Source organism: Synechococcus sp. JA-3-3Ab (genome assembly GCF_000013205.1).
Taxonomy (GTDB): domain Bacteria; phylum Cyanobacteriota; class Cyanobacteriia; order Thermostichales; family Thermostichaceae; genus Thermostichus.
The window spans coordinates 731,375-957,467 of record NC_007775.1; the positions used below are offsets into that span (position 1 = coordinate 731,375).

Here is a 226,093-nt window from a genome sequence, read left to right on the forward strand (position 1 = left end):
ACATTTACGCTGAACACTGCTGAGCATTACTGCTCAGCGGTGAAGCGATAGCATTCTGTCCGTTTCCGTTGTCACTACGCGATGCTGACGCGACCGCGCTACTCGGACGGAGTCCAAACAGAAAGGCGGTATCCCGCAAAGCCCTGAGCATAACACCCAGAGCGCCTTGCCAATCTCGTGGTAGCCTATGGTTGCACTTTGGGCATCTAAACACCTTTGCACCACCCAACTTGGTGTGGATGTGCCCGCACTTAGTACAGGTTTTGCTGGTGTACGCTTCCGATACTTCCACGACAACCACGTTTTTCTTCTTGGCTTGAAACTTCAGGAACTGCTTGAACCGATAGTGCGCCCAGGTGAGCATCGCCCTTGCTGTCTTGCTACCAAACTTCCTCCCTGCCTTGGCAACCATCTTGGCTGACTCGAAAGTGGGGAGGAATATCAATCGGTAGTTATCCGTTAGGAACGCCGCTACCTTGCGATGGCACTCGTCCACCAAGTTCCTGATTCTCTCCCGCAGACGAAACGCCGCTTGCCGCATTCGCCTACGCTTGGGTCTCGGTGCTTTACTCAGCCTAGATTGCAGATCGTCTAGGTGGTAGCACAGCCGAACGATCCTGCCAAAGTCTCCCTTGGCGATATCTACAAAGCCCGCCCCATCAAACCCTGTAAGGAAGCTTCTTACTCCAGGATCAAGTGCGATCACCCCCTTTGCTAACGAACACTGCTCGTTCACGGGCTCAGGGAAGATGGCATACCATCTGTCTTTCACCCGCATTAGCTCAGTTCCACGTGCCCATTCTCTGGGCATCTCCTCGGATGCACGGAACGCCAAACCTCGGGTGAGTTTCGGATACCACGTCCCATTGCGAAAGTTGCCGGCGTTGAATTGCAGCGTATGCGACCTGTCCCGCACACTGCGAAACCTCGCGTCTTTGCTTCGGCGAAACGCCAACCACGCCTCGACGACCGCGTTCTGCTTGATGTGGCAGGGGGCGTCCTTCACCCACCCGGGCAGGTCGGAGCGCAGGATGATGTCCCGCAGCTTTCTGGCCGTTCTTGGAGCACCATGCTGGCGCTGATAGGCAATCGCTTGGTTGTAGCAGTACCGGCACGCCGCTTGCCACCGCTTCCAAACTTTAGCCAGCGCTGGCTCCGGATAAATCCGTATCTTTCTCGATTGCAGCCCGGTATTTTCTGAGTCCGTAGAGCCGACTGCTGAAGCAGTGCAGGATGGTGAGGATATCCTCAACCAGTTCCTGTTGGGGAGAAAGGTGATCGTCATCGAGAACCAAGATTTCGCACCCGTATTGACGGCAGTACCACTCAACGAACTCAAATCCAAACCGGCAGAGTCGATCCCGGTGAGCGACCACAATTGTTCCGACATCTCCCGCACGAACTCGTTCCAATAAGGCAAGGAACTTTGGTCTTTTGAAGTCGAGACTGCTGCCAATCTCTCCGACCACCTCGGCTCCAGGGTAGAGGTTAACCAGTCTTGCAATCTGTCTTTCCAAGTCTGGTTTCTGCCCTCGACTGCTAACTCGGGCGTACAAAACGACTCGTTTGTCCTTCTTGGGTGCTCTGATGTAGCTGTCGAGGTCATACCTTCTCGCCCTACCGGATGGTGTACGTACTGCATGGATCCAGCCTTTCTGTTCCCATCGCCTCAAGGTGTGGAGACACACCCCAAAATAATCCGCCGCTTCTCTCGGTTTTACATACCTAGCCATACCAAGCAGCCATACTGAACATACTGTACATTATTTTCAGTATAGTCCAGCGTATCATTGACTAGAGTCATGCTTCCACAGATGTGGGGACAACGTACAGCAGGAGAACTACCAGGGGGCTCATAGATTGGTTCACCCCCACGGGTGTGGGGACAACGGACGGATCCCTTGCCGGGTCAGGGCCCTCCCTTCGGTTCACCCCCACGGGTGTGGGGACAACTGAAGTCCTGCCGTCCCGCGGGCCGGGCCGACTTCGGTTCACCCCCACGGGTGTGGGGACAACGTACGCTCCCACGATCTCCAAGCCTGCCGCCTTCGCGGTTCACCCCCACGGGTGTGGGGACAACTCCAGTGCCACCGCTATTGCGGGGACTAGCCAGGTCGGTTCACCCCCACGGGTGTGGGGACAACGACTCTTTGTCCGTCACTCCAACGTAGAGGATTACGGTTCACCCCCACGGGTGTGGGGACAACGCTATTCGGTGGGCTTCCCGCTCAAGTTGTGCTTCCGGTTCACCCCCACGGGTGTGGGGACAACCCGGTGAACTCCCGCAGCTTGGGCGCCCACTTGTTCGGTTCACCCCCACGGGTGTGGGGACAACCCTTCCATTTTTGCCGATTTTAGTAGGTTTTGACCAGCAGCACCCCTTCTATGTCTACTAGCTGCCGCGAGGGATCCCCGATGCTCCTGGCCGAGAATCCCTGCTCTGAGTTGGTGGAATAGACCATCAGTGCAGAGCCGTCGCCGATTTTGCTGGTCACCCGTGCCCACAGTTCTTCTCGAACCAGGGCTGAGACGCGACCGACAAAGACCCCCGCCTTGATCTCAAACAGCCAGCGACTTAGGTCTCCTCTCAAACTTGCGGGGACATTCTCTAAGATAAAGACCACCATCAGACCGACATTTCCTCATCCAACTCTTCTCCGTAGCTCACTCCCCCCTCAACAGCTCCCTTCTCGTTATCCCAAAGAGATCCTACAGGGCTTGACTCCTCCTGTGTGGCTCTGAAGCCGAGGATGGCATCAACATCGTCTATGATTCTCTGCATCAACCGATGCTCTACAAACTTTTCTCGACACAGTTGCCTAGTTCTCGACTCAAAGTTTGGCATCAACTCAGCGGCAGCCTTGAAGGCAACAGGGATGGTGATCTCTGTCTTGTAGAGATCGGCAACGTCATAAACAAAAGATAAGGGCTTGCCGATGTGAATAAACCCCAACGCAGTTGAATAGCCTACGGCATTGAGCGCTGCCTGGCAAACAGCGTAGAGGCAAGTATTGGCAACAGAAAGAGCACGATTAACGGGATCAGCACACTCCCATTCCTTGAGCTTGTAGGAGCGTCCCTTCCAATTTACCCCTGTTTCTTTACTAAGGCGGCTGTAAACAGTTCGCACTCGCACCCCCTCCAGTCCGCGAATCTGCTCAAGGGTTAGCCCTTCTTTGAGAGGTTCGGGAAAGCGAAATGAATACATACGCCGAACCACTTCCATGTGCTGGACGGGATCTGCCCATAGTTTGGCCTGGTGATAAAGCCTTTCCACGCTGCTGGAAGGATGGGATCCACTGGCATAGAAGCGTAGCCCATCTTCGCCAACCCACTGGACCGAGCAGAGCCCATCGGCCAAGTTCTTGATGGCAGCGTGAGTAATTGCTGTCCCAGGGCCTAGCATTAAAGTGGTCAAGCTGGCACAAGGGATTATATATCTGCCATCTTCTTGCAAAACGGCAATAGCTTTCGCATCTTGCTCAATTCGGCACCGTTCTACATAGACAAAGCTTATGCTATCTCGAACCTTCGGGATAGATCGTAAACTTTTCGTAGTTGTCTTTGCGATCATAAGACACTCCCCCTTAAAAGGCAAAACTAGCGTGGAAAGTAACTGATCTTGCTGAGCGATAGAAGTCCACATCCGTAGGAGCGTCCTCGCCCAATTCCTTGTTGTACTGCTTTAACAAAAGCTTCAGAATCAGTTACCCGCAATATGCCCTGGAACAAAACGGTGTGGATACGAACTGGCCCGGAGAGCCCCTTTTTGATCCCAAATATTTGCGGCGATGGGATCCCTTCTGCAGCCAACACCTCAAACCCATGCTGAAAGCCCTGGCGGCGGAGCCATTCCAGTTGATCCTCAGAGCGAAAAAAGCCAACAATCTTGCGGGTCTTCTTATCTCGCTTGCTGGGATTTGCTCGGAGTCGGAACTGAAAGCATCTTCCCTTACTTAGAACTTCTGGCCTCAGGTCGAAGATTTTGACTTCTGGATCCCTTTGGACATAACCCTGTGGCAAGCGAGACCAATCCGGCTGAATGACCGATTGCACCAGGATGGTGCAGCCATCAGGTTCTTGACGGTAAAGAATATGCCAATCGGAGCGAGGGGTTTTGGTAGGTTGATCGGGAAAACCATGCATAATTCGCTGGTGCAAAGCGTGAGCATTACTGAGCTCTCGCTGCACCAGAAGCTGTCGCTCGTTTAGAATTAGCCGGGAAAGATACATATCGCCTCCGGGAGTTCATGGTATTCCGTCTCCACAGCCCGGCAACCGAAGCGCCGCGGCTGCCAGCTCAAAGGCACATCTTGGCGCACATCCAGACTCTCAGAGACCTCCAAAACAAAGCGGAGTTGGGAGGGACGCTTCCCGCGTCTAGAACACTCATAAGGGTGCTGACGCAAAGCTTCCAGCAAAGGCTGCTCCACAAGCCCCACTCGCAAAGGGCGGCTGGGAATAAAGCTTTTCCGTCCCAGAAACACTTGCCAGTAAGGTTTTTGCAGAGCTTGATCCAAAGTTCTCAGCAAATTAGGATCCCCTTCCAATCCCACCAGGTAATCCCCATCTGCTACGTAGTAGCGATTGCTGATCGTCTCTTTTATTTGTACTGTGTGGAAATCCTTACAAAGGATCCCTTCCTTGTTTACTCGCACCCCCATTTTCAGGGCAGCCAGATCATCAACAGGTTCCCAGCGAGGGCGACCCAGTGCCGCACAGAGGATCCCGATCACCGCCGACTTTGTAGGCTCACGACGGCTATCGCGATAATCAAACTGGCTGTGGTCGCCCCAGCTCATCATCGGAGCCCGCAATCGCATGAGAAGCGTAGTCATGATCTAAGCTCCTTGGCCGTTGCTGGCCACGCCAAAGGCTTTGAGAGCACTTTTTAAGAGCTCTTCTACAGAATCTTTCTTGCTAGACTTGAGTACATTGAGTCTCGCAGCCAGCCTATCAAGGACAACAACGCCTTTATACTGCACGTCAGCTTCTCCATACATCTTGACCAGTGATCCCCAATACTCATCTAAAGCTTTAACGGCATTTTCCAGTAGGCTAAATCCTCCACTGGGAGCAACCGGATTTTCAAAGGCATCCACTAAGGAAATAGGCTGCCCTTCCCGAACTACTGCCATCACCAATGCTGGCCGAGTGTGAGCGGCAAATCCGTTTTGATGTCCACTGGGCACAGCATGAATGAAAGCCGTAGCAAAAGCCTTGATGATGGATCCTAGATGTTCAGTTCCGCCTAGGTTTTCAACCAACTGTTTCTTGTCGAGAACAGCAAAGCGGTAGTATGTAGAGCTGTTGTACCCCGTCTCGCCCATGTGATCGGCTCCGGTGTCCTCACTACTGCCCAGGTCGTCTACGGCTGTAAAGAAGTCGAACTCTTGTTGTAGGGCATTGATACTAATTGCATGGGCTACCTGAACAGCAGCATCGACATTGACTGTGGGTAGCGAGGCCATCATCCGACCAAACAAAGCTACATCACCGGGTTTTCCTGTATCAACCAAAGCTTTTTCGATCGCCTTGGCTATTTTTTGGGGAAGTTTGGGCTTTTCCTCTCGCAATCCGGATTCAATGGCAGACCAGTTTTTGATTAAGATTTCGGCAATTGCATCAAGTTCCGTCTTCCCCAAAAATACAATGGTGGTGGCTTCATTTTTATCATTAAACTTGAGCTTAAGCCCTTGCTCTAAGGCAAGCCGAGCGGCCATTCCAGCTTGCTCATCAGGGATCCCTGCCTTCACAAGCTTAGATTTCAACTCAGGGAGCCAGTTGCGAGAGCGAGCGGCAAAGTGAGCCGGGTCTAGCTCAGCATATTGGTGATAGTATTTTCGCACTGCCCGCTTCTGGCACTGGCTAGAGATTCGCGCTCGTGGACGACCGCCGAATATCGTAGATTTAGGCATGCCATTTTCATCGCGGTTTAGGTTGGCAGGAGGGAAACTTTGAATCAAATGAATTTCCAGTCGCATGGCTGTTTCTCCTCTAAGGGTATAGTGTCGGAACAAGTTTGTTAGCTCAAACAGGGGTAAGTGCTCTCAGCCTACATCCTCTCTGAGATCATCGGAAACCTCAGAACTTACATCATCAGTTTCTTCTGCCTTTGCAGATCCAGAGGAAGATACCTGCCAAAAAGTTTTAGCCCATCTATCCTGGACAACTTGATCGGGATGGTTCCATAAGCAAAGGTCAGCAATCAACTGAGGGTAGTAAACAGAAATTTTTCTATCCTTCTTACTTTTCATTTGCTTTACCAAAGCTATGATTGGATATTCGGTGTAGTCAAGATCGGTCTCTAGAAGAGCTCTAAACCTTCGTTCTGGGCCTTTAGATTCGGTGCTGTCTTGCAATTCCCGACAGCTTTTCGCAAAGTTACTGACCTCTGGTTCCATATCTTGGTCATGGTAAACGGAGAGACACGCCACAAAGATCCAAATATCCTGTTCTTGTTCGGGGATCCCTTGTAAATAGGGCAGTACAAAGGGGTAAATTTTTCGTAAGTGGTGGTGCTCGCCGGAAAGTGCTCGCTTGAAGGCAGCTTTGGCGCCGGTGTCGTTTTTGAGGCGATCCTTGATTTCTTGTAAGAACTTTTTTGCCCGTTCCAGTCGATTATGGGAAGAGATTTGAGTTGTAGACATAACTTGGCCTCCTATTGGACAACAGCTTGCTCCTTCTTCTGCTTTTTCTTAGCTGCTTTTTGTTTTTGAGCTTTCTTTTCCCTTGGATCCGCACGAAGCTCTGCTAGTTTTCTCTCCAGCGTGCGCAAGGCAGCCGCTCTGGCCTGATAGTTGCGAATAGACTCAATGGACTCGGTGAAGGCTCGCCGAGCGGCATCTTGCACAGTCTTAGTCCAGGCAGGTAGAGTGGTAAGTCCATAGTAGATAATTCCATCAGCTCCAGGTTGGTTATCTTGGGGTAAATCATGAAGTAGCATTGAGAAAGCGTGGTCTAGAATTGCCCAGTAGCGAGACTCTCCGTCTAAAGCTTTGGATAGCTTCTCAGTCTCTCCGTTTTTAAGAACCTCTGCTAGAGAAAAGTAGGGGCTACCTTTAGAAGATCGAAAGATTTGTTGATGGTTCTCGGCAATTCCAATAGCGCTTTTTAAACTCTGCGCCAACTCCGAATCTGTAACAAACTGCATTGGAACTGAAAATCGAGCCGAGCTCCATCCTAAAGGTTTAGCCTGGTCGGCGCTCATACCCAACACTTCAAACACAACCAAATTATTGACCAATTCTTCTGACTTGAGCTCAGCTAGCCAGTCCACAATCCGAGGACGGGTTTGCTTGCTAGCCGTCAGGAGAAAGCTGTCCGCATCCCGCCACAACTGTCTGTGTAAAGATAGACGCACTGGTTTATCTTCTTTATAGGCAACGCTACATTCCCACTGCCGGGCCTCTACACCGTTGGGTAGGGAGTTGCCCATAGTAATAGCCAATTGCTGCACTCGCCCAGCTTCTGAAAACAGCCGCAGCCGCCGCCAGGGAAAGGTTAAATAGTGGATGTATCCCGCAGGGATCTCTTTTTTCGGTTGGCCAGTGTAGCCAACTTTGGTTTCCCAGGTGGGTACATCTTCTCCAGCTACTACACTGGGCATCTCATCCTCTGGGCTATACCGCATCAAGTTCAGCATCAGCGTCTCTTTTAAGGTTCTCCCTTTCAAAAGGACATTGGCAACATTCATAGTCGGAGTGTTTACAGCAGAGTGATTGCCGCTGTCTTGCCCAACATAAAATGCCCTTAGGCTAGTGATGTCAACTCCCTGTAGACGCACCAATAGTCGAGCAGCTTCCGGTAAGGAGATGCTGTAGCCGCTCCATTCGTGTTCATGAAAGAATACTTCAGAGGTGCTCATGGTATGGATGGAGTGGACAGGCACAGCTTTTTCTATAGGTAGAGCTGGATCCTGCATGAAGGGGTGAGTGGGATGGAATAGGTCAAAACAATCTTGCCTATCCTGCAAGTACTTAATAACTCGCTTTCCATTGTCTTGAAAGATTTCCTTCCAGTGATCCGTATCTTTTGGTCCAAGATAGGCTCGGTGCATTATTGCCAGTAGAAAACGGTAGAGAGCTAAAGTAGTAGGCGGATTATCTCCTCGCATCTCTTTCAGGCTTTCCCACTCTCTAAATAACTCAACTAAAGACAACTCTTGGATTCGAAAATCGGGATCGAGTACAGGGATCCACTTTTCTTTGGTGAGATTAAAGGACTGAGTTTCCATGAGCTCCTCCCTAACGTTAGCTGTTCATCTTCTCGATGGTGATCCCTAGGTTAGGATCCAACCGCAGTCGCCATTTGCCAACTTGAGCCCAGCCTTCGGCGTTCAAGACAACGTAGCGACAGTTACGCAGCAAAGCAGATGTCCAAGTTTTGGGGTTTTCCCGCCTCAGCAGCTCCTTTACAAGCTCCTGGCGGGAAGCAATGCGAACACTGTGGGCCAGTAGCCTACGAATCATCGGCAGGCTGGGCTCAGTTTCTAGATCCACTGGATCGTGAGAGCCGGGAAAGACTAAACCGGTCTTCCCTTGTTGCAAGAAAATTGTCGCCACCGAAGGCTGCCCAAGTCTGGTAACGGCAGCGATAGTGCTTTCGTCATCCTCTTTTTTTAGGTAGGTAAACTGTTCGGGCCTCACATCAGCATTTGGCGGTGGGATCTTTACTTCATTAGCTCGAGATCTTTTAGCATCCTCTTCTTCAACTTTGTACTTTTCCAAAGACTCTCGCCAATCTTGAGCATGAACGGTTTCCAATGCTTCGGGGATAGGCATCTCCAAGTCATATACCGATTCGATTAGGTCGTCGATTTCTTCAGGCAGTTGCACGTTGCAACGCTCTCTTAGAGCCAGCCAACTGCGTAGGAGAATGTGCCGATCGTAGATAGAGCTGCTCTCCCGAAAATTAGCCTTGCCCTCCTCGGCTAGCTCTGGTTCCACTATCCACAAGTAGGGAGCAGATAGCTCAGGTGGTCGCTTGTCCCGCGGATGGCGGTGGAGCCGCCCAGAGCGCTGTAGGAGAAGATCAATGGGAGCGGGATCGCTGATCATTAAGTCAAAATCCACATCCAAGCTTTGCTCAATGACCTGGGTTGCCACCAAAACAAAACGAGAGGGACGGAGATGTCCATTTTTGCCGAATCTCTCCAGGCATTGCTTCTCAATCTGCTCTCGATCTTTGAATAAAAAGCGCCCGTGAAACAGGCCCAATTCTTCCGGCGGAAAATACTTCTGGAGATGCTGAAACACCCACTGGGCGCGATCTACCGTTGAGCAGATAACAGCAACGCACCCGCCCCCTTTGGAAAGCACTTGCGAGAGTTCTGCGGGCCACTGGTCATCCCTGACCCAGCGGATCCCCAATTGACGGCGCACATGCTCGGAAGGAGCAAAAGACTGAGCTAGGGCCGCTCCAGAAGCTAGGGCTGTGATGCGAGGGTAAGGGGCATTAGGTGAGTCGGGCGGGGGCTGTCCACAGCCTCTGGCATAGGCAGCCAGCAATCGTTGGCGGGTACCGGCGGGCAAGGTGGCCGAGAGGGCGATCACGGGGGATCCCAAAACGGCTGCCCACTCCAAAAATCGCTCCAGGAGAGTGCTGGTGTAGAGGTCGTAGGCGTGGATCTCGTCCAGGATGATGATGCGGCCTGCCAGACCAAACAGGCGGACAAACTGGTGGCGGGCCCGTACTGCTCCCATCAGAGCCTGATCAGGGGTGCCCACCCCGTAAGGGCTGAGCAGCGTCCGCTTGCGGGCAGTGTGCCACTCGCTGGCAAAAACGCCTTTGCCCTCCTGGTCATAAACCTGATCCAGGCGACAGACGGTGTCCAGGTAATCTTCTTTGAGAGCTGCTGCCCCATGGCTGAGGGTTAGGTTTACGATGGCATCGGGATAGCGCTTTTGCAAAAATGACTTGACGCGCTCGAACATGGCGTTGCTGGTTGCCTGGGTAGGCAGGCCGATGTAAAAGCCACCGGCTCCGGCTTGATGCTGCAGGTGGTCGGCCAGGTAGAGCGCAGCTTCGGTTTTGCCCTCTCCCATGGCGGCCTCGACAATGACCAAGCAGGGTGGAGCCAGCCTGTCCTTCAGGTTAATGGCTGCCAATTGCAGCGGTCGCGGCTCGCTGATGAAGTCAAAGAGAGCCTGAAAAGTAAGAGGGCTGTCTGTGGGGGGCGCAATCCAACCCTGGGCTTTCAGGGCTTGTTGGGCCTTTTCGGCTATTCCTTGAGCGTAGGTCTCGAAGGGCTCGTCGTTGGCGTAGGGAAAACTCTCCGTATTCGAGGCAATCCAGTCGGCAACGGTTGCCAGGCCGGCCAAGATCATGGCGGCGGAATTGCTGCAGCGGCCAGGGATCCCCTCCCTCTTCAGCCCAACAAAATCTTGTAGTTGCTGGAAGATCTCTCGACGAAATGGGATCCACTCCCCTCGACCGACATCGTCGGGGGAGAGACTTTGAATATCCTGAAGTCCCGGGAAAAAGCCATGATGACCGCCGACAATAGCTGACAATTTTTGGGCCAGTTTCTTGGGCAGCCCCAGCTCTTCCAGAAAGCCGGGCAAGGTTGCGGCGGTAACCGTTCCATGAGGGGCTGCTTGGCCAGTGTTGGGATAGCTGCGCCACAGGCCGTAGAGACGGGATCCCACCAGCGCTTTTCCCACCTCGCTCACTTGAAATTGAAAGGCAGGACTGACTTTGCCTAGGTCGTGACACCCTGCCATGAACCCGCAAAAGCGAGCTAAGGGATCCCCTTCCAGCCCCAATCCTACTGAGAGCTGCTGACGAGCAAGGGGGCTAAGGTAGGTTTGCACGATCTCCATGGCCACAGCTGCCGTATCGGCTAGGTGGCAGAGGACGGGATGGTACAGAGGTCGGCCATCTTCTCGCAACTGTCCCTGTCCGGTCTTGGCCCAAAATCGGGACTTGCTCATCGCTAGGGCTCCTCGTCAACGTACTGCCGGCTCATCTCGCAGATCTCTTGCCGCATCATGTCCACCAAATCCGGAGGCTCCAGCACTCTGGCTCCTCTGCCGTAGCCCAGCACCCAGCGCTTTACATCATTCATCCCCCGCACGGTTATGCGCAGAATCAGGGATCCGTCTGGGTTTTCTTCAATGACCTGGGTCGGATGCCAGCGCCGCTCCCGAATGAAGGGTGCCGTTTGGGCGTCAAACCAAATTCTTACCTGGCGAGGGATCCCGCCCGCCTCATGCTGAAAAATCATCGCCAGATGGGCTTTGGGATCGAAAGTCGGGTCGATCTCAAAAGTTTCCGGCAGGGTTTTGAGAGCCAGGATCCGATCTACCCGGAACCAGCGCACTTCTTGTCTTTTGTGGCACCAGCCAATCACGTAGGGATTGGTGCCGCGGTAGATGTGCAAGAGATAGGGATCCAACTCCCGTTCCGACACTTGATCGCCTCGGCTGGCGGTGCGATAGCGCATCCACACTCGTCTTTTCTCCCGACAGGCATCCTCCAACCGCTGCCAAATCTCCCAATCCAGATGGGTTTCTGCCCCTGCCCGAAAGATGAGCCGCTCATCGGCTAGCTGCTGGAGATCCAGCCACTCCTGCTCTGGAAGCCGTTGCGCCAACCGCCCAATTGCCGAGCGCAACTGCGGGGCATAGGCCGATCCGGCGTAGGCTTCCAGCATTCTCGCTCCCAAAGTCAGGGCAAACAGCTCCCCCTTAGTGAGGGGTATCGTCGGCAAGCGCCATTCCCGATCAGTGTAGTGATACCCTTTTTCACGGCTGACTTTGATGGGGGCTTGAAAGCGATCCTTCAAGAAACTAATATCCGCTCGAACCGTTCGTTCACCTATTTTCGGGCTGGAGGCCCGCACCATAGCCGCAGGCTTGGTGCCGGGAGGAAAGCCCGCCTGCTAGTCAAAGCCTGGATGAGCTACAATAAGCCCATGAGCCAGATTATCTCTGTACGTTGCAAGCTGATAGTCCCACAAGAGTTGCGTCAAGAAATTGACCGCACTTTGCAGGGCTTTGCGAATGCTTGCAACCAGATTCTCGACACCGCCAAACAAAAGAACTGCTGGAACACCGCCAAGCTGCACCACTTGGTCTATCGGCCGGTAAGGGCAGCAACGGGGCTGAAAGCCAACCACGTCTGTCAGGCGCTCCGCCGTGTGATTAGCAACGCCAAGGCGGTGAAGCAAGTCCACAAGTTTCGCCCCACCAGTCTGACTTTGGACGCTCGTACTTTTAAGTACCGAGAGTCCAACCAAGCCGTGGGCGTGACCCTGATGAGCGGACGGGTTTGGCTCAAGCTCAAGATTGGCGGTTATCAAATCGCTTTGCTGCGGGGGCAAACACCCACCAGTGCTACTCTGTCCAAGACTAAGCAAGGGGAGTACTACATCAACATTGCGGTTGAGTTGGATACTCCCCCGACTGGCAAAACTCCAAAGGTAATCGGAGTTGACTTGGGCAGGCGGGATATCGCCACCGCTAGCAACGGACGCTCTTGGAGTGGAGAACACATCCAGGCCGTCCGTGACCGGTTCAGCCGTGTACGCGCCAAGGTTCAATCCAAACGCACTCGCAGCTCTAGGAGGCTGTTGAGAAGGCTCTCTGGGAGAGAACGGCGCTACGCCGCTTGATAATACAAATGGTAAAATTTTAATACCAACATTATTAAACCTGTAATGAGTAGTAAAAAGAGGTTTTCTCAGGAAGAAGACAACATTCTTAGGCAGAAATACGCATCGGCTACTAAAGCCGAGTTGATGTCTCTTCTCCCTGAAAGGAAGTCTTGGGAATCGATCCGAATGAGAGCTTTTAAGCTGGGACTCAAGAGAAGTAAAGAAGCTCGTTCCTATGAGATGGGTAAACCGTTGGAAGGTAACTTTACGGATCATCTTACCGAGGCTGAAAAAGGATATATCGCTGGTTTGATAGACGGTGAAGGTTCTATAACGCTTTCTCGAAGGGTTAGTGGTAGGGTTAATCCTGTGTATTCTATTCATATATCTATTTGCAATACAAGCCCCAAGCTTATTGAATGGCTGAACGGGAAGTTTCCGGGAAAAGCATACACTTATCCCCGCAACAAAAGCAGGCTGGGTAGCAAGCCGGTTTATGCTTGGGTCGTCGCAGGAAATAGACAGTGTATCCAGTTCCTCAAAGAAATAGTGAATTACCTTGTTATAAAACGCCCGCAAGCTGAACTCCTCATAGGAGGGTACGTGCATTTGGAACCAAAGGAAAGGGAAGAACTTTGGATGAAACTTAAACAACTCAAAAAAGAACTTTAACGGCTGAACCATAACATCAGCAAAACCTTGGTCAGGGATGCCCAGGCTATTGGTGCGGCACTGGCTTTTGAGGACTTGACAGACATCCGAGAGCGCTTGAATCAGAAACCTCGGAGTAAAGCTGAGCGCCGCAGAACCAATAACTGGGCGTTCTACCAACTCAGGATGTTTGTGACCTACAAGGCTGCCATTGCTGGAGTGCCTGTGGTGCTGGTGCCGCCTGCCTACACGTCGCAGACCTGCCACAAATGCCTGCACATCCACCCTGAGCAGGGTAAGTCCTACCGCAGCGGCAAGTTGTTCAAGTGTGGACACTGCGGGTGGGAAGGGGATGCTGACTATAACGCTGCTCAAGTAATCTCTCTCCTTGGGGCGACTGTAAACTCGCCTGAAATTCCGAAACTTAGCTGTCCTCTGGGTCAGCTAGGGATTGGGATAAAGCCCGCACCCTGCGCATAGCGCGGGTGTCGGGTAGTTTACTTACCTCCAAAGCCTCAGCCAGCGAAGCGGCTGTCTTTCGCTGTCCGGAGCGCAGCAGCATATCTAGCTTCAGGATCCGCTCTATCTGACGTAGCATTGCTTACCTTGGCCAGGATGAGCGCATTCTAAACAACTCACCTGGCAAAAATACTTCCGACTTCTCTAAAGATTTGCTGAAGGCTGAAACTTCTTGGGGACGGGGATCAGCATGAACCCCAATTGGACAGGCTAGACAGAGCGGAGAGCGACCTCTGAGGCTGCCTAGCCGGCCTGGCTGCGCAACTGCCGTAGCAGCCGCTCGAACTCTTCCGGCAGAGGGGCGGTAACCTGCAGCGGCTGGCCGGTGCGCGGGTGGACAAAGGAGAGCTTCCAGGCATGCAGAGCTTGGCCGCTGAGTTTGACGGGGCTGGTTTTGCTCTGGGTGTAGAGGGGATCCCCGACAATGGGCAGGCGCAGGTGGGCGGCGTGCACCCGAATTTGATGGGTGCGCCCGGTCTCCAGCTCAAACTGCATCAGGGTGTAGTTGCCCAGGCGCTCCAGCACCTGCCAGTGGGTTACCGCTGCTCGCCCTTGGCCGGGGGGCACAACCGCCATCTTCTGGCGATCCACCGGGTGGCGGCCAATGGGGGCAGAGATGGTACCTTGGCTTTGGGCTGGCCGGCCAAACACCACCCCTAGGTAGATGCGCCGAGCGGTCTTGGCTTGAATCTGAGCCTGCAGGTGCTGGTGGGCCTGATCGTGTTTGGCGATCACCAGGGCGCCGGTGGTGTCCTTGTCGAGGCGATGGACGATCCCCGGACGCTGCTCGCCGTTGATCCCAGAAAGGCGAGGACAGTGGGCCAGCAGCGCATGCACTAGGGTGCCGCTGGCATGTCCAGGAGCCGGGTGCACCACCAGGCCGCGCGGCTTGTTGATGACAAGCAGATCCTCATCTTCATAGAGGATATCTAAGGGGATCCGCTCCGGCTGCAAGGGGGTGGGGGTGGCCGGCGGGATCCGCACCTCGATTTGATCCCCGGCCTGCAGGGGGCGATCCTTATCCAGGCAGGGCTGGCCGTTCAGCCAAACTTGGCCCTGGCGGATAAGCTGCTGCAGGCGCGAGCGCGACAGCTCCGGCAGTTGTTCTGCCAACCCCCGATCCAGCCGCAAGCCCTGCTGTTTTTCCGTCACTGTCACCCGGCGAATTTCTGCCACTGGATCTCTGGGGTCTTCCATTTACCCTGTTTCCGCAAACTGCTGCTTTGAAAACATTGTGGCAGAGCGGTTACTTTTGCATTAGGTAAAAAAGGTCGAAGATTTGTGTCAGCTTTCTCAGCAGGATCTTGGCAGGATTGGCTCTGTGTCGTCTCCTTCTCAGGTTTCTCTAGGGGGCTGTGCCGGGATTTTAATCAGAGAAAAACCCTCAGTACAGTGGGAGTATAGCCTTTTAAAGCCGGTCCAGATTCTGGCTGGGGAAAGTTTCTTGCTACACGCAAGTGTTGCAACACTTATTACACAGTTGGTCCGCTGGGTACAAGGAGGCAAGGCATGTTGGATGGAGCAGCGCTGGGGTCCCAGCTTCAGCAACCCCCTCAACGCCAGCCTGGCTCAGAGCCGCCCTTGGTTTTGTCTCTCACAGAGGTGGGCCTGCGGGATATTGCTCAGGTAGGCGGGAAAAACGCCTCCTTGGGAGAAATGCTGCAGCAGTTAGCCCCCAAAGGGATCCGCGTGCCCCTGGGGTTTGCCACCACGGCCCATGCCTATCGCCAGTTCATCGCCGCTGCCGGCCTCGAGGAGAAGCTGCGGGAGATCTTCAAAGACCTCGATATCGAGGATGTGCGGAACCTGCGCGAGCGGGGCAAGGCCGCCCGCACCTTGATTTTGCAGACGCCTTTCCCCCCAGAGCTGGAGCAGGCCATTGCCAAGGCCTACCAGGAGCTGTGCGAGCGCTACGGCCCCGATACCGATGTGGCGGTGCGCTCCAGCGCCACCGCCGAAGACCTGCCGGATGCCAGCTTTGCCGGCCAGCAGGAGACCTACCTGAACGTGCGTGGAGTGCGGGCAGTGCTCAATGCCTGTCACCACTGTTTTGCCAGCTTGTTTACCGACCGGGCCATCTCCTACCGCCAGATCAAGGGCTTTGACCACTTTCAAGTGGCCCTTTCGGTGGGGGTGCAGAAGATGGTGCGCTCCGACCTGGCCTGCTCGGGGGTGATGTTCTCCATCGACCCAGAAACGGGCTTTAAAGACGCGGTGCTGATCACCGCCGCCTACGGGCTGGGGGAAAACGTGGTGCAAGGGATCGTCAACCCCGATGAGTACGTGGTCTTCAAACCCACCCTCCAGCAGGGGCGGCGGCCCATCCTCTCCCGCAAGCTGGGCAGCAAGGCCCTGAAGCTGGTCTACGACGAGGAGGGATCCCGTTTCACCAAAAACGTACCCGTCCCCGAAAGCCTGCGCCGGCAATATGCCCTCAAGGACGACGAGATCCTGGAGCTGGCTCGCTGGGCCTGCCTCATCGAAGAGCACTACTCGGCGCTGCGGGGCCGCTTCACCCCCATGGACATCGAGTGGGCCAAAGATGGGATCACGGGCGAGCTGTTCATCGTCCAGGCCCGCCCCGAGACGGTGCAGTCCCAAAAGGCGGCCAACCGCCTCAAGACCTATCGCTTGACGCAGCCGCAGGCGCGCCCAGAACCCCTGGTGCGGGGACGAGCAGTGGGGGAGGCCATTGGCCAGGGCACAGCTCGAGTCATTTTGGATGTGCGCCGCTCGGATCAGTTCCAAGCCGGCGAGGTGCTGGTGACGGAGAAAACAGATCCCGACTGGGAGCCAATCATGAAAAAGGCCAGCGCCATCGTCACCAACCAAGGGGGGCGCACCTGCCATGCGGCCATCATCGCCCGCGAGCTGGGGATCCCGGCCATTGTTGGCTGCGGCAACGCCACGCAGTTGCTCCGCTCCGGCGATCCTATCACCGTCTCCTGTGCCGAAGGGGAGGAAGGGCGCGTCTATCCTGGCTTGCTGTCCTATGAAGTTACAGAGATCCCCCTCGAGGAGCTGCCCCGCCCCCGCACCCAACTGATGATGAACGTGGGCAACCCGGAAAAAGCCTTTGGCCTCAGCGAGATCCCTTGCGATGGCGTGGGTCTGGCGCGGCTGGAGTTCATCATCGCCAACCACATCCAGGTGCACCCTCTAGCGTTGGTTCACTACGAGGAGGCGGTCAAGGAGGAGCCGCGCCTGGCAGAGCTCACCGCCCAGTATTCTGACAAGCCGGAGTACTTTGTGGACAAGCTGGCCCAGGGAGTGGCCACCATCGCCGCTGCCTTCTACCCCAAGCCGGTGATCGTGCGGCTATCGGACTTCAAGAGCAACGAATACGCCCACCTGCTGGGCGGATCCCGCTACGAGCCTCACGAGGAAAACCCCATGATTGGCTGGCGGGGGGCCTCCCGCTACACCGATCCCCGCTATCGCGACGGCTTTGCCCTCGAGTGCCGGGCCATGAAACGGGTGCGGGACGAGATGGGCCTGACCAACGTCATCTTGATGGTCCCCTTCTGCCGCACCCCCGAAGAAGGGCACAAGGTGCTGGAGGAGATGGCCCGCCACGGCCTGGTGCGAGGGGAAAACGGCCTGCAGGTGTACGTCATGTGCGAGCTGCCCAGCAACGTCATCCTGGCCGACGAGTTCTGCCAGATCTTCGACGGCTTTTCCATCGGCTCCAACGACCTCACCCAGCTCACCCTGGGGTTGGACCGCGACTCCGCCCTGGTGGCCCATCTTTTTGACGAGCGCCACGAGGCGGTCAAGCGGATGATCGCCCAGGTAATCCAGACCGTGAAAAGCCACGGGCGCAAGATTGGCATCTGTGGCCAGGCCCCCAGCGACTACCCCGACTTTGCCCGCTTCCTGGTGCAGCAGGGGATCGACTCCATCAGCCTCAACCCCGATTCCCTGCTGAAAACCCTGTTGGTGGTGGCCGAGGCAGAAGCTGGCCGATAGGCCCAGGGGGCGGCGCCGGGATCCCGTCTGCTGGGTTACAATCTTCTCTGCTGTGTTGCCATCCCCGCCATGATCCACGAACTCTCCATGCCGGCCCTCAGCTCCACCATGGAAACGGGCAAGATCGTCGCCTGGCTGAAAAACCCCGGCGACCGGGTGGAGAAAGGGGAAAACATCCTGGTGGTGGAGTCGGACAAGGCGGACATGGACGTGGAGTCCTTCCACAGCGGCATTCTGGCCAGCATCCTCATCCCAGCAGGGGAATCGGCGCCGGTGGGCGCCCCCATCGCCCTCATTGCCGAAACCGAAGCGGAGGTGGCCGAGGCCCAAGAGCGAGCCAAGGCCCTCTCTAAGGGTGCTCTACCGGCAACTGCACCTACTGCAGTCCCCACCCCCACAGTTCAACAGCCAACCCCTGTCCCTGCGGCGATCCCCACCCCCACCCTTCCAACTGGCTCCAACGGGGCCGGATCCCAGCGGATCCTGGCTTCCCCACGGGCGAAAAAATTGGCAGAAAGCCTGGGGATCGACCTGCGCACGGTGCGCGGCTCCGGCCCTGGTGGGCGCATCGTGGCCGAAGATGTGGAGCGGGCTGCAGCTCAGGCCGCCTCTACGCAAGCGGCAGCTCCCCCCCCTGTCTCTGCGGCTGCCCCGTTGGGAGAAGTGGTTCCCTTGAGCACGTTGCAGGCGGCGGTGGTGCGCAACATGAACGCCAGCTTGGGCGTGCCGGTGTTCCACGTCGGCTACACCATCACCACCGACAGCCTGGATCAGCTTTACCAACAGGTGAAGCCCAAAGGGGTAACCCTGACGGCCCTTTTGGTGAAAGCGGTGGCCCTGACCCTAGAAAAGCATCCCCTCCTCAACGCCAGCTACACGGAAAACGGGATCCACTACAAAGCCGAGATCAACATTGCCGTGGCGGTGGCCATGGAAGACGGCGGCCTGATCACCCCTGTGCTCAAGCAGGCCAACCGCGTTGACCTGTACGAACTCTCACGGCGTTGGAAGGAGCTGGTGGAGCGGGCGCGGCGCAAGCAACTGCAGCCGGAGGAGTACAACAGCGGCACCTTTACCCTCTCCAACCTGGGCATGTTTGGGGTGGATCGCTTCGACGCCATCCTGCCTCCCAACCAAGGAGCTATTTTGGCCGTCGGCGCTGCTCGCCCCACCGTGGTGGCCACACCAGAAAAAGCCATCGCCATCCGCTCCCAGATGCAGGTCAACCTCACCTGCGACCACCGCGTCATTTACGGCGCCCACGCTGCGGCCTTCTTGCAAGATCTGGCCCAGTTGTTAGAACAAAAGGTGGGATCCCTGACGCTGTAGAACTCAATAAGGGGCAGGCTGGGATCTACCTCAAGAGCCCAGGCGTGGATGCCGACGCTAATGTTGTGGGTGCAGAGGACGAGAGCTGAGCAATCTCGGTCAAGCTCCGCCAGAATCCGCTCGCGCTACTCTCGGTACTAAAGCCAAGGGCACTGAGGTTGGCTAGCTCTGGCTCTACCGGTTCTCGCACATCGATGAGTTGCAGCGGGGCAGCCCCAGGATCTCTTAAGCGGGCAGCCAGCTGTTGCGCGCGACCGGGCGAATGAAAGAGAACATGGCTGACCTGTAACTTATCTGGATCCGTTCCTAGGATATACCGGCTCAGCATCTGCTCTGGGCTGCTTGCAAGTGGTCGTGGTTGGCCGACAACGCTAGAACTTCAAATTTCCCTACTGATTGCAGACCCTCTGCCAAGATCCCCTTTAGGAGGCTCTGCTTGAGAAGATTGATCCCAGGGGTCTATCGGGGCTCTGGGTGTCTTCAGTTCTGATAGGCTTGACTAATGGGAACTTGCCAAGGATCTTCCACCGATGGAAAGACTTCGTCCTACAAACGGCCCAGTATCCCAATCTATCTGGCCAGTTCGTTCCCTTTTGCTGACTCTGTTGGCAGGGATCGCTTTCGGCTGTGGAGGAGGCACAGGCAACTCTCCCCCTCTGCCGTCGCCAGGTAGTGGATCTGTCGTCCTGCAAGTGGATCCGGCCAGGGGCCCCTTTACCAAGGTGGCTGATGCCGTTGCAGAAGCGCAGCGGCTGCAAAATGCCACAGCAGGACTAGAGGTGCTGATCCAGATTTTGGGGGCAGGTAGAGAGAGGCTGCAGGGCAACCTGGCCCTAGATGGGGGCGACGGCACCAACGGCGGACGGATTCGCATCACCAGCTCCGCAGCCTACGAGATCCTGACCGGACCCTTCGACCTGATTGTAGCTAGCCAAACCAGCCTACAGGGGGTGGATGTGGTGCTAGAAGGTGGGCGCGTTCAGGTGAACAACGGCAACTTTCAGCCGAGCAAGGTAACTCTCAACGATCCCCGCTCCAACATCTTGGTCAATGGCAATGCTGCGGTTCTGGAGGGGGTTCTGGGCCAGCTGGCTCAGATCTTTTGCCGGCAATTTTCGGATCCTTGTGTGCAGATCTCTGGCAATGGCCGGGTCGCGAGCATCTCATCCACCGTCAGCAAAGCTGGTGGTGTGGGTATAGGCACTGTGCCAGGTAGTAACCCTACCATTGAAAACAGCACAATCCTCCTGCAGGCTGTGCGGGCTTTGGCTGTTCGCTATAGCGACAACTCTGGCGGGGTTTTCCGTAACAACCAGATTGAAGGGGATCCAGCCACTGCTGCAACTGCTGCGCCAGTGCAGGCTCGGCAAGCAGCTACCGACGGCACAACTGGGATCCAGCTGGATGGAGCGGGGTCGGCACCGGCCATCCAATTTAATAGGATCGGTGTTGGCAGAATAGCTGGCAGTGTTGGTATCCGCATTTTGCAAGGAAGCCAAGCTCGTACTATTTCCGACAATACGTTCATAACCCGCAGTGAAGGCATGGGGGTAGGGATTCAAGTGGTAGCTGGCACTCCGGAGACAGTAGTTGCTGCCTACTTGGCCAACAACCGCTTCCAGGGGAACTTTGCTGAAAGGATCAGCGTTGGCCCTGTGCCCACGCCCACTCCAGAACTGACACCCACACCTACCCCGGAACCGACACCTAGGCTGACTCCAACGCCCATCCCAGCGCCAACACCCAGGCCAACTCCAAGGCCCACCCCAACTCCGGCGCCCACGCCCACTCCAGAACTGACACCCACACCTACCCCGGAACCGACACCTAGGCTGACTCCAACGCCCATCCCAGAGCCAATACCCAGGCCAACGCCAACGCCCACGCCGACGCTAACGCCTACTCCTGCCGGTGTGACGATCACTATCCCAGGCCTGCCTGCTGGTGCTACAGTAAGGGTGACAGGAGCAGGAGGTTCCCCCGTTATTGCCACTTCCACCTCGGTGTCTGGAGATGTGGTTATCTTCCCAGGCCCATTCACCATCCCCTTTGGTGGCCAGGTTCGAGTGACTCCCGCCATTCCTTTGCCTGGGCCGATCAGGGTCGGCGGTACTACCCTTACAATCTTCGACAACACCACTAACCCTGGCAGCACCACCTACTTCAACCTCGGCCCTGCCATTTCGGTGAACTAGCTTGGGGTTGGCTCCAGAAGGGCACTCGATTTCCACTTAGAAGGCGCTAGGTGGCAGCCGGTCGCCTTTCTTACCGGCTTTTGCTGACGATTTCTGTCTCCTAGAGAGGGGGTGAAGACCTCGGTCGCCGTCAAGGATGAAGTGTTGCCGTTTGCAATCTGCGCCCGCAGCACAAACAAGAACGGCAACAAAGAGAGGGAATTAGCCTGGGCCCAAACCTCTTGGAGTGAAGAAGGCGTCTTGTCAACTACTCAAGAGAGCTGCCTATGCCTATTAGTTAGACTGCTCTGCAGCAGTTTTGTCCTCTTTTGCTTCTGCTGCTTTAGCCGCTCTCATCTCTGCCAAAATCTCTTCGGGTCGCTTCCCAGCTCGCTGGGATCCGGTAGGCAGGTCGTGGGGATCGATCACCCCCTTGGGCAGGTAGGCAAACTCCCGTAGAGGTGTCACCATTGGATCCTCTGTTACTTTGGAAGGCAGGCGACCTAGCGCCACCTGATGGTAGTTCAGCTCGTGGCGGTCGTAGGTGGCTAGCTCATAATCTTCGGTAACCGAGAGGCAATTGGTGGGGCAAAACTCTACGCAGTTGGCGCAGAAAATGCATACTCCAAAATCGATGCTGTAGCTGTAGAGCTCTTTTTTCTTCAGCTCGGTGTTGTAGACCCAGTCCACCACGGGCAGGTCGATGGGGCAAACCCGAACACAGATCTCGCAGGCAATGCACTTATCGAACTCAAAGTGAATGCGTCCCCGAAAGCGCTCGGAAGGGATCAGCTTCTCAAAGGGGTACTGAACAGTCACGGGCCGGCGGTTCATGTGGTCGAAGACGACCCCCATCCCCTGGCCAATGTACTTAGCAGCCTTGAAGGCATCGCTTACGTATTCGCCAACGCGCTTTAGAAAAGTCATGACCTATTTCCTCTCCCTTGCTGCTTCTACTTTCATTAACCCCCGAAAAAGGTTGGGAAGGCCAGCTTCAAAGCCGCCGTCAACAGCAAATTCACAAACGAGACGGGCAGCAGAAATTTCCACCCCAAATCCAACAGCTGGTCAATGCGCACCCGCGGCAGGGTCCAGCGCAAGAGGATGGCCAAAAACACAAAGATAAAAGCCTTGACCATCGTCATGAGAATGCCCAACACCGCCGCGCCGATCTGCAAAAAGGGGTTGTCCAACGGGATCCCGAGCCAGGCGGCAATTGTTTCCACCGGCACCACAAACGACCAGCCGCCCAAGTACAACACCGCCGCAATGAGAGAGGCCAGCAGCAAGTTGGCGTAGGATCCCAGGTAAAACAGGGCAAATTTCATGCCGGAGTACTCCGTCTGGTAGCCGGCCACCAGCTCCTCTTCGGCTTCCGGCAAATCAAAGGGGATCCGTTCGGTTTCCGCCAGCGCCGAGATCAGGAAAATGACAAAGCCAATCGGCTGCCGCCACACGTTCCAACTGAGGATCCCCAGCCCACTCTGCTGCTCCACGATCCCCACGGTGTCCAGGCCGTTGCTCATCAGCACCACCGCCAGCACCGACAAGGCCAAGGGCAGTTCGTAGCTAATTGACTGGGCCGCCGCCCGCAGCCCCCCCAGCAGAGAATACTTGTTGTTGGAGCCGTAGCCCGACATCAACAGGCCGATGGGCTGCACGCTGGAGGTGGCGATCAAGAAAAACACCCCGATGGCGATGTTGGAGATCAATAGGTTCTGGCCGAAGGGAACCACCAGATAACACAAAAAGACCGGCAGGAAAACCAGGATCGGCCCCAGCGTGAACAAAACTGGGTCGGCCAAGCTGGGCAGCACATCTTCCTTCGTCAAGAGCTTGATGCCATCGGCAATCGGGATCAGTACCCCCTGTGGCCCGGCCATGTTGGGGCCAATCCGCTGCTGGGCCGCCGCCGAGATCTTCCGCTCTAGCCAGGTCATGACCATCACTCCTAAGGTGGCGGCGATGACCATGAGCAACATGGGCAAAGGTACCCACAAAGCGTGGGCAGCGCCTGGGCTCAGGCCCAAGTTTTGCAGGGCTGTTTCAAAACCAAGCTGTAGGTCAATGCCGGCGGTTGTCATGGGGTTGAGTGGCTCCCTAGAGACGGTGAGTCAAAAAAGGCACTGGAGTCTGTGGATCTAACTAGGCTTTGCCGTTGGGATCCGACTGAGGGGGACGGTGGCGGCGGCGCAGCTCCTGCTGAATGATGGCCTGCAGGCGGGCGTCGGATAACTCTTCGGCGCGGCGGCGCCTTTCTTCTTGGTACTTGGCCCATTGCTTGGGACCGATAATCGCGGCAATAGTTACGACAATCAGGAGCGGCAGAAGCAAGATCGCCCAGGCCATCGCCCTTGTCCTCCCTTTCCTACGAGTATCTTAGCGATCCACCTCCCCCATAATGATGTCGATGCTGCCCAAGATGGCGATCATGTCGGCCACCTTCATGCCGCGAATGAGCTGAGGCAACACCTGCAGGTTGACAAAGCCGGGTGGACGGATCTTCCAGCGCCACGGACAGACGTTGTCGTCGCCAACAATGTAAATCCCCAGCTCCCCTTTGGCGCTCTCCACCCGTACGTAGGCCTCTCCTTTGGGGATCTTGAAGTTGGCCGAGGGCTTTTTGCTGATGAACTGGTAGTCGCCCTTGTTCCACTCCGACTTTGGCCCCTCCAGCATGCGCTTGGCTTCCAGATTTTCAAAGGGGCCACCGGGCAGGGCCTTCACCGCCTGCTGCACAATTTTGCAGGACTCGCGCATCTCCTTCATGCGCACTCGATAGCGGGCCAGGCAATCCCCCTCTGGGTAAACCGCCACCTCCCAGTCGAAGTCGTCGTAGCACTCGTAGTGATCCACCTTGCGCAGATCCCAGTTGACGCCGCAGGCCCGCAGCATGGGCCCAGACAGGCCCCAGTTGATGGCATCTTGCTTGGAGATGACCCCTATCCCTTCCAGCCGCCGGCGGAAGATGGGGTTGTCGGTAACCAGCCGCTCGTACTCATCTACCTTGGGCAGGAAGTACTCGCAAAAATCGAGGCATTTTTCCGTCCAGCCGTAGGGCAGATCCACCGCCACGCCCCCGACGCGGAAGTAGTTGTTGTTGATGAGGCGCATGCCGGTGACGGCTTCAAACAAATCCAAGATCCACTCCCGCTCCCGCATGGCGTAGAGGAAGGGGGTTTGGGCGCCCAGGTCGGCCAAGAAGGGGCCAAACCAGAGCAGGTGGTTGGTGATGCGGGTCAGCTCCAACATGATCACCCGCAGGTAGCTGGCCCGCCGGGGCACCGGGATCCCAGCCAGTTTCTCGACGGCGTTGACGGTGATGGCCTCGTTGAACATGCCGGCACCGTAGTCCCAGCGGGAGACGTAGGGCAGGTACTGCACCACGGTGCGGTTTTCGGCAATTTTTTCCATGCCGCGGTGCAGATAGCCAATCACCGGCTCGCAGTCGACGATGTTTTCGCCATCGAGGGTGACCAGCAGGCGCAAGACCCCGTGCATAGAAGGATGGTGCGGCCCAAAGTTGAGCAGCATCCGGTCAGTACGGGTCTCGATCATGGGCATGGGCATGGCCGCCGCCTCCGCAACTGAAGAATGTTTATGGTCTGCAACATTTGCAGTATAGCGGCTTTCCCGCGGTTCCTCGAGCTCTCGGGCCATCAGGGATCCCAATTCTTGCTATTGAGGAGCTCTTGATGACTCAGCTAACGTGAAAAAAAGGAGGGAGAGCAATGGCTGGTTCCCCTACAAACAGCTCCTCTCGACGGGAGCAGCAGCATCCGCAATACGACACCGATCGGGCTCTTCTCAACGAGCTGATGGCCCAAGTGCAGGAGAGCCCCCCCTCGGATTGGGTGCTGGCCGAAGTGGCCCGTCTGCGCATCCGCTACCACGGCTTTCCCGGCGCCTGGGATCTGCAGCGGGATTTGGATCAGATCTTGGAACAGTGGGGCCTGAGCGAAGAGGAGCTGTTTGCCCGCACCCGCCAGATCCACGCCCGCGGCCAGGTCTACGGCCGCAGCTTCAGTACACGGGATGACTGGGCCTAGGCAGCAGCCTTTATGGAAGGGTGTCTATCCTTCTGCCCCCTTTTTTGGCAAAAGAGGGGAGTTCCTCCATCCTTCATCAGCACCTGGGAAACTAGGAAGCCTGGAGCTGCTCGGCAAAGATGGGATCCAGAGGCACATCCAAAGCGGCGATGACCTTGGTCCAGAAGTTCATAAAGCCAATCCAGGCCGAGAGCTCCACCAGATCTTCGTCTGACCAAATGGTTTTGAGGCGGGCAAAGAAGCTGTCGGTCACCACCATGCTGGGCACGGTCATGCGCTCGGCGTACTCGATGGCCAGCTTCTCGGCTTCGGTGTAGAGGGCGCTGGTGCGGGCCTGGGCCACCGCGGCAATTTTGGCCGGGGAGGCGCCGTGTTTTTGCGCCTGCAGGGTGTGGTAGGGCAGGCAGTAGTGGCGGCAGCCGTTGATCTGGGCAATGCGGATGCTGACCAGCTCTTTTAGCTCCTCGGGCAGGTTGGGGTTGTCGGTGTGCAGCGCTCCGTACAGGTTCATCACCGCCCGCATCAGCTGCGGCTTGTGGGCCATTACCTGTAGCGGGTTGAGGGCGGTGCCATAGGTTTTTTCTAGGCTTTCGTAAACCTTCTGCAGTTGCTTGTCGGCTTTTTCCGGAGGAACAGGAGGGATCCGCATGGATGATCTATAAAAAATTGCAGCATTCTCGACTTTAGCGCGTTTGGGGGATATCTCCTCCTGCCCGCCACAACTAATTGCCCAAGGACTGCTCGAGGGCTTCTACCTGCTGTTGGGTAGCTGTAGCCCCTTGGTTGAGGGTTTGCTGGAGCTGTTCCCGCGATTGGTAGATCTGCAGCGGCCCTCCCTGGGGGATCCCTTGCTGGGCGGCTTCTGGGCTGGCCTGCTCTGGACTTGGCTCTGAACTGAGCGGGTTGCGGTAGAGCCGGTTCACCACCAGAAAGCCCACCAGCACTACGGCAGTTGCCACCAAAAGTCGAACCATACCCGGATCCCTTGCAAGCGTCTAGTTCTAGAATGCCCAAAAAGAGTATCAGGTATCAGAGGTCGGGCAAAATGGCGCAGACTGCTCAGCCGGTGCGGGTTGGCATTGGCGGCCCGATGGGATCCGGGAAGACCGCCCTGGTGGAAAAGCTCTGTCTGGCACTGCGGGATCCCTTGTCTTTGGCCGTGGAGACTAATATACCCGCGAAGATGCCGAGTTTTTGGTGCGGGCCAAGGCGCTGGCGGCGGAGCGGATCATCGGCGTGGAGACCGGCGGCTGTCCCCACACGGCCATTCGGGAAGACGCCTCCCTCAACCTCGATGCCATTCAGGAGCTGGAGCGCCGCTTCTGTCCCCTGAATCCCATCTTGGTGGAATCGGGAGGGGATAACTTGGCGGCCACCTTCAGCCCAGAGCTGGTGGATGCCTGCATCTATGTTATTGATGTGGCCGAAGGGGACAAGATCCCGCGCAAGGGGGGCCGGGGATCACCCGCTCCGACCTGCTGGTGATCAACAGGATCGACCTGGCGCCCTATGTGGGGGCGGACTTGGGGGTGATGGAACGGGATGCCCGCCGCATGCGGGGAGACAGGCCCTTTGTCTTTACCAACCTGCGCACGGGCGAGGGACTGGATCAGATCCTGAGCTGGCTGAAGCGGGAGGTGCTCTTTTGCCCCATCCAGGCTAACTCCCCCTCTGTAAGCCGCCTGTGACCTTCGGCAAGGCCCTCTTGAAGATCAGCCGCCAAGGCGAACATGCCCGCATTTGGGAGTATTCTCAGGCCCCCCTGCAATGGCTGGGATCCCCCGGTGAGCCGCCCCTCTATTACCTGCGCAACCCCAACGGCGGCCTGCTGGGCGGGGATCGCCACCACATCGCGATCGAGCTGGGGGCAGGCGCAGGGCTGGCAATTCGCACCCAGGGGGCAACCCGCCTCCACCCCGGCCTGATCCGGCAACAGGCCAAGGTCAAGCTGGCCCCCACCAGCCAACTGATCTGGATCCCTCACCCGACCATTCCCGGCGCAGGAGCAGACTTCCGCCAACAGGTGCAGATCGAGCTGGATCCCAGTGCCCGCCTGGCCTATGCCGAGATCTGGACGGCCGGGCGGCTGGCCATGGGGGAATGCTGGCAGTTTCGGCGCCTTTCCAGCAGCTTGCGGGTTTGGGTCGCTGCCGGGAGCCCATCTGCTAGCCGCCAGAAAAAGCTCTGGCTGCAAGAACACATCGATCTCCGCTTTCCCCACCAGCATGTCTCCACCGCGTCGGTGCTGGGATCCCATCTCTGCTGGGGATCCCTGTATTTGCTGGGGGACTGGCCGGAACCCACTTGGCCGACCGTTCACGTCAGCGGGACAGAATCCCCACACTGGCTGGTCAAGTCTCCGGATCCCGTCTGTCAGGGCTGGATCCTGCGCCAGGTGGGGCCACAGGCAGAGGCCATCTGGCAGCAGTTCGGCCAGGTTGTGCAACAGCTTGCCGCGGCCCAGAGAAGCTCAAGCCAGGGGTGGTAGGCTAGGGCTGGCTTCACCCGACCCGTTGCCCGAGATCATGAACGCGGCCCGACGCATTATCAAACGTTCTGTTCGCAAGGGACGAAGTCGCTGGCTGCTCCTCTACGAAAGAGGAATGGCTCTGCTGGCCCTGGGCAACCTGTGCTGGGTGCTCTTCGACCTCAGCTACGTGCCCTGGCGGGACTTTTGGCTCCAGGGGCGGGTGCAGATCTTCGGCGCCTTTGGCCCTCCCATTCCCCTGCCCATCCTCTCCCAACAGACCAGCCGCTCCCCGGTAACCGACCTGTATGACCCGGTGAAAGGCATTGAGCCCAACCCGGAAACCCAGCGCTACTTGGCCCTGGTGGATGAGCTGCGCCAGGTCACCCTGCGCTTTGGGGTGGAGTCGGAAGCGGCGGCGCCGCTCCTGGCCCGCTTGCGGCAACTGAGCGACGAGATGATCGAGACCAACCCCTTTCAGGCCGCCAACAAAACCGGCCAGTTTGTGCGCATCCTCAACTTGATGCGGGAGCACATCCCCGGAGCCGACTCGGCCAGGGCCGCCTTCGCCCGCTTCTGGACTGCCGAATACTTGGCCAGCGTCGATCCCAAAGACGGGATCGAATTTTTCCAGGCCCGGCTGCGCCCCCTCTTCGAGACCAACTACTCCCGCCCCATCGGCGAGAGCGGCAGCCCCGTGGACTTTTTTCCGCTGCTGGATTTTCCCTTTGTGTTGCTGTTTGGGCTGGAATTTGTCCTGCGCACGGTGGCCATCAGCCGCCGCTACACCGGCGTCAATTGGCTGGATGCCATGCTCTGGCGCTGGTACGATGTGCTGCTGCTGTTGCCCTTTTGGCGCTGGCTGCGGGTGATCCCCGTCACCATCCGGCTGGGACAGGCGCAGTTGCTGGATCTGGAGCGGGTCCGGGCCCAGGTAAGCCAGGGCTTTGTCACCAACTTCGCCGAAGACCTGACCGAGGTCATCGTCGTGCGGGTGATCAACCAAATCCAGGCATCCATCCAGCGGGGATCCCTGCCCCTGCTGCCGGCAGCCGATCCCTCCCGCAGCTACATCGACCTCAACGAGATCAACGAGCTGGAAGCCATTGCCAACCTGGTTTTTCGCACCGTCCTCTACCGCGTCTTGCCCCAGGTTCAGCCGGAGGTGGAGCAATGGCTCCGCTACAACCTGGATGGCCTGCTCAAACAACTCCCCGCCCTGCAAACCCTGGAACGGCTGCCCGGCCTCGGATCCCTGCTCAGCCAACTGACGGAGCGCCTGGCCGGCGAGCTGACCACCACCACCTACAAAGCCTTGACCAACAGCTTCGAGGATCCCGTCGGCTCCAAGCTGGTGGCCCAACTGTTGCGGCGATTTGGCGAAGTCTTGGCAGGTGAACTTACCCAGCAACATGCTCTGGATGAGATCCGCTCCCTGCTGCAAGACTTGCTGGAAGAGATCAAGATCAACTACGTAGAGCGCCTCTCCCAGGAAGATCTGGAGGAGGTGATGGAGCAAACCCGCAAGCTGCGGCAAAAAGCCCAGCAACTCGAGCAAGCCCGCGGCGCGTAGGGGTGGTTGACGAGGTTTCGCCGGTTCAGTAGGATAATGGTTCAAGCCTGGGCGAGTGGCGGAACTGGTAGACGCACCGCACTCAAAATGCGGCGGGAAACCGTGTCGGTTCGAATCCGACCTTGCCCATGGCAAAGTGACCTTCTCGCTGCCACGACCTGTAGCTAGCAGCAGAGTTCACCTCCACTACCCCGCTTTCAAGCGGCGCACCAGTTGCCAGCCATCCACCTCGGCCAAAGGCTGCAGCCCCAGATTCTGGATCGATATCTGCTGAGCTTGGACAGGAGAGACCCACAGGTAATCCCCATGTTTCCCTGCTTGCAGGGCCTGGTCATCCACCCACCGTCCTGGGTTGGGGGTGTAGAAGGCAAGGGCCTGGGCCTGACAGACGTCCGCTAGGCCGCTGCGGCCAATGTCCACCGTGGGAAAATCAGGGTCTGCAGAGCCCAGCATCTGTTTCCAGTCCATCTGGGCAAAGGCGGGATTGAAATTGCCGAAGTCAGGCCGCAGGACAATGCTGACCATGGTGAGGATGCTGGCAGCCAGGAGCGTGCCCACCCAGAGTTCGCCGGCATAATGCAGCACCCGCCGCCAGCTCCAGATTGCCGGCAAGAGCAGATACAGCAGGCCGATCGCCATCAATGGCCAAGCGTGGGGTTGGAGCAGACCCAGTCCCTCAACATCCCGCTTGAGGGCCAGCCCCAAACCCAAAAGCAGGGTTCCCACCGCCGCCAGCCCCCAAGAGAGCACCTGGGCCACATGGGGTCTGTCGCGGCGAGAGCCTCGTCCTGCTGTTGCCGGCAAGGCGGAGCGGAGCGGAAAGGGCAGAGCTTGATCCAGAACCACCCCCGCTAGGAGAGCTAGCCAGGGATAGAGCTGTACCGTGTAGTAGGGCGTTTTGGTGGGATAGAGCTGCAAGAGCAAAAACAACAGCAGGGGGAAAGACCAAACCAGCAGGGTGGATCCCGGCTTTTGCCGCAGCAGCAGCCAGCCTCCCACCAAGGCCAAAACCGTCCAGGGGAAGCCATGGATCGGGATGTGCCAAAAGTAATACCAGCCGGTGGCATCGGCATGGAAGGGTTCTTGCCCCAGATCCCACACCTTCCCTACTAAGGTGAGCAGGACCTTGGCGCCGTAGAGGCTTATGGCCAGGCCTAGCCAGAGGCCGAAAATTCCCAAGCCCAGCAAAAGCCCCAGCCAAAAGGGGACAGATCCCAGCCAGTGCCGCCGCTGCTGCCACAGGTAGGGGATCAAAGCCACCGCCGGCAGCAGGATCATGGCGCTCTTCATCAAAAGGCCCAGTCCAAAGGCCACTCCCGCCAACCAGAACCAGCGCCGGTGGCCGCGGATGCCGTTCACTAGGCCTAGGATCCCCAGGAGCTCCAGGCAGGTTAGAGGCACATCCTGACCCACCAGCCGCCCCTGCTGCACCCAGAGGTAGCACAGGGGCAAAACTGCCATTCCCAAGAGGGCCGCCCGGCTTGGCAAAAAGGCCCGCCCAATCCAGCCGATGAGGGGGATGGAAAGCAAAGCCGCCAGGATCCCGGGCAGCCGCGCCGCCCACTCGTTTACGCCATAAAGGGCAAAGCTGAGGGCCACGCTCCAGGTAAGTAGGGGAGGCTTCTCAAAAAAAGGCTCTCCCAGAAAAGTTGGCCCCAGCCAGTTGCCTCCCCGCAGCAGCTCGCGAGCCATCTGGGCGTAAAAGCTCTCGTCACAACCAGCCAAACTGGGATCCGCTCCCGAGAGCACAAACAGCGGCACTGCCAGGCCCACGATCAATAGGCTCAAAGCCCAAAAGGAAAACAGATGCGGGTCGCGGCGAAACTGGACAAAAGAGCTGGCTGGGGGCAGGGATCCCCGGCGAGGAGAACTGCCCAAGCGGTTGGGGTTGCCGAAGGGACGCATGAACAAGCCCTCTGGAACGGCACCAAGTGGCGGCTCTAACCAGACTAGACTCTGCAGAAGGAGATCTGGCCTTTTCTTTTTACGGAAGCTCCAGGGATCCAGGAACGCCCTCCAGGCTGGCTGGCAGAGAGGTTAGTCCCTGAAACCAGCTGAAAAACTGCTCGGCATAAGGTCGAAGGGCAGGCTCCAGGTAGTAGAAGTTCTCCGCCCGATCCGTAAACTCCCAAAACTCAGAAGCAGTGGAGTGAAGTTCCTGGCGGATGATCTGCAGTCGGGCCAAAGGCTCCTGTTGCATATCCTCATAGATCAGCCTGGCCAAATCCTCCCGCCCACGGCTAAGGAAATAGGCTGCTAGCCGCGCCTGGGTTTTCCGGATCCCGCGCAGGGTCATTTCCTGCTGCTCGCTTTCCGGGTCTTGGTCCAGGTGGAGCAGGACTTGTAGGATGGCCTCCGTTGTCTCTGACTGCAGCGCGCAGCTGAGTTGGGCCAGCACCCCTAGGTCAAAGCCAAAGGTTTCAGAAAGGAAAAGTAAGCCGGCCTTGTAGGCCACTAGGCTGTAGTAGCGAAAATGGCCGACCATCTCCAAGACCAACGCCGACTGCTGATGGCGCAAAGCGGCCTCGGCCAGCAAACGGTACTGCTTGAGCAGGTTGTAGCCGCTGCGGATATCCCGTGCGTTGATCACCGCCCGCAGGTAGGTGTTGAAGAACTTGATCACCCAGCCGACCAGCCGGAGCTCTCGGCTTTGCAGGGCGCGGATCCCCAGCTCCCGCGTGTGAATGGCCACCAGAGTCCTTGCTTGCCGCAGGCCATTGAGGCCCTCAGTAAACAGGGCCTGATACTGCCGCAGGATCTTCAGCACAGCGCTGGCGTCCAGAGAAACCAGGAGCGGGGTAGGTGCGCCTTGTGCTGGGCATAGAACATCCACAAGGCCTTTAGGCTATCCAAGGCTTCCAGGAGGATGACCTCCTCCCGTTGGCGCAGGGCGCTGATGGCAATACTTTTGATTTCATCCAAGGCCGAGAGGCAGCGCTGATGGGCGGCAGCGCAAGGTTGTAGGGCAGAGGGCTGTCGCTGTTCCCATCTGGAGGCCCCCAGAATCGCCTGCTGCACCTGCTGCTCAATGCGGCGAATAATCGAAGTCGGCTGTAGGAAGTGAAACACAAAGCTGAAGTAGGGGATGAGCACCAAAAACGAGGCCGTACCCAGCAGTAGGTTTAGCCCAATCAGGAGCTGGGGATCCTCGTAGAAACCCAGGGCCACCGAGCTCCACAAGCTGACTACATTGGCCAAAATCAAAAACGAGAAGAGGTAGAAATTGGTCTTCTCCCGCAGAAACAACTCGGTAACTTTGGGGGTGAAGCGATCAGCACTCAACTGCACCACAATGGCCACCACCGAGAGGGTAAAGCCCAGCATCCCCGACAGCACCTCGGCCAAGGTGACCACAAACTCCTGCAGCGCTCCTGGCTGCCGAACGGGTTGGGCAAGAGCCAACGCCAAGCCGGCTTGGATCCAGCGGTGCGCCCCCCTGCCCAGGCCAGACCTACCACCCCCCCACCGCCCTCCAAAGCCAAACTCGAGAGCCAGGCTTTGCAGCGCTTTCGGCCAAGCCCATCTTCTTTCCCCCCAGCACCTTCAATATTCGCTAAGAAGAGCCTCCACAAACTCGTAGCTGGAAAAAGGCCTTAGATCCTCCAACCCCTCGCCAGCTCCAATAAAGCGGATAGGCAGGTTCATCTGCTGGGTAATAGCTAGGGCGATCCCTCCTTTGGCGGTGCTGTCCAGCTTGGTGAGGATGACGCCGGTTAGCTTGGCCACTTCGGCAAACACCTGGGCCTGGCGCAGGCCGTTTTGCCCTTGGGTAGCATCCAAAACCAAGAGGCTTTCCACCTTGGCTTCGGGGGCTTTCTTGTCGATGATGCGGCGGATCTTGGCCAGCTCCTCCATCAGGTTCTTCTTGTTCTGCAGGCGGCCTGCTGTATCTACCAAGAGCAACTCGGTGCCTCTGGCCTTGGCGGCGGTGATGGCATCAAACACCACGGCGGCCGGGTCAGCGTTAGGGGAAGGGTTGGCGATGACCTCCACCCCCGCCCGCTCTGCCCAGATCTTGAGCTGCTCTATGGCGGCAGCGCGGAAGGTGTCGGCAGCAGCAATTAGACACTGGTAGCCGGACTGGCGGGCCACATGGGCAATTTTGCCGATGGTGGTGGTCTTGCCCACTCCATTCACGCCCACGATCAGCCAGATGTTGAGCGTGCCCCGCTGGGGCGCAAAGGTGGGATCCCCTACCGTCAGCATCTGCCGCATCTGCTGCTTGAGGTACTTCACCGCCTCCTCTGGAGGCACCACCTCCTCCCGCATGCGTTTTTGCAGGGCCTGGAGGATCTGCTCAGTGGCCTCAACGCCCACATCCGCCTGCAGCAGCATCGTCTCAATGGTTTCGACCGCCTCCCGATCAAGAGGCCCCCGGCCCATTAGAGCCTTTAACTGGTTGATCAGGTTGAGGCGGGTTTTGCCCAGACTCCGCCGCAGCTTTTGCAGCCAGGAGATCTCTTCTACGGAGATCTCTTCGGGCTTGCGTCCTTGGGCCGCCAGGATCTCGGCTGACCAGCGGAAGCCCTCGTCGAAAACCAGCTCTTCCGCCGCCGACTCTGCCGACTCTGGAGGTGGGGCAGCAGGAGCAACAACGCTGGCAGGGATCGGCTCCGGTTCCTCCACGGCGCTTGCCTTTAGGGCCTGCAGGCGCTCGGCAGCGCGAGGAGCCAGATCAAAAAAGGAGGGGACAGCAGCCGGCTGCTCAGGAGACGATGAGGGAGAGGCGGCTTCAGGTGCTGTAGCTGCTGGAGCAGAGGGCTGGGATCCCTCGCTTGCAGGGGGTTCTGGGGCGGCTGGGGAGACAACCTCTGCTTGAGTAGCTTTGGCGGCAGCCCGCGCTTTTAGGTTGGCATAGGCGGCTTTAGCAAAGGCCAAATAGTCTTCCGGCGACATGGCAGCCGGCTCTGCCGCTGGGGGAGTTGCCGACTCGGCCTTTTGGGGAGAGGACTCTGCTTCACCCTTGGAGTCGGTGTAGCGACGGCGAAACCAATCAAAGGCCATAATCCCACCTCTAGCCTGACTTTTTTCCAGTTTGGCAAAGCAGCTTCTTTTCCAGAGCTCGGCCTTTGCACCCAAAAGGGAAGGGACAGTTTCCCTAGGCAAACACCACCGTTTTGTTGCAGTACACCAGGACGCGATTTTCTAGGTGATAGCGCACGGCCCGGGCCAAGACTAGGCGCTCCACGTCGCGGCCCTTGCGGATGAGGTCAGCTACCGTGTCGCGGTGACTCACCCGCACTACGTCCTGCTCGATGATTGGCCCTTCATCCAGCTCCTCGGTGGCGTAGTGGGCGGTGGCGCCGATGATCTTGACGCCCCGCTGGTGGGCACGCTGGTAGGGGTTAGCACCGGCAAAAGCAGGCAGCGTAGAGTGGTGAATGTTGATCACCGGGGGCGCCTGGCGGAGCAGCCACCCACTCAAGACCTGCATGTATTTGGCCAGCACCACTAAGTCAATCCGATATTCCTGCAGCAAGGCAAGTTGTCGGGCCTCTGCCTCGGCTCTGTTTTCTGGAGAAACGGGGATGTGGTAGTAGTCGATGCCAAAAGAGCGGGCCAGCGGCTCCAAGTCGGGGTGGTTGCTGATGATCAGAGGGATCTCCGCCGGCAGCTCCCCAGCCCTCTGCCGCCAGATGAGATCCAACAGACAGTGGGGTTGCTTGCTAACCCACACCGCAATGCGCCGGCGCGTATCGGAAAAATGCAGCTCCCAGTTGGCCTGGATCCCGCGGGCAATGCCGGAGAAGGCAGGAACAATCTCCGACCGTTCTAGCCGAAAGCCTTCTAAATCCCACTCGATGCGGCTTAGGAACAACCCTGCCTCGAGATCCGTGTGGTGGTCAGCGTGAAGAATGTTGCCGTCGTAGCTGTAGATGAAGTTGGAGAGCTTGGCTACCAGGCCTTTTTGATCGGGACAGGACACCAGTAGGGTGGCCGTGGGCATAGAAGTGCAAAGAGCTCGCCCCTTTACCCTAGGACTTGGATTGGTCTGAGGGCAAGCGCCCCTGGCCAGGGGGTTTCAGTCTTGAGCTCTTGCAACAACCCAGAACCCCCCGGCTGGCTGTCCCAACGCCTGAAGTTGATGGGAATTACATCACCGCTGAGGAGTCGGTGAGGGACAGCTCCTGAGAATAACTCGAGGGGTTTTGGCCGTGCTGCTGCAGCCAGGCTTTTGCATTCGCCAGGGCATAGTTAGGTAGGATTGTCCTTATGCCGAGACAGAGCGGGTCGAAGCGGGGCATTGGCTAGGCAGCATCCACGCTTGAAGATCCCTCGGAGAGGGATGCGGCGGCCCTGGGCTCTGCCTCCACAACCGGCTTTGTGGGCATATCGGCTGTGGCAACTGGGTCGGTTTTGAGCGGAGCTGCAGGGGCTGTCTGGGGACTAGAGGCGCGGGCGGCTCTTTCTAGCTCCTGGGCTTCCTGGTTTAACTGAGCCTCAAACTCTCTGGCAGCATCCTGTAAGCTGCGCAAGGTTTTGGCTAGGGCACGACCAATCTCTGGCAGCTTGCGTGGCCCAAACACTAGGAGAGCCACTGCAAAGATAACCAGCATTTCCGGCAGTCCGACGCCCAAGAAATTCATAAGCCCGGGGAGTGCTTTGTTTCCCTAGCCTGACATCTTCTTGCCCTTGTCCGCAAGCGCTTTTCTCCCTCCAAGGCTTGCCTCTGCTGCAGCAAACTGCCGCTGCCGTCTTGGCTGGGCTACCAGGTCAGCCCCTTTCCGGCCGCCCAAGCCCAGGGGAGGGGAATGATAAAATTGGGTATACCCGTTCTATTGGCCTAGGCTTCCCATGCTCCAAGCCCTACAGAAGCTTCTCGGGGATCCCAACGAGCGCAAGATCCGCAAGTACCTGCCTGTTGTCAAGCTGATCAACTCGCTGGAGATTGAGATCGCCTCCCTTTCGGATGCGGAGCTCAGGGCCAAGACCACCGAGTTTCGCCAGCGCTTGGATAGAGGGGAGTCCCTCGACGATCTCCTGCCCGAGGCTTTTGCAGTGGTGCGGGAAGCGGCCAAGCGGGTTCTCAACTTGCGCCACTACGATGTGCAGCTCATTGGCGGCATGGTGCTGCACGAGGGCCAGATTGCCGAGATGAAAACTGGCGAAGGGAAAACCCTGGTCGCCACCTTGCCTGCCTATCTCAACGGCCTGACCGGGAAAGGGGTTCACATCGTTACTGTCAACGGCTACTTGGCCCGGCGGGACTCGGAGTGGATGGGGCAGGTGCACCGCTTCCTGGGCCTGACCGTCGGCCTGGTGCAAGAGGGCATGTCCACCGACGAGAAGCGGCGCAGCTACCACTGCGACATCACCTACTGCACCAACAGCGAGCTGGGCTTCGACTACCTGCGGGACAACATGGCCACCGACATCAAAGAGGTGATGCAGCGGCCCTTTAACTACTGCATCATCGACGAGGTGGACTCCATCCTCATCGACGAGGCCCGCACTCCCCTGATCATCTCCGGCCAGATGGCCCGCCCCTCCGAAAAATACCTCAAGGCGGCTCAGGTGGCGCGGGAGCTGATCCGGGACGAGCACTACGAGGTGGACGAAAAAGCCCGCAACGTCATCCTCACCGACGAAGGGTTTGAGGCGGCGGAGCGGCTGCTGGGGGTCTCCGACCTGTTCGATCCCAAGGATCCCTGGGCGCACTTTGTCTTTAATGCAGTGAAGGCCAAGGAGCTCTTCATCCGGGATGTCCACTACATCGTCCGCAACCAAGAGGTGGTGATCGTGGACGAGTTCACCGGGCGGGTGCTCCCCGGTCGCCGCTGGTCGGACGGGCTGCACCAGGCGGTGGAGGCCAAGGAGGGGGTGCCGATTCAAAACGAGAGCCAAACCCTGGCCACCATCACCTACCAAAACCTCTTCCTGCTCTACCCCAAGCTCTCCGGCATGACAGGCACTGCCCGCACCGAGGAAGCCGAGTTCAGCAAAACCTACAACCTAGAAGTCACGGTGATCCCCACCAACCGGCCCATTCGCCGCAAAGATGCCCCCGATTTGGTGTACAAGACCGAAAACGCCAAGTGGAAAGCGGTCGCCGAGGAGATTGCCCACATGCACGCCCAGGGGCGCCCTGTTTTGGTGGGAACCACCAGCGTGGAGAAATCCGAACGCCTCTCGGCCATGCTCAAGGAAATGGGGATCCCCCACAACCTCCTCAACGCCAAGCCGGAGAACGTGGAGCGGGAGGCGGAAATCATTGCTCAGGCGGGTCGCAAAGGTGCCGTAACCATTGCTACCAACATGGCTGGGCGGGGCACGGACATCATCTTGGGTGGCAACGCGGAATACATGGCCCGCCTCAAGCTGCGGGAACGGCTGATGCCCAAGCTGGTGCAGCTGGATCCCGACAACCCCCTGGGATCGGCCTCCACGACAAGCCGCGGCGGCGGTCAAGGGTTTGGCCCAGCCTCGCCCAAGCCGAAAAAGTCCTGGACGGTGGTCTCTCCCAACTTTTACCCCTGTGAGCTGTCTGCCCGCACCAGCCAGGCTTTGGACGAGGTGGTGGCAGCCGCAGTGGCCAAGTACGGGTTGAACCGTCTGCCGGAGCTGGTGGTGGAAGATCTCATCGCGGTGGCCTCGGAGAAGGCGCCGGTGCAGGATCCTCTGATCTTGCAACTGCGGGAGGTCTACAACAGCATCAAGGCCGAGTACGAAAAGGTCACAGAGGCCGAACACGAGGAGGTGGTGCGGCTGGGGGGCTTGCATGTCATCGGCACGGAGCGCCACGAGTCCCGCCGCATCGACAACCAGTTGCGGGGCCGCGCCGGACGGCAAGGAGACCCTGGCTCCTCGCGCTTTTTCCTCAGCCTAGAAGACAACCTGCTCAAGATCTTCGGTGGCGAGCGGGTGGCCAAGCTGATGGACATGTTCCGGGTAGACGAGGACATGCCCATCGAGCACCCGCTGCTTTCCAGCAGCCTGGAGAACGCGCAGCGCAAGGTGGAAGTGTATTACTTTGACCTGCGCAAACAGGTGTTCGAGTACGACGAGGTAATGAACAACCAGCGGCGGGCCATCTACTCGGAGCGGCGGCGCATCCTGGAAGGGGAGAACCTCAAACCCAAGATCCTCGACTACATGCGCAAGACCGTTGAAGAGATCGTGCGGGCCCACGTCAACCCGGAGCTGCCGCCGGAAGAGTGGGAAATCGACAAGCTGACCGCCAAGATGCAGGAGTTTGTGCCCCTGCTCAAAGAGAACCTCAAGGCCGACGACTTGCGGGATCTCTCCTATCAGGAAATCCTAGACCACCTGATCAAGCAGGCGGAGCTGGCCTACGAGGCCAAAGAGGCTTTCTTGGATACGTTCGAGCCCGGCTTGATGCGGAAGGCGGAGCGCTTTTTCCTGTTGCAGCAGGTGGACACCCTCTGGCGGGAGCACCTGCAGCAGATGGAGGCCTTGCGGGAAGCGGTGGGCCTACGGGGTTATGGGCAACGGGATCCCCTCATCGAATACAAGAACGAGGGCTACGAGCTGTTCCTGGAGATGATGGACAACATCCGCCGCAACACGGTCTACAACCTGTTCGTTTTCACGCCCCAGCTCGTGCAAGTGCCACAGGTGGCACAAGCCGTCCCGGCGCAGGCAGTGGCTGCCAGCCCCGAGACCGGTGGGGTGGTGGAGGCCGATTTCGCCGAGGACTAGGTTTACCCTATCTCCTGGGAACGACACCTCAGCGTAAGGAAAAGCCCCGACAAGGCGGAGCAATAGCCAGAAGGGATCCCCACTATTGGGGAAGCCGCTTCTCGAAATCCAGATCCGGCAAGGGCAGATTGGCCGAGCCGCCTCCTTGGCCGGTGAGCATGGCCAGGCGGCGGGAGACCTCGTCGTCGAGGGCCATTTCGTCCAGTTGGGCGGCAAGTTGCTCGCTGCGATCCTCGGAGAGCTCGCTCAGGGCGCGCGCCTTGAGCTGGCGAGCTTGGATGGCGTTCTTGGCCGCCTCGAATTGGGACTTGGCCGAGTCAATGCTATAGGCGTTGTTAACGCGGGTCATCTGTTCAAGAGCTTTGTTCACCTCGTAGATGTCTTTGAGGTTGCTCAGCTCGCGCTTGTAGAGGGCCAGACGCTCTTTTTCGCGGGCCAGCTTTTGCTTGGCAGCGGTGACGTAGCGCTCTGCTGTTTCCACATTCTCCTTAAGCGGGCCGAGAATCGCTTCAATGCGCAGCGCTTCTGCCATGGCCAGGCGGGCAGCTTCTTGATCCCCCCGTTGGGCGGCCAGGCGGGCTTTGTTCTCCAGGGCCTGGTACTCGCGCACCTTTTGCATGTATTTCTGTTCGGCGCGCTGGTAGGCGGCCACCTGGGTGGCGACGGCTTCGGTGAGGCGTTGCACCGTTTCTTGCATGGCCCGCAGCGATTCTTCTGCCACCATCACCGCCCCTGTGCCGCCCTTGTCCACTGGGATCCCCCACAGCCAGTTCCAAGTGCCGACAATAACGCTGCCGGCCCGCTGCCCGAAAATGCCGTAGATGATCTTGCGCACGCCCATGGCTTGCCCTCCCTATTGCTGCCTTTCACTGTATTCAATTTCCTCTGCAACTGGGAAGCTTGCCAGAAAGGGGCAGGCGGACAAAGTCAAACCCTTGCTCCCCCAAGGCCGGGATCAAACGGCGGACTACCTCGGCTACCTGAGATCCCCCCTGGACGCCGTCGTGGAGCACGATCAGGGAGCCGGGCCGCACTTGGTTGAGCACCCGCTCCACCACCACGGCCACCGGCGGGCAGAGCCAATCCTCCGGCACCACACTCCACATCACCGGTAGATACCCCCAGGAGCGCAAGTCGGTTAGCGTCCGGGGCCAGAAGAGACCGTTGGGGGGGCGCACAGCCCGATACTCTTCTGGGGTGCCGCCACAGGCAGCCACGAGGGTATCCTGGCTGCGTCGCAAGCTCTGTAGCAGTTCACCGCGGCTAAGCTGGGTAAACGAGCGGTGCTGCCAGCCGTGCAGGCCAATGCCGTGGCTCTGTTGGCGGATTTTCCGGGCCAGGTGGGGCCAGCGCTGCACCCGTTCCCCCAACACAAAGAAGGTGGCTGGTACCTGAAACTCCTGTAAAACTTGCAACAGGGTCGGCGTGTATTCAGGGTGAGGGCCATCGTCAAAGGTAAGGGCCACCTGTCGCTTCTGAGGATCTGGCGGTAAGTCCCAGAGAGCCTCAGGAAAAAGGGTCTTGAGGCCCTGCTGCAGAAGGGGGTAGAGGGCAGAGGGGAGGATCTGCGGCGGCCAAAAGGGCATAGATCGACCTCAACTTTCCAGAGAGCCCCTTGTTACCCCCAACTGGCTGTACAGCTTTAGCTCCCGCCACAGTTGAGAGCCACTCATCTGGCCCTGGAGGAGCTGTTGATAGCAGCGTAGGGTTTGCTGAACCTGCTCGGCAGACTCCTGCAAGAACTCAATGCGCAGATATCGCAACCCCAGCGCCAGGAGCTGCGACACATATTCTGCCCCAGTTTGGGCTTTGCCATTGTAGAGGGTGTTGCGGCAGCCGGCATCGGCTTTCAAAATGTGCTCCACATTGGCCCTGTCCCTCAGCCTCACCTCGTGCTTTTCGCAGGGGCGGCCACAGTTGGTGTAATCCGTGCCACTGGACAAAAAGGCGCAGAAGACGCAGTGCTCCATGTGGAACATGGGCATGTGCTGGTGGATGGTAACCTCGTACCAGTGGGCGGGGCCGGCCTGCAGCAGGGATCCCAGTTGCTCGTGGTTGAGGTCATAGGAGGCGGTCAGGCGCTCCAGGCGGTAGCGGGTTTTCAAGTAATGGGCGGCGAGGGGATTGGCCACGTTCAAGGAAAAATCGCCGATGCAGCGCTGGTTGGCGAAAAAGCGTAGGTGGTCGTAGTTTCGCACCAGATAGCCATCGGCTCCTGCCGCCAGCACCTGTTTTAGAATCCAAGTTTCCCCCGGCTTAGTGATGCGGGGCGGGGCCGCCCACAGCTCCACCTCGGGGTGAGAAGCTTTGGTAGCGCGGATAACTTCCCGGTAGCGGCGGGGATCCTCAAACTCCAGGTAGATCTGCCGGATGCCACAGGCAATTGCCGCCGACAACTGGGCTGGCTCCCGCACCAACACCACCAGCTGGGGCAATCCCGGCTCGGCTGGCTCCAGGGGAGGCAGCAGGTCTTGCCAGTGGGCGTCAGGATTGAGCTGCCAGCGGCGGGGCCGGGCTCGCAGCGCTTGCAACTGCTCCACTGCCTGGCGCCGCATCTGGTTGAGGACGCTGACCGGCAGCATCACCTCCCCCTCCAGGGCGTTGTGCAGGGATCCCAGCCGGAAGGGCGTGCCCCCTAGGCGGCCCAGTTGCTGCCGCAGCTTCTCGTCGGTGAGGGGCTGCTGGCGAGCGGGTTGCAAAGGCAGTGGGGAATCCACCTGCACCACGTGGCCCTCTTCGTCCCGTAGGATCAGGGTCAGGGGCAGTCCGGCCTGGCCATGGACTTCCAGGTGGACGGGGCGTTGAAAGCGAGGCTGATCCCCGGCATAGCTCTGGCGCAGGCGCTTTTCCAGCTCTGGGTCGCTGGTTTTCCAGAGGCGATCCCCTACCCGCAGGCGTTTGAGGTCAATTGCCCCCTGGGCAAAGCTCAGCCAGGCCAACCCCTGCTTCTGGTGCACGCGGTAAACTCGTCCCCCCTGCTCCGGCAGCTCTGGCTCCCCCTGGTCAAACACCACGCCATCCCCCGCCTTGAGGGGAGCTTCCAGGCGCACTCCCACCTGATCCCCCTCGATCCTCACCACCTGCCCTAGGTAAACGCCGCGCTTTTTGCCAAAACGGGCATGCACCAGCTTTTGGTTGTTGATGCCTCGCAGCCAGCCGGTGTACAGGCCGCGGGAAAAGCTCATCTCCAGCTCATACCATTCCTGGGCTGAGGGCTGCCACGCCTGCCCTGCCCCCAGAGCGTCCAAGGCCCGCCGATAGATGCGCGTTACATTAGCTACATATTCCGGCGATTTCAGGCGGCCTTCAATTTTCAAACAGTGGATCCCCAGCTTGACCAGCTCCGGCAGCACCTCCAGCCCGGCCAGATCCTGGGGGCTGAGCAAATACCGCTTCTCGCCCAAGTCGCGCCGGATCCCGTCCACCACCAGCTCATAGGGCAGGCGACAGGCCTGGGCGCATTCTCCACGGTTGGCCGAGCGTCCTCCCAGGGCTTCGCTGGTCAGACATTGCCCGGAGTAGGCCACGCAGAGGGCCCCATGGACAAACACCTCCAGAGCAATTGGGGATCCCCTCTCTTCCAGATGGGCGCGGATCTTGGCTATTTCCTTGAGGGAACACTCCCGCGCCAGCACCACCACCTCGCAGCCCAGCTCGGCGGCAAACTCAGCTCCCACGCCGCTGGTGACAGTCATCTGCGTCGAGGCGTGGATGGGGAAATCGGGAGAAAGATGCCGAACCAGGCGGGCAATGCCGACATCCTGCACAATGACCGCGTCTACTCCCGCTGCTGTCATCGCGCGGATGTACCGTTCCGCCTCCTCCAGCTCCTCGGGAAAGACCAAGGTATTTAAAGTTACGTAGCCCCGCACCCCGCGCCGGTGCAGCCAGGCCATCAGCTCCGGCAAATCCGCTTCGGTGAAGTTGCGGGCGCGCAGGCGAGCGTTGAACCGTTCCAGCCCGAAATAGATGGCATCGGCTCCGTTTTCCACCGCCGCCTTTGCACACTCCCAATCCCCCGCTGGCGCAAGCAGCAGCGGCAGCTCGGCGGGCAAGGCCGCCGCCAGACGTTCGGTTTTGAGGGAACTTATCGAAGCGCTCATGAGAAGAACCCTGAGAAAAAACAAGGGATCCTCTCCCATTCAAAAGCAAAAAACCTGAGAGCAGGATCCCCCTTGCCTCAGGCCAAGCCCTACTGCCGGCGGGCCCTTGACAACGCAAAAGACCGAGGTCTCAGAAAGCCTCAGACCGTCCGCCAACTACAGCGCTAGCAGCACATTCAGGATCCCGGTGAGAATGGCACTGAACAGGGCCAGCGTAATGTAGCGGCCAACAGCCGGGTCTTCCCCCAGGAGCCGGTCGGAGGCGCTGATGGTAAAAAACAAAGACCACGCGTAAACTACCCGGCTCCGACCGCTAAGCGGTACGGAGCGGGCTTTCAGTAGCCCTGAGCCTGTTCTGCTCTACCAGAGAACAAAACAGGCCCGAACCTCTAGGCTGGTTTACGACAGCCCCCAAAAGCGCAATCACATTCGCACCATTCAAATCCGCATCCCCTTCCCATCCACAGTGCCCACACTTGAACGACTTGCCACTGCGGTAGGATTGCGCAGGATCGGGATGGATGTGTAAACATTTGTGACAGGTCTGCGACGTGTAGGCAGGCGGCACAAGAACCAGAGAAACCCCTGCAACTCTCGCCTTGTATTCCAGAAACTGGCGTAGCTGGTAGAACGCCCAACTGTTGGCCCTGCGCCTTTCGGTTTTGCTGCGGGGTTGTTGATTGACTCTTTCCCGGATCCCTGTCAGGTCTTCCAGGGCGATAGCGCTGTTGGTAGCCTTTGCCCTAGAGACAATAGCTTTAGAGATGCGATGATTGACCCACGCCTGAAAGCGCCTCTCCTTGCCAGACAGCCGTTGCAACAGTTCTCTGCATCTGCGCCGCGAACTGCGGGTGCCCTTACTGGCTTTGCGTTGGAGTACCGCCCTCAACCGGGAGTAGTGGTCTCGGACTTTGTTCAACTGCTGTCCATTCCAGTTGTCCCCCTCTGACGTATGGGCAATATCTGTCCTCCCCAAGTCCACCCCGATCACCTTGTCGGTATCTTGTTGCTTGGGTGGCTTTTTCTCTACGCAAATCTGGATGTAGTAGGAGCCATCCTTCCGCTGGACTAGGGTGGCAGCTTTTGGGTTAGAACCAGCCAGCATTCCCCTCTGGTAGTTACCAATGGCTAGCTCAAAGCGTTCTCTCCCTTCAACCGTGGTCAGCGACACCGTCCAGTCTTTCTCGCGGAATGAAAAGATACGTGCGTCGTAGGTAACGAACCTACGCTTGAACTCTTTAACCGGACGGTTGCGCTGTCTCGCCACTTTGCGAGCGCCTGCCACCCGTCTGCACACCTGTTGAGCCAAGTTACTGGACAAGCCGAACCGGGCCCGGATTTCGCGGTAGCACAGAGACTGGAGCTTAACGGCGTTGGCGACTTTCTCGGGTGTGTTTTGGTTGACCCAGTTCAAGGCTTGGCCAAAAGCCTCCAAAGTCGCGTCCAATTTGGCGGCTTGCGACGGGGACACCTTGAGCTTGCAGGATATGGTCAGGACTTGGCTCATAAGTTCATTGTACTTCATCAAAGCGCATTCCTCCCGACACTGACCCTACGGGTACAGTGCGGGGCTCCTGCGATTTCTAGCTGAGTGGCGTTGATGGTCTCAAACTGGTTGAATTCAGGGGTGAAGATCTTAGCCATCGTGAAATGCTCCCTACGCCTGGGTGTTTGTACCACCTTAACAAAAGTTAACGCTAGCTGCCACGTTCGCACAGCTACATCAGGGGGGCAGAGTCAGCGCAATATCACTTTGGGAGAAAGCAACAACGTCAGGGATCCCTGGCAATAGTCGATACGGCCTTCTGCAAAGCGCACCTGGGCCAAGCCTGCCTTTTTGAGGGTAATGGCCTGGGGATTGGCCGGCTGCAGGCCAATAGCCGCCTGTATCCACAGGCTCAGATCCGGCTGGTGGCCGACCAAGGCCAGAGACGTGAAGGGATCCCGCTCCGCCTGCCAGCGCACCAGGTCGGCGAAGCTGCCGTCCGGGGCCAGCGGCTCAAACACTTCTAGAGCTTCGGCCAAGTTCTCGTCGAAAAAAATCTCCGCCGTCTGCCGCGCCCTCACAAGGGGACTGGTGAGCAGGAGATCCCACTTCCAGCCCATATCCTTGAGTTGGCGGGCAATTTTGCGGCAGCGCTTGCGTCCCTCATCGGTCAAGGCGCGAAAAGCGTCCTCCACTCCCGCTTGCGCTTCTTCGGCTATGCCGTGGCGAATAAAATCCACAGCCACTTCCTGGACGGAAGCCCGCTTCTCGGCTTCAGCCTGATTGCTTCCCTCTGGCCCGAGCTCAAATGTCATCGGCCCTTGCACGCTTTCTCACTCCTTCAGTCCAGAATACCCCGCTCGGCTTGGAAAAAGCTCGCCTGTTCAGCCTGACCCTCCGGCAGAAAATTGCAGGCGCCTGCTGCGGCCTAAAACAAAAGCCCAGAAAGTTGTGATAGAATTGCTTGAAGTGACAGGTATGTACTGTTTCAGGAGTTCTCCAAGCATGTCTGCAGCAATAGACGTCGCTGATGCTACCTTTGAGGCAGAGGTGCTGCGTAGCGATATTCCGGTCTTAGTGGATTTCTGGGCGCCCTGGTGTGGCCCATGCCGGATGGTGGCTCCTGTGGTTCAGGAGATAGCCGAGCAGTATGCCGGCAAGGTTAAGGTTGTGAAAATTAATACAGACGAGAATCCCCAAACTGCCAGCCAGTATGGCATTCGCAGCATTCCCACTTTGATGCTCTTCAAGGGAGGCCAGAAGGTCGATGTGGTAGTCGGCGCTGTGCCCAAGGCAACTCTAACGACAATTCTGGAGAAGCACTTCGACACGCCTGCCGAGAGCTAAGGTCCTAGCAGGAGGAGCGGCCCTCAACGCTTCAGAGCGCTATGTTTGGATCCGGGGGTAAGGCCTAAGTAGCATTTAGCGTCGATAGCCTATTGCAGTAAAGTAATGACAGAGAACTCTGGATTCTGGCTTGGCTGATTCCCTTTCTTCTCTTCTCCAGGAAATTTTCTCCAACGCCGAGACTCGTCTGAAGCAGTTGGAGCATCACCCCAACCGGACGGCTTGGCTGCGCGTTTTGCAGTCGCTGCAGCGGATGGGATCTCTGAATCTCAGCCGCCTGGACGCTAAGATCCTAGCGGCCACGCTTGAGGATCTGGAGCAGGGCTTTGCGGCCTTCCAGAACTATGTCCATCAGCGCAAGGTAACAGTTTTTGGGTCGGCACGGGTAGGGCCGGACAGCCCGGAATACCGCCAGGCACAGTTGTTCGCCCACTGCATCAGCCAGCGAGGGTTCATGGTGCTGACGGGGGGCGGCGGTGGGATTATGGAAGCCGGCAATCGGGGCGCAGGGCTGGAAAACTCGTTTGGGCTGAATATCCAGCTTCCCTTCGAGCAGATGGCCAATCCTGTGATTGCCGCCAGCGATCGGGTAATTAACTTTAAGTATTTCTTTTCACGCAAGCTCTTTTTTGTCAAAGAAACCGATGCGCTGGTGCTTTTCCCCGGTGGCTTTGGTACGCAGGATGAGGCTTTTGAATGTCTGACCTTGATGCAAACCGGCAAAACCAAGCTCATGCCCTTGGTGCTGGTGGACAAGAAGGGCGGTTGCTACTGGAAAGAATGGGATGAATATGTGCGGGAGCATCTACTCAGCCGCGGCCTGATCAGCCCGGAAGATCTCTTCTTATACACCTTAACCGACGATGTAGGGGACGCCTGCCAGCAGATCCTAGATTTTTATCGCATCTTTCACAGCAATCGCTATGTGCGGGAACTGCTGGTTTTGCGCTTGAATGCCAAGCTCTCGCCCCAGGCTCTGGATATCTTAAACGAAGAGTTTGCCGACATTCTCGACTCGGGCCGGATCGAGCAAACCGAGGCTTTGCCGGAAGAAGCAGAGGAAGAGATTGCCCATCTGCCGCGGCTGGTGATGCACTTTAACCAGCGTAACTTTGGACGGCTGTGGCAAATGGTGCGCCGGATCAACACGCTTCATCCAGCACAGCCGGATCGTCTGCAAATGCGCCCCGACCAAAAGTAGGGGATTGTCGGAAGGGATCCCAATGGGCCGGTTGTTTGTCAAAATCTGCGGCATCACCCGCCAGGATCAAGCGGAGGCTATCGCCGCGCTGGGGGTGAGCGCTCTTGGATTTATCGCAGTGCCCAACACGCCGCGCTATTTGCCTCTCTCCCAGGCCCGCTGGCTTGCCTCCCTACCCCGCCATGTGGAAAAGGTGGGGGTCTTTGTGGATCCGGATCCCCGTACCATTGCCACCTGGGTGGAAGTGGGCGGCCTCACGGCTGTTCAGCTCCACGGCCGGGAATCGCCAGAAGAGTGCCGGCAACTGGGAGAATGGCTCCCTGGCATTCGCCGCATTAAGGCCCTGCGCATTCGCCACCTGGCAGATCTGGAGGCAGCCCACCTCTACGGCGACTGTGTGGAGGCTCTGCTTCTGGACGCCTATCACCCCCAGCGTGCGGGTGGCACTGGGCAAACCCTCAACTGGCCAGAGTTGGCCCACCGCTCTCTGCCCTTGCCCTGGCTCCTGGCCGGTGGCCTCACCCCAGACAATGTTCTGCAGGCCCTCAGCCACCTCCAGCCCAGCGGCATTGATCTCTCCAGCGGTGTGGAACGCCAGCCGGGCGACAAAGATCTGCACAAAGTCTGGCGTCTGCTGCAGCAGTTGGAATCCCAAGGGTGGCAAATCGCTTCTGCCCTACCTCAACCCAATCAAGGCCTTTAGCCCCTCCGTCCGAGCCGGATCCCTATTGCAAGGATTGGAAGGATTGAATGTCTAGCCCCGGCTCAAACATCAGCTCTTTCACCTCTCCAAACCTTCCCATCACTCCCAGATCGCGGTCGTTGAAGGTCACCAACACCCCGCCGGCATTGCCGGCGCGCAGCACAATCGATCGCTCGGCTTCCCAGTTCAGCTCCGCCCCCGGCTGCAGGGTGGCCTCAAAAACGGTTTGTCCATCGGCAATGACTCGTAGCCAGGAGGGACGCTCTACCACGCGAATATCAAGGCGCACCGGCTTGCGCGGCGGGGCCTCCAACACGTCGGGGAAAACCCCCTGGATGCGCGTCCACTGATCCAGTGTGGGAAACATCTGGCGAAGGGTCGGTTCTGGGCTGCGCCCAGGGGAGTCAGCTGCTCGCGGCTGCGACTGGGATCCCTCGCCGCTTTGTAGGCTGGCCAGCCAATGCCCAAAGGGGTTGCCCGTGCCGTCCAAAAGAGCCGACAGCCCTCCCACCGCCAGCACGACCAGCACCACATAGGCGGCCCAAAGGTGAAAGGGGCGCAGGGCAAAGGCCGGCTGTTCGCCAACAGCAGTAAGAGGAGGGAGCGCATGGGGCGTTTTGGCAGATAGGAGTGGCAAAGCTTGCCGAGATAAAGCCTCGCCATCCAGCCCCAGATAGTTGGCATAGCGCTTAATGAAGCCTTGCACGTAAACCGGCTCCGGCAGCCGACTCAAGTCTGCTTCCTCCAGGGCCTGCAGATATTGGGAGCGGATGAATGTATCGTTGGCTACATCTGTCAACGTCAGCCCCCGTGCCTCTCGTGTTTGCCGCAACAGGGATCCCAGGGCTTCCAATCGCGTTAGCGGGACCGAGTCCTTAGAGCGTTCCGACTCTTGCATCGTTCGGCTACCTGCGGAAGAGAGGAGGCTAGTGTGAGATTGTGCGCACAGTTCCCACAGCTAATTATGAAGAGGGACGGAAAGAGTGCAAAGAGGCGCTTCTGAACAGAGCCAAGCTGTCGGTACCGGCAAGAGGGGCTAGCAGAGCCTGAACCTCTTGGGGCTCCAATAGGCGGAACTGACCTGCCTTTAGGTTTCCGAGGTGCAGCGGGCCGATTGCTTCCCGATGCAGCCTGAGCACCGGATGCCCCAGCTGCTCCGCTACGCGCCGAATTTGCCGGTTGCGCCCCTCAAACAAAACCACCCTCAGCCACGAGGAATTGGCATCCTGCCTATACCCAAAGTTGGGAGCAGGGCAGAACTCCACCTCTGCCGGCAGAGTAGTGTACCCCTCTAAGTTTACTCCGTCTCGCCACTGTTGCAGGGTAGCCCGGCTCGGACGCCCCTGTACCTGCACCCGATAGATTTTGGGCAGATGATAGCGCGGATGGGTCAGCTTCAGCGTCAGGTCGCCATCGTTGGTGAGCAGCAGCGCCCCACTGCTGTCTGCATCCAGTCGGCCCACGGGATAAAGGCGGATCTGCCGGTTCCAGGGCGGGGGAAGCAGATCCAGCACCGTCTTGCGCCCCCACGGATCCTTGCAGGTTGACAAAACCCCCAGGGGCTTGTGCAGGAGCAAAACGTAGCGGGCTGGATCCCCGAAAGGGATCACCCGTCCATCCACCTCGACGCGATCCCGTTCGGGATCGGCTTTAAAGCCCAGCTCGGTGACCACCTTCCCGTTCACCCGAATGCGCCCGGCCAGGATCCAGGCTTCCACCTGGCGACGGGAGGCCAGCCCCTGTTGAGCCAAGAGCTTCTGGAGCCGTTGGGGTGTCGCCATAGGCATGGGGTCACAAGAGAAACAGCGATCGGAGAACGGGGCTGCTAGGCAGCAGAGTCTTCGGATTTCGAGAGCAGATCCGGCAGTTCCGCAGGACTGGAGGCCAATAGCAGCATTTCTGACTTCGACCCTGAGCTATCTCCCAGGGAATAGCTGAGGCCACAATCAAATTCTTCTGCCAGCCGGCAGACTTCCTTGAGATCTCCCACCGACCAAATGCTCCAACTGCTCCGAATCTGGTTATCCACCCACACTTGCACGCGGTTGCCTTCGATGTGAATGATGCGCTTGGGGTTGGCTTCTGAGGCCCGGCCTGTAGACTCAACCAAGGCCTCCGGCCCGCTGACGCCAACGGAAGATTTTTGCCTCAAAGCCCCCAGAGCAGCCATTAACTGCGGCAGAGCCAGTAAAAGGTGCTGGGTGGCTTGTTGGGGTTGCCCTTTCAAGCAGGAAACCAAAGCTTCGGCAACACTCTGGTTCAGAGCTTGCAGAGCTTGGAGTGGAGTAGCACCCGCTAAAGCGGGATCCGGTTGCAGTGGGCTTTGAACATCCATGAAAAGGCAGAAAAGGCACAAACCGCAACTTTACAGCCCTTTCGCCGGTTTACGGCAGCGACGGTGCTGCCCATTGGGGCAGAAGGCCCCGGTTGGCGTAAGCATGCCGCCGACATTGAGCCCTGTACAGATGAGATGGCCGGGGAAAAGGCCGTATGGCTTCCTTAAGCCTAACAAATCCAAAAACTTCTCCGTGAGACAACATTGCTTTGAGGTTGTCCGCATCGCTGCGAAGCCAAGGCCTCTCCGGTCCACTTGGTCATTCAGGTAGGTTCTTTTCTCGCTTGTGCAAAGCAGGCGGAGCTTTAGCGCAGATCCCCCAGGTTGGCACGAAAGTGGGCAACTCTTAAAGCGAGCAACTATTGTTGTTCGCTCAATTCGTCTTCTTCACCCCCAGGGGTGTCCGCCATCCTTCCCTCAACCCCAGGGTGGGATCCCTCCTGTTGTTGGGCCTCAGCGGGCTGTCTCAGTTGGTTGAGCAGGGCCAGAACCCGGGATCCCCGCTCCAAAGAGCGATCCTGCAAAAACACCACCGTCGGCACCCGTCGCAGGCCGAGGCGCTGACCGATTTCCCGCCGCACGAAGGGAGTGGCGGAAGCCAGCCCCTCCATGGTCTGCTGCTGGGCCGCTTCATCGCCATAGATGCTGACGAAGATGCGGGCATTTTGCAGGTCATTGGAAACCTCTACGTCCACAATGCTGACCATCCCTGCCCCCACCCGGTCATCTTTGATCTCCGAGAGCAGGATTTGGCTGACCTCCCGTTTGATCAGCTCGGCTACCCGTGCCACCCGTCGCGCTGTCGCCATTTTTCTGTCCTTAGGTTCCTATCTTCTGCAAACTTGCTCTGGCCGGTTGCCGGCGGCTCCTTAGGTGGTGCCAGCTTCTCCTCGCCATGTCCTCAGAACAGTAGCAGATGCTACGCGCCTCTTCTCCTTCCCCCTCTATTCTGGGTCCATGTCCACCCTATCTTGAGTATGAATACGTGACGTACTCCCGCACTCATGCTGACGCATAGAGTGCAGGCTTCCCAGTGACTCCTGCCCGATAGCAGGACATTTCCTGAGCTTGAAGAACGGGACGCCCCACCGCTCTGGATTTGATGACCCTCGCCGAGTTGTGATCCCTACCAATCCTCAACCCACAGTGCGGACAATCGTGCCACCGCTCATGCAGCTCTTTGGGCACCTCACGACCGCACCCCGAGCACCCTTGACTGCTGCCGCGGGGATCCCCTGCAATCGTCAACAGCCCAGCTCTTTCAGCCTTGGCTGCCAGAATTTGCAGGAACTCACCCCAACCGGCGTCATGGATAGATTTGGCCAACCTTGTCCTTGCCAGACCTTTGATGTTCAATGCCTCATGGGCTATGTGTCTCCCTTTTTGCAAAAGCTGATGAGCAACTTTGTGGTGGAAATCCCGGCGCTGGTTGGCTACTTTCTGATGTGCCTTGCTCAACCTCTTGACCGCTTTCTGGTAGCGGTTTGACCCCTTCTGCTTGCGCGATACAGACCGTTGCAGCCGCTTGAGGGGCTTTTGCGCTTTACGGTAATACTGAGGAACCTCGATAACCTCACCCTCATCGGTGACCAAGAAAGAGCTTAGCCCCAGGTCTATCCCCATCGTGTTTTCCCACGTTGGCGGGTCAGGGCTCCATTCCGGGACAGACGAATCTTGTAAGCTCAAGGTCACATACCATCCATCAGCCTTGCGGGCAACGGTAGCAGTTTTAATCACGAAGCCGTCCGGCAAAGGGCGGTGTTGGACCAGCTTGACCGGCCCAATCTTGGGCAGATGGATAAACTGCCCTCGAATGCAGTCCTGCTTCATCTGGGGGAAGGTGAAGGAGCGATACCGCCCTACTCCCTTAAACCTAGGCCTGCCTGCCCGCTTGCCGTTACAGTCACCTTTTAGCCATCGGTCAAACGCTCTTTGCACCCGCTGTAGGCAGTCTTGGAGCACCTGGGAATGAATCGCTTGGTATTCGGGGAAGAGAGCCTTTGTGTTTACCAAGTCTCGTTTCTGTGAGTAGAAATCGGGCTTGTCTTTCAACTCAGGCAGATGACAGACCGTCAAGGAGCAGGCATGGATATTGCAGCGATTCTGCTCCCACCCGTTGAACCGTTCTGCCAGGCGATAGTTGTACTGCCTACGCAGCAGCTCCAGCCACTCACCCATCAGGGCGACTTGGCTAGCAGTAGGGCGCAAGCGGTACTGGTAAGCGGTTCTCATGATGAATGCATTGTACCTGTTGAACGCTCCCGCCTCTCATCCTGACTCTGACCGGCCCGCCCCCCCTATATCCCCCCGTATACGGGGGGACTGGGGGGCTGGGGGACTGGGGGGTACAGAGCGGGGCTTCCAGGACTACGTCCCGCTAGCGCGAACGGCGGATTAGCTAAAGCCATCGATGGATGGATGGAGACGTGATGAGCAAGACGCCAGAGGCGCTGCGGCGCTCCGTTGAGCAGTTCCTACTTAATGTACCGGAGCCGCTCGATCCGCTACTTGCCCTCAAGCTGACTCAGTTGGTGATGAGGCCGGGAGATACAGCTTACGCCATGGGCTCCAGCGATGGCCAGCGAAACCTTGACGAGCGCTGTTGTCCCTGCCCTGGACGTCTGTTGGGGGAATAGACATCATTTGCCCACCTCTGCCGGCAGCCTGGGGTTGAAGAGAGGAAGAAAAAGCGGCCAAGATGGGATCCAGTTGCTTGGCCTCCTATGACTTCCCTAGTTCTCCTCTGGCATCGCCGCGATCTGCGCCTAGGAGACAACACAGCCCTCCATGGGGCAGCCCAGCGCAGCCCCCAGGTAGTGCCGGTTTTCGTTTTCGACCCCCAACTCCTGCAGCGGGCAGACATGGCCCCAGCCCGGGTGGCGTTTCTGCTCCAGGCGTTGCAGGAGCTGCAGGAGCGCTACGCCCAGATGGGGATCCCACTCCTGTGGCGGCGGGGAGATCCAGCCGTGGAGCTGCGGCAGTTGGCCGCAGAGCTGGGAGCGCAGGCCGTGTTTTGGAACGAGGATCTGGATCCCTGGGCTCGGCAGCAGGAGAGTCGGGTGCGGGCCAGCTTGGCGGAAGCTGGGATCCCGTCTTTTTCTTACCAAGATATGCTGCTGCACGGGCCAGGGGAAGTGTTGACCCAGGCGGGGGAGCCCTACTCGGTTTTTACCCCTTTCTGGCGCCGCTGGTCTAGCTTGCCCAAGCCGGATCCCTTCCCCATCCCAAAGAGTCTGCAGGCGGTGTCAAGCCTGAAAGCCCAACCTCTGCCCAGCTTGGCGGATCTGGGCTTTGTCTGCAACCAGCGGATCCCGGCAGCGGGGGAGAGCGTGGCTCAGGGTCTTCTAGAGGATTTCTGCCAGGGCCTGCGCATTTTCGAGTACGGGCGAGCCCGCGACTTCCCCGCCGAGCAGGGCACCTCCCTCCTTAGTCCCCACCTCTGCTGGGGAACCATCGGCATTCGGCGGGTGTGGCAGGCCACCTGTGAAGTGGAAGCGGAGGCCCGCAGCGAAGAGGCCGAGAGCAGCCTGAAGACTTGGCGGCAGGAGCTGTGCTGGCGCGAGTTTTACAAGCATGTTTTGGTCCACTGGCCCCACGTGGAGAGCGGCGCCTATCGGCGCGCTTTTGATGCGCTGGAGTGGGACAACCGCCAAGATTGGTTTCAGGCCTGGTGCGCCGGGCAGACGGGCTACCCGATTGTGGATGCGGCCATGCGCCAGCTCAACGAGACCGGCTGGATGCACAACCGCTGCCGCATGATCGTGGCCAGCTTCCTAACCAAAGATCTGCTTATCGACTGGCGCTGGGGAGAGCGCTACTTTATGCAGAAGCTGGTGGACGGGGATCTGGCGGCCAACAACGGCGGCTGGCAGTGGAGCGCTGGTGTGGGCACGGATCCCAGGCCGCTGCGCATCTTCAACCCGGCCACCCAGGCGGCCCGCTACGACCCGGAAGGGGAGTACATCCGCCGCTACCTGCCGGAGCTGGCCGGGCTGGATACCCCCGCTTTGCTGTGGGTAGGCGACGATCCCAAGGGATCCTGGGCTCTGCAGGAGCGGCGGCGCTGCGGCTACCCGGATCCCATCGTGGATCACAAGGTGCAGCAGCAGGAGTTCAAACGGCGCTACCAGGCGGTGCAGCAGGGGCGCTCTCAGCCGGACTAGGCAGCCTATCCACTCCTTCCTGGACAGGAGGTGGCAAGGACTTCCCTCACCCCCGGCCCCTCTCCCTGAGGGAGAGGGGAGTTGGAGCGGCGCGTTCGCGACAGCGTTGCGTAAATAAAAAGGGGATCGCCGGGATCCCCTCCGTCCCCAGAAGTTCCAAGCCAAGGCCGGGCTGCCTGAGACTACGGCTTGAGCTCGCTGGGGATCTGCTCCCCGAAGAGCACGAAGTAGAGAATCCGATAAATGTCCGTGTTCAGGATCCCGGTGGTCGGCACCAGCTCTTGGGCCTTCAAGCCCGCAGCGCGAGCGATGACGCCGCTGCCCACGTCATCTCCGGTAGCCCAAGCCACGGCAAAGGGAAAGCGCTTGCCATTCTTGTCAGGAGCAGAAATAAACGGCTTTGTGCCCGTGCCGTCAACTCCGTCAATGGGGGCACCACTGCCTTCGGGGTCAGTAGGGGGCAACGGCTCATCGGCGGACTCGACATCCACCAACTGCATGCCACCGGCATTGCTGTCGCTGGTGGTGATCATGAAGGTCTTGGGATTCTTCTCGATAAAGTTGAGAATCACCCCGATGGCATCGTCGGCCCGCTTCATGGCCTCCAGGCAGCCAGAGGCATTGAGGTTGTTGCACATGTTATCAGTGCCCTCTTCTTCGATGACGGCGAAGAAGCCCTTAGGATTGCGGGAGATCCGCGCCAGGGCAAATTCGGTCATCTCGGCAATGGTGGGGGCGCTGGCGATGTAGTTGGGCAAGTTTTCTTTCCGCAACTCTTCTTCAGGCTTGTCGTAGAAGGTGTCCTCGACGTTGAACACCCCCAAAACTTTGGAGACATCTGCCGGCAGCTTGAGCAGCTCGTCGCGGGTGTAGACAACGGCGTACCCCTTTTTCTTGGCCTCCTCAATCAGGTTGCGGCCATCCTTGCGCTTCCCTTTGCCAAAGCGGCCCTGGACACCTTCCGGCAGCAGCCATTCCTCGCCAGCGCCGAGGATGATGTCTACCCCTGACTCCACCACCTGCAGGGCAATCTCCTCATAGTCGCTGCGCTTGGCAACTTCGGCAACGAAGGCAGCTGTCCCCGGCTCAATGATGGATCCCGTTTGCACCAGAGCCGTACCCAAGCCTGCCGCCACGGCCTCTTCCATGATCGTGTTCAGGGTGCCGTTGGCAGAGGGGTACTCTTTGCCGTCCGGATCCAACCCAAAGCTCTTGGCGTGGACACGGGTTCCCGTGGCATGGGTCACCGCTCCGGCGTTGGAAGTTCCCCCAAGCTGGTCGAGAAGGTGCCCGCGATAGGGGGCAATCACGGGGAGACGATCCCAGTTCAGAAAGCCATCGGGGCCGTAGTAGAGAATGCGTGTGATGTCCCAGTGGGAAGCTGAGGTTCCATCTGGGTGAAAGAAGATTGCACCGTTGCCGGTTGGCTTAGGCGCCGCTTGAGCCACACTGGAGGAAAAAACTGACGAGGACAGCAGACACAAAGTTGCAGCCAACGCTGCCCTCAGAGAATAGCTACGCGTAGCTAACACGCCCTTGCTCCTTCGAAGCTGAACGTTGAAAAACGTAACACAGCTTCAGATGAGTTTGCAAGGGCATAGCAATGCAGCAGCGCGAAACGTGCCTGAAGCGAGTGCGCCACTGAGCGATTTCCCCGTCTGACAGTGCAGCTTACGGGGTCTATAACTAACGTTAACTATCTCTTAACTGTCTCATAACTGTCAAGGCTTCTCGCAGGGCTTTTGGGGTACCTGCTCCAGGGCATAGCCGTCCTTCTGGTCAGGCGGCTCTTCTGGGGGTTTTGGCCAGTGGCTGCCATGCTCGTCTGAGCTGTTTGAATTGCTGTTGCCAGCGCTGCAATTCGCCCGCCTCCAACGGGATCCCACCGAAGCGCACCTCCAGGTAGCGCTCCAAGAACTGGATGGCCACCTGGGCTTGTGGTAAGTCGGAGTGGCGCAAGTGTTCCAGGCAGGCCTCAGGGCCTAGGTGGGCTGGGATCCCCACCGCCGTCGCCAGATCCCGCAGTTGCAGATAAAGCCTTGAGATAAGCTGGCGGCGCTGCTGCGACTTGGGTAGAGCCGCCGGGATCCAGCGCATCCCAGCAAAGGCCAGACTCGGTAGCAAGAGGCCAACCATCCAGGTGGGCCAGGGGGGCGGAGGCTGCCACAGGGATCCCATCACCACTCCATTGGCGGCTGTGGCCAAGAGGATCCATCCCCCATCCTGCCAGCGCACGGCCTGGTAGCGGCGGCGGCGGCCCCAGTAGGCCGTGAAGCCAGTGATGACCATCACCCCCACCAGCGGCAGGCTGTTTTGCTGCAGGCTTTGCCCCCAGCCCACCAAGCTGCGGCGGAGGGCAGCAACGACATCCTCCTGCTTTTGGGGAGCGGTCACGCGGCTGGCCAGCTCCTGAATCTGCCGCCAGATCTGCCGCTGGGTGGATAGGTCGTACTGGATGACGTACTTAAACCAACGGAAGCGCAGGCTGTCGTAAAAATCTTGCAGGGGATCCCACCAGCTTTGCCGCTGGCTGACATTGGCCTCGGGCGGCGTGGCGTCGAAGATGATCCATCCATAGGGGCCAAAGGGGATCTCCGTCCACGAGTGGGCATCGGCGTTGCGCACCGCCAGGTACTTTTCCTGCGCCACCCAGCGCCCGCCCAAGAAGCCATTGACCACGCGGGCCGGGATGCCGAGGCTGCGGGCCAGCACCGTCAGGGCGGTGGCAAAGTATTCGCAGTGGCCGCGGCGGTGGGTAAACAAAAAGGCCTCCAAAGGCGGCTCGGCCCCGGGATCCGGCAGATCGGTGGTATAGGCGTAGTTCTCCAGCAGGTAGTTCTGCAAAGCCGTCACCTTGCCAAAGACATTGGGGATCCCAGCGGTAACGTCTTCAGCCAAGGCGGGAATGCGCGGATCCAGGTCTGCTGGCAACTGCAGATAGGCTTGTTGCTGGACTGGGTCAAGAGCGCTCAGCAGCTCCTCCCGGCCAAGCTGGCGCAGGCGGGGCCTTAGATCCTGGGGGATCCAGCTCACGGCGCGGTAGAGATAGGGCAGCCGGGGGGGCAGAGAATGGCTGACATCCCCGCTCTCGTGCAGGAGCAGGCGGCGAGTTTGCCGTTGCCATGCCTGCTGCGGAGTCATCGCCCCACCTCGATCTAGCCACTCCACCTCTAGCAGCGGCGCCACCCCAAAGACGGTGGTGGTGGCCAGCGGCTCTAGGTAAATCCGCTGCTCCAGGGGGAAGAACTGGAGGTCGCTCGCGGTGGGGATCAAGGGGGAAGCCGAGAGATCAAAGACCCCTGCTGCAGTGGGGAAAATCGGGATCGCGCGGTTCAGCGTCCGCGACCAAGCCCGCCCGTCGTAGCGATCAAAGCTGATCCCCCGCCAGTAGAGGGACTCCACCTGGGGGGGCACCCCTGCCGGGAACTCCACCCGCAGGGCAACGGTGTTGTCGGTTTTAAGGGTGCCGAACTCCCCCAGGCTGACTTCTTCGGCAAAGCCGGTGGTCATCACCGGCGAGCGGGCCTGCCGGCCCAAGATCCCCAAGCTGAGCCGCGGGAAGAGGAAAAACAAAACCACCGAGAGAATTGTTGCCAGCAAGGCCAGGGATCCCAGAAACCCCAAAAAGCTGAGGTCGATCCCGCGGACTTGGCTGGCCGCCTGCGGGTGCTGCTCCGCCTGCAGGCGCAGGTGATAGAGGGTGAGGTTAACCAGCCCCACCCCCACATACAGCAGGAATAAAAACCCAAAGCTGATGTCTTCGTTGAAGAGGGTGGCGATAGCCATCAGCAGCAGAGACAGCACCGCCAACTGGATGTGGTCTGCTGCCCGTTCCCGCTGGAACAACTTGGCCCCTGTTAGGTAAAGCACCAGGCCTATGGCCCCATCCGAAAGCGGCAGCACGCCCGCCAGCACCAGGGCCGCCAAGCTGACCAACACGCTCACCGTCAGGGGCATCCACAGGGAAGCATAGCGGGCAAAACTAATCCGGGGCGGCTCCCAAAACCAACTGGCAGCCCCCGCCGCCAAGCAGAGGACGATAACCGCCGGCGACAGGGCCTGATCCCCCAGACAAAGGGCCGTGAAGGCGATCCCCACCAGCAGGTAGATGAAGACCTTTTGGAGAGAAAGGAGCGGCCAGGCCATTGGCTTTTCGAGGAGCCCTTGCGTTGCCCTTCCAAGATAGCCAAGCCAGCTCCCTGCCCAAAACCGACGCGGCCTGCTGGCACCCCCGCTCGCCCTGGAGAGGACAGACTTCTGTCGCGGCACTAGAATCGTTAATGTTCTTTAATGTTTTTTGACTCGCCGACTTTGGCGGCAGATCCACGCACGCTGCGCACAAAGGGGATGAGATGTCCGGCCAAAACGAAATCCATGTGGTGGGGGCGCGGCAGCACAATCTCAAAAACCTCGAGCTGCGGATCCCGCGCAATCGCCTGGTGGTGTTTACGGGCGTCTCTGGATCCGGCAAATCTTCTCTGGCCTTCGACACCATCTTTGCCGAGGGGCAGCGGCGCTATGTGGAGTCCCTCAGCGCCTACGCGCGGCAATTTCTGGGGCAACTGGACAAACCGGATGTAGACCGCATCGAGGGCTTGAGCCCGGCCATTGCCATCGACCAAAAGTCCACCAGCCACAACCCCCGCTCCACGGTGGGCACCGTTACCGAAATCTACGACTACCTGCGGCTGCTCTACGGGCGGGCCGGGATCCCCCACTGCCCCCATTGTGACCGGGTGATTGCCCCCCAGACGGTGGATCAAATGGTGGACCAGATCCTGGCCCTGCCGGAGCGGACGCGCTTTCAGTTGCTGGCGCCTGTGGTGAGGGAAAAAAAGGGCACCCATGCAGCCCTCTTGCAGAGCTTGCGCCAGCAGGGGTTTGTGCGGGTGCGCATCGACGGCCAAGTGCGGGATCTGAGCGAAGAGATCGAGTTGGCCAAAAACAAGGCCCACACCATTGAGGTGGTGGTGGATCGGCTGGTCAAGGGCCCCGAGATCGCCGAGCGGCTGGCCGATTCCCTGACCACCTGTCTGCGCCAGTCGGGGGGACTGGCGGTGGTGGAGCTCTTGCCGAGAGAGGAAGAGCGGGAACACCTGCTGCAAAAAGTGGCCGAGGTGGCGGGGCAGTACCTCAACGGCAAGCCGACGGAGCTGATCTTTTCGGAACAATTTGCCTGCCCCGAACATGGCTCGGTGCTGGGCGAGCTGTCGCCGCGGCTATTTTCCTTCAACTCCCCCATCGGCGCCTGTCCTGTCTGTCACGGGCTGGGCTTTGAGCCCATCTTCGACCCCGACCGGATCGTGCCGGATCCCAAACTTCCCCTCTACGCGGCCATCGCACCTTGGGCCGAGCGGGAGAACCCCTACTACCTGGCGTTGCTGGCAGGGGTCGCCAGGGCCTTGGGCTTTGACCTCAGCAGCCGCTGGTGCGACCTCACTCCCGAGCAGCAGCAGATCCTCCTCTACGGCACCGACCAGGAGATCTACGTTGAGGCAGAATCCCCCTACCGGGGCCGGGGCTACTACCGTCGCTACGAAGGGGTGATCCCGCAGTTGCAGCGGCACTACCAAGAAACCACCTCCGAGACCTACCGGCAAAAGCTGGAAACCTACCTCACCTACCGCCCCTGTGCGGCCTGTGGGGGGGCTCGCCTTCGCCCTGAGGCCCTGGCAGTGCGCGTCGGCGGCTACCGTATCACCGATCTCACCGAGGTCTCTATCCGGGAGTGCCTACACCGCTTAGAGCATTTGAAGCTCACCCCTCGCCAGGCGCAGATTGCCGAGCTGGTGCTGCGGGAGATCAAAACCCGGCTGCAGTTTTTGATCGACGTGGGCCTTGACTACCTCACCTTGGCCCGCCCGGCCATGACCCTTTCGGGGGGTGAAGCGCAGCGGATCCGGCTGGCTAGCCAGATTGGCTCCGGCCTGACGGGGGTGCTCTACGTGTTGGATGAACCCTCCATCGGCTTGCACCAGCGGGACAACGAGCGCTTGTTGCAAACCCTGTTGCGCCTGCGGGATCTGGGCAACACCCTCATTGTGGTGGAACACGACGAGGAAACCATCCGCGCCGCCGACCACATCGTGGATATTGGCCCTAGCGCCGGCATCCACGGGGGAGAGGTGGTGGCCCAAGGGTCTCTAGCCGATATCCTGGCCTGCGAGCGCTCCCTCACTGGCGCCTATCTGTCGGGGCGGCGGCGGATCCCGACCCCGGCTCGGCGGCGGCCCGGCAAGGCCGTTTCCCTCAAGCTCACCGATGCCCACAAAAACAACCTCAAGCACATCGATGTGGAGATCCCCCTGGGCAAGCTGGTCTGCGTCACCGGCGTCTCCGGCTCCGGCAAGTCCACCCTGGTCAACGAGTTGCTCTACCCCGCCCTGCGGCACTACCTCGGCCAGAAGGTGCCCAAACCCGCGGAAATGGGAGAGCTGCAGGGCGTTGAACACATCGACAAGGTGATCGTCATCGACCAATCCCCCATTGGCCGCACCCCTCGCTCCAACCCTGCCACCTACACGGGTCTATTTGATCCCATCCGCCAGGCCTTTGCCCAGACTCTAGAGGCCAAGGCTAGAGGCTATCACGCTGGCCACTTTTCCTTCAACGTCAAGGGGGGGCGCTGTGAAGCCTGCAAAGGGCAGGGGGTGAACGTGATTGAAATGAACTTCCTGCCGGATGTGTATGTTACCTGCGAAGTGTGTGGCGGCAGCCGCTACAGCCGCGAGACCCTCCAGGTCAGGTACAAGGGCAAAAACATCGCCGAAGTCCTGGATATGACGGTGGGAGAAGCGCTGGAGTTTTTCGCTGCCCTGCCCCCTGCGGCCAAGATCCTGCAGACCCTGGCCGATGTGGGCCTCGACTACATCAAGCTGGGCCAGCCGGCCCCCACCCTCTCCGGCGGGGAAGCGCAGCGGGTAAAGCTGGCGGCAGAACTGTCTCGCCGTTCCACCGGCAAAACCCTCTACCTGCTGGATGAGCCCTCCACTGGCCTGTCTTTCTACGACGTTCACAAGCTCTTGAACGTCCTGCAGCGGCTGGTGGATGTGGGCAACACGGTGCTGGTGATCGAGCACAACCTGGACATCCTCCGCTGTGCCGACTGGATCATTGACCTGGGGCCAGAAGGAGGCGACCAGGGCGGCCAGATCGTGGCCGTAGGCACCCCTGAGGCAGTGGCTGAGCAGCCGGGATCCCATACGGGGCGCTACCTGAAGCAGGTTTTGCAACGCTATCCCCCCGGCCAGTAAGCCCTGCTATCCCCACCCTCTGAGAGACAAGTTGGACAAAGGTCGACTTTGAACCGGGCGGCTGCTTTCTTCACTGATGTCCTGCCCAGTTCTCTTCAAAACAAAAGCTCTTCAATGACTTCGTTGGAAAACAGCCAGCCCTCCGGCGGGACTAGCCGCAGCCGCCCCGCCTCACAACTGGCCCAACCTTTTTCAAAATAGGGATCCAGCCTCTGCAAGGCCTGCTCCACCTTCCTGCTGCCAAAGCGCTCCTGTAGAGTTGCCAACTCCAGCCCTTCCTGGAGGCGCAACCCCAACATCACCGTATCCATCCAGATTTCTTCTGCAGAAGCCGGCGGCGGCAGGGGGTGAACCTGCGCTTTGACCTGTTCAAAGTATGCGTGGAGAGTTTTCGGCTGTTGAATGCGCCGCCCCCCTTCGTAGCCGACCGATCCCATGCCAAAGCCAAAGTAGGGGCGGTTTTCCCAGTACACCCGGTTGTGGCGACAGGCATACCCAGGGCGGGCAAAATTGGAGATCTCGTAGTGGATGTAGCCGGCTTGGGTGAGCAACTCCCGCGCCGTCAGGTACATGGCAACCGTGGTCTCCTCGCTGGGCAGAGGCGCCTCCCCCGGCCGGTAGAGACGCCCAAAGCGGGTTCCCGGCTCGAGAGTGAGATCGTAAACGGAGACATGGGTGGGGTTGATTTCAAGAACAGCCTGCAGTGACTCCTGCCAATGTTCTAAAGTTTGATAGGGCAGCCCGAAGATCAAATCCAGGTTGAAATTCTCAAAGCCCACCGCCTGCAAGTCGGCCACAGCCTCGTAAATTTCTTCCACCCCATGGAGGCGACCGCAGGCGGCCAGCAGCTCCGCTTGAAAGGCCTGTACCCCTAGGCTAATGCGGTTAACCCCTAGATCCCGGTAGCCTGCCAACTGCTCCCGTGTCAGGGTGCCGGGGTTGGCCTCGAGCGAGATCTCGCAGTCGGGATGAAACGGGATCCTCTCCCTTAATTGGCTCAAAATCCGACTCAACTGCTTCACCGTCAGCAGGGAAGGGGTGCCGCCGCCGAAAAAAATGCTGGTCAAGGGCTGGGGATCCCCGGCCAAATGGCGGTAGCGGTGGGCGCCGCCGATCTCTTGGCAGAGCCTCTGCACATAGGTTTCGATCAGTTCGCGCGTGCCCAGGCCGGTGGCAAAATCGCAGTAGTGGCAGCGCTGCCGGCAGAAGGGAATGTGCAGATAGGCCGCCTCCGGCCAGCCAAGCTGAGTGGAGAGGGCAAAGTCTTCTGCAGAGGCTGCAACTACCATAGCTCCCTACCTTGGTGACGTACTCCCACACTCATGCTGACGCATAGAGTGCAGGCTTCATGGCTTACGCCACGCTTCGCCAACAGTGACCCCTGCCCGATAGCAGGACATTTCCTGAGCTTGAAGAACGGGACGCCCCACCGCTCTGGATTTGATGACTCTCGCCGAGCTGTGATCCCTGCCAATCCTCAACCCACAGTGCGGACAATCGTGCCACCGCTCATGCAGCTTTTTGGGCACATCTCGACCACACCCCGAGCACCCTTGACTGCTGCCGCGGGGATCCCCTGCAATCGTCAACAGCCCAGCTCTTTCAGCCTTGGCTGCCAAAATTTGCAGGAACTCACCCCACCCAGCATCATCAACAGATTTGGCTAGTCTGCTTCTAGCCAGACCCCTAATAGTAAGCGCCTCATGAGCAATGTGCTTCCCCTTACTTAACAACTTCTTTGCCATCTTGTAGTGAAAATCTTTGCGCTGGTTGGCTACTTTGTAAAACCGTCGGGCAAAGGGCGGTGTTGGACCAGCTTGACCGGCCCAACCTTGGGCAGATGGATAAACTGCCCTCGAATGCAGTCCTGCTTCATCTGAGGGAAGGTGAAGGAGCGATACCGCCCTACTCCCTTAAACCTAGGCCTGCCTGCCCTTTTGCCGTTGCGGTCACCTTTTAGCCATCGGTCAAAGGCCCTTTGTACCCGCTGTAGGCAGTCTTGGAGCACCTGGGAATGAATCGCTTGGTATTCGGGGAAGAGAGCCTTTGTGTTTACCAAGTCTCGTTTGTGGGAGTCGAAATCGGGCTTGTCTTTCAACTCAGGCAGATGACAGACCGTCAAGGAGCAGGCATGGATATTGCAGCGATTCTGCTCCCACCCGTTGAACCGTTCTGCCAGGCGATAGTTGTACTGCCTACGCAGCAGCTCCAGCCACTCACCCATCAGGGCGACTTGGCTAGCAGTAGGGCGCAAGCGGTACTGGTAAGCGGTTCTCATGATGAATGCATTGTACCTGTTGAACGCTCCCGCCTCTCATCCCGACTCTGGTCGGCCCGCCCCCCTATATCCCCCCGTATACGGGGGGACTGGGGGGCTGGGGGACTGGGGGGTACAGAGCGGGGCTTCCAGGACTACGTCCCGCTAGCGCGAACGGCGGATTAGCTAACCAAACTTGCTCACTTGAACCTTGACAAACAAAGCCGGGATAGCCTCAAAAAGGCTACAGTAAAGCTACGGAGGCGGAAGCGCCGCCTGAAGGTTTCTGCGGGATTCTGGGCAAAATGCTCTTATGAGATCCGTGGAATTGTCCTGGGTTGGGATTTGACGCACGGGGAGAGAGGGGTATGGGCAAAGTCATCGGGATTGACCTGGGAACCACCAACAGTTGCGTGGCGGTTTTGGAAGGGGGCAAGCCCGTGGTGATCACCAACGCCGAAGGAGGGCGCACCACCCCCAGCATCGTCGGCTTTGCCAAGAACAACGTCCGCCTGGTGGGCCAACTGGCCAAGCGTCAGGCGGTTACCAACGCCGAAAACACCATCTTCAGCATCAAACGCTTCATTGGCCGCACCTTCGCCGAAACTGAAGAAGAGCGCAAGCGAGTCCCCTACAAGGTGATCCCTGGCCGGGACAACATGGTGGAGGTGGTGGTGCAGGATCGCGCCTACACGCCCCAGGAGATCTCCGCAATGATCCTGCAAAAGCTGAAGGCCGACGCGGAGGCTTATCTGGGGGAGCCGGTGACTCAGGCGGTGATCACCGTCCCCGCCTACTTTACCGATGCCCAGCGCCAGGCCACCAAAGACGCGGGCACCATTGCCGGACTGGAGGTGTTGCGCATCATCAACGAACCGACGGCAGCCGCCCTGGCCTACGGGCTGGACAAACAAGATCAAGATCTGCGCATCTTGGTTTTCGACCTGGGTGGCGGCACCTTCGACGTCTCGGTGCTGCAACTGGGCAGCGGCGTGTTCGAGGTACAAGCCACCGCCGGCAACAACCACCTGGGCGGGGATGACTTTGACCAGAGAATTGTCGATTGGCTCAACCGCCAGTTTTTGGAGACGGAAGGGATCGACCTCTCCCGGGATCGCATGGCCTTGCAGCGGATGCGGGAGGCGGCGGAGAAGGCCAAAATCGAGCTGTCCAGCACCCAGGTTACGCTCATCAACCTGCCCTTTATCACCGCCGACGACTCCGGGCCCAAACACCTGGAAGTGGAGCTGACCCGCGCCAAGTTCGAGGAGTTGGTGCAGGATCTGGTGGAGGCTACTGTTGAGCCCACCGAGCAAGCTTTGCGGGATGCCGGCCTCTCCCCTGAGGATATCGACCGCGTGCTGCTGGTGGGTGGCTCTACTCGCATTCCCGCTGTTCAGGAGAAGATTCGGCAAATCTTCAAAAAAAACCCGGATCGCTCCGTCAACCCCGACGAGGCAGTAGCCCTTGGCGCAGCCATCCAGGCAGGGGTGGTAGGCGGAGAAGTGAAAGACCTGCTGCTGTTGGATGTGATTCCCCTCTCCATTGGCGTGGAGACCTTGGGCGGGGTATTCACCCGCATCATCGAGCGCAACACCACCATTCCCACCAGCAAAACCCAAATTTTCTCCACCGCCACCGACGGCCAGACAATGGTGGAAATCCACGTCTTGCAGGGAGAGCGGGCTATGGCCAAGGACAACAAGACCTTGGGCCGCTTTCAACTAACCGGGATCCCGCCAGCTCCCCGCGGGGTGCCCCAGATCGAAGTCTCCTTTGATATCGATGCCAACGGCATTTTGAAAGTCTCCGCCCGCGAGAAGGGGACGGGGATCGAGCAGAGCATCAAGATCACCAACCACGGCGGCTTGAGCAGCAGCGAGATCGAGCGGATGCGTCGGGAAGCCGAGGCCTACGCCGAAGAAGATCGGCGCCGGCGGCAGTTGGTGGAAGCCCGCAACCAAGCGGACAGCCTGCTCTACAACTACGAGAAGACCCTGCAGGAGCACGGCAGTCGCCTTAGCGAGATCTGCCTCCAGAGGGGGGCCCAGGCGGCGGGCACATTGAGGGCGCTGCTGGCAAATGATAACGTAGACTTAGCAACTTTACGGAATGCAATGGAAGAGCTGCGGGCTGTGCTCCTAGAGATGGGGAGTGAGATCTATGGCACTCGCTGAGGATACTCGGCGAAGGCTTTTGCTCAGCTCTGGGGCATGGCAGAGGGGCATTGCCTGGGCCATCCGGCAAGCTGTGTTTCCGGCGTCATTCGATCCTTGTTCTCTGAAGCGCTTCTATGGCTCGTGACTACTACGAAATCTTGGGGGTTAGCCGTGATAGCTCCAAGGAAGAGATTAAGCGCGCCTATCGTCGGCTGGCCCGCAAGTATCACCCTGACGTCAACAAAGAGCCAGGGGCTGAGGATCGCTTCAAGGAAATCAACCGCGCCTATGAGGTGCTCTCGGACGACGAGCTGAGGGCTCGCTACGACCGCTTTGGGGAAGCTGGGCTGAGCGGTGCGGCGGCTGCCGCCAGCGGGTTCCAGGATTTCGCCGGAATCGGTGGCTTCGCCGACCTTTTCGAGAGCTTCTTCACCAACTTTGCGGGAGGGGGAGTTGGCTACAGCCGCAGCCGCCAAGGGCCGGTACGCGGGGATGACCTGCGCTTTGACCTGAAATTGGAGTTTCTCGAGGCCATCTTCGGCGGCGAAAAGCAAATTCGCATCAGCCACTTGGAGGTCTGCCCGGTCTGTGGGGGCAGCGGGGCCAAGCCCGGCACAGATGTGAAAGTCTGCCCCACCTGTGGCGGCGCTGGTCAGGTGCGGCGGGCCACCCGCACCCCCTTTGGCAACTTTACCCAGGTCTCGATCTGCCCCACCTGCGGCGGTGCCGGCCGGGTGCTGGAAGAGCCCTGCTATAACTGCAATGGCGAGGGCCTCGCCCAGACCACCAAGAAGCTGCGCATCAACATCCCTGCCGGCGTGGACAGCGGCACCCGTCTGCGGGTTTCTGGCGAGGGGGATGCCGGTCGGCGCGGTGGCCCACCTGGGGATCTCTACGTTTACCTCTTCGTCGAGCCGGATCCCGACTTCCAGCGGGATGGTCTCACCATCTTCTCGCAGGTGCGGGTAAGCTATCTGCAGGCCATTTTGGGGGCTAAAGTCTTGGTGCCCACGGTGGACTCGAAGGCGGGCCTGGAGGAAGAGGCGGAGCTGACCATTCCGGCGGGTTCCCAGCCGGGTACGGTGCTAACTCTGGAGGGCAAGGGGGTACCTCGCCTTGGCAATCCGATGTTGCGGGGCGACCACAAAATCACCCTGGTAGTGGAGATTCCCACCCGCATCAGCTCGGAAGAGCGGGAACTGCTTATGCGCCTGGCCGAGTTGCATGGGGAACGCATCAACAAGCGGGACGGTTTCTTGGGCGGGCTGTTGCGGGGGCTGGCCCAAATGCCCGGCAACCGAGAGCGAGAAGAAGAATGACGGCAGAGGCAATTCCCCCCCACGAGGTGAAGCTGGTTCTGGATCAACGCGGGATCCCCTGCCCGCTCAACTACGTGCGCGCCAAGTTGCGCCTAGAACGCATGGCGCCGGGGGAGGTGCTGGAGCTGTGGCTGGATGCAGGAGAGCCTCTGGAGCAGGTGCCCAAGAGCCTGACGATGGCGGGGCATTACATTGAAGGGCAACAAGCGGCGCCCGAGGGACACCACATCCTCTGGGTACGCCGTGGGAATTTGGCATGAGCCACCGGAGCGCCGTCCAAGAGGAGGGGCAGGGATCCACTTGCACTGGCTGGGTGCGCGCCGCCCAGGCCAACTTTTATCGCGTGCGCATCGATCCCGAGCTGGCTGCCCTTTTTCCTGAGATCGAGGCGCATTTCCCGGCCCAAAAGCCGATGCCGGCGGAGCTTCTCTGCACTGCTCGGGCCAAGCTCAAAAAAATGGGGCAGTCGGTGATGGTGGGGGACTGGGTGGAGGTTAGCTTACCGCCGGCTGCCGACTCTCTCTGGCCGGAGCGGGGGGCAATTGAGGCCATTCTGCCGCGGCGAACTCAGTTGCCTCGACCGGCCATCGCCAACATAACCCAAGTCTTGGTGGTGATGGCCCTGGCCGAGCCGGAGCCCGAGCCCAACGCCCTCAGCCGTCTGCTGGTGCAGGCCGAGGCCAGCCACCTGCGAGTTCAGGTGGTGTTCAACAAGTGCGATTGTGTAGAGGCGGCGGTGGCAGAGAGCTGGCGACAGCGTCTGCAGCGGTGGGGGTATGAGCCTCTATTGGTCAGTGCCCTTACTGAGGCAGGGATCCCCGAGCTGCGCCGCCGCTGTCGGGATCAGATTTCGGTGGTGGCTGGCCCCTCAGGGGTAGGCAAGTCAAGCTTGCTCAACCGACTCTTGCCGGCTGTTCAGCTGACCACCCAAGCGGTGTCAGAGAAGTTGCGCCAGGGGCGGCACACCACCCGCCATGTGGAGCTGTTCCCTCTGCCAGAGGGGGGTTGGATTGCCGACTCTCCGGGGTTCAATGCCGGCGAAGGGATCCCGCCGGTTTCCCCTCAGCAGCTAATACGTTGCTTTCCGGAAGTGCGGGAGCGGCTGGGCACCTGTCAGTTTCGCGATTGCTTGCACGATCGGGAGCCGGGCTGTGGGCTGCGGGAGCTGGACTGGGAGCGGCGGGGGTTTTACCTACAGCTTTTACATGAACTCCAGGAAGCGCAAGCGGCAAACTCTGCCCCAGCTTGCCCAGGTCTCAAGCGAAGGGGGGAGGGGCACCACCTGACCTGCCGTAAGCAGAGCCATCGCATCCTGACCGATTCCGACCTAGACTGGCAAGAGGATTGAGGCGGATAGAGCCTTTGGCCCTGGTTGATTGCCTTCGCCGCTTCCTTACATGATGATGGTAGGACCTCTTGACCATGCTCCTCCAGAAACGGCCTTTTAACCCCAAGGCCTAAAACTCCCACTGAGCAGCTCCTATGGTTCTCTCGGATCCCCTTCACCTTATCGTCCAAGAGGTGCGGCAGGGCGAGTACGCAGACCGGGTAAAAAAGCTGGTTTACTTCACCTGCACCCACACTTGGACAAACGACGCTGTCAAGCTGAGCGGGGAGGAGCTAAAGGCTCTGCTGGAGCAGCTCTACCGCGAGCATGCGACCCTGGAGGACCTAGTCCGGCGTTTTCGCGACGCCATCAGCCAAATCAACAAGAAGGCTGAATACGCCCGCGTCGCCAAACTGCTGCTGAGCAAGCTCGAGCTCCTCTATCACCAGTCTCAATCGGATCCCGGCAGCCCTCTGACTGCTTCATCTGGGGATCTGCCGGCTTGGGTGGCGCCTGCGCCCAGCTTACCTGTGAGATACGGCGGCCTACAACTGCACAAGCAAGACTACGACCCGTTCGAGTTGCGGGCGGGGGTGATGCAGCAGACAAGTCCCTTGCGGGCCAAGCTGGTTTTGTTCACGGCTTTGCACCACAGGCTAGAGCCCACGGTGCAAGGGTTGGCGGCCCTACGGCGCTACAGTCTCGACGAGCTGCTCAGAGCCCTTTACGACGCCTGCAACTCCCCGCAGGAGCTGGAAGCGCGGCTGCAACAGGCGGTGCAGCAGCTCCAGGAGCCGGAGCAGGATAGCCAAGCAGCTAACGCCGTGCTGCAGATGCTGCAGCCTCTCTACGTTTACGTGTCCCAAGAAACAATGGCCGGTGGGGGGCTAGCTGCCGAGACTCTCGCCGCCGATCTCGATTGGCTCAATGGGGAAAATGCCGTCGGCACTGGCGGGACGGAGTCCAGCCGCATCACTTGGCTGGAGTCCGAAAGCCCGAACGAGGGGGAAGCGACAGCCGAGCCCCCTGCTTTTTCTGCTCCTGCCGTTCTGGCGTCAGAGCTTCCAGAACCCTGCCGCCAACTGCTGCACCGTAGCGCCGGATCCCTGATGGCCACCATCGAGAACACCCTGAGCGAGTTGGGCAACGCCCTGGACGAAGGGCTGCAGGACGAGGATCCGGACCAATACCTGAGCCTCAAACACCAGGTGCTGCGTGGCCTTCTGAAAGACGTAGAGGGATCCGCTGCCCTGTTCAGAGGGATCCTGAGTAGGCTGGAGCAGTCGGAGTGGGGTTTGCTGCGGCCCGCCGGCAATGCGGGACAGCCAGGAGAGATGGCCGAGATGCCGCTTCAGGTGGGGGATCCCTATGCCGCTCTGCGGCAGGTGCTGGCCACCAGCGAGCTGGCCCGCCAAAAGCCCCAGTTGGAGCAGGAAGTGATGCGCTTGGTGCGGCGCAGCATTGGCGCGATCAAAACCGCCATTGAAAATGCCCTGAGCGAGCTGGGCCAGGCCTTGGACGAACAGTTCCAGAGCCGTCCCCTAGAAGAAGCCTTAGTTCTCAAGTACCAGACGTTGCGCGCCTTTTTGCAGGAAGTCGAGGAGATCTCCACCAAGTTCGCCGCTTTCTTGGCCCGCATGGAGGAGGCAGAGCGCCGTCTATTTGGCCTGGTTTGAAAACCAAGCCCGCCATTCTGGGATCCCGTCAACTCGCCTGAAGTCAGAGAGAGCTGTAGCTGTAGGAGCAGCCCCCCTCTCCCAGTGGGAGAGGGGTGGGGGGTGAGGGATGCCGCTTCGCCGCTGCCAACATCCAAGACAGCGCCGGGCGCGAAAGCCCTGACCCTCCTCACCCTTGAGGGCAGAGATTCTTCGGAGTCCCGAAACGAACCTTCAAAGGCGCTGTCCAACCGCTCTGCTGTTACCCTGGCGGCCACCCTACTTTTTTGGTCGCGCCGGCGAGGCCAAGTCCTTTGCCTTCCCTAGAGCCGATAATGCTGGCGCTCCAGTGCAGTGTCTCGCTTTAGAATGGCCATGAGCGCGGGATCAGCTCTCTTCCATGGATTCTATGGATGCCAATGGATGCCAAAGATCTGCTCCGACTGTACCGGGCAGGACGGGTTAACTTTGCAGGCGAGAACCTGGCCGCTCTGGATCTGAGCCGAGCGGATTTGATCGGGATAGACCTTTCTCAGGCCGACCTGCATGGTATCAACTTGATCTTTGCCTACCTGGGGCGGGCCAAGCTGCAGAAGGCCAACTTGGTGGGAGCGAATCTCAGTGGGGCCAACCTCAGCCAGGCTGACCTGAGCGAGGCAGATCTCAGAGATGCGCATTTGCACGGCACCACGTTGCAAGGGGCGGACTTGCACGGGGCTAACTTGGCGCTGGCTCTGTTGATCGACGCCAACTTGCTAGAGGCGGATCTGCGCTGGGCCAACCTCACCAGCGCCAACCTGGGGGGGGCTTGCCTGCGGGGGGCCAATCTCCGTTTCGAGAGTCGCCGGGCAGCCGTGCTGCGCAGCGCCAATCTCAGCCGCGCCGACCTGAGCGGGGCCAACCTGGCGGGAGCGGATTTGACGCGGGCCGACCTAAGGGGGGCCAATCTCAAAGAGGCCAGTTTAATCGGAGCCCACTTACAGGGAGCCAACCTACAGCGGGCCTGTTTGCGCGGGGCCCTCCTCAGCAACGCCGACCTGAGGGGAGCTTCCTTTCTGGGCGGGGACCTACAGGGGGTGCAGATGGGGCGGGCCAACTTGAAGGAAGCCATGCTCAGCCAGGTCAACTTGGCGGAAGCCAACCTCAGCGAGGCAGATCTGGCGGGAGCCGATCTTTCCGCCGCCTGCCTGCGCTCGGCCAAGCTGGCGCGGACGGATCTGAGTCGGGCTAACCTGGCCGGGGCCGACCTGAGATCGGCCAGCCTGGTGGATGCCTATCTGGGCCGCACCAACCTGGAAAATGCCGATCTCCGCGAGGCCATCCTCACCCGCGCCGACCTCAGCACCGCCAACCTCGCGGGAGCCAACCTGCGCGGGGCGACTCTGCCAGATGGACGGATTGGGTGAGCAAGACGGGGATCCGCCCTGGAGAAGGTGAGGTTTTCCGCTGTCCTAGAAGCTCCACAACCGCTAGCCTACAGGGGAAGGGTGGGATCAAAGGGATCCGTGAACAGCCGCCGATTTCTGTCCTTGATGGAAGCCTTGTGGGCCGCTCTACCCTTGCCAGAATGGTTGCCGGGGGCGGGAGAGCGCTCTTGGCAGCAGACGGTGGCAGCCCTGCTCCAGCTATGGCAAGAGGTTGGACAGTTTGGCGTGGTGATCGGGGGGCCGGTCTCCTGGTGGCCCCCTTGGGTGGTGCAGGATCCCTTACCCCAACTGCCGCTGCCCATGGATGCGCTGCATCTTCCCCGCCACTCTTGGGAGCCGGCACGGGAACCCCCCTGGTTGTTCAGCCCGGATTTTTCCCCTGAGTCAATCCTCACCCCTGGGCAGACGGTGATCCCTCTCCTGCCGCGGGATCCACTGGTGGAGGAGCCTTTTCTGTTGCTGCTCACCCCTGTTTTTTCGGCAGTAGCTGCCCAGGGTCACCATCCCCACACCCGGCAGAGGGGGATGATGGTCTCTTTTGAGCCGGAGGTGATCCGACGAGCCTGGCAGAGCCTGGAGCAACGGGTTCAACAGGGCAGGCCAGACCGGCTGGCCGCTTGGCAGGAGTTGGCCCGCCACTATCCCCTGATGCAGCCGCATGTACGGGTGTTGGCCCGCTTCAGCAGCTTCCTTCTGCTGGGTAACCTGGCCGAGTTTGGATCCCCGCCCGCCCGCCTGCCCCCTGCCAGGGCAGAACAGGAGGCTGCCGCTGTGCCTCCACCGCCACCAGCAGCAAGGCAGATCCCGGCTTCTTCATCTTCCGCTTCCTCGCCGGCGCCTGAGCCTCCCGCCCACGGCCGCTCCTCCGCTCCCCAAGCCGAGCCAGAGCAAGCGGGCAGCCTCTCGGAGGCGGAGTTGTTGCGGGCTCTCATCCACGAGATCCAGACGCCCCTCAGCACCATCCGCACCTTGGTCAGCCTCATCCTGAAGCGGCGCGACCTGCCACCGCGGGTGCGGGAATACGTGGAGAAGATCGACCGCGAGTGCACCGAGCAAATCAACCGTTTCGGTCTGTTTTTCCAGGCCACAGAAACGGTCATGCCCGCTGCCACGCCAGGCGAGGGACGTCGGTTGCAACTGGAGCCGATTGCGCTGGTGGACTTGGTGCGGCAAAACCTGCCCCGCTGGCAGGAACAGGTGGAACGGCGGGGATCCCGCTTGGAGTTGGAGATCCCTGCCGAGCTGCCCGATGTGGTCAGCGATCCCAAAGCCCTGGAGGCGGTGCTATTTGGAATTATCGACCGCCTAGCCCGTAGTACTCCCGCTGGCAGCGGCATCCGCGCCCAATTGCTCAGCGCTGGCGAGCTGGTGAAGCTGCAGTTCCAGGTAAACACCCCCGAGGGGAGCGACACCCCTAGCCTGGAACTTAAGTCCCCTCAGCCAATTGGCCAGTTGTTGGTGGTGCAGCCAGATACCGGGGCCATTAGCCTCAGCCTGCCAGTAGCCCGAACCCTGTTCCGAGCTTTGGGGGGCTATCTCACTGTGCGCCATCGGGCTCGGCAAGGGGAAATTCTCAATATCTACTTACCCCGCCAGCTCTAGTCCGCCGGCCTGGAGCCGGTCTGAAGTGGCAAATCCCAGGGAGGATGGGGCTAGGATCGATTTGCTTGCTCCAGGAGAGTTGAAAGAGGGGATCCATGCCGAGAGCGAAAAAAGTTGCCGAACCTCACCCAGAGCCTGAGCCCGTCTGTGGGGGCGGGGATCCCAGGCCTGGCGGGGGGATCACTCTATCTGCCCAGCAGCTCTCCACCTTGCTCCACGAGATGCGCAATCCTCTAACCGCCCTGAGCACGCTGGCCAAGTTGTTGCAAAAGCGTCTGCCCCCCGACGATCGCAACCACTGGATTGGCCTGAGCATTGAACAGGAGTGCAAGCATCTGCAGGATCTGCTGGCGGAGCTGGAGCGCTTGGACGGGATCCCGGCTCCTCTCCAACTTCGGCCCCTCTCCTTGGCCGACCTGCTGCGGGAGTGGAGCCCTATTTATCAGGCCCTGGCGGAAGCGCAGGGACATCGCTTTCAGGCCGTTCTTCCCCCTTTCCTGCCGCCGGTACTGGCAGATCCCCGCGCCCTGCGCCAGGTGTTGGATAACTTAATCGACAACGCCTGCAAGTACACCCCGCCCCCCGGCGATATCCAGCTCAGGGTAGAGGTCAAGCCCGCCGAGGAAGCGAGAGGCTCAAGCGCCTCCTCTTGCCAGGAGGTGTGGATCGCCGTCTGCGACAACGGCCCCGGCATCCATCCTGAGAACCTGGAGCGGATCTTCGATCCGTTTTTTCGCGCCGATCCCTCCAAGCCGGGGCAGGGGCTGGGGTTGGCCATCAGCCGCGACTTGGCCGCCCAAATGGGAGGAGATCTCGAGGTGGAAAGCTCCCCCCAGGGCTCCTGCTTCCGCCTCAGATTGCTCACGGCCCAGTAGGGCTTAAATGGAGCAGGTATGTCTCTTCCAGCCAAAATCTTGAAAGCTATCCAGGAGCTGCACAATGGCCCCCTTCGCTCAAGCCAAATCCGAACCTGCCTCGGCACGGGCCCGCATCTTGTTGGTGGATGACGAGCCAGGCTTGCGGGAAGCAGTGCAAGCCTATCTAGAAGACAGCGGCTTTGAGGTGATCCCGGCTGCCAATGCCCAGCAAGCCCTGCAACTGCTCAGCACGACGCAGCCACAGTTGATTATTTCCGACATCATGATGCCGGGCATGGACGGCTACCAATTTTTGGCGCAAGTGCGAAAACTCGATCCCTACAGCCACCTGCCCGTGGTCTTCCTCACCGCCAAGGGGATGACCGCCGACCGCATCCAGGGCTACCGGGCCGGCGTCGATGCCTACTTGCCCAAGCCATTCGACCCGGAGGAGCTGGTGGCCATTGTCTCCAATCTCATCGAGCGCTCCCGCGCGGCCAGCCCCTCGGAGGTAGTGGCCCGCGAGCTGGCCTCGATTCGCGCCCTGCTATCGGAGCGAACTCTCCCCCCGACCATTCCCTCTCAGCCCCCCACCCCAACTCCTTTACCCCCACCGATTAAGGTGGAGCTGACACCACGGGAACAGCAGGTGTTGGAGAAGGTAGCAGAGGGTCTGATGAACAAAGAAATTGCCAAACAACTGCAAACCAGCGTGCGCAACGTGGAAAAATACGTCACCCGCCTCCTCAACAAGACGGGCACCAGCAGCCGCACCGAGCTGGTGCGCTACGCCCTCACCTACGGTCTGATCCGGTTGTAGCCCTCACCGCCGGCCCCTCTCTTACGGCTGTGGCTTGGGCGGCACCGTGACCAGCAGCTCCAGTCCAAGGGCATGATCTCCGACGGGGTAGCTGGTGATCCCCAACCCATCGATACGGGTCAGTAGCTCGCGGGCCTCCGGCTCCAAGCTTGCCAGCCCACCCGGCAAAGCGGCTTCTAGCACTGTGCGGATGCCGCGCCAGTTGAGCAAAAAGTAGCCGTAGTTGGGCTTGGGCAACTGCTCGTAGAGGGTCTTCAGCGGCTCGGTTTGAGGGATCCAATTGCCCTGGCGTTGGGCGAGGGTTTGCAGCGCCGCCGTGCTGCTGGTCACGATCAAATAGTTGCCTTCCCAGGCGCGGGTCAAAAGCGGGCGGTTAAACAAGGGATCCGCCCACGTCACCTGTCCACCCGCCTCCGTTACCCCTACTCCCGATTCTTGGGCCAGCCGATCCAACTGAGTCAGGGCCGCGTTGGCCTTGTCTTTTTGGCTGGTCTCGACGAGCAAAGCCGCCCCCATGCCCTGCAAGAAGGGGTGGGCCTGGGCATCGGGCGCCACCAGCAGGGCCATCTCCCCGTCCAGCCAAGCCATCAGGTCTTGATCCAAATCCAGGCGGGTATTGGCCCGGAACTCGGCCCGCAGCTCATCCAGCAACTCTTTGGCCTGGGGATCCTTTTCCAGTTCAGAGACAACCGCTTGCCAGCGCTGGGCCACCTGCTGGGTGGTGATCACCGCCAGGGCACTGCCGGGCAGCCGCCGGATCAGCTCGCCCCGGGCGGTTTGCCACTTGCCCAGCAGCGGGGTTTGGGGATCCAGTTGGGTGAGCATGCGCATCTGCAGGCCCTGCTCCCGCCAGTGGGCGGCCATGGCCAGAGAGCGCAGCGGCTGCAGGGATCCCAGCTCTTCCGGATCTAGATCCGGCATCCAATCTTTAAAGGATGTGGGGTCGTCGTGGAGGGCCTGGAAATTGAAGTAGGCAAAAGCCAGGGTGCCCGGCTTCTGGTAGAGATCGCCCACGGCGGTGCGGAAACCTTCGGCGCGGCTGATGGGCTCCGCCTCGCCGCGATAGACAGCAATCGCCCGCTGCATCACCTTGGGATCGTTGGCCAGGGCCACGAAGCGGTTGCCAAACTCCGCCGTCACCCACCGTTCGCCCGGCTTGCCGTTGGTTTGCACGTAGAGAGTCACTCCTTGCTCCTGGCGCTGCTCAAAGTTGGCCCCTTCTGCCTCTGCCTGTTGCCGCACTTGGGCCAGAAATTGCCTGGACAGATCGGCGTTGCGGGTGCTGGCTCCCCACAGGATCCCAGGCACCGGCTCCGCCGCCCCTGGCACCAAATTGGGGATCACCACCGCCAGCGTAAAGTGATCCCCGGCCCAAGCTTGCATCTCTTCCCGAGAAAACTCCTGGCCAGTGCTGGCCCAAGCTTCTGCCGTCCAGCTTTCCCAACGGGCCAAAAGGTCAGGGTGGGTGCGGAGCGACTCTTCCGGTTTGGTAGAAAGGGCCAGCACCAGAGGTGCCGATTGGGGAACCAGCGCCGTCTCGGGCAGAACATCGCCAGGCAACTGCACCTGGGGTGCCCTGAGCTGACAGGATCCCAAAAGCCAAGAGCTCCCCACCGCCATCAACGTCAGGGAGAGCGGACGAGAGCGACGATAAAGTTGGGCCTGCATACCCCACCTGCAACGAGCCGTCCTCTTGAGCATAGGCGATGGACTTAGCCCCTGTCTGTGATCCCAGGCCTTCACCGAAGTATCGAAATAAATCAGCTACTTGGGTCGGGCGCGGGCGACCAGCTCATCCACATACTCGTTCCAGCGCAGACCCCGATGGGCCGGGATCCAGGCCACCCGCACCTGCGGGCACTGCTGCTTGAGTTGATACAGCTCCTGCACCAGATCCAAGTTTTCCACCGGCCCCGTGCGCCGCCGCCACCCCTGCGCTGCCCAGCGCTCCATCCAATCGTTGTAGGTCTGTACGCAAAGGTGGGAATCGCTGTAGATGGTGTCTATGCTGTTGCTCTGGGTGTCGCGACAATATTGCAAAGCCCGAATGAGGCCGGTCAATTCCATACGGTTGTTGGTGCTGGCGGGATCCCCTCCGTAAAACTCATCCACAATCTGGTCATCCTCAACCACCACCACCGCCCATCCCCCTGGCCCTGGATTGGGGGAACAGCCCCCGTCGGTAAAAATGCCACTAGGAGGGCAATCGGCCAGCCGTGGGGGAGGTGCTACTTGGCGGTTGCCCGGACGTAAGCTCTTGGCCATGATGGGATCCCTAGCCGACACCGGCAACTGCATTCTACCCCCTGGAGGGCCTGTCGGCGCCGTCGTGGCTGGAAAAGTATCTTTTCGCGCTACCGGCAGCATAAGCCTGTAGAGGCATCAGAAGCCGAGTTATTTGGCCAAACAGCGCGAATAAAAACCCCCAGAAAAGCTGGGGGAGGAGTGGTGTGTTGAGGTGATGAATACTTGCATGATATCTCTTGAAGCCGGTGGGTAGCCGCAAATGGCAAACGATCTCTGCGTTTTCTTGCAGAAATCATTGCAAACGGGAGCAAGCGCCAGACACTAGAAATCAGGACGGTAGAGAAAATCTGTTCCCCCTTGGTTACAGATAGTGTTTCTCATCTGAACATATGCCTTACTAAGGGCTAGATGTAGAGAAGCCCTAGATAACTTTTTTATGCACCTGCTGCCGACGCTAGGGATTGTGTCAGGCCCAGATGGGCATAAAGGCGGGAAAAGTCAAAGTTTGCTGACATTAACTCCTGGATGCAGCGAACCTTAACCTCCTCGTGCAGGCGGATCTGGCCGAAAACCCGCTCGATGCGATTGATGGTGGTGAAGGTATCCAGATCCACGGAGAGGATCGGCACTTCCAGTTCTTCGGCCCGCGCCCGGATGCGGGGATCCAGAGGCAGCTTGCCGGTCAAGATTAGGCAGAGGGTGGAGGTTTCCAGGGCGGCCAGTTGAATATCAGTGCGGTCGCCGCCGGTGATCACCGCCTTGTGCTCCAGCTTGCGGAAGTACTTCAAGGCGGAGTTGACGTTCATCGCCCCCACCGCGATGTCTTCGACCATCAAGTCCATCCGATCCGGGCAGCAGAGCACCTCGGCCTCCAGTTGCCGCGCCAGCTCCCCAACGCTGATGCTGCGCAAAATGCGGTGGGAGGGCAAAATGCCCAAAACCGGGATCCCTTGCGCCTCCAGAAAGGGTCGAACGATGGTCTTTGCCGGCTCCATCTGGTCGGGTGGCACATCGTTGAGCAGCACGCCGGCCAAATGGGATCCCAGTTGGCGGTGGGCAAAGAGAAGAGAATCGACCGCCAAAGGGGAATGGTAGCGGCTGATCAGCAGTACCTGAGCATCCAGGGCTTGGGCCATTTTGGCCAGGGAGAGGCCGAACAACTCGCCCTCGTAGAGATCGGCCGGGCCCTCTAGCAGGATCAAATCCGCAGCGGATCCCGTGGCAAACTTCAGCAGAGGGGCGACAGAGCGCGCGGGATCTGGCTCCCCCGGAGACTGCTGGATATGGGTCAGCAACGCCTCTTCGTCGAGCTGGAAAAGCATGGGTGGCATCTGGGTCAGCCGCAGCGTCTCCGCTACAAAGCGCATATCCGGGTCTATCCCTTCCGGGGATTCATCCTCCCGGGCGCAAGATCCGAGCGGCTTCCCATAAGTAATTTTCACTCCTTGTTGCTGCAGATGCTTGGCTAAACCCAAGACAGCCGCCGACTTGCCGCTGAAAGGTTCGGTAGAACCGATTAGGAGGAACTTGGACACGGAAAGCTCCCAATACGCAAGGGACAACGAGGGTGTAGCTGAGGTTACCTGTTACTCAGTCTAGCGGAGGCCGCTTGGGGGAAACCTCGGGGCTGCCTCCGAGGGAAGCTGGAGATTTCCCGGCGGGGCTGTGAGCTGGGGAACCACCTCCAACCTCTACTCTCCCCCTTTGGATTTCCTTGTCCTCTGGTCAGGAGATTACCCGATTAAAATTGGCTCTTCCGGGTAGATCACCAACTGACGCGGTTGCTGCTGGGCCAAAGCCAGGACAATGGTTAACGCCCCCAGCCGGCCCCAGAACATCACCAAAACGATAATCAGTTGGCCGAACAAATTCAGCTCCCCCGTGAACCCCGTCGAGAGGCCACAGGTAGCAAAAGCGGAGATGACCTCGAAGAGCACCGGATCCAGCCTGCTGTGGTGGTGGGTAATTAAGATCAGCCAAGTTGCCAATAGCACCACGAACAGAGAGACGGTCAACACCGCTGCTGCCTTGCGCACCATCGAGGGATCCAAACTGCGCCCCGCAATCTGGGCGCTGGGCAAACCGCGGGCATAGCCCCACAAGGCCAACACCAACACTGCCAAGGTGCCGGTGGTGATGCCACCCCCCATGGAAGCCGGAGCTGCCCCGATAAACATGAGAGCCATCAGCAACAACTGACTTGCCGGGGTCAAATCCTCAATGGGGATCCCGGCGAACCCGGCGGTACGGGCCGAAACCGATTGAAAAAATGTCAGGCCCAAGCGGCGGGGCCAGCTTACCTCCTGCAAGGATCCCTGGGGCAAGCTCTCGGCCAAGAACATCCCCAGTCCGCCCGTGCAGAGCAAGACCACCACCACGACCAGGGTGATGCGGGTGTGCAGAGAGGGGCGGTGGCCCCGGGGCCAAGTTAGCAGATCCGACAAAACCGGGATGCCCAAGCCGCCGATAAAAATCAGAGCCGCCAAGATCGCCAGCGACAGTCCATCGGTGGGGATCCCCTCTTGCCCAAATAGATCAAACCCGGCATTGCAAAAAGCAGAGACGGCGTGAAAAATTGCCAGAAAAACCGCCCGACCCGGGCCATAGAGATCCCGCCAGTGCACCCAGAGCAGCAAAGCTCCGCCCAGCTCAATCAGGGTGACCCCGATCAACACCCGCCGCGTCAATTCGAGAATAGCCCCCGGATCGATCAGGCCCAGCGAGTTGCACAGCGCCAAGCGGTTGAGCAGGGAAATGCGCCGCCCGAGCAGTTGAAAGACCACCACCGCCAGCACCATGAAGCCGACCCCGCCAATTTGGATCAACAGCAGCAACACGATCTGGCCGAACAAAGTGAGATCCTCCGCCGCCACAATCGTCGAGAGACCCGTTACGCTCAGGGCGGACATGGCCGTAAACAGCGCCTCATTCCAGCTCAAGGGATCCCCGCGCCCAATTCCCGGCAGCATCAGTAGCAAAGTCCCCACCACCGCCAGCAGGCCCAACCCCGCGACCAGGCGCAGGGGCGGCGGCAGCGGGCGACGCCTGTCCCCAAAAAAGAGCCGGTGTAAGCGACTGGCCGGGATCCAAGAGGACTGAGGCAGCGTCGGGCGAGGGGTTCCTGAAGATCGGGGAGACACCCATCCCTCAGCCCCCTCGGGTTGCGGCGGCGGGACGCAGCCCTCTCTCATCGGATCCCCCGTTACATCTCGTTCAGCCGCGAGATGTTGGTATTGGCCCCCAGCACCACCAGCAGATCCCCCTTCTCCAGCAGGTAATCTGCCGGGGGAGAAACCACCAACGATTGTTTTCGCTTCACCACCAAAACTGTGATGCCGAAGCGGCGACGCAAGTCCGACTCCGCCAGCGTATGGCCCACCAGCGCCTCCGGCACCTCCAGCTCGGTGATGCTGTAACCCGGCTCCAGCTCCAATTGATCTAGGATCCCTGGTGCCGTCAGCACCTGAGCCAAACGTCGCCCCGCCTCCTGCTCCGGCAACACCACCCGATCCGCTCCCACCCGCAAGAGAATCGAGCGTTGCCGCTCTGTCGAAGCCTTGCAAACCACGTTGCGCACCCCCAAACTCTTGAGGGCCACCGTCGTCAACAGATTGCTCTCGAAATCGCTGCCGATGGCCACCACCACGGTGTCGAAGGAGAGAATATCCACCGCCCGCAGGGCATCCTCATCGCTGGAATCCAGCGCCACCACCTGCGTTAGCTGATCCGCCAGACGCTGCACAATCTCCCGGCTGCGGTCGATCCCCAAAACATTGTGCCCTCGCTCCATCAGCGTGAGGGCCAAGCTCGTGCCGAAGCGTCCCAGACCGATCACCGCATACTCGCGATCCGCCCGCCCCATGCGCCCCCTTGCCCTTCCTTGCAAGACCAAACACTGATCATATGCCGACGCAGCGGGATCCAGCAGGGCTGTGACCCTAGGCAGACTCAGGTTTAGGCAGGGTGGAAGGGTGAGGGATCAGCTCGTGCGTGGAACGGCGCTCCACCATCTCGGCCGTGATGCGCACGTATTTGATATCCCGGCGAGAGGGAACCTCGTACATCACGTCCAGCATTAGCTCTTCCACAATGGCCCGCAGCGCCCGCGCCCCCGTTTTGCGACGGTAGGCTTCCTTGGCAATGGCAGAAATGGCAGCCGGCTCGAACTCTAGCTCCACCCCGTCCATGCGCAACAGCTTCTGGGCCTGCTTGAGGATGGCATTTTTAGGCTGCGTCAAGATGGCCTCGAGGGCCTTCTCGTCCAGGGGATCCAGGGTAGCCACCACCGGCAGCCGCCCTATGAATTCTGGGATCATGCCGTACTTGATCAAATCCTCCGGCTCCAGCGCCTTGAGGGCATCGGCCAGGCGTTGCTCACGGGTAACTGCTAGCTGCTCCCCTGGCTTGATAAAGCCCATCGACTTTTTGCCAATGCGCTGCTCGATCACCTTCTCCAGGCCGACAAAAGCGCCCCCACAGATGAAGAGAATGTTGGAAGTGTCGATTTGAATGCAGTCTTGGTAGGGGTGCTTGCGCCCTCCCTGCGGAGGCACGTTGGCAATAGTTCCCTCCAGCATCTTCAACAAAGCCTGCTGCACCCCTTCGCCGGAAACGTCGCGGGTAATGGAAGGGTTTTCGCTCTTGCGGGCAATTTTGTCGATTTCGTCGATGTAGATGATGCCGCGCTGGGCTTCTTCCACATCCATGTCCGCCACCTGCAGCAGGCGCAACAGGATGTTTTCCACATCTTCGCCGACGTAGCCGGCTTCGGTGAGGGTAGTGGCATCGGCAACGGCAAAGGGCACATCCAACATGCGGGCCAGGGTTTCGGCCAGCAGGGTTTTGCCGGAGCCGGTGGGGCCAATGACCAAAATGTTGGACTTTTGCAGTTCCACCTCATCCAGCTCCGCAGCTCCGAGGCTGTTGGGGTTGGCCTTAGCAGCCAGCCGCTTGTAGTGGTTGTAAACCGCCACCGACAGAACCTTCTTGGCCTTCTCTTGGCCAATCACGTACTGGTCAAGGTAGCGCATGATCTCGCGCGGCTTAGGCAACTGTGCCAGAGAAGGCAAGCTGCGAGAGGATTTTCTAGGAGTTTCGCGACGGCTGGCAGCAGGGGCTGTGGCAGGTGGGGTATTGCCGTCGTAGAGTTCCTCCTCCAAAATCTCGTTGCACAGCTCCACACACTCGTCGCAGATGTAGACCCCCGGCCCCGCAATCAACTTACGCACTTGATCCTGGGACTTATTACAGAAGGAGCATCTCAGGTGGGAGTCATGCTTGGCCATGGGATCCTCGTTGCTGTTTGCTCTTGGCTATTGTGTTCGGCGAATTCCAGGAAAGACAGGACGCTCTGGTGCTGCTTAAACGTGGGGCGCGGCCGCAGAGGCGTAGGAATACTGAAGGGACAGAACTTACTGACCTACTAGTCTAGCACTTCCTTCCAGCTTGTGGGCTTCCTAAGCCGGCTGTAGAGGATAGCTCTGCGGCGATTGGATAGAAAGTTGATAAGAAAACCGCCCGACTCGACGTCGAGCGGCGGATGGTGTGAGGAGTGAACGGAAACATGCGTCTCCGCTACTCTCATGATAGTGGAATGTTCCTAACTCTGGCAGAGACGGTCGTCGGAAGCAAGTGGGCTTTTTGGTTCGGTTGGATACCCTCTGGAGCGGAACCAGGGTAGATCTTGAGCACCAAAAAGGGGAAGGGACTGTCCGTGTTTCGTCCTCTTCCCCCTCTGGCGTCCACTCCTCACAGAATCGCATGATAAACCATCGCCAGGGCGAGGACAAGCCGGCCTTCCCAAATTTTTTCTCGTCAAGGATGGAGATCACTTCGGATCCAACGCCAGCAGCTCCGCCTCGCTCAGGAGAGGGATCCCCAAAGCCTGGGCCTGCTTGAGTTTGGAGCCGGGATCCGACCCTACCACCACATAGTCGGTTTGGCGGCTGACGCTGGCGGTCACTTTGCCGCCGCGGCTTTCAATCCAAGCCTTGGCCTGCTGGCGGGAGAGAGTAGGCAGGGTGCCGGTGATGACAAACTTCTTCCCAGCCAGAACCTGGGAGACGGCAGGGGCCGCTTGCCGGGGCAGGGCAGGGATCCCCAGCTCCCGCAGCTCCTGCAGCAACTTCTGGTGGGCGGGATCGGCAAACCAGGCCACCACCGCCTCGGCAATTTCCGCCCCTATCCCGTAGATTTGGGCGATGTCTTCAGCCCTGGCCTGGGCCAAGAGTTCTGGGGCGGGGAAATGCTGGGCCAAAATCTGGGCGGTCACCACCCCCACATGGGGGATCCCCAGCCCGTAGAGCACGCGCTCCCAGGGCTGTTGACGGGAGCGCTGGATGGCCTGCACCAGCTTCTGGCTGGAACGGGATCCCATCCCCTCCAGGCTCTCCAAGTGTTCCGGGGTGAGGCGGTAGAGATCGGCCACGGTGCGCACCCCCAGCTTTTCTACTAACTGGGCCACCCGCTTTTCCCCCAGGCCCTCGATATCCATGGCGTCGCGGCTGGCCCAGTGCTGCAGTTGCCCCCTGATCTTGGCCGGACAAGCTGGGTTGGGGCAGCGGGTTATCGCCTCGCCGGCAGGGCGAACCAAAAGGGTGCCGCACTCGGGACAGTGGCTGGGCAGGCGGTAGGGAACGGCATCGGGGGGGCGCAGCTCCTTGAGGATCCCCACCACCTCAGGGATGATCTCCCCGGCCTTGCGCACGATGGCGGTGTCGCCGATGTGGACATCCAGCTCTTCCAGGCGATCGGCATTGTGCAGGCTGGCGCGGCTGACGGTGGTGCCCGCCAGAAGAACCGGCTCCAGCTCCGCCACCGGCGTGACGGCTCCGGTGCGGCCTACGCTGGCCACGATGGCGCGAATGCGGGTGGGGACTTCCTGGGCAGGGTATTTGAGGGCAATGGCCCAGCGGGGGAATTTTTGCGTAAAGCCGGCCTCCTCTTGCAGCCGCAGGGAGTTGAGCTTCACTACCACACCGTCACAGGCATAGGGAAGCTGGGCCTGCCGCCACCGCTCGTAGAACTGGACCACCTCCTCGAGGCCCCGGCACACCTGGGACAGAGGATTGACGGGCAATCCCAGGTCTTTTAGCCGCTGCAGACACTCCCACTGGGTTTGGGGGGGATCCCCGCTTGGCCACCCCTCCGGCCAGTGGAGGGCATAGGCGAAGAAGCTGAGCTTGCGGGCGGCAACCACGCGGCTATCCAACTGGCGCAAGGTGCCGGCGGCGCAGTTGCGCGGGTTGGCAAAGGGGGGATCCCCGGCGGAGCATCGCTCCCGGTTGATGCGCTCGAACTCAGCAATGGGGAGATAGGCCTCTCCTCGCACCTCCAGGACCGGCGGGGGAGCGGCGGTTGCCAAGCGCAGGGGAATAGAAGGGATGGCGCGGATATTGGGGGTAATGTCCTCACCTGACTGTCCATCGCCGCGGGTGGCCCCCCGCTGCAGCAGCCCATCCACATAGGTAAGAGCCAGGGCAGCGCCGTCAATTTTCAGCTCGCACACATATTCCAGCTCCCCTTCCTCAGGGGTGCGCCCCAGAACCCGCCACAGGCGCTCTTGCCATTCCTTTAGCTCTTCCAGGTTGAAGGCGTTTTCCAGACTGTAGAGGGGGATGCGGTGGGAAACGGTGGGGAACTGCTCGGCGGGCTTTTCCCCTACCCGCTGGGTGGGGCTGTCGGGGGTGATGAGCTCGGGGTAGGCCCGCTCCAGCTCCTGCAGCTCGCGGTAGAGGCGGTCGTAAACGCTGTCTTCCAGAATGGGGGCATCGTGGACGTAGTAGGCAATGCTGGCCTTCTGCAGCAGAGCGCGCAGCTCGCGGGCGCGCTGTTCCAATTTTGGATCCATACTCTTGTTGCACCGTTGGCTAGGTCTAGCTTAGGTTCAACGCTCTCATCTCTCTCAGGCTGCCGCTGCTCTGCCCCCTTGTCAGCCTAACCCCCAAAAAGCTGGGCAATGCAGATCCCAGCTTGCAGCTGCAGGCGAGATGAGGCGAGAACTCCCCGTAGAAGCGGGCTGGCGGTGCCGGAAGCAGAGGCCGGCTACCACAGCGGTTGCCACCCATGGAGCGCCTCGTAGTGGCGCCTACCTTATTTCCTGCGACTGCAAGTGCCCGTAGGCTTGGGCCGCAGCGGCCATTTCTGCCGCCTTTTTGGAGCGCCCCTCGCCGCGGCCCCAACATTGGCCGTGGCCCCAAACTTCCATGGTGAAGTGCGGCGGGTGTTCCCGGGCAGCCACCAGACGATATTCCGGCAAGGTGCCCCATAGGCGTTGGGTCAGTTCCTGCAGCGCGGCTTTCGGGTTGCGCCGAGTGGGATCCTGGAACCACTGCTCCACCCGTTGGCGAAAGTAGGGATCCAGCCAAGGATGCAGCCGGGCCAGGGTGTGCATGCCCCAGCTCAGGTATAGGGATCCCAACACCGCCTCAAAAGCATCGGCTAAGCGCCGCTCCCGTCCGGCCAGGTCGTTTTGGGAGCTGGATCCCACCTCAAGGTAGCGCTCTAGGCCATGCAGATCCGCCAGTTCCGCCAGGTGGGCATCGCTGATCAGATCCGAGCGAACTGCGGTCAGCTCTCCCACCGACAAGTGGGGATAGGACTGGAACAAGAACTCAGTGGCCAAAATGCGCAGGACAGAATCCCCTAAGAACTCCAGCCGGTCGTTGTTGCGCTGGCCATCCAGAGAAGGGTGAATCAAAGCTTGATCCAACAGATCCCAGCGCAGTTGCTCCAGCCAGGCGGGATCCTTGAACCCCAACCGGTTCAGCAGGTGCTCTAAGGCGCGGCGACGAGGTGGGATCGGCTCAACCATAAAACCTGCGGCAAAATCTCTACACCTAGAATGCTCTCAGTGCTCACCTTGTGCTACAGGAGTAGTATAAGCCTTTGGAGAGGATCCCTGCATGCATGCCCACGCCCACCCTCGCACTCCCACCACCGAGATGGAGGTGACCAGCATTCGTCTGGAGCGGGAACTGAAGCAACGACTGAAGGCGTTGGCCGGCGGCCAGGGCTACCAGGCCTTGATCCGCGAAATTCTCTGGGGCTATGTCTTGCGCCACTCTCAAGAGGCTGCCACCCTCACCGCCGAGGATATTCAGGCCAGTTTCCCCGCCACGGCTCAGCGGCCCCAGCGTTGCGCCCTCACTGGCCAGGCCATCCAGCCACAGGAGCCGATGCTGCTGGGGTTGACTACGGACGGGAAATTGGTTCCCCTCAGCCCTGCCAGCCTCTGATTCTGGAACTCGAGTTAGTCCAGAGAGCCCTGGAGCAACCGACTCGACCGGCTTCTGCTAAGTTCCGCGGATTTCTCGATATCTTCTGGCGCGTTCTTCGGCGGGATCAGGGGCTTGCGCCTTGGCAACGGCCTCTTGCAGTTGTGCCATCACTGCTTCTGGGGGGTCGGCAGAGCGGACGACGTAGAACATCAAGTTAATGGCTTCAGCGGCCGTCAGCTTAAGGTTCTCTTTTCCTTTTGGCACCAGCGCGATCTTGCCGTCTGTTGTCGTAATCGCCGTATGGGATCCTTTGGCAAGAATCTCCCCAGCTTTTTCCAGAGTGACAAGCATATCCGTGCCTGATACATTTACGCTGAACACTGCTAAGCATTATCGCTCAACGGTGCAGCGATAGCATCCTGCCCACTGCTGAACAGGATGGCGGTATCCTGCAAAGCTCTGAGCATAACACCCAGAGCGCCTTGCCAATCTCGTGGTAGCCTATGGTTGCACTTTGGGCATCTAAACACCTTTGCGCCACCCAACTTGGTGTGGATGTGCCCGCACTTGGTACAGGTTTTGCTGGTGTACGCTTCCGATACTTCCACGACAACCACGTTTTTCTTCTTGGCTTGAAACTTCAGGAACTGCTTGAACCGATAGTGCGCCCAGGTGAGCATCGCCCTTGCTGTCTTGCTACCAAACTTCCTCCCTGCCTTGGCAACCATCTGGGCTGACTCGAAAGTGGGGAGGAATATCAATCGGTAGTTATCCGTTAGGAACGCCGCTACCTTGCGATGGCACTCGTCCACCAAGTTCCTGATTCTCTCCCGCAGACGAAACGCCGCTTGCCGCATTCGCCTACGCTTGGGTCTCGGTGCTTTACTCAGCCTAGATTGCAGATCGTCTAGGTGGTAGCACAGCCGAACGATCCTGCCAAAGTCTCCCTTGGCGATATCTACAAAGCCCGCCCCATCAAACCCTGTAAGGAAGCTTCTTACTCCAGGATCAAGTGCGATCACCCCCTTTGCTAACGAACACTGCTCGTTCACGGGCTCAGGAAAGATGGCATACCATCTGTCTTTCACCCGCATTAGCTCAGTTCCACGTGCCCATTCTCTGGGCATCTCCTCGGATGCGCGGAACGCCAAACCTCGGGTGAGTTTCGGATACCACGTCCCATTGCGAAAGTTGCCGGCGTTGAATTGCAGCGTATGCGACCTGTCCCGCACACTGCGAAACCTCGCGTCTTTGCTTCGGCGAAACGCCAACCACGCCTCGACGACCGCGTTCTGCTTGATGTGGCAGGGGGCGTCCTTCACCCACCCGGGCAGGTCGGAGCGCAGGATGATGTCCCGCAGCTTTCTGGCCGTTTTTGGGGCACCATGCTGACGCTGATAGGCAATCGCTTGGTTGTAGCAGTACCGGCACGCCGCTTGCCACCGCTTCCAAACTTTAGCCAGCGCTGGCTCCGGATAAATCCGTATCTTTCTCGATTGCAGCCCGGTATTTTCTGAGTCCGTAGAGCCGACTGCTGAAGCAGTGCAGGATGGTGAGGATATCCTCAACCAGTTCCTGTTGGGGAGAAAGGTGATCGTCATCGAGAACCAAGATTTCGCACCCGTATTGACAGCAGTACCACTCAACGAACTCAAATCCAAACCGGCAGAGTCGATCCCGGTGAGCGACCACAATTGTTCCGACATCTCCTGCACGGACTCGTTCCAATAAGGCAAGGAACTTTGGTCTTTTGAAGTCGAGACCGCCGCCAATCTCTCCGACCACCTCGGCTCCAGGATATAGGTTAACCAGTCTTGCAATCTGTCTCTCCAAGTCTGGTTTCTGCCCTCGACTGCTGACTCGGGCGTACAAAACGACTCGTTTGGCTTTCTTTGGCGTTCTGATGTAGCTGTCGAGGTCATACCTTCTCGCCCTACCGGATGGTGTACGTACTGCATGGATCCAGCCCTTCTGTTCCCATCGCCTCAAGGTGTGGAGACACACCCCAAAATAATCCGCCGCTTCTCTCGGTTTTACATACCTAGCCATACCAAGCAGCTATACTGAACATACTGTACATTATTTTCAGTATAGTCCAGTATATCATTGACTAGAGTCATGCTCACCTCAGCAGGAAACCTATCATCCTATCGGATGTCTTGTGCGAGCAAAGCCGGAGGGATTTAAGCAGTTTGGCGGATTATAAGAGATGCCCTCGCGCTTCCAGCCAAGCGTACAGGTAGGGAAATAGCTTTTGGTTGGCTGCCGGAAAGGGAAATTGCGACAGCTCCGCCGGCTCGACCCAGCGCACTTCGCTGCATTGCAGGGCTTGAGCTTCTCCGCGCAAATAGCGGCAGATAAAAGCAATAAGGGTGATGGTGAAATGGGTGTAGGCATGTTCGATGGTGGCCAGCGGAGCCACCACCTCAATGTCGATGCCGATTTCTTCTTTCACCTCCCGCACCACACACTCCGCAGGGGTTTCTCCCGGCTCGATTTTGCCGCCGGGGAACTCCCACAGGCCGCTGAGCATGGAGCTTTCCAGCCGCCGATCGATGAGGATCTCTTTCCCTCGCAAAACGATGGCCACCGCGATCTGTTTGTGAGGGCGCGAGGGACGGTGCTCAGACATAGGCAGGTGTTGCTGTTGACCTCGATTGTAGGCAGCGCAATCGGCCTGCCAAGGACATTGGCCACAGCGAGGCTGCCGGGGCCGGCAGATGGTCGCGCCCAAGTCCATCAGGGCCTGGTTAAAGGTGCGCGGCTGCTCGGGATCCAGCAACTGCTGCGAAAGCCGCCACAACAGGGGCAGACAACGGGCCGGCGGCTGGGGCAAAGCCACCAGGCGGGCCAACACCCGCTTGACGTTGCCCTCCAAAATCGGCAGGGGCAGGTCAAAGGCGGCGCTGAGAATGCCGCCAGCGGTGGTGCGCCCGATCCCCGGCAGCGCCAGCACCTGCTCCAGATTCCTGGGAAACTGGCCCCCGTGTTCCTGCATCAGGATTTGAGCAGCTCTGTGCAGATTCAGCGCCCGCCGGTAGTAGCCCAGCCCTTCCCACAGTTTCAGCACTTGTTGCTGCGGAGCCGTCGCCAACTCTGGGATCCCGGGCAGAGCCTCCATCCAGCGCTGAAAGTAGGGGATCACGGTTGCCACCTGGGTCTGTTGCAGCATCACCTCCGCCACCCAAATGGCATAGGGATCCCGCGTGCGTCGCCAGGGCAGATCTCGACCCTGCTGGCAGTACCAACGCTGCAAGGACTGCCGCAGGCGCTGCAAAACTGCGCTGCTCCAACCTAGCGACTGCTCGCCAGCAACCGCAACCTCGGACTCTCTTCCAGTCCGTCGAGAAGGAACCTGGGATCTCAAGCCGCGTAAGCGAAGTGCAACGCCCACCAGATCAGGGCCGAGACCACCCCCGCCACAATGCTGGCCGAGATCAGAACCACAATTGGGCTATCCGCCCCCTTGAACCTCATAATGCCGCGGTTGTAGTCAGCCATTGTTGCCTCCCACCAGCTTCGGCTTTGGGGTGTCGAGGATCTCACTTGGGATACGTGTCGCGATGGGGAAACTCCGTTATCGACCAACCCCCTCATCTCTAGGATAGCCAATTTGGCCCGGATCCGAGCCGCCCCCCAAAGAGGGATCCCCGTCGGGCAAGCCCTACCGCCTCCGCTGGTCGCAAAAGTTAGAGCACAGGAGCCGCCCAGGCAGAGGCTTGGGCAGCCAACTTCCCTGCTATTTAGACAACCTGCCGACGGCGGGGCCCTGCAAGAGACAGTCCACCCGGCCCAGCAGGTATAAAAGGTGCCCTCCCAGGGCTCCGCGCCGCCTAGGCGGCTGAGAAGTCGCCTCTCAGGTTTAGCGAGGGAAAACCACCTGGGCTCGCAACTCGCCGGCAGGATTGGCTTGCGTATGGATGTTGAGGTAGTAGGCCCCGGCCAAGAAGCTGGAGACCTGCTCAACAGATAGGGTACGGGCGGTTTGGTTTAAAGTGACCACAGCACTGCCGCTGGCGGAGCTGGGCACCGCTACCGGCGGTACTTCGGCAGCAGGAGATAGGGTCAAGGTAGCCGTAGAGACTACAGCTCCCGGCGCAGGGGTCGCCGAGTTGCTGCTCCCGCAGCCGCTGAGAAACAAGTCAGCAGCTAGGCAGACGCCCCAAAAAGTTTTGAAGACAAAACGAGGCCGCAAGGCCGAATCCAGCAAAAGCGTCAACAATATGGAAAAAGCTCCTCGGTCGGAGAACAAGCCACCTCAAGTACGGAGCAGGCCGAGCTTCGGATTCACCCTCGGAGAACAAGGTCGCGATTGCCTGAGGAGTTGCCCCTGTTTCTCCGCGATCTTCTTCTCGAGGGGCTTCCCAAGAGGTCGAAGCAGCCCGACTGCCGACTCAGGAGGGGTGGAGGGCCGGAGATGGCCAAGCTCCAAAGCTCTCCCTCGCCAAACTTTCCCAGGCCAGGTTCGCCGATCTGTGGGTTTAATTGAACCGGGCTCGCCGGCGCAAGTTCAGTAAAATTGTCGCGATATCGGTCATCAAGACCTTCGTTGGGGCAGTCGTTCTTATGGCGAGGACAGGGGAGGGGAAAGGCAGCAGCTTAGCTCGAGAAAGGTCTCGGGATCCGGTGCGTCGTCAGCGCCGCTTCACTCAGGCTGCCTCCCCTTCTCGCCACTTGCTGCCTGCTCCGGCTGCCGAGGGATCCCTCTTGGCTTCCCGCCCCCAACCGCTGCGCCTCTCTCGCCAAAGAGCCATTGCCCGGATGCGCCAACGAGCTGCCCAGCCTCGCCGCCTGAGGCGGTCTCCGGCCCTGTTGGAGGTGTTGCTGCGAGGCCTGGGCCTCAGCCTGATGTTGGGCCTGACGATGGCTGGCCTATCGCAACTGCTGCAATCGACCACTCCTGCCCGGCCAGAACAGGATGCGATGCAGGAGCTCCCCTCCACCTTGCCCACAGACCTGTTAAGAGGACAGGAAATCCCCGCTTTGCAGGAGCGCTTGGCTGCTCTGGCCGATCAGCCGGGCCTGACAGCAGGAGCCCTGTTCTGGGAGGTGGAAAGCGGCGCCTTTGCCGGGGTGAGGCCGGATCAGGTTTTTCCTGCCGCCAGCGTCATCAAGATCCCGATTCTCCTGGCTTTTTTGCAGGCAGTGGAAACGGGTCAGGTGCGGCTGGACGAGAGGCTGACTTTGAGAGAAGACCTCAGGGGCGGGGGAGCTGGCGTATTGCAGACCCGTCCCCTCGGATCCCGGGTCTCTGCTCTGGAGGCAGCTACCCTCATGAGCACCATCAGCGACAACTTCGCCGCCAACCTCATCATCGATCGCCTCGGCGGTCGGGAAGCCCTCAACCAAAAGTTTCGCCAGTGGGGGCTGCAGCACACGCAAATTTCCTGGTGGCTGCCGGATTTGGAGGGCACCAACACCAGCAGCCCGCGCGACATGGTCTGGCTGCTCAGCCAGGTGGAGCAGGGGCGAATGCTCAGCCGCCGCAGCCGCGACCGCTTTTTGGACATCCTCTGGCGCACGCAGCGGCCCTCCTATTTTCGCCCCAACTTGGGCCAAGAGGTGCGCATTGCCCACAAGACAGGAACTCTCAGGTCGGTGGTGGGAGATGCCGGCATACTCGATTTGCCCAACGGGCGACGCTACGTGGCAGCAGTGTGGGTAAAGCGGGAAACTCCCAACGATCCCAAAGCCGAAGAGCTAATCGCCAAACTCTCCCAGGCTGCCTATGAGTTTTGGTCTGCCGAAGGCGAGCCCACCGCTTCGGCTGCTGCCGATAGCCCGTAGCCCTAGGGGATCGCCCATCCCGGCAGAGCAGCAGCGTCAAAATTAAAAAGTTGGATCTTAAAAAGTTGGATCAGCCAACATCCAAGCCAGAACGGTGAGGTTATGGCCGAGACTCTTCCCCCTTCCCAAGCTCCTCCAGCAGGGGATCCCCTTATCAAACTGGATCAATTTCTCAAGCTGACGGGAGTTGTGCCCACCGGCGGGCAGGCCAAGCAGCTCATCCAGGCGGGGCAGGTGCGGGTCAACGGCGAGGTGGAAACCCGGCGAGGGCGCAAGTTACGCCTGGGGGATGAGGTGGCAGTAGCGGGCCAAGTTTGGCAGGTGGGCTGGGATGGGAAGAGGATCCAGAGCTCTGCCACAGGGGGAGGTCGGGTCTGCCTCTAGTCAGTCAGGGTTTTGCTGAGAAAAACTGTTCGCGTCAGCGGGACGGCGTCCTTACGTTTCAGGGATGCTCAAGAACCACAAGTTGGTAGGCAGCATTGCTGACTGTGGGTTCTATGAGTTTCGGCGACAGCTAGAGTACAAGTGCAAGCTCTAGAGCTGTCAGTTGGTTGTGGTGAACAGGTTCTTCCCTTCCAGCCAACTGTGTTCAAGGCCTACGGCCCGCTGCCGCGAACGACGGGAAGTTACGCCTGTGAAGACTCCTCTGCCCCCCTACATCCCCCCGTATACGGGGGGACTAAGGGGGGGTTGGGCAACCAACGAGGTATGGGTCGTGGAAGTAGAAAGGAAGCAACGACGCTGGACAAAAGTTCGTTTTTGTTTAGCGTTGTGTAAGTCTTGCGGAGCGGCAAGGTCAAGTAGCCGAGCCCTTGCTCCCCAACTGCAACCAACTCCACAACCGCTGACCTAAGCTGGGAACAGTTTTCTTTTCTTTTTCTCGCTGTGCCTGCGTCCCCTCAGCCTCCTGTGCAGCAGGATTTTCCTCCCTTGCCCCCGCCACCTCCCCGCTCTCCGGCTCTAAGGGTGGTGGAGACAGCTTTCTTAGCCAGCACTGCTGCTTTGATCTGGATCTTGAGCTACACGCCGCTGGCCCCGTTTATGCGTCTGTTTTTCCCCATTCCGGTGGCGCTGGCGGTGATGCGCTGGGATCCCCGCACCGGGGCGATGGCGCTGGCGGTCTCTGCTCTGTTGCTGACGGTGCTGATGGGGCCCACGCGCAGCATTCTCTACGTCATTCCCTACGGCCTGCTGGGCTACTGGTGTGCCCGCCTATGGCGGCGGCGCCTTTCCTGGTATGTCTCGGTGGCCAGCGGCGCTGCCCTCAGCGCTTTCGGCCTCGTTTTCCAGTTGCTGCTCTCCTCGCTGTTGGTGGGGGAAAACCTCTGGACTTACGTCACCATCCAACTCACCGGCTTGACCAACTGGCTGCTGGATGTGTCTCTGGCCAGGCTGGGCGTGTACTGGGTGGCAGAACCCTGGATGGTTCAGGTGGTGGTGGCAGGGTTTATCGCCTTTAACTCCCTGGTCTACGTCTTCACGGTGCATTTGGTGGCAGCTCTGGTGATGGAGCATTTCCGCTGTCCGCTGCCGCCGCCGCCGAAGTGGGTGCAATTTTTGCTGGATTAGCAGCCGCCTATACCTCTAAGGTGACTACCGCTATGGGATAAACTTGTAGACCCTACCCCCATAGCTTCTACCCCTGTTCCTGATGAACCCACTGCCCCCTCCTGCCTACCCCTACCAGTTCCGCGCCCTGGGCTTGATCAAGGGATCCCTAAAATCGATCCCGCAGACTTATGCTCAGGCGACGCTGGTTGCCGCCGATGGCGTAGAGTATCCGGCCACCCCTGGCCGCGCGGAGCTGCTGCGCCCTTTCACCTATTGCATCGAGAGCGGCCACACCTACTGGTACTACGTGCAGCCGCAGCCGCGGTCGGGCGGCACTTTGGGCCTGAGCGTTATCCGCATCCTGGCCTTGCCGGAGGAGGAGCAAGATCCAGATCTGGACGAGCCCTTTCTGCCTGCCCCCGAGGATGTAGAGGAGGGCTTTAACATTCGCGGCATCGTCGAGCCCCACGACGGCTTCATCTGGGTGACGGTGCGGCGCAAGCCCCAGGGGAACAAGCAATTCCCCCCCCTGCAGCTGCGTCTGGAAGGGTTCTTGCCGGGGGCCGTCGCCGGCGAGTTTTGGGATCTGTTGGCGGAGCGGGAGGGTCATAAGCTGCTGCTGGTGGATGGCAGCCGCCTCTTGACAGCGGTGGCCTAACTGCCTAAAACTAACCCAACCTGCTACCCCAGATCCCCAACTGATGGTGTCTGCTGCCGGCTTGTCCCAACGGGTTGCTCGTCTCTCTCCTTCCGCAACGCTGTCGATTTCGGCTCTGGCCAAGGCCATGCGGGCAGAGGGTCTGGATGTCTGTATCCTGAGCGCTGGCGAGCCGGACTTCGACACCCCTGAGCACATTCGGGCTGCCGCCATCCGCGCCCTGGAAGAGGGCAAAACCCGCTACGGCCCCACTGCCGGGATCCCCACCCTGCGCCAGGCGGTGGCAGACAAATTGCGCCGAGAAAACGGCTTGGACTACAGCCCCGACCAGATCCTGATTAGCAACGGCGGCAAGCAAACCCTGTTTAACCTGGCCATGGTGCTCCTGGATCCCGGCGACGAGGTGATCCTGCCCGTCCCCTACTGGGTTAGCTATCCCGAGATGGTGGCTCTGGCCGGGGCCAAGGTGGTGCGGGTGGAGACGCAAGAGGGCCAGGGGTTCAAGCTCACCGCCGACCAACTGCGCCAGGCCCTCACCCCCCGCAGCAAGTTGCTCATCCTCAACTCGCCGGCCAACCCCACCGGCGCTGTCTATCACCGGCAGGAGCTGGCAGCTTTGGCAGAGGTGATCCTCTCGGTTCCCCATCTCTATGTGGTCTGCGATGAGATCTACGAAAAGCTGGTTTACGGCCAAGCCCGCCACATCAGCCTGGGATCCCTTTGCCCTGACTTGATGCCGCGACTGATCCTCAGCAGCGGCTTCGCCAAAGCCTATGCCATGACCGGCTGGCGGATTGGCTACTTGGCGGGCCCTAAGCCCATCATCGAGGCGGCCATCAGCCTGCAAAGCCACAGCACCTCCAACGTCTGCACCTTTGCCCAGTACGGCGCCCTGGAGGCTCTCACCAGCCCCCTCTCGGCGGCAGCGGTGGAGAAGATGCGCCAAGAATTCTGGCAGCGACGGGATCTGATGGTGCAAGGGATCCGCACCTTGCCGGGGGTGACTTTCCCGGAGCCGGAGGGCGCATTTTATGTGTTTGTCAACATCGGCCAAACCGGCTTGGGTTCGGTAGAGTTTTGCCAACGGCTGCTCAAAGAACATCACGTGGCCGCCGTGCCGGGGGTGGCCTTCGGGGCAGAGTCCTACATCCGCCTCTCCTATGCCGCCGACCGCGCCACGCTTGAAAAAGGACTGGAACGGCTGCACCGCTTCCTGTCTTCCCTCTGAGGGGGCAGGAGGAGGGCTGAAGACAAGGGCTGGCCGAGACTTCTCTACAAAACGGTGGCGCAGCAAACCAACAGCAGGGGCTGGTGCCTGGCAGAGGCAGGAGAAGACTCTTGGCTCAGGCCTACCGTGAAGTCCTCGAGGCGATGCTGAGGGAGCGCTAAGATGGCTCCCACCCAAAAGTCTCCCAAAAAATTGCCCGCTGGCTTTACCCTCAAATGGTCTGCCGAGAGTGTGGAAAAGCTGGGATCCCTCTTGCCGGGCGAGATCTTGCTGGCAGTCCTGCTGGACCATTGGGAGCAACTGCCCAAAGCATTGCAACAAGAGTGCCTGCTGCAGGCCCACCGCATTCGCGTGGAACGGCTGGTGGTCAGCCAAAACTTCACCATCGCCACCATTGAGCAACTGCTAAGCAACTGTTGAACGAGACCCGTTGATCCCGATCCGCTCGGTGGGAATTCCGCTCCAAAGGATCTCTGTCCTAGAGTGCCAGGCAACGGCAGAACCACGTCCTGTGCTACGGTCAGAGTAGGTTAGTGCTCTTCCCCGGCTTTTCAACCTGTGCTCCCTCCCCCGCTAGCGGACGGCCATCCCAGCCTCTCTCTTTTCTACTCCTCGCTAAAGCTCTCCATCGTCTGCGAAGCAGCAGCAGGGCAGCAAGGGGAGTGCCATCGCTATTTTTTAAGGGTCGCATAGCGTCAGCGCGCTGTGAGACGAGCGGGTTTTGATTGGAGCACTTACTTCTTATGAAAGCAGTGGATTTGGCCAAAGCTATCCAGCAACGGCGCACCTTCGCCATTATTTCCCACCCCGATGCCGGGAAGACCACCCTTACGGAAAAGCTGCTGTTGTAAGGGGGGGCGATTCAAGAAGCAGGGGCGGTGAAGGCCCGTCGCGCCCAAAAGCGGGTTACCTCCGACTGGATGGAGCTGGAAAGACAACGGGGCATTTCCATTACCTCGACTGTGTTGCAGTTTGACTACCGCAACATTCGCCTCAACTTGCTCGATACTCCCGGCCACCAAGACTTCAGCGAAGACACCTACCGCACCCTGGCGGCGGCTGATAACGCTGTGATGCTAGAAGACGCCGGCAAAGGGCTAGAACCCCAGACCCGCAAGCTGTTTGAAGTCTGTCAACTGCGGAAGTTGCCGATCTTTACCTTCATCAACAAGATGGATCGCCCCAGCCGGGATCCCCTCGAGCTGATGGACGAAATCGAGACGGAGCTGGGCCTCAAGCCCTATCCTGTAACCTGGCCGATTGGCTCAGGGGAGCGCTTTACAGCTTTGTTTGACCGGCGGACTCAGGAGTTTCACTTCTTTGAGCGAGTCTCGGGGGGGCGGCTGCGGGTCAAAGATACCGTCGTTAAACTCGGGGATCCGCAAATTGAAGAACTGATTGAAAAGGATCTCTATTACCAATTTAAAGAAGAGCTGGAGTTATTGGATGGCCTCATGCCCAGCTTGGATCTCAAACAGGTTCATGCTGGCCAGCAAACCCCCGTCTTTTTCGGCAGCGCCATGACCAACTTTGGGGTGGAGCTGTTTCTCAATGCGTTTATCGAGTACTCCCTGCCGCCAATGCCCCACGAGAGCACGGCAGGGCTGATCCCACCCGAACATCCTGAGTTCACCGGCTTTGTCTTTAAGCTGCAGGCCAATATGGATCCCCGCCACCGGGATCGCATTGCTTTTGTACGCATCTGCTCCGGTAAGTTCGAGAAGGACATGGTGGTCAACCATGCCCGCCTCAATCGCCCCATCCGTCTCTCCTATCCCCAAAAATTGTTCGCCCAAGAGCGCATCTCCATCGATGAAGCCTATCCTGGCGATGTCATCGGCCTCAACAACCCCGGCATCTTCAGGATTGGGGATACCATCTACACCGGCCCGAGGTTGCGCTACGCCGGGATCCCCAGCTTTTCGCCGGAGCTATTTGCCTATCTGAAAAATCCCAACCCCTCCAAGTTTAAACAGTTCCAGAAGGGGGTGGCGGAGCTGCGGGAAGAAGGGGCGGTGCAGATTATGTATTCCCTCGACGAGTCGAAACGGGATCCGATCGTGGCGGCAGTGGGCCAGTTGCAGTTTGAGGTGCTGCAGTACCGCCTGGAACACGAATACAATGTTGAAACCCGACTGGAGATGCTGCCCTACACCCTAGCCCGCTGGGTAGAAAACGGCTGGGAAGTCCTCCAGAATTTCCCCAGCCTGTTTAACACCCTCATTGTCAAAGACATTCAAGATAGGCCGGTTCTCCTCTTTAAAAACGAGTGGACCTTGCAGCAATTTATCAGCAGCAACCCCAAAATTAAGCTGAGCAAAATTGCTCCCATCGCGGATCTTGGCCCCGAATCCAAGGACGGCTCCTAAGGCCACTCAGAGCAACCTTCTCCGGGAACCTGCAAGTTCCGCTACCTGACCAAAGCTTTGCTGCTGTCTGGGATCGGGGTTGACATCTTCTCGCTGCCTGGCAATCTCGTTTTTGTAGATCCCAGCAATTTCTTTTTCTTCTTTTTTGGGTCATGCTTGCCAGGTCTTATTTCCAAGGCAAACCCATGGCAGTCGATAAACCGCTTTGCGACCGCTCGTTGTGGGGGCTGGATCCGCAGGCTATTTTTTTGAATCACGGCTCCTACGGCGCGACCCCGAAAACGGTGCTGCAGGCCCAGCGAGCCTGGCAAGAGCGCCTAGAGGCCCAGCCGGTACAGTTTATGGGGGAAGAGCTGCCGCGGGCTTTGCGGGCGGCGGCGGCAGAGCTGGCCCAGTTTGTTGGGGCTGAGCCTGAAAACCTTGTGTTTGTGGAAAATGCCACCGGCGGCGTCAATGCCGTGCTGCGCTCGCTGTCGTTTCGGCCAGGGGATCAGATCGCCTACACCAGCCACAGCTATGGGGCCGTCCGCCAGGCGTTGCGCTATGTCTGTGAACGCTGGGGGGCGGTGCTGGCGGAAGCCCAGGTTCCCTTTCCGATTGCGGGGCCGGAGCAGGTTTTGGCGGCGTTTGCGGCCATTCTCACCCCCCAGACTCGGCTGGCGGTGCTGGATCACCTCACCTCGCCCACGGCTCTGGTCTACCCCTTGGCGGAGCTGATTGGCCTCTGTCGAGAGCGCGGGATCCCAGTCTTGGTGGACGGGGCCCATGCGCCGGGGGTTCTCCCGTTGGAGTTGGAAAGCTTAGGAGCCGATTGGTACACCGGCAACGCCCACAAGTGGCTGTTTGCCCCCAAGGGCTGTGCCTTCCTGTGGGTGGCCCCCCACCGCCAGGCCCAAACCCATCCCCTGGCCATCTCCCACGGCTACGGGCAAGGGTTCACAGCCGAGTTCGACTGGGTGGGCACCCGCGATCCCAGCGCCTGGCTGGCCATCTCGGCAGCCCTGGCCTTTATCCAGGAGCTGGGGGTGGAGAGGCTGCGCCAGCACAACCACACGCTGCTGCTGCAGGCGCGGCAGGTGCTCTTGGAACAATTGGAAGGGATCCCACCTGCCCCGGAGCGGATGCTGGGCTTTATGGCCACCCTGCCCCTGCCACCCTTCTGGCAACAGTGGATCCCGGAGCTGCCTTTGGCGGAGCGGGCCCGCCGCCTGCACGACTACCTCTGGCAGGTGCACCGCATCGAGGTTCCCATCCTTCCCTTTGCCGGGCAGCTTTGGGTGCGCATCTCGGCCCAGGTCTACAACCACCTGGCTGAGTACGAACAGTTGGCGCTAGCCTTGCAGCGGCTGCCGGAGTGATGTGCGCCCTCACCCCCAACCCCTCTCCCTCCGGGAGAGGGGAGATGGAACGGTCTCGCCACCCCCGTCTTGGGTTTGGGTTGCCGGGAAAGTTCGGCTAGAGTCAGATCAGTAGCTGCGTTCACTTCTTGCTCGGATCCTCATGCTCTCTCTGGCTGCCACGCAAGCCCATCTAGGCCCGATCGATCTGGATCGCCTGCTCACGCCTGAGATCCAGCGGCCAGCCCGCTACCTGGGGAAAGAGTTCGGCGCCGCCCACCGCCCCTGGGAGTCGGGGCGGGTGCGGTGGGTGCTGAGCTACCCGGAGCTGTACGAGGTGGGGGCCTCCAACCTGGGCCACCTCATCCTCTACAACATCCTCAACGCCCAGCCAGACCAGTTGTGCGACCGCACCTACCTGCCGGGACCGGATCTGGCGGCCCGGATGCGGCAGTTGCAGATCCCGCTGTTTGCCGTAGAATCGCGCCGCCCCTTGCGCGCTTTCCACATCATCGGCTTCAGCCTGGCCTACGAGCTGGGGGGCACCAACATCTTAGAGATGCTGGATCTGGCCGGGATCCCCCTCAAATGGTGGGAGCGCCAGCCCTTTACCCCGCAAGAGTGTCCCCTGATCTTTGCCGGCGGGCCCACCGCCACCTCCAACCCAGAGCCCTTTGCCGACTTTTTCGATTTCTTTGTCTTCGGGGATGGGGAAGAGGTGCTGCCGGAGATCGGCCAGGTGCTGGCTCAATCTCTAGCCAAGCCCCGCCGCGAGGTGCTCTTGGAGCTGGCCCAGGTGCCGGGGGTGTATGTGCCCCAGTTTTACGAGGGGATCCCGCCCCGCCCCATCGTGCCCGGCGTGCCGGAGCGCATCCGCCGCCGCGTGGCCCTGCCCCAACCGCAGTACTCCATTGGCCTAGTACCGCTGGTGGCAACCGTCCACGACCGCCTGGTCATGGAAGTGCGGCGCGGCTGTACCCGCGGCTGTCGCTTTTGCCAACCCGGCATGCTCACCCGCCCGGCTCGCGATGTGGATCCGCAAGCGGTGGTGGAGGCGGTGGTGCAGGGCCTGCGCAAAACCGGCTACAGCGAATTTTCCCTTTCTTCCCTCAGTTGCTCCGACTACCTCTCCCTGCCGGCGGTGGGGGCCGAGCTGCACAACCGCCTGCTGGGGGAGCACGTCGCCCTCTCGCTGCCCAGCCAGCGGGTGGATCGCTTCGATGAGCAAATTGCCGCCATCATGAAGGGATCCCGCCGCTCGGGGCTGACCTTTGCCCCAGAAGCCGGCACGCAACGGCTGCGGGACATCATCAACAAGGGTCTTAGCGATGTTGACCTCATTCGCGGCATTCGCACCGCCGTCCAGGAGGGCTGGGACAAGATCAAGCTCTATTTCATGATCGGCCTGCCCGGAGAGACTGACGCCGATGTCATTGGGATTGCCCGCACGGTTGAGATGCTGCAGCGAGAATGTGCGGCCTTGGGTCACAAGAAGGTGGAGTTTACCCTCACGGTCTCCAACTTTGTCCCCAAGCCCCACACCCCCTTCCAGTGGCACCGGGTGGACTACGCCGACGTGCAGCGCAAGCAGGCCTTGCTGCAAAAGGAGCTGCGGCGGCTGCGGGGGGTCAAAGCCCACTTCACCGACATCCGCTTCAGCATCCTGGAAGACTTTATTGGCAAGGGGGATCGCTCCCTGGGCCGCATGATCGAGCAGGCCTGGCGGGCCGGCGCCGGCCTGGACGCCTGGTGGGAAAACATCGACGCCGCCTATGCCGCCTGGGTCAAGGCCTACTGCGGCGAAGCGGTGGATCCCAGCGCCGATCCAGTGGCCCTCTGCGCCCATCTCCCCATGCGCGAATTGGGCCTGGAGGATCCCTTGCCCTGGGATCACATCGATACCGGCATCGACAAAAAATGGCTGCAGAAAGACTACCGCCGCGCCCTGGAAGCCATCACGGTGGAAGACTGCTCCTTTGAGAAGTGCTCCGCCTGCGGCATCTGCGGCCCCGGCTTTGGCCACAACATCGTCATCCCGCCCCCGCCCGTCCCACCCCTGCAAAGCCGGCCCACCCCCACCCCAGATCCCCTGGAGCCGCAGCCGCCCGCCCAGCGCTTCCGCATCACCTACGGCAAAACTAGGGATCTGCGCTGGCTGGGCCACCTGGATCTGATGCGGCTGTGGGAACGGGCCTGTCGGCGAGCGGGGCTGCCTCTGGCCTTTAGCGGCGGTTACCACCCCATGCCCCGCCTGGCTAACGCCAACGCCCTGCCCATCGGCCAGGAAGGCTATGGGGAGATCCTCGATCTGGAACTCCTGGCCCGCCCCGGGGCTCCCTTTACCCCGGAGGAGCTGCGCGCCCTGCTGGCCGAGCAACTGCCCCCCGAAATTCCCATCCAGGCCATTCAAGAGATCGGCCTGCGGGATCCCTCGGCTACCGAAGCGGTTTACGCCGCCGAATATCAACTCAGCGTGAGCTGCGAGTTGCCCGAAGCCGACTGGCCGACCTGGGTTACCCAGATCCTGGATGCGCGGGAAATTTGGATTGAAAAATCCACCAAATCCGGCAAACCCTGTCGCTTCAACGCTCGCCCCCTGCTCTACTACCTGGAGTTTCAGGGCCTGGCCCCCGACGGCAGCGCCCGCCTCCTCTACCGCGGCAGTTGCCGCAACGACGGCGCTTACCTGCGGCCCAATCAACTCGTGCAAATGGCCGAGTCCTTGGGCTTGCCCCGCTGGACGCTACAGATGGCCAGGCGGCTGCGTCTGCTGTGGCAAGACGGCACCTCCGATCCCGACTGAGGAGCGGCCTCAGGATCGACCGGACAAAAAGGAGACCAAGGCTGGGCTCTGCCCCTGTCTGGAGGGGGGGATCCGACAGGCGCTATGTTGTCTATTGCTGGCTTCTGCCGCTGCGGAGCTTGCCGGGATCAACTTGGCCAAAGGCAGGGCAGGCAGCAGGCAACAGTTTGATCGGATTCTGAAATGGAGACCCAGAAGGATAGCTTGGCGGCCCTGTACTTTAGTTAGTACGGTGCGGAAAAGCCCGCAAGCAACTTCGGTTGCTCGCCAATGGTGCTCAGGGAGTTAGTATACTTGTTGATGAGGCGTACCGTTTCCAGGCGAGCACCTAATCACGGTGAAAAACCCGACCGGTGGCAAGCGCCGAGGAGATGTCAACGTCTCAACCAACCTGATCAGAAAAGGTAAGCAGAACCTTGGAACTTTGCCCCAAGGAACTGTCCAGAGGCGGCTTGACAACGCCTTTACGAGTTCGTCTGTGGACTGCGTAAGAATCCCCCGCTTTCAGGCGGAGGGAGTGTCAACCCTAACTCAGTACCCAGGGCAGGTAACGGGCGCAACAGGGCCCAGTCGATAGGCGGTACAGAGAGGTGTGCCCCTGTGGCCTGGCTCTAGCACTATATTTTTTCTCCTGAGAAGGTGTTTCTTTCCGCGTGCAAACCCTGTCTTTCTGTGGATCTAGGCTGGCACGATTGGGGTTCTGCCACGAACCATCGTCTAATCTCTTCTGGGATGTCTGAGGCGGAGGGGTGTCATCTTGCCTCCTGAGCCTATCCATCAATCCCCATGCAAATCCCACCCAATCCTAAGGATCCGATGAGCTTGGACTCACCTCATCAATGGTGGAGTGGAAGCCCAGCAAATCGGTCATCCTCCGTCAAAGCAGAGCTTAGGGTAATGGACAGCCTCATGATGAATCGATTCTGGCTAAAAAAACTTGAGCGGATCCCGCCAAAAGGACAGCGCCTCGCCGCAAGGAGGGTTCAATCCACAACCGCAGGCCCTGGGGGCGGGGAGGAACGTTAATGCCCAGGCAGATTGTAATTGATGAGCAACACCGCGTCGCTGCTGTTTTTGCCGAAGACCAAGTCCAAGAGCTGATCGTTGCCAGTGGCACCTACCAGGTGGGAGACGTCTACGTCGGGATCGTCGAGAACGTCCTGCCCAGCATCGACGCTGCCTTTGTCAACATTGGCTCCGGCGAACGCAACGGGTTTATTCACGTCAGCGACCTAGGCCCGCTACGCCTCAAGCGCAACCATGCCTCCATCTCGGAGCTGGTTCTGCCACAGCAAAAGGTGCTGGTGCAGGTTATGAAGGAGCCCACCGGCAACAAAGGGCCACGCCTCACCGGCGATCTGGCCTTTCCAGGGCGGTACTTGGTGCTGCGACCCTACGGCAAAGGGGTTCATCTGTCCCGCCGCATCGAGGATCGGGAAGAACGCAATCGCCTCAAGTCGCTGGCTATTTTGATCAAACCCCCCCAGATGGGCCTGTTGGTGCGCACCGAGGCCGAGGGGGTGTCTGAAGAGGCGATGATCGAAGACCTGGAGCAATTGAAAAAGCTCTGGGAGGATATTCAACAGCAGTATCAGGCGGCACGGGGTCCGGGGCTGCTCAGCCGAGATGACGATTTTATCCAGCGAGTGCTGCGGGATGTCTACTCGGAGGACGTCAACCGCATCGTTACCGACTCGCCGGCAGGGGCGAAGCGGGTGCGTAGCTATTTGCAAGGTTGGAACAAGGGCCAGATGCCGCCCGGTGTTGTGGTCGATGCCCACCGCGAACCCACCCCCATCCTGGAGTATTTCCGGGTCAATGCAGTCATCCGGCAGGCGCTGCGACCCCGGGTGGATCTCCCCTCCGGCGGCTACATCGTCATTGAGCCCACCGAAGCCCTGACGGTGATCGATGTCAACTCTGGCTCTTTCACCCAATCGGCCACCTCTCGCGAGACAGTGCTGTGGACCAACTGTGAGGCGGCTACCGAGATTGCCCGTCAACTGAGGCTGCGCAACATTGCCGGCGTGATCGTGGTGGATTTCATCGACATGGATTCCCGCCGCGACCAGTTGCTGGTTTTGGAGCACTTCAACAAGGCCCTCTCCAGCGACAAAGCTCGCCCCCAGGTGGTTCAGTTGTCGGAATTGGGGCTGGTGGAGCTCACCCGCAAGCGGCAGGGGCAAAGCCTTTACGAGATCTTCGGCCACTCTTGTCCTACTTGTGAGGGGCTAGGGATCCTGGCCCGCCTGCCAGGAGCTGAGCCAGGACGGCTGTTGACGGTCGAAAGTGGCCTGCCGGTAACGTTGCCCACTGAGGGGGAGGACGGTTCCAGCCCAAGCCTGCTCCAGGAGGGCGACTCGCAGCGGGCGGGCCTGCGGCTGGGGAGCAATGGGGTGTCGCGAACCGAAGGCCGTGTCTCCCTGAGCCGCTCCCGTACTGCCCCAGAACAGCGACCGGATCTGGAGGAATCGCGAATTGAGGTGGGGCGCAAACGCTCCCGCGACGAGTGGGTGGATCCCCGCGTAGGCCAGCGCCCGGTTTCCCGGAGCGGAGAGGCAGAAGGGGGCAGTCTGGAGGTGCCTGGGGAAGATCTCTTGCAGCCGGCAGGGGGCGGGGCGGAGCAGAAGCGCAAAGAATCCCGGCGTCCCAGCCGGGGAGAAGATGGGGAAGAGCAGGGCTCCCACAGAGACCAGCCTACCGCGGGGCGATCCGCTCGCGCCGGTGGGGTGGAGTCCTCAGAAAGCCGTCCAGCCCGGCAAGCCATTACTGTGGAGATGACCCCCTTGCAACAGCGGGTCTACTCAGAGTTAGGGCTGTCGCCGCTGTTGCTTCTGGATCAGCCACCGCCCTCGGGCCGCGACACGGTGGTTATGGTGGCCCTGCCGGGCACTGTAAAGATGGCCAGCCCGGAAGAGGCGGAGGCCGGTGCAACTTCTGCCAACGGCACGGCGGAGACGGTTGCCCCTGAAGCCGCAGCTTTGCCGGAGCAGGAGCCGGTAAATACTCTTCCCCCGCCAGCACCCTCCGAGCCGCAAACTCCTCCGCCTGTATCATCGATGGCGGAGCCGCTGGCAACGGTGACGCCCCAGGAGGTAGTCATCGACCCGTCTCAGCAATCTCCGGCGGCCTCCAGACGACGGCGCTCCCGCAGCAGCTAGCCGGCCCGCTGAGCCCGGGAGCAAACCTCGCCGTTGGTCGGTTGGCTCGGTCAAGAGGATGGTTGGCTCCGGAGTTGGGGGTGTGGACAAGGTGGTGCAGCCCAGCCTGAAGTGGGAGGGATCCCTGTGGCAACAGGGGATGCGGCGGGTGGCAGGCGTGGATGAGGTGGGGCGGGGGGCCCTGGCGGGGCCGGTGGTGGCGGCGGCGGTGATTTTGCCGGCCCATCTGGATCCGGAGGCGCTGTCAGGGGTGAGAGACTGCAAACAACTGCGCCCGCCGCAGCGCGCCCACTGGGCGGAGCGGATTGCCCAAGTAGCCCTGGCCGTAGGCATTGGCAGCGCCTCTGCCGCCGAGATCGACCAGCTCAACATTCGCCAGGCCACGCTGCTGGCCATGCAACGAGCTCTGGCGCAGGTGGGGGAAGTGGAGCACATCCTGCTGGATGGGTTGCCGTTGGCAGAGCTGGGATCCCGGCAGACGGCCCTGGTCAAAGGGGATCAGCTTAGCCTCTCCATCGCCGCCGCTTCCATCGTGGCCAAAGTCTGGCGGGATACCCTGATGCAGAGCTGGGATCACCAGTACCCCGGCTACGGCTGGCGCACCAACGTCGGCTATGGCACGCAGGAGCACCGACTGGCGCTGCAGCGCTTGGGGCCAAGCCCCCAGCACCGCCGTAGCTTTGCCCCCCTGCGAGACTTGCAGGCAGGCGAAATTGGAGGGTAGGATAGAGTCCACGTACTGCCCACGTAGCTCAGCGGACTAGAGCACTGGGTTCCGGTCCCAGGGGTCGGAGGTTCGAATCCTTTCGTGGGCGTTTCTTCCAGAAGCAGACAGCGAAGGAGCACTTCTCTCAGCAGGATCTGGATCTAGGCCTTAGCTAGGGGCTCGCAGTGGGTTCTGGTAGCACATAAACGGACTCCACCTGGCCTCCTGCTGCTGGCACGGCCTGGATGGTGCCTTTTTCGATGTGATAGATGACTTTTTCTGCTTGCAACTGATTTTCCCCTTGGCGGATGGTGACCTGGCCCTCCAGCTCGATCCGCTGCTCCCGGCTGTAGTACACCGCTCTCTGGGCGCGGGCCGTGAGGCGCTCGGCGGGAAAGCTGAGGGTGACATTGCCGGTGGCTACAAACACCCCCGTGTTGGCATTGGCCTCCTGGACATCGGCGCTGATGCTGAGGGCACGCGGGTTTTGCCCCCAAGCCAGGCTGGGGATCGCCAGCAGCAGCGCCACCCCCACCGCCCAGGCTACCCCCCTTAGCTGGCACCTGTTTTTCTGCTCAAGGTCGATCCCGACCGCCATGCGCATCACCCCAATCAAACCACCCCACCTGCCAGTCTAGCCCGGGATCCCTGGCCCCGCTGGCGGGGCAGCGCGTTAGTCCTTACCATTTCCTCCCTTGGGCAGGCCTTGGGCCAGTTGCTTTTCCAGCTCGCTGACCCGCTGCAGTAACTGGCGGTTGGTTTCCAGCAGCTCGCGGGCTTGGCTGCTGAGATAGGGATCCGATTCCCACCAGTTGATCCCAATCTCCTTGGCCTTGTCCACCGAAGCGATCAGCAGCCGAATGCGCACATTGAGCAGCTCCACATTGCCCACCGAAACGGTGATATCCCCGGCGATGACAATCCCCTTGTCCAAAACCCGCTCCAAGACATCGGCCAGAGAGGAGCCATGCGTTGCCGTGGCCAGGGGTTGAGAGGTAATAGGCACAGAGAATTTCCCTCCAAAGTGTGCGAAAGCATACAAATATCAGCCGGGCAGTTGATCCAGCAAATAGTTGAGCACCTGGGCTCCTTCCTCGTAGCGCTTGCCGGCCCTGGGCAACAGCACGTCGGCGCACAGAGCGCGAAAATCGGCATTGTCCTTGCTCACCGCCAGCTCGTGCTCCTTGACAATGCGTCCGATCATCAGACAACTGCGCAGGCTGGGGTGGCGGGTCAGATCCAATTTGCGGCGAAAAGCGCGGACGATGTGGACGATCTTGAGCGCATCAGGGGCAGAGAGACCGATGCGCGCGGTGAGGATCTCCTTTTCGGTCTCGATATCCGGCTCGCCGATATCGATGGTGATCATCCGATCCAGCAGCGCATCCTGGGCCTTGTGAACTCCGGTGTATTCCTCTGGGTTGGAGGTGAAGATGGCCCGGAACTGGGGATGCACCCGCAGATACTCCGAGCGGTTGCTGTCCGGCGGCAACACCAGCAGCCTCTCTTCCAAAGCGCTCAGGAGGGCGTTGTTGGCCTCCGGGCGGGAGCGGTTGAACTCGTCGTAGATGAGGGTGAACCCCTCGCGGCAGGCCAAGGTGAGGCGGGCATCCACCCAGCGCTGCTGCACATCCTCCTCCGTCTTCACCACCGAGTGGATAAAGTTGTCCACCACCCGCCGATGGGTAAAGCCGGTGCGCCCCCCGATCAGGTCGGAAGAATCGAAGCGATCGTCGCCGTAGATCAGCATGATGGGACGGCCCAGCAGGCTAGCCAGATGCATCGCCAGGGTAGTCTTGCCCGTGCCCGAAGGGCCCCGCAGATGCACCGCAAAACCCGATTGCAGATAGCGCAAAGCGCGGCGGGTAATCCGCTCGATGTAAGGAGTGTTTACGAACTGGCGGGGACGCGCCTGCAGAACCGTGGCCATAGCAATACCCAACTCTCAATTGCCTTGACGCTCTTGCCTCGACTATAGCGGCAACGGTCTTCTTGCGCTCACAGGTGTTAGGCCGGGATCAGATGGCAACCGTCGCTGACACCATACGCCGCAAGGTGGCCAGGATCTCGGAGGGATCCACCCCCAGATCCACCGCACCGCGGGCCAGCAGATCCCGCACCCGCTCCCGATCCCCGATCACCTGCAGCAAAGTTAGATCGGGAGCCTGCGCTTGCAGGTTGGTTACATAGTTGTTGACGTAGGCCATGATGCGATCCGAACTTGCCTCCTGCGGGGGCGCGGGCCGAACTGGAGCAGGTTCAGGTGGTGGCGGAGTCACCACAGGCTGAGGGGGAGGAGGAGCCGCCTCTTCTGAGACCGCAACCACAGGCTTTGGCAGGGAAACCTCAGCCGAAACCGTTTTCGAGGCATTGGCCGAGCTCTCAGACTTTTCACCTTCCAAGCCCTCAGAAGGGATGATGGGTTGGGCCTCTGGGATCCCATTCCCCCAGACCTGCTCGTGCAACGCCCTGCGGAAAGCCGCCAAAGCTTGCCGCAGAGCCTGGGCCTCTGCCCGCTGATCCTGAGCGACCTGAGCCAGCTCCTGCCGCGCGAGCTGCTGCAAAGCCTGTACCCGCTGCCGCAACTCAGCATAAAAAGACTGGCGAGCTTGTCGAGTTTGGCCGGCCATGGTCTGCCGGGCCTGTGCACAGGTGCTCAGCAATCTCCCCACCGTCGCTGTCAAGTTGGCTTGAAAAGTCTGCAGCTCCTGCTGCTGGGCCTGCGATTGGGCGGCTCGCTCTTGAGCCATGCGGGAGAGAAGCTCCGCCACCGCTTTGACCCGCTGGGCCACAGCCTCCATGCGAGAATGCTCGTCCAAGGCCCGCTGCGCCGCCCGGCTCTGGTTGAAGCTCTTCAGTTGCCTACGGGTTTGCTCCCTCTGTTGCCGGATTGCCTCTTGTCGTTCCCGGCGGCGTTGCTCCAGCTCGGCTATCAGAGCTCGGTGCTGCTCCAGACGCTGCTGCCGGGATTGACTGAACAAACTTTGATTCTGGGCCACCCGTTGGTTGTGGGCCATGGCCCACTGTTCCCGCAAACTCATGGCGCTCCCTCTCTCCTGTTGGTTTTTACTTTGACACTCCCACCGCCTAAAGGCGGGGGATTCTTACGCAGTCCACAAAAGAACCCGTAATGGCGTTGTCAAAGCGCCTCTAGACAGTTCCTTCACGCAAAGCCCCAAGGTTCTGCTGACTTTCTTAAGCAGGTTGGCGGCAGCATTTGCCTCAGCGTTGACCAACCACCCCTTTGCCGTTTGGTACAGGCCCCGCTTGACACGCTTTCCAGAGGGTCTCCACCCGTCGGGTTTTTCACCATAACTAGGTAGCCCGTCTCCATCTAGGAAGCTTGCCTGCGAGCTGTACGCCTCCTCTACCTCAATAAATTCAATGCCATAATGCTGACTACCCTTTTGTGTGGGTCAGGGGCACTACAGCCTTTTTCCCTTCTCCCAGATAGCTGGCTTCGGCACTTGCGTGGCAATGCAAACCGGCAGGCCGCACAAGTCCTCCACCTGGGAGCGGGAATAGCCGGGCTGTTGGTCGGTCAAAGTTGGCCAGAACTGAGCAAAGCGAGGCAGAGACTCTACCCTGGTCCCTGCCTCACTAGCCACCTGCTTCGACAGGACTGCCAAGCCATAGCGGCTGCGGGAGGCAGCTGCCGCCTCTTTACAAGTGGCTGAAGACGGCCAGACTTAGACGGCAGGGGCAGCAGCAGTAGCCGTCAGGCCCACCGCCTCGGCGTATTTCAGGTAGGTTTCCACCGAAGCCACGACAACGCGAGCTTCAATGGCCAACAGCTCGATCCCCACCAGAGAAACCCGCACCCAGGCATCGACCACGATCCCTTTGTCCAAAATGCGGTCGATCACTTCGGCCAGGCTGGAAGAAGAGTTCACTTTCTCAACTGCCATGACGATCTCTCCTGCACTGATGATGGTTGGATGGTTGAAGACGAATCGGCGGCAAAATTGCAGGTTGGAAGGGATCCTAACCTTGGATCGGCCCCCTGGGGTAACACCCGCCCCTTGTATCACCCCAGCCCCATTGTGCTGGCTTTTTTCGGGGAGAACACCCGTAGATTCGCTTAAAAAACGTGACGGGCTGACAAGAGTCGCCGTCTCCTCCGAGCGCCACCCTGCCTTCATAGTACCCGCTGGTAGAGAAAATGGGTCAAAGGGTGAGAGCGTCCCGGGGAGAGGCCCTCAAGTCAGGGTGCGGGCCGGCAGGGATCCCCTATACTGAGAGCAGTGCGCTTGCCGACATGCCGTCCTTCCGCTGGCCAAGAGGGCTGCTGTGACCGAGTTCAACACCGGGATCCCAAGCGTGCGTCGCCTGCAGCGGGTGATCCGGGATCGGGAAATCGTTGAGGTTAAGCTCAATACCGGCGATGTCTTCGTCGGCCAGTTGCGCTGGCAGGATCCCGACTGCCTTTGTTTGGCCGACGCTGAGGGACAAGAATCGCTGCTGTGGCGCTCCGCCATCGCCTTCGTCAAAGTCAGACCTCCCTCCTAAACCCAAACCCCTGCAGCCCTTGGCCGTCGCTGGCTTCCCGGCGGCAAGGGTTTCTTTGGCGCACCTATCGACAGCTCTGGCCAAAGCCCCCGGCGAAAAGGCTATGATTCAGCAAGAAGTGTGAAAAAATTTACCCTCCTCCCCTCTAGCCATGTCAACCGGCCCCATCGAGCTTGCCCTGCAACCTGTCGCCCAGCGGCATAACCACTACAGCCGCGAGGATTTTTTTCGCTTCGACCGCTCCCAGGGATCCCTAGTAGACTGGACGGGCGCGCGCAACGTCTTGGTAAGCGAGGATTTTATCCTAGGTTTGCAACAGGGCCTGGAAGAAGAAGTGGGGGATGCCTCGGCCTCCTTGATGTACACCATTGGCCGCGAGTGGGGCCGCAACGATGCAATCCACTTCTCCCACTGGTTTGAGGAAGAGTATCGGCGCAAACCCAAGCAGAGCCACCTGATGTTCCTCTTGGAAACCTGGTGGTGGCCCTTGACCTCGCAAGGCTGGGGGCGCTGGGAGGTGGAGACCGAGAGCCGGCGGCAGGGGTTTATTTTTATCAACCTCTTTGACTCCGCCGTGGCCCGCACCCTGGGGGATGTGGGCAAGCCGGTTTGCCATCTCTACGCTGGCTTATTTGCCGGGTTTTTCAGCGCCATGGTGGAACGGCAGCTCAACTGCATCGAGATCCAGTGCTACTCCATGGGAGAAAGCTACTGTAAGTTTTTGCTCGGCAGCAAAGATCGCATCGATGCGGCTGCCTTTTGGCTCAACGAAGGGGCCAGCGCCAGCGAAATTGCCCAAAAGTTGCGCTCCGGTCAAGGAGTGACCAAGCCATGACAGCAGAGGTTTTTCTGGAAGAATCGGTGCAGAGCTTTTTTGCTCGCCTGAATTGGGATAACCGCCCTCTGCAAGACCCCTCGCTGCCCATGCCTTTTGTACGGGTGCGAGAGCATTTTGCCTCCATCCCCTGGACGGGGGATCCCCTGGCTTTGGCGGCCCGTTCCTTGGGATCCCTCTCGGCAGCGCTGCCGCCCCAGCCTGAAGAGGAACCGATTACTTTGGCCGATTTATTCAGCCTGTTTTGAACGCCGACACCCGCTGAGCACCCACCAACACTTTGGAGAAGTGAGATGGTGAGCCCACTGGAGCAGATGCTAATTGAGGCCGAGGCCCGCTACCTCACGCCGGAGCAACTGGAGCAGCTCAAAGCCTATGTGCTCGGCTGGCCAAAGCGGCTGCACGTGTACCGGGTCGTACGGGAAGGGGAGAGCCAGATGGTGAGCCGCACCCTAGACACCCTTCAAAAGGAGATGCCCAATCTTTCTCCGCAAACGGTAAACCTGTGCCGGCGGCACCTGCTCCTGTTGCTGCGTCAGAGCGCCCTGGCCATGTTGCTGCAGGACGAAAACCTCTTGAAGGAGCGGCTGATCGAGTGGATGGAAGAGGAGGTGCGCCTGTACGAGCTGCAGAGCGTTTATGAGGTAGTCCATCGGACTTTTCAGCAAGAGCTTAGGGATCACCTAACTCCCGGCGAACTGGAGTTCATCCGCCCCTGGATCACCCAGGTGCAGGCAGCTTTGCTCTCTTTAAACGGCCTCAAATCCGCCTAGAACCTTCCCCACCGCCTTTTGGTAACTTACCGATACTGATAACCCAGGGATCCCCTATGGCCAGCACCCCCCCCATCCCCAGCAGCCTCGCCGACTTTGACCCCTACACGCCTGTTTTGGCCAACTATTACGCGCCCAGCGCCTATCTGCAAGGCGATCTGGAGTCCGGTTTGCTGGAAAGTCGCCACGGCGACCGGCTCTTGGCCCTTCCAGAAGCATTGCTACGAGGCATCTACACCGGCTTGGAATACGAGACAGGGCAGGCCGCCCGCCTGGTATTGCGCAACTGTGGCCGTATGTGGGGCAAAGAGTTTTTCCGCCGCTTTGCCCAGGAGCTCTCCGACTACTACCAGAAGCCTTTGTCCGAGCTGGAGATGGGGCTCTTTTTACAAAATCTCAAACAAGCCTGGAAGACCCACGGCTGGGGGCTGATCGACATCGACTGGACCTACAAAAATCAGGGGGTGCTGGTGGTGTCGATCCGCAACTCTCCCTTTGCCGCTGCCACACCCCCCCACTTCAAGCGCCCGATGGGCTTTTTGGAGGCAGGGCTGTTGGCCACCTGGTTTAGCCAGCTGACCGGCCAGGATCTGGGCTGTGTGCAAACCACCAGCGAGGCTTTGGGAGCGAAGAGCAACTTGTTTATCTTGACCGCTGCCGCCCGCCTCAAGGAAGGAGAGGCCTGGGTGGACTCCGGCCTCAGCCACGACCAGATCCTGGAGAAGTTGTTACAGCCCGCCCCGTAACCAGATCCAGCAGCGGGATGGGATCCCGTCGGGACGAGTCTGTATAATTCTCTGGAAGCAGGACGAGCTCAAGCGCTTGAGGGTGTAGCCATTGGGGTGGCGGGTCAGAGCAATCCGAGGGGCCATCACCGTTCCGGCAAACACTGCCGAGGCCATTGGCGCTGCGGTGAACGAGCTACTGGACGCCCTGGAACATCGCAACGCCATCAATCCGGCGGAGTTGGTGAGCGTCATTTTCTCCGTTACCCCCGATCTCAACGCGGCCTTTCCTGCCCAATTTGCCCGCCGCCGCCCCGGCTGGGAGTTGGTGCCTCTGTTGGACGTGCAACAAATGGACGTCAACGGCGCTCTGCCCCGTTGTATCCGCGTTTTGATCCAACTGAACACCCCGCTGGCCCAGGCTGAGATGCACCACGTCTATCTGCGAGGTGCCCGCGAGCTACGGCCTGATCTCAGCCCAGTTTAGGAGGATAGCTTCTCGCGCAGCCGAGCCTCCCACTGTTGCAGTTGCTCCTGGAGAGCGGCCATCTCCGCTTCGCGACGGCTCAGCTCTTGACTTTGCCGGGTCAAAGATTGACGCCAGCTTTCGATCTCCGCCAGGTCGGCCAGGCTGCGGGCCTGCGAGAGGCTGTGCAACATCTCCACCAACTTCATCGCCGCCTCTTCCACCCGCTGCACCTGCCGATTTTCCGCAAGCTCAACCAGCAGCAATACCCCCACGTTGTAGGAGGCTGCCTCCTTAGAGGTAACCCGTTCTGGCTGGCGAAGCGGCGCCCAAACCCCACCCTCGGCTTGCTGGGCCAAGAGCTGCAGCTCCGCCTGGCCAAAAAGACTTTTCTTGTCTACCCGCGCCAGATACAGCATGAAGCCTACTGGAATGTACAGGCCATCCTAGCACCGATCCCCTTCCTTTGAGGGATCCTGCCCTAAAACCGGGATGGTTGTCCCTGGGAGGATCGATGTTAAGATCGGCTGCGAAATGGGTAAGGCCTGACGCCTTCCTGTTTTCAGCAGTTTAGGGATCCCTGGCATGTTTCTCACCCAAAGCCCCTACTTTTTGATGGCAGCGCTGGTGGCAATTGCCAGTGGAGCCATCTTTGCCGTCCGATTTGTCAAGCCCGAAGCCTCGGAAGAGTCAGATGTAATCTTCGCTACGATGGGCCTGATCTATTCCATCTCTCTGCTCTTGGAAGGTCAGCGCCTAATCCCCTTGCTGTTTTTTGCCCAGGTGCTGTTGGCAGTGATGGCGGGCTGGTTTGCCATCCAGACCTTCCGCCTGCGCATTCTCCTAAACGAGAAGGTGCGCCAGATAACTGGAGTTCGTCCAGCTATGCGGCGCCAAGGCTTTAGCCGCACCTATCCACCCGATGGCTATGCCCAGACGCGCAGCGTTTCCACGCGGCCTAGCGGATCCCGCATTCGCGACACCTCCTCCGCCAGCCGCTCCATTCCTGAACGCAGCGAGGAGCCAGCTCGTCGCCCGCGGCCCCAACTGACCAGCGATACCCGTGTGCGCCCCCGCCCTCGCCCGGCAGCGGAGGAGTATTACGAGGAGCAAGAGACCCGCTTCCGTCGGGACACCGAGGACGATGAGCCGGATCCCTCTCGCCGCTCGGCTGTCGAGGACTATCCCGAGGATGTGCAGGAAGAACGAGGCACAGTCACCCGCCGTCGTCCCCCCCGTCTGCCTCAAGACCAGGGTGAGAGCTACGTTGAGGAAAAACCTCGTCGTCCTTCCCGCCGTGTTGTCGAGGTGGAATCGGTGGAAGTGCAAGAGGCGGAGCCAGACGAGTACGAAGATGATTTGTTCTGACCTCACCCTCAAGCCGTCCTGGCCTGAGGGCTGCTCCTGCTGAGGCAACTCCCAACCGCCTTGCTCCCGGAGATATCCTAGGCCGGTTGGAGAGGGCCGTAGCTATCCTTGATCCCCAGGAAGAGTCGGTGCTCAGCCTGTGTTGCGCATACCGGCGGCGATGCCGTTGATGGTGAGCAGAGCTCCCCGCAGCAGCTCGGCGCGGTTGTACTGGGTGTTGTGGAAATGGGATTTTTGCTTGCCACGCAGGCGCTTGAGGAGCGAGACCTGGATAAACCCGAGGGGCACGATTGAACGGTTGCGCAGTTGCACCGAGCGCTTCAGATAGGGGTCGTTCTCCAACAGCTCCTTGTGTCCTGTAATTTTCAAAACCATCTCCCGGGTGCGGTACATCTCCTGGGCAATGAGCTCGAATAGCTCCATCGCCCGCTCCAGGCGCTCGGGGGAGCTCATCTCTCGCACGTAGTGGCGGGCAATTTGCAGATCCGCCTTGGCCAGGGTCATCTCCACTTTGGAGATCACCATGCGGAAGAAGGGCCACTCGCGGTAGAGATGCTGCAGGTGGTTGAGGTTGTGTTCGCCTTTAGCCGCGTATTCCTCTAGAGCGGTGCCCACTCCATACCATGCGGGCAAGAGAAAACGGCTCTGTGTCCAACTGAATACCCAGGGAATGGCCCGCAGGGATCCGATATCTTTCGAGTTGCCGCTGCGGCGAGCTGGGCGGGAGCTAATCTGCAGTTGGCTGATCTCTTCGATGGGGGTGACCTCGTGGAAAAACTCGACAAAGCCTTCCTGCTCGTAGACCAGGTTGCGGTACACCTGGCGAGAGCGCTCTGCCAGCGATTCCATCAGGCGCGACCACTCGTGCAGGTCGTTGGGGTAGGTGCGCAGCAGGCTCGCCTGGATGACGGCGCTGGTAACAGTTTCCAGGTTAAAAATGGCCAGATCCTGGAGAGAGTACTTAGAGGCCAACACCTCTCCCTGCTCAGTAATCTTGATGCGGCCCCCCACGCTGCGCCCCGGCTGGGCCAAGATCGCCTCGTAGGCCGGCCCTCCCCCGCGCCCCACCGAGCCACCCCGGCCATGGAAGATCTGCAACTTCACCCCATAGGACTCGGCCACCGCCTGCAGCCGCTGCTGGGCTTTGTAGATCTCCCAGTTGCTGCTTAGAAAGCCAGCGTCCTTGTTGCTATCCGAGTAGCCCAGCATCACCTCCTGTAGGTTTTCCTGCTGGGCCAGGTACTGGCGATAGAAGGGGATCTCCAACAACTGCCGCAGCACCTCTGGCGCCCCCTTTAGGTCTTCAACGGTCTCGAACAACGGCACCACCGCCAGGGATCCGCGCCCGCTGATGGGATCGTAAAGGCCCACCTCCTTAGCCAGCAGCAGCACCTCTAACAGATCGCTCAACTGGCGGCTCATGCTGATCACGTAGGTTTGGCACATGGCCATGCCAAATTCCTGCTGCAGCCGGCGCAGGGTGCGAAAGGTGGCAATCAGCTCCGCCGCTTTATCGGAAAAGGGAGCTTCTAGAGGGATGAGGGGCCGGCGGGTTTGCAGCTCCCGCAGGAGAAAAGCTGTTTTTTCCTCCTCCGTCATCTCGCTGTAGGGCCGCGGCAAGATCCGCAAGTACTCGAAGATCTCGGTGAGAGCGGCCTCGTGGTAGCTGCTGTCTTGGCGGATATCCAGGTGGGCCAGATGGAAGCCAAAGACCTGCACCTGGCAAATGAGGTGATCCAACTGGCGGCAGGAGAGGCCACTGTTTTTCAAGCTGCTCTGAATAAGCTGCAAGTCGGCCAGAAATTCTTCTGCATTGGCGTAGGCGTTGTCCAGAGGGGGCGGGACAGGCAGGCAAGCGGAGTCGGCCAAATTGCGGTTGCGCTCCCGCGTCAACTCCAGCCGCCGCTGGATGTAGCTGAGCTTGAGCCGGTAGGGCTCTTGGCGATATTGCAGCGAAAAGGACTCGTAAACCTCGGGCATGCGGCGGCGATCCTGCTCAAGGACATCCAGCAACTGGCTGTCCACATCCCCCCAGTGCAAAGAGACGCTCAGGGTTTTGGTGAGGGCCTTCACGGACTCGATGTACTTGCCCAAAATCAGGTTGCGCTGGTAGCGGGCCGTTTGCCAGGTAACGTTGGCAGTGACGGAAGGGTTGCCGTCCCGATCCCCGCCCACCCACGAGCCGAAGTTGCAAAAGCCTGCCGGCGGTGGCTCGACGCTGGGAAAGGACTTTTTCAAGCTGCGGCTGAGGTACTCATGCAGCAGAGGTATAGCCTGAAACAAAACCTCTTCAAAATAGTGCAAGGTGTAATCGACTTCGTTCAGAACGGTCGGTTTGGACTGATGCAACTCGTCGGTGCGCCACCAGAGCAGAACCTCCTCCGCCAGTTGTTCTCTCAACATCTGGGCCTGCAGAGGGTGAGACTGCTCTGCCCAGTCCAGTTGGCTGAGCAAGTGGGAGAAGGCCCGTTGCTTTTCGCGGATGGTGTGGCGGACGATCTCGGTGGGGTGGGCGGTGAACACCAGGCGGATGTGCAGCCGCTCCAGCAGCCGGCGCAGCAGTCCCGGCGGCACCCCCTGAAGCCGCAGGTAAGGGAACAGACGTTCAAATTTTTCGTTTTCCCGCACGGTGCGCTGCTGGCTGTCCACCATGCGCATATCTGAGTCTTCTGCCCGTTCGTAGTGCTGTTCAACGATGTTGATCAACTGAAAGAACAAAGCGAAGGCGCGGGCCGTTTGAATGGCTGCATCAAGGCTGAGATGCTCGACAATTTGTAGTACTTCCGGGATGGGGTACTCCAAGGCCTGCCCTTCAGGGGAACACATGGAGCGCAGCCGCTGCAACAGATCTACCAAAGGCTGCCCGCACTCCTGCAGGATTACGGCTTCCCAAAGTTCTTCCACCATTTGCAGGCGGCGATTCAACAGGTTGTTCCTGCCGTCGAGCGCTTCATCCACGGCGAGGGCACGGGCCAAGGGATCCCGTTCCGCCAGTGGAGGGGCCTCCTTCAGGCCGTTGGCAGAACCCACTGCCCGCTCTGCAGTCGTCAGGTGGGAGGAAGAGGTCATGAAGGCAGCTCCTAGAACAACCATCCCAATATTAGAGCCTGTTCGCTGGAAGCGCAGATTACTCTTGGAGGAGAGCTGTCTCGGCAGCATGGCCAACTCTCCCCCTGTTTGCCCAGGGATCCCTAGAGGCGGCTACGAATAACAAATGAGTAGTTGCTGCCGGGCTCTAGTAAGTAATCCGATTTCTCCAAAAAACGGCTCAAGGGATCGCAAATCAAGGCCCGCCCTACAGAGGGTTCCACCTTCAGCTCCCCGGATCGAAAGCGCCAGCAAAAGCGCCAAACCCAACCGTTGGCGTTGACTTCCCCTTCAATGGCGCCCTCCTGCCAGGAGCGGCGGGTAATTTGTACATGGGCGGTGGTCTGCGGCAGTCGGCTCATCCAGAACCTCCCGACGGGATCCCCTGTAAGGTAGCGCGCAAACCCCTCTCCGAGAAGTCGAAGATGGGCGATGAGGGGCTAGATAGATGCTAGGTGGAAAGGGATCCCGTTAATTGGATGGTTCTCTTGCCGAGGATAAAAGCAAGCCCCCCGTGGGGGGGCTGTTTCTTCAGCTCCTGAGGCCGGTATTGATATAGAAACTATTGAGCAGCAGTTGCCAGAGCCTTGGAAGATTTTTTCTCCGGCTTCTCAGCCGCAACCTGCGCTAGCAAAGCCCGTAAGCTGGGAAAGAGAAAGTGATTTTCTTCGACATATTGCGCGCCGAATAGTCCCTTCTCCGCCCAGAAAAATCGGTCTATCGTGTGCTCGTTTCGCCGAACCAGAATCAGCGCAGGCGGCTGAATAGAGTTTTCCTGTATGTATCTCCGGGCGGCGGTTACAGACTTTTCTTCGCCGCTATCTAATTTAAATTGAGGAATATAATCTAAAATTTTGCGTCCCTCCAAACGACGGCGGCTCTTACGCTTTCTTCTCCTGACCAATGTCAGCCTCCTGTAGAAGGATTACAAGACAGCCTTAAAAAATATATCAGCAATACCTAAGAACTAAGAAAATCAATAACTTCTACCGGCTTTTGTTATCATCCTTTACAGAAATAACAAAGGACAACGAACGTCCTCCTCCACGAGCGGAAAAGGAAGGCAACTTACCTCTGTCTCCCCTCCAAGAACTTTGCCGGGAAACTGCTTATTCAGTTGAACAATAAACCCTTTCTCCCCAGAAGGGAGCAAAGAGAAATAGGGTATCGATTAGCTCTGATGCCTGCGAAGAAAGTCAACTGCCAGCGCAGGAGACTCCCTTCCGATCTGGCCTCTGAGCTAGCATCGACAATAAGGAACGCTCAACAGAACACATACCTAAACCTAGGTACGGGCAACTCCCCTTAGTGGGGATTAGGGTTGGCCAATTGCAACTGCGCAAACCTAGAGCAGCTTCACCAAAAGGAATACTCGCGGGGCGAGCAGCCTTTGGAGAGGGTACTACAACTGTACAACCAATTTTCCGTTTCTACAATATGTCCAGGATAGGTTTCCCGTACTGCGTTAAACCCTTAGACGGCAGACAGACCTCTTGCTACTCTGGCTTCAGGGATGACCTGAGCCATAAGGGTTCCGGTCGGTCTCAGGTAGAAGCTGCAGGAGCCCCGCTTCGTACTCCCTTCCATCCCCCCGCCTCCCTGCCCCTGGTATGCGGGGGGTTGGGGGGGAAGGGAGGCGGTCGGAGCCGGGTAGCTTACTCTAGGTCGAGGGAGTTTTGGGCATGAGGAAATTCGCGTTGCTGGTGAGTCTGGGATTGATTCTGGGATCCCCGCCGCTTTGGGCGCAGGAGGCAACCCCGCTCCCCAGTCCTGCTGCAACTCCTTCTGCGGCTACAGGGGGGGCTCCCAGCCCGCAAGCTTCCCCAACTCTAACCCCAGAGCAAGTTACCGATGCTCAGGTGGAGCAGTTGGTGCAGATTCTGTTGGAATTGGATCCTTTGATCCGGGAAGCCAGCGCTCAGTTGCGAGAGACCCAGAACGAAGAAGAGTACGAGCAGATCATGCAGCGCACGGAAACCCAAGCCAGCCGCATTGTCGAGAAGCAGGGGCTGACGGTGGCCGAATATCGCGAGCTGATGACCTTGGCCAACGAAGATCCCGTTTTGAACCAGCGAGTGCGGGCCCGCTTGCAAAAAGTGATCGAAGAAAGGGAATCCTCTGCTTCTCCCCAGCCAGCCACCCCGACGCCTAGGCCCTAGGCTGAGCTGACTGCTGTTGGCCGGAGACAGAAAGAAGCCGGGGCAACCGCAAGGTAAAACAAGTGTGGTCGGCCTCGCTGTTAAGGTAGATTTTCCCTTGCAACAAGTTTACCCGTTGTTGCACAAGGGCCAAGCCCAACCCTGTCCCTCCCCGCCGCCGGGGATCCGAGCTGGGCACGCGGTAAAACTTCTCAAATACCCGCTTTTGTTCTGCAGGGGGGATGATGATGCCGGTGTTGCCAATTTGGATTTCCAGGTGAGGAGGAGCGCTGGTGACCTGTAGGTTAATCCGGTGCTGGGCAGGAGTAAATTTCCCGGAAAGCGCCGTAAAGTCCCTATCTTTGGGCAGGGGATATAAGGCGCTTTCTGGTAACCCCGTTAGCGGGTCGGGGGCCAAACTCTACACTTGGGGTACTGAGCAACTTTTTGGCAATCTTCCCGCTCCCGTCTCTCCAGGATGAGATCCTAGAATTGGAGTCTTCTAGGATCTTTTCTGGGACTTGAGGATGAAAACTCCGCCTGAAAGGCCCGCCCCCAAAGTCCAGGCGGGATCTCTGCGAGCTGCGCTGAGCATTGCGCTGTTTCTGTTCTTACTGGCGCTGGTTTCCTACTTGAGCCTCAACTTCGTGCTGGCCTTGGTGGACAAGCTCAGCTAGCCACTCCCTGAGGCGATTCCTCGGCGCGGATCTGCCGATAGCCCTTTGTCTTCGGCAGCAGGAAAGATACAATGGATTTACAGGGCTTAACACCTTTTCTCAGTTTCTACGCTCCCCATCATGAGCCCCCTCTCATGGCTGAGACCATTTTCTTGGTTCGCAGGTTCGCCGGGATCCGCTGGGCCTTATCTTGAGTCTCAACCTGCGCTGACTTGGCCCCGCCGGGATCTGGGCTGGAGGCGCTGGCTGCGGTACCTGTATCTGCGCCTGTTGCGAATGCAATCCTCCCCCAAAGAAATTGCCCGCGGCCTGGCGGCGGGAGTTTTTGCGGGTTGTTTTCCCATCTTCGGCTTTCAAACCCTGGTGGCCCTGCTGTTGGCCGTTCCTTTGCGGGGAAACAAGCTGGTGGCGGCGGCAGGAACTTGGGTGAGCAACCCCCTCACCTATGTGCCGATCTATGCCTTTAACTACCGGGTGGGGGAATGGCTGCTGGGATCCCGAACAGCCTTTGCCACTTCGGAACTGGTGGTAGCTCAGAACTGGATGCAGTGGGGCCTGGAGGTGTCGGCCACACTCTTGGTGGGCTGTGCGTTTGTCGGGTTTTGGGGCGCCCTCGTTAGCTACTTTCTGGGGCTGTGGCTGGTGGAGTGGATCCGCCGGCGGCGGAGAAGGGGCCGGGTCTCCTGTGAAGGGATGTAGGGCGGCTCAAAAGGCCCAACCCAAAGCTGAGCTAGGCCGGGATCCCTGCCGCCTCAGACTTCGGAGATGGATCCAACTTCAGAGAACAGAAGGGTTTGACGATGGAAGATATGCGATCGCTATTAACCGATCTCAGCCGCCGCTCTCAGCGATGGGGGGAACAGTTGGGATCCGCCTTGCAGACGGGCATGAGCCAGCTTACCCAAGCTCCTCAGCCGATTGTGTTGCTCTCGTCGCGGGAGCTGGAGAAGATGCGACGGGCCTGCCGCCTGGCTGCGGATCTGCTCAAGCACCTGGAGCCGATGGTGCAGCCGGGGGTCACCACCCAAGAGCTTAACGACGAGGCGGAGCGCTGGACGCGGGCCCACGGGGCCAGGAGCGCCCCTCTGGGCTACCACGGCTTTCCCAGGTCCATCTGCACCAGCGTCAACCACGTTGTCTGCCACGGCATTCCCAGCCCCAAGCAGGTCCTGCGGGAAGGGGACATTATCAATATCGATGTCACCCCCGTTTTGGATGGCTACCACGGCGACACTTCCAAAACGTTCTTTGTCGGGCAGCCTTCCGAGCGGGCGCGGCGTCTGGTGGAGGTGGCGGAAGAGTGCCTGCGGCGGGGCATTGCCGCCGTGAGGCCAGGCGGCAGAGTTGGGGATATTGGGGCTGCTATTCAAGAGTACGCCGAGTCCCAGGGCTACAGTGTGGTGCGGGACTTTGTCGGCCACGGGGTAGGACGGCAGTTCCACACGGCGCCCCAGATCCCCCACTACGGCGAACGGGGGAAGGGGGAAAAACTCCGCCCCGGCATGGTGTTTACCATCGAGCCGATGATCAACGAAGGCACGTGGGAGGTGAAGGTGCTTGCAGACGGATGGACTGCTGTGACGGCAGACGGCAAGCTCTCCGCCCAGTTTGAACATACGGTTGCCGTTACCGAAACCGGCGTGGAGATCCTGACCCTACCCTCCTCCGGCCCTTGAGCAGGTATGAATAGCGCTAGCGTTGCCGATCCCCGCCTGCGTCTTTCCTCTGAGAATCTGCTGCTGCTGCTGGCGGCAGCGGCGGGGCTGGGCACAGGTTTGTTGGTGATCGGGTTTCGCTATCTCATCGGCTGGTGTCGCTATCTTTTGCAGGATACTCTCGTCGACAGCATTGTCAGGGCTGCGCAACAACACGGCCTGTTGCTGCTGGGATCCTGGGCAACCATTTTGGCGCCGCTGCTGGGGGGTCTGTTGATCGGCACCCTGGGGGTGGTTCTGCCTTTCCCCAACCTCAGCCTCTCCAGTTTGGTGAGTGCCAACCGGCCTCTCGCCCCTCGCCCAGAATGGATCCCACTTAAGCTGGTGGCTGCCGCCGTCTCGTTGGGGGCGGGAGCTGCGCTTGGGCCGGAGGCCCCCAGCGTGGAAAGCGGGGCCCTACTGGGATGCCTGCTGGGGCAAAACCTGCGCCTTGCGCGGGAGCGGGTGCAACTGTTGATGGCCGCCGGGGCGGCGGCGGGGCTGGCGGCGGGGTTTAACGCGCCGATTGCCGGGGTGTTTTTGGCGCTGGAGCTGGCTTTGGCCCGCACGTTCACCACTTCTGCCGTCAGTGTGGTGGTGTTGGCAGCGGTGGTGTCGGCCCTGATTGCCCAGGTGGGGCTGGGGGCGCAGCCGGCCTTTTTGCTGCCGACCATTACGCAGCCGGCTTTTGTCTTGCCCGCCTACGAGCTGCACAGTCTGCTGGAGGTGCCCCTCTATTTGGGTTTGGGCCTTTTGGCCAGCTTGGTCTCCATCGCCTTCGGCTATGCACTGGAATGGGTCAAGCACCTGTTCGGCAGTGGCCCCCTGGCGGCCTGGCCAGCCTGGAGCAAGCCGATTCTGGGCGGTGGGATCCTGGGCTGTGTCGGCCTGGGGATCCCGTTGGCCCTGGGGGTGGGCTACGAGACCATTGAGTCGATCTTGCAGGGGGTGCCCTTTTCCCTCGGCCAGCTTAGCTTGCTGTTGCTGGGCAAGGTATTCCTCAGCGCGGTGAGCGTGGGCAGCGGCTTTGTCGGGGGAACCTTTGCCCCGGCTTTGTTCTTGGGAGCGGTGCTGGGGGCAGGCTACGGCCAGGTGGTGGGAAAGGCTTTGCCTGCTATTGCCCTCTCTCCCCCTGCCGCCTACGCCATGGTGGGTATGGGGGCGGTATTGGCGGCCAGCGTGCGGGCTCCCCTGACGGCCATTCTGCTGCTGTTTGAGATGACGCGGGACTACCACATCGCCTTGCCGGTGATGGCGGCGGTGGGCCTGAGTATCTGGCTGACGGAGCAGTTGCACCCGCCGGCCATCTACCCCTCCGCCCGTCGCAGGCAGGAGCCGAAGGGCCTGACGGTGCAAGAGGTGATGGTGCCCCCTTCTCTGCTGCTACCCCAGGATACGCCCCTGCGGGAGGCGCTGGAGCGCTTGCTGCAGCAAAAGTGCCACAGCGCTTTGGTGGTGGACAGGCAAGAGCGGCTGCGGGGCATTCTCACCCTGGAAGACCTCGAGCGGGCCTTAGCCCATAGGGGAGCCGGGGAAGTGGCCGAGCTGACGGTGGAGCAGGTCAGCCAGTCGCCTGTGCTCACCACTTTCCCCGACGAAGCCGTGGCGGTGGCCGCCGAGCCGCTGTACGAATACGATTTGCGCCAGTTGCCGGTGGTCTCGCGGGAGGATCCGGAGCATGTGGTTGGCCTCTTGGATCGGGAGCGGGTGTTGCTCTCCCAAGAGATCGAATCTGTGCGGCAAGTCCTCGAGCCGGAAGTTCCTGCCCCAGGTGGGGTCGAAAACGGGATCCCTGCCCAGCCCACTCCCTCTTCCCCTGCGCCGGCAGAGTAGGGATCAGCGCTGCCGCAGCAGGGCGGAGGGGCATTCGTGTCGCAGAGGGCAGCGGCCACATTCGGGCATGCGCGCCTTACAGATGCGTTTGCCCAGCCGGATCAAGTTGACGTGCAGGGAATAGGCCTTGCCCGCCGGGATCCGCGGCGACAGTTGGGCAAAGGTGTCGTCGGGGTGTCTGGCCCGCACCAAGCCAAGACGGTTGGCCACCCGATGCACATGGGTATCCACCGGGCAGAGATCCCGGCCCAGGCCAAACAACAGCACGCAGGCGGCTGTCTTCAGTCCTACCCCCTTCAGGGAAAGGAGATAGGCCAGAGCGTCCGCGTCGTCCAGATCCCGCAAAAAGTCCAGGCTCAGGGATCCCTGTCGCTTGACAATGGCAGCCAGAATCTCCTGAATGCGGGCTGCTTTGAGTTGGGCCAGGCCCCCGGGACGGATCACCTGGGCCAGCTTGGTTGGATCAGCAGCTAAGACAGCTTCCCAGGAGGGGAAAGCGGCTTTGAGGGCGCGAAAGGCGCGGCTGCTATTGTGGTCGGTGGTGTTCTGGGAGAGGATCGTGCCCACCAATTCGTCCAAGAGGTCGGGATAGAGGGGCAGACCATCAGGGCTGCGAGGACGTTGGGGGATGCCAAAGCACTGTTCCAGGCGCGCCAACAGTGATTCCAGCACGACGGCGTTGGGGCTCGCCTCACCAGGACGAGGTTCCAGCCAGGCTGAAGTCTCCATGGCTGCGGCAGGCTCAGGCAGGCGGCGGGCAAGAGGATCCCGATCCAATCTCGGCTGTACCACGGCTGGCCCCTTGGGGGAGTTAACGGGCGGAATCTCGGCAGATCTCCTGGAGCAGGCGGGCAACTGCCTTGCTGGCAGCAGGAGGAGCTGTCGCCTTCAAGTTGGCGGCCATTTGGGCAACCACCTGGGGCTGAGCCAACCAGGCCAGGGCCGTCTGCCGCAGCAAGTCCAGATTCGCTTCCGATTCTCGCATGACCACTCCCCCGCCGCGACCCACAAAAGCCAGGGCGTTGTGGTACTGATGATCCTCGGCGGCAAAGGGGTAGGGGATCAAAATGGCCGGGGTGGCGGTGGCCCACAACTCCGCCAAGCTGAGAGCGCCAGCCCGGCTGATGGCAAAAGTTGCCCGCTGCAGCAAGGCGGCCACATCGGCGCGGAAAGGAAAAGCGCGGTAGCGGGGGTGGGAAGGGATCCCGACCTCACTGCCGCCGGTCAAATGCACAATCCACGCCCCTGCCTCCAACCAGGCGGGGGCACAGGCGGCAACCAGGCGGTTCAGGCCCCGCGCCCCCTGGCTCCCCCCCATCACCACAATCAAAGGATCCCCCTCTGGAATCGGCAGATCCGCGGGCAAGGGCTGGGGCTGATAGAACTCCGCCCGCACTGGCGTGCCCACCACCCGGGTAACTGCCCCTGGCAAATGCTCTGCCGTTTCCGCCATGCCCAGGGCCACCAGCCGGCAAAATCTTCCCAGCCAGCGGGTCACCTTGCCCGGAAGGCAGTTGGACTCGTGCAGCAACACCGGCACCCCCAGCGAGCGAGCTGCCAAGATGGTCGGGGCGGCGATGTAGCCGCCGGTGGTCAACACCACGTCAAACTGGCCTGAAGCCAGGATCTGCCGCACCTGCAGCGTTGCCCGCGCCAACTGAACCAGGGATCCCAGCTTCTGCCAGGGGGATCCCTGCCAGCCGGACATGGCCACTCGGTGCAGCGGGTAGCGGTCCGGCACCAGCTTCGCCTCCAGCCGCTGCGGCACCCCCAGCCACTCAATCTGCCAGGTGGGCAACTGCTCGACAACGGCCAGCGCCGGAAAGATATGCCCCCCCGTCCCGCTGGCCGCCACCAGCAGCCGTGGTGGTGAGGTGGGATCCCTCCTGTCTCCATTCACCCTAGGACTAGGACGGGGAATTGCTGTAGCCAACGTAGCGCAAAAGCGTGCCCCGCTGCCCCAAGATAAATCCTCGGTCGGGGCCAAAGAACTCGATGCTGTAGAAATTGGCGGGAATGTTGCTCAATTTCTTGGCCTCCTCCCAGGTCTTGCCGCCATCGGGGCTGTGGATCAGAGTGCCGCCGCCGCCCACCACCCAGAGGTCGTGGTCGTTCTGGTAGGCCGCATTTAGATAGCCAAAGCTGAGGGCACGCCCGGGTCGCAACGGCTTGGACCACTCGCCGGAGGTGAAGTCACTCGTGAAGGCGATCTCCGCGCCTTGGTTCAATTTCCAGGCGCTGCCGTTGGGGCCAAAGCCCATGTTCTGAATGCGGCGAGAGCTTTCCCGCGGATACGGCTTCCAGGATCGGCTTTCTGGAGTGTAGAGAAAGTAGAAGCTGCCCCGCGACGACACGGCCAGATACTCTCCTCCTGGGCCGCGGGCAATGTTTTTAATCGCCCCAATCGGCTCTTCCACCTGGGCATGCCAGGTCTGTCCTCCATCTTCCGTGCGGTAGATGGCCCCCACATTGGTTACCATCTCAGCCGCTCCAGGACCCAGGGCTTGGATTAGGATCGGCTCCCCCGGCAGTTGCTTGCTGAGACGAATGGATGTCCAGTCGGATCCCTCGTTGAGCGTGTGGAGGAGGATCCTCGGCTGCCCCACCACCCAGCCTTCTGCTCCGGCAAAGCTAATCGAGCTCAGATAGGCTTCCGGCTCCAGTGCCGTCAGCTTGCGCACCTGCCAGTGGAGGCCGCCATCCTGAGACTCCAACAGCGTCGCTTTATCGCCCACCAGCCAGCCATGAGAAGGGTTGGTGCCGGTGAAAGCAATGTCCAGCAGAATGTTCTGGGTGGGCACCTCGACTTGTTGCCAGGGCACCACCTTCATGTCCGGCATCCGCGCCGCCATCAGCAAGAGAGAGAAGGCAGCTAGCAGCACCAGTCTCCAGAGCTTAAGCATTTTGGCCATCACTCGACGAAATAGAAACTCATCAAAAACAAAAATCCCAGCGCCAACCCCAAGAAGATGAGCAGGTTTTTCTGGGCAGGGGTCATCACATTGACCCCCAGGCCATAGCGCAAGTTCTCTTGAAAACCGGAAGGCTTGCCCTTGGCGCCCACCGCTTGAAACAGGCGCTTGCCGGCGCGGCACACCGGACATCTCCAGTCGGCGGGCAGCTCCTCAAAGGGCACACCTGCCGGGATCCGATTGAGCTGATCCCCCTTGGCCGGCTCGTAAACATAGCCACAAGAGCGACATTCATAGCGCTGCATGCGCAGGGGATCGCCAACCTGTGCATCGGTTTCATCTTCCGGCAACTCGATCAGCTTCGGTACCCTAGAGGGCTTGGGCTGGTTGACGGGATCCGGTTGCGAGCCATTCATGGTCTGGGAGGCATTTGCATCATCAAATCTTATTATGAGAGGAATTGTTACAAAAATCTACTCGGCCTTCTGCTCCTTTCCTTTCTCAGACCTTTCCTCAAAGCATCGATTGCCAACTCAGGGGGCAGGGAGATTTTGCGGAGTTAAAAACAGCCACGAGATGGGATCCCCTGGGACTCGGTCTTGAACAGGGGCATACCTGGCCTCTCTTGACACCTCTCTGGCAGCGTCAAGGAACGTCGTCTCACTCGCCAGCAGGGCAAGGGCTCTGGCAGACAAACCGGCCAGGGTTCACGCCTCGGATCCCATGCTATGTTTTGACTATCCTATTCGCGTGTTGTGCCAGTGGGTGTCCGCTATGACCACGCCCCCTCGCCGACCTACCCTTAACCACGTGTTGATCGTCAAGGATCGCCACGGGCCAAAGGCCTACTGGCTGACAGCCGAGCTCTATTCCTTGGGGCGGGATCCGAGCAACAGCATCCGCATCGACTCCCAATACGTCTCCCGCCACCACGCCATTTTAGTGAAGACCGAATCTCCCTCCTCTCCCGATGGGTTTACTTACCAAATCATCGATGGAGACATCCATGGCACGCCCAGCACCAACGGCCTTTACATCCGGGGGGAGCGGGTGGAGTTTCGCGATCTTGAGGACGGAGACGAGATCCAGTTTGGCAACGACGCTACTGCCACCTACTCCCTGCAAGCTCAGGATTTGGACAGGATTCTCTCCTCCTTTGAAAATACCCAGATCGTTGGCCTGTGAGAGCCGACTCATCAGTCAGGGGGAAGGTTTTGGCGAGGTAGGATGGTTGCCGGCGGGGGATGCTCAACTCCTTGCAGCGCGGCAGCTCCCTGATTTAGAGGCCTGCAGCTTGCCGTCGCCAGTGGTGGGGAGGAGCGCTGCCCGCCACTGTGGAACGGGTAGGCTGCTACTGGGCAGCAAGCGCTGACCGCAGTCTGCAAGCCGGCTCCAACTCCAGAGCCGGCGACCAAGAAAGGCCTACAGCTCGCTGGCGCGAGCCGAGGGAGTAACCGGCAGCCACGCTCCAGAAGGGAGCGGCGTCGCGCTAGTAGTTGGGCGTCCTACCAGTTGCGGCAAATTGATTACCTACGAAGTGCTGTGGGCAGGGGTAGCGATGGTGTGGGTGCCACCTGCCTACAGGTCTCAGACCTGCCACCAGTACTTGTAGATTGGCCAACGGGAAGGGAAGCGATTCCGTTGTAGTCTGGGTTTGCCTTTACCTCTGGGTGGTGATGCGGATTTTGTTTCCCCGCTGGCGCTTTCGCGGCGGAGAGTGGCTGGGGCGATGGCCTCGCTCCGACAACTAGAGAGAGATGGAGGGATCCATTGCCGTCAGAATCGGGCTGGGAGAGCTTCCCGGAGAAGCCTGGGTTTTGAACAGGTCTGTACAGGCTGAGGGGAGCTGAGAGTTATTGCTGATCCAGAGTTTCGCCCCATGCAAGTGCTGGCGCCAAGATCAACCTCTACCTGAAAATCCTCGGATCCCGTCCGGATGGGTATCCGGAGATGTAGAGTTTGACCCACCGGGATTCTGCTGGATCCCTGCAGCCTCAGCTAGGGTGTCAACTGGATTGATCGGATACGGGATCCCCATCTGGATCCTTCCGTCTGCTTGCCATAGTAGGATCAGCACCTACGTACCCTACCTTGCACGGGCCGCCGGCTTAAGCGGTCAGGGTTCTTCTGACTTGGAACGCTCTCCATGCCGCCCATTACCAAGATCCTGATTGCCAACCGAGGCGAGATCGCCCTGCGCATCATCCGCACCTGTCAGGAAATGGGGATCCGCACCGTGGCTGTCTACTCCACTGCGGATCAGAACTCTCTACATGTCCAACTGGCGGACGAAGCAGTCTGTGTGGGGGAAGCCCCAGTGGCCAAAAGTTATCTCAACATCCCCAACATCATCTCGGCAGCCCTCACCCGCGGGGCCACTGCCATTCATCCGGGCTATGGGTTCTTGGCGGAAAATGCCAAATTTGCCGAGATGTGTGCCGACCACAACTTGATCTTCATCGGCCCCTCGCCAGAGGCGATGCGCAAAATGGCCGACAAAGCCACGGCCCGCGAGACCATGCAGGCGGTGGGCGTGCCGACCGTGCCCGGCAGCCGCGGGCTGATCACCTCTGACGAGGAAGCGGTGAGGCTGGCGGAGAAAATCGGCTATCCCGTGATCATCAAAGCCACCGCCGGCGGCGGGGGGCGGGGCATGCGGGTGGCCAGAGATGCCCAAGAATTGCTGAAGATGATGCGCACCGCCCAGGGGGAAGCCCAGGCGGCCTTTGGCGATGGGGGCATCTATCTGGAGAAATACATCGAGCGCCCCCGCCATGTGGAGTTTCAGATTTTGGCCGACAGCCACGGCAATGTGGTGCACCTCTACGAGCGGGATTGCTCGATTCAGCGGCGCCACCAAAAGCTGCTGGAAGAGGCCCCCAGCCCGGCTCTGACCACGAGCTTGCGCGCCCGCATGGGGGCAGCGGCGGTGAAGGCAGCCAAAGCGGTGAACTACGTGGGGGCGGGCACGGTGGAGTTTCTGCTGGATAAAAACGGCCAGTTCTACTTCATCGAGATGAACACCCGCATCCAGGTGGAGCACCCGGTTACCGAGATGGTGACGGGGCTGGATTTGATTGCCGAGCAAATTCGCATCGCTCAAGGTCAACCCCTGACCTTTCGCCAGAAGGATGTGGAACTGCGGGGCCATGCCATCGAATGCCGCATCAACGCCGAGGATCCCAAGCAGCAGTTCCGCCCTTGCGCTGGCACCATCAGCGCCTATTTGCCTCCTGGAGGGCCGGGGGTGCGCATGGACTCCCACATCTACACCGACTACACCATTCCCCCCTATTACGATTCGCTGTTGGGCAAGCTGATCGTCTGGGGGCCCAACCGGGCAGCCGCCATCCGCCGCATGCAGCGGGCGCTGGGGGAATGCGCCATCACCGGGGTGCCCACCACGATCCCTTTCCACCAGCAGATCCTGCGCCACGAGGCTTTTTTGCGGGGCGAGGTGTACACGGATTTCATCGCCCAACACCTGCTGACTGGCCAGTAGCAATCCCTTCGGAGATTGCCAGAGAGCGTCTTTGAACGGCGCTGGCCAAAAGTTGAGGCTAAAGTTAAAGGTGAGTGGAGGGTTGCTGGTCGTGCCGATGAGGGATCCCCGGCCCGGCTTGGTTCAACAGGCCCATCTCCAGCGTCAGGCGAGCTGCCCCGTGCCCAGCCTGAGCCAGTTGGTGGGGCAATTTTTGCAGGAGCGGCAGCGGGATCTGGCCCCGGCCAGCCGCCGCACCTACCGCATTGCCCTGGAACAGTTTGCCAAAACTTGCCCGGTGCCGCTGCCTCAGGTGCAGCCGTCCCACGTTCAGTCTTTTTTAAACAGCTTGAAGGGGCGTCCATTTCGCAACCGCTCCGGCCAGTGGGTTCATCCGCCCGCCTCTCCCGCCACCTACAACCTCAAGCGGCTGGCGCTGCAGCAGTTTTTTGAGTGGGCCAGCCAACGGGGCTACTTTCCAGATCCCTTGCCCACCCAGGCGATTCGGCCCGCCCGCCTGCCCGCCCGTCTGCCTCGCGACCTGGATCGGCTGTTGTTGCAGCGGGTTCTGCAGCGGGCCCAGAGCCATTCTCTGCGCTATGCGGCCTTGATCCGCCTGCTGCTGGAGTGCGGGCTGCGGGCACAGGAGCTGTTGGACTTGACGGTGCAGGATTTTCAGATCAGCCCTGAGGGATCCCTGTTGGAGGTGCGCTGTGGCAAGGGCAGCAAACCCCGCGCTGTGGCGGTCGGGGATCCCCTCTCCGAGCTGCTGCAACAATATCTGAGCCGAGAACGGGGCCCGTGCGCGCCGACGGATCCCTTGTTTGTCTCCCAATCCCGCTGCCCGGCCTACCGGGGCCGTCCCCTCACCTACGATGGCCTACGTCATATTGTGCTCAAGCTTACCGAGCCCGAGCCGGGCCACCAAACCCCCCACCAGTTTCGCCACAGCTTTGCCACCTTGCTGCTGGATCGCGGCGTTGCCCCCGAACACATCCAACACCTGCTGGGCCATACGACTGCCGCCATGACGATGCGCTACACCCAGCGGGCCAACTTGAGAGCAGCTATTGCCCATTCCCGCGCGATCTTGGATCAGGGCTTGATCTAGGGATCCCCTGTTGCGCCGTGGCCTCTATTACTAGTAGGGAGAGGTTCAGATTGCTAACAGAAAGGGAAGCCGGACATCCAAAGGGCAGCCCCGAAAAAGAAATCAATCAGGTACACCTGGCTAAGGTGCTTGGAATGACCTGAAAACAATCGAATGGGTTATTTCAAGTTACACGCTGGAGAGGAAGGTAGAGCACATGTTCTCTCTCCTTTCCCATAGGCACCTGCGAGCCAAGGCTGGCCTTCTGCTGCTCCAACCAGATGATCAGATGTCTGTTCTCAGGGTAGTATTCCAGAACATACTTAATGAAGTCATCAATTGTACATGGCTTGCTGAAACCTCCCATCCACTGATGAAAGTGGCAATGCACTTCGTCGGCTATGGTAATCAGGTTGGAGAGATTCGCTGCAAGCTTTGGATAGTGCGCTTCAGAGTAGAGATGATGAACCGTTAGGCTACTGGCTGCTTTTCGAGTAACTCTACAAAGATTTTTATCCCTTTTTCTTGCAAGATCTTTTGCCCTTTCTATCTCTCTTTGTCGATCCTGGATTTTCTTGACGATTACCTGAATTTGAGGTTCAATGCGTTCGCTAACATATTGACACCAGTCTTTTCTGTGGTTTTGCTTGAGAACCTCTCCCATAACCTTGGCAAGCTCATAGATACCTCGCAAAGAGAGGTAAACAGTGTCATCATTACCAAAACGTGTGTAATGAACGTCTTTGATTAACTTACTTTGCTTCGATGCAAGCTCAAGCGCCTTCTTAAGGTAGTCAGTTCGAGTTCTAAAGATCATCACAACATCTCGACGAGATAGCCAAAACTGATCTTGTCTTTTGACCAGAGAGGAGCTGTTTTGAAGGATCCTGTAATCTACCAGAGCTTTCTGCTTCTTGCGATGCTCTTCCTTGAACCAATTCCTAATGCTTGTACCTGTAGAGGATTTGCAACCTTGCTCTGATCGAGACCTTAAAAAGGATAAAATGGCATAAGCGCCGGACCGCGTGTATTCCCTTAGCCCAGAACTTTTGTTGATAACACGATAGTCTTTACCTTCCACCAGTTTCCATGCATCATCGGGGATACTGTCAAAGTGAGCTTCAATCTCTCTGAGTTCCTCAAGGCTGATACCCAAGAAGTTGGCGAGCTTGTTTGAGGAAACATAGACTATAGCCATTGCTCAAACTTCTCCGTAAGGCTTTTGTAGAAAAGAGTCAATCGCTGGAAAATTTTGTCATCTCCCGTCGGAGAATCGGGATGGTAAATCTTGCTCAGGCGATAAAAAGCAGCTTTGATGTCTTCATCGGTAGCTCGATCAGGGTCAAGCCCAAAAACCCGCCAAGGCAAGTCGTACTTGAAGATGTTGATCCCATTGATGCAGCCATACCCCTCTTCTCCCTCTTCGTTGGGAAGGATCCCGATGTGCTGACGATAAATGCGCTCCAAATCATCTATGTTGGATAAGTTCAGCTTGCCCATACCACTGGTTGCCAGTCTGAAGCTGGCTGATTTTCTCAGCTCGGCTGCGTTTTTAACGCCAAAGTGGTTGTAAATGGCTTTCTGCAGCTCTTTGACAGACAGCCGGGGCGGTGGCTGTAGCTGCCTGACTACAAACCGGGCAAAATTCTCTAGGAGCTCCTTAGAAATGCCATAAGTATCCGAAAGACGCTGGATTTCTGCGGCAATCGCCACCTGCGGGTCGGGCCCAGCTCCTTCTTTTGAGGTTGTCCTGGTTGTTTTGGTTTTTGTGCTGGTGGCTTTTCTGGGCACGGTTTCTCCTCAAATCACCAATGCCAAGTGCAAACCTGCACAAAACTCACAGGCTGCCTGTGAACTTATCTGCACGATGAAGCAGAGAATTTCAAATTAGTGAAACAATGTTGTCGGTAACCGTAAAACCCTGCATCACATAGGATGCACCCTGGCGATGCCCAGTTGGATAGATTGGTGTGGGGAGCGAATCCGCACGGGGGATCCCCTGGGCAAATTGCGCCCACATCCGGCCGTTAGAGCACCCTTCCTCTGGAGCGCGCTTACTCTAGCTTGTTTTTCGGATACTTGTCAACCCAAGGTCTGGGGCAGCCTTTGTTTTCCTTCAGCTTTTGGGGATCAGCCGCTTGGGACAGGCAGCACGGATGTGGGATTCGCTCAGGTCGGGCATGAGGGCCAGGGCCCGTTGAGCATCGATTTGCGCTTCGCACACCGCCTCCAGCACCTGTTCGGCCAGAAGGGAAAGGGGCATATCGGCGGTTTGCTCAGGATCGGTATCCTCTCTAATTTGTCGAACTCCCACCGGCGGGGGAGGCAACACCAGCGGTGCCGCCTGCGGCGGCAAGGTGGTGGAGGTACCCACCTCCAACTGCGCTTCGGCCAGAGCCACACCGCGCCCTGCCACCCCACCGGGAAAAGGACTCTCCCATCCAATGTCAAACAAGCGCCGACACCCGTGATTCAGACAAAGCTTCCCTCAGCGCCCGCACCTGGGCCACCATGGCCACTTCATCCTGGAGGCGACTGACAGCTCTGCCCACCCCCACTCCTGAAGCACCGGCAGCGATGGCCAAGGGCACCGTCACCGCTGAGAGGCCAGAGGCGCAGATGACCGGCAGCGAGACCACCCGGCTAATCTCATAGGCGGCAGCCAGGGTGGGGGCAGCCTTCTCGATTAGGCCCAGGGATCCGCCGTGACGGGGCTCAGCGCTGGTGCCGCCCTCGGTTTGGATGAGATCGGCCCCCAGATCCTCCAGTTTCTCTGCCAATTCCGCCTGCTGATCCAAAGGCAGCGTATGGGGAACGGTAACCGACAGGAGAGTGCGCGGCAGCAGGGAGCGGGTTTGGCGAGTGAGATCTAGAACTTCCGCAGCGGAGAAGATGCGGCCCGAAGGGTAGAAGCTGTCGTAATTGCCGATCTCGGCCATGTCGGCCCCCGCCTGCACGGCAGCAGCCAATTGCTGCGGGTCCACCGCCGACACGCAGATGGGCAGCTCGATCTGGGCTCGCACCTGCTGCACCAATTCGGGACTGGCGGCGATATCCACCCAAGTGGCTCCTCCCTCCTGGGCGGCGCGGGTGACTTTCAGCACCGACTGCAGGTCGAAGTTTTGCAGGCCGCTGATGATCTTGAGGGCACGGCGCCGGGCAAGGGCGTCGAAAAGGGCAGCTTGAGAGGCTGTGGTCATAGGCTTGTCAGCTTGTGGAAACGGGACACAGGAGGAGTGCAAGCAAATCGGCTGTGGAAACCTTTGCTCAGTCTAGAGGGTTTGCTGCCATCCTACAAGGGATCCATCCCAATCCTTTCGGACTATCGCAAGATTTTTCAATAAAATAGGGATCCCTTCTTGTGCTCTTGCCATGTACCGCTCTCCTTTCCCCTTCCTGGGCCTGCCTGAGCCGGATCCGGAGATGGCCCAAGCCATTCTGTTGCCCATCCCCTACGAGGCCACCACCTCCTACGGCAAAGGCACCGCCAAAGGCCCCCAAGCACTCCTGGAGGCTTCGGCGTACGTGGAGATCTACGACGAGGTGAGAGACTGCCAGCCGGCTTTCCACCCCAACTTTGCCGCAGAGATCTCCCGCTACTGGACGGCGCCGCCAGTGGAGTTCGAGGGGCTGGACACTCATGAGCTGGCCATGGCCGCAATCCAGCGCCGCGCCGCCGAGTGGGTGAGGCCGGGGCGGTTTTTGCTCTCCATCGGCGGGGAGCACTCCATCACTGGCCCCTTGGTTGCCGCCCACCTGCCCCACTACCCAGAGCTGCACGTGCTGCAGATCGATGCCCACTGCGACCTGAGAGACAGCTACGAGGGATCCCGCTATTCCCACGCTTCCGCCATGGCCCGTGTGGTGGAGCAAGTGGGCGGTCGCCTCACCCAGGTGGGGATCCGCTCCATCTGCGCCGAAGACCGCCAGGCCATTCGCAAGCACCGCTTGCACACCTTCTTCGCCCACAGCCTGCACCACAAGCCCGCCCAGGAGTGGATCCCCGAGGTGATCGCCACGCTGGGATCCCAGGTGTACCTGACGGTGGATGTGGACGGGCTGGATCCTGCTGTTGTGCCGGCCACCGGCACCCCCGAACCGGGTGGACTGGGCTGGTGGGAGACGGTGGAACTGATCCGGGCACTGGGGCAGCAGCGGCAAATCATCGGCGCCGATGTGGTGGAGCTGGCGGTCACCGGGGAACGGGAAACCGATCGCCGCAGCGCCTTCACCGTCGCCAAGCTGGCCTATCAGATCCTGGCGGCGGCCTTGGGCTAAGCTCCAGAAGAACTGGGCTATGGCCGGGTTCCCCCTGTTTCCACCTGGCCGCTGGAGCACCGGCTCCAATCTCGAAGCATCCAGACAAAATGAGGACTGGACTCTCTCTGCCGAGATCTTCTGCTAGCTTCCCAGGTGGCCCCAGCCATGTCTCCGCCTTCTTCCAGCTCCCTTGAACCGTCGCCGCCCCCCGTCGACTATATAATATGTTCAGTACGGATTACTACCAGTTGATCTTTCTGTTTACTTTCGAGTCTGCCAACATGGTAGCCAAAGCAAGGCAGAAAATTGGTAGTAAGACGACACGGAAACTGCGCTTTGGGTATTCTACTCAAAGCTTTGCGGGATACCGCCATTCTGTTTGGAAACAAGCAGAATGCTATCGCTGCATAGTTGAACAGTGATGTTCAGCAGTGTTCAGCGTAAATGTATCAGCTCATCCACAGCCGCATTCAGGCCATCCGCGCCCAGATCCCAGAGCATGTGGAAATCATGGCGGTGAGCAAGGGTTACAGCGTCAACCACATCCGCGCCGCCTATCGGGCCGGGATCCGCCATTTTGGGGAGAGTCGAGTGCAAGAGGCAGCCGCCAAACAGGCGCAACTGCAGGATCTGACCGATATTGTCTGGCACTTGATCGGGCACCTGCAGACCAACAAAGTCAAACCGGCCCTCAGACAATTTGCCTGGATTGACAGCGTCGATAGCCTGCGCCTGGCCAAGCTGATCAACCAAAAAGCCTGGGAGCTGCACCTCACCCCCAAGCTCTGTCTGCAGGTGAAATTGGCCCCGGATCCCCATAAATTTGGCTGGCTCATCCCCGATCTGTTGCAAAGCCTGCCGCAACTGAATCAACTGCTGCAGGTGCAAATTGTGGGCCTGATGACCATTTTGCCTTTGGGCTTGAGCTCAGAGGCAGCCCTGGAGCTGTTTCGCAAGCTGGCCGAGCTGGCCGATCACATCCAGCGCAGCGGCTACGAGCATCTGCAGTTGCACACCCTCTCCATGGGCATGTCCGACGATTACCCCCTGGCGGTGGCAGCAGGCTCTAACTTGATCCGGCTGGGGCGCGCTTTGTTTGCCGATGCCGAACGGAAATAGATAGATGGAGTCTCTATGAAGCCGTTAAATTGTGATTAAATTTTGTGTAAAGCCGTCCAACTCCGGAGCTGCCCTGCAAGGCACGCTCAGGGCTGGAGTTCGGCCTGGATCGGGCAAAAACAGGGGAATCCTGCCTAAAATTTCCCTCGCAGGGCAAATTTTAGGTAAGTTTGTAATCATTGGCGTCACCTCTGTTAACACGTGTTCAAGCCGGACGAGGAGCAGAGTTGACTCTGGCCAGAGCAATGGCCGGACAAGTGGGATGACATCTTTACTTCTTCTGGGTAAACTCGACTCGTCGAGTCCATGGGTTTTGTTAACCTGCGTTGGCAGCTTCTTGAGCAAACCCTGTCTCGGCCTTTTGAAAAACTTTAACTAAAAATATGAGGCTGGAGATGCCCTTTGGCTGGAGTGGGCTACTCAAGATCCCATCAGGAGCCTGAATCCTGCGCTTGCCGCAAACCATGACCTGTAGTGAGGATGTGGACGATGAACGTCAATGGAATCTGGAGCAGGGTAAGAGATTTTGTGGGCCTAAATGATCCCGTGGACAGCCTGGAGGAGTACCCTGAGATGGAAGGGCAGGAGGATTACCAACTGCTCTACGAGGGACGCCGTTCTCAACCGGCTCCCGAAGAGCAGGAAGCCAGTGCCCTTCCACGCGGACGCCGACAGCGGGGAGTGGAAGCCGGGGAAGGGTCTGTCGGTCGAGAAGAGGCGCGGGGCCATCGGCGCAGTCAACATCGGGATCGCCTAGGGGGGGGCAGTATGGGGAGCAACGTGATTGGATTACCGGGCGTCAACCCACCCACTAGCGAAGTGGTGGTGCTGGAGCCGCGCAGCTTTGACGAGATGGCACAAGTCATCCAGTACCTGCGGGAGCGCAAGACGGTGATCATGAACTTGACCCTGATGGATCCCGCCGAGGCGCAGCGATCTGTGGATTTTGTTGCCGGCGGCACCTACGCCATCGATGGCCACCAAGAGCGCATTGGCGAAAACATTTTTTTGTTCACCCCCAGCACGGTGACGGTCTCTACTCCAAGCAGCCAAGGGATGCCGCCGCTGCAGCGCCCTCTGCAAAGCCCCACCCCTCTCTGGCCCAGCGGCTATGAACATTTGCAGGCGGTGGGGCAGCACTAGCCGGCATGGAGCGACCGCTGCTGAGTGTAATCGGGGGTGGAGCCATGGGATCCGCCCTGCTGCGGCGTTGGGTGGCCGCGGGAGTTTATCCTGCAGCTCAGGTGGCTTTGCGGGAGCCCGACCCGGACAAGGCCAATACCCTACAGCAGGAGCTGGGCATTCGGCTGTTGGCGGATCTTGCCCAAGCAGGAGAGTCTGAGATTTTATTTTTGGCCGTCAAGCCCCAGGTTTTCCCGCAGGTGGTGGCAGAGATGGGCCAGCCGTCCGCCACGCAGTTGGTGATCTCGATTATGGCCGGGATCCCATTGCAGCAGTTGCAGCAGGCTTTTCCTCAGCAAAAGGTGGTACGCACCATGCCCAACACGCCGGCGCTGGTGGGGGCGGGCATAACGGCCATCAGCTACGGGCCGGGGGTGACGCCCGCCCAGGTAGAGCAGGTGGAGAAGCTATTTCGCGCCGTGGGCCAGGTGGTGACGGTGCCGGAGAGCCAGATGGACGCGGTGACGGCCCTTTCGGGGTCGGGGCCAGGGTATTTGGCGGTGATCCTGGAGGCGCTGATCGACGGCGGGGTAGGGGTGGGGTTGCCGCGCTCCATCGCCACTCAGTTGGCGGTGCAGACCTTGGCGGGCACTGCCGCCCTTATGCAGCAAGAGAACCTTCACCCCGCCCTCCTCAAGGATCAGGTTACCAGCCCAGGGGGAACGACCATTGCCGGGATCCAAGCCCTAGAACAGGCGGGGGTGCGGGGGGCCTTGATGCGGGCGGTGCAGGCAGCCTACGAGCGCTCCCGTCAGCTACAGGGATCCTAGCGCCTGCCACAGCGGGCGGGCGATCCAGTTCCATCCCACCTTGAGCTGGTGCTCCAGGGTAGGGAGGCGCACCAGGTAGGCAGCTCGTCGGGCCAAATAGCCCAAGGGGCCGCTTAGGGTGAGGCCAGCGAGGGTGGAGACTACCGCCGCATCCACTCCCAAGCTCAGCATCTCCCCCAGAGAGAAGTAACGGAACGGCAGCAGGGGCCGCTCCTGCGTGAGCAGAGCCCACAGGTTCCAAGCACAATAGCCGGCCTGCTGAAAAGCCGCTTGGGCAGTGGCGGGCACCGGCTGGCCACTGGCATCCAGCACCGCCGCCGCATCTCCCAACGCGAAGATCTCTGGGAAGGTGGGAGTTTGCAGGGTGGGCAAAACCTGCAGCCGTCCCCGCTCAGTTTTGGGCAGATCCAAGTTGGCAATCACCGCTGCCGGTCGGGTTCCGACGGTCCACAGCACGCCATCCACAAGATCCGTGGCCATCTCTTGGGCCGCCAGCCGCTGCAGTTGCAGGCGGAAGGGAGGGGCGCCGTTCTCGCCCAGGGCCTCGATGCCCAAGACCTTGGTTTGCAACTCCACCTGCACCCGCCGTTGGGCCAGCGCCGCCTGGGCCGCCTCCCGGCTGGAGGGGGCAAACCCCGACAAAATCTGGGATCCCAGCTCAATAAGACGGATCCGGCCGCGCGATCCCAGCCGGTCAGCCAATTTGCAGGCTAGCTCTACGCCGCTGGCCCCCGCCCCCACAATAGCCAGGTGGATCGCCTGAGCCGGATCCCGGGCTTCTAGAGTTTGCAGGTGGGCCCGCAGCCGCTGGGCATCGGCCAGGGTGCGGAAGGGAAAGGCCAACTCTGTTGCTCCTGGCACGCCCTGCAGGGGAGTTTCCCCTCCCAGGGCCAGCACCAAGGCGTCGTACTCCAAGGTCTGCCCTTCTGCTAAAAAGACGCGGTGGTCTTGGAGGTCAACCGACTGCACCGCGCCGCGGCGAAACTCTACCCCCTCCGGCAGCAGATCCTGAAAACGGGGGGCCACCTCCCACTCTTCCATCTCACCAGTGAGCAGCTCGTAGAGCAAAGGAGCAAAGACAAAGCGCTCCTGACGATCCACCAGGGTAATCTGGGGCGGCTCCGGCCAAGGTCGGCAGATAAGCTCCAGGGCTGTGTACAGCCCGCCAAAGCCGCCCCCAAGGATGCAAATACGACGCATGTTCAGAAAGCTGAAGGTAACATTAGCTTAACAAGCTGCCCATCTCCTCCTAGAGCTTGCTGGCCAGGGGAGCAGCCTCCTTGGCGCGAAGGGGCAGAAGGCCATCCAAAACGTTAAGGATCCCCCAGACAAGACTAACGCTGGCCACCCAAAACAACCACAGCCCGCCTGCCCACGCTGGCGGCAGATCCAGAGCCACTCCCCCAATGAGCGGCCCAAGGGCAAAGCCTGCTGCCCAACAGAGGGAGTTGACCGACAGATACACCCCCCGCAGATGATCCGGGGCCAAATCTGCCACCAGCGCCGAAGCGGAGGGATTGTAGCTCACCAAGGCCAACGAGAGCACTGCCAAGGCCAAGGCCGCCATCCCTATAGCCGGCATCGCTCCCAACTGGGCCGCCAGGCCGCTGAGCCAAACCAAACCAAATCCCAGCCCCCACATCAGTGCGGATCCCCGGAGGGCGCGGACACGCGTCCAGCGATTGAGCCAACGAGCTGCCGGCATCTGCAGCAGGGCAACGAGGGCGCCGTGCAGAGCAAACAACGTGCCAATCTGTACCTCAGGCATCCCAGCCCCCTTGCGCAAGTAAAGGGGCAAGCTGCTGCTGAGTTGGGCAATGTAGGTGGTGAAGAAAATGTTGGCCGCGGCAAACACCAATAGGGGGCGATCCCTCAGGGCGGCTTTCCAGCCTGCGAACTCTGCCGCCGACGGAGCTACCCGAGTTTCCCGAATGCAAAGCCAGAGCAGGGCTAAAAAAATCAAGTACGTGAGGCCGTCGATAATAAACAAGAGGCGGTAGTTCTTCGTCAGAGCCACCAGGGCGCTGGCCATGGCCACGCCGAGGCTCAGGCCCAAGTTATCCCCCAGGCGGTTTAGGGCATAGGCTTCGTTGCGCTGCTCGCGCGGGGTTAGATCCGCTACTATTGCTTCCGCCGGCGGCCAATAGAGGCCCTGCCCAAACCCCGCCACCAGGTTGGCCAAGGCAAAGCTCCAGAAGCCACGGGAAAGGGCAAAGCCGAAGGATCCCAGCGCGGAAATGGCCAGCGAGAGGATCAAGGTGGAGCGGCGGCCCCAAGCTCCGTCTGCCATCGAACCTCCGAGGATGCGGCCAAATACGCCAGTAAAGGCCATCAAGCCCAGGCCCAAACCCACCTGGGTAGCCGTCAGCCCCACCTGATTGACGAAAAAGAGGCTGGCGTAGAACAGGGTAAAGCCGGTTCCGGTTTGGGAGAGCAGCCGACCGATAAAGATTAGCCAAACCTGAAAACTTAGCTTTGGCCACCAGGACGGGATCCGCATAGGGGATGCAACGGGAGATAGGTTAGCTAGCTTACGGGATCCCGGTCGCTGACGCCAGATCCACTTCAGCGGGCGGAAAACTGAGGGGGAGCCAGCGGCTCACCCTCCAAAGATCCGGCGGAAACTGCAATTAACTCCCCAAGTTGAGGTATTCGCTCAACAGCCGCGCCAGCCGGTACACTCGGTAGTCGAGCTGGGCCAAGCTATTTTCCATTGCCTTCATCACCCTTGCACACACCTTTTCCTACGCTTTCCTGCAGCGCTTCCTTGAGCCAACCCCGGCTGTTTCCTTGAGCTAGGAAGCGCAAAGGCAAAGGGGCCAGCCAGCAGGGCTGCTAGCCCCGATTATAGACAAAATTTGACAAAGCTTAAACAAGTATTAAGGAGAAAGTGCCCCTGTCCCGCGCCCCCAGGGATCCCTGGGGCCGCCAGGTTCAGATGGCTGCTAGCTGACGGTCACCGGCGACTCGGCTGCCGCAGCGCGCTCTTCCTCTTCTTCCGGTGGAACAGCCACAAACTCGATGTGGTTGAGCAGCGTCGTCACGAAGGCAAAGAGCAGAAAAGGCAGGGAGATGACCAAGATCAGCGCGATGGTGAGAAAGGCGTAGAGGGGGCTATTCATCAAAGAGAGGGCGGCACCCAGGCCGGCAAAAATCACGATTAGCCAAACGATGATCTGGCCGTAGATATCCCCAAAGGAGAGGGTGCAGGTAAAGCGGTAGCGGGTGTGGGTGTTCATGGCAATTTCTCGGGATAGCCTGGTTGACTCGATCCTGACTAGGAACCAAACCTTAGCCTCATGGGTGGATGAGTACTTGAGATTTTAGACGAGAGAAGGGGAGATGCCTCTCTTTCCTAAGAAATGCCTCAGGAGTCGGTTGAGCAAGCCGGATCCCCCGCCTCTGAGAATGCTATCGTCGAGGTCACAGACTCTTTCGGGTAGGCAGCAGCCATGTGCATTTGTATTCACTGCTACTATGTGGATCGTTGCACCACCTATCACGCTGTGGAAGCGCAGCACCAGCAGCCCCACCTCACCCTGACGCCAGATTTTGAGCCGCAAGGACCCCAGATCAACGTCAACATCCGCAACGGCGGCACCGAGATGGAGTGGGATGTGGTGGCCTGCCAGAGCTTTCGCGAGGAGCGGAACAAGTGGGCTCGGCTTCGCCCCCAGGAGGTCGTTCCCACTTAAAATCCTAGGAGTGGCCTAGATCGCCGAAAAAGGGTTCTCCGCGCCTGCGGGGCTTGAGCCTTGGGTCTGCCCTTAGCAGGGGGAGGTTGTTCTGTCCGTTTCAAGAGATGGAAAGACGATGATGCTGACCGCAAGCCCGACAGCGCCGCCAACAGATGCCCGTCAACGAGTAAGCCAGTTTATGCGGCACCTCCAGGACGAGATCTGCGCTCGCCTAGAAGCACTGGACGGCAAAGCCAAGTTTCGGGAAGACAGTTGGGAACGCCCTGGAGGGGGGGGCGGTCGCTCGCGGGTTATCCAGCAGGGAGGGGTGTTCGAGCAAGGAGGGGTCAATTTTTCCGAGGTGTTTGGATCCCAGCTGCCCCCTTCGATTTGCAAACAGCGCCCAGAGGCAGCAGGGCATCCTTTCTACGCCACCGGCACCTCGATGGTGTTGCACCCCCGCAACCCCTACGTGCCGACGGTTCACCTCAACTACCGCTATTTTGAGGCGGGGCCGGTTTGGTGGTTTGGCGGCGGCATGGATCTCACCCCCTACTACCTGTTTGAGGAGGATGCGGCCCATTTTCACCGCACTGCCAAGGCGGCCTGCGACCGGCTGGATCCGGCCTACTACCCGGCTTTCAAGATCTGGTGCGACCGCTACTTCTTCTTGCCCCATCGGGGCGAGGCCCGCGGCGTGGGCGGCATTTTCTTTGACTATCAAGACGACCGGCCTGGGCTGCTCTACCGTCCTGAGGGCGAGGCAGAAGCGGATCCCGAGCAGCTCGCCGCTGAGCCGCCGCCCCTCCAGGTGCGGGTGGGATCCCGCAGTTGGGAACACCTCTTTGAGCTGGTGCAAGCCTGTGCCGAGGCGTTCTTGCCCGCCTATGTGCCGATTGTAGAGCGGCGGCAGGGGATGGAATGGGGGGAGCGGGAACGCCAGTTCCAGCTCTACCGGCGCGGCCGCTATGTGGAGTTCAACCTAGTCTACGACCGGGGCACGGTCTTTGGTCTCCAGACCCAAGGCCGTACCGAGTCGATCCTGATGTCGCTGCCGCCCTTGGTGCGCTGGGAATACAGCTACGAGCCACCGCCCGATAGCTGGGAAGCTAAGCTCTACGAAGTGCTGCGCCAGCCTCGGGATTGGGTCTAGGCGGCATTGGTCTCGATTTCTGAGGATTGCAGTGTCTTCCCCGCTGCCCCTTGCCTACCGCTTTCAACCCCCCCGCCACGCCGGGCCCGGCAAGGCGCCGGTGTTGGTGATGCTGCACGGGATCGGCAGTCATGAGGGGGATCTCCTCCAGTTGGCCCCTTACTTGGATCCCCGCTTGTCGGTGATTAGCCTAAGGGCGCCGCTTCCCTGGGGGGCAGGTGGCTTTGCCTGGTTTGAAATGGCCTGGACGCCGGAAGGGCTGGTGGGGGATCCCGAGCAAGCCCGCCGCAGCCGGGAGCTTTTAAGCTGCTTTCTGGATCAGGCTTTGTCCCAGGGAATGGCCGACATTTCCTTGGATCCGGCCCAGGTCTATTTGCTGGGGTTTAGCCAAGGGGCAATCATGAGCTTATATCTGGCTCTAACCCAGCCTGAGAAGCTAGCCGGCGTGGTGGCAATAAGCGGTCGTCTTTCGCCAGAGATCCTGGCCGAGGCGGTAGAGCCAGCCCGGATGCAGCATCTGAAGATCCTGGTGGTTCACGGCACTGCCGATACCGTTTTACCGGTGGCCTTTGGCCGCCAGATCCGCGACTACTTTGCCTTGCTGCCCCTGAGCTTTACTTATCGCGAGTACGCAATGGGCCACGAGGTTTCCCCAGAAAGTTTGCGGGATATCCAAGGGTGGTTGCAAAGTCAGTTGGACAAAAACGGTGGCCCTCCTTGGAGTTGAACCCTGGGCAAGGGCTGGGAGCCGTTGGGATCCCCTACAATAGCGGCAAAGTTTTTGCCCCCTGAGGGTCTCAGTGAACGGCGGCCAGCCTCCCTACGACATTCTCATCCTCTCCAACGGCCCCGGCGAGCTGCTCACCTGGGTGCGGCCAGTTGTCCTCGAGTTGCGTCAGCAACTGCCCCAGGCCCGTCTTTCCCTGGTCCTCTCTCCTTGTCCGCACGCTTCTGGGCAAGAGATGAAGATAGCGGAGGAATTTATCCAGGTCGATCGGGTTCAGGATCCCGATTTTTTTCTAGCTTTTTTGCTCACTGGCCAAACCGAAGAAGCTTGGGACTGGGCCAAACGGGGGGTGGTGCTGTTTCTGGGGGGGGATCAGTTTTTTGCTGTCTGGATTGCCCGTCGTCTCGGCTACCGCGTGGTGGTGTATGCGGAGCGTCGGCCTCGCTGGCGACCCTGGGTAGACGTTTTTGCGGTGCGGACGGAGGAGATCAAACGTCGCTACGACGGGGGACGCATCCTGGGCCACCGCTGGGCTGCCAAGATGCACGTGGTCGGGGATCTGATGGCCGATGGCGTGGCCAGTGCTGTCTACTTGCCGGGGATACCTCTTCCCGGCTGGCTCAGCAGCCGCTCCCTTCCCCCGCCGACTCCTAGCGCTGCTCCCAAATCGACGGCAGGCTTTTCCACCCTCCTCCAGCCCCTCCCCGATCCCATCGAGGAGCTGGGATCGCTGCGAACGGCACCGGAAAAGGTGGAACCCACCTCTGCCGACGAAGCCTTGCTGCCGCGCGGCTGGCAACGTCTTGGCGATAGCATCCGCACCCACTACCAGGTGGGGCTGCTCCCCGGCTCCAAGCCGGCCAAGCTCTCCTTGGGGGTGCCGCTGGTGCTGGCGGTGGCCGATGAATTGCGCCAGCTGTTGCCCAACGTCCGCTTTGTGATCCCGGTGGCTCCTGGACAGACCCCACAATCCCTGGCGGCCTATGCCCATCCCCGGCTTAACCCCGATATGGCCATCATCTACGGCACCTCCGCCACCCTGGAGCAAACCAATCTTGGATCCCACTTCGTCACCCCCTTTGGCACCACGGTACAGCTGTGGACCCGTTTCCCTGCCTATTCGGTGCTGGCCAACTGCGACCTCTGCCTAACCACAGTTGGGGCCAACACCGCCGAGCTGGCCTACTTAGGGGTGCCGATGGTGGTGGCGATCCCCACCAACAAGCTAGAAGCTATGCGCGCCTGGGACGGGATCCCTGGCCTGTTGGCCCGCTTGCCTGGCCTGGGCACCTGGCTAGCCCGCCTCATCAACAGAATTGCCCTGCAGTGGTTGGGCCACCTGGCTTGGCCAAACATCTGGGCCGGACACGAGGTGGTGCCGGAGCTGCGAAGCCATTTGCGCCCAGCCCAGGTGGCCGAACAGATGCGAGCCCTGTTGGTTAATCCCGAGCGGCGTCAGCAGATGCAGAGGGAATTGCAACGTCTAGGGGGCAGTCCGGGTGCGGCCCAGGCCATTGTACAACTCGTGGCCCAGCAGTTGAGCAAAAGCTAAAGGAGACGGCCAAGGCGCTCCCGCAACTCGGCGGCAGCCTGCTCCAGGTGGTCGGGGGTATAGCCGGTGGTCTCCACCCGAACCGCAAGATGGGTGTCCTGGCTCTCGTGGAGATGAACCCACAAAATGTGGCGACCATCTTCGGTTCTGCGGTTGGCGGCTTTGACGCCGTTTTTGGGGGCAGCGTAGGCGTTTGAGTCGTAGCGAACCAGATCTACCCAGGGAAGGTCGCGCAGGAGCTTTTCCACCTTGACCCAACTGCGAGGACGGTGATGGCTGCTGTCGCTCCGCAATTGGATGACCTGGGAGCGATCTCGACCGGAATCGGGGAGAGCCGCCCGCGGGATCCGAGGCTGGACTGGCGGTTGCAGATGGGGCAGATACACCAAAGACTTGTATTGCTCGTGGATGTAGCAGACCGGGATCCCCAATTGACTGCCCACCACGGCCATGATCATGGCCTGGGCTTTGAAGCCCCCGGTGGCGGCGAAGGTGACGATCCCTTTAGCGCTTTCCGCCAACTGGCGCAACAGCTCGGCCATCCGCTCCAGGGAGGATCCCTCTAGCTCGTAGTTAACGCCGGGGAGGGGCACCAGCGAAACCTGTTGTTGGCCCAGCGCTTCTTCAAAAAAGAGCTGCAAAATCTGGGCACACTCCAGTCCTTCAGAGGTTTCGGAGTAAAGCAAAATCAAGGCATCCTGGGGAGTGGGATCCAGCCGGTAGTAGGTATTGGTTTCGGCGCTGATTAGTTCCAAATCTGTCTTTTTCATCCAGGCCAAGGCCCGTTCCGGATCCCCGATGGTTTTTTGGCCGGCCCAAGGGCGTTGTGGTTGCAGGTTTTTGTCCGGGTTGGTGAGCAAAGAGGTGCCCACCGTCATGATGATGGTCTGCATGAGTTATCCCCTAACTTTCTCGCAGTTTTTAAGGGCTCCATCCCCTCTCGCAATCAGAGCAGCCTTACTCTGCGAACTCTGCCATCTTCCCTTAAGTCGAGTACCTCTACCTCCACTTCTTGCCCCACCGTCAGGGATCCGGCCCGTTTCGGCTCTTTTTGGGTGAGCTTGATATTCGTATTCACGATTTGGAAGGTAACTTCGTTGCCCTTGATATTCGTGATGCTGGCCTTGAGGTGTTGCCCAATTTTGAAGCGGGCCTTGGTAGAAGCTGCTGCATTTTCAACTTGGGGCTGAGCCTGCTTTTGTTCAGGTTGCTCTTTGGGCCGCAGTGCCTCTGGCTGGGGCTTGGCCTCGCCGCCGCGGGAATGGGTCGGACGACCGCCATTGGGATCGGGAGGGGACGGGATCTCGCCGATCGGCACTCCCCCATCTTTGTAGTAGCGGGCCAGGCGGGCGGCCCAGCCCAGGATCTGCAGCATCTCAGCCGGCCTATCCTGCAGAGATTGCAAGTACTTTTTACAGGTTTGGTCGATGAGCCGGTAGTAGCGTGGGGTTTCGTTGCTGCGGTGGAGGCCAGTTTCTCGCACCAGCTCGCCGGTGAATCGGAAGAAACGGGATCCCGCGTCAGGGTGATGGGCAACCGAGCGCAGATAGGCGACGCATTTGCTCAACTCGTCGACATCCACCCTTTCCTTGGCCAAGGTCAGGGCGATGCCGTGGGCGAGATCCCAAGATTGGGGGCTGAGATCGACAGTGTCTGACAGCATGGGGGAACCCTCAGTACACTCCGGTGGGCGGCTCGCGCAGAGCAGTGGGACTTAGGATGGCGGCCAATCGCTTGAGCTGTTCGGGCAAGATGTAGCCCTGGGCAGCTCGAATTTGCTCTTGCACAAAAGCTTGGAGGCGTCCTCCTTCCAGGGTATCGGCTTCTGGGGGATCGTAGCGGCTATAGCGCTCTTTCAGGTTGCGGGGCTGCTCGATCTTGTCCAGGGTGACCTGCAGGGATCCCAGTCCTACAGGCTTGCCGCCCCCCACCTTCAGCAGCATGGGATGGTTGGGATCCTGACCCAAAACCGTGAACAAGGTGCCCAGCTCGGCAGGGGTGAGGTTTTTGAAGTGGATCTGGGTTTTGAAAACCGTATTTTGCGCCGCCTGCTGGGTGGGTGTCCCCTTTTGATGGCCCTGCAAAGCTTTTTTGTGGGTGTAGTAGAACTTGCGTCCAATGACTTTGCCGTTTTCCTTTTTAAAGTAAGCTTTGCACTGATCCGGGCGAGGACGGTACAGCGGGGGCAGGGATCCGACACCCGATCCGGTGCCGGTGGCAATGGCATCCCTGAACTCCACCAGTCCCTGCCAGTTGAGGGCGCCAAAAACGCGGCTGGCAGGACATAGCCGCTCCTTCTGGCGGCAGGGCTGCCGCTCTGGTGGGATCCGATCTTTGTAGCGGCTGGTGATCACTGCAAGGGTGCTGTTGGTGATCGCCTCGTACATGGCCCGGATGGCCCCCTTGAGGGAGCTGCCCTGGATCTTGAGCCGCCCGTCGGGGGTGGTGGTCATGGTTTTGAGCACCCGGATCCCGTTGACGCCGACGTCGCTGCCCAAGGCCAGGTGGCCGGTGGAAATGTGGAGGGCGGTCTGCACCGTCAGGGTGAGAAAGAGGGTGCCGTGCAACTTGTCGGGATGGAACTTGGCGTGGCCGGCGGGATGCTCCAGCTTGGGAGGCTGTTGGGGAAAGGGGATCAGCTCGTAGGGTTTGCGAGCGACGGCTAGCTCACCTCTGCCCCGAGCTGGGTTGCCGGCGGGCAAGGGTCGGGGGCCTTGGGGAGTCATCTTGACCTCGGGATGAGAGCAACAAAGTGAACGCGGGCGGTGCGTCCATCGCGAAAGTAGCGCTGGCCCAGCTTGAGATGCCTCGGATAGCTAAGACCTTGGGGAAAGCGGGTTTCCAGGCTTTGGGATCCGTACAGGTCGGCCTCGCGATCCTCCCACTGCCACTCCCCGGCCAGCGGCACAAAGAAGTCGGGAGGAGGTTGGATCCCCAGATACAGCAGATCCCAGCCGTGGGGGGTGCTTTTCCAGCGCAGTTCCCCTTGTTGGGAGAAAACTTGCCCCTCTGGACAGACGGGATCCGCCGGGATCCCCACCTGAATGCCGCTGACTCGATGGGGCCAGCGCAGAAAGGAGTAGGTTTTTTCAGAAGTGGAAAAACAAGCCGAGAGCACTTGGGAAAGCGAGGACTCTGCCCCATCTTGAATCTTGAGGGAGGCGACGTAGGCTGGTTTCATACGGCTTTTGCCTCCGCTTGCAGGAGTTTGGCCCAACTGTTTACGGCGGTGGCGAGCAGATGTTCCACCTTGGCCTCAGACGTCTGATCCCAGGTCAGCCGCGCCCCAAATCCCAAAGGCATTGGCTCCGCTCCCACCGGCACTAACTGGCGATCGGGTTTGGCAAAGCCGTATTTGCCCGCCTCTTCTGGACTCAGAAACTCGCTCGCCCCCAGCAGGGATCCCCTTGGCCAGGCAAGCTGGGATCCCAGCAGCCGTAGCTCCTGGCTCCCCTCCTCCACCAGGCAGCCCGGGTAGTCCACCGTCGCCCACTCGTACTCCACCCGAACGCGGCCCATGCCGCGGGATTTGGCAAAGCCAATACCAAACCATCCTTCGTCCAGATCCCGCAGCACCAGCCCCAGCAGGCCCAGTTGGGCCAGGGTAAAGTTTTTCAGGTGGATCTTGGTTTGAAAGGATCCCTCGACACAGACTTGGTAGCTAAACGGCCCCACCGCCACCGACCCGAAGACGCGATCGATGGCCACCCCGTTGCGTTCTTCCAGGCGCAGAGGTGTCCCCGGCTTGGGATAGGCATCCTCGATGCGCAGCCGGCTGGCGATGGCCGTGTTGCCGAACATCTGATCCGTAAAAGAAGAGAGGGCGTAAACCCGGTGGGACTCTGCAATTTTTTCCAGCCACTGGTTGGCCTTTTGGTCGAGGGGATCGCTGGCCCAGAGTTGCAACTTGTTCCCCTCAGGCCGTCTGTCGCCGCCCACCGTTCGGACGATGCGCTCCGCGTGGGCGCGAATGGCCCCTTTGAGGGAGCTGCCGGGAAAATAGACTGTCCGCCCGCCGCCGCGATAGGTTTCCACAAACTCCATGTCGGGCTTTGTCGGATCTGCCCCTTGTTTGCCAGCTTTGATGAGCACAGGGCCATCTGGCTTGAGGGTGAGGCAGAGGGTGCAGTGGTTAACGTAGCGCTTGTGCATGGCCTGGGATCCTTCACTGAAGAGGAACAAGAGGGTTTTCGCCCAACCCTTGCGCTAGCTGCGGGGGCCGACGGGAGCGACAGCGGTTAGTTTGGCAACCAGGGCTTCCACCCAGTCTTGGCGCAAGGCGGCAGCCTCTTCCGGGCTAAGGGGTTGCCGGGATCCGGCCACCAGCTCTTGCAGATAGGTCAGCAGCCGCCGCGGATCCCCTTCTGAGTCAAACCAATAGACCGCCCCGATCTCCAGGCGGACGACCCCCAAGCCGCGGGAGCGCCCCCCTCCCAAGGGGATCTGCTCCGTTTCCAATTGGTGCAAGCCGATGGCCAGCAGGCCCAGCTCCCATGCTTCGGCATTTTCGACAACGGCGTGGAACTGAAAGGGGGTGTTGGCCGGCACCACTTGAAAGTCGTAGAGCTTGCCCTCTGCCGCCGTCTCCGTATCCCGATCGATGGCCACACCATCCCGCTCTTGGTATTGGCCAAACCAGGCTTCCCGCACCACGGGCAAATCGCGAATCTGCACCTTGCCCGCCAGCCAAGGGGATCCAAACACCTGCGAGACCCAGTCGGTGGCCTCGATCAGCTTTTGCGTCAGGGTTGCGTCGTCGTCTTTGTAGGTGTTCTTAATTTGGTTGACCACCCGGACTTGCTCGCTGCCGGTCAACTCGCTGGGATCCCTGGCCAGCGCCGGATCGATGCCGCGCAAAAAACTCTCCAGGCGGGAGCGCAGCGCCCCCTTGAGGCTGGAACCAGGGATGAGCGGGCGGCCCAGCGCGTCCTTGAGAACCGGCAAATCGGAGCCGATGGGCTCGGTGGAGCGGCCCACCCCGATGTGCAGGGCGGTCACGGTGGTGAGCGTGCCGGTGATCTCCAAGCGGTTTTTGAAAACGTCGAACATCGTTCCCTCAAATCAGGTTAAGGTTGAAGTTAACGCTCCACAGATATCCTCCATCCACTACGGCTTCGGCAAACAGGATGGGGATGATTTTCAACTGGCTGAGCCGGAAGGTCGAGACGACACCCTCAAGGGCACAACTGGTCATGCTTTAAGATCCTCCCCCTTCTCGCTTGTACTTGAGATAGCGCGCCCCATAGCCCAGGTAACGCCGGATCAAGTCAATTTTGATCTCGTTGACTTTGGGGGATCTTTCTTCAACGCCGGCCTTTTGGGCAATGGCGAGGGCCTTTTGATGGATCCAGTTGTCGATGTCTTGGATGATGGCTTCTGCCAAGGAGTTCTTGCCCCGACCCCACTTTTCATCTCGCCCCATCTGGTAGCGCAAGAAGTTCTTGATTACCTCTGAGCTTTCGGTGGAAGCTGCCACATGCAACAAGTTGCGGTACTGGGCCTCTTCCAATTTGCTCAGACCTTTAAAGTTATCCAAGGCGGTTTGGATTCTGGCAACCAGCTCATCTTCGGCCAGCCGAATGTGCCGCTGGATCTCAAGTTCCTGTTTTTGCTCCAGTTTGCTCTCGCTGGTGGCGAAGGTCATAGCGGGTTCTCCCAGAAATGATGATGGAACAGACTACAGACCTCAATTTGGCCAAATCCCTCCGCGGTTCGCTCGCCGATGCCCCAGTATTCCATCTCCGCCAAAATCGGGATCCAGCGCTCCATTTGCGTGGTGCTCAGCAGGAAGACGCTGCCCTGGGTTGTAACCAGCTCTACATCTTTAAAAAGCCCCCAGGCGGCGTTCCAGCCGGAAACATAGGCGTAGCTGCTACAGGCCAGCTCCAAGACCAGGGATCCGTCCTCGCAGTTGGCCTCCTCCTGGAGCATCGGCGGCGTGAGCACCGTGGTGCGTTGCCAGCGCTCCTTGAGGATGGCCCCCGACTGCAGCCCGATGGAGAAGTACTGCCGCTCCGGCGGCAAGGGCTGCCAGGGATTCCCAAACACCTGCCATTGTTGCCAGCGCTGCCGCAGCTTTTGGTTAAAGGCTGCCACCCGCTCAGCCAGGGAGGGCTTCGGGGCCCTCAGGTGTCGAGCGGCAAGGCTGACCCGGCCCAGCCCCCGCGACACTCCCCCTCCCAAGGACAAGCGGCGGGCGTGGGTGTTGAGGTAGCCGGCGAGGGCTGCCGCCAGCTCGCGATCCTGCAGATAGATGTGGCCGCTGAAGAGGGAAGGCTGCAAGCTCCCATCTCGCCCGGCCCGGCCCTCGTTGATCACCTCCAGGCTGTAGAGGATCTGGTCGGCGGCGGTGGCGCGGCGGCGGTTGATCCCCACCCGCGTGAGCAGGCGCTTGGACACGGCCACCCTTCGGTAGCGGGATCCCTCCTCCTGGCTGTAAAAGCCGCCGAAGGGCTCCACCCTGCCCCCGGAGCCATCCGGCTCTGCCGGATCAAAGGGGATCCCCAGCCGCTGCGAGCAGAAGCGATCCAGCAGTGTGTCGAACACCCCCGTTTTGCCCGCCTCTGAGCGGAAGCCGGGGTTGTTTTTGGAGCTAAAGGCCGTGGCCGGCAAAACCCGGCTGCCGGATCCCGGATAAGCATGGGTAAACACCGCCGCACGGGCCTCCGTGAACAGGGCGGCCAGATCTCCTGTCAGGGCCTCGCCGGGGCGGTGCCGGCTTTGGCGGAGCAGGAGGTCGGCCAAGGCCCCCCGGATCACGCTGCCGGGAATGAAGTCCTGGGCCTCGCTGATGGAGCCGCCCGGCTTTTGCCGACCGATGGCCAGGGGAGACTCGGCAGTGAGCGTGAGTTCAATGGCCTCCATCAGCTCCCTCCTCCGGCCAAAAAGGCCCAATCTGCGTCATTCGGCTGCAGGGCAGCTAGAGACTGGGGATCCCAGTGCAACCAACCCAAGCCTGCAGATTTGCTGCCTCCCAGCGCCCCAATGTGGTGCAGGGCCACCCGCAGCAGGGCCTTGCCCCAGGGAGGGCAGTCGGGTAAAAGCTGCAGGGATCCGGAGAAGATCAGCTCGGCTGCCGGCGAGGTCTCGATGAGGTAGAGCCGCTGATCCTCGGCGGTGCGGCGGCGGCGGTTGAGGGTGACTCCTGGGCGGAGGGTCGCTTCCAGCGCTGCCGGCGGCACCTCACAGACGAGATCCGCCACCCACAGGCGGGAAGGCAGGGCCGGATTGCCGAAGATCTGGCAGACCAGGCAATGGGATCCGGCGTAGCCCTCGACCTGGTATTCGGGGCGGTCGAAGTGGCCGTCGATCCCCTCCCGCTTGGGACACATGCGCTCCGGGTCGGGGGAGCGGCAAATGGCCCAGCCGAGGCCGCGGGCCAGCTTTTCGCACTCGTGGCGCAGCCTTCCCTTCAACTGGGAGCCGGGGATGAGCAGCTTGCCGTAGGCATCCTTGAGCAGGGGCTTGTCCGCCAGGGAGCCGCTGGAGCCGCCGGATCCCACCGCCAGAGCCGAGGCGAGGGTGGCCTTCAAAGGGATAGAGGTGCTCGTTTGGGGCAGCTCTGCCAGCCGAACCATCACTTCACCTCCACAGGAACGGGCCGACCCTCGGCCTGGGGCTGTTTTTGGACAAAAGCGTACAGATCCACCAGATCCCGCCAGATGGTCTCGTAGGTGGGTTCCCCCTCCGCCGCCACGTACATCCAGGGGGGAAGGTGGCCGTCGTTGGTTTTGGCCTTGCACCAGGTGCGTTCAAAGGCCTCGATCAGCGGCTGCCCTTTTTGGCCCAGCCGGGTGCGGAAGTAGAGGTAGTTGAGGGTGGCGGTGCGCTTGCCTTTTTCCAAAAAGCTGCGGATTTGGTAGAGCTGGGAGCGGGGAAAATCCGCCGCCTGCAAAGCTTGCACCGTTCTCAGCAGCCCACGGATCTCCGGGACGGTGTAGGGGCCGGCGTAGAGCTTGAGGAGGTGGCCGTTCTGGCGATTCTCCAGGGCCTGCTGGCGAAAATCCTGGATGCTGGAGGCGATCAAAGTCACCGATTTCAAAGAGAGAAAGTCGATGGTGGCCACCGAAAAGTCTTGATCGCGGGGCTTCAGCTTTTTGGCGCGGCTTTTGGCAGATTTCAACAGTTGTTCGGTCAGCCTTTCGGCATAGTAGATGGGGGTGTCTTCCGAGGCAAACAGCACGCCTGCCGAGGTGGAGAGCCGACAGAGCTGGTCTGGGCTGTCGGCCGGGTAGCGGTGCGGCACCTGGCCGAGGGAGCGGGCGGCGTAGGTGGCCGATTTGGCCAGCAGGATCTGCTCGAACTGCTCACAAAAGGTGGCGGCAATGTCCAGGGCCTTGTGGGCTGGCACCACCATCAGCACATCGTCCCCGCCGATGGTCAGGATCTCGAAGGGGTGGATCCACTCGCCGTTGCGGTCTCTGCCGCTTTCCGGATCCGGCGGCAGGCCCCGCAGCCGGTGCGCCTGCAGGTGCTGGGCAAGGGCGCGGTAAACGGCTTGTTCCGTGGCCTCGGAAACGTCGCGGCTAAATTGCCGGTAGGCCTCTGGGGTTTGGATCTGCTGCACGTAGCCCCCCATGTTGTTGCCGTCGGCGTAGAGGTAGGCCACAAAGCCCTGGCTGGCGTTGGCCACTTCCCGCAGCGATTGCGCCTCGCCGATCCCCTGGCCGGATCCCGCGCAGGGCTGCAAATAGCGCTCCTGGTAGGGCTCGCCGGCGGGAGAGTCGAGGAAGCGGGCAAATCGCGTTACCCAGCTTTCCACAAAGCCGGGATCCCAGGCGGGGAATTTGCGGAACCACCCCTGCTGGCCTGTCTCCAGGCGCTTGGCCTGGCGGCCCACCAGCGCTTTGCGGGCTGTGGCCTCCGATAGCCAGGGCTGACCTGGCAGGTCGGCTTTGGCCAGGGCCGGGCGGCGGTCGGTGCTGTCGCGGCGCAGGTAGGGGTGGGTTTCAAAACAGGCGGGATGGGCGCGGCTGGGACGACCGGGATCCGGATTGCCGTTGCGGCGGTGCTGGAAGCGGGCAGCCAGGTGGCCCACCAGCTCGTTGAAACTTTTGCGGGCCTGGAAGCTGGCTTCGCTGCAATCTCCAAAGTAGGCCCTCACCAGAGGGTGGGCCTGGTGTTGGGCCAGCCAGTCCAGCCAGGGGGTGCGCTCGATGGGATCCCGCAACAGGCCGTAGCGCAGTTCCAGCAGCCGAAAGGCGGATCCCACGGCACAGGCGTTGGCGGTGAGGGTTTCTTCGGTGTAGCGGCGCTCGATGGCCTCGCAGAGGTCGTCCACATAGGCCGCCGGACAGAAGGCCAAGAGGTTGCCGCCGGTGGAGTAGATGAGGAGCTCCGGAATGAGAGCCTGCGCCAAAGCCGGGTAGTGCTGCTGCAGCCAGGGCCGAACCCGCCGGTTCACGTAGGCCTCCAGCTCTGCTCGAGACTCCTTCCCCAAGGCTTTCCACCCCAAGTAGGTTTGCTCGGGATCCCCAAAAAAGGCGGGCAGATCCACCAGGTTAATGCGATCCAACAGGGCCGAGGCGCCGCGAATTTCCGGCAGTTTGGCGGACTCGAAGACGTAGCCCTTGATCTTGGTAGCCCCCCCGTAAACCAAGCCGATGCGGCTGGTCTGCCGCCACAGCTCCGGATAGCGCGATTGCAACTCTGCCAAGGTTTTGGGAAAGGTTGTGGCCGCCACGCTCTCCTGAAATTGGCGCACCTGCGCCCAGAGGGGCTGCAGCGCCTCCGGGATCCCGGCTGCGTCGTCGGTGCGGATGGCTGCGCACATCTGCTGCAGAATCGGCAAGGGAAATTGGGGATCCCGCCCTTCTCCCCAGGCCAGGCACCAGGCCAACGCGATGGGCACGGGGGAGGCAGAGGAGGTAGCGGTCATGGGCAACACCTGGCAAAAAAGAAGATATAGAACGCAGCTGCTGTGCTGGCGGGCAAATCCGGCCCTGACTTTTGACTGGAGCGATCCTTGAACTTCACAAATCCTTCATCAAAACCAAAGGCGCTTCAAAAAGACGGCGTCGGCAATAGCAGCCACGCGGGCAGAGAATCGCAGCCGACAGAGAGAGGCCATGGCAGTGACTGATGGTTGCATTTTGCAGTTCCAGACTGGGAGACAGTATAGGCCGATTTGGATTCATTGCCAACAGATTCAAGACTTTTTTCGGTTGGCCCAGCCAGCGATTTAAAGGTAAAGCAAATTGGAAGGGATCCCTTCTCAAATCCTCTCAAAGGAAAAGTGGCTCTAGGTTGATTTTGGATAGGGGCTGCTATTGACTGGGGATGAGCAGAAATGGGATGGGCCTATGCTGACCAAGTTGAGTTTTTCAGAGCCACCCGTCGCCGGAGCAGAAAACAGCAAGTGGCCGGCGGGATCCGAGCTGGTGGGGATCGCCCTGGAAGTGCAGGCCCCTCAGCCCTACCTGTTGGATCCCCACTATGCCAAAGGGCTGCACGCCTGGTTCTTGAGCCAGGTGCAAGAGACAGACCCGCAGCTATCGGCCTATTTGCACGATGGAGAATCGGAGAAACCTTTTACCCTCTCCCGGCTGATGGGGCCCTTCCGCGAGCAGGGGGGGCGACTGCTGATCCCGCCCCAGATCCCCTTCCGCTGGTCGATCACCGCCCTCAACCCCCAAGTGGTGGAGTGGCTGCGGGAATGGTGCCGACGGCTGCCCCCCTGGCTGGAGTTGCGCGGATCCCCGCTGCAGATTCTGGGATGGAAGGTCTCAGCCCCCCCGCGCACCTATCGTCAACTGTTGGAGCAGCCTCTTTCCCCCCGCTCCTGGAGCCTTTCCTTCGTCTCGCCCACCAGCTTTCGCCACCGGGGCCACCATCTGCCGCTGCCGATCCCTCGCAACCTGTTCCACAGCTATCTGCGCCGTTGGAACGATTTTTCCGGTCTGCCCATCGAGGCGGAGCCTTTTCTGGATTGGGTGGATGGGGAAGTGATCATCCAGCGGCACCGTCTGGAATCGGTGAAAACCACCGCAGGTCGCCAGGGATCCGTGACGGGATTCATCGGCTGTGTGCAGTTGGCTGTCTCCTCCCGTGCGCCTGAGCTGTTGCAGCAGCAGCTCCAAGCCCTGATCCACCTTGCCCCCTACTGCGGCACCGGCCACAAAACCCCCTTTGGGCTGGGGCAAACCCGCCTCGGTTGGCTGGCCGAAGAGCTGCCCGCCACCCCCGTCCTTTGCCGGGAAGAGCAACTGGCCCGGCGCATCGAGGAGCTGAGCGCCCTCTTTCTCAGCCAGCGGCAACGACAAGGGGGATCCCGCGCCGAAAAAACTGCCCAACTGTGGGCGACGATCCTGGCCCGCCGCGAAGGTGGAGAGAGCTTACAACAGATCGCCGCTGATTTGGAGATGCCCTACGAGACGGTGAAGACCTATGCCAAGCTGGCCCGCCGCTCTCTCCAGTCTGGATCCCAGGACTACTCGTCGAGCAGTCTTCCCTAGATGACTTGAGGTACTTTGTTGAGCCTGATACATTCACGCTGAACTCTCCTGAACATGGTTCAGGAAAGAAGCGATCGCATCCTGCCTATCTCTGAGCAGGAAGGCGGTATCCCGCAAAGCCCTGAGGAATACCCCCCGAGCGCTTTCCCCCTTCACTTCCCGGCAACCGTTGCGGTGGACTCAAGGATCAGGGGGAAACTTGGTCTACTATATCCCTCTCAATGACTTTTGCCAAACCGCCTAAAGCTCAGTAAATTCAGCAAAGTTCAGGGTTTTGGGGGTTAGAGGCATGCTCTTGCAGGGAGAAGGTAGAGATCAACCTCACTTCTCTTTGCTCATTACTCGCTTCTCTCTAGTTTCCGTCCCCTTGCGGGGAAAAGGTAGGGATCAACGTTACTCACTGTAGAACACGAATTGCGTGATGAAAACTGTTTCCGTCCCCTTGCGGGGAAAAGGTAGGGATCAACCATAAACCAAGTATGCAGCGTAGTCTAGATACTGTTCAGTTTCCGTCCCCTTGCGGGGAAAAGGTAGGGATCAACAGTAGAGCAGGATGGCGGCAAATTCGAGAAATGTGTGAAGTTTCCGTCCCCTTGCGGGGAAAAGGTAGGGATCAACTCTAACTAGAGTAATACCTGGGTTTAACTGTGAACCAGGAGAGTTTCCGTCCCCTTGCGGGGAAAAGGTAGGGATCAACGACTGGGCAGTGGCATGCCTCCTGAACTAACCTAACGTTTCCGTCCCCTTGCGGGGAAAAGGTAGGGATCAACGCGGATTTCATGTTGTGCCCGACAGTAGCCTTACTTTGTTTCCGTCCCCTTGCGGGGAAAAGGTAGGGATCAACACGATCCAGTGGGGACGTGGACGCTGGACCATTAACTGGTTTCCGTCCCCTTGCGGGGAAAAGGTAGGGATCAACGGCAAAGGTATTTACTCCTTAGACTAAGTAAAAGGGCAGTTTCCGTCCCCTTGCGGGGAAAAGGTAGGGATCAACCGGACAAAATTGTCAAAGGACAAGCCAAGACTCTGAAGCGTTTCCGTCCCCTTGCGGGGAAAAGGTAGGGATCAACGGGTGGATTCCGACTGAAACCGGTTTGGCTACCCGAGTGTTTCCGTCCCCTTGCGGGGAAAAGGTAGGGATCAACGGGGCACAGATGTCGTGTTCTACGATCTGGAAACAGTCGTAGAGTTTCCGTCCCCTTGCGGGGAAAAGGTAGGGATCAACAACAAAGGCCTTCGTGGTATGGTTAAACTTCGCAGTTTCCGTCCCCTTGCGGGGAAAAGGTAGGGATCAACTGTAGATAAACCGGACACCGCTTTTGGTGCGTTGGAGTTTCCGTCCCCTTGCGGGGAAAAGGTAGGGATCAACAACGGGTTCTCCCTCAAGGAGGCGCCCGCCATACTGAGAGGTTTCCGTCCCCTTGCGGGGAAAAGGTAGGGATCAACTTTTTAGAGGGGCAGAGTTTGTATAGACTGCCTAGGAGGGTTTCCGTCCCCTTGCGGGGAAAAGGTAGGGATCAACAACCATCGCTGGATCGGGGTTAATTCCCTCACTAATGCGTTTCCGTCCCCTTGCGGGGAAAAGGTAGGGATCAACGGGGCTAACCAAACTGGGTTAGCCTAGATCATCTGCAAAAGTTTCCGTCCCCTTGCGGGGAAAAGGTAGGGATCAACGAGGGCCGTCTCCTGACTGCCGGAACCTTCTTGGTGAGTTTCCGTCCCCTTGCGGGGAAAAGGTAGGGATCAACAGTAATCTGAGGGTTGGGACAAGAGGTTTTATATAACTCAGGTTTCCGTCCCCTTGCGGGGAAAAGGTAGGGATCAACTTCCAGTAGTAGTTGCGACCCCCGATTTCCCTCACTGTTTCCGTCCCCTTGCGGGGAAAAGGTAGGGATCAACAAATTTATCTTTAAAGACCCGAACGAGTATATGTTCTGTTTCCGTCCCCTTGCGGGGAAAAGGTAGGGATCAACCTAACCTAGATCTCGATATCACAAGTGAGGTAGAACGTTTCCGTCCCCTTGCGGGGAAAAGGTAGGGATCAACCTACCTATACGGTAGTAAAAACCTCTACATCCGTCACTGCTAGTTTCCGTCCCCTTGCGGGGAAAAGGTAGGGATCAACTGTGGACTAGTGACGGTGTTGGCGGTCGCAAGCTAACCTTCGTTTCCGTCCCCTTGCGGGGAAAAGGTAGGGATCAACTCGGCTAGAAACCGAGTACAAAGCCGCACTTGCAAAACAGTTTCCGTCCCCTTGCGGGGAAAAGGTAGGGATCAACGTTCGAACCACCAACTTGGGTGGTTCGACAATAACTTGTTTCCGTCCCCTTGCGGGGAAAAGGTAGGGATCAACTTGTTATGCAACTACTGGAACCGGTGTTCACCGTCATTGTTTCCGTCCCCTTGCGGGGAAAAGGTAGGGATCAACTCCATGTTGTTGATTAACCACATGACCTCATTTTGGGTCGTTTCCGTCCCCTTGCGGGGAAAAGGTAGGGATCAACGTTAAGAATGCCCTAAAGTTGTCCAGTGATCAACTGGCGTTTCCGTCCCCTTGCGGGGAAAAGGTAGGGATCAACAGTGAAAACCAGGATCCAAAAGGCGAAAGCCTGCGGGTTCTGTTTCCGTCCCCTTGCGGGGAAAAGGTAGGGATCAACGAATGTCAGTCTATACGATGAATGGAAAGACACTCAAGGTTTCCGTCCCCTTGCGGGGAAAAGGTAGGGATCAACGCCATTGAGCGGCAGCGGGCTGAACAACAAGCCCGTGTGGAGAAGTTTCCGTCCCCTTGCGGGGAAAAGGTAGGGATCAACTTGCTAAGCAACGAATAAACCTCCCCCACCCACACAGTTTCCGTCCCCTTGCGGGGAAAAGGTAGGGATCAACGTGAGACACAATCGCTGCAGCCTGTGGGTTCAACTTCATGTTTCCGTCCCCTTGCGGGGAAAAGGTAGGGATCAACACCGTTTTATTATAGCCCACGGTGCCGGGGCTCCGCAAGACGTTTCCGTCCCCTTGCGGGGAAAAGGTAGGGATCAACTCGAAGGCCAATTTCGTAGAGTACACGCCGAAAGGCGTTTCCGTCCCCTTGCGGGGAAAAGGTAGGGATCAACTGTTGGGGGAGGGACTACCTTAGAGGGTTCCCCCCATCACGTTTCCGTCCCCTTGCGGGGAAAAGGTAGGGATCAACCTGGAAATTCTCGCTACTGCAGGGCGAGAAAGAAGCGTTTCCGTCCCCTTGCGGGGAAAAGGTAGGGATCAACAAGACCTCCCAGATCGCCGTTGCAGTGCGCTCCAAAGTTTCCGTCCCCTTGCGGGGAAAAGGTAGGGATCAACCTATTATAATCCGTATCACAAGGGGGATTTTATTCAGTGTTTCCGTCCCCTTGCGGGGAAAAGGTAGGGATCAACCCTACCCCCGGAAAAGCCTGAACTCATGAGGTTTTCAAGGTGCGCTTGCGAGGGAGTACGGAGACTTCCCGACACAGATATTAACATTGGTTTGGCGGATAAGCGCAAGTCGGGAAATTTGCTCTTTTAGAGACGTTATGCTGCATTGTTGCGCCAATTCCGGCAAGAGCTACTAGATTCCTCTTAAAGGCTGGCGTCGGTAAGGAAAGGCTAGCGATAGCTTGCCCCGACGGATCGCGCACAAAACTTTACAATTTTGGCCGAGCTGAGAACCTCAAAAAATGAGGTAGTCCGGCGGCTCGTAGGGGGGAGGCCCGCCGAAGACCTTGGTGCGTTGTTTGGCGCTGGCATCCAGAGGGTAGGCCCGCAGGCTATCTTCCTGGAGGTTGAGCAGAGGCAGCCACGACTTTTCCAGCTTCTCTTCCAGCTCGGCAGTGTCCAGGGGGCATTCAAAAACGGAGTATTGCACTCGCTGGCAGCACTGCTCCAGGCGTTTGGCCAACTGGTGTCGGCGCTTATCGTCCACCACGTCGTAGCAAACCAACCACAGCATCAGCGCAGCTCTATGGGCTCATAGTCTAGGTCACCGCTCACCAGGCAACGGCTCAGCCGGCGGGCTTGCTCCAGCACAATTTGACTGAGGGGCAGGCGGCGAGATTGGGGAGGATAGAGCAATGGCTCGCGGAAGCGGCGTTCCAGCTCTCCCAAAAACAGTTTTTTGGCCAGGGATCCCAGCCATATGCCTGTCCCATCCGGCGACGGCTCAAAGTCTTCCGGCGTGAGCAGGCCAGCCTTGACAAGCTGGAGCACAGCCCAATCCACCACCAAGGGTCGAAACTCCTCCATCATGTCCAGCACCAGGTTGGGGCGGTAGGGCAAGTTGGCGTGGAAAAAGCCGAGATAGGGATCCAACCCGGCCATCACCACTGCCGAGAACACGCGGGCCAGCAGCACCCCGTAGCCCCAACTGAGCAGAGCGTTGATCGGGTCGAGCGGCGGCTGTCGGTTGCGGCCAGTGAAGTTCCACTCAGCTAGAAATCGCAGGAGCCCCGCACTGTACCCGTAGGGTCAGTGTCGGGAGGAATGCGGAAGTTATGATAGAACCATGACCCAAGTCCTGACCGTATCCTGCAAGCTCAAGGCGTCCCAGTCGCAAGCCGCCAAATTGGACGCGACTTTGGAGGCTTTTGGCCAAGCCTTGAATTGGGTCAACCAGAACACGCCGGAGAAAGTCGCCAACGCCGTTAAGCTCCAGTCTCTGTGCTACCGCGAAATCCGTGCCCGGTTCGGCTTATCCAGTAACTTGGCTCAGCAGGTCTGCAGACGGCTGGCCGGCGCCCGTAAAGTTGCCCAACAGAAAAACCGTCCGGTCAAAGCGTTCAAGAGAGGCTTTGCGACCTACGATGCCCGTATCTTTTCGTTTCGCGAGAAAGACTGGACGGTGTCGCTGACCACGGTGGAGGGTCGAGAGCGCTTTGAGCTGGCGATTGGCCGCTACCAGAGAGAACGGCTGGCGGGCTCCAATCCCAAATCTGCCACTCTGGTCAAGCATAAAGACGGCTCCTACTCTATTCAGATCTGTGTGGAAACGGAGCCATCCCCACCGCAACGCACGGGCAGAGTGCTGGGGGTGGACTTGGGAAGGACAGATATTGCCCATACGTCAGAGGGGGACAATTGGAATGGACAGCAGTTGAACCGAATCCGAGACCACTACTCCAAGCTGAGGGCGGCACTCCAACGCAAAGCCAGTAAGGGCACACGCAGTTCGCGGCGCAGATGCCGTCAACTGTTGCAACGGCTGTCTGGCAAGGAGAGACGCTTTCAAACTTGGGTCAATCATCGCATCTCCAAAGCTATTGTCTCTAGGGCAAAAGCTACCAACAGCGCTATCGCCCTAGAAGACCTGACAGGGATCCGGGAAAGGGTCAATCAACAACCCCGCAGCAAAGCCGAACGGCGCAGGGCCAACAGTTGGGCGTTTTATCAACTCCGTCAATTTTTGGAGTACAAGGCTCTGCGTGCAGGGGTTGCTTTGATTCTGGTGCCGCCTGCCTACACGTCGCAGACCTGCCACCGGTGTTTGCACATTCATCCCGACCCTGCGCAATCCTACCGCAGTGGAAAGAAGTTTAAGTGTGGACACTGTGGATGGGAAGGGGATGCGGATTTGAATGGTGCGAATGTGATTGCGCTTTTGGGGGCTGCCGTAAACCAGCCTAGAGGCTCGTGGTTGGCTTGCCAACTGCAGGGCTACCGAAAGCCCGCCCTGTACTGCGAAGCAGTCAGGGTCGGGTAGTTTACAGTTGGTGGAGAAGGATCCCTGCAGGCGACCGCGAAAACCGCCATCCGCACGCAAAAAAATGGTTTCGATGCCTCGATCCAGCAGTTGGGCCAAAGCTGCGCTGGTCAATTGGATCCCGGGCAACACCACCACCAGCTCCACCTCCGCAAGGCGGCAAAGTTGCTCTTGACCACGGCGGCGAATGAGCAAGCTTTGGTTCTGGCAGTGAACCACAGTCCCCGGCTCGGTTAGGTAGAGGGTGGTCATGGGCAGGAAGGTCAAGAAAGCTTCAGGTCGGGGCGATAAAACTGCAGCTCTGCCTGGGCTTCCCGAGCCATCTGTTCCCGGTAGGCCAGGGGAGCGATGACCTCGCCGTTGGGCCGCCAATCCCGCAGGCGCATGGTGAAATTGGTGTCTCCCACCCGCACATAGGCGCAGAAGTAGCGGTCGCTGGCCGGCCTCTGCCGGAGAATGTGCAAGATCTTTTCCCGTTCCCCCGCATCGGCGATCTCCCGCCGCACCAAAGCCGGGATCCGCTCGTAGGCAATGGGCTGGAAGGTGGGGTGGCGTACTGTGTTGTCCACGTAGCGGCGGGCAAACTGCGGCGCAAAGCGCAGGATCAAGAGCGCCTTGGGCAGATAGAAATCGGATCCCCAGGCCTCTTCCCAGGCCGCTTGCACCTCCTCAGGAGTGGGCAGATTCCCCTGCCTCTGGCGGGCCAAGAGCTCCGCCGGCACCGCAGGGTCAGACCAGGGCACCACCGTCAGGCGAGGCGAGCGAATGCGATCCAGGCGAAAGTTGTGCCAGCCCAGGGATCTGGCAGCGTGCGGGAGCTGGCCGAAGGCGGCCAAGTACTTGGCGCGGCGGGCATAAAACAGGCAAACCGGGTAGGTGAGGACCTTTTGGATCCCGTGCTGGCGAGTTTCGTAATCAAAGCGGATCAGCCCTGCTGCCGGTTTTGTCCAGAAAGCCTCTAGCTGGTTTTGGTATTCGTCCACCCGCTCCTGCTGTTCGTCGGAGAGGATGTACTCAAACCAGACAAAGAGCCGCCGCTGCGAGTGTTGATGCCCCCCCCAGATATCGTCCAGCAACACCTGCACATCGGGATGCACAAAGGCCACGTCGCTGAGGACGTGGTAGATCTGCTCAAGCTGGCTACCCGACAACGTCAAGGCCGAGGCGGGCGTCGGCAAGGGGGGGCGATCCCCGGCGGCACGGCAGCGAAAGTTATCTCTTCGCCTGGAGTTGGCCTCGATTGGCTGCAGCCAGCCCTGAGCGGCCAGGTAGTCCAGCTCTTTGCGCAGGGTGCGGTGGGTCTTCAAAAAGGGCCGGCTGGCCAGCCGCGTCTCCAGATGGGGAACTTCGGCTTTTAAGGCGGCCAGCAGGTCGGGATGCTCCAGCCAAAAGCTCAGAGGCTTCTGGCAAATGCAACTGGGATCCGGGCAGGAGATCCCATGGGGCAAATCCTGCCGGGGGTGGCTGGGCGAGAAGAGGCGATCGCGGATGTGGGTGTAGCCAAAGGTCTCTGGCAGATCCGGCCAACGGTTTTCGCTGTACAAACCCTGGAGCAACACCCAGAGACGCACCGCCCGCTCCAGGCGCTCTGCCAACTGCCCGCCTGCCAGCCAGCGCAACACCTCCACCGTCAAAGGCAACTCCCCTCCGTTCATCTCCCCCTCCAGGGCAAGGCACAGACCAAGGTCGGATCCCTTCGCCCCTACTCTGCCAACAATTGGAAGATCTTGCTTCCAATCTTCCCCATACTGGGGCCAGGCTGTTGTCTTTCTGTCCCAATTTCCATGTCTGCTGTGGCGCTGCAGTTGCGGTCTGGCTATCTGGCCCATTGGCCGCAGAAACCCCATCTTGGGGGGCTACCGTTTCAGGTGATTGAAATCGAGCTGACCCGACCGGATCGGCTGGTTTTCCCGGAAGATCTGGCCCAACTGCGCCTGCCTGGGGGGATCGACCCCCGCTTGGGAGTGGTGCTGAGCGGGCGCGCCCCCATCTGGCTCTACGGCTGGTTGGTGCACGAGTGCCACTTTACCCGCTGGGTGGCCTGCTACGACCCGCGCTTGGGGGCAGTGGTGGTCTCCAGCCATAGCCCAGACGTGCAGGTGGGCGAGATCATTCCCTGGGTGCAGGGCAGGCCGGGCAAGGCCTACGGCCCGCTGACGCGAACAGAATTGGCAGCGGCGGTGATGGTAGTGGGCCCCCCCGACAGTGGCAAAAGCCGTCTTGCCCGCGCCCTCTTCGAAGCTCTGCTGCCGGAGCATCCCGATATTTATCTGCAACGGGCCCATTGGGATGGGGAAGGCAATTGGACTTTAGACTTGCCACCAGAAGAGGCGAAGATCCTCAAGCACCAGTACCGGGGCTCTTTTACCCCCGAATTTTTCAGCTTCCATGCCCAGGCCATTCTGGCTTTGCGCCGGCAAAAGAGTTTGGTGATTGTGGATGTGGGCGGCAAGGTGGATCCGCAAAAGCAGCCGATCCTGGAAGCCTGCTCCCACTACCTGGTGGTCAGCCGGGATCCCGAGGCTATCCCTCTCTGGCACGAGTTTTGTCGAGACCGGGGCAATTTGCGCTGTGTGGCCATCCTGCACACCTCGCCCGGCCCTCCTCAAGTGCTCAAAGACTCACCTGAGTTGGAAATTCGCTGGGATCCCAACTCTCCTCCCCCCGCGGAGCTGCTGCGGGCGGTGCGCCGCCTCATTCACTAGAGCTGCAGGTTCAGAATTGGAGGGGCGGGTCAGCATATATCGCATCCCGGACGCTGGCCGTTTTGGACGAGCGGTTGCACGGCGTTGTGTGCGAGTTCCAAGAGAGGTTTGCGGATCGCCTGACCAGGGGCTGCACCTGATGGCCAAGGTGTGTGGTTTTTGGGTTTTGGGTTGCCTTGTCGCCCTCTCGCTCCGTCAACTGCTCCAGGTTGGATTTACCGGTAAGCCGCCTCTGGGTTGGCTTCATGGCCGTAGAGATAGCTGAGAACCGAGTTGCGCAGGCGGTAGTACTGCGGATCTTCAAGAATCCGCTCGCGATCCCGAGGGCGCGGGAAGGGGATGGTCACGATCTGCCCGATGGTGGCTGCAGGGCCATTGGTCAAAGGACTCCGTCCCGCTGGCGCGATCAGCACCAGGCGGTCGGCCAAAAACAGCGCCTCATCAATGTCGTGGGTAATCATCAAAACCGTGCAGCGATGTTCATCCCAAATGCGCAACAGCTCCTCCTGCAGTTCCTCTTTGGTGATGGCATCCAAAGCCCCAAAGGGTTCATCCAAAATCAGGACTTCTGGTCGAATCGCCAAGGCACGGGCAATGGCCACCCGCTGCTTCATCCCTCCGGAAATTTGCGGGGGATATTTTTGGGCAGCTTCCCCCAGCCCCACCAAATTCAGGTGTTCCTCTACAATTTGATGCTTTTCCGACTGGCTCTTTTGAGGGAAGACCGACTGGACGGCCAGGTAAACATTTTCATAGACCGTGAGCCAGGGTAACAAGGCATATCCCTGAAACACCACCATGCGATCTGGGCCAGGAGCTGTAATCGGCTGGCCTTTCAGCTTCACCGAGCCGCTGGTGGGCTGGGTAAAGCCAGAAACCATATTCAGCAGCGTGGTTTTGCCACAGCCGGAATGTCCAACTATGCAGACAAATTCTCCTGCATCGACCCTAAGATTGATATCTCGCAAGACGGGATACTCCCCCTTAGGAGTTGGGTAAGTCTTGCTGACATTCTCAAGGGTTAAGTAGGGTTCTGCGGCTGTGGCTACTGGGGTAGAGGTTGTCAAGAGGGCAGTCATCGTGGGGTGCTCCAATTCATCGTTTTCTCACAACTGGGAACGTGCTTTTGCAAAGGGAACCTCTAGAGCAACACAGGACGACGATCCAAAGCAACCTCGGCTATGTAAATGTCGTGCTTAATCGCCAAACTGTTGAGGTAAGCCAAGGGATCCTCGCCATTGAAAGGGATCCCGTCGAACAATTGAATGGGCTGCCGCTGGTAAGACACATCCAGCCCCAGCTCGCGGGCTGCCGTGCTGAACACCCCCACCTGACATACCCGCTCCACGATCTCCACCCAGTTGCGGGGGAAGGGCAGATCCCCCCAGCGGGCCATTTGGGTCATCATCCACAGATGCTCGGTGCGGCTGGGGCGGTTGCCGGCGCCCAGAAAGAACTGATGGTGGGCATATTCCCGCATCGGCATGTCTAGGTCACAGATTAGGCGCTGGGGATCCCCCAGGTGAATGTAGGATGGGTCGGTGCTCAGGTAGGCGCGGCGGCTGAGCAGCTCGCGAATCTCGTCGTGGTGGGCCGGATCTTCGCAGTAGCGACAGGCTTCCAGCAGCGCTTTCACCAAGGCAATGTGGGTGTTGGGATAGGCCCTGGCCCAATCTTCACGCACCCCCAACACTTTGCCGGGATGGCCCAGCCAAATCTCCAGATCTGTAGCCACCGTAAAGCCACTGCCCTCTAAGGCTGCCCGCAAATTCCAGGGCTCTCCCACACAGTACCCATCGATGTTGCCGGCTGTCAGGTTGGCCACCATCTGAGCCGGGGGCAGCGTTTTCAGCACTACATCGTGATCCGGGTGGATCCCGCCGGCTGCCAGCCAATAGCGCAGCAGCAAGTTGTGCATGGAGCTGGGATGCACCACCCCAAAGGTCAGCCGACGGCTGGGGCTATCCAGGATGTAAGCCTTCAACTGGCTCAGCGTGTGGATCCCTTGCTCGTAGAAGCGCCTGTGCAGGGTAATGGCATTGCCGTTGCGGGTCAAGGTGAGGGCAGTCACCACCGGCTGGGGTGGGTTGTCCCCGCCGCCCAGAGACATCCACACCGGCATGCCGGCGGGCATTTGGGCCGCATCCAAGTAACCTCCCTGGATGCCGTCTTGGATCCCTCGCCAACTGGTTTCCCGCACCAGATTGACTTCTTCCAGGCCGTGTTTGGCAAAAAACCCCTTTTCTTTGGCCACCGCCAACGGGGCGCAGGCGGTCAGGGGCACAAAGCCGATCTCCAAGTTGATCTTTTCTAAACCGTGCCTGGCCACCACGGTGCTGCGGCGGGCCCGCCACTGTTTGATCCGTTTTTGCTGGTTCAAAAAGTAGATGATCTCGCTGCGATAGCTGTAGTAGCTGGGGTGATTGACTACCTCCAACCGGCGGCGGGGGCGGGGAATATCGATGGTTAAATCGATGGTTAAAATGTTGCCAATTCGGGATCCCGGCCCGTTGGTCAGCATCACCACCCGATCCGAGAGCAGGACGGCTTCGTCCACGTCGTGGGTGACCATGAGGGTGGTCATCTGGTGTTCTTCGCAGATGCGCATCAACTGCTCCTGCAAATTCCCGCGCGTGAGGGCATCCAAAGCGCCAAAGGGCTCGTCCAACAACAACACCTTGGGCCTCACAGCCAAAGCGCGAGCGATGGCTACCCGCTGCTTCATGCCCCCTGACAGTTGAGCCGGGAACTTATCCGCCGCCTGCCGCAAGCCGACCAGATCGATATGTTCTTCGACAATCTGCTGACGCTCTGCCGGGGAGTAGTTTTTCAGCACAGCGTCTACCGCCAGGGCAATGTTTTGTCGAACCGTTAGCCAAGGCAAAAGCGAGTAATGCTGAAACACCACCATGCGATCCGGGCCGGGAACGGTGATGGTGTGTCCATCCAAAGCCACGATCCCTCCGGTAGGCAGAGACAACCCCGCCACCATGTTCAGTAGGGTGGACTTGCCGCAGCCGGAGTGGCCGATTAAGGAGACAAACTCCCCGCGGTGAATTTGGAGATCGATCCCTTTGAGGGCTAGATATTCTTGGCCTCCAGGCAGACCAAACGCTTTTTCCACTTGCTCTACACTGACCAATACAGACACAGAAGACCTCCCCACCTGTAGATATTGCTCAGCAACTCGGATCCCAGACCTCAGTTCTACTCTTTTTGAAGAGCTGATTGGGGCTAACACTCAAAGACAATGTAAGAGGGATCCCAACTCAATTGGATGGACATGCAGTGAAAAGATCTGCAAACGAGGCTAGCGATTGGCTATTTTGTTTTGCAGGGCAGCCACCAGTCGATCCAAAAGCAAGCCCACCGCCCCAATGTAGATGACAGCAACGATGATCTCAGTCACGTAGTTCTGCTGGTAGGCATCCCAGATGAAAAAGCCGATCCCTGGCACGCCGGACATGACAATTTCTGCGGCAATAATCGCCAGCCAAGATAGGCCAATACCAATGCGCAGACCTGTGAACATGTAGGGCAGAACCGAAGGCAGCAAAACCTTAAAAAAGAAGTCTACTTTGGAGAGCTTGAGCACTTTGGAGACGTTGATGTAGTCTTCCGGGATCTGTCTCACCCCCACAGCCGTGTTGATGAGAATGGGCCAAATTGAGGTGATAAAAATAACAAACAGGGCAGCCGGCTCATTGCGCTGCGAAGCAGCCAAGGAAATGGGCACCCAAGCTAAGGGAGCTACCATGCGCAAGAATTGAAAGATGGGATCCAAAGCTCGGTTGATCCACACACTGCTTCCCACCAAAATGCCCAACGTGATACCCACCAAAGCGGCACTGCAATAGCCGATGGCCACCCTTTGTAGGCTGGCCAAGGTTTGGCGCAGCAGCCCTTGGTCGAGGTCGCTGTTGCGATACAAAGGATGCAGGATCAGATATCGGCTGCGCTCATCCATCCACACATCCCAAGGCCCCGGCAGCCGAATTAGGTTGGCACTGGCCAAGATCTGCCAGATGAGCAGAAATCCAACAATACCCACCACAGGGGGGAGAATCTGATCTCGGTACTTCGCCAAATCGAGCTTCGCTGCCGAAGACTTTGCCGGAGAAGAAAGTGTCGTCGTCATAGCTCCTAGAGGAGGATAGGGTTTTACAAGGTTCTCTGTTGTCGCGCTCTCAGAACATTCCAGCCGCAGGGTTCTACAACGTGTTGGAAACAGAGCATGAACTGGGATTGGCCTTGCCTTTTCCTTGGATGGGCAAACACAGGGATTGCAAACTCAACAAAACTCTCACGACAATCAGAAAACTCAGGATTCCTACGGCTATTGAAAGGATGAGCTTGTCCCAGCGAGGCCGGGCCGGCCTCTTAAAAAGAGGCTTCCCGAAGGGTTCGCGCGGAACGTGGAGGAGAGCCAACATAGCCGATCCCCAACATGGCATTTAAAGATATTCAAAAAGTAAAGATTTTCAAAAAGTGCAAAGTTTACAGTACCCATCAACTCTCCATCATTTGGGCAGAAAGCTCGGCACAGCTTTTTTCGACCTCGTGGGATCCCACAGGTAGGCAGGATCCCTGTCGCGCGAGAGATTCGAACAAGGAAACGGTAAGCCATGGACTTCCTGCGAAAGAAGGTGAGGAACTTGGCCCAATCAAGCTATTCAGCTAGACCCTCTTGATTTTCAGGCTGTTCAAGTAGGCCTGGGGATCCTGGGGGTCAAACACCACACCATCGAAGAAACGCTCCGTTCCCCGCGAAGTGTTGTTGGGAATATTCTTCACTCCCAGCGCTTGGGCAGCCTCCCGCCAGAGATCTTCGCGGTTCACCTCATCCACCAGACGGCGGGCAGTATCCAAATCCTTGAGGAAGCGAGCGTGGAAGCCCCAACGCAGCGATTCGGTCAAGAACCACAGGTCATGGCTCTTGTAGGGATAAGAGACGCTGCCCCCCCCATCTTCCCAGTACAGAGGCCCGGCGTTGAAATCTTGAACAGCCGGCTTGCCATCTCCCAATTCGTACTTGCCCTGGAAGGGAGGCGTGAGAACCTCGACCGGCACATTCAGATAAGCGCGCCCCGAAAGGATGCGCGCCAGCTCTTCACGGTTGGCCGGATCGTCGCACCATTGCTGCGCTTCCATCACAGCCATCAAAACTGCTTGTGTGGCTCTGGGGTTTTGCTCCACCCAGTCGGCGCGAATGGCCAAGTATTCTTCGGGGTGAAAAGGCCAGATCTGCTGGGTGAGGGCCGCCATAAAGCCGATCCCATCGGCCACAATCCGGTAGGGCCAGGGATCCCCGGTGCTAAAAGCATCCATGGTGCCGTTGCGCATCCCCTGCACCGTCTCGGCAGAGGGCACCGTCAGCAGCTCAATGTCTTGATCCGGATCCACACCCCCGGCGGCCAGCCAGTAGCGGATCCAAAAATCTTGATTGGCGTTGGGGAAGGTGTAGGCAGCCTTGAATTTGCGCCCGTTGCTGGCGCTGAAATTTTTGATGTAGTCTGCGGCTCCAGAGATGTCCAGCCCCAAGCCTTTGCCAGTGTGCATTCCGGCAATGGCAATCCCGTTGCCTTGGGTGATCAACTGGCACAGAACCGCCATGCGCACCGGCTGGTTGTTGGTGATGGCGCCAATGTGGATCATGTGAGGCATCGGCATCTGCCACTGGCCACCGTCGATTCCCCCACCCGCTGAGCCGATGACCACGTTGTCACGGGCTGCCGGCCAACTGGCCTGCTTTAACACCTCTACACCGGTCATGCCGTGCTTGTCGAAAAAGCCCTTCTCCTTGGCGATGATCAGGGGGGCAGACTCCACAATCGGTATAAAGCCTAACCTGAGATTGGGGGTTTCTGGGCCGCTGGCCTGGGCAACCCAGTAGCCTGTGCTGGCCCGTGCTAAGCTGCCACTCACGAGTCCACCCACGGTGGCCGCACCCGCAGACAGCAAAAAGTTACGACGTGACGTCATGCTCACCTCATCGAAAGGATATGTGAAGGCAAGAAGGAAGCTTTCCAGTTCAAGTCGCCTGACCCACGGATTTCCTTCGTGAAATCTCAAGAAATCCTTAAATCTCAGCTTGGTTGATATCCTAAGGGCAAATAAATATAGAAACAATACAATTATTATTTTGGTAAGCATAGACTTCCGTTTATCATTGTTGCGATGGCTTAGGTCTCAATGGCGTTTCCTCCAACGGCGGCTTGCTCTGGGCAAAACAACTCAACAGATTGGGGATCCCTGCCCCATGGCGGCTATCACTGGGATGGCTGCACAGAGCGGTTTTTTGAGGGCTGGTACAGCCGCGTCACCTTGCCCGGGGATCCGCCCATTAGCTTTGCCTTCATGTACGCCATCGACCCCAGGCGGGGAGGCATGGCGCAGGTGTTGGGGCCGGAGGAGGAGTTGCATTGGCGCACCTTCCCCAATCCCCGCCGCTTTTGGGCCAGTTGGCGGCACCTGGCCTTGGGGCACGCTGGCGGGCCAGGCGAGAGCTGGCGAGGGCTGCAGGAGCCCCTCACCTTCTTCCAACACACCGCCAGCGGCTACCAATACACCGCCCGCCTCAACCAGGGGATCCTGCCAGATCCTGTCAGAGGCGAGGCCATCCGCTGGCTCTATCGCATTCAACTCTGCTCTGCCTACGGGATCCCACCCCGAGCCACCATGGGAGCCTGGTCTTATCTGCCCATCTTTGAGCCGGGCTGGCAGATCCTCATGAGCCATGGCTTGGCCACCGGCTGGGTGGAGTGGCGGGGCAGGCGCTTCGAATTCGAGCAGGCCCCCGCCTACGCCGAAAAAAACTGGGGACAAAGCTTCCCTCGCCGCTGGTTTTGGATCCAGTGCAACGCCTTTCCCAACCATTCCGGCCTCAGCCTCACCTGCGCCGGAGCCGAGCGGCAGGTGCTCACCCGCCCCGAAGAAGTCGCCCTGATCAGCCTGCACGGCGGGGGATCCCAGCCTTTTTTGGAGTGGCGGCCCGGCCAAGCTCGGCTAACCTGGCAGGTGGATCCCTGGGGATCCTGGCAGGTGCGCGGCGTTGTACAGGAGTTCCATTTGTGGATCGGCTGGCCAGACCTGCCATCCCCTGGGATGGATCCCGTCAAGCCCCGAGAGCCTCCTTGGCCGCATACATAACCTCTAGGGTGATCTCGGTCAGGCCACGCTCGCGGGCAAATTTTTCGGTGTTGCGTTTCACCTTGCCGCGCACAAAGCCGGGCACTTTGTTCAGCTCCGCCTGGGCTTCTCGCGTCCAGATGAGATCGGAATCGGCGCTCAGGCTCTTGTGGATCACTTCTTTGGTGTCGTGGCCGCCGAAGACCTCCAGCAGGTGATCCTCCATGCCCAGGGTAAAGGAGTTGTAGATTAGGTCCACAATTTGGTTGGCGCCCTCATACCCCAAAAAGGGCCGGTAGCCGATGGGAAAATCTTGCACGTGCATGGGCGCCGAGATTACCCCACAAGGGATCCGCAGCCGCTTGCCCACATGCCGCTCCATCTGGGTGCCGAAGATGGCGGCAGGCTCCACCTGGGCAATGGCATCGGCTACGCGGGTGTGATCTTCGGTCAGCAGCACCTGATCGCAATACCCGCCCACCTCTGCCTGGAACCACTCGCCATCGTAGGTGCAATAGCTGCCCGCCCAGACCACATGAACCCCCATCTCGCGGGCCAGGATCTTGGTGATGGCTGCCGCATGGGTGCAATCCCCAAAGACCACGGCTTTTTTGCCGGTCAGATTTTGGCAATCGATGGAGCGGGAGAACCAAGCCGCCTGGGAAACGTAGAGGGTCTGCTCCTGGATGTAGGGCTCGTAGTCCACCGGGATCCCTTGCTCGTTGAGAACCTGCTGGATCTGGCGGATGAAGCGGGCTGTTTCCACCACCCCCATGGGGGTGATCTCCACATAAGGTGTGCCAAACTGCTCCTGCAGGTAGCGAGCCGTCATCGGCCCCAGTTCCCGGTAGGGCACCACGTTAAACCAGGCCCGCCCCAGGTGCTTGAGATTGTGGACGCTGGCCCCCTGCGGGATCACCAAATTGAGCTCGATCCCCAGATCCTGGAGCAGCTTTTTCAACTCCCGCAGATCGTGGGCATGGTGAAAGCCCAGGCTGGAGATGCCGAGGATGTTGCAGGAAGGACGCTCCGTCCTCCGGGGCGGGCCGCTCAACTCCCCACTTTTGCGGGCTTTGTTGATATAGAACTCCACAATCTGGTGCAGGGTGCGCTCGGCGGCCTGCAACTCGTTGACCCGATAGTGGTTGACATCGGCCAGCAGCACGTCACAGCGGCTGGACAACTGCGCCTGCCGCACAAAGTGATGCAGATCCTCCTGCAAAATGCTGGAGGTGCAGGTGGGGGTAACCACAATGAGATCAGGCTGCTCCTCGCCGTCTTTGCGGACGATGTTGCGAATCACCTTCTCGTCCGATCCCCGCGCCAACACCTGCCGATCAACGACGCTGGTGGTTACCGGGGTAAAGTCCCGCTCCCGCTCCAGCATGGAACGCATCACGTTGAAATAGTCGTCCCCCAGGGGAGCGTGCATGATGCTGTGAACGTTTTTGAAAGAACTGGCCACCCGCAGCGTGCCGATGTGGGCGGGGCCAGCGTACATCCAATAGGCCAATTTCATGGACAGCCTCTCAAATGAAAACCGAGGCAAGAGCCGGGATCCCAATCCGCCGCCGACTTCTCACCCGCTGCAAATCTCTTCTGGCATTGTAGAACGCCCGGCAGCCGGGATCCCTTGGCCGTTATCCTCCGTAACTCCCGGCCACGGCGATTGTAAACATCATCGATCAAAAGCAAAACGGCCCTTTCAAGACAGCGACAATTACGGGGATCCCTCTACCCTGACTTCAAGGCCTGTTCCATGCTGGAAATAGGGGCAGCAGCCCTGGACTCCGCTTGGCAGCTTGCCGGCGAAGAACCCAATTTCCGTAGCTTTCGTTACAGATTAACTTTTGAATACAAAATGTGTACCTCTACAAACTTGAGCAGAGATTTTGGGTTACCCAGGCAAGTTTTTGGCCAGCCAAGGCAGACTGAGTCTGGAGAGAGGCTCTTCTGTTTCCCTGGATACAAACCTGGGCAAAGACCCGGGCAGAAGGGCGTGGCTGCTGGAGAAAGCGAACACCCTTTGAGGTGTTGAGGTGAAAGGCCATGGGCTCTACCACGATTTCTTGGCAACGTGATCGGAAAGCCCCTCAGGAGCAGATGGATTCCATGACTGTCACATATCTTAAGTCTGCGGCTTGCCTGCGCAACTGGCTGCAGGCGCCCTTGCAACCGATTCGAGCGGCAATTGACAGCATTGAAGTTCAGGATCCCCGCTTGGCCCACTTTTTGTGTCGGTGGATCCCGGCCCGCTGTCCTTTCGAGCGAGATGTGGTGTTGTTTGGCCACAAACTGATGCACATTCCACCGATGTGCAAGCTCAACCCCTTCTACGATCAAGTAGTAGGGCTGCGCTTCCGGGCTTTGTCGTTTTTGGCAGAACAGGGAGAAGACATCAGCCGCTACCTCTAGATCGACTTTCGGTTTGGATGATACTCCACATGTATTCACGGAACATAGATTGCTTCTTTTTTCATCAGTGGACGGAGTTTGGGGCGTAGAGCCTTGTCGGCCACAAGGTCGAGGGGGCATCCAAGTTTGTCTTCCAAGTAGAAGAGCAGATTGAAGTAACGCTTGGAGTCGACTTTACCAATGAATTTAACTAGGATATCGATGTCGCTGCCGGCTTGATCCTCGCCACGAGCAGTTGAGCCAAACAGGGCCAGTCACCGCACACGGCGGGTGTTTATTCTAGCTATCTTTAGGAAGTCGGGTTCAAGGGATCCCTGGCCGTCCAAAAGCCGTTGAGAAACTATGGCCACTTTAAACCAGATATAAGACACTCTCCAAGGGATCCTCGCCACTACCCAAGCGCTCTGCGCCGCCGGCGCGTTCGCGACAGTGTTGCGTAGCAATAACGATGTAACAAGCCGTAGTCTGGCCAGAGTGGATCCCGTCAGAGGGGGTTTCCAACTGGATGAAAACGGCGGCGTTGCTCCTGAAGTTAGGGTTAGCAGGGAGAATCGGAGAGACTACGCTTTAGTTTCTGTAAATTGTCAAGCAGTTGGGGCATGTCACTTTGGATGATACTCCACAAAACGTCGTTGTCTAGAGCAAGATAAGCATGAATGATACGGTTACGAGTGGCAATGAGTTGTCGCCAAGGAATATTTTCGTTCTGGTTACGGACTTCTGCAGGAATGTGAGTGGCTGCCTCACCAATCAACTCGATGTTTCTCAAGGTCGCATCATAGGTTCGGCGATCCCGTTCAAAGTCTTCTTGAGTGTACCCCTCTGTGTATTCAAGGACTCGCTTGGCAAATTCAATCATATCATCTAGGTAGAAACGCCATTCACGGGACATAGATTGCTTCTTTTTCTATCAATGGACGAAGTTCGGGGCGTAGAGCCTTGTCGGTCACAAGGTCTAGGGGGCATCCAAGTTTGTCTTCCAAGTAGAAGAGCAGACCGAAGTAACGCTTGGAGTCGGCTTTACCAATAAATTCAACTAGGATATCGATGTCGCTGCCGGCTTGATCCTCGCCACGAGCAGTTGAGCCAAACAGGGCCAGTCGCCGCACACCAAATTGCTTTTGAATCTCGGCAAATTGCTCGCCGAGCAATTGCAATACTTGTTGTTTCCTCATGGCTGGTCAGATTGGATCATTCACTTGTCAACTCTCCAAGTGGGAACACAGGTTGGCCGCTTGTTTTGATCTTCCAGGCTCACACAGGCAGGTGTTTATTCTAGCTATCTTTAGGAAGTCGGGTTCAAGGGATCCCTGGCCGTCCAAAAGCCGTTGAGAAACTATGGCCACTTTAAACCAGATATAAGACACTCTCCAAGGGATCCTCGCCACTACCCAAGCGCTCTGCGCCGCCGACGCATTCGCGACAGCGTTGCGTAGCAATAACGATGTAACAAACCGTAGTCTGGCCAGAGCGGATCCCGTCAGAAGCGGGTCTCGAACTCCAGGGAAAGGACGTTGTTGCCCTCGAGGTCGGTGGTGGCACGGGTGAGGGTTTGGTCGTTGAGGCGGTAGCGGGCGCTGTAGCGGGTGGGCTGAAAGGGATCCGTCAGGTTGCGCTGCACCGAGATGGAAGTAGCCGGCCCCAGATCGCGGGCCACCTCCAGCGCCAGGCCGACTGAGGAGCGTCTGGGGGCACGGGTATCGACCTGGGGAACGGGGCTGAGGCGAACCTCATCCAAGCCGAGGGTGTCCCGCAGCGTCTCCAACACATCGTTAAGCAAAGCCGTTCCCGCCAGCCCGGCCACCCCTGCTTCGGGGTTGAGTTGGGCCAAAGCTGTTCCCCCCAACAGGGCGACGATCTCTTGGGGGGAGCGGCTGGGGCTGCTGGAAAGGGTCAGAACGCCGTTGCGGGGATCCGCAGCCGCAAGCTGGCTGGCCCGCCCGTTGACGTTGGCAAAGATCTCGATGCTCTGCTGCGATCCCGGCAGGTTGCGGTTGGTGTCGAAGGGGGACAGATCCTGGGGAAAGCGATAGACCTCGAAGGCTTGGGTCACCAGGCGCAGGTTTAAGAAAGGATCGAAGGGGTTGTCCAGGTCAAAGGTGGCGGTGTTGGGGCGGGAGCGATCCAGGCGAAAGTTGGCAATGGGCAGGCTGACGCGGCCTCGCTCCAGGGCGATGGTGCCCGCCGGACGCAGGTCTTGGGGAGTGCCGAACAGGCGCAAGCTGCCGCTGGCGTGGAATTCAAACAGGTTGGGCCGCTGCACGCGGATCCCGGGCCCCAAAACCAGCTCCAGGCCGTTGAGCCGCGGCTGCCAAAAGGGATCCGCCTGAGTCGAGTCTGCGGGAGCTGCCGCCGCTTCCCCTTTTTCAGGGCGGGGGCTGGCATCTACGATCCCTTGGGAGACCTCCAGGCGCCCCTCGAGCAAAGGCCGCAGCAGCAGGCCGCCCACCACCACCTCCCCCTGCAGGCGGCCTGTGTAGAGGTTGGGCAGGGTGAGCTGGATCCCTTGCAGTTGCAGCGTTAGGGGTGGCGAGGTCTCGTCCATCTGCAGGGCGCCGCGGGAGTTGACGGGCAAAAAGCCGTTGGCCAAGAGGGATCCGCCCCCCAACTGGCCCTGCAGCTCCCGCACCTCCAATTGGTTGAGGTTAAAGAAAATTTGGCCGGTCAGGTCGGTGATGGGCTCCGGCAGGGCGGCCAACTTGAGGATCCCGGAGCTAAGGCTGAGGTTCCCCTGCAGGCTGGGCTCTCGCAAGCTGCCGCGGATGGCCAGCTCCAGTTGGCTTTGGCCCCCTTCCCAGCGCACCTGGTCGGTGAGGAGGTTGATCAGGCGCAGGCCGCCATTCTCGGCTTGCAGGGTGAGGTCGATCTGATCCGATGCGGCCCGCACCTCCGCAAAGGGCAGGGTGTAGGGCACCAGGCCGGAAAGGCGGATCGGCTCGTCGCCGTTGGCCAGCAGGGCGCCCTCCAGGCGCAGTTGACCCTGGTTGTAGTCAAATTGTCCCCCCACCTCCCGCAGCGGCACCTGGTTGATCTGGGCGTTGACCACCGTCAGGGAGCCGCGGGCCCGGGGATCCCGCAGGTTGCCTGCCAGTTCCACATCCAGGTTGAGATCTCCCTGCAGCTCCAGCTCGTCCGGCAGGAAGCGATCCAGCAAAGCCAGAGGAAATGCTTGGATTTGCAGGGATCCCGACTGTTCCTCCAGGCCCACCTTGCCAGAGAACAGGGCCTGGCGTTCGCCACTGCGCAACAGCAGCGGCTGCAGCACCACCGCCCCTTCGACCAGGCTGCCGCTGGCGGTGAGGCTCTCGATGCTGAACTCCTGGGCCTGCCAATTCTGGCCCTCGAGCTGAAAGCTGACGCTGGGCCGGTTGAGGTTGCCGACCAGGCTGACGCTGGCCTGAAATTCCCCCTGCAGGCTGGTGGGCGGCGGGATGCGGGGATCCATACGGCTGGCCAGGGCCCCCAGGTGGGCGGCCAGGATCTGGGCGTAGTACTCCAGTTGTTGCAGCAGCGGATAGCCGGGCAGGCCGACCGGCTCTGTCTCTAACACAGCGGCAGGGCCCAAAGGTGGCAGCCGAAAACCGCGGCTGGTGATATCGCTCCACTCCCGCCACTTGAAAGTAGAGACGATATCTTCCAAGCGGCCTTGACGGGTGCTGATCTGCAGGTCGATTTGGGGAATGGGGACTTCCGAGGTGGGATCCAAAGCAGCCTGGAGAGAGGTTGCCGGCAGCTCCAAAGTGCCGCTGGCGGTGTAGAGGCTCTCGAACAGCTCCAGTTGGGCTTGGGCAAGGGTCAGGCGAGCGGGGCGGGAGTCGTCGCTGGGGCGATAATCGAAATCCACTGAGAGGCCCTGCACCGCGAGATCGCCTAGCCGCAGCCCCTCGACCGCAGCTCGACCTCGAGCGGCGCCACTGGCCAGGTCAAGCGCCACCTCCCCATTGAGGGTTCCGCCCAGGCCAGCCCAGGGCCCGGCAGCCAACCCTCCCAGCAAAGCCAGCGGCAACTGGCTTGCCGTCACCTGCAGTTCATCTTGCTGGCGTTGGCCGCGCACTTCCGCCTCGCCCCGCCGCACCTGGAATTGCACAGGCCGAAACTGGGGATCCAACTGCAGCGCCAGCCGCTCCCGCGCCCCCACTAGCTCCACCGCCGTCCCCTGGGCAGACCAGCTAAAGGGCCCGGCCAAGTCGGCAAAGGCCACCTCCCCCACCTGCAAGCCGCGCAACTGCGCCTCGCCAGCCACCTGCAGGTTGTCCGGAGAGCCGCGGATCTGCCCGGATCCCTGCAGCACCCCCTGCAGCAGTGGCGGCAGGCCGGGCACTTCCGCCAGGGGGATCCCGTCAGCGGCAAAGCTCAGGTCCAGGGATCCCACCTGCAGCGTCTGGGGATCCACCGGGATCTCTCCCTCTACTCTGGCCAAGCGGGCGGTGTCGGCCAAGATCTCTGCCTGCTGGATACGCAAGCCAGATCCTTCCCAAGCTACCTGGCCGCGGATGCCGTCAACCCATTGCACTCCCCTCTCTCCCAAAGGCTGGGACAGGGCTAGCGACCCTTGCGCCCGCAACGCCGCCAGGAAACCCACCTCCGCCGCCTCCCCTGTGTCCACCTGCGCCATCAGCTCACCAGAGAGGGATCCCGGCCACTGCGGGTTAAAAAAGGCCAGCGGCAGATCCTGGGGAGCCACTTGGGCTTGGACTTGCCCTCCCGCCCACCGCCCCGCCACCTGGGCCCGGCCCCCGCCCAGCTCCAACACCGCCTGCGGCACCTGTACCGCCCACCCCTCGGCCTCGGGCAAGATCTGCAGCTGTCCTCTGCCGGCAATCTCTCCTCCTTGGGTTGTCCAGGTGGCCTCCACCTGGGGCCGGGATCCCGCCAGCGCCACCTGCACCTGGGCACTTACCGGCCCCAGCTCGCCCCGCCGCGGCAGGTTGAGGTCGTAGAGAGCCAGCACCTGCTCTACATCGGCCCCAGTGACCTGGAGATCGAACCGGCCTGCTAAGCCGGCAGCCCATTGCAGTTGTCCGGATCCCTGGATCCGCCCGCCGGCGGCCTTCAGGTCGATTTCCTCAAAGGCCAAGGTTTGATCGGCCAAGCGGAAGCCAAAAGCATATTCCGGCACCGGCAGGCGATCCACCCGCCCCGGCGAGATCCCTCGCAACTGCCCTTGGATCTGCGGCCCATTCAGCGGCCCGGTGACCCTCAGGGATCCCGCCACCACCCCTTCCGCCGGCAGCTCAACGTTGAAAGTCTCCTGGATCTGCTGCAGGCTGGCCGGGGCAATAGCGGCTTGCAGATCCAATCCCTCCTTGTCGCCGAAGACAATGGAGCCGTTGAGATCTTCAAAAGCAAGCTGGCCAAAACGACCGCTCACCCCCTGCAGTTCCAGCTCCTCTAGGGTAAAGCGAACGGAGCCCTTCACCTCTTCAAAAGGATGGGGCAACCTCTCCAGCCCCAGCCGCGCCTGCTGAACCTGGGCTTGCCCCGTCAACTCCCAAGGGCGTTCTCCTCCCCAGAGGACTTGCAGATCCAGACTGGCTTCCCCTTCCACCTCAGTCAAGGGCGCCGCCGGCAAGACGCTGGGCAGCAGCTCCAAAGGCAGGCGCCGAGCGGCCAGCGTCACCGAGCCAGAAGCCTGGGCGAAATCCGCCACCCCCCGGAGCTGCAGGGGGTAGCCCCCTTCCCCCTCCAGAGAGCGCAGCGCCGCCGAGAGCTGGAAACTGGCCCGACCCCCTCCCTCCTCCCCCGGCGGGGCACTCAGCCACACCTGCGCCTGGCCCTGCAACTGCTCAAACCGGCGCCGCTCTCCCACTAAGGGAATAGCCGTCAGGGATCCCCCCTGCAAACGGATGTTCAGCCCCTGCAAGGGCAGGGATCCCTCGCCTTCTGGCAGTTGAAACTGCACGTCTGCCCAGCCGCGATCCAGCGTCTCCATCAGCAGCAGTTGCGGCTGATTCAGGGTAATATTGAGCACCCACTCCCCCGTCTGCAGCCAGGTCCAGAAGTCGGGGCTGAGGTCGATGGAGCCGATGCTGGCCAGATGTTCGATGTGGCTTTCCCCTAGCCTCACCTGCCAAGGGGCTACAAACCTTACCTCCCCCAATTCCACCTGCCGGCGCATCGCCTGCGAGAGGGTAGCTTCCACCTGGGGCAGCACCCGATCTTGAAAGTAGGCCCCGATTCCCCAGGCAGCCCCAAAAGCGGCAGCCGTCAAGCCCAAACCCAGCCCCGCCACCATCCAGGTGCCGGGGGGAAGGGAAAAGCGTCGCCGCTGCCCCTCTTGCTCCTGCCGATCCTCTCCCAACGCTCGCCCCTCAGGGATCCCAACCACCCCACTTGAGAAGCCCTGTCTGGCCCGCAGGCCGGCCTCCTTGGGGAACATCAAAAACTGCCCCCATCCTACCCAAGGACTCCCGCCTTGCCACGAGGGGCCAAAAAGCAGGGATCCCTGCCCCCAGCCGCAATCCCCTGCCCGCGGAAAAATACCGTCTCGCCAAGGGAGTAGGGATGCTAAGCTATCTCCACGCCCGAGATCGGGCCTCAACCCTCTGTCGAGATAGATAAAAGGAGAAAAGCCATTCCGGAACCTCTGTCTCTGACGGTCAGCTTGCGCGGCAGCCACGAAGCGCTGGAGAACTGCCAGGTCTTTTACCTGACGGGCCTTCTGGATGCCTTTTCTGAGCCGGTCTTCGTTAAGGTGGTCACCAAATACCTAGAAGAGGGATCCCCCAATCTCATCCTGGATTTGACGGGGATCGACTTCATCGATAGCTCTGGCGTCGGTGCCCTGGTGCAATTGGCCAAGCTGGCCCAGAGCCGTGGGGGCATCTTTCAGGTGGTGAGCAACCCCCGCATCACCCAAACGGTGAAACTGGTGCGGCTAGAGAAGTTTTTGTCCTTGCGCAACTCGCTCCAAGAGGCCCTCGATCATCTGGCCGCAGAAGGTGGGGGACGTCCAGAGCCTGACACTCGCCCCGACGCCGCCGAGGCAAGGCCTGAGGGGCCAGACGGCCAAGCTTCCTGAGCTGGCGGACAAGCTCCACCATGGGCCTGGGGACTTTTTGGGGCATTAGCGCCGGGGCCGGGGATCCCGAGTGGCTCACCCTCAAAGCAGCCCGCATCCTCGGCGCCGTCAGGTGGGTGGCCTGCCCCCAGAACGCCGCCGGCCAGCCGGGCCTAGCTTACCAAATCGTGCGCCCTTGGCTGCGACCGGAACAAACCCTGTTGCCGCTGCATCTGCCCTTTGTTACCCAAGTCGAGCTGCTGCAGGCGGCCTGGCAAGCGGCTGCCGAGCAACTGGCCCCGCCTCTGGAGCGGGGAGAAGATGTGGCCTTTGTCTGCGAAGGGGATGTGGGCCTCTACAGCACCTTTGCCTACCTGTCCCAAGCCCTGCGGCAGCGGATCCCCGACTTGCCCATCCAGGCCATACCGGGGGTGTGCTCTCCTCTTGCCGCCGCTGCCGCTCTGGGATCCCCTTTGGCGCTCGGCTCCGAGAAATTGGCGATTTTGCCTGCTCTTTTTGCCCTGACGGAGCTGGAGAAGGCCTGCACCTGGGCCGACGTGGTTGTGCTGATGAAAGTGGCCCCCGTCTATCCTCAGGTTTGGCAGTGGCTAGCGGCAAGAGGTTGGCTACAGCAGGCCAGCTTGGTGGCTTGGGCCGGTTGGCCCCAGCAAGCTCTCTTCCCCACCCTAGAAGGATTGGCCGACTATCGCCCCCCCTACTTTTCCCTGCTGATCCTGCGCTCTCGGCCCCGGAATTGAAGTTCTCCCCGACACCCGCCTGAAGGGGGAGGCCCACCGAGGCCGGGTCGAGTGGTCTCGGTCAAATCCTCGGCTGAGCTGGGGATCCAGCCCCCCTGCTTTCTGGAAAGTTTCTAAAAAGTAGACCTTTCTTCTGGAAAAGGGCAGAGGATCCGACTGCAAGATCTACTGGAGACCTATGTTGAAGAAATATGGGAAGAACGATTAAAGAAATGACCTAGACTGTTAAGAACAGTTGCCAGCCATTGTAGAGGGATTTGACCCAAGCTAGATTAGAAATGTAGTGATTCAAGCAAGGAGGATAATATCTCAGCTTCATCTCAAAGGCGAGACACCAGCCTGCAATCTGCCCAAGCTCAAAGCTTCCTGTCGGTCAACGTTTTGATCCAATCTCGTGCAAACTTCCGATCCGTTGCGCCGGCAGGTTTCTATAGCAAGCGGTTGTCTTGCCCAGAGGAGCACCTGGCACCTACGACAGGTTTTCTTCCGAAGAAGGGACATGGGAGCTAAATCAAATAGCGGTCGGGTCTGTTGAGGTCAGCCGCTGCAACGATAAGGGGTCGTTTACCTCTGGTGAGATGGCAAGATGGCGAGCGGTCTTACCCGTTTAAGGGATGCCGGCCTGCTATTTCGAGTCTCCGTTTAGGATCAAGGAAGAGGTGGAAAACCGATGCTCGGTCGGGTTCAGGTGCTCCCCCCTGCAGACTCTGGCGAATCAGGACTCTGCTCAGTAGAGCAAGGGCTGCGGGCTTTAGCAATTTTGGGTTCGCCCAGTTCATAGTTTCACGCTCGCTTGGAGGAGGTTTTTATGCTTGCCTTTCTCTCGAAAATTGCTAGAGCAGTTATCCGCGTGTTCACGCCTGCCAAGTCTGATCTGGTTGAAGTAGGTTACCAGCCCATTACCGATGATGTCTATCGCGCCAAAGGCTCAGCTCGCTATGCTGGGGAGCTGTAGGGCACAGTGCGAGAGCGGGTCAGGTTTTGGCACTTCAACCCTCGGGAGCAGAGCTTCAAAAGTTGGTTCGTCAGGTGGCTGTTCTACTCTCCCCGTCAATTGAGCAGAGGGGGGTGAGCTCAGAACAATCGCTCAGAACAATCGAATAAGTGAAGAGACAGCTAAGTTTGGATGCAGGTGACGTGCATGGGGGTGGGTGGTTTCCCCTCCACTCAAGTTTTGTCGGTTCAGTGGCGGTGCCGGTGGGGTTGCCGCCACTTCTTGTTGGCTGCGAGCTGCTTGCCGCTTCTCTGCGAAAATAGCAAGGACGCTTGCAACAGATGCTTGAACGCCCTGTTTTCCTCTGTGTTGCCCTCCCTCGTGGTCTATCCCGTCACGCTAGGTGATTTGGAGCCCGTGGCGGAGGTTCTCGCCCAGGTCTTTTACCCGCCCTTGGGTCTGCAGCGCTGGCTCCACCCGATTCACAAGTTGGGCATCCGCGAGGATTTGCGCCTCAAGCTGGCGGCCAGGGATCCGCACTACTGCTGCCTGGCGGCTGCGGTGGGATGCGAGGTGGTGGCCACTGCCGAGATCTCCTTGCGGGCGATGGCCCATGGGAAGTATCCCTATCTGGCCAACTTGGCGGTGTTGCCCCCTTGGCGGCGGCGCGGGATCGCGCGGCAGCTTTTGCTCAGCGCCGAAGGAGTGGTGCAAGGTTGGGGCTATCACCAGTTGTATCTGCACGTGGTGGAAGACAATCTGGCCGCCCGGCAGCTCTACGCCCAACTGCGCTACACTCCCATCCAGCGCACCTCTCAACTTTGGCATTGGCTGGGGATCCCACCCCAGCTTTTGCTCTGCAAGTGGCTGCCGTGAAGTTATGTAAACTAGAGCTAGAAAGCTGGAGAGGTGTTGCAGTGGTTATCGAGGAAGGGGGCAGGAGCTGGCGCTGGTTGGGCCTTGTGGGGTTGTTTACGGCTTTGCTGGTGAGCTGGGCAGGGGTTCAGCCCGCTTTGGCCCAGTGGGGCACCACCCCCCTGCCGCAGATCGGGGCGCCGGCGCCGGAATTTGAGCTGCCGGATCAGTCGGGCCAGGTGCGGCGGCTGGCGGATTTTCGCGGCAAGTGGGTGGTGCTCTACTTCTATCCCCGCGACTTCACTGCCGGGTGTACCATCGAGGCGCGCCGCTTCCAGCAGGATCTGCCCAAGTTTCGGACGCTGGGAGCGGAGATTGTGGGCGTGAGCGCCGACTCGGTGGACTCGCACCGACGGTTTTGCTCGGCAGAGGGGCTGCAATTTCCTCTGCTTTCGGATCCTGAGGGCACGGTTAGCCGCGCCTACGGCTCCTGGACGGGGGAGATGGCCCTGCGCAACACTTTTTTGATCGATCCTGAGGGGATCCTGCGGGCCATCGACCCGATTGTCAACCCCTCTCGGCACAGTGCCGAGGTCTTGGCCCAACTGCAAGAGCTCGCCCAGGCTGGCTAGTCCTGGGGGCCAAAGGTCTGCTCGAACTCCTGCAGCAGCTCGTCGATCTCCTCCAAGGCTTGATTGACATCGACCCGCAAGCTGCCCAGGTCTGGCTTTTCCAAAAGCTTGACCAAGGTGGGCCGGCGCTCGCGAATGCGCTTGATGCGCTCTTTGAAGGCGGCAATTGCAGCTGTGTCCATGGCTAGAGAGATTATTTCAACTCCTCCAGACTATCGCTTTCCCACCCGGATTGTCGCCCACCGCGGGGATCACACCCACGCCGAGGAGAATACCCTGGCCGCTTTTGCGGCGGCCATCGAAGGCGGGGCCGACGGGATCGAGCTGGACGTGCGCCGCAGCCGCGACGGGATCCCGCTGGTTTTTCACGATGCCGAGCTGGAGGGGCAGCCGCTGGCGGCGCTCACTTGGGCGGAGATCCGCGCCCGCAAGCCCACGATCCCCAGCTTGGAAGAAGCGCTGCTCCACGTCAGGGGCAGGATTGCCCTCGATATCGAGCTGAAAGAGGCGGGCTACGAAGAACAGATCCTCGCCCTCATCGGCAAGCTCTTGACCCCTGCAGAGTGTGTGATCACCTCTTTTTTGCCCCAGGTGGCGCAACGGGTGAAAGCCCTTCTGGGAGGGGCTGCCCCCCAGGTTGGCCTGTTGGTGGAGGCGCAGCCGGAGGGAGAGAAGGGATCCCTCTTGACCTACTGCCGCGAGGTGGGAGCGGATTTTCTCGCCCCCCATTACTCTTGGCTGGACCTGCCGTTTTTGGCGGCGGCGGCCCAAGCCAGGATCCCGCTCTACGTCTGGACGGTCAACGATCCGGAGATCATGGCCTTCTGTTTGCGCCCGTCTGGGGAGGAGCCGCCGGTGCGGGGGCTGATCACCGACCACCCTCAGTTGGCGCTGCAAATTCGCCGCCAGCTCTGGCTGGCCGCAGAAGACTAAACCATGGGCACAAATTGCACTGGGAAGGCCCCCTTTTGCACCACCCCCTCCGGGGTTTTGTGGAGGATCAGCAAGGATTGGAATCCCTGGCTTTCGCCCACCGGCACCACCAGGGTACCTCCCACCGCCAGTTGATCCAGCAGCAGCGTCGGCAGGGTTGGGGGGGCTGCCGTCACCACGATGGCGTCGTAGGGGGCGTGTTCCGGCCAACCCTGATAGCCATCTCCCTGGCGCACCTCCACGTTGCGGTAGCCCAAGGAGGCCAGGGTTTGCTGAGCGCGGGCGGCCAAGGGAGCCAGCCGCTCCAGGCTATATACTTGCCGGGCCAGCTCGGCCAAAATGGCCGCCTGATAGCCGGATCCGGTGCCGATTTCCAGCACCACCGACTCAGGGGTGAGGCGGGCCGCCTCAGTCATAAAGGCGACAATATAGGGCTGAGAAATCGTCTGGCCGTAGCCAATGGGCAGCGGGCAATCCCTGTAGGCGCGCTCCCGCAGCTCCGGGGGAACGAAAAGGTGGCGCGGCACCTTGCGCATTGCCTCCAGCACCCGGGGATCGCGGATCCCTCGCTGCAAGATCTGCTCCCTCACCATCCGCTCCCGTTGGCCAGCCCAGGGATCCATGCCACTATCGCCGGCACAGGACTGAGGAGCGCCCAACTCGGCAGCCGGGATCCCAGCCAAGGAGTCAGAAGTCCTCTTAAAAAGAGACGAGAACAACTTTACCATTGGCGCACAACCTCCAAAGCTAACAGCTTGCCGGGATTTTCCGGGAACGCTGCGCCGTCACTTGGGATCCCTCAACTCGATCCTGGCCTACTTTCCAAAAGACTTCCAGCTTTAATCAGGCTTTTTCCCCTACCCCTTCCCGCAAGGGGATGGAAACTCCTCTTGTGCACGACTTAGCCGCAAGGATCTACCGGCTACAGCTAGCCCTTAGCAAGGTGGGGCCGTGGGGTGGTTTAGCGGTGTCTGTCAAACCAGCGCATCAGCATCGCCGCTAGGCGCTCAGGGTTGTGACGCACCAAGCCGGTCTCAGGATCCTCTTGCATGACGTTGGCCAGAACTGCCCGGCAACCTAGGTAGGCCAGCTTATCCGGATCCAGCACCACAAACTCAGAGCCATTGCGGCGGTAATGCTCCAAGGCGCGGAGAGAAGGGGGCTCCCGCTGTACCAGGACACCATCGAACAAGCGCACGCCCGCCACCCGATCCAGGGCCATGACGTGATCCCCAACGGTGTAGCCGTCGGTTTCCCCTGGCTCGGTCATAATGTTGCACACGTAGATGTGGGGCGCCATGTTCTTGGCCAGAGCTTCCACAATCTCCGGGATCAACAGGTTAGGGATGATGCTGGTGTAGAGGCTACCCGGCCCCAGCACCACAAACTCTGCCGCCTCGATGGCCTCGATCGCCTCGGGCAAGGCAGGAGGGTTGGGCGGGTCGCAGCCAATGCGGCAAATGCGCCCCCTGGCTTTAGCGATGTTGGACTCGCCCACCACGCGGCGGCCATCGCTCAACTCCGCCCAGAGGGTGACGTCCGCCAGGGTGGCCGGCAGCACCCGTCCCTGAATGGCCAAGACCTGCGAGGTGGCGGTGATGGCCCGAATCAGGTCGCCCCCGGTTACGGCGGTGAGGGCGGTGATGAACAGGTTGCCGAAGCTGTGCCCGCTCAGACCTTCCCCAGCCTGGAAGCGGTATTGAAACAGCTCCGTGAGCAGCTTTTCTTCGTTGGCCAAGGCGGTGAGACAGTTGCGGATATCTCCAGGGGGCAACACGCCGATCTCCCGCCGCAAGCGCCCTGAGGAGCCGCCGTCATCGGCCACGGTGACAATGGCGGTGATGTTGGAGCTGTAGTGCTTCAACCCCCGCAGCAGGTTGGAAAGGCCGGTGCCGCCCCCCAGCACCACGATGCGAGGGCCACGACTCAGACGTCGCCGCGACAGGAGCTTATCCACCAGCGCCTCGTCTCCTTCTGGGATCAGCACATCTTCGATGGAGCGCATGGCGCTGCGAAAGCCCAGCACCACCATCACCAAGCCGATCCCGGTCACCAAGGGGCCGCTGATGTTGTTGGGGATCCAGGTGGTGATCAGGCGCAGGGTGATGTCGATTAATCGCTTGAGGCGAAAGATGGGGGTCAGCTCTGTCCAGATGGCGATGCCCAGCACCATCAGCAGCACGCCCCCCACGGCTAGGGTGAGCCAGCGCTTGACCGCCAGACCAGGGAAGAGCCATTTCCAGCCATTTCCCGGCCAAGTGGCCTGGCGACGGCGAGGCCCCCACACAGTGGACTTGTTGCTGGGCGCGGGCTTAGTCATGGGGAGGTGCAGGAACGCCGGCCAAAGGGATCCTAACCTGTTGCTGTTCTACGCCAGCGGCAGGGGGTGGCGGGCCAAAGCGGGCCTCCAGCTCCCGCTGCGAATCCAGCAAATGGCGGTGCTGCACCTGGATGTTCAGGGCAGGCAGGGCAGGGTTGTCGGTGGGGACAGCCCAGGGCCGCAGATCTTCAGCCAGGCGCTCCACCAGAGCCACAGAGCGGTGTTGCCCGCCGGTGCAGCCGATGGCCACGGTCAGGTGAGGCCGTCGTTCTGCTCGGTAGTGGGGCCAGAACGCCTGCACCAGAGAAAAGATCTGCCGGTAGGTGGATTGGGTAACTGGATCCGCAAAGAGGAACTCCTGCAGAGGCGGATCCTGGCCGGTCAAGTGGCGCAGATGGGGCTGAAAGAAGGGATTGGGCAAAAAGCGCACGTCGAACAGCAAGTTGGCATCGGGGGGGGCACCGTACTTGAAGCCGAAGCTGACCAGCCTCAGGTTGAGCGGCTGTGGGATCCCGTGGACCAGGGCTTGTAATTGCTGCCGCAGTTGCTGGCTGTTCAGCTCAGACGTATCCAGGAGGTGGGTGCAGCGCTCCCGCACGGGGGCCAGATCGCGCACTTCCTGCTCAATGGCCTCCAACAGGCCAAGGCCAGGGCGGTGAGGGTGGGGGCGGCGGTGGGCGCTGAGACGGTTGAGCAATACCAGGGGACGAGCCTCCAGAAAGAGGAAAGGGATCCCTTGCGCTTGCCGCCAGCGGTCAAAGGCAAGGAACTGCTCCCGATATTCCGGGGTGTGGAGGTTTAGGCTCACCGCTAGAGCAGGGTGGCGAGGCCGGATTGCCTCGATTAAATAAACGGCCTGGTCAGGCGGGATCCCTTCCAAGCCGGTGTAGCCCAGTTGTTCCAATTGCTGGATGGCCAGGGTTTTCCCGGATCCCGTCAGCCCGGCAATAACGAGAACAGGCGAGGTCGCGGCGGTCGGTCTAGTCGCTTGATCGTCCATGCAGCCTATTCTAGGGCGATGGGGAGCCGAAAAACCGGATGCCAGGCGCTCAAGTCTGGGAGGCTGTTGCGGCTTCTCTGTCCGTTTTCTCCGCCGGCCCCGGGAGGGGGGCGCTGGGGCAGAGATCGGCCAGAAAACACTGTTCGCAAAGGGGCTTGCGGGCGGTGCAAATGGCCCGCCCATGCTCGATCAGGCGAATGGACCAATTTTCCCAGTCGGCTTGCGGCAACAACTGCATCAGATCCCGCTCGATGCGCACGGGATCCTCGTGCTCGGTGAGGCCGAGGCGACGGCTGAGGCGCTTGACGTGGGTATCGACAGTCACGCCAGCGTTGATGCCAAAGGCATGGGCCAGGACCACATTGGCCGTCTTGCGGGCCACCCCCGGCAGAGTGAGCAGCTCCGGCATGGTGCGGGGCACCTGGCCGCCGAAGTCCGTCACGATCTTGCGGCAGGCCTCTTGGATGTGTTTAGCCTTGTTGCGGTAGAAGCCGGTGGGACGGATCAGGGCCTCGATCTCCTCCCGCGGCGCCGCCGCCAGCGCCTGGGCATCGGGAAAGCGGCGAAACAGCTCCGGCGTAACTTGGTTGACTCGCTCGTCGGTGCACTGTGCAGACAAAATGGTGGCCACCAGCAGTTGCAGCGGCGTTTCGTAGTGGAGGGCACAGGTAGAGTTGGGGTAATGGCGCTTCAGCCGGATCAGGATCTCCAAAGCCCGCTGGCGCAAAGCCCGCTTGCCGCTCATCTGCAACTAGCCCGACCCGGTGACGATGGCAAGGGTGTCCTTGAAGATCAGCACTACCCCCAGCCCCAGCAGCAGCACCAAGCCCGTCTGCATCACCCGTTCCTCCAGTTCTTTGGGCAGCCGCTTGCCGCGGATCGCTTCCAAGATCAAAAAGGCGATGTGTCCCCCATCCAAGGCGGGCAGGGGCAACAGGTTGAGAATAGCCAGGTTGATGCTGATCAAGGCGGTGAAATTAAACAAGCTGGCAGCATCGTCCCGCGCCAGATCCGCGCCGAGCTTGACAATCCCCACCGGGCCGGATACCTGGGTGGCGGTGTTTTGGAAGTTCTGCAGGAGCTGCTGCAGGCCACTGAGGTTCATCATCACCAAGCGCTGGTAGGCGTTCCCGGCTTCGGCAAAGATCTCTGCCGGGCTCTGAGCCGGGCGCAGTGTCACCTCTTGGTTGGGGGCCAGGTTGACCCCAATGGCCACCACCTCTCCCCGCATCTCGGGAGTCACCGTGATCTCCAGAATGGGATCCCCCTCCCCTCGCTGCACCTGCAGGGGGACGGGCCGGTTTTGGCTGCGGCGGATCAACGCCTGAAAATCATTGAGAGCTGCCAAGGCCGAGGCCTCGTCGGCAACCGTGCTGTAATCGTGGTCAGCTGCCCGCAACACCACATCTTCCGCCTGCAAGCCGGCCCGCTCCGCCGGGCTATCCGGCATCACCTGGGCGATGAGAATGCCGGGATGGATGCGCGTCACCGATGGGATCCCCAGCGTGGCAAACATCAGCACCAGCACCAGATAGGCGAAGGCCAGGTTGGCCATCACCCCCGCGCTCATCACCACCAGGCGATCCGCGACAGGGCGATTCTTCAGCAGATCCGGGTCGTCGGGCGGGTAGGGAGAGCGCTCGTCATCGTCGGGAAAGCCCACGTAGCCCCCCAACGGCAGGGCGCGAATGGCGTACTCCGTCTCCTTGCCCTGGTAGCGCCACAGCACCGGGCCAAATCCCAGCGAAAAGCGGTTGACGTGGATCCCTTGGAGTTTGGCTGCGGCGAAGTGTCCCGCCTCATGCACCAGGATCAGCAGGGCGAGAATGGCGATGGAGAGGAGAACAGGCATGGGCTGGCTTGAAGGAGAGAAGGAAAAAAAGAGCAAGAGGCAGAGAGCCACAGCGACGGCTGCACCTGCCGCCTTAAGGAACCAAGATAACAGACCAGAAGCGGCAGAGCCCTCAGAACACTTGTTCTACTTCCAGGATGTCGGGAATGCTCTCCCGCAACTTGCGCTCGATGCCCATTTTTAAGGTCAGGGTGGAGCTGGGGCAGGCGCCACAGGCCCCCTGTAGGCGCAGCTTCACCACCGGGCCGTCGATTTCCACCAGCTCTACGTTGCCGCCATCGGCTTGCAGGTAGGGGCGCAGCTCGTTGAGGACTTTTTCCACATTTTCGGCCGTTAGTTCCAGTGCTTGTGCCATAGTTGCTTCCAGCTCTGCTGAGACCTTGCCTGGGATGTCGAGATGTTGATTGTAGCGATTTCTCGCCAGACCCCTCAAGCCAGGGAGGGATCGCCCTTCTTCAGCATAGTCTCCTTCTTTCGGGGTGGGGGATGAGATCCCTCTCTTCAGCCAGAAGACTAGAATAGGACTCAGATTTGCCTGTTGCGAGCAGCAGACCCAAGCCTATTCTGAGCAGGGGCGCTTTCTTCGCCATGCTAGATGTCTTACTGATTGTGATCTTCATGTTGGCCGGGGCGGGTCTTGGATTCTACGGCCTGGATCTGCTCCCTCCTGCCGCCATTCAGGGGGCCAATGTGGAGGGGGCGCGCGTGGTTACCAGCGGCTTTGGTGTCCTAGCGGGTTTGGCTTTTGGATCCTTGGTGCGCTGGGGCTACCGCCGCTTCGAGGCCAATGTACGCTCGCTGCCGCCGGATGTGTTGATCAGCCGCTCGGTGGGGTTGGTGATCGGCCTGGTGATTGCCAACTTGGCCATGGCTCCTGTCTATTTGTTGCCCCTGCCTCAGCAGCTCAATAGCTTTATCGAGCCGCTGGCCTCCGTCTTTTTTAGCTTGTCCTTTGCCTACTTGGGGGTGAGTTTGGCCGATACCCATGGCCCTGCGCTCTTGCGCCTGTTCAACCCCAACTACGCCCTGCAGGCGGCCGCAGAGGGCAGTGTGGTGGCGGCCAGCCCCAAGGTTTTGGACACCAGCTCCATCATCGACGGGCGCGTGGCCCAGTTGATCGAGACAGGCTTTTTGGAGGGAACGCTGGTGATCCCTCGCTTTGTTATCGCGGAGCTGCAAACCATCGCCGACAAAGCCGATCCGCAAAAACGGGAGCGAGGCCGCAGAGGGTTGGATACGCTGCAAGCCCTGCGCCAGGCCTATCCCGACCGCTTTGTGATTCACGAAGCCAACTACCCGGATCTGGCCACCGTGGACGAGAAGCTGGTGCGCCTGGCCCAGAATGTGGGGGGAACGCTAGTGACCACCGATTACAACCTGAAGAAGGTGGCCACACTGCAGGGGATCAAGGTGCTCAACGTGAACGAGCTGGCCGAAGCCTTGCGGCCCATCTACATTGCCGGCGACAGCTTCGATATCAAGATCACCCGCGAAGGGAAGGAGCCGGGCCAGGGGGTTGGCTATCTGGAGGATGGCACGATGGTGGTGGTGGAAGAGGGACAGCGCTCTCTGGGCAAGACTCGCTCGGTTGTGGTGACCAGCGCCATTCAAACCTCGGCGGGCCGGATGCTCTTCGCCCGCCTCAACAAGGACTCCAGCCCAGCTTCCTCTGCGAAAACCTGAGGCTTCAGGCCGAAGAGCTTTGTTTTCCCGACGCAATGATGGCCTCTCCCCCAATGGGCGTCCTCCAACCGGATCTGATTTTCTACACCCAGGATCGCCAGCAGCGTTTCTGGAGTTTTTATTGGGAGGGTGCTGAGAACTACGCCATCTACCCGCAGCAGATCCTGAGCGGACAGCAAAGCTGGGAGGTGGCCAATGCGGAGGAGTACGAAGCCAAGCTCAGGCAGGTGTTTGCGAGCGGGGATCCCTTGCAGCATCAGTGTCAGGTGATTTCTCCCCGCTACAAGTTGCACTTGCATCTTTGCCTCAACCCGGTGCGGGACATGGAGGGGGAGGTGGTGGCCGTGTCGGTAGTGGGCAAGGTGTTGGGGGCGACGCCTTTCAACTTGGCCGGCGGAGCCGGCAGCCCCCCTGCCCAGCGCCATCCCCTCCTGACCGAGCCGGTGCCGGGGATCACGGCGCAGTTGCTGCGCAACATCGGCCACTCCCTCGGCATCCGCGAGCTGTGCCAGCAGACGGTGGAGCAGTTGGGCCAGTTGTTCGGGGCGGATCGCTGCCTGCTGGCCCTCTACGAAATGGGGCAGGACTCCCTCACAGTCAATGCTGAGTACCGCCGCAACCCGGGGGATCCCTCGCTGTTGAACCAGACCTTGCGTCTGGCGGATCACCCGCCTCTGCTGCAAGCCCTTCGTCAAGAAGAGCCGGTGGTGATGGGACGCCATCTGGCCATCGCCATGTCTTACCGGGGCTATGCCAACAGCCTGCTCTGGCTGGAAGTGTTGCCCCCCAACGAAGCCCCCCTCTGGCAGGCCGGCCACCTTCAGGTGCTGCAGAGCATCGCCACCTACCTGGGCACCGCCATTGCCCACGCCATTTTGCTGGATCAAAGTCGCCAACTGGCCACTCGCCTGCAGTTGGCCAACCAGACACTGCGCCAGAAAAACAAAGAGCTGGAGCAGGCCCGCGCCCAAGCAGAATCGGCCAACCAACTGAAAAGTCAATTCTTGGCCAATACTTCCCATGAGCTGCGCACCCCTCTCAACGGGATCATCGGCTTTATTAGGCTGGTGCTGGACGGGATGGCCGAAAGCCGAGAAGAGGAGCTGGACTTTTTGCAGGAGGCCTACCGCTCGGCCCTGCACCTGTTGGCCTTGATCAACGACGTGCTGGACATCGCCAAGATCGAGGCGGGCAAAATGCAGTTGCAGTTTGAGCCCTGCGACCTGCGCGCCTTGTTCAAGGATGTGGAGGCCAAAACCGGCCTGCAGGCCAAACAGAAGGGATTGCAACTTAGCTTCCACCTGCCCCCCACGCCGGATCGGATTTGGCTGTACGGAGATTACCAACGCCTGCTGCAGGTGATGCTCAATCTGGTGGGCAATGCCATCAAGTTCACCCCCAAAGGCTCGGTGACGGTACGAGCCGACCTCCTTCCCGGCGACCCGGGGATGGCCCGCATCCGCGTCATCGATACCGGGATCGGCGTGTCGCTGGAAAAGCAGCAGAAGCTGTTTCAGGCCTTCACCCAGGTGGATGGCTCCACCACCCGCCAGTACGGCGGCACCGGCTTGGGCCTAGCCATCAGCCAACGGCTGGTGGAGGCAATGGGGGGAGAGATCAACTTCTATAGCCTGGGCGAAGGGCTGGGATCCACCGTCACTTTTACCGTGCCCCTCTACCGCCAGCCGCTCCCAGGGGGGGAGGCGAGCCCAGCTCAAGAAGGCCCCCCAGAGGCTACGAATCCCAACCTAATGCCCTATCCGGCCCAGTGCTGATCCACCGATGCCCTATCCCCGCAAACGGTTTGGCCAGCATTGGCTTAAGGATCCCGCGGTTCATGAGGCGATTGTGCGGGCCGCCCAGTTGCCGCCTCCTCAGAGGGATCCTGCGTGGGTTCTGGAGATCGGCCCCGGCACCGGGCAGTTGACGCAGCGGTTGCTGGCCCAGGGCGTACATGTGGTGGCGGTAGAGATCGATCGGGATCTGTGTCGGCTGCTGCAAAAGCGCTTCGCCGACCAACCCCGCTTTCACTTGGTGGAAGGAGATTTTCTTCGCCTGCCGCTGCCGCCTCAGCCCCGCCTGCTGGTGGCCAATATCCCCTATAACCTCACTGGCCCAATTTTGGAGAAAGTGTTGGGATCCCCGGCCCAGCCGGTGAGGCAGTTTGAGCGCATCGTCTTGATGGTGCAAAAAGAGCTGGCCGAGCGCCTGCAGGCCGGCCCTGGCAGCAAAGCCTACGGCGCTCTGAGTGTACGGGTGCGCTACTTGGCCGAGTGCGAGCTCATCTGCCGCGTGCCCCCCAGCGCCTTCCGGCCTCCTCCCCAAGTGGAATCGGCAGTGGTTCGCCTCACTCCCCGCCCCGCCCCCACCCCCGCCCGCGATCCCCGCTGGTTCTCCCAACTGGTTTGCCAGGGCTTCTCCGCCCGCCGCAAGCAACTTGTCAATGCTCTGGGAGGCCTCGTGGATCGCCAGACCGTGGCCGCCGCTCTGGCTCAGCTCCGCCTCAGCCCCACGGCCCGTGCCGAAGAGCTGGATCTGCCCGATTGGCTGGCCCTGAGCGATCTGCTGCTGGAGCAGACACCTAGGATGGCTGCCGTTTCCGGCGAGGGAAAACCGCGCTAGGGTGAGAGGAAGTCCTCAAGGGTTTTTCACCAGACCCCAAAACAACCTATGCTCAACAACCAAGGCAGACAGATCCTTGTAACTGGCGGTACCGGTGGGCTCGGGTTGGGAGTAACCCCCGTGCTCCTGGACACAGGGGCAGAGTTGACCTTGACCTACCGCCAAGAGGAGGAGTTGGCTGTTTTGCGGCAGCGCCTGCCGGCCAATAGCCTGGATCAGGTGCGCTTTGTGCAGGTGGATTTGCTGAACGAAGCCGCTGTGGCACGGCTCATCGACGATCTGCCCCGCGTCGATGGTTTGGTGCACCTGGTGGGCGGCTTTGCCATGGGCCCCACTCACGAGTACAGCCTAGAAGATTGGCGGCGCGATTTTGACCTCAACCTCACCACCACCTTCCTGGCCTGTAAGCACAGCCTGCGCAAGATGTGGCAACAGGGTTATGGACGGATCGTGACGGTGGCCTCCCGAGGGGCGGTAGAGCCGGGATCCCAACTGGCCGCCTACTGTGCTTCCAAAGCGGGGGTGGTGGCCCTGACCCGCACCATTGCCGCCGAAACCAAAGGCACCGACATCACCGCCAACGTCATCCTGCCCAGCATCATCGACACGCCGGCCAACCGGGCTGCCATGGGCTCCGAGCAGGCGGAGCTGTGGGTAAAGCCCGAGTCGATCGGGCAGGTGATCGCCTTTTTGGTCTCGGAAGCGGCGCGGGATCTGAGAGGGGCGGCGATCCCGGTGTACGGCAATGTCTGAGCTGCTTGGTTGACCGCACCCCCAGACGGCCTTCATGATACGAGGGTAGAGGCTTATTTTCGTGCCGTTTTCCTATGCTGAAGCGATGGTTCTTGGGGGGCTGGCGTCAGCAAATTGGCCGCATTGAGGTAACAGGGGTGATCGATGGCAGAACCCGAGAGCGGGTTCTCAAAGCCTTGCAAGAGGTGGAAGAAAGACAGATCCCTGCCGTGGTGTTGCGCATCGACAGCCCCGGTGGGACAGTGGCAGACTCCCAGGAAATCTACAATGCCCTCTCGCGTCTGCGGGAACGCAAGGGCACGCGCATTGTGGCCAGCTTTGGCAACATCGCTGCCTCTGGAGGGGTTTACATTGCCATGGGAGCCGAGAAAATTGTCAGCAACCCCGGCACCATCACCGGCAGCATCGGCGTCATTATCCGCGGCAACAATCTCGAACGGCTGCTGGACAAGATAGGGATTTCTTTTAAGGTCATCAAGTCCGGCCCCTACAAGGATATCCTTTCCTTTGACCGCGAGCTGACCCCAGAAGAGCGCAACATCCTCCAAGAGTTGATCGACATCACCTACGGCCAATTTGTGCAAACCGTTGCTGCCGCTCGCCGGCTAAGCGTGAATGTGGTCAAAACCTTTGCCGATGGCCGCATTTTCAGCGGCGAACAAGCTCTGCACCTGGGCGTGGTGGATCGCCTGGGCACAGAAGAGGATGCCCGCCTCTGGGCCGCGGAGCTGTCAGGGTTGCCGCCCGATGCGAAGTTCTGCGATCTGCTCCCACGGCGCAGGGGTTGGGCCCGCTTGCTACCGGCGGCAGAGGCATTGGCGCGTCTGCAATTTGAGGTAAGCACCTCAGGCCTGCCCCTGTGGCTCTACACCGGTTCTTGAGAGACGGCCTCCACAACTGTGAGGATTGGTTCTCCCGCCCCCAACCCTTATGCCGGCATAAGAGAGCAGTTGGGAAGCAAAGCCAGAAGCCGCTTTGCCACCTGCTCCTGGCCGGGGGCTTGCGGCGGTGCGTCTGGCTGGCCGGAGTTACTCCTCTATTTGCCAGGGATCCTGCGCCAACTCCTCGTCGAAGATGCGGGGGGGACGCACCGCCATCAGCACTTGGCCCAGCAGGGGAGAGGGGGGCGAATCCTCTATCCACTCCACCGCCACAGCTCCCCCTCGATCCACCAGGAAAACCCCTGCCCTCCCTTCCCAGGTGCGAACGGCGCGATCCGCCACCAGCAAAATCGGATCCTGTTCTTCTTCAGGGGCCACCGGCCAGCCCAACAGGGATCCCAGCAAACCATTGTCCACCTGCAGGGCGACTGGGTCGGCGGCCCTTTGAATGGCCGGCCAAGCGGGCAAGGCCATCCACGTCTGCCCAGCCACGCTGGTGACCCAACCAAAAAGGCCTTGAGGCTCAACGGCAGGGATCTGCTCCCAGGTGGCGGTAGAAAGAGGCAGGGATCCGGCCACCGGCAGCAGACGGGGCAGATCCTCTTCCGGGCGAAACACCGAAAGCCTGGGCAACGGCTTGCGCTGGGGTTGGGAGCCGGGAGCCAACGTCGACAAGAGCCGCTCAACCTGTTGGCGGGCTGTTTCGCTGTGGGCATACTGAAAGGCGCGGCCAATGGCCCGGGTTCGCTCCTGGAGATCGCGGGTTTCCTGGGCAGTTTTCCAGGCTTGGTAAGCCACCGCATCGCCGGGGTGATCCGTGAACCCTTCCGGGAGCTGCCGCAGTTGGGCATAGTTTTTCACAGCCCGGGCGATCTCGTGGGCCTCATCGGCACCCAGGTTGCGGCTGACAACCAGCTCCGCCACCCGGACGCGATCCTGAGGCGAGAGGATGCGCAACTCGTAGAGAATATCGCTGCCTTTGTGGGCAAAGTGCTCCAAAACGGCTGAGCTGGCTCCTGCTTTCGCCATTCCTTCGTAAACCTGGGCGGCGACAACGATCTGGTTTTGGTGGGCGGGCTCAAACCCGGTCGCCTCGAAGATGGCCTGGGGAGTCATTTTCTGTCGTTGCAAGCTTTGGCAGGCCTTTGCCCAATCCAGCCACCCCCCCTCTTTGCGCTGCAGCCGGCCCATCAACAGGCTGGGATCCTCCTCCGGGGCAGTGGGTTCCGGCAAATGCTGACTCATGGCCACGCTTCCTCCGCAACGACAATAGCCCAAAATGAACGCATACAGAACCAACCCATCCAATACAGTAAACTACCCCATGGCTATAGCTTGCTTCCGCGAAGCAGTAGCCGGGGGCTTTGGGAAATCCTGTAGCCGGCAAGCCAGCCGCGGATCCCTGGGCTGGTTGATAAGGGCAGCCTCAAATAACATAGGCCTACGGCCCACTAACGCGGGGGGCAGCGTTGGAGCTCGCATCCCCTTCCCGCCCACGTGCAAGAGTGACCCCCCAACCGCTGGCCAACCTGCAAACACAAAAGGATAGCTCGGTAGCCTCGTACTTTAGGGCGGGGCGGAAAAGCCCGTAGGCAACTTGAGTTGCTCATAATGGTATCGTTGTTACCGAGGCGTGCCGTTCCCAGGCAAGCACCTCATCACGATGAAAAACTCGACCGGTGGCCAGCGTCTGGGAGATGCCAACGTCTCAGCCAACCTGCAAGGACTCTGCCCCCTGACGCGATCAGAAAAGTCAGCAGAACCTTGGGGCCTTGCCTCAAGGAACTGTCTAGCTAGAGGCGCTTTGGCAGCGCCTTTACGAGCCCGTTTGTGAACTACGTTAAGCATCCCCCGCCTTCCGGCGGAGGGAGTGTCAATTGCTCTCGGCGCTCTCTCGGCACTCGCCCTCCGTCACCTGAATTCGATGAAGTAGCCGCGCCTTTTCCCCTCCCCTGACCCCCCATCCAGATCCAAAGGGATCCCTCTCCCGCCATACCAGAAGATGAACTGGGGTGGGCAAAGCAAACTAGCTCATGCTGACCCGGCTGCGGTCATAGGTGAGACGGAAGGTGGGATGCACCTTTCCTTGGATGCGGTTCCAGAAGTTGCGCACATTGGCCTGCAGGCCAACCCGCTCCGTGCCACGCACCAACATGGCTTGCTGACGAACCCGAATCGCCCGTTGGTGGCCCATCATCAGGCGGCGAGCCAGCTCATCCAGAACGTGAGAACGGCCAGGAGCAGGTGCCTCGGCTGTCTGAACGGTTTGAGCCGGCGCTGCAGCAGCTTCGGAACGATAGGCCGCGCCCCGATAGAGCAGGTCAAGCTTGGTGGGCAAAACCACCGGCTTGCTCAGGTGGCGAAATCGCCAGTCCAGCCCCCGATAGCGACCCCCCACTTTGCCCGGAGAAACAGTCACCGTCGCCGGCGAGTGGGTGTAACCAACGCCACGGTAAGAGAGTTCCATGATCTTCATCTTCGCCTCCAAACGTATATGGTCTGTATCCACTTCACTTCCTGAGGAGTGACCTGAGATGTCCCGTGGACAGTCCCAAGGGTTGAGGCGCGTTCCTTCGGGATAGCTCCCTACTTCCGTCCTCCGGCTGCCGTCTTGCTCCACGATAAGCCAAACAGCAGGCGAGAGGATGAACGATTTCTTTCTACATTTTGTATTATAAGCTACGGTTTTGAGGTATTGCCACCAACTTTTAACGAAAATTTCCACTGATCCTCCCTTTAGCTGGCCAAGAACCCAGCCTGAATGAGGCGGGATCCCCTGCGGGAGCCGGTTTGCAGCGCTTTGGGTTGGGCCCAGCCTTCCACTCTGTCCGCAGGGCCGAAGAAAGCATTATCGTGGAAGAATCCTCAGGATTGGCTACAAAAGTTCATACTCCTGGTGGGGTGTCTCTGTGCAGGAAGACTTTCGCCTGATTCTGGACATCGTGACAGTGTTGGCGGCAGCGGCGGCGGGTGGTTTTCTGGCAGCGCTGCTGAGGCAGCCGGTGTTGCTTGGGTACCTGCTGGCAGGGATCCTGGTGGGACCAACGGGGCTGGGGTGGATCAAGGAGTTGGTGCAGGTGGAAACCCTGGCCCAGTTTGGGGTGACCTTTTTGCTGTTCAGCCTGGGAGTGGAGTTTTCCCTCAAAGAGTTGCGCCAGGTGCGGGGGATCGCCATTGGCGGCGGCGCTTTGCAGATCGGCCTGACCATCGCGATCACGGCGGCGCTGGCAGTGGCCAGCGGCTGGCTGACGCCGGTGCAGGGGATCTTCCTGGGGGCAGTGCTCTCTTTGTCTTCCACAGCGGTGGTGCTCAAAAGCCTCACCGAGACCAACCAGATGGGCACGCCCCAGGCTCACGCCATGCTGGGGATCTTGATTGTGCAGGATCTGGCGGTGGGGCTGATGCTAGCGGTGTTGCCGGCTTTGGATTGTCCTTTGCCGGAGCTGGCGGGATCCCTGGCCAAGGCGCTGGCGGAGATTGGCCTGGTGGGGCTGGGGGCGGTGGTGGGCGGGATGTGGCTGGTGCCCGCTTTCCTGCGCCTTTTGGCGCAGCAGGAGAGCAAGGAGGTGTTTTTGTTGGGGGTGATCAGCCTCTGCGTGGGGATTGCCCTGTTGACAGAGCGGCTGGGCATTTCCAGCGAGATCGGGGCCTTCCTGGCCGGGCTGATGATCTCAGAAGTGGAATACGCCGACCAGACCCTGGCCTATGTGGAGCCGCTGCGGGATGTGTTTGCCGCCCTCTTTTTTGCCGCCATCGGCATGCTCATCGATCCCAGCTTTATCGCTGCCCACCTGCCCTTAATCTTAGGGTTAGTGGGGCTGGTGATGGTGGGCAAGTTTTGCCTGGTGGCCCCTTTGGCCGGTCTGTTCGGCTACCCGCTCCCCTCAGCGGTGTTGGTGGGGCTGGGCCTCTCGCAGATCGGCGAGTTCTCCTTTGTCCTGGCCAGCGAAGGGCAAGCGCTAGGGCTGGTGTCGCGGCAACTGTATTTGCTCGTCGTCAGCACCACCGCCGTTACCCTGCTGGTCACTCCCCTTCTGCTCAGGGGCGCGCCGCGGCTGCTGGCAAAATTACAAGGGATCCCTTTCTTTGCCCGTTGGCTGGAAGCGAGCGAGCGGCCCCCCGCCCTGTCCCCCGACGCTCCCCAACAGGATCACGTGGTGGTGTGCGGCTATGGACAGGTGGGGCAGGACATCGTGCGCATCCTGGAAGCCCGTCGCCATCCCGTCTTGGTGATCGACCAGTCGGAACGGGTCATCCAACACCTGCGCTCCCGTGGGATCCCCTATCTCTACGGCAATGCCGCCAGCGCCCCGGTGCTGGAGAAAGCTGGCCTGCCCCGCGCCCGCGCCCTGGTGATCGCCCTGCCGGATCGCCTGAGCATGCGCCTTTGCCTGAAACGGGCGCTGGAACTGGCGCCCCACCTGGATGTGGTGGTGCGGGCCACCCATGAAGAGGACATCGAACAGCTCTATCAGTTGGGGGCCAGGGAAGTCGTCCACCCGGAATTTGAGGCCAGCCTGGGCTTGTGCAGCCATGTGCTGCTGAAGCTGGACGAGCCCCTGGAGGTCATCCAGCAGGAGATTCTGGCCATCCGCAGCAGCCACTACCGCGATTTGCGCCCTCCTTACCCCAGTTGTCTGATCCCCACCCCCGTGAGTTGGCCGGCGCAGCCCCCATCCCCGCCGCTCCTCGGCCATGCCAACGGCAGCCGCGACAGCGGCCCACCCGAGCCTGCGACCGCCTGGTGGGAGCACTGGCAGCGCCCTGTACAGCCGGAATGGGCAGGGATCTCGGGCTCGGCTGAGTAGATAGAGACAAAACCCCTCTCAGGGGAGCTAACCAGGATAGGGGATCCGCAGGAGCTGGTTGACCGGTGGGTGAGCCACCTGCACCTGTTTGCCGTCCGGCCACTGGATCTGGATGGCTTCTACTGCCGACTCGGATCCCAGGCCAAAATGGGCCACCGGCTCCATCTGGCAGAGGTAGCCGCTGCCGGCGTCGATGGGTCGGATCTGCGTGCGGGTAGAGGTAACCAGGCGTACCAAGGCGCCGCGGGCTGGGGATCCCTGGCGGGTGAGGGGCAGAACTCTCAGCCAGTTGTTGCCAGGGGCCAGCGGACGGTAGAAGCTCAGGGGCTGGGCGCCCGATTCTCCGTGGGCAACGAGCAGCTCTAGGCAACCGTCCCCATCCACATCCGCCACCGCCGCTCCCGTCCCCAGTCCCTGCGGCTCGACAGCATCTCCCATGTCGATAGCCTGCCAGCAGCCGGAGCGCCAGCCAAACAGCCGGTTGGGCTCGCCGATGTTGTTAAAAAACAGCTCTGGGTAACCGTCGTTGTCGAAGTCGGCAGCGATCACCGTGCGGATGCGGGAGGGCCTGGCCAGCTCGGGAGGGGCCACATTTTTGAAGACGCCGCTGGAAGTTTGGATCCAGAGGCGATGCGGCCCTTCCCAGTTGCCGTACACCAGATCCAACCGCCCGTCCCCATCCAGATCCACCGCTGCCACCCCCCGTCCGTGCTCGCCGGGATCCGCCAACCCCACCTCGGCGGCAATTTCCTCAAAGGTGCCATCCCCGCGGTTGCGAAACAAAAAGTTGGGCCCCTGCTCGTTGACGGCAAAAATGTCCATCCGCTGGGAAACCAGGGGCACGGCCACCAGCCCCCGCCCTCCCGTTACCCGGTTTACCCCCGCCTCTGGCGCCACATCGGCGATCATCTGGCCGGCGGACAGCTCGTAAAGGCGCATGGGGCCGCCATAGTTGGCCACGAAAAACCCGTACCGCCCCTGGCCAAAGCGATCCACGCAGGCCACCGAGCGACCTGCCGTCAAGTTGAGGGCATCTTGGTTGTGGGGCAGAGAGAACAGATCCACCCAACGGGATCCCTGCCAGTCGAAGAGGCGATCCCCAAAGCGCTTGCGCCCGCCGAAGGTATCAGTATTCAAGACGTAGAGTTCTTCTTGCCCGTCGCCGTCGAAGTCGCCGGCAGCCACCCCAATGGCCATCCGCCCTGCATCGGCCAGAGTATCGTCCACCAAATCCACCAGCGCCTGGCCGTTCCACTTCAAAACCCGATTCGGGCCGCGGAAGCCGCACACAAACAGCTCAAAAGCCCCGTCCCGATCCACATCGCAAATGGCAACTCCATAGGAAAAAGCAGGCGGGTTGAACTGGATGAGGGAGCTGCAATCTTGGAACATGGGGATCCCGTCGTAGGAGAGGCAGGAACTGGTGGGGCTCCAGACTCTAATGGTATGCTAGATCCTCGCTGTCGCTTCCCTTTCAACCATGCCACGCATCAAATCTGCCATCAAGCGCGTCAAGATTGCGGAGCGAAATCGCCTGCGCAACAAAGCTACCAAAGCCATGGTGCGCGCGCTGATGAAAAAAGTCACTTCTCTCTCCTCTGCTTACGCCGCCAACCCCCAACCGGAAACCCTGCAGGAGATTCAAGCGGCGATGAGCGCTGCCTTTAGCCGCATCGACAAAGCGGCCAAAACAGGGGTTCTCCACAAAAACACAGCCGCCCGTCGGAAGGCGCGTTTGTCTCGGATCGTGCAACGATCCCTGGCCGCCACAAGTGCCTCCTAAGACAGGGTCTTGGACGGGCAGGGCCCAAAGGTCTCTACTGCTGCCCCGGAAGCAAGCTTGAGCATTTGCTTACCGAGCTTTTGTTTGACACTCCCACCCAGGGGATTCTTACGCAGCCCAAAATGAACTCGTAAAGGCGCTGTCAAGACGCCCCCAGACAGTCTTTTGAGGCATAACCTCAAAGTTCTGCTTGCTTCGGATCTGTCTGGTTGCGCCGCTGTTGGTTGACACGCTTCTGGATCCCCCGCCCCCACACCCCCCGTATACGGGGCGATGGACCTACATACCTGCACAGCCAAGTTGCTGGACAGCCCAAACCGTGCATGGATTTCGCGGTCGCTCAGAGACTGAAGCTGAAGAGCGTTGGTTATCTTCTCTGGCGTGTTTTGGTTGACAGGCCTGGGCAAAGGCATCCAAAGTTGCATCCAGCTTTGTGGCTTGCGAGGCAGATACCTTGAGCTTGCAGAAGACAGTCAGGACTTGGGTCATGCAGGTTATATTAGGCGCTATCCCTCCCCACCGTACAGACGATGGGGAATCCCGCGCGTTTTCTTGAAATAGAACTGACCGCGCGGCCACTGTCGGTGGCGGAAGCAATGCGGGAAATCCGGGATCCTGTATCGGCCATGGCCCAGAAGCTGCCGATGCTTTTGGCCGTAGAGGTGCCCAGGGGAGATTCTACTGTCTCAGAGTCGGGGGATTTCTCCTGGGAAGCGATCAACACCGCCGCTTCCCCACCCTGCCGGGCTACCGCTGGAGTGGAAGGTTCCAGCGTGGGCTGAGAGGCTTCTGCTGGGCAGGTGAAAGATGACTGCGGCGGCCTCTTGCCAGGGGAGGTTTGTGGGGCCTTGCCTGTCCTGACGGCAGGGGGTACGGGAGGAGCCTTGCCGGCGATCTTTCCCCATAAAGCCTGGAGGAGTTGCCACATGGCTAAGTTGGCTCCTGAGCGAAAGGGCAGCGAGGGATGGTGCTATCCTGCCATGCTCTGACCTGAGAATCCACACCCTCTGCAAGCCTTGCTAGAGCAAAGTCATAACGAGTATGATTAAGGAGCTTACCTAGGGAGAGAATTCACCATGGCGCAAATTCGCGAGATTCCCTTGGCCCAAATTCGTCGCCCCTTGCCGCGGCAGACGGATCCGGAGAAGGTGCGGGCACTGATGGCTTCCATCGAAGCAATCGGGCTGCAGGAGCCGATCGAGGTTTTGGAAGTGGAGGGAGAGTACTACGGGTTCTCGGGCTGCCACCGCTACGAGGCATTTGTCCGCTTGGGTAGGGAGCGGATTCCTTGCCGGGTGCGCAAGGCAACGCCTGCCGTCTTAAGACTCCACCTAGCCTAGAAGGGATCCCTCTCTCCCAACCTATTTTTTGTCGCTCGACTCTTCCCGGGGGATGTAGCCCCGTTCGTAGGCAAAGCGCACCAGTTGGGAGCGATTTTCCAGAGAGAGCTTGCTGAGAATGTTGGTCAAGTGGGTCTGCACGGTACGCGGACTGATGAACAGCTTCTCGCCAATTTGCTTGTTGGTGAGGCCGCGGATCACTTCCCGGAACACCCGCTCTTCGGCAGGGGTGAGGGGGAGATCTGCCAAGGTGGGACGGGGGGCAGCTTCAGCTTTGGCCTGGGTCTGCTGCTGGATTAGGCGCAGAATCTCCAACTGGGTGCGGCGGGCTCGTTCGATTTGCGCCTCGATCTTGGCCACCAGCTCCAGCGGCTCGAAGGGCTTGATGATGTAGTCGTCGGCTCCCCACTCGTAGCCCTGAACGCGGTCATCCAGCTCGCTGCGAGAGGAGAGGAAGATGAAAGGAACGAGTTCGCCGCCCCGCTGTTGGCGCAGTTGGCGGCAAAACTCGAAGCCATCCATTTCCGGCATCACCACATCCGATACCACCACATCCGGCTGCTCTTGGGCAAACAGGCGCAACCCTTCTACACCCGAAGCGCCTGTACAAACCCGATAGCCGTGCTGGGTGAGGTGGCGGCTCAGCACCTTTAAGGAGAGGGGATCGTCATCTACGACCAATACGCGCTTCATGATGACCGGGGAGAGGCTGTTGAGGAATGGTTGAGGCGTAACAGAGGGATGACTTGAGGGCAGTGTTCAACCCTTGCCGCAAGATTGAAGTTTAGACAGGGATACTGGCAGTCAACTATAGATAGATCCTTGCCCCATGATAGTTTCGGAAGCGGTCTGGCTGCCGGCTCAGGCGGACTGGGCCTAAGCTCCCATCCCGGAGTAGTGTTGCAAACCCTTGCGCCACAGCCAGCGGTTGACCAGCCAAAACAGAACCAGCCAGGCCAGGCCCATGGCAAAACCGCGCGGGATATCTTGCGGGATCCCCACCCAGAGGCTGGCGGGAAAATGCACCAAGTAGGGAAAGGGCGTCCAGGCCAAGGCCTGACGCACCGCCGGCGGAAACACCTCCAGAGGGGCGATCACCCCTGAGAGAAATAGGTACACCAAAAAGTGGAATTGCTCCAAGGCCGATATTCGCTCCACCCAAAAGGCCAGCAGCGCCAGGGTGTACTGCATGAGAAAGCGCAGGGCAAACGCCAACAAAATGGCCAGGGATCCCAGCGCCACTTGTTGCCAAGACGGGATCCAAAAAGCGCGGGGGTAGAGCAGGAAAAAGAGGGCAATCAAAGCCACGGTAAAGGGGAGGCGGGCCAGGCGTTCCATCAGGTGGCTGGCCACATGGTGCCAAGCGGGATCCAGAGGCTGCAACAGAAGGGGCGAGAGTCTTCCCTCCACCACCTCCCGCTCAAAGTCCCAGATTACCCAGATGATGCTGAACTGGCGCACCAGGAACACGGCCAGGAAATAGCGGATGAACTCTAGGGAAGACAGCGAGAAATCTCCTGAACGGGCCGCCTCGCTCCAGAGCCCCATCATGATCAAGGGCAGGGATCCGGCCAAGGCCCACAGGAGCAGCTCCGCCCGGTACTCCAGCATGTAGGCGTAGTAGGCGGCAAAGAGCGCGCTCAGCTTGCGAAAAAAGGCGTTCATTGAGGTTCTGAAGGGGCAAGGGGGTACAAGGTGGGCAACAGGCTGGCCAAATTGACCACCGCCCCCACCACGACAATGGCGGGCGGCGCCGCAGGCGAGGGCTGACCGGCCAGAGACTCCAAACGGAGCAGATGAATCTCTTGCTCCGGGGTGGTGCCCCAGCGGATCAAGGCGACTGGGGTAGCGGGATCTTTTCCTCCCGCTAACAATTCGGCAGCGATGTAGCCGAGGTTGTGCATGCCCATGTAGATCACCAAGGTTTCTACGGCCTCGGCTAGGGCACGCCAATTGACCTGGGGGCGGTATTTGCCTGCCGCCTCGTGGCCAGTAACAAAAGCAACCGAGGAGCTGAGGTCGCGATGGGTGAGGGGGATCCCGGCATAGGCGCTGGCGGCCATGCCCGCTGTAATTCCCGGCACCACCTCCACCGGGATCCCGGCCTGCACCAGGGCCAGCATCTCCTCTCCCCCCCGCCCAAACATGAAGGGATCCCCGCCCTTGAGCCGCACCACTACAGCTCGTGTCTGCGCTTTTTCAATCAACAGGGCCGTGATCTGCTCCTGGGGCAAGGTGTGAGCCCCCCGCTGTTTGCCAGCATAGATGCGCTCTGCTGTGGGGGGGATCAGATCCAAGATGGGGGATCCCACCAGGGCATCGTAGATGACCACGTCCGCATGGGCGAGCAGGGCCTTGCCCTTCACCGTCAGCAGTCCCGGATCCCCAGGTCCTGCCCCCACCAGATACACTTTGCCCATCTCGAGTCCCAATGGTTTTCCGGAGATATCTATTCTGCTGGAACAGGACAGTTTTGACCAACCAACTCTACTTCCAGGTCAGACAGGCCGTCTGCAGGGTCTCCTGAATGGCCTGCACCAGTTGGGGATCCCGCCAGAGGGGCGGCTCCACCGTGATCTGCAACAAGGGCCATTCTCGCTGCAGCCGCTGAGCCTGTTCCTGTAAAGCGCGCAGCAGACCGCCCGGAAAGAGAAAAAACGGCAGCACCCGCAGGCGATACTGGCCGAGGCGCAGGCAATGGATTACGGCCGCTTCCAGTGTGGGGGGCTGGGCGGCAAAAGCCACATGCAAGCGGATTCCGGGCAAGCGCTGTTCCAGAGCTTGGATCCCCGCCTGGAGCTGGGCGGCAAATCCCGGCAGGCGGCTGCCATGGCCAAACAGGATCCAGCCGTGGGTCAGTTCCCCCAACCGCTGCGCCGCTGCCACCCGCGCTGCCACCAGATCAAGCAGGGCTGGATGCTGGCCAATCGGCGGTGTCAACAGCAGCTTCAGGTGCGGCCAGCGAGCTTGAACCTGCTCCAGGGCAGCCGGCAAGTCCTCCTCCACATGGGATCCCCCGCCCATAAACAGCGACAGCAGCACCACCGGCCCCTCCAGGCGGGCTGTCAGGTGTCTGTGAATCTGCTCCGCCAGGCTCAGAGGCTGACCTTCCAACTGGGCCAGCTCCACCGGTTGAGGAGCCAGCCGCTGCCGCACCCGGGCCAGCAAATCCGCCGCCGCTTGCTGGTATTCGGGATCCCGGCTGCCGTGACAAACCAAAAACACCAGCGGGGCTGAGGACATGGCAGCAGTCAGGGATCCAGACGCAACTGTTCTATTTTGCCACTTGGAAAGGTTCCGGCAACGTCTCGCGCCGCATCTGCGCGTATGATTTGATAAAGTACACACCTCCTTTTCAGACTCGTCGGCCCTTTCCCAGGATTTCATGTCATTTGAGAATCGTTCTACCACCCCCGAACTGTTGATCCATGTCTTGCGGGAGGGGTTGACCGAATCCATCCATCATTGCCAAGCGGTCGTGGCCGATAGCCGCGGGCGATCCCTGGCCATGGCCGGCAAGAGCACCACCCCTGTTTTTGCCCGTTCTGCGCTCAAACCCTTCCAAGCGCTGGCCATGCTCTCCACCGGCATCCGCGAGCGCTATCGCCTCAGCGAGAAAGACATCGCCATTATGTGCGCCTCCCATCAGGGCACCACGGCCCATGCGCGGCAGGTGTTCAGCATGCTCTGGCGGGCCGATCTGTCTCCCGATTTGCTGGTCTGCCCCACCCCACCCGGCAAGCCCAGCCCCCTCTGCCACAACTGCTCCGGCAAACATGCCGGCATGCTCCTGGCCAGCCGCGCTCAGAACTGGACTCTGCAGGACTACGCCCAGCGGCAACACCCCGTCCAGGCCCTGGTGCGGGCCAAGTTGGCCGACTTGTTGCAAATGCCCTCAGAAGAGTTTTTGTTTGCTCGTGACGACTGTGGCGTGCCCACCTACCAGCTACAACTCAACCACCTGGCTTCCCTATATGCCCAACTGACCGCCGGCGAGCGGCCGGACTTGGAGGCCATCGCCCGCGCCATGACCCACCACCCCGAAATGGTGGCTGGTGAGGGATGTTTCGACACCGAATTGATGCGGGCCACCCAGGGAGAGTTGGTCAGCAAGTCCGGCGCCGAAGGGATCCAGTGCATCGGGCGCGTCGGAGAGGGGATGGGCCTGGCCATCAAGGTACAAGACGGGGCCGCGCGGGCCAAATATGCCCTGGCCCTGCACCTGCTGCAGCGCATGGGCTGGATCCAACCGGCTGCCGCCGAGATGCTGGGGGAACGCTTCCTCGCCGTCGGCCCCTACACCCGCCTGGAGGTGGAAGGGGAGCTGCGCATGCCTTGAGCAACCCAACGGGGGCTGAGTCTTGCATCTCATTCCCTGGCAGTGTTACTTTGTCGAAAAACTGGAAGAGCAATGATTGAGGAGGCTTTCAAAGCTCTCGACGGCGAGCTGGCCAGCTTGGTTGAGCTAACTAAGAAAGTGACGAAAGCGGTAGGCAGCGCTTAAGCTGCTAGCAGAAGGGGAGATCTCCAAGCAGTAAACCGCCAGGTGGAAAGCTGCGGCTCTGCCTTGAACACAGCTCTCTCCCAAGCGGAGCTGGTGAGGCGAGCTCTTGAACAAGCCCAGCAAGTTTTGTCCACCCCCTCCCTCGAAGACCTGGCCCGCGAAGTGGGGGAACGGGTAGGCCAGCCCTGGCTTCCTACCGAGAATCCCAACATTTTTGTGGCCTTTCCTGTCTCAGTGCACTTTGCCAGAGAGCGGATACGTATTGACCGCAAGATTTTCCGATCCCAGCGGCCCAGTGCTATTGCTGAAGCAATCAAGCGAGCAAGAGGCGGCAAGAGCAAAGAGACTGATCCCCAGGCTGTCCTTCAGCTCATTTGGAAGGCGGCAAGAATTGCGGCAGGCTACCTGAGAAAGTGTGTGGAGCAGCTACCTAACTCCATAAGCGTAGCTGCGCGAGATGTCTTTGAGGTTCTCCACCTCAATAACTCAGACTACACAGAAGTAGAATTTACCCGACATCTTTACCTTCTAGATCGAAGCCCAATCAACAATGTGGATGGCTATCGCTTGATCTTCTCTGCATCTACAGGCACTCGCTCAGGTCGCTGCTATCGCATTCGCGATGAACGCGGTGAGGAACATATTTACTATCTTTTGGAGTTTGAGCGTCTATGAGTGGGGAAACCCATAGTTGTCTACAGCTTGATTTATGGCTGCGTTGTCTTGAGAAAGACTACCTGAGATCCTTCATACCTGAGGGCGGTGCAACCGTCAAGCTAGCTGTCGTCCCAAGAGATTCCTACTCCCGCCTCTACAAATCTCTTCGGGAAAAGCTATCCCCTCCTTCTTTTCAGCTTTTTGATCTAACCAAAGAGTGCATCAATCTACATTCAATTGAGAATTTTTGGTTTGCCCTTGCTCAGAGGGTAGACTGGGAATCTTTTGCCAGAGAACTGCGCTATAGCATTCTCAAAAAAGTTGGATATCCCCTCAGCTCAGAACCTCAGGACTGTACTTTAGAGGAACTGGCAGAGTTTTACCAAGTCGAGGCCCGCGAGATTAACATACAGTTCCAGCGAGAAATCAAGAGGCTGATTTTTCAGGACTACTCTCTGGCTCTCGACTTTCGCAAGGCTATTTCCCGTCTTATCTACGAGCCTCTCCAAAGTCCAGGCACTCTAGAAGGTTTGTGCCTTGCGGTTCAGGAGTGGCTCAAAGGCACGCTGAAATCTATTAGTCAAGTGCGTGGAGCAGCTATTTTTCGAAGGATTGATAGGACAAACTCCAGAGAGATCCTACTTTCTTTTCTGAGACTTTTTACACGCCAGTTCGGTTCTACGGCAATCCTTGTCAGTCTGTTTCATTACTACGAGCGAAGAGAAAGTGGACGTCCAATCTTTACCCGTAGGCAAATCATCGATCTCTATGAAACCTTGCGAGAGTTTATCGATGCAGAGAGTAAGCTTGAGAAAACAGCCATAATCTTCATGGCCCCTCCAGAGTTCATTGAATCAGAACTTTTGTCCTACCATAAGTACCGAGCCTTGCAAACTCGAATCCAGAACGAGGTATATTCCTCCAAGTATCCCAATCCTTGTACAACTATGGTTCAACTTCAATGAGCGCATCACTTGTAGCCCGACGAGCGATTGAAGCGCTGCGAAACGGTGTTCCCAATCCATTTGCAGTTGCAGAACTTGGCTCCTGGCAACAAGAGGTCGAAGAGAAGTTTTGGGAATTATGCAACGCCCCCAGCTTAGAGCCTGGGGGGATGCTCGTGAAGGGGGACTTCGGAACTGGTAAGTCTCATCTTCTACTAACTCTGCAGGAAAAAGCAAAGAAGCAGGGTTTTGCCACCTCGCTGGTTGTCATCTCTAAAGAGCTGCCTCTTGGCAATCCTAGTCGCCTAATTCCCCGCATTCTTGCCGAAATCGAACTCCCTGACATGGCTGAGCGCGGGCTTCAAGGCATTGCAGCTCGTCTGCAGTACAAACAGCCTTCTTTCCAGGAGTTCCAGCTTTCGGTTAACCAATGGCGATTTGGAGAGGGCTGGTGGCCGGCTACTCTAGCTTTACACCAAAGGCTAGAGGGTGACGACGAGAAGTTAGACGCTATTGTCCGCTTTTGGGCTGGTGAACCTACCTTGAGGCTGTCAGAGGTGCGGCAGAGACTTCGGGATCACGGCCTGGCAGGGGCTTACTCCGTCAGCAAGCTACCTCCTGCGGAAAGTCTGCACTGGCAGCGCCTGGCTTTCTCTGCTCAGCTATGTCGGGCCATAGGGCTCAGGGGCTTGGTGGTTTTGGTGGATGAGATCGAGCTGATTGCACAGTACAGCATCCTGCAGCGGGTCAAGTCCTACCGCGTTCTTGGCCACTTGTTTGGCAAGGAAACTTTACCTGAAGAACTAAAAGCAGCTCCGCTAATTCTAGCGGGAGCAGTAACCCGCGACTTTGAGCAGTCTATCTTGCAGGAAAAAGGGGATCGGGAGAAGGCACCTGAGATGGCGCGCCAGAAGCATATTTCTGAAGAAGCTGTAAAAGCGGGGATGGAGGCCATTCAGCAAGCTATCCCCCTCCGTTCCTGTTCGGAAGCTCAGGAGGCCATTCAAGCGATGTTGCACAAGGTGGCGGATCTCTACCAGAAGGCCTACCCTGATTGGGTACGGCCATCACGGTCTGAGCTCCCTCCTCTTTACGGCACAACTACCGTGCGGTCAATTATTCGCCGTTGGATTACTGAGTGGGATGTGCGCCGGTACTACAACCCCACTGGTACAGTTCAGATTGAGGAAGACAAAGCGACTGGACACACCCCTACGGAAGAGATCCAAGAACTGGAAGAGGAAGCTTAAGCAAGCCTAGGTGCTCCTCAAAGTTTTCTGAGTTTAGCTTAATCGGCGGGAAGCCCCGCACTGTATGGGTGAATTGTGTTGACTCAAGAGCCAATCAGTGTCGGGATGAAAGCCGTTCGTGCTTCAGTTGAAGAGATTGAGTTAAATCTCTGGAGAGCTTCCCTGACTGGTTTCCGCCGTGGGTTGCACGGTGGCAGCATGCTGAGACAAGTCAGTGAAGCGTGAAGCCGGTACGCTATCGGTTCGCGCAGCGTGGCGTCACCCATGTTTGAGGGTCGGGAGTCATCCCCCACCTAGTTTGCAGGAACTGCTCAACGCTGAAAGGGATTTTGGTAGGGGTTGGGGTTCTGGCCCTTGTTGCGGTACTTGGGATTGATGGTCAAGGTGCCGGATCCCAGGCCCCGCTGCGCCAGAAACTCCAGGTTGCGGCGGCGCATGGTGGTGTCGTAGTCGTTCTTGACGCGATCTTCCAGGATGGCCACCTGCTGCAACGCGCTCAGCAAAATGGCAGCCGCCTGTTCGGAGGTGTAGCCATTTTGGGAGGCGTAGCGCACGGCAAACTCGTCGGCTGCCACCTGGGCCTTCTGGCCTTTCTCTGCTTTGCGCAAAAGAAACACCGCCGACGCCGCCAAGCCGGCTGCCAAGCCCACGCCCAGGTTATCCCCCATCTGCAACTCCACCAAAATGCCCATGCTGCCGGCCCCGATCAGCGCGGGATACAGCAACAGGGCCGACCAGTTATCCCCCAAGGCCAGCTCGGTGGCCATCACCGCTTCCCGCAAAAAGTAGATCTTTTGTTGGTCAGGGCTCAGCTTCTGCCAGCGGCTGAGGTCAATGGCGAAGCGGGTGTACTTCTGCCAGGGGAAGCGCCAGAGCGGCTGCACAACCCGAGATTGGTCAGGGGTGCCGATCTCGATCTGCACCTCGGGGCGGATCTCCACCGGGAGAAACTGGATCAGGCGATCGAACTCAGAGATAGTGTACATACTGGCACGGCAGAGTCGCGGCTGGAGATGGAGATCATCCCCATAGTAAGGGATCCTAGCTTTTTCTGCAGACTGGTTCCAAGAGAGGCTGTGGCGATGGGATGGCGAGAGCCGGGATCGCTCTGCACCAATCCTTATCATCAACCAGGGATCCCCCCGACTTTGTATCGGCTCTCTATCGGTAATTGACAAATTGGAGCGCCACCGGGTAATCCTGCTGCTTGAGCATTTGAATGACCGCCTGCAGCTCATCTTTGTCTTTGCCGGAAACCCGCACCAGATCCCCTTGAATGGAGGGCTGCACTTTTTTGAAGTTGTCGCGGATTTGTTTGGCAATCTGCTTGGCCAGCGCCGCATCGATGCCCTTTTTCAGCCGAACCACCTGGCGCACCCGGTTGCCGCCGGCACTCTCCGGAGGTTGAAAGTCGAAGATCTTTAGGGAGAGGCCCCGCTTGGCCGCCTTGGTGAGGAGGAGATCGCGAATGGAGTTGAGAGCCATCTCGCTGGCGGTGGTGATGATCAGGGATCCCTCCTCCAGCTCGATTTCTGTCTGAGTATCCTTGAGGTCATAGCGCTGTTTGATCTCCCGCCGGGCTTGATCCACGGCATTCACCAGTTCCTGCCGGTCGAAGTCGCTGACGATATCGAATGAGTAGGTAGAGGCCATAAACTGTATCTTCGCTACCGCTCCGTATCTTAAGCCCTCAGGCCAAGCAGGGATCCCCAACCCCCAAAGAAGCTACAACAGGTAAAGGGATCCCAGTCCAGATTTGCGGAGAAGCAGGATGGCCGATGTTGTTTTAATTACAGGCGCTTCCGAAGGCATCGGCAGGGCCACGGCCTTTACCTTTGCCCGTGGCGGCTACCGCTTGGCGCTGGCTGCCCGTACCGCCGAAACCCTGAGACAAACCGCCATCGAGCTGGAGCAAAGCCTAAACGCCGAGGTCTTGGCCGTTCCCACCGATGTCACGCAGCCAGAACAGGTGCAAAACCTGGTGGAGAGAACCCTAGAACGCTATGGCCGCATCGATTGCCTGATCAACAACGCCGGCATCTGCCTGAAGGGCCCTTTTTTGCAAACCACCCTGGAACACTGGCAGGCGCTGATGGCGGTCAATTTTTGGGGCTACCTGTACACCATCCGGGCCGTGCTCCCCGATATGCTGAAGCGCAAAAAAGGTCAGATCATCAACGTGGGATCGGTCGGCGGCAAGATGCCCCTGCCCCAAATGAGCGCCTATTGTGCCAGCAAGTACGCGGTCAGTGGGCTGACGGAGGCGCTGCGGCTGGAACTGCAACCCCACGGGATCCAGGTGATCGGCGTCCATCCGGGCATTGTCAGCAGCAATTTTCTCAAGCGAGCCATTTTTTTGGATGAGGGGGGGCCGGAGTCCTCTCCCGATGGCCAATCGCAAGCCTCAGGTGGGAAAGCCCGCGAGCAAATGCAACAGGCGCTGGAGAGTTTTTGGGCCAGCCGGCCAGAAGAAGTGGCCGCAGCCATTTGGGACGCCGCTCGCCAGTCCAAGTCGGAGGTGGTGGTGGGCATGGCCCAATGGGCAGTAGGAGCCTATGCCCTTTTCCCAGAGCTGGTGGGCCCGCTGCTGCAAAGGGCCGCTGGCCGACCTTGAGATTTGGCAGGTCATCTTAGGCGATTCTGCAGCTCTGCCAATTCTGGAGTCGAGCTTCTATTCTATAGTATGGTGCTAAGGTTAGATTCGGGCAGTTGCAGCGGAAGGGATTATGGTTGATTCTGCGCCTTCTCCTCCGAGTGCTCAGCAGCACATCTTGGTCGTGGAGGATCGAGATGGCCGCCGCAGCCAGGTGCTGACCTCTGCGAAATACTTCATTGGTCGCGACCTGGCCAACGACATCTGCCTTAACTCCCAGTACGCCTCCCGCTACCACGCCATGCTGCTGCGCGTTCCTGCTGAGAAGGAGGGAGAGTACTACTACCGCATTCTCGATGGCGATCTGGAGGGTAGGCCCAGCACCAACGGCCTGCTGATCAACGGCCAGAAAATTTCTACCCACCAACTTAAGTCGGGGGATGTCATCAGCTTTGGTCCGGACGCCAAGGCCACCTACATCGTCAAGACCTCCTAGTTCGAGCTGGGTTGGCCTCCCTCTGGAAAGCGCAATTGCTGTCGAATTAGCAGCAGCAAGGCCAGCACCAGCGCCACTTCTGAGAGCAAGGTGGCCGAAGCCGCCCCTCGCCAACCCCACCTCGGGATCCAAACCGCATTCAAAAGCCCGTTGAGCCCCAGAGCCAGCAGTTGCAGGCGGCTGCGGGGCTTTTGCAACCCTGACCCGGTGAGCAGGTGAGACAGCAGCAGGTGGATCCCCTCCAGCAAGATCACCGGGCTAAGCCAGCGCAGGATGAGGGCCGTCTCTTGGTAAGCCGACCCCAGCACCCAAGGGATCCCGTAAGAGCCCAATGCCACCCCCAAGGCGGCCAAACTGCCGTAGCCCGCCACCCAAGGGGAAAGGTGCCAGGCGTAGCGGCAGCCCTGCGGCAGGCTTTTCTGTCCTTGGCGGCACAGCTCGGCAAAGTGGCTGGTGAGCAGAGCGATCATCGGCGTTTGCGAAAAGTTGATCACCCGGTAGGCAGCGCTGTAGAGCCCCCCCGCTGCTGCCGAGGCCAGGCGGGGCAAAAGCAGCTTGTCCAGGTCGGTGAAGGTTTTGGCCGCCGCCAGCCCCACGGCAAAGTCCCAGCCCGCCACCAGCCGTTCCCCCAGATCTCTCCAGGCCAGGGGGGGAGAAGGCTTGCTCCACCGCCCCATCCCCCGCGCCATCAGCAGCAGCACCGCCAGCACCATCAGCCCGTAGAGAATGGCCCATTGGGTTAGGGATCCCCAGCCCAAGGCCACCGCCAGCAGCACAGCCCCCAATCGCCCCAGCGCCATGCCGGTGTCGATGAGGGCCACGCCGGCAACTTGCTCTTGCCCAATCAGGATCCCTCGGTACACCTCAGGAATGGCGATAAACAGCAGGTCGCTGGCCAGCAGGATCCCTACCAGCAGGGGAGAAGTCTCCGCCAGCCAGAGGCTCAGGAGGGGCGCCAACAGCAGCGCCATCCCGCCGCAGCCCAGTCCGGCCAGCCACAGGCTGGGACTGATCTCCGGGGCAGCCGCGGCAGATCTCCGGTTGCTTAGGCGCTGGATCAGCAATTCCGATTGGCCCCAGTAGCCAAAGGGGGCAGCTAGGTTGCTGCAGGCCAAAATCGCGGAGAACACTCCAAAAGCTTCCGGCCCCAACAGCCGCGCCAGCAGGATGAAATAGGCCCCGGACAACCCCAGGCGCAGGCCATTGCCCACCATCAGCCAGGCAGCCTGGCGTAGCCGTTGTTGTTCTGCTCTATCCACGCTGCCACTCCTGGACGAGGCTTGCCAGAGCCAGGGATACTGGATGGATGCTGAGAGGGCCCGTCCAAGAGCGGGCATCTCCTCTTGATTTTGGGTGTATCGGTTGCAATTCTTCTGGCAAGTTCATGGCCAAACTCTACCCCGTCAGCAACGCCGCGCGAAGCCCCCACACCTTGGCAGGACGGGATCCAAAAGCCCTGTTCTCCCCCCATTCCAGACCGCCTGCCCCCCGCCGGGTGCTTCCCCCACCCCCGCCGGACGGCGGTAGCCCTCGTTGGCTGGGATCCGCATCGGCCAAAACGGTGGGGCAGGGCTATCGGGCCGTTGTCTTGCTTTTGCTGACCAGTCTGCTGCTGTTTGGAGGGCTGGGATCCCGCCTGGCCTACCTGCAACTGGTGCGCACCCAGTATTACCGCCAGTTGGCCGATACCAACCGCATTCGTCTCTTGCCCCAGCCGCCGGAACGGGGGCGCATTGTGGATCGCAACGGCGTGTTGTTGGCGGGCAGCCAGCTCTCCCACTCGGTCTTCCTGTGGCCGCTGGTGCAATCGCGGCAGGGCTGGCAGGAGACGATCCCCAAGCTGGCCCGGTCCTTGAACATGGCTCCCGAAGAGATTGCCCAAAAACTGGAGCAGGCGGGCTATCGCTCCCCGTTTCCGGTGCGCATCCTGCGCAACGCCAGCCCCCAGGTGGTCACTCAACTGGAAGAGATGAGCCGCGAGCTGCCGGGGGTGATGGTGGAGGCAGAGACGGTGCGGTTTTATCCCCACGGCGACTTGGCCGCTCATCTGCTGGGCTATACCGGCGAGATCCCCCTAGAGCAACTGCGGGCGGATCCCAGCTATCGCCTGGGGGATATCGTCGGCCTGATGGGCGTGGAGGAATTGTTCGAGAGCCATCTGCGCGGCCAATGGGGCGGGCGCCAGGTGGAGGTAGACGCCATGGGAGAAGTGCTGCGGGTGCTGGGAGAGCAAGCGCCTCGACCGGGCAACACCCTGCAGCTGACTTTGGATGTACGCCTGCAGCAGGCAGCGGAGCAGGCCCTGGGCCAGCAGAAAGGAGCAGTGGTCGCCATGGATCCCCGCGACGGCTCGATCCTGGCCATGGCCAGCTATCCCACCTTTGATCCCAACCTCTTTTCCAGCCGCATCACCCAAGCCCAGTGGGAGAGCCTGCAACAGCGGGACTTCCCCTTCCTCAACCGCGCCCTGCGGCCCTATCCCCCCGCCAGCACCTACAAAATCGTCACCACCGCCGCCGGGATCGAGTCGGGAGCCTTTCCCCCGGATACGGTGCTGCAGACCGGCCCCTACATCCAGGTGGGCGGGTGGAGGTTCTGGGACTGGAACCGGGCCGGTTTCGGGCGGCTGAACTACCGCCAGGCGATGGCCTACAGCAGCGACACCTTCTTCTACCAAATTGCCCTGGGCACCAAGGCCGCCCCCCTGCAAGAATGGTCGCGCCGCTTCGGGCTGGGGCAATTGACCGGGATCGGCCTCAAAGGGGAAGCTGCTGGGCTGGTGCCCGACGCCGAGTGGAAACAGCGCCACTGGCGCGAGCCCTGGTACGTGGGCGATACGGTCAACATGTCCATCGGCCAGGGATTTATCACCGCCACGCCGCTGCAGATGGCGGTGGTAACAGCAGCGGTGGCCAACGGCGGCTGGCGGGTTCGCCCCTTGCTCTCGCAGCAGGTGATCCCGGAAAGCCCCGTGCCCCTGCGGCAGAAGGTGGGTCTTTCCCCCGCCACGCTGGAGATCCTGCAGCAGGGGTTGCGGGATGTGGTGGTCTACGGCACCGGCGGCAACGCCAACCTGGGGCCGGGCTTTCCCCCCACCGCCGGCAAAACCGGCACCGCCGAGGATCCGCCGCGGCGCTCCCACGCCTGGTTTGTCGGCTATGCCCCCTACGACCGGCCCGAATTGGTAGTCGTGGTCTTTCTGGAAAACAGTGGCGGCGGGGGTGGATCCCGGGCCGCCCCGATCTTCCGCGAGGTGATGCGGGCCTACTTCCAACGTGACTCGTGAGGCCCTGGGCGCGACTTGCCCCGGCATTCGAGGGGAGTGGATATTAGGATTATCGGTTGATCTCTCTTTGTTCCCAAAAAATTCCACTCAGCCCCCCTAAAATCCCTTCTCCAACCGGCTTCTGCCCTAACTTGGCTGTAGAATATGTCAGTGATTTGGAGCCAAACTGCCACAATCCTGCCATTCGCGCCAGCGGCGCCTTGGCGCAGTGCAGGGCAAGCCCCGCTCCTAAAAACTGAGAACACTCTGGGCCGTGGTTGCTTCGCAGCACCTCGCAAGTACGCGGCCAGAGTCTGTTTTAACCCTATTGCCTAACTCACGAGGAGATCAGGATGAACAAGGCAGAGCTTGTGGATGCCGTCGCTCATCGCGCCAACGTAACCAAAAAAGAAGCTGAAGCTGTCCTGACGGCGGCGCTGGAGATCATTGTCGAAGAGGTCGCATCCCGCGATGAAAACGGTGAACCCAAAGGAAAGGTGACCCTGGTGGGCTTCGGCTCCTTTGAGGCCCGCAAGCGCAAACAACGGGAAGGTCGCAACCCGAAGACCAACGAGAAGATGGTGATCCCAGCCAGCATTGTCCCGACTTTCACTGCAGGCAAAACTTTCCGCGATGCGGTGGCAGGTGGCCACAAGTCTTCGGGAGTTTGACGGGATCCCAGCCGTTCGCGCTCCTCAGGCGGAGTTCTCTCAGCGAACCTGGGCTTTGGGATGGACAGGCGTGCAACGGCCTCAGCATGGTGGCAATCGCGCTTGGGGGGCAGCCATTGCCGGCTGCCCTGCCGAGGCTATTTTGGATTTTTCGGCCAGCCTCAACCCCCTGGGTCCGCCGCAGTCGGTTTTGCAAGCTCTGGCTCGGGCCCTGTCGGCGTCGGATCCAGTTGCGATTAGCCGCTATCCGGATCCCGACTACCGCGAGCTGCGGGCCTGTTTGGCGCAGCGCTGGGCGGTCGATCCGGAGTGGATCTTCGTGGGCAACGGGGCGGCGGAATTGCTCACCTGGGCGGCCCGCGATGCCCAGGGACGGGAGGTTTGGCTGCCCCGGCCGGCTTTTGGGGACTATGAGCGGGCCCTGCGGGCGGCGGGTGTAACCCTCAGGGGTTTGGATCTTTTGCCCTCTCAGGGATCCCCCCCCTTGGCCTTGCTGCAGAAAGAGATCCGGGCGGACAAGACAGGCCGGGTGCTCTGGCTAAACAATCCTCACAACCCGACGGGCCGGCTTTTCCTCCGGCAAGACATCTTGCCCCTTCTGCCCCAGTTCGAGCAGGTGGTGGTGGATGAGGCTTTTATGGACTTTTTGCCAGGAGACGCCCCGCAGGAGCTGCCCCCTCTGGATGCCAGCTCAGAGGTGGGAGAGCTGCCCCGCAGCCAGACTTTGATCCCTCACCTGGAGGCCCACCCCAACACCATCGTCATCCGTTCGCTGACCAAGTTCTTTACCTTGCCCGGCTTGCGCATCGGCTTTGCTGTGGGGCATCCGGATCACTGGCGGCGCTGGCGGCAGTGGCGGGATCCCTGGAGCGTCAACGGATTGGCGGCGGTGGCGGCGGCGGCGGCTCTGGCAGATGAAGACTTTCGCCGGCGCACCCTGGCCTGGCTGCCTACGGCGCGGGAGCATTTGCTGAGAGGTCTACAGGGGCTACCCGGCTGGGATCCCTGGCCCGGCCAAGCCAACTTTGTGCTGGTGCGCTGCCCTGGCTCCGCTACGCAGATTCAAGAAAAGCTGTTGCGGCAGCACCGCATCCTGGTGCGGGATTGCCTGAGCTTTCCAGAGCTGGGGGATCGCTATCTGCGCATTGGCCTAAGAACCCTGCCGGAGCAGGAGCAGTTGCTATCGGCCTGTCGAGAGATCTTGGAAAATAGCTAGAGAGCTTCTTTCTGGCGAGAGGGATTATGGTTGAGGTGGTGACTCCCCTTTGGCGGGAGTGCGAGGCCTCTATCGTGAAGGGGGTGGCCCACCACAGCGATCTGGAACTGCTGCGAGCCTTTCAACGGCAGCCGCAGGCGGCGCGCTACTTCATCGCCCTGTTTTGCCGCTACTGCGCCTGGGTGGATGGGATCCTGGCCGAGCATCTGCCCCCGGAGCAGCGGGCTGCTTGGCGAGAGGAGGTTTGGCTGCGCCTGTATGCGCGCCTTCAGCATCTCGATGTCCGCACGCTCCAGAGCGAGGGGGGCGGGGATCCGGTGCTGGCACCCTGGCTGGCGGCGCAAATCCGCGAGCTGATCTGGCCTTTTGCGGGGCGGTCTGACGGCGCTGCTGAGGGTGAGGCTGCCCCTCCTCAAACTGCGAGCGCTGGTGCAGCGAAGCCCCCTCTTTCGCCGGCATTGGCCTGTTACCTGAGCGCGGCTCTGGACAACTTGCCGGGAGATATGCGCTTTATTCTGCTGCTACGGGATCGGTTTGGTTGGTCGCCGGAGCGCATCGCTGCCCAGCTCAAAGCTGACAGGTACTACCTCGCCCCAGAGGAGGTGGATGCCATTGTTGCCTCCGCTCGCCAGCTCCTGCTTCAGCATCTGCCGGCAGATGTGCGCGCCCTCTATCTTGCGGCCAATCCCTAGAAGAAGGCCTTCGGCTTGTGGCATGGTAGTGATGGCTTGCCTTTGTCCCTGGGGTTGGCTCTGTGGTTAAGCGGTTCTCGGGTTCAGCACCGGATCGGTTCTGCTGGCTTCCTAGCTCTTAGTCTAGCGAGGGTGAGTTGCCTATGAGTTTTTCTCCACTTCCCTCAGATGCTACTCGACCCCTACCGAGGGCCCCGCAAGCCCAGCCGACTCCTCAACTGACGCTTCAGGAAGCGCTAAGCTGCTTGCATCTGGATGAGCTCAAGGAATTGGAGCGATTTCGCCTCTGGCAACGTTTGCAGCGCAGGCCATCTGTCCCCTTGCCGTGGGCAGATCCCCTTGGAAGCGATATCCCCGTGGAGCGCTCTTCACCTGTGCTGATGCAAGAAGTCGTGGAAGACTTGGAGGAGGAAGAAACGCCACGGCCGGCGGGGGTGCTCTCCCCTCTTTGGGTCTTGCTGGTGTGGGCCCTCTCCTGCGCGGGGATCGGCTTTGGGGTGCGCTGGCTGATCTGGCCGGAAGAGCTGTCGCTTCCCCAAACCGCTGTCCTGGCCCACAAGACGGAAAAAGGGATCCCTGCCCAGGTGGATTTGGCCCGGTTGCCCTTGCTTCCCCTGGAGCCGCTGCCAGGACAGGTAGGGGAAGAGTTCTATTCAGGTGGGCTGGATCCCAGTCAGTTGGCGCTAAGGTTGGCCAACACTCCCAATCTGGAGGAGCTGCGGGTCGATCCCCTTCAGGATGTCGCCAACTTGTTGGACAGCCTACAAACCAACTTGGCCGCGGCTGCACAGAAACCTGCTCCTTCCCGCCCGAAAACAGTGGAGAAAGTGGCAGCCAGCCTGGAGCGCCCCTCCCAGCCCAAAGTGGCCACTGTTTCAGAATCTTTGCTCACGGTGCCCCTGCACAGCAACGATCTCGATTCCTTGGGGCCTAACCGCGGCGAAGGAACTTTTTTGGTGCTGACCACCTACTCCGGAGAGGAAAGCTTGGCGCGAGCTCGGCAAGTTGCCAATGACGCTTTTGTAAGAGATGTGAACGGCCAGAAGTTCGTGCAGTTGGCAGCATTTGAACAACTGGAATATGCCCGCTACCACGCTGAAACTTTGAAGAACAAGGGCTTCAACGTCACCATTGCCGAGCAGTAGCTTTGGCCAGCGGTCGGCAGGATACCCGAAGGTTAGTTACAGCCATTCATTGACAAGTAGCAGTGGAGCAGTGAGATGCCTAGTCCCCCTCTCCCAAAGGGAGAGGGTCTGGGGGTGAGGGCCTTTGGCAGAGCGGAACGGTCGGCAGCCCCCTCCAAACCGATGCAATCCCCTCCCCCTTCCCTTTTTCGCAACCTGACCTAGCTTTTGTAATAGGCAGTGCCTTTATTGACAAAGTCCAACGTGTAGGCGGCTTGGTAGTTAATGGTTGGCTCAAAGACACCCGCCACTGTCATGCTCTCGAAGAAGCTTTGCCAACGCTCGTGGGTCATGGCGCCAATGCCCTTTTCCAGGGCATCGCCAGACAAAATGATGCCGTACTCCTTCAGCTTCTCAAAGCTGTAGGCCAACTGCTCATCAGTCATCTCCGGGTTATCCTGCTTGATGAGGCGGTAGGCGGGGCGGGGATCCTCCAAAAAGCTGTACCAGCCCTTGATAGAAGCATCCACAAACCGCTGCACCAAGTCAGGCTTGCTTTCCACCAGTTGGCGCCGCGTCTCGATGGTGGTGGCATAGGGGTTGTAGCCGTAGTCGGCCAGGAGGAAGACCACTGGCTTAAAGCCTCCTTGTTTTTCAATGGCAAAAGGCTCAGAGGTGAGATACCCCTGCTGGGCCGAGCTGGGATCCGCCAGGAAAGGACCGGGGTTGAAGTTGTAGGGGCGGGTCTGGTCGTCGGTGAAGCCGTACTTGGCCCGCAAAAAGGGCCAGTAGGTGGTAAAAGCCCCTTTGGCCACGAAGATGGGTCGGCCCTTGAGATCCTCCAAGCTCTGGGTGCCGGGATGGGCGAGGAGAACCTGGGGGTCTTTTTGGAAAATAGCCGCCACGCAGATAAGCGGGATCCCTTCCCGCACAGCGTTGATGACCCCTGCGCTTCCCCCCATGGCAAAGTCGGCGGCTCGGCCAGCCAAAATCTGGGTGATGTTGACGCCAGGGCCACCCATTTTGATGGTGACGTCTAGCCCATACTCGCGGTAAATGCCTGTGGCCACCGCCTGATAAAAGCCGCCATGCTCGGCCTGGGCATACCAGTTGGTAGCATAGGAAACTCGCTCGAGCTTGGATCTCTGGGCCACTATCAGAGTGGGGGAAGCCCGTCGTTGAGCCTGAGCCCCTGCTGCGGCCAGCCAACTGCCTCCAAGAGCGGCAGCTCCTGCTTTGAGCAGCTGACGACGGCTGAAGGTGCCGCCCTTGGGTCTAGAGGATCCAACCGAGGCCATAGGTAACTAAAGCGAAAGATGACGCAAGCATTATACATCCCGGAGGAGACCCTGTGTGCCTGGCTACAAGAAGATCTCGGCCACGGCGATCTCACCAGCGAGCTGACCCTGCCCCCCAGCGTTGAGGGGGAGGCGGTGATCCTGGCCAAGGAGCCAGGGATCCTAGCTGGCCTGGAAATTGCCAGGCGGGTTTTCCGGCTGGTGGATCCCCAGCTAGCGTTCGCCTCCCAGGTAGAGGAGGGAGCCTCTGTTGTCGCTGGCCAGGAGGTAGTCCAGATCAAGGGATCCCTGCGGGGCATTCTGGCGGCAGAACGGCTGGCGCTGAACCTTCTCCAAAGGCTTTCCGGCATTGCCACCCTCACCCGCACCTACGTAGAGGCGCTGCGGGGAACCTCAACCCAGCTTCTGGACACCCGCAAAACTACCCCCGGCTTGCGCGCCCTGGAGAAATACGCCGTGCGGGTAGGGGGCGGCAAAAACCACCGCTTTGGCCTCTTCGACGGCATCTTGATTAAGGAAAACCACATTCGCGGTGCCGGCGGCATCTTGGCAGCCGTCCAGCGGGCCAAAGCAGGTGCCCCCCACCACCTCAAGGTCGAGGTTGAGGTGCGCAACCTCCAGGAGCTGGAGGAGGCTTTGGCGGCAGGCGCCGATCTCATCCTTCTCGATAACTTCCCCTTGGAGCAGATCCGGGCTGCCGTTCAACGGGTAGGGGGGAAAGTTCCCCTAGAAGCCAGCGGCAACATGAACCTAGAGCGCGCCCGGAAAGCGGCTGAGGCAGGCGTGGATTACATCAGTGTGGGGGCCCTGACTCACTCGGCCAAGGCCCTGGATCTCTCCTTGCTCGTGGTGCGGCCCTGAGGTTTGCCCCAGGGAGCGCTGTTTCTAATGCTAGGCTAGGTAACGATCCCGCCTAAAGCAGGAAGGCCAGTTGCTGCCTGCTGGCAACTTCTCCTTAGCCCCGCACCAGTCCAGCTCTGCACCCGTGGCCGGCCCAGCCAAAACAGAAGGTTCACCATGACCCAAGAAACCCTTGTCCAGGAAATTGCTCGACTCAAGCAGGAAAGGCAGGCCGTTATCCTAGCCCACTCCTACCAACTCCCCGAGGTGCAGGAAGTGGCGGACTTTGTGGGAGACTCCCTGGGCCTGGCCCGCGAGGCCCAAAAGACAGATGCCCAGGTCATTGTCTTTGCTGGCGTCCACTTCATGGCCGAAACGGCAGCCATCCTCAACCCGGAAAAGACGGTGCTGCTGCCGGATCTGGAGGCGGGCTGCTCTCTGGCCGACAGCATCCGCCCAGAGGACGTTCTGCGCTGGAAGGAGGCCAACCCCGAGGGGCTGGTGGTGGCCTATGTCAACACGGCCGCCGAGATTAAAGCCATGGCCGATGTCTGCGTTACCAGCGCCAACGCTGTGCAGGTGGTGGCCAGCCTGCCGCCGGATCGCCCCATCTTCTTTGTGCCGGATATGTTCCTGGGGGCCTATGTAGCCCAGACAACGGGGAGGGAGTTGGATCTGTTCCCCGGCGAGTGCCACGTCCATGTGGGCATTCGCGAGGAGCACCTCAAGGCAATGGCAGAGAAGCACCCAGAGGCGGAGTTCCTCATCCACCCCGAGTGCAGTTGCGGCTCCAGTTGTCTATTTCTCAAGCCGGACGCCAAGCTCCTTTCTACCGAGGGGATGGTGCGTTATGCCAGAACTTCGGCCAGCCGCGAGTTTGTG

At 59.9% G+C, this 226,093-nt stretch carries 209 protein-coding genes, 2 tRNA genes, 7 pseudogenes, 2 CRISPR repeat arrays and 1 riboswitch (1 of these 221 only partly in view); of the genes and pseudogenes, 99 read left to right on the forward strand and 119 right to left on the reverse strand.

Annotated features, from left to right (window positions below; genetic code table 11):
- Positions 1 to 4: 4 nt before the first annotated feature.
- The 11 genes from CYA_RS03405 to CYA_RS03455 form a co-directional block, all read right to left on the reverse strand.
- Entirely contained in the window at positions 5 to 1,252 is a 1,248-nt protein-coding gene (locus CYA_RS03405) for an RNA-guided endonuclease InsQ/TnpB family protein (RefSeq protein ID WP_148203178.1), read from the reverse strand.
- Positions 1,140 to 1,733, reverse strand: a complete 594-nt coding sequence (locus CYA_RS13970) for an IS607 family transposase (RefSeq protein WP_011429621.1) — start codon at positions 1,731 to 1,733, stop codon at positions 1,140 to 1,142. The genes CYA_RS03405 and CYA_RS13970 overlap by 113 nt, the downstream gene beginning before the upstream one ends.
- Before the next feature lie 65 nt (positions 1,734 to 1,798).
- Positions 1,799 to 2,335: a CRISPR direct-repeat array (repeat unit 28 nt; unit sequence GGTTCACCCCCACGGGTGTGGGGACAAC).
- Positions 2,336 to 2,354: 19 nt separating this feature from the next.
- Complete coding sequence (gene cas2e / locus CYA_RS03410; protein ID WP_011429622.1) at positions 2,355 to 2,627, reverse strand: type I-E CRISPR-associated endoribonuclease Cas2e; 273 nt, start codon at positions 2,625 to 2,627, stop codon at positions 2,355 to 2,357.
- Entirely contained in the window at positions 2,627 to 3,574 is a 948-nt protein-coding gene (cas1e, locus tag CYA_RS03415; protein WP_011429623.1) for a type I-E CRISPR-associated endonuclease Cas1e, read from the reverse strand. The genes cas2e and cas1e overlap by 1 nt, the downstream gene beginning before the upstream one ends.
- 26 nt (positions 3,575 to 3,600) lie before the next feature.
- The gene (cas6e, locus tag CYA_RS13975; protein ID WP_011429624.1) at positions 3,601 to 4,233 is read right to left on the reverse strand and encodes a type I-E CRISPR-associated protein Cas6/Cse3/CasE; all 633 of its coding nucleotides are present in this window, start codon (positions 4,231 to 4,233) and stop codon (positions 3,601 to 3,603) included.
- Positions 4,215 to 4,838, reverse strand: coding sequence for a type I-E CRISPR-associated protein Cas5/CasD (gene cas5e, locus CYA_RS03430; protein ID WP_011429625.1), 624 nt, complete (start codon positions 4,836 to 4,838; stop codon positions 4,215 to 4,217). Before cas5e ends, cas6e begins: the two co-directional genes overlap by 19 nt.
- 3 nt (positions 4,839 to 4,841) lie before the next feature.
- The gene (gene cas7e, locus CYA_RS03435; protein WP_011429626.1) at positions 4,842 to 5,984 is read right to left on the reverse strand and encodes a type I-E CRISPR-associated protein Cas7/Cse4/CasC; all 1,143 of its coding nucleotides are present in this window, start codon (positions 5,982 to 5,984) and stop codon (positions 4,842 to 4,844) included.
- Positions 5,985 to 6,050: 66 nt separating this feature from the next.
- The gene (gene casB, locus CYA_RS03440) at positions 6,051 to 6,650 is read right to left on the reverse strand and encodes a type I-E CRISPR-associated protein Cse2/CasB (protein WP_011429627.1); all 600 of its coding nucleotides are present in this window, start codon (positions 6,648 to 6,650) and stop codon (positions 6,051 to 6,053) included.
- 11 nt (positions 6,651 to 6,661) lie between these two features.
- The gene (casA, locus tag CYA_RS03445; RefSeq protein WP_011429628.1) at positions 6,662 to 8,236 is read right to left on the reverse strand and encodes a type I-E CRISPR-associated protein Cse1/CasA; all 1,575 of its coding nucleotides are present in this window, start codon (positions 8,234 to 8,236) and stop codon (positions 6,662 to 6,664) included.
- Between the two features lie 16 nt (positions 8,237 to 8,252).
- A complete protein-coding gene (locus tag CYA_RS03450; RefSeq protein ID WP_011429629.1) occupies positions 8,253 to 10,934 on the reverse strand; it encodes a CRISPR-associated helicase/endonuclease Cas3 in 2,682 nt (893 codons plus the stop codon).
- 2 nt (positions 10,935 to 10,936) lie between these two features.
- Entirely contained in the window at positions 10,937 to 11,788 is an 852-nt protein-coding gene (locus CYA_RS03455; RefSeq protein ID WP_228375428.1) for a helix-turn-helix transcriptional regulator, read from the reverse strand.
- A 177-nt stretch (positions 11,789 to 11,965) separates the two neighbouring features.
- On the opposite strand from CYA_RS03455, the gene CYA_RS03460 reads away from it, so the two are divergent.
- The 3 genes and pseudogenes from CYA_RS03460 to CYA_RS03465 form a co-directional block, all read left to right on the forward strand.
- Complete coding sequence (locus CYA_RS03460; protein ID WP_228375429.1) at positions 11,966 to 12,616, forward strand: hypothetical protein; 651 nt, start codon at positions 11,966 to 11,968, stop codon at positions 12,614 to 12,616.
- A gap of 45 nt (positions 12,617 to 12,661) precedes the next feature.
- Positions 12,662 to 13,270, forward strand: coding sequence for an LAGLIDADG family homing endonuclease (locus CYA_RS13690; RefSeq protein WP_049749716.1), 609 nt, complete (start codon positions 12,662 to 12,664; stop codon positions 13,268 to 13,270).
- Positions 13,271 to 13,273: 3 nt separating this feature from the next.
- Positions 13,274 to 13,729: pseudogene (locus CYA_RS03465) on the forward strand (RNA-guided endonuclease TnpB family protein); the annotation flags it as partial.
- Here CYA_RS03465 and CYA_RS14990 read toward each other — a convergent pair.
- Both CYA_RS14990 and CYA_RS03470 read right to left on the reverse strand, forming a co-directional pair.
- On the reverse strand, positions 13,674 to 13,847 hold the full coding sequence (locus tag CYA_RS14990; RefSeq protein WP_011429633.1) for a hypothetical protein: 174 nt from the start codon (positions 13,845 to 13,847) through the stop codon (positions 13,674 to 13,676). The pseudogene CYA_RS03465 and the gene CYA_RS14990 overlap by 56 nt on opposite strands.
- A 164-nt stretch (positions 13,848 to 14,011) precedes the next feature.
- Positions 14,012 to 14,965 carry an RluA family pseudouridine synthase gene (locus CYA_RS03470; RefSeq protein WP_049749717.1) on the reverse strand — a complete coding sequence of 318 codons (954 nt, stop codon included), beginning with the start codon at positions 14,963 to 14,965 and terminating at the stop codon, positions 14,012 to 14,014.
- 312 nt (positions 14,966 to 15,277) lie between these two features.
- Here CYA_RS03470 and ppsA point away from each other — a divergent pair, with 312 nt between their 5' ends.
- The 3 genes from ppsA (at position 15,278) to CYA_RS13980 (ending at position 21,261) form a co-directional block, all read left to right on the forward strand.
- A complete protein-coding gene (gene ppsA / locus CYA_RS03475) occupies positions 15,278 to 17,737 on the forward strand; it encodes a phosphoenolpyruvate synthase (protein ID WP_011429635.1) in 2,460 nt (819 codons plus the stop codon).
- A 69-nt stretch (positions 17,738 to 17,806) separates the two neighbouring features.
- Positions 17,807 to 19,066 (forward strand): dihydrolipoamide acetyltransferase family protein, encoded by a 1,260-nt coding sequence (locus CYA_RS03480; RefSeq protein ID WP_011429636.1) that lies wholly within the window; start codon positions 17,807 to 17,809, stop codon positions 19,064 to 19,066.
- Positions 19,067 to 19,659: 593 nt separating this feature from the next.
- Entirely contained in the window at positions 19,660 to 21,261 is a 1,602-nt protein-coding gene (locus tag CYA_RS13980) for a right-handed parallel beta-helix repeat-containing protein (RefSeq protein ID WP_228375430.1), read from the forward strand.
- A gap of 273 nt (positions 21,262 to 21,534) precedes the next feature.
- Here the strand turns inward: CYA_RS13980 and ndhI are convergent, their stop codons facing one another.
- The 4 genes from ndhI to CYA_RS03500 all read right to left on the reverse strand — a co-directional run bounded on the left by ndhI (position 21,535) and on the right by CYA_RS03500 (position 24,804).
- Positions 21,535 to 22,167: an NAD(P)H-quinone oxidoreductase subunit I gene (ndhI, locus tag CYA_RS03485; RefSeq protein ID WP_011429638.1), complete on the reverse strand. Its 633-nt coding sequence runs from the start codon at positions 22,165 to 22,167 to the stop codon at positions 21,535 to 21,537.
- 35 nt (positions 22,168 to 22,202) lie between these two features.
- Entirely contained in the window at positions 22,203 to 23,324 is a 1,122-nt protein-coding gene (gene nuoH, locus CYA_RS03490) for an NADH-quinone oxidoreductase subunit NuoH (protein WP_011429639.1), read from the reverse strand.
- A gap of 61 nt (positions 23,325 to 23,385) precedes the next feature.
- Entirely contained in the window at positions 23,386 to 23,589 is a 204-nt protein-coding gene (locus CYA_RS03495) for a hypothetical protein (protein ID WP_011429640.1), read from the reverse strand.
- A 30-nt stretch (positions 23,590 to 23,619) separates the two neighbouring features.
- Positions 23,620 to 24,804, reverse strand: coding sequence for an NAD(P)H-quinone oxidoreductase subunit H (locus CYA_RS03500; RefSeq protein WP_011429641.1), 1,185 nt, complete (start codon positions 24,802 to 24,804; stop codon positions 23,620 to 23,622).
- Positions 24,805 to 24,971: 167 nt separating this feature from the next.
- On the opposite strand from CYA_RS03500, the gene CYA_RS03505 reads away from it, so the two are divergent.
- Positions 24,972 to 25,289, forward strand: coding sequence for a DUF3288 family protein (locus CYA_RS03505; protein ID WP_011429642.1), 318 nt, complete (start codon positions 24,972 to 24,974; stop codon positions 25,287 to 25,289).
- Positions 25,290 to 25,380: 91 nt separating this feature from the next.
- Here the strand turns inward: CYA_RS03505 and CYA_RS03510 are convergent, their stop codons facing one another.
- Positions 25,381 to 25,938 (reverse strand): carboxymuconolactone decarboxylase family protein, encoded by a 558-nt coding sequence (locus tag CYA_RS03510; protein ID WP_011429643.1) that lies wholly within the window; start codon positions 25,936 to 25,938, stop codon positions 25,381 to 25,383.
- 73 nt (positions 25,939 to 26,011) lie between these two features.
- Positions 26,012 to 26,263 carry a hypothetical protein gene (locus CYA_RS03515; RefSeq protein WP_011429644.1) on the reverse strand — a complete coding sequence of 84 codons (252 nt, stop codon included), beginning with the start codon at positions 26,261 to 26,263 and terminating at the stop codon, positions 26,012 to 26,014.
- A gap of 71 nt (positions 26,264 to 26,334) precedes the next feature.
- Here CYA_RS03515 and ureG point away from each other — a divergent pair.
- The 4 genes and pseudogenes from ureG to CYA_RS03535 all read left to right on the forward strand — a co-directional run bounded on the left by ureG (position 26,335) and on the right by CYA_RS03535 (position 29,458).
- Positions 26,335 to 26,977 (forward strand): annotated as a pseudogene (gene ureG / locus CYA_RS03520) (urease accessory protein UreG).
- Positions 26,974 to 27,777: an urease accessory protein UreD gene (locus CYA_RS03525; RefSeq protein WP_011429645.1), complete on the forward strand. Its 804-nt coding sequence runs from the start codon at positions 26,974 to 26,976 to the stop codon at positions 27,775 to 27,777. Before ureG ends, CYA_RS03525 begins: the two are co-directional and overlap by 4 nt.
- Positions 27,778 to 27,814: 37 nt before the next feature.
- Entirely contained in the window at positions 27,815 to 29,329 is a 1,515-nt protein-coding gene (locus CYA_RS03530; RefSeq protein ID WP_011429646.1) for a hypothetical protein, read from the forward strand.
- A gap of 49 nt (positions 29,330 to 29,378) precedes the next feature.
- Positions 29,379 to 29,458, forward strand: a tRNA-Leu gene (locus CYA_RS03535).
- A gap of 57 nt (positions 29,459 to 29,515) precedes the next feature.
- Here the strand turns inward: CYA_RS03535 and CYA_RS03540 are convergent.
- From CYA_RS03540 to CYA_RS03565, 6 genes are all read right to left on the reverse strand, one after another.
- Positions 29,516 to 31,234: an ArnT family glycosyltransferase gene (locus CYA_RS03540; RefSeq protein WP_071813502.1), complete on the reverse strand. Its 1,719-nt coding sequence runs from the start codon at positions 31,232 to 31,234 to the stop codon at positions 29,516 to 29,518.
- A gap of 79 nt (positions 31,235 to 31,313) precedes the next feature.
- A complete protein-coding gene (locus CYA_RS03545; RefSeq protein ID WP_011429648.1) occupies positions 31,314 to 32,096 on the reverse strand; it encodes a hypothetical protein in 783 nt (260 codons plus the stop codon).
- Entirely contained in the window at positions 32,090 to 32,737 is a 648-nt protein-coding gene (locus CYA_RS03550) for a DUF2254 family protein (protein WP_041438133.1), read from the reverse strand. The genes CYA_RS03545 and CYA_RS03550 overlap by 7 nt, the downstream gene beginning before the upstream one ends.
- A 135-nt stretch (positions 32,738 to 32,872) precedes the next feature.
- Positions 32,873 to 34,333 (reverse strand): signal recognition particle-docking protein FtsY, encoded by a 1,461-nt coding sequence (ftsY, locus tag CYA_RS03555; RefSeq protein WP_011429650.1) that lies wholly within the window; start codon positions 34,331 to 34,333, stop codon positions 32,873 to 32,875.
- Between the two features lie 94 nt (positions 34,334 to 34,427).
- Positions 34,428 to 35,276 (reverse strand): formyltetrahydrofolate deformylase, encoded by an 849-nt coding sequence (purU, locus tag CYA_RS03560; protein ID WP_011429651.1) that lies wholly within the window; start codon positions 35,274 to 35,276, stop codon positions 34,428 to 34,430.
- A gap of 301 nt (positions 35,277 to 35,577) precedes the next feature.
- Positions 35,578 to 35,916, reverse strand: coding sequence for a TatA/E family twin arginine-targeting protein translocase (locus tag CYA_RS03565; protein ID WP_011429652.1), 339 nt, complete (start codon positions 35,914 to 35,916; stop codon positions 35,578 to 35,580).
- A 208-nt stretch (positions 35,917 to 36,124) separates the two neighbouring features.
- Between CYA_RS03565 and secA the strand changes: the two genes are divergently transcribed.
- The gene (gene secA / locus CYA_RS03570; RefSeq protein WP_011429653.1) at positions 36,125 to 38,989 is read left to right on the forward strand and encodes a preprotein translocase subunit SecA; all 2,865 of its coding nucleotides are present in this window, start codon (positions 36,125 to 36,127) and stop codon (positions 38,987 to 38,989) included.
- A gap of 82 nt (positions 38,990 to 39,071) precedes the next feature.
- On the opposite strand, the gene CYA_RS03575 is transcribed toward secA, so the two are convergent.
- The 6 genes from CYA_RS03575 to sixA form a co-directional block, all read right to left on the reverse strand.
- Entirely contained in the window at positions 39,072 to 39,830 is a 759-nt protein-coding gene (locus CYA_RS03575) for a PspA/IM30 family protein (protein WP_011429654.1), read from the reverse strand.
- A gap of 34 nt (positions 39,831 to 39,864) precedes the next feature.
- Positions 39,865 to 40,575, reverse strand: a complete 711-nt coding sequence (locus CYA_RS03580; RefSeq protein ID WP_011429655.1) for a polysaccharide deacetylase family protein — start codon at positions 40,573 to 40,575, stop codon at positions 39,865 to 39,867.
- A 9-nt stretch (positions 40,576 to 40,584) separates the two neighbouring features.
- Positions 40,585 to 43,092, reverse strand: coding sequence for a U32 family peptidase (locus CYA_RS03585; protein WP_011429656.1), 2,508 nt, complete (start codon positions 43,090 to 43,092; stop codon positions 40,585 to 40,587).
- A gap of 156 nt (positions 43,093 to 43,248) precedes the next feature.
- On the reverse strand, positions 43,249 to 43,374 hold the full coding sequence (locus tag CYA_RS15565; protein WP_011429657.1) for a hypothetical protein: 126 nt from the start codon (positions 43,372 to 43,374) through the stop codon (positions 43,249 to 43,251).
- A 31-nt stretch (positions 43,375 to 43,405) separates the two neighbouring features.
- Positions 43,406 to 44,599: an RNA-guided endonuclease InsQ/TnpB family protein gene (locus CYA_RS03590; protein ID WP_011429658.1), complete on the reverse strand. Its 1,194-nt coding sequence runs from the start codon at positions 44,597 to 44,599 to the stop codon at positions 43,406 to 43,408.
- A gap of 230 nt (positions 44,600 to 44,829) precedes the next feature.
- Positions 44,830 to 45,393: a phosphohistidine phosphatase SixA gene (gene sixA / locus CYA_RS03595; RefSeq protein WP_083759151.1), complete on the reverse strand. Its 564-nt coding sequence runs from the start codon at positions 45,391 to 45,393 to the stop codon at positions 44,830 to 44,832.
- A gap of 190 nt (positions 45,394 to 45,583) precedes the next feature.
- On the opposite strand from sixA, the gene trxA reads away from it, so the two are divergent.
- The 3 genes from trxA (at position 45,584) to CYA_RS03610 (ending at position 47,829) form a co-directional block, all read left to right on the forward strand.
- Positions 45,584 to 45,925, forward strand: a complete 342-nt coding sequence (gene trxA / locus CYA_RS03600) for a thioredoxin (protein WP_011429660.1) — start codon at positions 45,584 to 45,586, stop codon at positions 45,923 to 45,925.
- Between the two features lie 130 nt (positions 45,926 to 46,055).
- The gene (locus tag CYA_RS03605; RefSeq protein WP_011429661.1) at positions 46,056 to 47,126 is read left to right on the forward strand and encodes an LOG family protein; all 1,071 of its coding nucleotides are present in this window, start codon (positions 46,056 to 46,058) and stop codon (positions 47,124 to 47,126) included.
- A 22-nt stretch (positions 47,127 to 47,148) separates the two neighbouring features.
- Positions 47,149 to 47,829 carry a phosphoribosylanthranilate isomerase gene (locus CYA_RS03610; RefSeq protein ID WP_011429662.1) on the forward strand — a complete coding sequence of 227 codons (681 nt, stop codon included), beginning with the start codon at positions 47,149 to 47,151 and terminating at the stop codon, positions 47,827 to 47,829.
- Positions 47,830 to 47,851: 22 nt separating this feature from the next.
- Here CYA_RS03610 and CYA_RS03615 read toward each other — a convergent pair whose 3' ends face one another.
- The 3 genes from CYA_RS03615 to CYA_RS03625 form a co-directional block, all read right to left on the reverse strand.
- Complete coding sequence (locus CYA_RS03615; protein ID WP_099812362.1) at positions 47,852 to 48,727, reverse strand: helix-turn-helix domain-containing protein; 876 nt, start codon at positions 48,725 to 48,727, stop codon at positions 47,852 to 47,854.
- A gap of 64 nt (positions 48,728 to 48,791) precedes the next feature.
- Positions 48,792 to 49,610 (reverse strand): pseudouridine synthase, encoded by an 819-nt coding sequence (locus CYA_RS03620; protein ID WP_011429664.1) that lies wholly within the window; start codon positions 49,608 to 49,610, stop codon positions 48,792 to 48,794.
- A gap of 44 nt (positions 49,611 to 49,654) precedes the next feature.
- Positions 49,655 to 50,056: a hypothetical protein gene (locus tag CYA_RS03625; RefSeq protein ID WP_228375431.1), complete on the reverse strand. Its 402-nt coding sequence runs from the start codon at positions 50,054 to 50,056 to the stop codon at positions 49,655 to 49,657.
- Between the two features lie 84 nt (positions 50,057 to 50,140).
- On the opposite strand from CYA_RS03625, the gene CYA_RS14995 reads away from it, so the two are divergent.
- Positions 50,141 to 50,332: a hypothetical protein gene (locus tag CYA_RS14995; protein WP_168173306.1), complete on the forward strand. Its 192-nt coding sequence runs from the start codon at positions 50,141 to 50,143 to the stop codon at positions 50,330 to 50,332.
- A gap of 191 nt (positions 50,333 to 50,523) precedes the next feature.
- Here the strand turns inward: CYA_RS14995 and rbfA are convergent, their stop codons facing one another.
- Positions 50,524 to 50,973, reverse strand: a complete 450-nt coding sequence (rbfA, locus tag CYA_RS03630; RefSeq protein ID WP_011429667.1) for a 30S ribosome-binding factor RbfA — start codon at positions 50,971 to 50,973, stop codon at positions 50,524 to 50,526.
- 193 nt (positions 50,974 to 51,166) lie between these two features.
- A complete protein-coding gene (locus CYA_RS03635; RefSeq protein WP_011429668.1) occupies positions 51,167 to 52,396 on the reverse strand; it encodes an RNA-guided endonuclease InsQ/TnpB family protein in 1,230 nt (409 codons plus the stop codon).
- 197 nt (positions 52,397 to 52,593) lie between these two features.
- Here CYA_RS03635 and CYA_RS03640 point away from each other — a divergent pair, with 197 nt between their 5' ends.
- Together CYA_RS03640 and CYA_RS03645 are read left to right on the forward strand one after the other, a co-directional pair.
- Positions 52,594 to 52,800 carry a hypothetical protein gene (locus CYA_RS03640; RefSeq protein WP_228375432.1) on the forward strand — a complete coding sequence of 69 codons (207 nt, stop codon included), beginning with the start codon at positions 52,594 to 52,596 and terminating at the stop codon, positions 52,798 to 52,800.
- An 87-nt stretch (positions 52,801 to 52,887) separates the two neighbouring features.
- Positions 52,888 to 54,327: a cryptochrome/photolyase family protein gene (locus CYA_RS03645; protein ID WP_011429671.1), complete on the forward strand. Its 1,440-nt coding sequence runs from the start codon at positions 52,888 to 52,890 to the stop codon at positions 54,325 to 54,327.
- Positions 54,328 to 54,509: 182 nt separating this feature from the next.
- On the opposite strand, the gene CYA_RS03650 is transcribed toward CYA_RS03645, so the two are convergent.
- Complete coding sequence (locus CYA_RS03650) at positions 54,510 to 55,775, reverse strand: alkaline phosphatase (RefSeq protein ID WP_228375433.1); 1,266 nt, start codon at positions 55,773 to 55,775, stop codon at positions 54,510 to 54,512.
- Between the two features lie 331 nt (positions 55,776 to 56,106).
- A complete protein-coding gene (locus CYA_RS03655; RefSeq protein ID WP_011429673.1) occupies positions 56,107 to 58,473 on the reverse strand; it encodes a transglutaminase TgpA family protein in 2,367 nt (788 codons plus the stop codon).
- Positions 58,474 to 58,679: 206 nt separating this feature from the next.
- On the opposite strand from CYA_RS03655, the gene uvrA reads away from it, so the two are divergent.
- Positions 58,680 to 61,580 carry an excinuclease ABC subunit UvrA gene (gene uvrA, locus CYA_RS03660; RefSeq protein ID WP_011429675.1) on the forward strand — a complete coding sequence of 967 codons (2,901 nt, stop codon included), beginning with the start codon at positions 58,680 to 58,682 and terminating at the stop codon, positions 61,578 to 61,580.
- A 95-nt stretch (positions 61,581 to 61,675) separates the two neighbouring features.
- Here the strand turns inward: uvrA and hemW are convergent, their stop codons facing one another.
- The 3 genes from hemW to CYA_RS15255 are packed head-to-tail and all read right to left on the reverse strand — an operon-like array spanning position 61,676 to position 63,858.
- Positions 61,676 to 62,869, reverse strand: coding sequence for a radical SAM family heme chaperone HemW (gene hemW / locus CYA_RS03665; RefSeq protein WP_011429676.1), 1,194 nt, complete (start codon positions 62,867 to 62,869; stop codon positions 61,676 to 61,678).
- Between the two features lie 57 nt (positions 62,870 to 62,926).
- Entirely contained in the window at positions 62,927 to 63,325 is a 399-nt protein-coding gene (locus CYA_RS15250; RefSeq protein ID WP_228375434.1) for a transposase, read from the reverse strand.
- A 29-nt stretch (positions 63,326 to 63,354) separates the two neighbouring features.
- Entirely contained in the window at positions 63,355 to 63,858 is a 504-nt protein-coding gene (locus CYA_RS15255) for an RNA-guided endonuclease InsQ/TnpB family protein (RefSeq protein WP_228375435.1), read from the reverse strand.
- A gap of 347 nt (positions 63,859 to 64,205) precedes the next feature.
- Between CYA_RS15255 and dnaK the strand changes: the two genes are divergently transcribed.
- From dnaK to CYA_RS03715, 9 genes are all read left to right on the forward strand, one after another.
- Positions 64,206 to 66,014, forward strand: a complete 1,809-nt coding sequence (dnaK, locus tag CYA_RS03675; RefSeq protein ID WP_011429677.1) for a molecular chaperone DnaK — start codon at positions 64,206 to 64,208, stop codon at positions 66,012 to 66,014.
- A gap of 116 nt (positions 66,015 to 66,130) precedes the next feature.
- Positions 66,131 to 67,315, forward strand: coding sequence for a molecular chaperone DnaJ (gene dnaJ / locus CYA_RS03680; protein WP_011429678.1), 1,185 nt, complete (start codon positions 66,131 to 66,133; stop codon positions 67,313 to 67,315).
- Positions 67,312 to 67,575 carry a sulfurtransferase TusA family protein gene (locus CYA_RS03685; protein ID WP_011429679.1) on the forward strand — a complete coding sequence of 88 codons (264 nt, stop codon included), beginning with the start codon at positions 67,312 to 67,314 and terminating at the stop codon, positions 67,573 to 67,575. The genes dnaJ and CYA_RS03685 overlap by 4 nt, the downstream gene beginning before the upstream one ends.
- Positions 67,572 to 68,663 (forward strand): ribosome small subunit-dependent GTPase A, encoded by a 1,092-nt coding sequence (gene rsgA, locus CYA_RS03690; RefSeq protein WP_011429680.1) that lies wholly within the window; start codon positions 67,572 to 67,574, stop codon positions 68,661 to 68,663. The genes CYA_RS03685 and rsgA overlap by 4 nt, the downstream gene beginning before the upstream one ends.
- Before the next feature lie 134 nt (positions 68,664 to 68,797).
- Positions 68,798 to 70,318, forward strand: coding sequence for a hypothetical protein (locus CYA_RS03695; RefSeq protein WP_011429681.1), 1,521 nt, complete (start codon positions 68,798 to 68,800; stop codon positions 70,316 to 70,318).
- A 398-nt stretch (positions 70,319 to 70,716) separates the two neighbouring features.
- The gene (locus CYA_RS03700) at positions 70,717 to 71,703 is read left to right on the forward strand and encodes a pentapeptide repeat-containing protein (RefSeq protein WP_041438141.1); all 987 of its coding nucleotides are present in this window, start codon (positions 70,717 to 70,719) and stop codon (positions 71,701 to 71,703) included.
- A 99-nt stretch (positions 71,704 to 71,802) separates the two neighbouring features.
- Complete coding sequence (locus CYA_RS03705; RefSeq protein ID WP_041438144.1) at positions 71,803 to 73,326, forward strand: sensor histidine kinase; 1,524 nt, start codon at positions 71,803 to 71,805, stop codon at positions 73,324 to 73,326.
- A 95-nt stretch (positions 73,327 to 73,421) separates the two neighbouring features.
- Positions 73,422 to 74,201, forward strand: a complete 780-nt coding sequence (locus tag CYA_RS03710) for a sensor histidine kinase (protein WP_011429685.1) — start codon at positions 73,422 to 73,424, stop codon at positions 74,199 to 74,201.
- Positions 74,202 to 74,265: 64 nt separating this feature from the next.
- Positions 74,266 to 75,003 (forward strand): response regulator transcription factor, encoded by a 738-nt coding sequence (locus CYA_RS03715; protein ID WP_011429686.1) that lies wholly within the window; start codon positions 74,266 to 74,268, stop codon positions 75,001 to 75,003.
- Between the two features lie 21 nt (positions 75,004 to 75,024).
- On the opposite strand, the gene CYA_RS03720 is transcribed toward CYA_RS03715, so the two are convergent.
- The 8 genes from CYA_RS03720 to rnc form a co-directional block, all read right to left on the reverse strand.
- Entirely contained in the window at positions 75,025 to 76,671 is a 1,647-nt protein-coding gene (locus CYA_RS03720; RefSeq protein ID WP_099834641.1) for a DUF3352 domain-containing protein, read from the reverse strand.
- A gap of 96 nt (positions 76,672 to 76,767) precedes the next feature.
- Positions 76,768 to 77,268 carry a ribonuclease H family protein gene (locus tag CYA_RS03725; protein WP_011429688.1) on the reverse strand — a complete coding sequence of 167 codons (501 nt, stop codon included), beginning with the start codon at positions 77,266 to 77,268 and terminating at the stop codon, positions 76,768 to 76,770.
- A 416-nt stretch (positions 77,269 to 77,684) separates the two neighbouring features.
- The gene (locus CYA_RS03730) at positions 77,685 to 78,785 is read right to left on the reverse strand and encodes a phosphotransacetylase family protein (protein ID WP_011429689.1); all 1,101 of its coding nucleotides are present in this window, start codon (positions 78,783 to 78,785) and stop codon (positions 77,685 to 77,687) included.
- Positions 78,786 to 78,983: 198 nt separating this feature from the next.
- On the reverse strand, positions 78,984 to 80,390 hold the full coding sequence (locus CYA_RS03735) for a TrkH family potassium uptake protein (protein WP_228375436.1): 1,407 nt from the start codon (positions 80,388 to 80,390) through the stop codon (positions 78,984 to 78,986).
- A gap of 62 nt (positions 80,391 to 80,452) precedes the next feature.
- Complete coding sequence (locus tag CYA_RS03740; protein WP_011429691.1) at positions 80,453 to 81,112, reverse strand: potassium channel family protein; 660 nt, start codon at positions 81,110 to 81,112, stop codon at positions 80,453 to 80,455.
- A 76-nt stretch (positions 81,113 to 81,188) separates the two neighbouring features.
- On the reverse strand, positions 81,189 to 82,535 hold the full coding sequence (gene clpX, locus CYA_RS03745) for an ATP-dependent protease ATP-binding subunit ClpX (RefSeq protein WP_011429692.1): 1,347 nt from the start codon (positions 82,533 to 82,535) through the stop codon (positions 81,189 to 81,191).
- A gap of 542 nt (positions 82,536 to 83,077) precedes the next feature.
- Entirely contained in the window at positions 83,078 to 85,099 is a 2,022-nt protein-coding gene (gene ligA, locus CYA_RS03750) for an NAD-dependent DNA ligase LigA (RefSeq protein WP_011429693.1), read from the reverse strand.
- 237 nt (positions 85,100 to 85,336) lie between these two features.
- On the reverse strand, positions 85,337 to 86,062 hold the full coding sequence (gene rnc, locus CYA_RS03755; protein WP_011429694.1) for a ribonuclease III: 726 nt from the start codon (positions 86,060 to 86,062) through the stop codon (positions 85,337 to 85,339).
- Between the two features lie 91 nt (positions 86,063 to 86,153).
- On the opposite strand from rnc, the gene CYA_RS03760 reads away from it, so the two are divergent.
- On the forward strand, positions 86,154 to 86,486 hold the full coding sequence (locus CYA_RS03760) for a hypothetical protein (RefSeq protein ID WP_011429695.1): 333 nt from the start codon (positions 86,154 to 86,156) through the stop codon (positions 86,484 to 86,486).
- Positions 86,487 to 86,543: 57 nt separating this feature from the next.
- Here the strand turns inward: CYA_RS03760 and CYA_RS03765 are convergent, their stop codons facing one another.
- From CYA_RS03765 to CYA_RS03785, 6 genes are all read right to left on the reverse strand, one after another.
- A complete protein-coding gene (locus tag CYA_RS03765; RefSeq protein WP_041438897.1) occupies positions 86,544 to 86,819 on the reverse strand; it encodes a hypothetical protein in 276 nt (91 codons plus the stop codon).
- 32 nt (positions 86,820 to 86,851) lie between these two features.
- Positions 86,852 to 88,036 (reverse strand): RNA-guided endonuclease InsQ/TnpB family protein, encoded by a 1,185-nt coding sequence (locus CYA_RS03770; RefSeq protein ID WP_148203179.1) that lies wholly within the window; start codon positions 88,034 to 88,036, stop codon positions 86,852 to 86,854.
- Complete coding sequence (locus tag CYA_RS13985; RefSeq protein ID WP_011429698.1) at positions 87,924 to 88,517, reverse strand: IS607 family transposase; 594 nt, start codon at positions 88,515 to 88,517, stop codon at positions 87,924 to 87,926. Before CYA_RS13985 ends, CYA_RS03770 begins: the two co-directional genes overlap by 113 nt.
- Positions 88,518 to 88,668: 151 nt before the next feature.
- Positions 88,669 to 89,745 carry an A/G-specific adenine glycosylase gene (gene mutY / locus CYA_RS03775; protein WP_011429699.1) on the reverse strand — a complete coding sequence of 359 codons (1,077 nt, stop codon included), beginning with the start codon at positions 89,743 to 89,745 and terminating at the stop codon, positions 88,669 to 88,671.
- An 86-nt stretch (positions 89,746 to 89,831) separates the two neighbouring features.
- The gene (locus CYA_RS15000; protein ID WP_041438154.1) at positions 89,832 to 89,969 is read right to left on the reverse strand and encodes a hypothetical protein; all 138 of its coding nucleotides are present in this window, start codon (positions 89,967 to 89,969) and stop codon (positions 89,832 to 89,834) included.
- Between the two features lie 361 nt (positions 89,970 to 90,330).
- Positions 90,331 to 90,687, reverse strand: a complete 357-nt coding sequence (locus CYA_RS03785) for a CHRD domain-containing protein (RefSeq protein WP_168175273.1) — start codon at positions 90,685 to 90,687, stop codon at positions 90,331 to 90,333.
- Between the two features lie 407 nt (positions 90,688 to 91,094).
- On the opposite strand from CYA_RS03785, the gene CYA_RS03790 reads away from it, so the two are divergent.
- From CYA_RS03790 to CYA_RS03845, 12 genes and pseudogenes are all read left to right on the forward strand, one after another.
- Positions 91,095 to 92,255: a serine hydrolase gene (locus CYA_RS03790; RefSeq protein WP_011429701.1), complete on the forward strand. Its 1,161-nt coding sequence runs from the start codon at positions 91,095 to 91,097 to the stop codon at positions 92,253 to 92,255.
- Between the two features lie 102 nt (positions 92,256 to 92,357).
- Positions 92,358 to 92,639, forward strand: a complete 282-nt coding sequence (locus CYA_RS03795; protein WP_011429702.1) for an RNA-binding S4 domain-containing protein — start codon at positions 92,358 to 92,360, stop codon at positions 92,637 to 92,639.
- Between the two features lie 501 nt (positions 92,640 to 93,140).
- Positions 93,141 to 93,824, forward strand: a complete 684-nt coding sequence (locus tag CYA_RS03800; RefSeq protein WP_011429703.1) for a DUF2232 domain-containing protein — start codon at positions 93,141 to 93,143, stop codon at positions 93,822 to 93,824.
- 82 nt (positions 93,825 to 93,906) lie between these two features.
- A complete protein-coding gene (locus CYA_RS03805; RefSeq protein WP_011429704.1) occupies positions 93,907 to 94,464 on the forward strand; it encodes a hypothetical protein in 558 nt (185 codons plus the stop codon).
- 43 nt (positions 94,465 to 94,507) lie between these two features.
- Complete coding sequence (locus CYA_RS03810) at positions 94,508 to 95,692, forward strand: pyridoxal phosphate-dependent aminotransferase (RefSeq protein WP_011429705.1); 1,185 nt, start codon at positions 94,508 to 94,510, stop codon at positions 95,690 to 95,692.
- 162 nt (positions 95,693 to 95,854) lie between these two features.
- Positions 95,855 to 96,112 (forward strand): hypothetical protein, encoded by a 258-nt coding sequence (locus CYA_RS03815; RefSeq protein WP_011429706.1) that lies wholly within the window; start codon positions 95,855 to 95,857, stop codon positions 96,110 to 96,112.
- A 323-nt stretch (positions 96,113 to 96,435) separates the two neighbouring features.
- Positions 96,436 to 98,061 (forward strand): annotated as a pseudogene (locus tag CYA_RS03820) (peptide chain release factor 3).
- 185 nt (positions 98,062 to 98,246) lie between these two features.
- Entirely contained in the window at positions 98,247 to 99,419 is a 1,173-nt protein-coding gene (locus CYA_RS03825; RefSeq protein ID WP_041438899.1) for an aminotransferase class V-fold PLP-dependent enzyme, read from the forward strand.
- 142 nt (positions 99,420 to 99,561) lie between these two features.
- Positions 99,562 to 102,201: a TIGR03960 family B12-binding radical SAM protein gene (locus tag CYA_RS03830; protein WP_011429709.1), complete on the forward strand. Its 2,640-nt coding sequence runs from the start codon at positions 99,562 to 99,564 to the stop codon at positions 102,199 to 102,201.
- Positions 102,202 to 103,226: 1,025 nt separating this feature from the next.
- On the forward strand, positions 103,227 to 105,362 hold the full coding sequence (locus CYA_RS03835; RefSeq protein ID WP_011429710.1) for an Rne/Rng family ribonuclease: 2,136 nt from the start codon (positions 103,227 to 103,229) through the stop codon (positions 105,360 to 105,362).
- A gap of 58 nt (positions 105,363 to 105,420) precedes the next feature.
- Positions 105,421 to 106,086 carry a ribonuclease HII gene (locus CYA_RS03840; protein WP_011429711.1) on the forward strand — a complete coding sequence of 222 codons (666 nt, stop codon included), beginning with the start codon at positions 105,421 to 105,423 and terminating at the stop codon, positions 106,084 to 106,086.
- A 17-nt stretch (positions 106,087 to 106,103) separates the two neighbouring features.
- A tRNA-Arg gene (locus CYA_RS03845) sits at positions 106,104 to 106,177 on the forward strand.
- 63 nt (positions 106,178 to 106,240) lie between these two features.
- Here CYA_RS03845 and CYA_RS03850 read toward each other — a convergent pair.
- The 5 genes from CYA_RS03850 to gvpA form a co-directional block, all read right to left on the reverse strand.
- On the reverse strand, positions 106,241 to 106,672 hold the full coding sequence (locus CYA_RS03850; RefSeq protein WP_228375437.1) for an LptA/OstA family protein: 432 nt from the start codon (positions 106,670 to 106,672) through the stop codon (positions 106,241 to 106,243).
- 69 nt (positions 106,673 to 106,741) lie between these two features.
- Positions 106,742 to 107,074 carry a gas vesicle protein gene (locus tag CYA_RS03855; RefSeq protein WP_011429713.1) on the reverse strand — a complete coding sequence of 111 codons (333 nt, stop codon included), beginning with the start codon at positions 107,072 to 107,074 and terminating at the stop codon, positions 106,742 to 106,744.
- 39 nt (positions 107,075 to 107,113) lie between these two features.
- Positions 107,114 to 107,998, reverse strand: coding sequence for a gas vesicle protein GvpN (gvpN, locus tag CYA_RS03860; protein WP_011429714.1), 885 nt, complete (start codon positions 107,996 to 107,998; stop codon positions 107,114 to 107,116).
- 88 nt (positions 107,999 to 108,086) lie between these two features.
- Positions 108,087 to 109,109, reverse strand: a complete 1,023-nt coding sequence (gene gvpC, locus CYA_RS03865; RefSeq protein ID WP_099812338.1) for a gas vesicle protein GvpC — start codon at positions 109,107 to 109,109, stop codon at positions 108,087 to 108,089.
- 648 nt (positions 109,110 to 109,757) lie between these two features.
- A complete protein-coding gene (gvpA, locus tag CYA_RS03875) occupies positions 109,758 to 109,976 on the reverse strand; it encodes a gas vesicle structural protein GvpA (protein WP_011429717.1) in 219 nt (72 codons plus the stop codon).
- A gap of 382 nt (positions 109,977 to 110,358) precedes the next feature.
- On the opposite strand from gvpA, the gene CYA_RS03880 reads away from it, so the two are divergent.
- The 6 genes from CYA_RS03880 to aroH all read left to right on the forward strand — a co-directional run bounded on the left by CYA_RS03880 (position 110,359) and on the right by aroH (position 113,397).
- On the forward strand, positions 110,359 to 110,577 hold the full coding sequence (locus tag CYA_RS03880) for an Hfq-related RNA-binding protein (RefSeq protein WP_011429718.1): 219 nt from the start codon (positions 110,359 to 110,361) through the stop codon (positions 110,575 to 110,577).
- Between the two features lie 151 nt (positions 110,578 to 110,728).
- Positions 110,729 to 111,412, forward strand: coding sequence for a V4R domain-containing protein (locus CYA_RS03885; RefSeq protein ID WP_011429719.1), 684 nt, complete (start codon positions 110,729 to 110,731; stop codon positions 111,410 to 111,412).
- On the forward strand, positions 111,409 to 111,660 hold the full coding sequence (locus tag CYA_RS03890; protein ID WP_011429720.1) for a hypothetical protein: 252 nt from the start codon (positions 111,409 to 111,411) through the stop codon (positions 111,658 to 111,660). Before CYA_RS03885 ends, CYA_RS03890 begins: the two co-directional genes overlap by 4 nt.
- A 45-nt stretch (positions 111,661 to 111,705) precedes the next feature.
- Positions 111,706 to 112,185: a hypothetical protein gene (locus CYA_RS03895; RefSeq protein ID WP_011429721.1), complete on the forward strand. Its 480-nt coding sequence runs from the start codon at positions 111,706 to 111,708 to the stop codon at positions 112,183 to 112,185.
- Positions 112,186 to 112,241: 56 nt separating this feature from the next.
- Positions 112,242 to 112,931, forward strand: coding sequence for a V4R domain-containing protein (locus tag CYA_RS03900; RefSeq protein WP_011429722.1), 690 nt, complete (start codon positions 112,242 to 112,244; stop codon positions 112,929 to 112,931).
- A 91-nt stretch (positions 112,932 to 113,022) separates the two neighbouring features.
- The gene (gene aroH / locus CYA_RS03905) at positions 113,023 to 113,397 is read left to right on the forward strand and encodes a chorismate mutase (RefSeq protein WP_011429723.1); all 375 of its coding nucleotides are present in this window, start codon (positions 113,023 to 113,025) and stop codon (positions 113,395 to 113,397) included.
- On the opposite strand, the gene CYA_RS03910 is transcribed toward aroH, so the two are convergent.
- Entirely contained in the window at positions 113,394 to 113,795 is a 402-nt protein-coding gene (locus CYA_RS03910; RefSeq protein ID WP_011429724.1) for a hypothetical protein, read from the reverse strand. The two genes, aroH and CYA_RS03910, sit on opposite strands and share 4 nt — an antisense overlap.
- A gap of 166 nt (positions 113,796 to 113,961) precedes the next feature.
- Here CYA_RS03910 and CYA_RS03915 point away from each other — a divergent pair, with 166 nt between their 5' ends.
- Positions 113,962 to 114,744 (forward strand): Ycf66 family protein, encoded by a 783-nt coding sequence (locus CYA_RS03915; protein ID WP_011429725.1) that lies wholly within the window; start codon positions 113,962 to 113,964, stop codon positions 114,742 to 114,744.
- A gap of 132 nt (positions 114,745 to 114,876) precedes the next feature.
- On the opposite strand, the gene ppc is transcribed toward CYA_RS03915, so the two are convergent.
- The 3 genes from ppc to CYA_RS03930 form a co-directional block, all read right to left on the reverse strand.
- The gene (ppc, locus tag CYA_RS03920) at positions 114,877 to 117,813 is read right to left on the reverse strand and encodes a phosphoenolpyruvate carboxylase (RefSeq protein WP_011429726.1); all 2,937 of its coding nucleotides are present in this window, start codon (positions 117,811 to 117,813) and stop codon (positions 114,877 to 114,879) included.
- A gap of 122 nt (positions 117,814 to 117,935) precedes the next feature.
- On the reverse strand, positions 117,936 to 118,193 hold the full coding sequence (locus tag CYA_RS03925; RefSeq protein WP_011429727.1) for a DUF3146 family protein: 258 nt from the start codon (positions 118,191 to 118,193) through the stop codon (positions 117,936 to 117,938).
- 200 nt (positions 118,194 to 118,393) lie between these two features.
- Positions 118,394 to 118,735 (reverse strand): DUF3155 domain-containing protein, encoded by a 342-nt coding sequence (locus CYA_RS03930; RefSeq protein ID WP_041438161.1) that lies wholly within the window; start codon positions 118,733 to 118,735, stop codon positions 118,394 to 118,396.
- A 778-nt stretch (positions 118,736 to 119,513) separates the two neighbouring features.
- Between CYA_RS03930 and CYA_RS03935 the strand changes: the two genes are divergently transcribed.
- Positions 119,514 to 119,990 carry a DUF4168 domain-containing protein gene (locus tag CYA_RS03935; RefSeq protein WP_011429728.1) on the forward strand — a complete coding sequence of 159 codons (477 nt, stop codon included), beginning with the start codon at positions 119,514 to 119,516 and terminating at the stop codon, positions 119,988 to 119,990.
- Here the strand turns inward: CYA_RS03935 and CYA_RS03940 are convergent.
- Complete coding sequence (locus CYA_RS03940; RefSeq protein WP_011429729.1) at positions 119,980 to 120,387, reverse strand: ATP-binding protein; 408 nt, start codon at positions 120,385 to 120,387, stop codon at positions 119,980 to 119,982. The two genes, CYA_RS03935 and CYA_RS03940, sit on opposite strands and share 11 nt — an antisense overlap.
- A 109-nt stretch (positions 120,388 to 120,496) precedes the next feature.
- On the opposite strand from CYA_RS03940, the gene CYA_RS15005 reads away from it, so the two are divergent.
- The 4 genes from CYA_RS15005 to CYA_RS03955 all read left to right on the forward strand — a co-directional run bounded on the left by CYA_RS15005 (position 120,497) and on the right by CYA_RS03955 (position 124,173).
- A complete protein-coding gene (locus CYA_RS15005; protein ID WP_011429730.1) occupies positions 120,497 to 120,646 on the forward strand; it encodes a hypothetical protein in 150 nt (49 codons plus the stop codon).
- A 246-nt stretch (positions 120,647 to 120,892) separates the two neighbouring features.
- Entirely contained in the window at positions 120,893 to 121,345 is a 453-nt protein-coding gene (locus CYA_RS03945; RefSeq protein WP_255322555.1) for a DUF2062 domain-containing protein, read from the forward strand.
- A 188-nt stretch (positions 121,346 to 121,533) separates the two neighbouring features.
- Positions 121,534 to 122,322 (forward strand): type I methionyl aminopeptidase, encoded by a 789-nt coding sequence (map, locus tag CYA_RS03950; RefSeq protein WP_011429732.1) that lies wholly within the window; start codon positions 121,534 to 121,536, stop codon positions 122,320 to 122,322.
- A 6-nt stretch (positions 122,323 to 122,328) separates the two neighbouring features.
- Complete coding sequence (locus CYA_RS03955) at positions 122,329 to 124,173, forward strand: chloride channel protein (RefSeq protein WP_011429733.1); 1,845 nt, start codon at positions 122,329 to 122,331, stop codon at positions 124,171 to 124,173.
- A gap of 3 nt (positions 124,174 to 124,176) precedes the next feature.
- Here CYA_RS03955 and nth (CYA_RS03960) read toward each other — a convergent pair whose 3' ends face one another.
- Genes nth (CYA_RS03960) through CYA_RS03975 form a run of 4 tightly spaced genes read right to left on the reverse strand, consistent with a single transcriptional unit; the run spans position 124,177 to position 127,501 of the window.
- Positions 124,177 to 124,965 (reverse strand): endonuclease III domain-containing protein, encoded by a 789-nt coding sequence (nth, locus tag CYA_RS03960; RefSeq protein ID WP_228375438.1) that lies wholly within the window; start codon positions 124,963 to 124,965, stop codon positions 124,177 to 124,179.
- A gap of 19 nt (positions 124,966 to 124,984) precedes the next feature.
- Entirely contained in the window at positions 124,985 to 126,073 is a 1,089-nt protein-coding gene (murG, locus tag CYA_RS03965) for an undecaprenyldiphospho-muramoylpentapeptide beta-N-acetylglucosaminyltransferase (RefSeq protein WP_011429735.1), read from the reverse strand.
- 7 nt (positions 126,074 to 126,080) lie between these two features.
- The gene (locus CYA_RS03970; protein WP_049749720.1) at positions 126,081 to 127,085 is read right to left on the reverse strand and encodes a photosynthesis system II assembly factor Ycf48; all 1,005 of its coding nucleotides are present in this window, start codon (positions 127,083 to 127,085) and stop codon (positions 126,081 to 126,083) included.
- Complete coding sequence (locus CYA_RS03975) at positions 127,085 to 127,501, reverse strand: rubredoxin (protein ID WP_346426045.1); 417 nt, start codon at positions 127,499 to 127,501, stop codon at positions 127,085 to 127,087. Before CYA_RS03975 ends, CYA_RS03970 begins: the two co-directional genes overlap by 1 nt.
- Before the next feature lie 358 nt (positions 127,502 to 127,859).
- Here CYA_RS03975 and CYA_RS03980 point away from each other — a divergent pair, with 358 nt between their 5' ends.
- The 4 genes and pseudogenes from CYA_RS03980 (at position 127,860) to CYA_RS03990 (ending at position 131,677) form a co-directional block, all read left to right on the forward strand.
- The gene (locus CYA_RS03980) at positions 127,860 to 128,270 is read left to right on the forward strand and encodes an FHA domain-containing protein (protein WP_011429738.1); all 411 of its coding nucleotides are present in this window, start codon (positions 127,860 to 127,862) and stop codon (positions 128,268 to 128,270) included.
- Between the two features lie 267 nt (positions 128,271 to 128,537).
- Positions 128,538 to 128,697 (forward strand): annotated as a pseudogene (locus tag CYA_RS15260) (RNA-guided endonuclease TnpB family protein); the annotation flags it as partial.
- 534 nt (positions 128,698 to 129,231) lie between these two features.
- Positions 129,232 to 130,587 carry an acetyl-CoA carboxylase biotin carboxylase subunit gene (gene accC, locus CYA_RS03985; protein WP_011429740.1) on the forward strand — a complete coding sequence of 452 codons (1,356 nt, stop codon included), beginning with the start codon at positions 129,232 to 129,234 and terminating at the stop codon, positions 130,585 to 130,587.
- A gap of 97 nt (positions 130,588 to 130,684) precedes the next feature.
- On the forward strand, positions 130,685 to 131,677 hold the full coding sequence (locus tag CYA_RS03990) for a tyrosine-type recombinase/integrase (protein WP_099812332.1): 993 nt from the start codon (positions 130,685 to 130,687) through the stop codon (positions 131,675 to 131,677).
- A gap of 163 nt (positions 131,678 to 131,840) precedes the next feature.
- On the opposite strand, the gene CYA_RS03995 is transcribed toward CYA_RS03990, so the two are convergent.
- From CYA_RS03995 to CYA_RS04010, 4 genes are all read right to left on the reverse strand, one after another.
- Complete coding sequence (locus CYA_RS03995) at positions 131,841 to 132,854, reverse strand: hypothetical protein (RefSeq protein WP_011429743.1); 1,014 nt, start codon at positions 132,852 to 132,854, stop codon at positions 131,841 to 131,843.
- Positions 132,845 to 133,447, reverse strand: a complete 603-nt coding sequence (locus CYA_RS04000) for a J domain-containing protein (RefSeq protein ID WP_011429744.1) — start codon at positions 133,445 to 133,447, stop codon at positions 132,845 to 132,847. The genes CYA_RS03995 and CYA_RS04000 overlap by 10 nt, the downstream gene beginning before the upstream one ends.
- A 325-nt stretch (positions 133,448 to 133,772) precedes the next feature.
- Complete coding sequence (locus CYA_RS04005) at positions 133,773 to 134,072, reverse strand: hypothetical protein (protein WP_143597299.1); 300 nt, start codon at positions 134,070 to 134,072, stop codon at positions 133,773 to 133,775.
- A 31-nt stretch (positions 134,073 to 134,103) separates the two neighbouring features.
- On the reverse strand, positions 134,104 to 134,856 hold the full coding sequence (locus tag CYA_RS04010; protein ID WP_011429746.1) for a DUF561 domain-containing protein: 753 nt from the start codon (positions 134,854 to 134,856) through the stop codon (positions 134,104 to 134,106).
- A gap of 172 nt (positions 134,857 to 135,028) precedes the next feature.
- On the opposite strand from CYA_RS04010, the gene speB reads away from it, so the two are divergent.
- From speB to proC, 5 genes and pseudogenes are all read left to right on the forward strand, one after another.
- Complete coding sequence (speB, locus tag CYA_RS04015; protein ID WP_011429747.1) at positions 135,029 to 135,934, forward strand: agmatinase; 906 nt, start codon at positions 135,029 to 135,031, stop codon at positions 135,932 to 135,934.
- A 209-nt stretch (positions 135,935 to 136,143) separates the two neighbouring features.
- Positions 136,144 to 136,327, forward strand: a pseudogene (locus tag CYA_RS15695) (hypothetical protein); the annotation flags it as partial.
- 33 nt (positions 136,328 to 136,360) lie between these two features.
- Positions 136,361 to 137,035 carry a YggS family pyridoxal phosphate-dependent enzyme gene (locus CYA_RS04020; protein WP_011429748.1) on the forward strand — a complete coding sequence of 225 codons (675 nt, stop codon included), beginning with the start codon at positions 136,361 to 136,363 and terminating at the stop codon, positions 137,033 to 137,035.
- Between the two features lie 573 nt (positions 137,036 to 137,608).
- Positions 137,609 to 138,178, forward strand: coding sequence for a cell division protein SepF (locus CYA_RS04025; RefSeq protein ID WP_011429749.1), 570 nt, complete (start codon positions 137,609 to 137,611; stop codon positions 138,176 to 138,178).
- 5 nt (positions 138,179 to 138,183) lie between these two features.
- Complete coding sequence (gene proC, locus CYA_RS04030; RefSeq protein WP_011429750.1) at positions 138,184 to 138,987, forward strand: pyrroline-5-carboxylate reductase; 804 nt, start codon at positions 138,184 to 138,186, stop codon at positions 138,985 to 138,987.
- On the opposite strand, the gene CYA_RS04035 is transcribed toward proC, so the two are convergent.
- The 3 genes from CYA_RS04035 to CYA_RS04045 form a co-directional block, all read right to left on the reverse strand.
- Entirely contained in the window at positions 138,973 to 140,187 is a 1,215-nt protein-coding gene (locus CYA_RS04035; RefSeq protein WP_011429751.1) for an NAD(P)/FAD-dependent oxidoreductase, read from the reverse strand. The genes proC and CYA_RS04035 overlap by 15 nt on opposite strands.
- A 49-nt stretch (positions 140,188 to 140,236) precedes the next feature.
- On the reverse strand, positions 140,237 to 141,487 hold the full coding sequence (locus CYA_RS04040; protein ID WP_011429752.1) for an MDR family MFS transporter: 1,251 nt from the start codon (positions 141,485 to 141,487) through the stop codon (positions 140,237 to 140,239).
- A 445-nt stretch (positions 141,488 to 141,932) separates the two neighbouring features.
- Complete coding sequence (locus CYA_RS04045) at positions 141,933 to 142,226, reverse strand: hypothetical protein (RefSeq protein ID WP_011429755.1); 294 nt, start codon at positions 142,224 to 142,226, stop codon at positions 141,933 to 141,935.
- A 213-nt stretch (positions 142,227 to 142,439) separates the two neighbouring features.
- Between CYA_RS04045 and CYA_RS04050 the strand changes: the two genes are divergently transcribed.
- The 4 genes from CYA_RS04050 (at position 142,440) to CYA_RS04065 (ending at position 146,096) form a co-directional block, all read left to right on the forward strand.
- The gene (locus tag CYA_RS04050; RefSeq protein ID WP_011429756.1) at positions 142,440 to 142,682 is read left to right on the forward strand and encodes a Ycf34 family protein; all 243 of its coding nucleotides are present in this window, start codon (positions 142,440 to 142,442) and stop codon (positions 142,680 to 142,682) included.
- Between the two features lie 121 nt (positions 142,683 to 142,803).
- On the forward strand, positions 142,804 to 143,817 hold the full coding sequence (hemF, locus tag CYA_RS04055) for an oxygen-dependent coproporphyrinogen oxidase (RefSeq protein ID WP_011429757.1): 1,014 nt from the start codon (positions 142,804 to 142,806) through the stop codon (positions 143,815 to 143,817).
- A 31-nt stretch (positions 143,818 to 143,848) separates the two neighbouring features.
- The gene (locus CYA_RS04060; protein ID WP_011429758.1) at positions 143,849 to 144,544 is read left to right on the forward strand and encodes an alpha/beta hydrolase; all 696 of its coding nucleotides are present in this window, start codon (positions 143,849 to 143,851) and stop codon (positions 144,542 to 144,544) included.
- A gap of 73 nt (positions 144,545 to 144,617) precedes the next feature.
- A complete protein-coding gene (locus tag CYA_RS04065) occupies positions 144,618 to 146,096 on the forward strand; it encodes a hypothetical protein (protein WP_011429759.1) in 1,479 nt (492 codons plus the stop codon).
- On the opposite strand, the gene CYA_RS04070 is transcribed toward CYA_RS04065, so the two are convergent.
- From CYA_RS04070 to cas10, 11 genes are read right to left on the reverse strand one after another with little or no spacing between them, the layout of a single operon-like run.
- On the reverse strand, positions 146,093 to 146,989 hold the full coding sequence (locus CYA_RS04070) for a putative CRISPR-associated protein (protein WP_011429760.1): 897 nt from the start codon (positions 146,987 to 146,989) through the stop codon (positions 146,093 to 146,095). The genes CYA_RS04065 and CYA_RS04070 overlap by 4 nt on opposite strands.
- A 53-nt stretch (positions 146,990 to 147,042) precedes the next feature.
- Positions 147,043 to 147,759, reverse strand: a complete 717-nt coding sequence (locus tag CYA_RS04075; RefSeq protein ID WP_011429761.1) for a hypothetical protein — start codon at positions 147,757 to 147,759, stop codon at positions 147,043 to 147,045.
- Positions 147,760 to 147,769: 10 nt separating this feature from the next.
- Positions 147,770 to 148,822 (reverse strand): RAMP superfamily CRISPR-associated protein, encoded by a 1,053-nt coding sequence (locus CYA_RS04080; RefSeq protein WP_011429762.1) that lies wholly within the window; start codon positions 148,820 to 148,822, stop codon positions 147,770 to 147,772.
- Positions 148,819 to 149,277, reverse strand: a complete 459-nt coding sequence (locus CYA_RS04085) for a hypothetical protein (RefSeq protein WP_011429763.1) — start codon at positions 149,275 to 149,277, stop codon at positions 148,819 to 148,821. The genes CYA_RS04080 and CYA_RS04085 overlap by 4 nt, the downstream gene beginning before the upstream one ends.
- Entirely contained in the window at positions 149,274 to 150,248 is a 975-nt protein-coding gene (locus CYA_RS04090) for an RAMP superfamily CRISPR-associated protein (RefSeq protein WP_011429764.1), read from the reverse strand. The genes CYA_RS04085 and CYA_RS04090 overlap by 4 nt, the downstream gene beginning before the upstream one ends.
- A 54-nt stretch (positions 150,249 to 150,302) precedes the next feature.
- Positions 150,303 to 151,145 carry a type III CRISPR-associated RAMP protein Csx7 gene (gene csx7, locus CYA_RS04095; RefSeq protein ID WP_011429765.1) on the reverse strand — a complete coding sequence of 281 codons (843 nt, stop codon included), beginning with the start codon at positions 151,143 to 151,145 and terminating at the stop codon, positions 150,303 to 150,305.
- Between the two features lie 7 nt (positions 151,146 to 151,152).
- Positions 151,153 to 151,290 (reverse strand): hypothetical protein, encoded by a 138-nt coding sequence (locus tag CYA_RS15010; protein ID WP_011429766.1) that lies wholly within the window; start codon positions 151,288 to 151,290, stop codon positions 151,153 to 151,155.
- 3 nt (positions 151,291 to 151,293) lie between these two features.
- On the reverse strand, positions 151,294 to 151,740 hold the full coding sequence (locus CYA_RS04100; protein ID WP_011429767.1) for a hypothetical protein: 447 nt from the start codon (positions 151,738 to 151,740) through the stop codon (positions 151,294 to 151,296).
- A complete protein-coding gene (gene csx10 / locus CYA_RS04105; protein ID WP_011429768.1) occupies positions 151,737 to 152,960 on the reverse strand; it encodes a type III-D CRISPR-associated RAMP protein Csx10 in 1,224 nt (407 codons plus the stop codon). Before csx10 ends, CYA_RS04100 begins: the two co-directional genes overlap by 4 nt.
- Positions 152,960 to 153,673, reverse strand: coding sequence for an RAMP superfamily CRISPR-associated protein (locus tag CYA_RS04110; RefSeq protein ID WP_011429769.1), 714 nt, complete (start codon positions 153,671 to 153,673; stop codon positions 152,960 to 152,962). Before CYA_RS04110 ends, csx10 begins: the two co-directional genes overlap by 1 nt.
- Entirely contained in the window at positions 153,673 to 155,973 is a 2,301-nt protein-coding gene (cas10, locus tag CYA_RS04115; protein WP_041438169.1) for a type III-B CRISPR-associated protein Cas10/Cmr2, read from the reverse strand. Before cas10 ends, CYA_RS04110 begins: the two co-directional genes overlap by 1 nt.
- Positions 155,974 to 156,397: 424 nt before the next feature.
- On the opposite strand from cas10, the gene cas6 reads away from it, so the two are divergent.
- Positions 156,398 to 157,549 (forward strand): CRISPR-associated endoribonuclease Cas6, encoded by a 1,152-nt coding sequence (gene cas6, locus CYA_RS04120; RefSeq protein WP_011429771.1) that lies wholly within the window; start codon positions 156,398 to 156,400, stop codon positions 157,547 to 157,549.
- Between the two features lie 283 nt (positions 157,550 to 157,832).
- Positions 157,833 to 160,960: direct repeats of the CRISPR family, unit length 37 nt; unit sequence GTTTCCGTCCCCTTGCGGGGAAAAGGTAGGGATCAAC.
- A 274-nt stretch (positions 160,961 to 161,234) separates the two neighbouring features.
- Here cas6 and cas2 read toward each other — a convergent pair.
- On the reverse strand, positions 161,235 to 161,513 hold the full coding sequence (gene cas2 / locus CYA_RS04125) for a CRISPR-associated endonuclease Cas2 (protein WP_011429772.1): 279 nt from the start codon (positions 161,511 to 161,513) through the stop codon (positions 161,235 to 161,237).
- Positions 161,513 to 162,004: a CRISPR-associated endonuclease Cas1 gene (gene cas1, locus CYA_RS04130; protein ID WP_083759152.1), complete on the reverse strand. Its 492-nt coding sequence runs from the start codon at positions 162,002 to 162,004 to the stop codon at positions 161,513 to 161,515. Before cas1 ends, cas2 begins: the two co-directional genes overlap by 1 nt.
- A gap of 61 nt (positions 162,005 to 162,065) precedes the next feature.
- Here cas1 and CYA_RS04135 point away from each other — a divergent pair, with 61 nt between their 5' ends.
- A complete protein-coding gene (locus tag CYA_RS04135; RefSeq protein WP_011429773.1) occupies positions 162,066 to 163,259 on the forward strand; it encodes an RNA-guided endonuclease InsQ/TnpB family protein in 1,194 nt (397 codons plus the stop codon).
- A gap of 12 nt (positions 163,260 to 163,271) precedes the next feature.
- Here CYA_RS04135 and CYA_RS15700 read toward each other — a convergent pair.
- Both CYA_RS15700 and CYA_RS04140 read right to left on the reverse strand, forming a co-directional pair.
- Positions 163,272 to 163,511: pseudogene (locus CYA_RS15700) on the reverse strand (CRISPR-associated endonuclease Cas1); the annotation flags it as partial.
- 11 nt (positions 163,512 to 163,522) lie between these two features.
- Entirely contained in the window at positions 163,523 to 164,914 is a 1,392-nt protein-coding gene (locus CYA_RS04140) for a TIGR03985 family CRISPR-associated protein (protein WP_041438172.1), read from the reverse strand.
- Between the two features lie 129 nt (positions 164,915 to 165,043).
- On the opposite strand from CYA_RS04140, the gene crn3 reads away from it, so the two are divergent.
- Positions 165,044 to 165,964 carry a CRISPR-associated ring nuclease Crn3/Csx3 gene (gene crn3 / locus CYA_RS04145; protein WP_011429775.1) on the forward strand — a complete coding sequence of 307 codons (921 nt, stop codon included), beginning with the start codon at positions 165,044 to 165,046 and terminating at the stop codon, positions 165,962 to 165,964.
- A 215-nt stretch (positions 165,965 to 166,179) separates the two neighbouring features.
- Here crn3 and CYA_RS04150 read toward each other — a convergent pair whose 3' ends face one another.
- The 4 genes from CYA_RS04150 to CYA_RS04165 all read right to left on the reverse strand — a co-directional run bounded on the left by CYA_RS04150 (position 166,180) and on the right by CYA_RS04165 (position 171,946).
- Complete coding sequence (locus tag CYA_RS04150) at positions 166,180 to 167,043, reverse strand: ABC transporter ATP-binding protein (RefSeq protein ID WP_011429776.1); 864 nt, start codon at positions 167,041 to 167,043, stop codon at positions 166,180 to 166,182.
- A gap of 62 nt (positions 167,044 to 167,105) precedes the next feature.
- Positions 167,106 to 169,115, reverse strand: coding sequence for a nitrate ABC transporter ATP-binding protein (locus tag CYA_RS04155; protein WP_011429777.1), 2,010 nt, complete (start codon positions 169,113 to 169,115; stop codon positions 167,106 to 167,108).
- A gap of 159 nt (positions 169,116 to 169,274) precedes the next feature.
- The gene (gene ntrB / locus CYA_RS04160) at positions 169,275 to 170,102 is read right to left on the reverse strand and encodes a nitrate ABC transporter permease (RefSeq protein WP_011429778.1); all 828 of its coding nucleotides are present in this window, start codon (positions 170,100 to 170,102) and stop codon (positions 169,275 to 169,277) included.
- 539 nt (positions 170,103 to 170,641) lie between these two features.
- The gene (locus tag CYA_RS04165; protein ID WP_011429779.1) at positions 170,642 to 171,946 is read right to left on the reverse strand and encodes a CmpA/NrtA family ABC transporter substrate-binding protein; all 1,305 of its coding nucleotides are present in this window, start codon (positions 171,944 to 171,946) and stop codon (positions 170,642 to 170,644) included.
- Between the two features lie 210 nt (positions 171,947 to 172,156).
- Here CYA_RS04165 and CYA_RS04170 point away from each other — a divergent pair, with 210 nt between their 5' ends.
- The gene (locus tag CYA_RS04170; protein ID WP_011429780.1) at positions 172,157 to 173,113 is read left to right on the forward strand and encodes a tocopherol cyclase family protein; all 957 of its coding nucleotides are present in this window, start codon (positions 172,157 to 172,159) and stop codon (positions 173,111 to 173,113) included.
- Here CYA_RS04170 and bchB read toward each other — a convergent pair.
- Entirely contained in the window at positions 173,079 to 174,611 is a 1,533-nt protein-coding gene (bchB, locus tag CYA_RS04175) for a ferredoxin:protochlorophyllide reductase (ATP-dependent) subunit B (protein ID WP_011429781.1), read from the reverse strand. The genes CYA_RS04170 and bchB overlap by 35 nt on opposite strands.
- 593 nt (positions 174,612 to 175,204) lie before the next feature.
- Between bchB and CYA_RS04180 the strand changes: the two genes are divergently transcribed.
- Positions 175,205 to 175,507 (forward strand): Mo-dependent nitrogenase C-terminal domain-containing protein, encoded by a 303-nt coding sequence (locus CYA_RS04180; protein WP_011429783.1) that lies wholly within the window; start codon positions 175,205 to 175,207, stop codon positions 175,505 to 175,507.
- A 35-nt stretch (positions 175,508 to 175,542) separates the two neighbouring features.
- On the opposite strand, the gene CYA_RS13995 is transcribed toward CYA_RS04180, so the two are convergent.
- The 4 genes from CYA_RS13995 to CYA_RS15615 form a co-directional block, all read right to left on the reverse strand.
- Positions 175,543 to 175,761, reverse strand: a complete 219-nt coding sequence (locus tag CYA_RS13995) for a nucleotidyltransferase family protein (protein ID WP_083759153.1) — start codon at positions 175,759 to 175,761, stop codon at positions 175,543 to 175,545.
- A gap of 284 nt (positions 175,762 to 176,045) precedes the next feature.
- Positions 176,046 to 176,399 carry a HepT-like ribonuclease domain-containing protein gene (locus CYA_RS04185; protein ID WP_011429784.1) on the reverse strand — a complete coding sequence of 118 codons (354 nt, stop codon included), beginning with the start codon at positions 176,397 to 176,399 and terminating at the stop codon, positions 176,046 to 176,048.
- Positions 176,389 to 176,682 (reverse strand): nucleotidyltransferase family protein, encoded by a 294-nt coding sequence (locus CYA_RS04190; RefSeq protein ID WP_011429785.1) that lies wholly within the window; start codon positions 176,680 to 176,682, stop codon positions 176,389 to 176,391. Before CYA_RS04190 ends, CYA_RS04185 begins: the two co-directional genes overlap by 11 nt.
- Positions 176,683 to 176,987: 305 nt before the next feature.
- On the reverse strand, positions 176,988 to 181,886 hold the full coding sequence (locus CYA_RS15615; protein ID WP_276307390.1) for a translocation/assembly module TamB domain-containing protein: 4,899 nt from the start codon (positions 181,884 to 181,886) through the stop codon (positions 176,988 to 176,990).
- Positions 181,887 to 182,111: 225 nt separating this feature from the next.
- Between CYA_RS15615 and CYA_RS04200 the strand changes: the two genes are divergently transcribed.
- The 5 genes from CYA_RS04200 to CYA_RS04215 all read left to right on the forward strand — a co-directional run bounded on the left by CYA_RS04200 (position 182,112) and on the right by CYA_RS04215 (position 185,686).
- Entirely contained in the window at positions 182,112 to 182,528 is a 417-nt protein-coding gene (locus CYA_RS04200) for an STAS domain-containing protein (RefSeq protein ID WP_255322534.1), read from the forward strand.
- 20 nt (positions 182,529 to 182,548) lie between these two features.
- Positions 182,549 to 183,265 carry a precorrin-2 C(20)-methyltransferase gene (locus tag CYA_RS04205; protein ID WP_011429788.1) on the forward strand — a complete coding sequence of 239 codons (717 nt, stop codon included), beginning with the start codon at positions 182,549 to 182,551 and terminating at the stop codon, positions 183,263 to 183,265.
- 808 nt (positions 183,266 to 184,073) lie between these two features.
- A complete protein-coding gene (locus tag CYA_RS15015) occupies positions 184,074 to 184,220 on the forward strand; it encodes a hypothetical protein (RefSeq protein ID WP_011429789.1) in 147 nt (48 codons plus the stop codon).
- Positions 184,221 to 184,565: 345 nt separating this feature from the next.
- Positions 184,566 to 185,075, forward strand: coding sequence for a GNAT family N-acetyltransferase (locus CYA_RS04210; protein ID WP_228375439.1), 510 nt, complete (start codon positions 184,566 to 184,568; stop codon positions 185,073 to 185,075).
- Between the two features lie 41 nt (positions 185,076 to 185,116).
- Positions 185,117 to 185,686, forward strand: a complete 570-nt coding sequence (locus tag CYA_RS04215; protein WP_369781487.1) for a peroxiredoxin — start codon at positions 185,117 to 185,119, stop codon at positions 185,684 to 185,686.
- On the opposite strand, the gene CYA_RS04220 is transcribed toward CYA_RS04215, so the two are convergent.
- Complete coding sequence (locus CYA_RS04220) at positions 185,683 to 185,868, reverse strand: hypothetical protein (protein WP_011429792.1); 186 nt, start codon at positions 185,866 to 185,868, stop codon at positions 185,683 to 185,685. The two genes, CYA_RS04215 and CYA_RS04220, sit on opposite strands and share 4 nt — an antisense overlap.
- Between CYA_RS04220 and CYA_RS04225 the strand changes: the two genes are divergently transcribed.
- Complete coding sequence (locus CYA_RS04225; RefSeq protein WP_011429793.1) at positions 185,867 to 186,619, forward strand: glycerophosphodiester phosphodiesterase; 753 nt, start codon at positions 185,867 to 185,869, stop codon at positions 186,617 to 186,619. The genes CYA_RS04220 and CYA_RS04225 overlap by 2 nt on opposite strands.
- Here the strand turns inward: CYA_RS04225 and CYA_RS04230 are convergent.
- The 6 genes from CYA_RS04230 to CYA_RS04255 form a co-directional block, all read right to left on the reverse strand.
- Entirely contained in the window at positions 186,616 to 187,347 is a 732-nt protein-coding gene (locus CYA_RS04230; RefSeq protein WP_083759154.1) for a protein-L-isoaspartate(D-aspartate) O-methyltransferase, read from the reverse strand. The two genes, CYA_RS04225 and CYA_RS04230, sit on opposite strands and share 4 nt — an antisense overlap.
- Positions 187,348 to 187,580: 233 nt before the next feature.
- Positions 187,581 to 188,939, reverse strand: a complete 1,359-nt coding sequence (gene yvcK / locus CYA_RS04235) for a gluconeogenesis factor YvcK family protein (protein ID WP_011429795.1) — start codon at positions 188,937 to 188,939, stop codon at positions 187,581 to 187,583.
- A complete protein-coding gene (rapZ, locus tag CYA_RS04240) occupies positions 188,932 to 189,939 on the reverse strand; it encodes an RNase adapter RapZ (protein ID WP_011429796.1) in 1,008 nt (335 codons plus the stop codon). The genes yvcK and rapZ overlap by 8 nt, the downstream gene beginning before the upstream one ends.
- 49 nt (positions 189,940 to 189,988) lie before the next feature.
- A complete protein-coding gene (nth, locus tag CYA_RS14365; protein WP_011429797.1) occupies positions 189,989 to 190,684 on the reverse strand; it encodes an endonuclease III in 696 nt (231 codons plus the stop codon).
- A gap of 6 nt (positions 190,685 to 190,690) precedes the next feature.
- Positions 190,691 to 191,791: an RIP metalloprotease RseP gene (gene rseP / locus CYA_RS14370; protein WP_011429798.1), complete on the reverse strand. Its 1,101-nt coding sequence runs from the start codon at positions 191,789 to 191,791 to the stop codon at positions 190,691 to 190,693.
- 112 nt (positions 191,792 to 191,903) lie between these two features.
- Positions 191,904 to 192,146 carry a NifU family protein gene (locus CYA_RS04255; RefSeq protein WP_011429799.1) on the reverse strand — a complete coding sequence of 81 codons (243 nt, stop codon included), beginning with the start codon at positions 192,144 to 192,146 and terminating at the stop codon, positions 191,904 to 191,906.
- A gap of 233 nt (positions 192,147 to 192,379) precedes the next feature.
- On the opposite strand from CYA_RS04255, the gene CYA_RS04260 reads away from it, so the two are divergent.
- The 5 genes from CYA_RS04260 to sppA all read left to right on the forward strand — a co-directional run bounded on the left by CYA_RS04260 (position 192,380) and on the right by sppA (position 197,730).
- The gene (locus tag CYA_RS04260) at positions 192,380 to 193,474 is read left to right on the forward strand and encodes a PIN/TRAM domain-containing protein (RefSeq protein WP_011429800.1); all 1,095 of its coding nucleotides are present in this window, start codon (positions 192,380 to 192,382) and stop codon (positions 193,472 to 193,474) included.
- A gap of 53 nt (positions 193,475 to 193,527) precedes the next feature.
- Entirely contained in the window at positions 193,528 to 195,249 is a 1,722-nt protein-coding gene (locus tag CYA_RS04265; protein WP_011429801.1) for a sensor histidine kinase, read from the forward strand.
- A gap of 7 nt (positions 195,250 to 195,256) precedes the next feature.
- Positions 195,257 to 196,096, forward strand: a complete 840-nt coding sequence (rsmA, locus tag CYA_RS04270) for a 16S rRNA (adenine(1518)-N(6)/adenine(1519)-N(6))-dimethyltransferase RsmA (RefSeq protein ID WP_011429802.1) — start codon at positions 195,257 to 195,259, stop codon at positions 196,094 to 196,096.
- 120 nt (positions 196,097 to 196,216) lie between these two features.
- Entirely contained in the window at positions 196,217 to 196,849 is a 633-nt protein-coding gene (gene fabG, locus CYA_RS04275) for a 3-oxoacyl-ACP reductase FabG (protein WP_240527266.1), read from the forward strand.
- 74 nt (positions 196,850 to 196,923) lie between these two features.
- A complete protein-coding gene (gene sppA, locus CYA_RS04280; protein ID WP_011429804.1) occupies positions 196,924 to 197,730 on the forward strand; it encodes a signal peptide peptidase SppA in 807 nt (268 codons plus the stop codon).
- A gap of 147 nt (positions 197,731 to 197,877) precedes the next feature.
- On the opposite strand, the gene raf1 is transcribed toward sppA, so the two are convergent.
- Both raf1 and CYA_RS04290 read right to left on the reverse strand, forming a co-directional pair.
- Entirely contained in the window at positions 197,878 to 198,975 is a 1,098-nt protein-coding gene (gene raf1, locus CYA_RS04285; protein ID WP_041438181.1) for a RuBisCO accumulation factor 1, read from the reverse strand.
- Between the two features lie 781 nt (positions 198,976 to 199,756).
- Entirely contained in the window at positions 199,757 to 200,197 is a 441-nt protein-coding gene (locus CYA_RS04290) for a DUF4278 domain-containing protein (protein ID WP_011429807.1), read from the reverse strand.
- Between the two features lie 95 nt (positions 200,198 to 200,292).
- Positions 200,293 to 200,384, reverse strand: a riboswitch (Glutamine riboswitch).
- 255 nt (positions 200,385 to 200,639) lie between these two features.
- Here CYA_RS04290 and CYA_RS04295 point away from each other — a divergent pair.
- Complete coding sequence (locus tag CYA_RS04295; RefSeq protein ID WP_011429808.1) at positions 200,640 to 202,538, forward strand: cation:proton antiporter; 1,899 nt, start codon at positions 200,640 to 200,642, stop codon at positions 202,536 to 202,538.
- A gap of 27 nt (positions 202,539 to 202,565) precedes the next feature.
- Here CYA_RS04295 and CYA_RS04300 read toward each other — a convergent pair whose 3' ends face one another.
- Complete coding sequence (locus CYA_RS04300; RefSeq protein ID WP_011429809.1) at positions 202,566 to 203,930, reverse strand: CRTAC1 family protein; 1,365 nt, start codon at positions 203,928 to 203,930, stop codon at positions 202,566 to 202,568.
- An 88-nt stretch (positions 203,931 to 204,018) separates the two neighbouring features.
- Here CYA_RS04300 and rpsT point away from each other — a divergent pair, with 88 nt between their 5' ends.
- Entirely contained in the window at positions 204,019 to 204,321 is a 303-nt protein-coding gene (gene rpsT, locus CYA_RS04305; RefSeq protein WP_011429810.1) for a 30S ribosomal protein S20, read from the forward strand.
- 269 nt (positions 204,322 to 204,590) lie between these two features.
- Here the strand turns inward: rpsT and CYA_RS14640 are convergent.
- A pseudogene (locus CYA_RS14640) lies at positions 204,591 to 204,810 on the reverse strand (RNA-guided endonuclease TnpB family protein); the annotation flags it as partial.
- A 95-nt stretch (positions 204,811 to 204,905) separates the two neighbouring features.
- Between CYA_RS14640 and CYA_RS04310 the strand changes: the two are divergent.
- On the forward strand, positions 204,906 to 205,103 hold the full coding sequence (locus tag CYA_RS04310) for a hypothetical protein (RefSeq protein ID WP_143597040.1): 198 nt from the start codon (positions 204,906 to 204,908) through the stop codon (positions 205,101 to 205,103).
- A gap of 294 nt (positions 205,104 to 205,397) precedes the next feature.
- The gene (locus CYA_RS04315) at positions 205,398 to 205,661 is read left to right on the forward strand and encodes a sulfiredoxin (RefSeq protein WP_011429811.1); all 264 of its coding nucleotides are present in this window, start codon (positions 205,398 to 205,400) and stop codon (positions 205,659 to 205,661) included.
- A gap of 21 nt (positions 205,662 to 205,682) precedes the next feature.
- Here the strand turns inward: CYA_RS04315 and CYA_RS04320 are convergent, their stop codons facing one another.
- The 4 genes from CYA_RS04320 to CYA_RS04335 form a co-directional block, all read right to left on the reverse strand.
- Positions 205,683 to 206,354, reverse strand: coding sequence for a response regulator transcription factor (locus CYA_RS04320; RefSeq protein WP_011429812.1), 672 nt, complete (start codon positions 206,352 to 206,354; stop codon positions 205,683 to 205,685).
- 183 nt (positions 206,355 to 206,537) lie between these two features.
- Positions 206,538 to 207,326, reverse strand: coding sequence for an ABC transporter permease (locus CYA_RS04325; RefSeq protein WP_011429813.1), 789 nt, complete (start codon positions 207,324 to 207,326; stop codon positions 206,538 to 206,540).
- Positions 207,323 to 208,081, reverse strand: a complete 759-nt coding sequence (gene cobA, locus CYA_RS04330) for a uroporphyrinogen-III C-methyltransferase (RefSeq protein WP_011429814.1) — start codon at positions 208,079 to 208,081, stop codon at positions 207,323 to 207,325. The genes CYA_RS04325 and cobA overlap by 4 nt, the downstream gene beginning before the upstream one ends.
- Before the next feature lie 67 nt (positions 208,082 to 208,148).
- Positions 208,149 to 208,904 carry a sirohydrochlorin chelatase gene (locus CYA_RS04335; protein WP_041438185.1) on the reverse strand — a complete coding sequence of 252 codons (756 nt, stop codon included), beginning with the start codon at positions 208,902 to 208,904 and terminating at the stop codon, positions 208,149 to 208,151.
- A 142-nt stretch (positions 208,905 to 209,046) separates the two neighbouring features.
- Between CYA_RS04335 and CYA_RS04340 the strand changes: the two genes are divergently transcribed.
- The 4 genes from CYA_RS04340 to CYA_RS04355 all read left to right on the forward strand — a co-directional run bounded on the left by CYA_RS04340 (position 209,047) and on the right by CYA_RS04355 (position 213,016).
- Positions 209,047 to 210,000, forward strand: a complete 954-nt coding sequence (locus CYA_RS04340) for an asparaginase (RefSeq protein WP_011429816.1) — start codon at positions 209,047 to 209,049, stop codon at positions 209,998 to 210,000.
- A 228-nt stretch (positions 210,001 to 210,228) separates the two neighbouring features.
- Positions 210,229 to 210,840: a hypothetical protein gene (locus CYA_RS04345; protein WP_143597334.1), complete on the forward strand. Its 612-nt coding sequence runs from the start codon at positions 210,229 to 210,231 to the stop codon at positions 210,838 to 210,840.
- Entirely contained in the window at positions 210,837 to 211,787 is a 951-nt protein-coding gene (locus CYA_RS04350) for a hypothetical protein (RefSeq protein ID WP_041438187.1), read from the forward strand. Before CYA_RS04345 ends, CYA_RS04350 begins: the two co-directional genes overlap by 4 nt.
- Positions 211,760 to 213,016 (forward strand): BREX system ATP-binding domain-containing protein, encoded by a 1,257-nt coding sequence (locus CYA_RS04355; RefSeq protein WP_168175100.1) that lies wholly within the window; start codon positions 211,760 to 211,762, stop codon positions 213,014 to 213,016. The genes CYA_RS04350 and CYA_RS04355 overlap by 28 nt, the downstream gene beginning before the upstream one ends.
- Positions 213,017 to 213,327: 311 nt before the next feature.
- Here CYA_RS04355 and CYA_RS04360 read toward each other — a convergent pair whose 3' ends face one another.
- Together CYA_RS04360 and CYA_RS04365 are read right to left on the reverse strand one after the other, a co-directional pair.
- On the reverse strand, positions 213,328 to 214,002 hold the full coding sequence (locus CYA_RS04360; protein ID WP_011429819.1) for a DUF3318 domain-containing protein: 675 nt from the start codon (positions 214,000 to 214,002) through the stop codon (positions 213,328 to 213,330).
- Positions 214,003 to 214,177: 175 nt separating this feature from the next.
- Positions 214,178 to 214,669: a YajQ family cyclic di-GMP-binding protein gene (locus CYA_RS04365; protein WP_011429820.1), complete on the reverse strand. Its 492-nt coding sequence runs from the start codon at positions 214,667 to 214,669 to the stop codon at positions 214,178 to 214,180.
- 118 nt (positions 214,670 to 214,787) lie between these two features.
- Between CYA_RS04365 and CYA_RS04370 the strand changes: the two genes are divergently transcribed.
- Together CYA_RS04370 and CYA_RS04375 are read left to right on the forward strand one after the other, a co-directional pair.
- Positions 214,788 to 215,630 carry an SDR family oxidoreductase gene (locus CYA_RS04370; protein WP_011429821.1) on the forward strand — a complete coding sequence of 281 codons (843 nt, stop codon included), beginning with the start codon at positions 214,788 to 214,790 and terminating at the stop codon, positions 215,628 to 215,630.
- Positions 215,631 to 215,742: 112 nt separating this feature from the next.
- The gene (locus CYA_RS04375; RefSeq protein WP_011429822.1) at positions 215,743 to 216,105 is read left to right on the forward strand and encodes an FHA domain-containing protein; all 363 of its coding nucleotides are present in this window, start codon (positions 215,743 to 215,745) and stop codon (positions 216,103 to 216,105) included.
- Here CYA_RS04375 and CYA_RS04380 read toward each other — a convergent pair.
- Entirely contained in the window at positions 216,102 to 217,364 is a 1,263-nt protein-coding gene (locus CYA_RS04380; protein WP_228375440.1) for a lipopolysaccharide biosynthesis protein, read from the reverse strand. The genes CYA_RS04375 and CYA_RS04380 overlap by 4 nt on opposite strands.
- Positions 217,365 to 217,489: 125 nt before the next feature.
- On the opposite strand from CYA_RS04380, the gene mrdA reads away from it, so the two are divergent.
- From mrdA to CYA_RS04405, 5 genes are all read left to right on the forward strand, one after another.
- On the forward strand, positions 217,490 to 219,391 hold the full coding sequence (gene mrdA, locus CYA_RS04385; RefSeq protein ID WP_228375441.1) for a penicillin-binding protein 2: 1,902 nt from the start codon (positions 217,490 to 217,492) through the stop codon (positions 219,389 to 219,391).
- A gap of 332 nt (positions 219,392 to 219,723) precedes the next feature.
- On the forward strand, positions 219,724 to 220,041 hold the full coding sequence (locus CYA_RS04390; protein WP_011429825.1) for an HU family DNA-binding protein: 318 nt from the start codon (positions 219,724 to 219,726) through the stop codon (positions 220,039 to 220,041).
- On the forward strand, positions 220,004 to 221,257 hold the full coding sequence (locus tag CYA_RS04395) for a pyridoxal phosphate-dependent aminotransferase (RefSeq protein ID WP_369781488.1): 1,254 nt from the start codon (positions 220,004 to 220,006) through the stop codon (positions 221,255 to 221,257). The genes CYA_RS04390 and CYA_RS04395 overlap by 38 nt, the downstream gene beginning before the upstream one ends.
- Positions 221,258 to 221,283: 26 nt before the next feature.
- Positions 221,284 to 221,949, forward strand: a complete 666-nt coding sequence (locus tag CYA_RS04400) for a hypothetical protein (protein ID WP_011429827.1) — start codon at positions 221,284 to 221,286, stop codon at positions 221,947 to 221,949.
- A 380-nt stretch (positions 221,950 to 222,329) separates the two neighbouring features.
- Positions 222,330 to 223,094 (forward strand): hypothetical protein, encoded by a 765-nt coding sequence (locus CYA_RS04405; RefSeq protein WP_228375502.1) that lies wholly within the window; start codon positions 222,330 to 222,332, stop codon positions 223,092 to 223,094.
- Positions 223,095 to 223,294: 200 nt separating this feature from the next.
- Here the strand turns inward: CYA_RS04405 and CYA_RS04410 are convergent, their stop codons facing one another.
- Positions 223,295 to 224,371 carry an ABC transporter substrate-binding protein gene (locus CYA_RS04410; protein ID WP_011429829.1) on the reverse strand — a complete coding sequence of 359 codons (1,077 nt, stop codon included), beginning with the start codon at positions 224,369 to 224,371 and terminating at the stop codon, positions 223,295 to 223,297.
- 18 nt (positions 224,372 to 224,389) lie between these two features.
- Here CYA_RS04410 and nadC point away from each other — a divergent pair, with 18 nt between their 5' ends.
- Both nadC and nadA read left to right on the forward strand, forming a co-directional pair.
- Positions 224,390 to 225,232, forward strand: a complete 843-nt coding sequence (gene nadC / locus CYA_RS04415; protein ID WP_011429830.1) for a carboxylating nicotinate-nucleotide diphosphorylase — start codon at positions 224,390 to 224,392, stop codon at positions 225,230 to 225,232.
- A 156-nt stretch (positions 225,233 to 225,388) separates the two neighbouring features.
- A protein-coding gene (gene nadA, locus CYA_RS04420; protein WP_011429831.1) for a quinolinate synthase NadA crosses the window boundary here: on the forward strand, positions 225,389 to 226,093 show its 5' portion. Its footprint extends 228 nt past the window's final position; the window shows 705 of its 933 coding nt (coding positions 1–705); its start codon is at positions 225,389 to 225,391; its stop codon lies off the right edge, out of view.

Bases quoted from the DNA above. Each gene is read 5' to 3' on its own strand.
- CYA_RS04035 (WP_011429751.1), bottom strand. From the start codon at position 140,187: ATGCGTCGTATTTGCATCCTTGGGGGCGGCTTTGGCGGGCTGTACACA.
- CYA_RS04340 (WP_011429816.1), top strand. From the start codon at position 209,047: ATGTCATTTGAGAATCGTTCTACCACCCCCGAACTGTTGATCCATGTC.
- rseP (WP_011429798.1), bottom strand. From the start codon at position 191,791: ATGCCTGTTCTCCTCTCCATCGCCATTCTCGCCCTGCTGATCCTGGTG.
- rnc (WP_011429694.1), bottom strand. From the start codon at position 86,062: ATGGTTGAGCCGATCCCACCTCGTCGCCGCGCCTTAGAGCACCTGCTG.
- gvpN (WP_011429714.1), bottom strand. From the start codon at position 107,998: ATGGCCACGGTTCTGCAGGCGCGTCCCCGCCAGTTCGTAAACACTCCT.
- CYA_RS03995 (WP_011429743.1), bottom strand. From the start codon at position 132,854: ATGGCTATAGTCTATGTTTCCTCAAACAAGCTCGCCAACTTCTTGGGT.
- CYA_RS04335 (WP_041438185.1), bottom strand. From the start codon at position 208,904: ATGTCCTCAGCCCCGCTGGTGTTTTTGGTTTGTCACGGCAGCCGGGAT.
- CYA_RS04390 (WP_011429825.1), top strand. From the start codon at position 219,724: ATGAACAAGGCAGAGCTTGTGGATGCCGTCGCTCATCGCGCCAACGTA.
- CYA_RS04230 (WP_083759154.1), bottom strand. From the start codon at position 187,347: ATGGTAAAGTTGTTCTCGTCTCTTTTTAAGAGGACTTCTGACTCCTTG.
- CYA_RS04325 (WP_011429813.1), bottom strand. From the start codon at position 207,326: ATGAACGCCTTTTTTCGCAAGCTGAGCGCGCTCTTTGCCGCCTACTAC.
- CYA_RS15010 (WP_011429766.1), bottom strand. From the start codon at position 151,290: ATGACCAGTTGTGCCCTTGAGGGTGTCGTCTCGACCTTCCGGCTCAGC.
- csx10 (WP_011429768.1), bottom strand. From the start codon at position 152,960: ATGGAGGCCATTGAACTCACGCTCACTGCCGAGTCTCCCCTGGCCATC.
- CYA_RS04360 (WP_011429819.1), bottom strand. From the start codon at position 214,002: ATGTACACTATCTCTGAGTTCGATCGCCTGATCCAGTTTCTCCCGGTG.
- CYA_RS03585 (WP_011429656.1), bottom strand. From the start codon at position 43,092: ATGAGCGCTTCGATAAGTTCCCTCAAAACCGAACGTCTGGCGGCGGCC.
- CYA_RS03840 (WP_011429711.1), top strand. From the start codon at position 105,421: ATGGTTGGCTCCGGAGTTGGGGGTGTGGACAAGGTGGTGCAGCCCAGC.
- cas1e (WP_011429623.1), bottom strand. From the start codon at position 3,574: ATGATCGCAAAGACAACTACGAAAAGTTTACGATCTATCCCGAAGGTT.
- CYA_RS03470 (WP_049749717.1), bottom strand. From the start codon at position 14,965: ATGGAAGACCCCAGAGATCCAGTGGCAGAAATTCGCCGGGTGACAGTG.
- CYA_RS03760 (WP_011429695.1), top strand. From the start codon at position 86,154: ATGCATGCCCACGCCCACCCTCGCACTCCCACCACCGAGATGGAGGTG.
- CYA_RS03510 (WP_011429643.1), bottom strand. From the start codon at position 25,938: ATGCGGATCCCTCCTGTTCCTCCGGAAAAAGCCGACAAGCAACTGCAG.
- CYA_RS03480 (WP_011429636.1), top strand. From the start codon at position 17,807: ATGATCCACGAACTCTCCATGCCGGCCCTCAGCTCCACCATGGAAACG.
- CYA_RS03835 (WP_011429710.1), top strand. From the start codon at position 103,227: ATGCCCAGGCAGATTGTAATTGATGAGCAACACCGCGTCGCTGCTGTT.
- CYA_RS04205 (WP_011429788.1), top strand. From the start codon at position 182,549: ATGGGCCTGGGGACTTTTTGGGGCATTAGCGCCGGGGCCGGGGATCCC.
- CYA_RS03955 (WP_011429733.1), top strand. From the start codon at position 122,329: ATGAATAGCGCTAGCGTTGCCGATCCCCGCCTGCGTCTTTCCTCTGAG.
- mrdA (WP_228375441.1), top strand. From the start codon at position 217,490: ATGGCCAAACTCTACCCCGTCAGCAACGCCGCGCGAAGCCCCCACACC.
- CYA_RS03655 (WP_011429673.1), bottom strand. From the start codon at position 58,473: ATGGCCTGGCCGCTCCTTTCTCTCCAAAAGGTCTTCATCTACCTGCTG.
- CYA_RS03615 (WP_099812362.1), bottom strand. From the start codon at position 48,727: ATGCAAGAGTCGGAACGCTCTAAGGACTCGGTCCCGCTAACGCGATTG.
- gvpA (WP_011429717.1), bottom strand. From the start codon at position 109,976: ATGGCAGTTGAGAAAGTGAACTCTTCTTCCAGCCTGGCCGAAGTGATC.
- CYA_RS03740 (WP_011429691.1), bottom strand. From the start codon at position 81,112: ATGGGGCGGGCGGATCGCGAGTATGCGGTGATCGGTCTGGGACGCTTC.
- CYA_RS13985 (WP_011429698.1), bottom strand. From the start codon at position 88,517: ATGGCTAGGTATGTAAAACCGAGAGAAGCGGCGGATTATTTTGGGGTG.
- rapZ (WP_011429796.1), bottom strand. From the start codon at position 189,939: ATGGACGATCAAGCGACTAGACCGACCGCCGCGACCTCGCCTGTTCTC.
- hemW (WP_011429676.1), bottom strand. From the start codon at position 62,869: ATGGTAGTTGCAGCCTCTGCAGAAGACTTTGCCCTCTCCACTCAGCTT.
- nth (WP_011429797.1), bottom strand. From the start codon at position 190,684: ATGAGCGGCAAGCGGGCTTTGCGCCAGCGGGCTTTGGAGATCCTGATC.
- CYA_RS03935 (WP_011429728.1), top strand. From the start codon at position 119,514: ATGAGGAAATTCGCGTTGCTGGTGAGTCTGGGATTGATTCTGGGATCC.
- CYA_RS03575 (WP_011429654.1), bottom strand. From the start codon at position 39,830: ATGGGCGTGCGCAAGATCATCTACGGCATTTTCGGGCAGCGGGCCGGC.
- CYA_RS04225 (WP_011429793.1), top strand. From the start codon at position 185,867: ATGGCTAGAGAGATTATTTCAACTCCTCCAGACTATCGCTTTCCCACC.
- CYA_RS03695 (WP_011429681.1), top strand. From the start codon at position 68,798: ATGGTTCTCTCGGATCCCCTTCACCTTATCGTCCAAGAGGTGCGGCAG.
- hemF (WP_011429757.1), top strand. From the start codon at position 142,804: ATGCTGACCGCAAGCCCGACAGCGCCGCCAACAGATGCCCGTCAACGA.
- accC (WP_011429740.1), top strand. From the start codon at position 129,232: ATGCCGCCCATTACCAAGATCCTGATTGCCAACCGAGGCGAGATCGCC.
- CYA_RS04185 (WP_011429784.1), bottom strand. From the start codon at position 176,399: ATGTCCCGTGAATGGCGTTTCTACCTAGATGATATGATTGAATTTGCC.
- CYA_RS04255 (WP_011429799.1), bottom strand. From the start codon at position 192,146: ATGGCACAAGCACTGGAACTAACGGCCGAAAATGTGGAAAAAGTCCTC.
- CYA_RS04405 (WP_228375502.1), top strand. From the start codon at position 222,330: ATGCAAGAAGTCGTGGAAGACTTGGAGGAGGAAGAAACGCCACGGCCG.
- CYA_RS03915 (WP_011429725.1), top strand. From the start codon at position 113,962: ATGTTTCTCACCCAAAGCCCCTACTTTTTGATGGCAGCGCTGGTGGCA.
- CYA_RS04085 (WP_011429763.1), bottom strand. From the start codon at position 149,277: ATGAAACCAGCCTACGTCGCCTCCCTCAAGATTCAAGATGGGGCAGAG.
- purU (WP_011429651.1), bottom strand. From the start codon at position 35,276: ATGCCCACGGCCACCCTACTGGTGTCCTGTCCCGATCAAAAAGGCCTG.
- dnaK (WP_011429677.1), top strand. From the start codon at position 64,206: ATGGGCAAAGTCATCGGGATTGACCTGGGAACCACCAACAGTTGCGTG.
- csx7 (WP_011429765.1), bottom strand. From the start codon at position 151,145: ATGTTCGACGTTTTCAAAAACCGCTTGGAGATCACCGGCACGCTCACC.
- CYA_RS04070 (WP_011429760.1), bottom strand. From the start codon at position 146,989: ATGCAGACCATCATCATGACGGTGGGCACCTCTTTGCTCACCAACCCG.
- CYA_RS03450 (WP_011429629.1), bottom strand. From the start codon at position 10,934: ATGAGCAAGTCCCGATTTTGGGCCAAGACCGGACAGGGACAGTTGCGA.
- CYA_RS04080 (WP_011429762.1), bottom strand. From the start codon at position 148,822: ATGACTCCCCAAGGCCCCCGACCCTTGCCCGCCGGCAACCCAGCTCGG.
- CYA_RS03925 (WP_011429727.1), bottom strand. From the start codon at position 118,193: ATGAGCCGACTGCCGCAGACCACCGCCCATGTACAAATTACCCGCCGC.
- CYA_RS04100 (WP_011429767.1), bottom strand. From the start codon at position 151,740: ATGACCTTCGCCACCAGCGAGAGCAAACTGGAGCAAAAACAGGAACTT.
- CYA_RS03795 (WP_011429702.1), top strand. From the start codon at position 92,358: ATGGCCGAGACTCTTCCCCCTTCCCAAGCTCCTCCAGCAGGGGATCCC.
- rsgA (WP_011429680.1), top strand. From the start codon at position 67,572: ATGAGCCACCGGAGCGCCGTCCAAGAGGAGGGGCAGGGATCCACTTGC.
- bchB (WP_011429781.1), bottom strand. From the start codon at position 174,611: ATGAAATTGGCCTATTGGATGTACGCTGGCCCCGCCCACATCGGCACG.
- CYA_RS04320 (WP_011429812.1), bottom strand. From the start codon at position 206,354: ATGAAGCGCGTATTGGTCGTAGATGACGATCCCCTCTCCTTAAAGGTG.
- CYA_RS04040 (WP_011429752.1), bottom strand. From the start codon at position 141,487: ATGCGGATCCCGTCCTGGTGGCCAAAGCTAAGTTTTCAGGTTTGGCTA.
- CYA_RS04300 (WP_011429809.1), bottom strand. From the start codon at position 203,930: ATGTTCCAAGATTGCAGCTCCCTCATCCAGTTCAACCCGCCTGCTTTT.
- CYA_RS15005 (WP_011429730.1), top strand. From the start codon at position 120,497: ATGAAAACTCCGCCTGAAAGGCCCGCCCCCAAAGTCCAGGCGGGATCT.
- sixA (WP_083759151.1), bottom strand. From the start codon at position 45,393: ATGACATTTGAGCTCGGGCCAGAGGGAAGCAATCAGGCTGAAGCCGAG.
- CYA_RS03805 (WP_011429704.1), top strand. From the start codon at position 93,907: ATGAACCCACTGCCCCCTCCTGCCTACCCCTACCAGTTCCGCGCCCTG.
- CYA_RS04260 (WP_011429800.1), top strand. From the start codon at position 192,380: ATGCTAGATGTCTTACTGATTGTGATCTTCATGTTGGCCGGGGCGGGT.
- CYA_RS03900 (WP_011429722.1), top strand. From the start codon at position 112,242: ATGGCCAGCACCCCCCCCATCCCCAGCAGCCTCGCCGACTTTGACCCC.
- CYA_RS15615 (WP_276307390.1), bottom strand. From the start codon at position 181,886: ATGTTCCCCAAGGAGGCCGGCCTGCGGGCCAGACAGGGCTTCTCAAGT.
- casA (WP_011429628.1), bottom strand. From the start codon at position 8,236: ATGGAAACTCAGTCCTTTAATCTCACCAAAGAAAAGTGGATCCCTGTA.
- CYA_RS04365 (WP_011429820.1), bottom strand. From the start codon at position 214,669: ATGGCCTCTACCTACTCATTCGATATCGTCAGCGACTTCGACCGGCAG.
- CYA_RS03590 (WP_011429658.1), bottom strand. From the start codon at position 44,599: ATGAGCCAAGTCCTGACCATATCCTGCAAGCTCAAGGTGTCCCCGTCG.
- CYA_RS04315 (WP_011429811.1), top strand. From the start codon at position 205,398: ATGGCGCAAATTCGCGAGATTCCCTTGGCCCAAATTCGTCGCCCCTTG.
- ndhI (WP_011429638.1), bottom strand. From the start codon at position 22,167: ATGACTTTTCTAAAGCGCGTTGGCGAATACGTAAGCGATGCCTTCAAG.
- crn3 (WP_011429775.1), top strand. From the start codon at position 165,044: ATGTCTGCTGTGGCGCTGCAGTTGCGGTCTGGCTATCTGGCCCATTGG.
- CYA_RS03515 (WP_011429644.1), bottom strand. From the start codon at position 26,263: ATGGTTCGACTTTTGGTGGCAACTGCCGTAGTGCTGGTGGGCTTTCTG.
- rsmA (WP_011429802.1), top strand. From the start codon at position 195,257: ATGCCCTATCCCCGCAAACGGTTTGGCCAGCATTGGCTTAAGGATCCC.
- CYA_RS15015 (WP_011429789.1), top strand. From the start codon at position 184,074: ATGCTTGCCTTTCTCTCGAAAATTGCTAGAGCAGTTATCCGCGTGTTC.
- sppA (WP_011429804.1), top strand. From the start codon at position 196,924: ATGCTGAAGCGATGGTTCTTGGGGGGCTGGCGTCAGCAAATTGGCCGC.
- CYA_RS03505 (WP_011429642.1), top strand. From the start codon at position 24,972: ATGGCTGGTTCCCCTACAAACAGCTCCTCTCGACGGGAGCAGCAGCAT.
- CYA_RS04165 (WP_011429779.1), bottom strand. From the start codon at position 171,946: ATGACGTCACGTCGTAACTTTTTGCTGTCTGCGGGTGCGGCCACCGTG.
- CYA_RS04140 (WP_041438172.1), bottom strand. From the start codon at position 164,914: ATGAACGGAGGGGAGTTGCCTTTGACGGTGGAGGTGTTGCGCTGGCTG.
- CYA_RS03895 (WP_011429721.1), top strand. From the start codon at position 111,706: ATGGTGAGCCCACTGGAGCAGATGCTAATTGAGGCCGAGGCCCGCTAC.
- CYA_RS04400 (WP_011429827.1), top strand. From the start codon at position 221,284: ATGGTTGAGGTGGTGACTCCCCTTTGGCGGGAGTGCGAGGCCTCTATC.
- CYA_RS03850 (WP_228375437.1), bottom strand. From the start codon at position 106,672: ATGCGCATGGCGGTCGGGATCGACCTTGAGCAGAAAAACAGGTGCCAG.
- nuoH (WP_011429639.1), bottom strand. From the start codon at position 23,324: ATGACAACCGCCGGCATTGACCTACAGCTTGGTTTTGAAACAGCCCTG.
- dnaJ (WP_011429678.1), top strand. From the start codon at position 66,131: ATGGCTCGTGACTACTACGAAATCTTGGGGGTTAGCCGTGATAGCTCC.
- trxA (WP_011429660.1), top strand. From the start codon at position 45,584: ATGTCTGCAGCAATAGACGTCGCTGATGCTACCTTTGAGGCAGAGGTG.
- CYA_RS04350 (WP_041438187.1), top strand. From the start codon at position 210,837: ATGAGTGGGGAAACCCATAGTTGTCTACAGCTTGATTTATGGCTGCGT.
- CYA_RS04090 (WP_011429764.1), bottom strand. From the start codon at position 150,248: ATGCACAAGCGCTACGTTAACCACTGCACCCTCTGCCTCACCCTCAAG.
- CYA_RS03830 (WP_011429709.1), top strand. From the start codon at position 99,562: ATGCTCTCTCTGGCTGCCACGCAAGCCCATCTAGGCCCGATCGATCTG.
- CYA_RS04410 (WP_011429829.1), bottom strand. From the start codon at position 224,371: ATGGCCTCGGTTGGATCCTCTAGACCCAAGGGCGGCACCTTCAGCCGT.
- CYA_RS03495 (WP_011429640.1), bottom strand. From the start codon at position 23,589: ATGGCCTGGGCGATCTTGCTTCTGCCGCTCCTGATTGTCGTAACTATT.
- CYA_RS03885 (WP_011429719.1), top strand. From the start codon at position 110,729: ATGTCAACCGGCCCCATCGAGCTTGCCCTGCAACCTGTCGCCCAGCGG.
- CYA_RS03540 (WP_071813502.1), bottom strand. From the start codon at position 31,234: ATGCGTCCCTTCGGCAACCCCAACCGCTTGGGCAGTTCTCCTCGCCGG.
- cas2e (WP_011429622.1), bottom strand. From the start codon at position 2,627: ATGGTGGTCTTTATCTTAGAGAATGTCCCCGCAAGTTTGAGAGGAGAC.
- CYA_RS03980 (WP_011429738.1), top strand. From the start codon at position 127,860: ATGACCACGCCCCCTCGCCGACCTACCCTTAACCACGTGTTGATCGTC.
- ntrB (WP_011429778.1), bottom strand. From the start codon at position 170,102: ATGACGACGACACTTTCTTCTCCGGCAAAGTCTTCGGCAGCGAAGCTC.
- CYA_RS04020 (WP_011429748.1), top strand. From the start codon at position 136,361: ATGTATCAGCTCATCCACAGCCGCATTCAGGCCATCCGCGCCCAGATC.
- clpX (WP_011429692.1), bottom strand. From the start codon at position 82,535: ATGGCCAAGCATGACTCCCACCTGAGATGCTCCTTCTGTAATAAGTCC.
- CYA_RS15255 (WP_228375435.1), bottom strand. From the start codon at position 63,858: ATGAGAACCGCTTACCAGTACCGCTTGCGCCCTACTGCTAGCCAAGTC.
- CYA_RS03645 (WP_011429671.1), top strand. From the start codon at position 52,888: ATGACTTCCCTAGTTCTCCTCTGGCATCGCCGCGATCTGCGCCTAGGA.
- CYA_RS03500 (WP_011429641.1), bottom strand. From the start codon at position 24,804: ATGCCCATGATCGAGACCCGTACTGACCGGATGCTGCTCAACTTTGGG.
- ligA (WP_011429693.1), bottom strand. From the start codon at position 85,099: ATGGATCCAAAATTGGAACAGCGCGCCCGCGAGCTGCGCGCTCTGCTG.
- CYA_RS04050 (WP_011429756.1), top strand. From the start codon at position 142,440: ATGTGCATTTGTATTCACTGCTACTATGTGGATCGTTGCACCACCTAT.
- CYA_RS03530 (WP_011429646.1), top strand. From the start codon at position 27,815: ATGAACGCGGCCCGACGCATTATCAAACGTTCTGTTCGCAAGGGACGA.
- raf1 (WP_041438181.1), bottom strand. From the start codon at position 198,975: ATGAGTCAGCATTTGCCGGAACCCACTGCCCCGGAGGAGGATCCCAGC.
- CYA_RS03710 (WP_011429685.1), top strand. From the start codon at position 73,422: ATGCCGAGAGCGAAAAAAGTTGCCGAACCTCACCCAGAGCCTGAGCCC.
- CYA_RS03810 (WP_011429705.1), top strand. From the start codon at position 94,508: ATGGTGTCTGCTGCCGGCTTGTCCCAACGGGTTGCTCGTCTCTCTCCT.
- CYA_RS03620 (WP_011429664.1), bottom strand. From the start codon at position 49,610: ATGGCGACACCCCAACGGCTCCAGAAGCTCTTGGCTCAACAGGGGCTG.
- CYA_RS03685 (WP_011429679.1), top strand. From the start codon at position 67,312: ATGACGGCAGAGGCAATTCCCCCCCACGAGGTGAAGCTGGTTCTGGAT.
- CYA_RS04180 (WP_011429783.1), top strand. From the start codon at position 175,205: ATGACTGTCACATATCTTAAGTCTGCGGCTTGCCTGCGCAACTGGCTG.
- cas6 (WP_011429771.1), top strand. From the start codon at position 156,398: ATGCTGACCAAGTTGAGTTTTTCAGAGCCACCCGTCGCCGGAGCAGAA.
- cas5e (WP_011429625.1), bottom strand. From the start codon at position 4,838: ATGACTACGCTTCTCATGCGATTGCGGGCTCCGATGATGAGCTGGGGC.
- CYA_RS04045 (WP_011429755.1), bottom strand. From the start codon at position 142,226: ATGAACACCCACACCCGCTACCGCTTTACCTGCACCCTCTCCTTTGGG.
- CYA_RS04150 (WP_011429776.1), bottom strand. From the start codon at position 167,043: ATGACTGCCCTCTTGACAACCTCTACCCCAGTAGCCACAGCCGCAGAA.
- cas7e (WP_011429626.1), bottom strand. From the start codon at position 5,984: ATGCGACTGGAAATTCATTTGATTCAAAGTTTCCCTCCTGCCAACCTA.
- CYA_RS15000 (WP_041438154.1), bottom strand. From the start codon at position 89,969: ATGGCTGACTACAACCGCGGCATTATGAGGTTCAAGGGGGCGGATAGC.
- CYA_RS04220 (WP_011429792.1), bottom strand. From the start codon at position 185,868: ATGGACACAGCTGCAATTGCCGCCTTCAAAGAGCGCATCAAGCGCATT.
- cas6e (WP_011429624.1), bottom strand. From the start codon at position 4,233: ATGTATCTTTCCCGGCTAATTCTAAACGAGCGACAGCTTCTGGTGCAG.
- ftsY (WP_011429650.1), bottom strand. From the start codon at position 34,333: ATGGCCTTTGATTGGTTTCGCCGTCGCTACACCGACTCCAAGGGTGAA.
- CYA_RS03640 (WP_228375432.1), top strand. From the start codon at position 52,594: ATGAGCAAGACGCCAGAGGCGCTGCGGCGCTCCGTTGAGCAGTTCCTA.
- map (WP_011429732.1), top strand. From the start codon at position 121,534: ATGAGCCAGCTTACCCAAGCTCCTCAGCCGATTGTGTTGCTCTCGTCG.
- CYA_RS13970 (WP_011429621.1), bottom strand. From the start codon at position 1,733: ATGGCTAGGTATGTAAAACCGAGAGAAGCGGCGGATTATTTTGGGGTG.
- CYA_RS04375 (WP_011429822.1), top strand. From the start codon at position 215,743: ATGGTTGATTCTGCGCCTTCTCCTCCGAGTGCTCAGCAGCACATCTTG.
- CYA_RS04265 (WP_011429801.1), top strand. From the start codon at position 193,528: ATGGGCGTCCTCCAACCGGATCTGATTTTCTACACCCAGGATCGCCAG.
- CYA_RS03970 (WP_049749720.1), bottom strand. From the start codon at position 127,085: ATGGCCAAAATGCTTAAGCTCTGGAGACTGGTGCTGCTAGCTGCCTTC.
- CYA_RS15250 (WP_228375434.1), bottom strand. From the start codon at position 63,325: ATGGCAAAGAAGTTGTTAAGTAAGGGGAAGCACATTGCTCATGAGGCG.
- rbfA (WP_011429667.1), bottom strand. From the start codon at position 50,973: ATGGCGACAGCGCGACGGGTGGCACGGGTAGCCGAGCTGATCAAACGG.
- CYA_RS03815 (WP_011429706.1), top strand. From the start codon at position 95,855: ATGGCTCCCACCCAAAAGTCTCCCAAAAAATTGCCCGCTGGCTTTACC.
- CYA_RS03975 (WP_346426045.1), bottom strand. From the start codon at position 127,501: ATGAATGGCTCGCAACCGGATCCCGTCAACCAGCCCAAGCCCTCTAGG.
- CYA_RS04010 (WP_011429746.1), bottom strand. From the start codon at position 134,856: ATGACCACAGCCTCTCAAGCTGCCCTTTTCGACGCCCTTGCCCGGCGC.
- CYA_RS04170 (WP_011429780.1), top strand. From the start codon at position 172,157: ATGGCGTTTCCTCCAACGGCGGCTTGCTCTGGGCAAAACAACTCAACA.
- secA (WP_011429653.1), top strand. From the start codon at position 36,125: ATGCTCCAAGCCCTACAGAAGCTTCTCGGGGATCCCAACGAGCGCAAG.
- cas2 (WP_011429772.1), bottom strand. From the start codon at position 161,513: ATGCTGTGGTTGGTTTGCTACGACGTGGTGGACGATAAGCGCCGACAC.
- CYA_RS03890 (WP_011429720.1), top strand. From the start codon at position 111,409: ATGACAGCAGAGGTTTTTCTGGAAGAATCGGTGCAGAGCTTTTTTGCT.
- proC (WP_011429750.1), top strand. From the start codon at position 138,184: ATGGAGCGACCGCTGCTGAGTGTAATCGGGGGTGGAGCCATGGGATCC.
- CYA_RS04395 (WP_369781488.1), top strand. From the start codon at position 220,004: ATGCGGTGGCAGGTGGCCACAAGTCTTCGGGAGTTTGACGGGATCCCA.
- CYA_RS04110 (WP_011429769.1), bottom strand. From the start codon at position 153,673: ATGGTTCGGCTGGCAGAGCTGCCCCAAACGAGCACCTCTATCCCTTTG.
- gvpC (WP_099812338.1), bottom strand. From the start codon at position 109,109: ATGAGTTTGCGGGAACAGTGGGCCATGGCCCACAACCAACGGGTGGCC.
- rpsT (WP_011429810.1), top strand. From the start codon at position 204,019: ATGCCACGCATCAAATCTGCCATCAAGCGCGTCAAGATTGCGGAGCGA.
- CYA_RS03715 (WP_011429686.1), top strand. From the start codon at position 74,266: ATGGCCCCCTTCGCTCAAGCCAAATCCGAACCTGCCTCGGCACGGGCC.
- CYA_RS04075 (WP_011429761.1), bottom strand. From the start codon at position 147,759: ATGCTGTCAGACACTGTCGATCTCAGCCCCCAATCTTGGGATCTCGCC.
- CYA_RS03825 (WP_041438899.1), top strand. From the start codon at position 98,247: ATGGCAGTCGATAAACCGCTTTGCGACCGCTCGTTGTGGGGGCTGGAT.
- speB (WP_011429747.1), top strand. From the start codon at position 135,029: ATGTACCGCTCTCCTTTCCCCTTCCTGGGCCTGCCTGAGCCGGATCCG.
- CYA_RS03725 (WP_011429688.1), bottom strand. From the start codon at position 77,268: ATGGCCAAGAGCTTACGTCCGGGCAACCGCCAAGTAGCACCTCCCCCA.
- CYA_RS13690 (WP_049749716.1), top strand. From the start codon at position 12,662: ATGAGTAGTAAAAAGAGGTTTTCTCAGGAAGAAGACAACATTCTTAGG.
- CYA_RS04370 (WP_011429821.1), top strand. From the start codon at position 214,788: ATGGCCGATGTTGTTTTAATTACAGGCGCTTCCGAAGGCATCGGCAGG.
- nadC (WP_011429830.1), top strand. From the start codon at position 224,390: ATGACGCAAGCATTATACATCCCGGAGGAGACCCTGTGTGCCTGGCTA.
- CYA_RS03720 (WP_099834641.1), bottom strand. From the start codon at position 76,671: ATGCAGGCCCAACTTTATCGTCGCTCTCGTCCGCTCTCCCTGACGTTG.
- CYA_RS03700 (WP_041438141.1), top strand. From the start codon at position 70,717: ATGGATGCCAAAGATCTGCTCCGACTGTACCGGGCAGGACGGGTTAAC.
- CYA_RS03580 (WP_011429655.1), bottom strand. From the start codon at position 40,575: ATGCCCTTTTGGCCGCCGCAGATCCTCCCCTCTGCCCTCTACCCCCTT.
- CYA_RS04135 (WP_011429773.1), top strand. From the start codon at position 162,066: ATGACCCAAGTCCTGACCGTATCCTGCAAGCTCAAGGCGTCCCAGTCG.
- ppsA (WP_011429635.1), top strand. From the start codon at position 15,278: ATGTTGGATGGAGCAGCGCTGGGGTCCCAGCTTCAGCAACCCCCTCAA.
- cobA (WP_011429814.1), bottom strand. From the start codon at position 208,081: ATGGGCAAAGTGTATCTGGTGGGGGCAGGACCTGGGGATCCGGGACTG.
- uvrA (WP_011429675.1), top strand. From the start codon at position 58,680: ATGTCCGGCCAAAACGAAATCCATGTGGTGGGGGCGCGGCAGCACAAT.
- ppc (WP_011429726.1), bottom strand. From the start codon at position 117,813: ATGACCTCTTCCTCCCACCTGACGACTGCAGAGCGGGCAGTGGGTTCT.
- CYA_RS03565 (WP_011429652.1), bottom strand. From the start codon at position 35,916: ATGAATTTCTTGGGCGTCGGACTGCCGGAAATGCTGGTTATCTTTGCA.
- CYA_RS04190 (WP_011429785.1), bottom strand. From the start codon at position 176,682: ATGAGGAAACAACAAGTATTGCAATTGCTCGGCGAGCAATTTGCCGAG.
- casB (WP_011429627.1), bottom strand. From the start codon at position 6,650: ATGTCTACAACTCAAATCTCTTCCCATAATCGACTGGAACGGGCAAAA.
- CYA_RS03765 (WP_041438897.1), bottom strand. From the start codon at position 86,819: ATGCTTGTCACTCTGGAAAAAGCTGGGGAGATTCTTGCCAAAGGATCC.
- CYA_RS04025 (WP_011429749.1), top strand. From the start codon at position 137,609: ATGGAAGGGCAGGAGGATTACCAACTGCTCTACGAGGGACGCCGTTCT.
- CYA_RS03635 (WP_011429668.1), bottom strand. From the start codon at position 52,396: ATGAGAACCGCTTACCAGTACCGCTTGCGCCCTACTGCTAGCCAAGTC.
- CYA_RS03910 (WP_011429724.1), bottom strand. From the start codon at position 113,795: ATGCTGTATCTGGCGCGGGTAGACAAGAAAAGTCTTTTTGGCCAGGCG.
- CYA_RS03990 (WP_099812332.1), top strand. From the start codon at position 130,685: ATGAGGGATCCCCGGCCCGGCTTGGTTCAACAGGCCCATCTCCAGCGT.
- CYA_RS14990 (WP_011429633.1), bottom strand. From the start codon at position 13,847: ATGCTACGTCAGATAGAGCGGATCCTGAAGCTAGATATGCTGCTGCGC.
- CYA_RS04290 (WP_011429807.1), bottom strand. From the start codon at position 200,197: ATGGAACTCTCTTACCGTGGCGTTGGTTACACCCACTCGCCGGCGACG.
- yvcK (WP_011429795.1), bottom strand. From the start codon at position 188,939: ATGACTAAGCCCGCGCCCAGCAACAAGTCCACTGTGTGGGGGCCTCGC.
- cas10 (WP_041438169.1), bottom strand. From the start codon at position 155,973: ATGACCGCTACCTCCTCTGCCTCCCCCGTGCCCATCGCGTTGGCCTGG.
- CYA_RS03610 (WP_011429662.1), top strand. From the start codon at position 47,149: ATGGGCCGGTTGTTTGTCAAAATCTGCGGCATCACCCGCCAGGATCAA.